We start from the raw sequence: 230,686 nt of genomic DNA, 5'->3' as shown, positions 1-230,686 counted from the left end.
GCGCTGGACAGAAACCGTCAATGCACTTGTTTCCGAAGGCATCACCGAATCCGCCGAATGCGGACCCGGCAAAGTCCTCGCAGGCCTAGCCAAACGCATCAATAAAGAAGCCGCGTGCAGCGCATTGACCAATGCCGACCAAGTGGCTACATTTATCGAAGCCCACTAAAACGTTTTTAGACGGCCTTCCTCAAAAAGGCCGTCTTTAATTCTTGAATATAAACCAGTAAAATAACAACAAAAAAGATGGGGAAGAAATCCTAAATCAGAAAATATAGGCATTTACAAGAAGATTCATCTTAATAACCGTTTTTAATGCATATTTCAAACTAAGTAACTTTGCCAGACTCCTGCCTGAATGAATATAAATATCAAAATTGTAAATACTGGAATTAAGTCGCCTAACTTATTGGCAACTTGATTACGAAAACACCTTTAACAAGTTCTAATCAATATAAGAAATAGTTATGAGTAAAACAATATTATTTGGAATGCCTACTGTATCCGGATTGTATAAACTAATTGATAAAAATTTGAAATACCATGGTTTTAAAGTTATTAATATTACAGAAGACTTTGAAAACTTCCGTTATCCTTCTATTTCTAGTTGGCTAAAAGTAAAATGGAGTAAATTTATTTACAAAGATATATCTGCTAAAAAAAATTTGAAATGTTCAACATTACAGAATATTATTACAGAGAAAATTAAGAATATTGGCGAATTAGACTACGCTTTATTAATTAGTGGCGACATATACAATAATGATTTTATTCAATTTCTTAATAAAATAAGTCAAAATGGTGTAGTTAATTATCAATTTGACGGTTTACATCGATTTCCTTCAATTTATCCTTTAATAAATGAATTTAATAGATGTTATGTTTTTGATTCAAATGATTTATATTATTCGGAATACCATCTCTTTCCTGCAACAAATTTCTATTTTGACTATGAGCTAGATAACCTTCCCGAAAGAACAGTAGATTTCTACTTCACAGGTGTTCATATGGACTCCCGAGCAAAAGTAATTGCTAATTTTGGACGCTATGCAAAAACAAGGAATAAGAGTACTGACATAAATATATTTTGGAAAAGATACGCAGATGGCAGAAAAATATACCCTGATGAGAGCATTACACTTATTGATAAAACAATCAGCTTTGAGGAAAATATTAAACGTGCCCAACATGCGAAAGTATTAATTGACTTTGTTATTGATAAGCATAATGGCTTATCTTTTCGCACTTTCGAAGCACTAGGAAATAAACAAAAGCTGATTACCACAAATACACAAGTAAAATACTATGATTTTTATCACCCTAATAATTTCCTAGTTTGGGATGGATATGATTTTGCACAACTAGATGAGTTTTTAGCAAAACCCTACGTTGATATTGATGAGAAAATTCGACAAAAGTACAGTTTTAAAAATTGGATTAGTTATATACTACAAATTCAACCATATAAAGAAATAAAGCTTCCAAATCCAATAGAAGATATAAAAATCAAACCATAATGATAGGCCCATATAAAAAATCAAAAACTTACTATCATATTTTGGGATAAATGTCTTTTAAATTTCTATTAACATGGAAATTAAACTTATAATTTAACTGAAAATTAAAAACAGGGCGAAAATGCATAAACATCAACCTCTTATATCCATTATTATTCCATGCCATAACTCAGCTAATTACATTAAGGAAACTTTATTAAGTATTTATCACCAGTCTTATCAAAACTTTGAAATTATAGCTATTGATGATGGTTCAAACGACAATACCTTAGAAATTCTATATGAAGAAGCAAAAAAAGAATCTAGATTAAAAGTACTTTCACAAGAAAATACTTACTGCGTCAAAGCTCGTATTCATGCTATTCAATATGCCCGTGGCGATTACCTTGTTTGTCTAGATTCAGATGATCTTTTGGGAATAGACTATTTGAAAGTATGTGTAGATGCAGCTGAAGCTGATAAGAAATTAGCAATTGTATATACTGATGCCTTTCTTTTTGGCGCGAGAAATGAACCATGGAAGTTACCTAAATTTGCCTTACCAGACTTTTTACTGCAGAACTGCATCTATATTACCGCCTTAATCCGAAAAAAAGATTACGATGCAGTGGGTGGCTTTGATAGCAACATGACTTTTATTGAAGATTGGGAACTGTTTATTTCCATCATTAAAAATGGTGGGAAAGTCAAACAAATTCATCAACCTTTATTTTACTACCGACAACGACTCGACGAATCATCAGTGAGTAATTTAGCCTCTGATATAAAAGTCTCAGACAACCTACTAAAAATTTATAACAAACACTATGATTTTTACAAAGAAAACGGGATTTTTCTACAACTTTTAACTTCATACACACTAAAACAATATGAATTAAAACGAAAAAAATATAACAATCCTTTGAGAAAATATTTTTATAAATGGTTCAACCCTAGAAGATATCAAAAAATCCAACCCTACTTGGAGTAGTAGCTAATGAGACGAATATTAAAAAAAATATTTCATACTTGGAAAATACAACGTCAGCTTCAAGCAAATTATCGTTTCATTTCAAGTAATCCTTATATATATAAATCAGAAAACTATCCAGATAGTTTTCTAAGTAAAGTTATTAAGCAAACAACATTCATAATTGACAAGAATCCCGTTCCTAGAAAAATTTACACTTTTTGGACTGGTAACAATCCAATGTCAGAATCCCGTCAATCGCATTTTGAGCTTCTGAAACTAGTTTCAGGAGTAGAAGTGGTATTGATTACTCCAAATAATTTATCAGAATATATTTTACCTGAGTATCCACTGCACCACGCATTCAAATACTTATCCTTAGTACATAAAGCTGATTATCTACGTTGCTATTTTATGCATCATTACGGTGGAGGTTATAGTGATATTAAAGCTGCTCAATACAATTGGAGTCCTGTTTTTGACACTTTAGATTGTAGTAATGCATATTTTATTGGCTATCCTGAGATTAAAGCAGAAGACTTAGCACCTGTTGAAGGTAAGATTGGCGAAGATATGCAATGTTATTTTAGTATCATAGCTGGAAATTGCGCCTATATTTTTCGCAAACAAACCCCTTTTACTCAAGAATGGTACAACGAACTATTAAATAGAATGGATAATTACGCTGAGCAACTGGAGAATAATCCTGGTAACGTTCTAGGTAATAACCCCGGATACCCTATCCCTTGGACAAATATATTAGGAGATATATTTCACCCTTTATGCTTGAAATATACTGATAAAATTCTCCTTGATAATACTTTACGTCCAAATTTGGAAAACTATCGTTAAATTAATAGCGTGGTTGACATCCAAACATTTAACTACTATTTATACAGCATGTGTTATAAATAGTATCAAAAAGGAAACAACATGAGTACACAAGATTTGAGCGGCAAAATCGCTTTGGTAACTGGCGCATCGCGCGGTATTGGTGCGGCGATTGCCGATACTTTGGCTGCGGCCGGCGCAAAAGTTATCGGCACGGCGACCAGCGAAAACGGCGCGGCGGCGATTAGCGAGCGTCTGGCGCAATGGGGCGGCGAAGGCCGTGCATTGAATTCTGCCGAACCTGAAACCATCGAAAACCTGATTGCCGACATCGAAAAAGAATTCGGCAAGCTGGATATTCTGGTCAACAACGCCGGCATTACCCGCGACAACCTCCTGATGCGCATGAAAGAGGAAGAGTGGGACGACATCATGCAGGTCAACCTCAAATCTGTGTTCCGCGCCTCCAAAGCGGTATTGCGCGGCATGATGAAACAGCGTGCCGGCCGCATCATTAACATCACATCCGTTGTCGGCGTGATGGGCAATGCCGGTCAAACCAACTATGCGGCCGCAAAAGCAGGCTTAATCGGCTTCTCCAAATCTATGGCGCGTGAAGTCGGCAGTCGTGGCATTACCGTCAACTGCGTTGCCCCCGGCTTTATCGACACCGATATGACCCGCGCCCTGCCGGAAGAAACCCGCAAAACCTTTGAAGCGCAAACTTCTTTGGGCAAATTCGGTGAAGCGCAAGATATTGCCGATGCAGTCTTGTTCTTGGCTTCTGAGCAGGCAAAATACATTACCGGTCAGACACTTCATGTCAACGGCGGCATGTTGATGCCTTAAACCGTTTGTTTATTTAAAGGCCGTCTGAATATTTCAGACGGCCCTTTTTGTCAATCAAAACACTACTTTACATTCTATCTTGATATAATCTTAATAATCCGTTAGATAACGCTCGAAACAGTAAGTCCAAATAAGCATGATACGGGAAATCAAATCGCAGAAATGAAGTTCATTCTGTGCGTTTTTATTTGGTTTTGCTGTCGGTTTTCGACGTGTTTCAGACGGCCTATATAACAATAGCTACTTTTAACGAAAGGCCGCCCACTCTATGCACGAATTCTCCCTCGGTCCCATTGTCATTGTCCTGTTGGTTTCCGTCATTACGGTTATCTGCTGCCGCAAGTTCAACATTCCTTCCATGCTCGGTTATCTTTTGGTCGGTTTTATTGCCGGTCCGGGCATGTTCAAACTGATTCCACAAAGCCACGCCACCGACTATTTGGGAGAAATCGGCATTGTGTTCTTGATGTTCAGCATCGGTCTCGAATTCTCCCTACCCAAACTCAAAGCCATGCGCCGCCTCGTATTCGGCTTGGGCGTTTTGCAAGTCATCATTACCATGCTCTCGATTATGGGCATTTTGATGGCAATGGGCACGCCGTTTAACTGGGCGTTTGCCACTGCGGGCGCACTGACCATGTCGTCCACCGCCATCGTCAGCCGCATTCTGTCGGAGAAAACCGAGCTGGGTCAGCCGCATGGTCAAATGGCCATGGGCGTTTTGCTGATGCAAGATATTGCCGTGGTACCGCTGATGATTCTGATTCCGGCACTTGCTGGCGGCAGCGAAGGCAACTTGTGGGTAGAGCTGGGCTTGGCCGGTTTGAAAATGTTGCTGACCTTGGGCATTTTGTTTGTTGTCGGCAGCCGTGTGATGTCACGCTGGTTCAGACTGGTTGCCAAACGCAAATCGTCCGAACTCTTCATGATCAACGTTTTGCTGGTTACTTTGGGCGTGGCCTATCTGACAGAGCTTGAAGGCCTGTCTATGGCATTGGGCGCATTCGTCGCCGGTATGCTGCTTTCCGAAACCGAATACCGCATTCAAGTGGAAGACGACATCCGTCCATTCCGCGACATCCTGTTGGGCTTCTTCTTCATTACCGTCGGTATGAAGCTCAATATTCAGGCGCTGATTGGCAACTGGCAGCAAATCCTGATTTTGTTGGCAATCCTGTTGGTCTTGAAAGCACTGGTCGTCTTCATCATCGCTTTGCGCATGAAAAACCCTGTGGGCGACAGCCTCAAAAGTGCGTTTTATTTGGCGCAAGGCGGCGAGTTCGGCTTCGTGATGCTGGCCATTTCCAGCAAAATCAATATGGTTTCGCCTGAATTGGAACAAGCGGCCACTGCAGCCGTCTTGCTCTCCATGATTGCCGCACCATTCATTTTAGGCAGCAGCGATGCCATCGTCAGCCGCTTCGTTAAATCCGACTGGGACATGAAAGCCTTGGACTTACACTCTATGTTGGTGGAAACCATGAGCAAATCCGAACACGTCCTGATTATCGGTTTCGGACGCGGCGGTCAATCGGTTGCCCGTGTATTGGCGCAAGAAGGCATCCCCTACTTTGCCCTTGACTTGGACATTGCCCGCGTACAAGTGGCACGCAACGCAGGCGAGCCGGTTTCCTTTGGCGATGCCAAACGCCGCGAAGTCTTGGAAGCCGCCGGCTTGGGACGCGCCAAAATGGTGGTCATCACGCTGAACAATATGCACGAGACCCAACATGTTCTCGGCAACATCATGTCTATGCATCCGAGCATGCCGGTTTATGTTCGCGCCACCAATGACGATTACGTTAAAACCTTTACCGAAATGGGTGCGGAAGAAACCGTCTCCGATACCAAAGAAACCAGCCTGGTGCTGGCAAGCTATGCCATGTTGGGCCACGGCCTCTCCTACAACCATGTTTATCAAACCATAACCCATATCCGTCACAGCCGCTATGCATCTTTGCAGGACTTGTTTGTCGGCAGTGATGATGACAGCTTCTCCGACGAAGACAGCAAGGCCGTCTGCCGCCATGCCTTCCCATTGCAAGGCGAAGCATACGCCATCGGCAAAACCATCCGTGAATTGCCATTGGCAGCGCATTATCTGAAACTATTGTTTATCCGCCGCAATACCGGAAAAATCCAGGACCTTGACCCTGATTTCGTTCTAGAAACCGGCGACATTTTGGTTGTCGCAGGCAAGCAGGAAGAAATTATTTCCTTTGAAAACTGGTGCTTGCAGGGAGATATCTAATTATCGGCAAATAAATCTTGCGCATATCAGGATTTTTTGGTTTAATAGCGTCTTCGCAATTTTGCGCATGGGTGATTAGCTCAGTTGGTAGAGCGTCTGCCTTACAAGCAGAATGTCGGCGGTTCGACTCCGTCATCACCCACCAAGTTTCTTTTTCATTGTCTTTGACAGTGGATGCGCGGTGGTAGCTCAGTTGGTTAGAGTACCGGCCTGTCACGCCGGGGGTCGCGGGTTCGAGCCCCGTCCGCCGCGCCATTATTTAAAAATACTGATTCTTCAGTATCTCCCTTTTTCGGGTGATTAGCTCAGTTGGTAGAGCGTCTGCCTTACAAGCAGAATGTCGGCGGTTCGACTCCGTCATCACCCACCACTTTCCTTTTCATTGTCCCTGACAATGGATGCGCGGTGGTAGCTCAGTTGGTTAGAGTACCGGCCTGTCACGCCGGGGGTCGCGGGTTCGAGCCCCGTCCGCCGCGCCATCAAGTTAAAAATAAAAATACCGGTTTTTACCGGTATTTTTTTCGTCTGTACCCTATGCCTTTTTATAAAAAATCAAGCTTTTTAGATAGTATAAACAGGACAGCACAATAAAGCAGACATACGGTTTAAATCCTGAAAGATCATCTACCTCAAGCTGATTCACACCAAACGCTTATTTATCAAATCCCTAAATCATCTTCAAAAATAGACATAAATACTTGCCTCCCCTTCTTACACAAAGGCCGTCTGAAAACGTCAATACATTTTCAGACGGCCTTTTTTAGCTTATCAAGCCTGATACCTAATCATGCAGGAAGCCTTAGCATCAATCCAATGTTCGCCACCGGGCTGAACAATTTTAGACACCAACTTATCCAAATCGCGTAAATAATCGGTTGATTTTTGGCTGTTGATAATCACAACAACCAGCAACGGCTTTTCGTCCAACCAATACCCTGCCAATGCGCGGACATCTTTAAGCGTACCGGTTTTGAGGCGCAGGTTTTCACCAGGCTGCTTCAAGCGTGTTTTAAGCGTGCCGTCTTTTCCGGCAATCGGCAACGTACTGATAAACTCGTTTTTAAACGGGCTGAAGTAGGCTTTTTCCAACATTTGCGCCATCATGCGCGCATTGAGCCGTTCGACGCGAGACAGACCTGAGCCGTTTTCCAGCACCAGCCCTTCCGTATTGATACCGGCAACCGCCAGCTCACTTTTTACGATAGACGCGGCCTTGGCCTGCGCCTGCTTGTAATCAGATATATTTCCGGCAAATTTAAGGAAAACCGAACGGGCAATCAGATTATTGGAATGCTTGTTCATATCGGTGAGGATATCGGTAAGCGGTTTGGATAGATGGCTTGCCAACACATGTGCATCATGAGGCGCGACACCTGTCGTCAGGCCGTCTGAAACCGTACCGCCTTGTTGACGCCATTGGTTCACAAAACTTTTGCCGACATATTCTTTCATGCTGTACATATTCAGATACAGCTCTTTGCCCAAGCAGCTTTCCGGCAGCTTGCCCGACACGGTCAGCGTATTGTTTTTATAGGAAGTCTTCATGTGGCTTTTTAAAACACCACATTTCCCTTCTTTATTCTCAAGCGTCAATTTGTTTTGAATGTTCAGATTTGGCAGCGGCGGATTGGTACGGATGACCAAGCTTCCGTCTTCTTCTTTTTCAGCACGGAGTTCAACAGTTTTATACGCCAACATATTGGGATCGGGCGGCGTCATAAAGCTTTCGGCAGAATCGGAAGCAAAATCATCCGGATTCTTCACATCACCCCACAGGCTGCGGTCGAGTATCAGATGTCCGTCAATATGGCGTATGCCCTTATCGCGCATCTGTTGCTGCATTTTCACCAAATCATGCTGGTCAAACACAGGATCGCCGCTCCCTACCCAATACACATTGCCTTTCAACGTATCACCTTTGATTGAGCCGTTGGTTTTAAACTCCGTTTTCCAACGATAATCGCCGCCCAGCATACGAAACGCGGTAAACGCCGTTACCAGCTTCATGGTCGAAGCAGGATTGCGCAATTCATCGGCACGGTGTTCGGCAATCACTTTGCCGCTGTCCAATTCCTGCACATAAACGGAAATTTCATTTTCAGGAATACGTCCGAAATCCAAAGCCCATGACGGACAAACCGCCATCATCAGGCCGACTGATAAAATACTTTTTAACTTCATTGCATTACAAAAATCTTATAAATTCTTACGAGGTACTTAGGCCGTCTGAACGTTTCAGACGGCCTTTTTCTTTATTTCTGATGCGCTTTCAAACGCAAAGCAAACATGACGACCACAACACCGACAACCAAAGCGCAACCCATCGCCAAATGGATACCGTCCAGCATTGCCTGTTGCGGCATATCTGCGCTGGAAAGTTTCTCGCCGATATTGGTCGCACCGACAAAAAACGCCGCGCCGATGGCACCGGCAATCGGGTTGATGGTGGTCAGAATCGCCGCGCCGTGCGGATTGAGCATTTTCGGCAACGCGTTCAGACCATGGGTTTCGCCGGTTACACAAGCAGACACGGAAAGCGCCAACAGCGTAAACATCGCTGTCAGCATCACCACTTGCGTATCAATCCGCAAAAACAGCCACAATACCGCCAGCGACACCACCAGCATCACTGTTGCCGGCAAGACGACAAAGCGTCCGCCCTTTTTGTCCAATAATTTGCCGAACAAAGGCGCAGCAACCGCTTGGGCAATACTGGCAGGCATCAGAATCAGGCCGGTTGCCGTACCGGTCAGCATCAACACTTGCTGCGTGTACATCGGCACCATCAGCTCCAAGCCCAAGAACAGGAATATCGCACCGGCCAAAATCACAACGCAATATCTGAACTGTTTGTATTCAAACGAACGAAGGTTCAACAACGGCGTAGCCAAACGGAACTGACGGTGCGCAAACCACCCCACCAGCACAACGGAAGCGGCAAAGAGCAGGACAAATTCCACCAGCGGCATATGGGCAAAATTACTGCTCGCATAAACCAGCCCGCCGAAGCCCGCAATCGACAAAACTGCCGACAACATATCGATTTTCGGACGGCTGATGTTGCTCAAATTGACCGTCAAATATTTGCCCACCAGCACCATCGCCGCCAACATAAACGGCGCGGTAAAACCGAACAGCACACGCCAATGCGTATAGTCGATGATGATGCCCGACAGCGTCGGCCCCATTGCAGGCGCGGCGGTAAACATCATGGTAATGACGCCCATCGCCGTTCCGCGCTTGTTGGGCGGGAAAATCGACAATACGCCGTTAAACAGAAGCGGGACAAAAAACGCGGCAGACACTGCCTGTACCATACGCCCGACCACCAATACGCCAAACGTCGGTGCAAACGCGCAAATCAGCGAGCCAGCTAAAAACGTTGCCTGCGTAAACAGCACCATTTTGCGCGTTTCAAACCATTGAATCACGCCTGCTGTAATCGGTGTAAACGCGCCCATCACCAGCAAAAAGCCCGTCGTCAGCCATTGGACCGTGGTCTTATCGACACCGAAATCCTTCATAATCGGCGTGAGCGCGACATTCAGCAGCGTGTCGTTGAGATAGCCGAAAAATGCGCCGATGAATAAGGTGGCGACAATGGTTTTAGCAGGAAAGTCGGGATTGTCGGCGTAGTATTCGTGTGCCGTTTCGCCCTCTTGCGAATCAGAAGCGTGCATAATAATTTGAAATATCAGCGAAACCGTTATTTTAGCATAAACCGTTTTGACAGGCCGTCTGAAACCTTGACCGTTTCCCCAGACAACACTAAAATTTAGAATCGTTTTCATTTTTATTTTTTATTATTAAATAGGAGAAAAACATGTCAAAGAAAGTCAGCATCTTGGTCGGCAGCCTGCGTAAAGGCTCGTTTGCACGAAAAGTCGCACAAAACGTCATTTCCATGTTCCCCGAAGGCTACGAAGCGCAAATCGTCGAAATCGGGCATTTGCCTTTGTACAACTTCGACTACGACGATCCTGCCGTTACCGACTTCCCTACTCCGTCCAGCTATACCGAGTTCCGCGAAACCATCAAAGCCTCTGCCGGCGTATTGTTCGTGACTTCCGAAAACAACCGCACCGTACCGGCCTGCCTGAAAAACGCCATCGACATCGGCTCCAAACCCAATGCCGATGTTGCCTGGAAAAAAACACCTGCCGGCATCATCAGCCATTCTGTCGGCAAAATGGGCGGTTATAGCGCGCAAAAAAATCTGCGCCTTGCCCTTTCGTATTTCGATATGCCGCTGACCGGCCAACCGGAAGTGTTCCTCGGCAACTCGCCTACCCTGTTTGACGACAACGGCCAGCTCATCGAATCCGCGCGCGGCTTTGTTCAAGGCTATATCGACCAATTGGTTGCCTTGATTGAGAAAAACCCTAAATAATCGGGATTGAAGCATACAGGCCGTCTGAAAACCGAATTTCAGACGGCCTCATCTTTTGCAAAAAATCAGTTTTTCGACCCTTCCTAAATTTTTACTAATTGAGTGCGGTTATAATCCCTATCCACCCATCCTCCGGAGAACTTCCATGCGCGTATTATTGGTTGAAGACGATGCCATGATTGCCCAAGCCGTCAGCGCCAACCTGAAAGACACCGGCTACGCTGTCGATTGGGTCAGTCGCGGTTCGGAAGTTGCCGCAGCAGTGGCTGCGCAGGCATACGATTTGCTGCTCTTAGATTTGGGTTTGCCCGGCAAAGACGGTTTGGACGTATTGGCGCAAATCCGTAATGGCGGCTGCACCGTACCCGTCTTAATCGTGACCGCGCGCGACGATTTGCACAGCCGCCTCAACGGCCTAGACGGCGGCGCAGACGACTACATCGTCAAACCCTTCGACATGGCGGAACTGCAAGCCCGTATGCGCGCCGTATTGCGCCGACACGGCGGACAGGCGCAAACGCTGCTGAGCAACGGCATCATCACGCTCAACCCTTCCACCCATCAGGCGGAAGTGGTCGGGCAGGAACAGGCCATCATGCTCAGCAACAAAGAATTTGCCGTCCTCCAAGCCCTGCTGCTGCGTCCGGGCATGATTCTATCGCGCAGCGATTTGGAAGATAAAATCTACGGCTGGGGCGAAGAAGTCGAAAGCAACGCCGTTGACTTCCTGATTCACGCCTTACGCAAAAAACTCGGCAAAGAAGCGATTCAAAACGTCCGCGGAGTCGGCTGGCTGGTTGCACAAAACAACCAGGCCGTCTGAAAAACCAAAACAACACCAACACACAAACCATGCAACGCCTTATCCACACCATCAAACAATCCCTGCAAGTTAAGATCAGCCTCGCCTTGATCTGCATGCTCCTGCCCCTCTCCATTCTTGCAGGCATATTTTCATATTACGATACTTATCACGAGACCCAAGAGGTTCAAGACGACCTGTTGCGCCAAGTTGCGAACTATCTCGACCCGAGCGATGCCGATGACGAAAATCACTCGCTCGACAACGACAACAAGATTTCCGTTCAATTTCCCAATACGCCCAACCCCATTGTCAGCCTGCCTGAGCAGATTTCAGACGGCCTGCACACCATTCAGGCCGATGACGACGACGATTACTACCGCGTTTATACCCGTAATACCAAGCAAGGCCGCATCGCCGTCATGCAGGAAAGCGACTATCGCGAAGAGCTGGCCGAAATGGCCGCCGTGCAGAGCATCCTCCCCATGCTCCTCGCCATGCCCCTGATTATCCTGCTCACCGTCTGGATTACCCATTGCGCCATGCGTTCCGTCAAAACCCTGTCCAACGATTTGGAACAACGCCAAATCAACGACCTCTCACCGATGGACACGCAAGACATTCCCAGCGAAATCCAAGGCTTTATCGTCGCCATCAACAACCTGTTGCAACGTACCGACGAAAACGTCCGCCAACAGCAACGCTTTATCGCCGATGCCGCACACGAATTGCGCAGCCCCATGACTGCCCTTTCCCTTCAGGCAGAGCGGCTCAACAATATACAGCTGTCCGCCGAAGCGCGCGAGCAGTCCGCCCTGTTGCAACAAAGCATACAGCGCAACCGCCACCTGCTCGAGCAACTCCTTTCCCTCGCACGCGCCCAAGCACCCGAAACCCAACGCCCCAAAACCCTGATCAGCCTGCAAAACCAGTTCCGTCGCGTCTTGCAGGAACTCATGCCGCTGGCGCTGGCCAAAGGTCAAGACATCGGCGTCGCCGTTGAAAACGACTGCCAAATCCACGCCGACGACACCGAAATCTACACCCTCATCAAAACCTTTACCGACAACGCCATCCGCTACACTCCCAAAGGCGGCCGCATCGATTTGGGCTTTGACGAAACCGCCGAATACCTCAACATCTGGGTGGAAGACGACGGCCCCGGCATTCCCCCAAGCGAACGCCAACGCGTTATCGACCCCTTCTACCGCATTCTCGGCACCGAACAACAAGGCACCGGCCTGGGGCTTTCCATTGCAGACACCATTGTCAAACGCCATCAAGGCCGTCTGAAACTGGCCGACAGCCGACGCTTTGACAGCGGCTTGCTGATTATTGCCGAGTTGGATAAAAAAACGCTTTAAATAATCGACCCGCCCAAATTGGTTTATCTAGCTTTAATCCGATAAATGAAAACGTTTTAAAACCAAAGGCCGTCTGAAAATAACTTTCAGACGGCCTTTTTTATATTTTAAAGCAAACCTCATTCATTCTTCACAAATACGGCTGCAAGGTTTGGCGGAGGATTTCCATATCGGTAATTTCGGTAATATTGGCTTTGCCCAAGTATTCCAAGCCGACAAAACGCATGATGCCGCTGCTGACTTTTTTGTCGTGGCTCATGTGTTCAATCCATTTTTCAAAGGAGAAAACAGGCGGCGCAGACGGGAGGGAGGCGGCTTCCATTAAAGCGGCAATGCGGTCGGTATCGGCTTGTTGGGTTTTGCCCAAAATTTGCGACAAACGGGAAGCAAGGACGCAACCGGCGGCAACGGCTTCGCCGTGCAGCCATACGCCGTAGCCCATTTCGGCTTCAATGGCATGGCCGAAAGTGTGGCCGAGATTAAGCCATGCGCGGATGCCCTGCTCGGTTTCGTCTTGGGCAACAATATCGGCCTTCATTTTGCAGCAATGGTAAACGGCTTCTGCCATTTTTTCTTGATGTTGCGCCATAAGGTCGGCCATATTTTCTTCCAACCAAGCAAAAAATTCGGCATCGCCCAATGCGCCGTATTTGATGACTTCGGCCATGCCTGCGGAAAGTTCGCGTTGCGGCAGTGTTTGCAGGACGGTCAAATCGGCCAGCACGGCTTGCGGTTGGTAGAACGCGCCAATCATGTTTTTACCGAGCGGATGGTTGATAGCGGTTTTACCGCCGACCGAGGAATCGACCTGGCTGAGCAATGTGGTTGGCACTTGGATAAAAGGTGCGCCACGCTGATAAGTCGCCGCGGCGAAGCCGACCATATCGCCTATCACACCGCCGCCCAAAGCGATTAAAGTGGTTTTGCGCTCGGCACGGTTTTGCATCAAGCCATCGTAAATCAGGTTAAGCGTCTGCCAGTTTTTATATTCTTCGCCGTCGGGAAGGATAATGCTGAAATGCGGCACACCCAGTCTGTCTAAGGCCGTCTGAAGCTGTTTGAGATAAAGCGGCGCAACGGTTTCGTTGGTAATGATGGCTGCTTTTTTGCCTAAATAGGGCTGAAGCAGCGTATCTGCCTGCTCAATCAGTTTATGCCCGATAAAGATGGGATATTGATGGGACGGGGTTTGGACAGTCAGTGTGCGCATGGTATTCCTTTGCAAAGCGTATTTACTCGCCTAAAGTCTGCATCAGGCGTTTGAGCGTTTTGTGACAGCTGTCGGATTCGATGACGAGATGGGCAGTTTGACGGTACAGCGTATCGCGTTGGTCATACAGCTCTTGCAGTTTGGCCAAAGGGTTGGCAACTTGCAACAGCGGCCGGTTGCTGTCGTAACGGGTACGCTCCAGCAAGGTTTCGGGGCTGGCATGCAGATAAACAACCGTACCGTTTTGGCGCAAAATCTGCCTGTTTTCACTGCGCAATACGGAGCCGCCACCGGTCGATAAAACGATGTTGCGCCGGGAAGCGAGCTTCTTCAGCATATTGGTTTCACGGTTGCGGAAGCCTTCCTCCCCTTCCATCTCAAAAATGGTCGGAATGGATACGCCCGAAGAAGTGCAGATTTCGTAGTCGCTGTCGTAAAACGGGCATTCAAACATTTGGGCAAGCTGCTTGCCCAAAGTGGTTTTCCCCGCGCCCATCAGCCCGATTAAAATTAAATTGCCGTTGATTTTTTCCATGTGGGTCATTTTATACGATATAGTGGTTTCGTGGAAAAGTTCGTCGTTTTTCAGACGGCCTTTTCTTCTCTGGCCGTCTGAAAACCAAAACAGGCATACCTTTGCAGATATGCCTGTTTGTCATTTTAAAAATCAGTAACGCAGATTGTTACCCACATTATCCATAATGCGCGGCGTGATGAAGATCAACAGCTCACGGCGGTTTTCACGTTTGCCGCGTGATTTGAACAGATTGCCGACAACAGGGATATCGCCCAAAACAGGTACTTTGTTCACCGCATTGGTGCTTTCTTCCTCGTAAATACCGCCGACAATCAGCGTGCCGCCATCTTCAACCATGGCTTGGGTATTCAAGTGTTTGGTGTTGATACACTTGGTCATCAGAGAATCTACGGTACAGTCGATCGGGGTATCGCGATTAATCTTCACAGTCATGATAATTTGACCGTCAGGCGTAATGTTCGGCGTTACGGTCAAGCCCAAAACGGCTTTCTTGAAGGTAATCGAAGTCGCACCGCTGGAAGAAGCCTCTTGGTAAGGAATTTCCGTACCGGATTCAATTTTGGCTTCTTTGCGGTCTTGTGTCAGCACGCGCGGATTGGAAATGGTTTTGCTCTTACCTTGTTCTTCAGACGCGCTGATTTCCAAACCCAATGCGCCGGACGAGAACGCCCGCACCAGCGCAATGCTGTTGACTGCGGCTGCGGTCGGCAGACTGACGTTCGGATCCAAAGTCCATGTGCGGGAGCCTATGTCGCCACGGTTAAACGAGGCATTGGTATTGTAGTTGGTTTGTGCATTGCTCCAGTTGCTGCCCCATGCCGTACGGCCGATCGCACCACCGGAACCGAATTTAACGCCCAAGTTGCGGAAGAAGGTATCTTCAGCTTCCACAATACGCGCTTCCACCATCACTTGACGGGTTGGAACGTCCAATTCATCAATCAGTTTGCGGAATTTCTCAATCACGCCGCGGTTGTCGGTTACGATCAGCGTATTGGTGGCCGGATCGATTAAGGCGCTGCCTCGGTTGCTCAACAGAGTGTTGCGGGTGTTGGAATTATTGCTGTCGTATTCTTCCAAACGCAGAATTTTGCGGAATTCATCCACGTTTTTGTATTTCAACTGGAAGGTTTGAGAATACAGCGGACCCAATTCGGCAATCTCTTTTTCAGCCTGCAAGAAGGCTTTGTCTTTTGCCAACAATTCATCGCGAGGTGCAATATTGATAATGTTGCCTTGACGGCGCATATCCAAATTGCGCGCCTGCATAACCAAGTCTAAAGCCTGATCCCAAGGTACATCTTTCAGGGACAAAGTCATAGTGCCTTTGACGGTATCGCTGGCAACAATATTCATGCCGGATTCTTTTGCCAAAATCTGCAAGATGGTACGAACTTCTACATCTTGGAAATCCAAAGAAATTTTACGGCCTTTGAACGATTTGTTCGCATTGTGGTTTAAGCCGCTGGATTCGGTATTGGCAGCTTTAGGCGATACTTCAAATACAAAACGGCCGGAAGAAGCTTTGGTATTGATGTCCCAATTCGCATTATTATTGCGGATAATGAGCTGGGTAGAATTGCCGATACGTTTGAGCGTAACGTTTTGTACAGGGGTATTGAAGTCAGCCACATCCAAACTGCGTTGCGCTTGTGTCGGCAAAGTATGGTTTTTCAATGTCACAACCACGCGGTCGCGCTGCTGTTTAATATCCGGCTGTCCGCTGAAACCAGGGGCGGACAATTCAATAATGCCGGAATTGCGTGCGCCTTTGCGGAAATCGATATTGGCTGCTGAAACGGCTTGATAAGTCTGAGCAGCGCGCGCGGTAGACGGCGTAGCCGCACGTTCATTTGCAACGGCCGCATTGGTTTGATCAGTAGATTCGTTTACAAATACCCAAACTTCGTTGCCGCGAATCTCAGTATTGTATTGGCTGATTTTGTTCAAACCCAAAACCACGCGTGCACGGTCATTGTTTTGCGCTGCAGTAATTTGATTCAGCAATGGGTCGGCATATTCCAAAACAGGCTGAGGCAAACGGATATTGGTGTTGGCAAAATCCAATGCGATACGCGCCGGCGTAGATGTTACAAAACCATGAGGTGTGGTGACATCTTTGTCGAAACGGATTTTGATGATTTTTTGGTTGTCAGGCAAAGTAGAAACGTTAATATCGGTAATATTGCCTGCAAAGGCCGTCTGAACAGCGAGGGCAACGCTGAAGCCGGCAAATAATTTTGTCATGTGCTTGGTTTTCATAATCGAGTGAGACCCCTAAATTAATTTGAATTCGAACTATCTGAGCTATTGGAAGAATCCGCCTCTTTACTGCTCAATGGCAATTCGGCCTTCCGGTACACCCAGTTGCCGTAGCTGTCTTCAACTTGCTCGGTCAAGATAATTTTATCTTCAGTAATACTTTGGATTCTGCCGTAATTCTGACCGATATAGTTTCCGGGATAAACGGTATAAACATGGTCGTTGACCTTGATAAATCCGGAAACTTTGCCGCCGCTTTGAAGCGTTCCGACAAAGGCCATGTTTTCCAAACTGAAGGCTTCCAATGTTTCTTTCGGACGGTTCACATCCGGCGCATTGCCGCCTTTAGGAGCAGTGTCCAAACGGCGTGAATCAAACGCATTCATGCCTTTAAAGTTCGGCGGGCTATATGGCTTAGGCAATGTAACCGTCGGCTCTTCAAACGGAATAATCTTGGATTTTGCTTCCTGACGGGTTTGCGTCATCCATTGAGTCAAATCTTCATAGCTTTGCGTACAGGCTGCCAAGGGAAGAAGACTTAAGAGTAAGATGATTTTTTTCATGATTTCCCTATTCTTTTATTTTTGCTCATTCTCGGCAGGTTTGCCTTCTTCTTGTGCCTGTTGCGCAGCCAATTCGGCAGCAATCTCTTCGGCCGGACGGGCTTTGTAAGTCGTCGCAATCGCACTCAATGTCAACTCGCCTTTATTGCCTTTGCCTTCTTTGTCCTCGCCTGCGTTCACGAGTTTCAAAGAATCTAACGTAATAATGCGCGACAAATCGCCTACATCACGGGTAAATTGGCTGATTTGAGAGTATTTGCCCGTGATGGAAATCTGATACGGCAGTTTTTGAATCGGACCATCGTTTTCAGGTTGGAGCGGTGCAACGCTGTCCAAACGCAGTCCGTTGGTTGAACCTGCCTGATGCAGCTCTTGAATCAGGTTCGGAATTTCCGCATCGGTCGGCAGTTGTTTCAACAAAACGTCAAATGCAGAACGGATAGAAGCCAATTCAGCCTTCAAATTGTTCAAGCTTGCCGCCTGAATGCTTTTACGCGTAAAGGTTTCCTTCAGTTCTGCTTCTTTGGCTTCCTGCGTATTCAAGGTTTCAATCTGATCTTTAAATACGCCGACATAGCCCAACGCCAACATACCGACAATCAACAAACCTCCCAGCAAAAGTTTTGAAGGCATATTGAGCAGGTACAGGTTTTGTACGTCCAATTGTTTCAGGTTTTTAGATGCCATTATTGAGCCTCCGGAGCAGGTTCTGCCACAGGTTCGGCTATTTCACTGCTGCTTTGTGCAGTCGGTGCAGGAGCCGGCGTATTCACTTGGTTGATTGAAGATTTCAAAGTAAATTCTTGGTAGTTATCTACTTTTTTGATGCTCAACAATTCAGGCTGCAAGAAAATACCTGTACTTGGCAGGGAGCGCATCATAACGGCGATTTTATTGTCGCTGACGGCATGGCCGCTAATTTTATAGCTGGTCGGGCTTTCTGCTTCCAACGCAGTCAAATAAGTATTATCGGGCGTAAGCGCATTCAAAGAATCAAGGATATAAGCTGCTTGATAGCGTTTTTCCTGCAACTCTTCCACTTTCAGCTTCTTGGCCAAGAAGGCTTCTTTTTCTTGCTGAAGTTTATCGATTTCGCCCAATTCTCTATCAAGTCTGTCGATTTCGGTTTGCAGGAAGTTGTTGCGGCCTTCTTGATTGCTGATGGCGCTATCAATACCGAGATAGGTAGCGGCTGCCAAGCCCAAACCCACTGCAAAAGCGCCAAGCATCAATACTTTGAATTGCTGCTGCTTGCGCTGTTTAATCTCTTCCCGATACGGAAGAAGGTTGATTCTGGTTAATTCGATCATGTTCTCAAAGTCCCCTTAATGCCAATCCAAACGCCAACGTCAGTGACGGCGCATCAATTTGAAACTGCGGCAATTCTACTTTTGCACTGCGTTCCACATATGAAATCGGATGCAGGTATTCTGTTGCCGTATTGGTTTGCGAGAAAATGCTTTCCGCCAAACCTACCTGCTGAGCGGTAAAGCCGGTCAGCAGGATGTGTTTGATATTGGCGAAAGAATCAGTGGCCTGCGTGGTATAGTAAAATTGCAAAACCCGCTGAACTTCTTGCGCAACCTGCACATTAAAACGGTCGGCAATCTGAGACTGGTAGTCGGAAGGCTTGTTTTGGGAAGCCATCATTTGAGCGGCTTTTTCTTCCGTTACCCGATAAGTACGCTGAATCAGCTGATTGAGCTGCTCTGTGCTGACCGGAGTTTCTTGTTTATAGAGAATGCGGCCGTTTTGCAGAATCAGGGCATACATTTGCGTCGCATGAATGCCGAACACGGCAACTTTTTCCTCTGCCATTTCGGGAGCATGCGTATTCATCCAATAAACGAAGGCATTGCGTTGCGCCAGTAAGTCCAAATCCAAAGCGGACAAAGGCAAGCCCGCATTTTCAAACATTTCAATGCGCGGTTCGACATCGTCTTTTTTAGCGGCAACAGCTAAAACATGCTGGCCCGAACCGACTTCTTCGGCTTGAAAGTCGTAGTTCATTTCTTCAATAGGCGCAAATTGGCCGACTTCCGCCTCGACAAACTCTTCCAAGCCCAAATCGGTATCACGCGGGTTGTAAATAATTTGCTCGACTGTCGCCAAATTTTGTGGCATAGCCGCAACAATATTTTTGCAAGAACTGCGTAATTGTGTGTAAGTATGTTGGATGTAAGTGGCAAGCTGATCGTAGTCTTGAATTTTGTTGCCTTTGACAATATTTTTAGGCAATTTGGTAATAACGTATTTCTCCAGCCGAATTTGGTTTAAACTACGGCCTGTCAGTTGTACCATCTTAATGGCATGTTGGCTGATGTCGACGCCGATGGCAGAGCGGTTGTTCAATCCGCTAGAAGCCTTGCCTGTTTTGGTATCTTTCGTGCTTTTAAATAAGCGCATGATTTGACTTCCCTGTATCATTTAGGAGTGAGTAACTGTTTCGTTATCCGTAAAGGACTTCTTATTCTTTACACAGTATTGACTGTGGCTGATAGAAATCGTTTCCCATTTTACTTTATTTATCGCCATTAATGGCAAAATTATTACTTAGTCATGATTAAAAAAATTATAACGACCTGCATGGGTCTCTTATTAGGACTGGCTCTTTTCGGTGTAGGTCTGATTGCAATTGCAATTTTGGTAACCTATCCAAAACTGCCGTCTTTGGACTCTTTACAACACTACAAACCAAAAATGCCGCTGACGATTTATTCTTCAGACGGCCAAGTCATTGGCGTTTACGGCGAACAACGGCGTGAATTTACCAAAATCGGTGACTTCCCGAAAATTTTAAAAGACGCCGTGATTGCCGCCGAAGACAAACGCTTCTACGACCACTGGGGTGTGGACGTTTGGGGCGTGGCGCGCGCCGCAATCGGCAACGTCATAGCCGGCGGTGTTCAATCCGGTGCCAGTACGATTACGCAACAGGTTGCCAAAAACTTCTACCTGAGCAGCGAGCGTTCGTTCACCCGTAAGTTCAACGAAGCCCTGTTGGCCTACAAAATCGAGCAGTCTTTAAGCAAAGACAAGATTTTGGAGCTGTACTTCAACCAAATCTATTTGGGTCAACGCGCTTATGGTTTTGCCTCCGCCGCCCAAACTTATTTCAATAAAAATGTTAATGATTTAACATTGGCCGAAGCCGCCATGTTGGCCGGCTTGCCTAAAGCACCTTCCGCCTACAATCCGATTGTAAACCCTGAGCGTGCCAAACTGCGCCAGGCTTATATTCTAAACAATATGCTGGAAGAAGGCATGATCACCCTGCAGCAACGCGATCAGGCTTTGAAAGAAGAGTTGCATTACGAGCGTTTTGTACAAAACATCGACCAAAATGCCCTGTATGTTGCCGAGATGGTGCGTCAAGAGCTGTTTGAAAAATACGGCGAAGATGCCTACACACAAGGCTTCAAGGTATATACCACCGTCGATACCGCACACCAGCGCGTCGCCACCGAAGCCCTGCGTAAAGTTTTGCGCAACTTCGACCGCGGCAGCAGCTACCGCGGTGCAGAAAACTACATCGACCTGAGCAAAAGCGACAACGTAGAAGAAACTGTCAGCCAATATCTTTCTACACTTTACACCGTCGATAAAATGATTCCTGCGGTTGTATTGGAAGCCTCACGCAAAGGTGTACAGATTCAGTTGCCAAGCGGCCGTAAAGTCACGCTGAACAGCCACGCTTTAGGCTTTGCCGCCCGTGCCGTCAACAACGAAAAAATGGGAGATGACCGCATCCGTCGCGGCTCCGTCATTCGCGTTAAAGGCAGTGGCGATACTTTTACCGTCGTTCAAGAGCCTTTGTTGCAAGGCGCATTGGTGTCTTTAGACACGAAAACCGGTGCAGTCCGTGCATTGGTCGGCGGCTACGACTACCACAGCAAAACCTTCAACCGCGCAACTCAAGCCATGCGCCAACCCGGCTCGACGTTCAAACCGTTCGTTTATTCCGCCGCTTTGGCAAAAGGCATGACTGCCTCCACCATGATTAACGATGCGCCGATTTCCCTGCCTGGCAAAGGTGCAAACGGTAAAGCATGGAACCCGAAAAACTCTGACGGCCGCTATGCCGGTTACATCACGCTGCGTCAGGCTTTGACCGCGTCGAAAAACATGGTGTCCATCCGCATCCTGATGTCTATCGGCATCGGCTACGCGCAACAATACATCCAACGCTTCGGCTTCAAGCCGTCTGAAATCCCTGCCAGCCTGTCTATGGCTTTGGGTACAGGCGAAACCACTCCGTTGCGTATTGCAGAAGGTTACAGCGTCTTTGCCAACGGCGGTTACAAAGTATCTGCCCACGTCATCGACAAAATCTACGACAGCCAAGGCCGTCTGAGAGCGCAAATGCAGCCGTTAGTGGCCGGTGAAAACGCACCTCAAGCCATTGACCCGCGCAACGCCTACATCATGTACAAAATCATGCAGGACGTTGTCCGTGTCGGTACCGCGCGCGGTGCAGCCGCACTGGGCCGCTCCGACATCGCCGGTAAAACCGGTACCACCAACGACAACAAAGACGCATGGTTTGTCGGCTTCACCCCTAGCGTTGTGACTGCCGTCTATATCGGCTTTGACAAACCGCGCAGCATGGGCAGTGCAGGCTACGGTGGCACAATCGCCGTACCGGTTTGGGTAGAATACATGCGCTTCGCCCTGAAAGGCACCAGCGTCAAACCGATGAAAGCACCTGAAGGCGTGGTTACAAACGGCGGCGAAGTGTATATGCGCGAACGCATGACCACCAGCTCCGACCTGGCCTTGGACAACAGCGGCGTTGCTCCGCGTCCTGCTCAACCTGCCCGTCATGCCGTTCCGAATGAAAACCGCCGCAGTGCCGAGAGCAACACTGCGCCAGCCCGTGAAGAATCAGACGAAACCCCAGTTCTGCCAAGCAATACCGGCAACAATAACAGACAACAACTGGACTCTCTGTTCTAATGTTCTAAAACAAGGCCGTCTGAAACGTTCAGACGGCCTTGTTTGAGAAAATTCAAAGCAAAACCATGATTGATTTACACTGCCATTCGACCGTTTCAGACGGCATGTTGTCCCCAACCGAAGTTGTCCGACTCGCCCGTCAAAACGGTTGCACCCTGCTCGCCCTGACCGACCACGACCATACCGGCGGACTTGCCGAAGCACGCACCGAAGCCGATACCCTCAGCCTCCCCTTCGTCAACGGCGTGGAGATATCCGTCACTTGGCACGGCCGCACCATCCACATTGTCGGTTTGGACTTTGACGAACACAACGAAGCCCTGCAAAACCTGCTTGCCGAAGTCCGCAAAGGCCGTCTGAAACGACTGGAATCCATTGCGGCCAAACTGGAGAAAAAAGGCATAACAGGCGCGTATGAAGGCGCACTGGCATTGGCCGCCAACAAAGAAATGGCCAGCCGCACCCACATTGCCGAATTCCTCATCCGCGAAGGCCATGTCAAAAACAAACAGCAGGCATTTACCAAATATCTGGGAGACGGCAAATCCTGTTCCGTCAGACATGAATGGGCCACACTGGAAGACTGCGTAGCCGCGATTACAGGCGCGGGCGGCATGGCCATTATCGCCCACCCGATGCGCTATGAATTATCCGCCACCGCCAAACGAAACCTGTTTCAAGAATTTAAAAATCTCGGCGGCGCAGGGATTGAAGTGCACAGTGGCAACTGCTGTAAAAACGACCGCCTCAACTATGCCCTGCTTGCCGACCGCTTCGACTTTCTCGCCAGCGCAGGCAGCGACTTCCACCGCCCCAACGACTTCAGCGGCGGCATACTCGGCGCCTGTCCCGACTTACCCGAACAATGCCGTCCTGTCTGGAAACACTTTAAGGCCGTCTGAATGCCTCACGCAAAAGGATTATCCTACCAAATATCTTTGGAAGCCATATCTGATAACGTGTTTATACGGCCGGGATATATGCAGTATTTTCTCCGGGCAGTATAACCGATGTTGAAATTTCCGTCGGATACACGACATCAGCGGCTGTCTCTGCTGAAATTTCACCTGCCAACTCATTGTAAATTCCTTTGTCGTTTTGGAAATCAATATCGGCAACCTTGCGCCTTTCCCCATTTTCCAAAACCACTTCTGATTCAAATAATATTTTATTATCGGCTTCATCTTTCAGATTGATTTCTGCAAAATCCAAAGAGATCGACTGGATATCCCAGTCGGACAATAGAGAAAGCTCTCCTTCCTCCGTTTTCCCGTTACTGTTTTCGTCATGCCAGATTCTTAGCTCACCCCACAATTCATCATATTGATTAATGATATTATTATTGTCGCTGTCCAAATCTTTCAAAGCTTCTACGCCGTTTTCTGCGCGCTTGCCGTCAGACATAACTGTTGCCTCACCAAACATCTCCGTTCCGTCGTTTACCATGCCGTCTCCATTTTTATCCCAAACCAAAAAACCGCTGCCTTTTTTGAGCCAAGCCGTCTGTTCGGCTATCCCGTCGCCATCCATATCAAAACTCACTCCATCCTCTACCGAAGTCGTGAGCAACTCTTCTCCATACAGCTCGATAGCAAGAGGAGTATGGTAATTTTTGGCAATTTGGTCAAAATTCTGCTGAAGATTATCCACTCCGCCCTGCAAATCAAGTGAAATATTGGCTTTGTTCAGTAAATCCTGCAAAGCTTTCAAAGCTTCGTTTTCATTATGAATTTCTTTGCCTTTTCCTGATGCCTGTTCGGATTTTTGCTGTTCGACCAAAGCAGCCAAGCGGTTCACTGCATTGGAATGAAGCCTGCTGGCTGAAGTAATCAGTGCCGCATACGCACTTTTTGAGTAATTTACTAAATTATCGTTGAAGCTGACACTCTTGCCCGCGCTACCGATACCGAATTCAATCGCCCCCTGCTTTCCGCCTGAAGAATAATATAACGCTGTTCTTGCAGCCGTCGTTACCGTACTGTCTGCCAAACGGCTGTTGGCAGGTACAAATACCACCATCAACATAGGATTTCCACGTGTCATCATCGGCATCAGACTAAGCGGCATATTTGGATCGGTTTTCTGAAAGCGAACCCGCTCGTCACCTACGCCAAACAGTCTGCTGGGATGGTCAGGCGCTGCTTCATCCATTCCTGATTGCAGGATTTTTTGCTTTTCGGCCGGAGTTTTACCGTTTAGCAGGTTTGGATTGATTTTCTTAAGGAATATTGATTTCGCCAATGTCCAATAAGTATCACCGGGCTCGCCGCTGGGGTTTTAGGTTTTCATTTTATGGGCAAAATAATCAACAGCCTGTTGTTGGTTCATCGCCTTGATTGCTGCCGTATCCGATCCGTATTTGGCTTCTTTGGGATTGTTCCGCAAATCAAACTGAAAACGGTTGTATTCGGCTTTTCCTTCTTCATAAACAAATCTTCGTGCATATTCATTCGCTGTTATATTGCGATTTCCATCAATATCAAGATCAAGCTTGGAAATTGTTTTCGACAAACCATGTCCTAACTCATGAGCCCAATCAGAAGCAGTCAGATATCTTTTGTCTGCCGTACCGAATACAATACTTCTATTTTCTTTACTGCCAATTAGTTTGCTTTGGAAAAATATGCCGGAATATTTAGTGTTTGCTTGAATACTCCCTAACCCCCATTGATTGATAAAGTTATGGGTTTGCCCCAGTAAAATTGAATCCCGAATAATCTGATTAACTTCCGAAACAGGCATCCCTAATTTTAAAAAATGCTGCCGGATTTGTGCTGTTGTAGCCATACCATATACCTTTAAAATTAAATACTATCGACTATCTGATAAGAAAGATGCTGGAAATATCATTAATGCATTTGTCTGTTGGATGCTGAAATAATATTCCTGCACCTTTCTCCTCCCTTATAACCAAATGTCTATCACTCCCGATCAAATGGTTGTTTTCATCTACTGCTACTTGTTTTACTACCGTATACCTAGGAAAAACTTGTTCTGTTCCATTGTTAAAGCATACGCTGACCGGGCTTAGGATATGAGATGAAACATAGGGTTTCGGCAAATCATCAGGATAACGGTCGTCAGGAAACAATGAACGGTATCGTTTTATATAATCAGGCGTTGCTTCGATTTCTAAAAAAGTACTGCCGTCGTAGTCGGTCTGATGCACTACCGTAAAGCCGTCGGTCGGCCGTTTTAGCTTACGCCGCCTGTGTTTGAGCCATTTCTGCCGCTCTGCCTTGTCTTTCCATCTGAGTACCGCCTGTTTTTCTCCGTCAGGCCGCAAACGGCCGGAAAGCCGCAGATAGCGCCGGTACACGGGAATCTGCCACTTTTTCGCTAAATCTTCAGGCGGCATATCAAGCAAACAGGCACTATGCAGCGTGCCGGCCATCTGTCTGAACAAATTCTCGAAGCTCTCTACAGGATAAAGCTGCCCGCAGCCCGTTGCGTCATCCGCATATGCTTGAGAAACAGAGACCGTCTGAATGCCGCTATCGGCATGAGACAAAATGGGCAGCAACATGGCCGGCCACAACAAAGCAGCTAAAAATTTCACACTCATCTCCTTCTTGATAAAAATTATTATTTGCATTGATATTATTCCCAATATTTTTTCACTGCAAGCACATTTGCACGCTAATTGAGACCTTTGCAAAATTCCCCAAAATCCCCTAAATTCCCACCAAGACATTTAGGGGATTTTTCATGAGTACCTTCTTTCAGCAAACCACCCAAGCCATGATTGCCAAACACATCGACCGTTTCCCACTAATGATAGAAAAAGGTCGTCTGAAAACCGTTTTTCCGTTTTCAGACGACCTTTGTTCTTTGCTTGGTTTAAGCGGGTTACGCCGTTTTCTTTTCGCGTATCGGCAGGTTCAGCAAAGCCGCCGCCCCCGCCAGCACCGCATCGGCATACCACATCCAGCCGTAATCGTTGAATTGATAAATCACGATGCCGCCGATATACGAGCCTAAAAAGCCGCCGATTTGGTGGCTCAACATGGTCAGCCCAAACAGCGTCGCCAGATAGCGCGTGCCGAACAGTTTGCCCGTAATCGCGGCGGTCGGCGCGACGGTAGCGAGCCAAGTGAAGCCCAGCGCGGCGGCGAAAATGTAGAAATTGACGTCAGTTCTCGGGGCGGCAAGGTAGATCAGCACCATCGCCACGCGCGAGGCGTAGAGTCCGAACAAAACGTATTTGCCCAAAAACCGCCCCGTACACCAGCCCGAAAAAATGCAGCCCGCGATGTTCGCCAAGCCGATAATCGCAATCGAAGTCGAAGCGACCGAAGCGGGCAGACCGCAGAGTGCGATTTCGTTGGGCAGGTGGGTTACTAAAAACGCGATGTGGAAACCGCAGGTAAAAAAGCCCAAGTGCAGCAGGATGTAGTTTCGGTCTTTAAACGCCGCTTTGACCGCCTGTCCCAGCGTTTGCCCGTTTTCAGACGACGTGTGGTGCGTAGCGACAGCGTTTTTGCCGCCCGCCAGCCACCACGAAATCGGCAGGATTAAAAGTGCAATGCCGCCCCAAACATAAAACGTTCCCGTCCAGCCGACGGCGGGCAATATCAACAAACCCTGCACCAGCGGCGCAAACAGAAACTGCCCCGCCGAACCGCCCGCGTTGACCAGCCCCGAAGCCAAACCGCGTTTGTGCGGCGGCACTTTCGCCGCGACTTGCCCCATGATGATGGAGAAACCGCCCGCACCCGTTCCGAATGCAAAAAGCAGCCCGATTGCCAGCATCAGCCCCCAATAAGTCGGCATTTGCGGCACCATCAGACAGGCAGATGCCAGCAACAGCGCGCCGCCGCCCAACACCTTAAACGCGCCGAAACGGTCGGCAAGCGCGCCGGAAAGCGGCTGGGATACGCCCCATATCAACTGGAAAACGGCAATAATCAGGCTGAACTCTTGGATGCTCAGCTCAGTAGAGTCGACGACCGGACGGACAAACAGCCCCATAGTCATGCGCATACCGATGGTAATCAGCAGGATGGAGGCGGCAGCAGTGATAACCAGCCAAAGGTTAGGGGATTTTTGCTGTGTGTGTGTCATGGTTATGGTTTGTTTCTATGAAAAAATGCCGCCAAAACAAGCGGCAGGATAAAGGATTTTAGCAAACGGGCTGACGCAGGCTAAATAACACCTAATGCTTTGATTATAGCCAAAACCTCTATCCGCGCCACGTTGTCCGTTTCCTTTCTATCTGAAAGGCAGGGAATGGGATACGGGCAGAAATACGGCACATAAAAAACGGCAAAGGTCGTCTGAAAACCCGAAATCCGATTTTCAGACGACCTTTGTGTTTCTGCGTCCTGCGTTAGAACGATTTGACCAGCGACAGACTGACTGCGTTTTGTTTGTAGCTGTACAGCCAGTCGGTGTTGCCGCTAACGCGGCGGTGTTTGTAGCTGAGGACGGGCTTGAGACCGGCGAATTTCCAGCGGTCCGTGCCTATGCTGAGGTGGTAGGTCTGCTCTTTGTCGCGGCGGCGTTGTTCGAGTACGGCGTTTTCTTCGCGGTGGCCGCGGATGCCGAAGGTGGCGGAGGCGGAGGCGTCGAAACCGGCTTCAAACATTTTCGCCGCACCCAGCCGTGCGGAGATGAGGCGGTAGCTGTCCACCGGTTCTTTGGCTTTGCGCTGCTGCCAGTCTATGCCGCCGTAGAGCATGAGGTCGTTGCGCGGGAAGTAGGACAGGGTGTTGTAAACGGAGATGAGGTTGCCGTCGAGCAGGCGGGTTTTGTCGGAATAGGAGAGGTGTTTCCACTCGGCTTCGGTGTTCCAAGTCCAGCTGCCTTTGTCGAGGTTCCACTCGCTGCGTACGCCGTAGGCGCGGTTGAGGGTTTTGCCGCCGCTGCCGTTCCATTCGACAAGCGGGGCAAGGGCGAAGGTGTGGCGGTGGTTTTCAAACTGGTAGCCTGCGCTGAGGTTGAGCGTGTGTTCGTTGAAGTCTTTATGGTCGCGGTAGAAGCGGCCGTAGCCGAGCGCGCGGGCGGCGATGCCGTGATGCCCTTTAATCTGCCAGCGGCGGACGGCGGTGGCTTCGTATTTGATGCCGTTGGCGGAAATGGGCTTGTCGCCTGAAAATTCTTCCCAACATTCGCCGTCGATTTCGGTTTTACACCACGTTGTGCCGCTGGCTTCGTTGATGTTGCTGTTGTGGACGGCGCCGACGGAAAGGCTGCCCTGCCAGCTTTGGCGTTGGTTTAAGGAATCGCGGAAATGTCCGATGTTTTCTTTGACGGCTTCGGGCAGGTCTTCGTTTTGAAGGCGCATAAATTCGGAAGTGGCTTCGCGGTTCAGACGACCTTCAAAGAGCAGGCGGGCGTAATCGAGCCGTCCGCGCGTGAAGTCGGAGTGGCGTTGCAGCAGGGTTTCGTAGTCTTGTTTGGCGGCTTTCCACCTGCCTTCGCCGCGGGCGAGCGAGGCGCGGGCAAAGAGGGCGATGTCGGGGTCGTATTCGGTTTGCTGTGTATAACGCTCGAGCAGCGGGCGCACGGTCTGCCAGTCGCTGTGGTTGACGGCGTTGAACAGGGCTTCGCCTTGGTCGGCTTCGGGATCGGTTTCGGCTGTCTGCCCGATGTTTTCCGAGGGAATGTCGAGGTGGTATTCGCGCACTTTTTGTTCCTGTTCCTGCATGGTTTGGCGGGTGTCCTGCCACAGGCGTTGCGCGGTACGGTCGTCTGAAAAGTCAGAACGGGGCGCGGCAAGGACGGGGGCGGCGAGAAAGAGGATAAGGCAGGCAGACGGTTTGTACATGATGTCGGCTTTCCGGTCGGCAGTTTTCAGACGACCTTGAGAAGGTTGGCGGGCTGGTGTTTAAAAAAGCCTGCGTGAAGCAGGCTTTCATTTTACTTAACTACGGATTTTAGCGTTTTACACCGCCGAATGCCGTATCCAAGTTGCGGTCGGTTTTAAACTTGGCAACACCGGCCAGCGCGCTTGCGTTGTGACCGAAGAAGTGGCCTTCGGTTTTACCGAAGTGGCCGTTGGCGCGGGCGTAGCCTTCAAACGATGCGCTGGACGGTTTGATGCGGGAATGGATGTCCATCTGTACAGCGTTGTTTTTCATAGAACCTGCCAAGACGCGTTGACCGAAGTCTGCGCGCAAAGTACCGACCATCGGGTTGTTGCCGGTGTAGTTGTTGATACCTTTGACGGCGTAGTTGGCTACGCCGGATACCGGCATAGAGGTAGCGCGTTTGTCGCCTGAGTAGAAAACGCCGCGGTTGGTGCCTTTGGCGTATTCTTTACCGACCCACTCGCCGTAATACACTTCAGAGCCGCCGCTCTTGATGGTGTTGAACGCATAACGGCCGAGGTTTTGACGGGTGTATGCGTCGTTGACCTGTACGGTTTTCACGCCGTTGCGGTCTGCTTTTGCCGGAATGCGGTTTACGTTGGTGTAATACACTCCTGAACGGTAGGCTGCATTTTTCATCACTTTTTCGCCTTCGGCTTCAGATGCAGGCTTACCCCATTTTTTGCCGTATTTGTGATTTTTGTAGCCATACTCGAATGGGTTATAGGCATTATTAGCGGCAAATGCGCCTGCGCTGAACACAACAGCCAAAACAGCAGCGGTGGTTTTTTGCAGATTCAGTTTCATTGAACACTCCTTGAGGTAAGACGATGGTGGGGAAAATTATGTTTCGTTGTGAGTAGAACATATCGTTATGTGAGGAGGTCTTTTTGTTCTACAAAACATTTTATAGGGGAAGTGTTAGCACAGAATTAGCAAATATCCTAAAAATCTCCAATAAGGCGAAAATATTTATTTTTAATTCGATACGACCTGTATCACCTGCCCCAAAACGGCAAAGAATATATTGAAACTGCCTGCCCGATACACCATAATGACCCTATAAATACCCGAAAAAAAGGTTAACGCCATGTGCCAACTGCTCGGCATGAATTGCAACACTCCCACAGACATCATGTTTTCTTTTGAAGGCTTCCGCCGTCGTGGCGGCATTACCGATTACCACGCCGACGGCTTCGGTATCGGCTTTTTTGAAGGCAAAGGCGTGCGCTTGTTTCACGACGACAAGCCCAGCGCCAACTCGCCTGTTGCCGACTTGGTACGCGCCTATCAGATCAAATCCGAAAACGTTATCGCCCATATCCGCAAGGCCTCACAAGGCCAGACCTCATTGGCGAACACTCATCCCTTCATGCGCGAGATGTGGGGCGAATATTGGCTGTTTGCACACAACGGCCATTTGATTGATTTTTTCCCCGAGCAGGGCGAGTACTACCATGCCGTCGGTTCAACCGATTCCGAACGCGCATTCTGCTTTATCCTCAACCGCCTGCGCAGTCGCTTTGCCACCAAGCCCGAACCTGAAGTTTTGTTTGACGCCATTGCCGGCCTAACCCATGAAATCCGCCGCCACGGTTTGTTCAACTTTGTGATGTCCAACGGCGACTGCCTGTTTGCCCATGCCAGTACCTTGCTGCACTACATCGTGCGCAAAGCCCCGTTTGGCAAAGCACGCCTGCTGGACGACGACGTGATGGTCGATTTTTCCAAAGTGACCACACCAAACGATAAGGTCTCCGTCATCGCCACCCTGCCCCTGACGCGCGATGAAACTTGGTCGCAGTTGGCAGTCAATGAATTGGTGATGTTTCAAGACGGCGATATCGTCCGCAGCGACCGCCCCGAAAATCCGGTTTATATGAGTGCGGAAGAAGGTTTGGAAATTGCCCGCGCCGTCGGCGTATCGGTTTAACTGTTGATTGACTGAAAAACTCAAGGCCGTCTGAAAAGCTCAACTTCACTCAAGTTGCCCTTTCAGACGGCCTTTTTATACTTAATCCAGCGAAAAAGCCTTTACTATACGAAAATAGCGCAATCCGCTACAATAATAGGTCACAAACAATAAATTCAATTGCTTAGCGACCTTGCCGAGCGTATGACAAGGAAACCCGATGAAGTGCCCGTTTTGCCAACACCCCAACACACAAGTAACCGACTCGCGATGGCTGGAAGACACCAACAGCATCCGTCGCCGTCGCAAATGCTTGGAATGCGGACAACGCTTCAGCACCTTTGAAACCGTTGAAATGCGGATGCCGCAAGTCATCAAATCCGACAGCACACGGGTTCCCTTCAATCCGCATAAACTGCAGACCAGCCTTGAGCGCGCGCTGCACAAACGCCCTGTTACGCAAGAACAAATCGATGAAACCGTTGCCCTTATCGAGCAACGCCTCTACCGTTTGGGCAAAAAAGAAGTCGCTTCGCACATCGTTGGTGAAATGGCAATGGAAGAGCTGGCAAAAATCGATCAAGTCGCTTATGTCCGCTTCGCGTCTGTCTATAAAAGCTTTAAAGACGTTTCCGAATTCACCCAAGTCATTGCCGAATGTAAAGCCAAATAAGGCCGTCTGAAACCATGTTTTCCGCACTTGATACCCAAATGATGCAAACCGCCCTCGAGCTGGCCAAGCTTGGGCGGTTTTCTACTTCCCCCAATCCCCGCGTCGGCTGCGTAATTGCACACGGTGCCCAAATCGTCGGACAAGGTTTCCACGTCAAAGCAGGCGAACCGCACGCTGAAGTTCATGCGTTGAGGCAGGCCGGAGCGGCGGCAAAAGGCGCAACCGCCTATGTCACGCTGGAACCTTGCAGCCATTATGGTCGCACACCGCCATGTGCCGAAGCGCTGGTTCATTCCGGCGTAACGCGCGTGGTCGCCGCCATGACTGACCCTAACCCGTTGGTCGCAGGCAAAGGCTTATCTATGCTGGAAGCCGCCGGAATACGTACCGAAAGCGGTTTGTTGGAAGCTCAGGCGCGCGAACTCAACCGCGGTTTCCTGTCGCGTATCGAACGCGGCAGACCGTTTGTTCGCCTCAAATGCGCCGCCAGTTTAGACGGCAAAACCGCCCTTTCAGACGGCCGCAGCTTTTGGATTACCGGCGAAGCAGCACGCGAAGACGTACAAATTCTCCGTGCCGAAAGTTGCGCCGTTTTGACCGGTATCGGTACCGTACTTGCCGACAACCCGAAACTCAACGTCCGCTGCTTCCCCACCCTGCGCCAACCTGCGCGTATCGTCTTGGACAGCCGACTGCAAATCCCTTTGGACTGCCACCTCGTTACCGATACTGAAAGCCCGACCGTTATCGTTACCCTTTCCTCAAACGAACAACGTTTGCAGGCTCTACGCACATTTGAACATATCCGCATCATCAGGCCGTCTGAACACATCAACGGCCGCATCAATCTTCTTTCACTCATGCCGCAACTGGCAGAGTTTGGCTTTGGCGAAGTTCTGGTAGAAGCCGGCTCCACACTTGCTTCAGCCTTCCTGAAGGATGACTTGGTGGATGAAATCGTCCTCTACCAAGCGCCGAAACTGTTAGGCGCAGGCAAACCTCTTTTCTCCCTTTCTGAAAATCCGGCCGCCCTACTTTCAGACGGCCCTTGGCAAAGTCAATCGGTGGAAATCATCGGGCAGGACATTAAATGGGTTCTCCAAAAAAAAATCCGTCTAATTGCCTCAGCTTAATAATTAAATCATATTCAATAGAATATATTTATCATTTATATAGCAATAAATGTAATTTTTTCGTCAATATATTATAATGACTATAGCGTATTTCAATTTAAAACTTTGACTTAAGTTAACTATCCTCAAGCTGATTATCGACAAATTTTCCTTTTTTCATCACGAAATAATGGATTATTAAGATAAGTTAAGCCACGAAAATTTATTAAAAGTTTTTATTCTAGAAGGGTTTTAAACGGCATAAACGGTAGTTTCATTTCATGAACCATGCATTTGACAAAACAATATCTAAAATCAAAACATGTAGTTGAATGTAACTTCTAAAAATTAAGCATTCAAAAATACCGTTTTCATGCCTTATAGGCCGTCTGAACGACCATTAAACTTTTTTGATTGAGACGAATCAGATAAGTGCTTATGATTTTGTCTAGTGTAATTATAAGTATGGGTTTAAGGCTTCACACAATATGGCAGCCGGCTATGGCTATGCGGTTGCAGCAAACAACTCAGGCATCGGGCAAACATCCCGATTTACTCATTCATTAAACGAAAGACATCATGAAAAACATTACGATACAAAAATTTGCCGATAAGACCGCAAAAATCGGTATCGTTGGCTTAGGCTACGTCGGTTTACCACTGATGTTGCGCTATGTGGATATCGGTTACCAAGTTTTGGGTTTCGACATTGACACCAACAAAGTCGACAAGCTCAACAAAGGTGAAAGCTACATTGAGCATATCCCTTCCGACAAAATTGCCGCTGCTTCCAACAGCCTGTTTGAAGCAACGACCGACTTCTCCCGCATCGGCGAAGTAGAAGCCGTCATTTTGTGCGTACCGACTCCGCTGAACAAATACCGCGAGCCGGACATGAGCTTTGTGATTGACACTACCGATGCGGTAAAACCTTACCTGCGCGCCGGTCAAGTGCTGTCTTTGGAATCCACCACCTACCCCGGCACTACCGAAGAAGAATTGCTGCCGCGCATGGAAGAAGGTGGCTTGAAAGTCGGTCAAGACGTGTTCTTGGTTTACTCTCCTGAGCGCGAAGACCCGGGTAACCCTAACTTTGAAACCCGTACCATTCCAAAAGTCATCGGCGGCCATACCCCTGCTTGTTTGGAAGTCGGCCTTGCGCTGTACCAACCCGCCATCGATAAAGTTGTTCCAGTAAGCTCCACCAAAGCTGCCGAGCTGACCAAACTCCTGGAAAACATCCACCGCGCCGTAAACATCGGCCTGGTGAACGAGATGAAAATTGTTGCCGACAAAATGGGCATTGACATTCACGAAGTCATCAATGCCGCTGCAACCAAACCGTTCGGCTTCGTTGCTTATTACCCAGGTCCAGGCTTGGGCGGCCACTGTATCCCTATCGACCCATTCTACCTGACTTGGAAAGCACGCGAATACGGCGTAAACACCCGTTTCATCGAGCTGGCCGGTGAAGTGAACTCCCATATGCCCGACTACGTTATCGAAAAAGTCGGCCTGGCTTTGAATGACCACAACCGTTCTATCAAAGACAGCAAAATCTTGGTATTGGGTATCGCCTACAAGAAAAACGTGGACGATATGCGTGAAAGCCCGTCTGTGGAAGTGATGGACCGCCTGCACAAACTGGGCGCAGTGGTTTCCTACTCTGACCCGCACGTTCCAGAGTTCCCGCACATCCCCGGCCACCACTACTTCGACCTGAAGAGCGAAGCGCTGACCCCTGAAACTGTCGCCCAATACGATTGCGTGGTTCTGACCACCGATCACGACAAATTCGACTATGACATGATCACCGAACATGCCAAACTGATTGTCGATACACGCGGCAAATTCCCAGTAAAAAATCCTAAAGTCATCAAAGCATAATCTTGCTTCAGACGCGCCCGGCTGCCTCCGGTTTCCCCGACCGGGACGGCGGCCGGTTTCCCAAGGCCATTTGTTTTTCAGACGGCCTTGGCAAACCGGCAACGGTAACAACACATACCTTACGAAAAACGCTCAGCTCGAACTTCTGGCCGTCTGAAAACAAATAATATGAACGCGAAAAAAATCCTCGGCTTCGCATTGGGCCCGGTAGGAAGCGCCGCTTTCGGCCTGCTTTCCCTGCCACTCATCTCATGGTACTTCCCTGCGGAAGACATCGGCCGTATCGTACTCTTGCAGACCATTGCCGGACTGAGTATTCTGCTCTTGGGCTTGGGGCTGGACCAATCCTATATTCGTGACTATTACGCCGTTAAAGACAAGGCCGCGCTGTTCAAATCCGTTTTTTTATCGCCATTGATTCTGACTGTGGCGGTTGTGGTTTTAGTGTTATTGATAAACGCATCATGGCCGTCTGAAATCATTTTTGACATCCCCAGTGCAAATTTGGGGATTCTCTTTCTGATTTTCTTGGCCACCACGCTGATTACCCGTTTTTTAGCCCTGATTTTGCGGATGAAAGAGCAGGCATTGGCTTTTTCCGTCAGCCAGCTTGCGCCGAAATTCTTGATTTTGGTGTTGGTTTTTGCCGTGATTGCTTCCGGCTTGCCTACCAATACTACTTCGCTGGTTTTTACCTACACCGCAGCCCAAGTGCTGACCGTTGTACTGTTGATATATCAGCTGTGCCAAGACCTGCAAGCCGTTTCCCATGCGAAATGGTCGCCCGAGCTGCATCGGGACGGCCTGCGCTACGGCCTGCCGCTGGCATTCGGCAACTTGGCCTATTGGGGCCTGACTTCGATTGACCGCTTTGTCCTCAAAGACATCTCGGGTTTGGACGAATTGGGCATTTATTCGATGGCAGTCAGCTTTGGTGCCGTCGCCCTGATTTTCCAAAGTGTGTTTTCCACCATTTGGGCGCCTTTGGTGTTCAAATGGGTAGAAGAAAAAACCAATCTGGACAAAATCGGCGACATCACGCTTTCCATGACCGTCCTCATCAGCGCAATGATTTGCCTCATTGGGATTTTCTCGCCGATGGTGACCTGGATACTGCCGGAAAAATACACACAGGTTCAATTTATCCTGCTCTCGTGTATGCTCTTCCCCCTGTTTTACACGCTGACCGAAGTCAGCGGCATCGGTTTGAACGTCGTCCGCTCGACTTGGCTGATTACCGTCATCAACATCGTTGCCTTTATCGCCAATACCGCCCTGCTCTATCTGCTGGTACCGAAATTCGGTGCAAAAGGTGCGGCTATGGCCAGCGCAACGGCTTTTTGGCTGTTTTTCATCTTTAAAACCGAATTCTCTTCACGCCTATGGCAACCTTTGCCGCGCCTGAAGATCTATACCAATTCAACGCTCTGCCTGATGATCTGCCTTGCCTACACTTGGCTGGGTACGCGCGACAACTACATTTGGTTTGCGCTGGCATGGGCAGTCGGACTGGGTTTCCTGTTCCTAAAATACAAACACGCACTATTTGCCGCGGCCGAAAAAATCAAAGCCAAATTAAACCGTTCGGCAAAATAGCCAACCTGAGATTCACGTCTCTACGATAACAACAGAATGACCATGAAAATAAAACGTCTGAACTTATACACTTACATCCTATACATCATGCTCGCAGCCTATATGCTGGGACCCGCGCTGTCCTTTAAGGTCGGCGTGCCGCGTATCGACAACCCGCTGACCCTGATATTTGTACTGCTTGGTTTTGTCGTATTTTTTCTGGAAAGCAAGCATATTCCGCGCAAGATTTTTGCCATGCTCTGCGCCCTGACCGCCATGTGCATCTGGCCTGCCATCCACATGGGTATTACGTCGCTGACGCCGACGCAGTACATGGATATTTTGTTTTTTATGGCGATTCCGGCTTTCTTCTACTTGTTTTACCAAGTATCGAAACGTGCCGACGACCCTTTGGGAACGATTCAAAAGTTCCTCATCGTATTTACGCTGTTTATCGCCGTGCCGCCTTTTGCAGAGTTGGCCACCGGCATTCAGTTTGTGAGCGCCAGCGATGAATTGGCTATTGATGAAGGTTCACTCAAAGGCTTGTTCTTTAACCCGAACAACCTTGCCGCCACCGCAGTCTGCCTTGCACCTGCCATTTTGTTTTTCTTCCAACTCCAAGGACGAAAACACAAAGAAAAACTACTGGGCTGGGGTTTGTTCCTGCTGTTGGGCATGGCCATTTTCGCCAGTGTATCGCGTACCGCCATCGGCTGTTACCTGTTGATTTTGCTGGTTTATACGGCCTATCGCAAAAACGGTTTTATTACAGTCGGCGTAGCTGGTTTGCTGGCGTTGGTGTTGTCGATGATTCCGTCACGCGCGATTGCGGAATTTTTGCTGTCGCTCAACGGCAACCAGTTTTTGGAACGTTTTTCCAGCCGCGTGTACCTCTTCCTGTACGACTTGGGCAGCGACAACTCCGTGTCCTACCGTCAGGAGATTTACAACTACTTCTGGAACAATCCGCCCCTGCTGCTGACCGGTTACGGTCCTAAAAACTTCCGCGAATATTTCGGCGGCCACTTGAGTAACAGCGTGGGTTTTGAAAATCCGCACAGTTTTATCATCGAACTGTATTTGGGTTTCGGCATAATTTCCCTGCTCGGCTTTATTGCATTTGTAGCGTTTTATTTCCTCTACACTGCCTCAAGCCGTGCACTAACCAATAAATCACGCGTACTGGCTTGGGTTACCTTGGGCATTTTCCTGCTGGCCGGTTTTATTCCATCCACCATTTTACGTATGCCGTTTATCTGGCTGCCCTGCCTGCTGATTTTTATTTACAGCGTATTTGTTGCGCCCAAGCTGAAAGATATGGCCGCTTACGCATACAACGAAACACTATACGATACGAAGAAACCATCATGAAAATCATCCTGACTACCTCCATGTCCGGTCTCGGTGGCACTGAAAACGCCACTTTCCGCCTCGGCCGCCTGCTCAAACAACGCGGACACGATATCGTATTGGCCTCTTCAGACGGCCCTCTGATTCAGGAAGCGCAAGCATTGGGCATCCGTTGGCAGCCGATTGATTTTTACCAAGGCGGTCTTTTGGGTTACGTCAAAGGCATGTTTGCCTATATGAAGCTGCTGAAAAAAGAAAAACCTGATGTGATTCACTGCCAAATGGCGCGTATCGTTCCAGCCTGCGCCATTGCAGCCAAGCTCGCTTCGCCGAAAACCAAAGTGTTCTACCACGCGCGCGGCCTTGATCCGGAAACTTATCCAAAAATTGCCAAGCTTTTCGACAAGCTGGGCGTGTACATCATCGGCAACTGCAAACACGAACGCGAAAAACTCATCCGTTACGGTTTCCCTGCCAACCGCATCACCTACACTTACAACGCCCTGCACAAAGCGGATTTCGTTCCTGAAAAAACGGTCAAAGACTATGTCCAACTGGGCACGCTTTCCCGTTTGGACACCGTCCGCGCCGTGCATCTGATGTTGGATATTTTGAAGAAAATGGTTGACCGCGGTATGCCTGTACGCCTCAACGTTGCAGGTATCGGCGAAGAAATGGACAACCTCAAAGCCCAAGCCAAACGTTTGGGCATTGAAGACAAAGTCACCTTCCTCGGCGGCGTCCGCGACTTGACCGGCTACTTCAAAGAAGTCGATATTTTGGTGAACACGCCGCATTGCGTAGGCGACCACGGCGCAGGTGTCGGTAACAATATTTTGGAAGCCGGCCTTTACGACACGCCTGTCGTGACCTACAACATGGCGGGCATTTCCGAAATGGTCATCACCGGTCAAACCGGCTACTGCATTCCTTTCGGCGATGACGAAGCGTTTATCGAAGCCGTCGATACACTCATCAAGCATCCAGAGTTGCGCGGTCAAATGGGTAAAGCCCTGCACAAACACGTCGAAACCTTATGCTCCGACGACGAAATCTACCGCACCACCATGGCTGCGTACGAAATGTAAGGCCGTCTGAAACATGAACATTACCATCGTCGCCCCTTATTGCTCGCTGCCGTCCGAGCCGCATTTCAACCGCTTCTGGTATCTTGCCGAGCTGTTGTCGCAGTCACATGACGTGTTGCTGATTACCAGCAACTTCAAGCACTACGACAAATCTTTCAGACGGCCCGAAGATGCCGAGGCCGCCTCACAAGGCCGTCTGAAAGTCATGCTGTTGGAAGAAAGCGGATACAGCAAAAACGTGTCTTTAGGACGCGTAACCAGCCATCACCGCTTCGTCAAACATTTTGAAAAATGGTTGGAAAACTGCCGTCCGGGCGAACAAGACGTCGTCTTTTCCGCCTACCCGCTGATCGCCACCAACCTGCTTTTGGGCGAACACAAAGCGCGTTTGGGCTACAAGCTGATTATCGACGTGCAGGACGTATGGCCTGAATCCTTCTCCTCGGTCGTGCCGTTTTTGAAAAAAATCCCGCACAACCTGCTGCCCTTCTCCTCCCGCGCCAACCGTGCCTACCGCTACGCCGACGCGCTGGTTGCCGTATCGCAGACCTACCTCGACCGCGCCAAAGAAGCCAATCCGAACGTACCCGGCGAAGTCGTCTATATCGGCGCGGATTTTCCGAAACTCGATGCCGCGCCGGCAAAAGACTTCGGCAACGACAAAACCCGCTTCTTCTACTTGGGTACGCTCAGTTACAGCTATGACGTGGAAACCGTGTGCAAAGGCATTCGGAAACTTTTGGACGACGGCGAAAATGTAGAGCTGCACATCATGGGCGGCGGCCCCGATTTGGACAGGCTCAAACAATACGCCTGCGAGGGCATCCAGTTTTACGGCTACGTCCCCTACGCCGAAATGATGTCGGTCGCCAAAGGCTGCGACATCTCCGTCAACGCCATCCATTCCTACGCCATGCAGTCGATTACCAACAAACTGTCCGACTATATGGCATTGCAAAAACCGATTTTAAACAGCCAGGTCAACGACGAAGTCGCCGAAGTCCTCACCCTGCTGCCGCATGCGGACTACCGTTCCGGCGATGTAGACAGCTTCGTCCAAGCCGCCAAAGATATTCTGGCGCGCAAAAACGACCCCGTTCAATCCGACGAAATCGTCCGCCGCTTCAAGCGCGATGTGGCGTATCAAAAAATCGTCAACCTGATTGAAAGATTAGCTCATGAATAAATTTTTCAAACGCCTGTTTGACATTGTTGCCTCCGCTTCAGGGCTGATTATCCTGTCGCCTGTGTTTTTGATTTTGGTGTACCTCATCCGCAAAAACCTAGGCTCGCCCGTGTTCTTCATCCAAGAGCGGCCGGGCAAAGATGGCAAGCCGTTTAAAATGATCAAATTCCGCTCCATGCGCGATGCAGTCGATAAAGACGGCAACCCGCTACCGGACAGCGAGCGGCTGACCCCTTTCGGCAAAAAATTACGTGCCACCAGTTTGGACGAACTTCCTGAATTATGGAATGTCTTAAAAGGCGAGATGAGTCTAGTTGGCCCTCGTCCGCTGCTGATGCACTACCTGCCGTTGTACAACGACTTCCAAAACCGCCGCCACGAAATGAAACCGGGCGTGACCGGTTGGGCTCAAGTCAATGGCCGCAACGCCATTTCATGGGATGAAAAATTTGCCCACGATGTTTGGTACATCGACAACTTCAGCTTTTGGCTGGATATCAAAATTTTGTTCCTGACGGTTAAAAAAATCTTCGTCAAAGAAGGCATCTCAGCCGAAGGAGAAGCCACCATGCCTTATTTCACGGGTAATAAAACTGATGAAAAAAAATAACATACTGATTCTGTCGGCAGGTCGCCGTGTCGAATTGGTGCAGGACTTTCAAACCGAAGCCGCACGTTTTTCAGACGGCATCGGCGTTTTTGCCACTGACCTCAACCCACACATGTCTTCTGCCTGCCATGTTGCCGACCGCGCTTTCAGTGTGCCGCGTATCGATGCAGCCGAATACATTGACAGCATTCTCGAGCTGGCCCAACAACACGACATCGGTCTGATTGTGCCAACCATCGATACCGAGCTGCTCAAACTGGCCGAAGCACGTGACCGTTTTGAAGCTGAAGGAATACATATTGTCATTTCCGATGCAAAGCTGATTACCCTGTGCTGCGACAAGCGCCTGACCGCAGGCCTGTTTGCACAATACAGTATCCGTTCGCCTGAAATTTACGAACGTGACCGCCTGATTTTCCCATGTTTTGCCAAGCCTTATGACGGCAGCCGAGCCATCGGTGCGAAAAAAATCAACGCACCGGCTGATTTGACTGTCGACATTACCGAAGACCCGAAAATGATGTTCGCCCAATACATCGATATCGAGAATACTTTCTCCGAATTTACCGTCGATATGTATTACGACCGTCAAGGCCGTCTGAAATGCGCCATTCCTCGCGAACGTTTGGAAGTGCGTACCGGCGAAGTCAGCAAAGGCGCAACCCGACGCAATGCCCTATATGAAGAGCTGGTTGAAAAAATGGCCGTATTGGAAGGCGCACGCGGCTGTATTACCGCGCAATTCTTCGTCAGCAAAACCGACAGCACGACCTACGGTGTGGAAATCAACCCGCGTTTCGGCGGCGGTTTCCCGCTGACTTACGCCGCAGGCGGCAACTATCCGGGCTGGCTGATTCAAGAATACATCGGCGGCCAAGACATCCCTTTCTCCGACGACTGGGAAAACAATTTAATCATGCTTCGTTACGATGCTAAAGTTTTGGTAAGAGAACATGATTAAGCCGGAAGAATCCGTCATCGTCTTCGATCTTGACGATACGCTTTACTCTGAGTACGACTACAAATGCTCCGGAATACAGGCAGTTGTAGGGATAATTACGTCGCTTTATCCTCAATACAATGCTGACGTACTAAATGAAATTGCAGACAATAAAAGTAAAGACTGGCTCGATAATTTGTGCCATCATTGCAAATTAAACGAATTAGAGAAACAATCACTTTTGTGGCAATATCGACTACACAGGCCTGTTATCCGACCCTATGTCGAACCGTCTTTTTTACGGAAGCTGATGCGCCCTTTTGCCGCACGCGCCCTGATTACAGACGGCCGCAGTCTGACACAGCGTTTGAAAATACAGGCCTTGGGTTTGACCGATTTGTTTGACGACATTTTGATTTCGGAAGCCATGCAATCGGAAAAACCCGAAGATAAGCGTTTTGTCTTCCTGCAAAACAAATATCCGGCTGCAAAACGTTTCATCTACATCGGCGACAACATCAAAAAAGATTTTGTCGCACCCAACAAACTGGGGTGGCTCTCCATAGGCATCATGCCTAAGCCGCACAATATTCATCAAGCCGAGCCCGAGCAATACGGTCGTGAATACCAGCCCACCCTTTGGATAAACACCCTGGAAGAATTGACTACACTGACAACTTCCGCCACCGAAAAAGCAAATGCATAAGGGACATTTCTCCATGAAAATCTTATTTATGGGTCGTAAACAGGTTTCCGCCAACCTGCTTCGTTTTTTGACCAAACAAGACCATATCGAAATCGTCGGTGTCTTGACCGACAGCCATCTGCAAGGCTCGCCGACCACGGCCGCCGCGCAGGAATTGGGCTTGCCCCTGTACACCTTCGATACGGCTTTGGAAGCAATGCGAGAAGGCCGTCTGAAATACGATTTGGGCTTGTCCGTCCTTTACTGGCGCAAGCTGCGTGATGAATTCCTGAGCATTCCGACTTTAGGCACGATCAACTTCCACCCTGCGCTGTTGCCCGAATACAAAGGCACAGGCGGCTACAATCTGGCTATCATGGACGAGCTGAACGAATGGGGCAATACCGCCCACTACGTTGATGCTTCCATCGATACCGGCGAAATTATCGAAGTGGACCGCTTCCCTATCGACGCTGAAACAGAAACTGCCCAATCGCTCGAACGCAAAACCATGCAGGCATTGGAAGATTTCGCACGACGCATCATCACCCGCGCCATCGAGTCGAAAACCAAATTGCCGACCACGCCAAACATCGGTGGCCGCTATGTCAGCCGTGACGAAATGGAAGCCATGAAGCAAATCCGCGACGGCGACGATGTGGAGAAAAAAATCCGCGCGTTCTGGTTTCCGCCGTACGACGGCGCATACGTCAAAATCAACGGTCAGAAATACACCCTGATCAACCGCCAGCTGCTGGAAGAAATCGCCCCCAAAGGCTCAACCAGTCTTTTCGCAGGAAAAACAAATGCTTAATACATCACTCTCCCCATGGCCAAGCTTTACTCAAGAAGAAGCCGATGCCGTTTCCAAAGTCCTGCTGTCCAACAAAGTCAACTACTGGACAGGTACGGAATGTCGCGAATTTGAAAAAGAATTTGCTGCCTTTGTCGGCACACAATACGCCGTCGCCCTTTCCAACGGTACGTTGGCTTTGGACGTAGCCCTCAAAGCAATGGGCATCGGCCAAGGCGATGATGTGATTGTCACTTCGCGCACTTTCTTGGCTTCCGCGTCATGTATCGTGACCGCCGGTGCAAATCCGGTTTTCGCCGATGTGGATTTAAACAGCCAAAACATCAGCGCCGAAACCATCAAAGCCGCTTTGACGCCAAACACCAAAGCCATCATCGTGGTTCACCTTGCCGGTATGCCTGCCGAAATGGACGACATCATGGCTTTGGCCAAAGAACATAACTTGTGGGTTATCAAAGACTGCGCCCAAGCGCACGGTGCGAAATACAAAGGCAAATCCGTCGGCTCCATCGGCCACGTCGGCGCTTGGTCGTTCTGCCAAGACAAAATCATGACCACCGGCGGCGAAGGCGGCATGGTAACCACCAACGACAAAGAGCTGTGGAGCAAAATGTGGTCATACAAAGACCACGGCAAAAGCTACGATGCCGTGTACCACCGCGAACACGCACCCGGTTTCCGCTGGCTGCACGAAAGCTTCGGCACCAACTGGCGCATGATGGAAATGCAGGCTGTCATCGGCCGCATCCAGCTCAAACGCATGCCCGAATGGACTGCCCGCCGTCAAGCTCACGCTGCCAAACTGGCTGAAAGCTTGGGCAAATTTGCCAGCATCCGTTTGGTTGAAGTTGCCGACTACATCGAACACGCGCAATACAAGTTCTATGTTTTCGTCAAACCCGAACACCTGAAAGACGGCTGGACGCGCGACCGCATCGTCAACGAACTGAACGCACGCAAAGTCCCATGCTATCAAGGCAGCTGCTCCGAAGTGTATTTGGAAAAAGCCTTCGACAACACGCCTTGGCGTCCGAAAGAGAGTTTGAAAAACGCTGTCGAGTTGGGCGACACCAGCCTGATGTTCTTGGTACACCCAACCCTGACCGATGAAGAAATTGCGTTCTGCAAAGAAAACATCGAAGCCGTATTGACTGAAGCCACGGCATAATCATTTTCAGACGGCCTGCAACTTCAGGCCGTCTGAAAAAATAAAACAGCCTGCTTCAAACAATCCGTACCAAGCCACATTACAACACTCAGACACAAGAAATATAAAATGAACTTGGAAACCCTGCTGGCTCTGCCGCGCAACCTTAAAAAAACCTTCTTCGTCATTCACGATATCTTGATGATATTCGTGGCGTTTTGGTTTGCTCAAAGCCTCAAAGTACAATATTCCGACGAATGGTTGAGCATCGCCAACTGGCTGGCTTTTGGTAGCACTGCTGTGCTGACCATCATCCTTTTCATCCGTATCGGCCTCTATCGCGCCGTCACACGCTTCGTCAGCATCCGCGTCCTGACTTCAGCCGCATTCGGCAGCATCATTTCAGCGGTCTTGTTCTGCCTGACCACCCTGATTTTTGAACAAAAACTGCATCTTGCCCTGCCCATCGTCTATTTCTTGGTCTTGGTGGTCGGCGTAACCAGCTCGCGCATGATCCTGCGCGCGATTCTGACCGACCATCACCGCAAACAAATGACACCCGTCATCATCTACGGCGCAGGCCAATCCGGCCGCCAGTTGTTGGAAGCCATCAAACAGGTTAACGAATACTCGGCCATTGCCTTTGTCGATGACAACCCGAAAATCCAACGTACCGTCATCTATGATCTTGCCGTCTACAACCCCAATGAAATCCCGATGCTAATCAGCCGCTACGGCGTCCGCAAAATTCTGCTGGCGATTCCAAGTTCTACGCCGGAAGAACGCAAAGACATCATCCGCCGCCTCGAAGCATACAAATGCGAAGTCCTGACCATTCCGGGCATGAAAGATTTGGTTGACGGGAAAATCAACGTCAGCTCATTGAAAAAAATCTCTGTGGTCGATTTGCTCGGCCGCGCCCCTGTGGCACCGCGCCCTGAATTGATGAGCGCCGACATCAGCGACAAAGTCGTGATGGTGACCGGCGCAGGCGGTTCTATCGGCTCCGAACTTTGCCGTCAGATTCTCAACTGCCGTCCGACCAAACTGCTGTTGTTTGAATTGTCCGAATTTGCCCTGTACAGCATAGACAAAGAATTGCGCGAAACCCAAGCCGCGCAAGGCAGTCAAGTCGAAGTCGTACCGCTTTTGGGTTCGGTTCAAAACAAAGAACGCCTTAGCAGCATCATGAAGGCCTATCACGTCGACACCGTCTACCATGCTGCGGCCTACAAACACGTTCCTATGGTCGAGTTCAACACCATCGAAGGCATTCAAAACAACGTGTTCGGCACACTCTGCTGCGCGCAGGCTGCCGTAGATGTAGGCGTTTCCACCTTTGTTTTGATTTCCACCGACAAAGCCGTCCGTCCGACCAATACCATGGGCGCCAGCAAACGCATGGCCGAACTCTGCCTGCAAGCCCTTGCCGCCGAGCCGGAACAAAAAACACGCTTCTGCATGGTGCGTTTCGGCAATGTATTGGGTTCGTCCGGCTCCGTTGTCCCTGTATTTGAAAAACAAATTGCCGAAGGCGGCCCGATTACCCTGACCCACCAAGACATTACCCGCTACTTCATGACCATTCCCGAAGCAGCGCAACTGGTTATCCAAGCCGGCGCAATGGGTAAAGGCGGCGACGTATTCGTCCTCGACATGGGTGAATCCGTCAAAATCATCGACCTTGCCCGTCAAATGATTGTCCTCAGCGGCCTCAAAGTCAAAGACGAGCAACACCCACACGGCGACATCGAAATCAAGATTACCGGCCTGCGCCCGGGCGAGAAACTTTATGAAGAACTGCTCATCGGCGACGAGGTACAAAAAACCACTCATCCCCGTATTATGACCGCCAGTGAAGTAATGCTTCCATGGACGCAATTATCTGACATACTGTCGGAACTCCATACTGCCTGTCTCCAAAGCGACCAAAACAGCCTGCGCCAGCTTCTGCTGCGCGCACCGACAGGCTTCGTACCTAAAGACGGTATCTGCGACTTGGTTTGGCAACAAAACAATAAGGCCGTCTGAACATTTTCAGACGGCCCGGACACCATCCCGCAAGGACTACTACATGAAAAAAACGCTCTCCCTGCTTACTCTATTCGCACTGACTGCCTGTAACAGCACGACAGTCATTCCTGGTTCAACCATCAAAACCAGAACCAAAACCATTGTTTACACCGATACCGACACCGCAGCCGACACCAACCTCGACAGCCGCGTTGCCGTTTACCCCATCACGCCCAACCTGATTGAAAAAATGCGTAAGCCGCCTGTACTTTCCCAAAACAACCAAGGTTTGGAGCAAAGCAAAAGCGCTTACCGCTACCGCATCGGCAGCGGCGACGTCCTCAATATCATGGTTTGGGCGCACTCCGACCTTAACTCCCCTATCCAGCAAAGCAACCCGCAAACCAACCAAGTCAGCCGCGGGGCCTGGGTAGATGAGGGCGGTTATATTACTTACCCGCTGGCAGGCAAAATTCAAGCCAAAGACAAAACTTTGGACGAATTGCAAAACACCCTGACCAACCTTCTGAAACGCTACATCAAAAACCCTCAAGTAGCCATCAACGTTACCGAATTCCGTTCGCAACGCATTTCAGTATCCGGTGCCATCAACCAAGCAGGTCAGCTGCCGATTACCAATATCCCGATGACCATTTTGGATGCCATCAACCAAGCAGGCGGCGTTACCCAAAGTGCCGACACCCAACACATCAAATGGACGCACAACGGCGTCGACCGCACCATCTCCCTGCAAGACATGCTGCAATACGGCGATATGTCGCAAAACCATCTTCTCAGCCATGGCGACATCGTTTACGTTCCTAACAGCAGCAACAACAAAATCTACATCATGGGCGAAGTCGGCAAACAAGCCACACTGCCGATCGGCAATCACGGCCTCAACCTGACCCAAGCGCTCGGAGAAGTCGGCGGCATGAACCAAAACTATGCTGACGCAACCGGCGTATTCGTAATCCGCCGCGCACCAGAAGACGCGGCCAAACCTATCCACATCTATCAGCTCAACCTGAAAGATGCGACTTCTTACGCATTGGGCAGCGAATTCAAACTGCGTTCGGAAGATACCGTTTACGTTACCGCCGCCCCGGTTACCCGTTGGAACCGCGTAATGTCACAAATTACCAACTCCATCAGCAACGTCAACACCCTCGACAATACGTTTAGATAAACAGTGGTTCCTGCTGTCAGACCCTTGTTTGACAGCAGGATACAAAATCACGCACAATCCAAGCTAATTACATAAACGGCATACAAAAGCCGTACACACCGCACAAACGGAAAAGCAGTATCTTATAGTCTGACTCACGTTTCTTTCAGACCATAAACCGAAAACAATATCATGTACCACAACATACTCATCGTCTGCCTAGGCAACATCTGCCGCTCCCCCACTGCAGAGCGGATCATGCAGAAAAAACTACCCGGCCATCAAATCAGCAGCGCCGGCATAAAAGCACTGGCAGGTAAGGATGCCGATTTCCAGGCCATTAAAACCGCACTCAAACACGGCGTCATCGTTGCAGGCCATACGCCACGCCAACTGACCGCCCTGATGTGCGAACAGGCCGATTTGATTCTCGTCATGGAGCCCAGTCAAATCGATATGGTGGCCGACATCCATCCGCCGGCACGCAGCAAAACCATGCTGTTTGCCCAATGGTTGCCTAAAAAAACCATACCTGACCCATACAAACAAAGCAGCGAAATGTTTGAAGCCGTTTTTGAACAGCTCAATGCTGCCGCAGACACTTGGAAAACCAAACTAAACGGAAAAACTCAACCGGTATAAAACCGGCATGAACAAGAAAGCAAGCAATGAAAAAAACGACCTACACACCTTACAGCGCAGACAACGACGAAATCGACTTCGGCCAACAGCTGCGCGTAATTTGGACAAATAAATACAAAATCCTCGCCGCCCTGCTTGCAGGCGGCATTCTTGGCGCAGCCTTCAGCCTGGCATCCACTCCGCAATACCGTGCCGACGCCATGCTGGAAATTGAAACGCGACAAAACCAAATCCTGACCGAAATCAACAGCATCTTCAACAACCAAACCACGCCGTCTGAAGCAGAAGTCGAGCTGGTTCAATCACGCTTGGTACTGGGTAAAACCGTTGACGACCTTCAGCTTGACCAAGAAGTCAAAGCCAAATATACACCCGTTATCGGCAGCCTGATGCACAACGTCAGCGGCGACCCCGATCCCAAACTGACCGTCGGCAGCTTTACCGTACAAGACGAATGGTTCAACAAAACCTTCACGCTGACCGCCAAGAGCAACAAAGCCTATACCCTTACCCTGCCTGACAAACGCGTTGTAGAAGGCAAGGTCGGCGTACCTCTGAAAATCAACAATCAAACCACCCTCAAAATCGATCAAATCTTAGCCAATCCGGGTCAAGAATTTGCGTTGACCAAGTTCTCGCGCATCAGCGCCATCGAAAACATCCAAAACAAACTGGCGGTCATCAGCAAAGGTAAAACCAGCCCCATCATCAACCTTACCTTTACCGGCACTGACCCTAAACGTACCAGTGTCATCCTCAACAGCATTGCCGACAACTACGTTGCGCAAAACCGCGAACGCGACGTCCAAGTTGCATCCAGCGGTTTGGCCTTCATCAGCGAAGAATTGCCACGCTTGAAAGAAACCTTGCAAGACGCTGAAAACAAACTCAATGCCTACCGCCAACAATCAGGCTCCCTCGACATTCCGCTCGAGTCCAAAGGCGCATTGGAAAGCCTGACCGGCATCGAAACCCAAATCACCCTGCTCAAAACCGAAGAAGCAGGTTTGGCCGAGCTGTACACGCCGGAACACCCTTCCTATAAAGCCGTATTGGACAAACTTGCCGTCCTCGAGCGCGCTAAAAACAAAATCAACCAACAAATCGCCGAGTTGCCGAATACCCAACAAGAAGTTATCCGCCTGACCCGCGACGTAGAAACTAACCAAGCAACCTACGTCCAACTGTTGAGCAAACAACAAGAACTCAACATTATGAAAGCCAGTGCGCAAGGTAATGTCCGCATCGTCGATTATGCCTATGTCCCTGAAAACCCAGTTGCTCCGCGCAAAGCCGTCATCACACTCCTGAGCGCACTTGCCGCAGGCTCATTGACCACTTTGTGGCTGATGATTCGCAACCGTATGAAAAACGGCATTACTTCGTCCGAAGAAATCGAAAACCTCAATTTGGAAGTCGTCGCTCTTGTTCCACACTCCAAAACCCAGCAAAAACGCGACTTCTTCAAAAGCAAATTCAAGAAAACCGGCGGCCGTTCCAACTATCTGCTGGCCAGCGAAGACCGTACCGACACGGCCGTCGAAGCCATCCGCGCCCTGCGCACCAATATCTACTTCTCCATGCTGGACGCGCCTAACAACGTCCTCATGATTACCGGTGCCGCGCCTGAAGCAGGTAAATCCTTTATCTCCGCCAACCTTGCCACCGTAATGGCGCAGTCAGGCAAACGCGTTCTGCTTATCGATACCGATATGCGCAAAGGCTACCTTGACCGACTCTTCGGCCTTACCCCCGAGTTCGGCTTGTCTGACATCCTAAACAGCAAAGCGGCTCCAGCCAAAGCCGTACAAGAGACCGGCATTGAAAACCTCCACCTCATCAGCAGCGGCAACTATCCTAGCAATCCGTCTGAGCTTTTGATGGACAACCGTTTCAACGAGTTGCTTGCCAACGCTAGCCAACGCTACGACTACGTCATCTTGGACACGCCGCCCGTATTGGCCGTTACCGACGCCGTCATCATCGGCCAACATGCAGGCACCGTCCTGATGATCAGCCGTTATGCACACACGCGTGCACGAGAGCTTGAGGCCAGCGTCGAACGCCTCAAACAAAACCACATCAACATCAAAGGTGTCGTTCTCAACGGCATGAAGCGCGAAGCCAACAACAGCTACGACTACTACGCCTACGATGCCTACCATTCCGGTAACAATAAATCATAAACCGAAGCAGGCCGTCTGAACTTTCAGACGGCCTAAGGCTTTTTAAACGGCACAAAATATTTTTCACAAACGCTGCCCTTGCACCCCAAAGCCGTTTGTTTTAAAGTAAACCCCGTTCCCATATGGAAGAGAAACATGAAAATTACCGTCATCGGCGCAGGTTCGTGGGGTACAGCTCTCGCGTTGCACTTTGCGCACCACAACAATGAAGTTGCCCTTTGGACACGCAATCCCGACCAAATCCGCGCCCTGCAAGCAGATCGCGAAAACAAACGCGGCCTGCCCGGCTTCCCTTTCCCTGAGTCCCTGACCGTTCACGCCGATTTGGGCGAAGCGCTGAAAGACAGCCAACTTGCTCTGATCGTTACCTCCGTAGCCGGCCTCAGAAGCAGCGCCGAGCTGCTCAAACAGCATAACGCTGCCGATATTCCCGTTCTCGCCGCCTGCAAAGGTTTTGAACAAGATACCGGCCTTCTGACTTTCCAAGTACTGAAAGAAGTCCTGCCTAACAATAAAAAAATCGGCGTTCTCTCAGGTCCGAGCTTTGCCCAAGAACTTGCAGCCCAACTGCCTTGCGCCGTCGTGCTTGCTTCCGAAAACAAAGACTGGGTGGAGGAAACCACTGCCCAACTAAACACCAACGTGATGCGTCTGTACGGCAGCACCGACGTCATCGGCGTCGCTGTGGGCGGTGCCGTTAAAAACGTCATGGCGATTGCCACCGGCCTTTCAGACGGCCTCGAATATGGCCTCAATGCACGCGCTGCCTTAGTAACACGCGGCCTTGCAGAAATCACCCGCCTTGCCATCGCCATGGGCGCACAACCCAAAACCATGATGGGCTTGGCAGGCATCGGCGACCTTATCCTGACCTGTACCGGCGCACTCTCGCGCAACCGCCGTGTCGGCCTCGGTCTCGCAGAAGGCAAAGAGTTGCATCAAGTGCTTGTCGAAATCGGCCACGTCTCCGAAGGTGTCAGCACCATTGAAGAAGTCTTCAACACCGCCGCCAAATACCAAATCGATATGCCCATCACCCAAACCTTGCTGCAACTCATCCGCAAAGAAATGACCCCGCAGCAAGTCGTTGAACGACTGATGGAACGAAGCGCGCGCTTCGAATAAACGGTCGCGCCGACTGCCGTTCAGACGGCCTAGCGCACAATATGACGGCCATAAGGCCGTCTGAAGGGAAACACATGAACCAATCACTGAACAATCTGGAAATCAACGTTTACCAACTTGTCCAAAAATTTGAAACGCTGGTTTCAGAAAACCGCCGTCTCAACGAAGAAATCGACAGACTCAAACTCGAGCAAGAGCAACAAAAACACCAACACGACGCGGCCATTGACGAACTCAGCGAAGCATTGCTGGTTCAAGTCGGCAAACTCAAAGAAGACCTGCAAAGCAAAATTGACAACCTGACTGCCGAAAAAGAAAACTACCGCAACGCGCTGGCCCAAAGTGTAGACCAAATCCGCAGCCTCATTGCCCGATTGCCCCAAGAAACACAACAATAAAAGGACGCCCCGTGAGTATCGAACAAGTCAATCTCGACATCATGAATGTCAACTTCACCATCAACACGCCGAGTGAAGAAAAAGCCACCCTCCTGCAAGCCGTTGAAATGCTCAACAAAAAAAGCGACGCAATTAAAGAAAGCGGCCGCATCGTCGGCACGGACAAAATCGTCGTCATGGCAGCCCTCAACGTCGTACACGACCTCTTGAAAACCACCTTCAACGACGATTTGGCAATCGGTGAATTTGAGCGTAGAATAACCGACATGAACAACGCGTGCCAAAAAGCACTGGCGCGCTTGGAGCAAAACTGATTTTTCCCCTTTTCCCTGCGGTGTTCGCGAAGGCATATATTCCTTTGAACCAATAAGTTCGCTTTAGGTTGCCGGGAGCTGTAGTGGGCGCGAGTGTCCGTTTATCGGACGCACCCGAAACTACCCGAGGTGACCGCCTTGTCAGCAAGGTTCAAGCGGATTCAGCCTAAACGGCACTCGTGGGGATTCCCTAAAAAAGCCATACCGACAGGTGTGGCTTTTCCCTTTCTAAGTAAAGACTTTCGTAAAGATTTCCGGCCGTCTGAAAAAACCGCATATTCATGCATCAAACACACTCAATTAAGATTGACAAAAGCCAATCTCCTCTTTAAAATCCATAACTTTCTATATATATCTGGATTCCAACCATGAAAACCTTCTCTGCAAAACCCCACGAGGTGAAGCGCGAATGGTTCGTCATTGACGCAGAAGACAAAGTTCTGGGTCGTGTCGCAGCCGAAGTCGCACACCGTCTGCGCGGCAAACACAAACCCGAATACACCCCTCACGTTGATACCGGCGATTACATCATCGTCATCAACGCAGACAAACTGCGCGTGACCGGTGCTAAATTCGAAGACAAAAAATACTTCCGTCACTCTGGTTTCCCAGGCGGCATCTACGAGCGTACTTTCCGCGAAATGCAAGAGCAATTCCCAGGCCGCGCTTTGGAACAAGCCGTAAAAGGCATGTTGCCTAAAGGTCCTCTGGGCTACGCCATGATCAAAAAACTGAAAGTGTACGCCGGCGCCGAACACGGTCACGCTGCACAACAACCTAAAGTTTTGGAACTGAAATAATAAGGACACGACATGAACGGTAAATACTACTACGGCACAGGCCGCCGCAAAAGTTCAGTGGCTCGTGTATTCTTGACTAAAGGTACCGGCCAAATCATCGTAAACGGCCGTCCCGTTGACGAATTCTTCGCACGTGAAACCAGCCGCATGGTTGTACGTCAACCTCTGGTTCTGACTGAAAATGCCGAATCTTTCGACATCAAAGTTAACGTAACCGGTGGTGGCGAAACCGGTCAATCCGGCGCTATCCGTCACGGCATCACCCGCGCCCTGATCGACTTCGACGCAACCCTGAAACCAGCTCTGTCTCAAGCAGGCTTCGTTACTCGCGATGCTCGTGAAGTTGAACGTAAAAAACCTGGTTTGCGCAAAGCACGTCGTGCAAAACAATTCTCCAAACGTTAATACGTTTTCAGAATCGAATCAAAAAGCCTTGCTCTGCAAGGCTTTTTTCATTTATAAAACAATAATCCAATACCCCGCAATATATGATGAAAACCCTGCTCCACTATGCCAAATCATTGCTTCAGGCTGTGATTATCTTCATCTTCTTATCCCTGATTGTCGACTGGGTGCGCAAGCCTGACCAACCCTTGCAGTCGGCAGCACAAACACTGACTTTAACTGATGGGCAAACCACTTCCCTTCAATCCTTCAGTCAAAATCGGGTTGCCATCGTTTATTTTTGGGGCAGCTGGTGTCATATTTGTTCATACACATCGTCCACCATAGAAAAGCTGCACCAAGACAATATCCCAACACTGGGCGTAGCCTTGCGCTCCGGAAGCGATGCGGACATTGCCCGCCATATGCAACAAAACAATCTATCCTTTCCAAACTTCAATGATTCAGACGGCCTGATGGCTCAAAAATGGAATATAGCCGTCACCCCAACCATTATCATATTAAAAGATGGCAAAATGATTCATCACACATCCGGCCTTTCCAGTTCTATCGGCTTAAAAATCAGGGTTTACTTGGCAAATATCTTCAGCTAAATTCTTTGAAAATCCACTAAAAATTGAGAATCTAAAGAATAATTTCACCTGAATATATTCAAACAATTCCATTTCATAAATAAATAAACTATCTCTTTCCCAATAACATATGATTTTGTTGAGATTATAAAGAAAATAGACTAAGATATAACCATAAGAACAATTGGAAACATTATTATCAAAACAAACTGTTAGAGATCTTCATCTAATATTGTGGCAGTGATGCTTTTGTTCCCATAAACCCGGCTGCCGACGGCAGACTTAAAACAGCAATATTCGCCTTTATCAATCTACCTCACGCTTCAACGGTTTGATTTTTGATAACACCGGAGACTTAGTAATGCCCAACCAATCTAAACATGCATCTATCAATATCGGTCTGATTCAGGCGCGGGAAGCATTGATGACCCAATTCCGCCCTATTCTGAACCAAGCCAATATTACCGACCAGCAATGGCGTATCATCCGGCTCTTAGCGGAAAACGGCACACTCGACTTTCAAGATTTGGCCAATCAGGCCTGCATCCTTCGCCCCAGCCTGACCGGCATTCTGACCCGCTTGGAAAAAGCAGGTTTGGCCGTCCGCCTGAAGCCTTCCAACGACCAACGTCGTGTTTACCTGAAACTGACGCCCGAAGGTGAGAAACTCTATGAATCCACCGGCGCATTGGTTGACGAACGCTACGATGCGATTGAAAAAGTTCTATCCAAAGAAAAAATGGCACAACTCAAAGAACTCTTGGCAGAGCTGGCAAAAATCGAACAGGCATTAAAATAAAGAAAGCCGGATGACAGACTCAACACACACACTCAAGAGACCATTTCGAGAGGCCATGGCCTCCTGTGCCGCCGGCGTGCACGTCATCACGACAGACGGCGAAGCGGGACGCTATGGCATTACCATGACTGCCGTAACTGCCGTTACCGACGAGCCGCCGACGGTCATGCTGTGCATCAACCGCCAATCCGCCATCATTCCCATCCTGCAAGGCAATCGTGATTTGTGCATCAACACGCTCAACGACAGCCAGCAGGATATCGCCGAACACTTTGCCGGACTGACCGACCTCTCACCCGAAGAACGCTTCGAATACCATATTTGGCATAGAGGGCAAACCGGGCAGCTCGAAGTCGAAGGCGCGCTGGCGCATCTTCACGGCAGCATTGTCGACCAACGCGAAATCGGCACGCATTGCGTCTTTTTCGTTCAGATCAACGAAATCCGCAATACCGATACACAAGCACCGGCATTGCTGTATTTCCGTAGGCAATTCAAATCTTTGGCATAAATAAAGGTCTCAGGCCGTCTGAAACATCAGTTTCATTTTTCAGACGGCCTGAGACTTTTTCTGTTTCACACATTATAGGCACACCCATGAAAGCAATGATACTGGCCGCCGGTCGCGGCGAACGCATGCGCCCCTTGACCGACCACACGCCCAAACCCTTACTCGAAGTAGCAGGCACGCCGCTTATCGGTTGGCACTTGCGCCGCCTGAAACAGGCCGGATTCACTGAAATCGTCATCAACCATGCCTGGCTTGGCCAGCAAATCGAAGACACCTTGAAAGACGGTTCAGCCTACGGCGTACACATTGCCTATTCTCCCGAGCGCGCCGGAGGCCTGGAAACTGCCGGAGGCATTGCCACCGCCCTGCCGCTTTTGGGCAACGAGCCGTTTTTGGTCGTCAATGGCGACGTGTTGACCGACATTGATTTCCAAGCTGCACGACTGGCTGCCCAGCGCATACAGAAACACAACCTTCTCGCCCATTTGTGGCTGGTGGACAATCCGCCCCATCATCCCGAAGGCGACTTCGGCCTGCTTTCAGACGGCCTGGTATCCGCCTCATCAACAGACGGCCAAGCCCTGACTTTCAGCGGCGTGGGCGTTTATCATCCCGCGCTTTTCAAAGACACCCCGGCACACCAGGCTGCCAAGCTTGCCCCTCTGTTGCGTCAAGCCATGAGCCAAAACCAAATCAGCGGCGAACACCACAACGGCCTTTGGTTGGACGTCGGCACAGTCGAACGCCTGCAAGAAGCCGACCGTATCGCCCAAAGCTGGTAAAACAAAAGGGACGTATCCGATACGCCCCTTTTAATATTCAAGGCCGTCTGAAAACATTGATCAAACCATTTTCAGACGGCCTCAATCCATCAATCAAGCTTTGCCCATTTCTTTTCTTGCTTCATTCCTAACAGGCCATTGGCAATCATCACGCACAATCCCGACCAAATCAGTCCGTAGCCGATCAATGCGCCGCCCTGCACCGGCTCGTCCAGCCATACAATCGACACAATAAAAAGCAATACAGGCTCCAAATAGCTCAACATGCCGAACACTGCCACCAGCAGCAATTGATTCGCCTTCAAATTCAAATGCATGGATATTGCACTATTAAAACCCAGCAACACAATAAAAAAGATTAAAACCGGTTTGGCCGCAATCATCGCCGGCGTATCCGTTGCCAGCACAATATACGCCAACGCAAACGGCGTAATCATCATCAAATCAAAGGTCAGCCCGATTAAGGAAGGCACGCCCAGCTTGCGGCGCAGCAGATAATAAAACGGATAAGTACCGAACACCCATACAGTCGTCCACGAAAACGCGCCCGACCGCACCAATTCACATGCCACGCCTGCACACGCCAAGATTACCGCCACCCTCTGCAACCGGTTCAAACGCTCTTTAAACCAAATCCGTCCGCCCAGCATCATCGCCAAAGGAAACAGGAAATAACCCATGGCAATGTTTACCCCTTCCCCATTGACCGGCCCCCAGACAAACAGCCACAACTGGCTGGCAAATATCGGCGTCGGCAATACAATCAGCAGCCACCGTTTCCAATCCCGGCCGACGCCATAAGCAAAACGCATTGCCGCCTGCCAACCGTTGACCATCGTCATCAGTACGCACAAAGCCGACAGCATGGCGACCATGCGCCAGGCAAACACCTCCGTCCCCGTCATCGGCCTCATCCACATTCCGTACAAAAACAGCATGGAAAACAACAAATTGGATGCTACCGCAGCCAGCAAACCTTTGGATAAATTCGTCATTTCAGACGGCCTTTTGCAATCAATCAAAGTTAATATTGTAGAAAAAACGGATGAAAAAATTACTCATCTTTTTGAATGAAGTTGTACCGCAAACATCTATTTCATTAAAGGCCGTCTGAAAACCCTGTCTTCAGGTTTTCAGACGGCCTTTCATTACATCGAAGCAGTCTAATGCATCAACCCTGCTTCACAATATCCGACAGCGGCCAGCGCGGCTTGACATTGAATGCGCCGACAGCCTGACGCTCGGCAAGACGCATCGCGCCGGCAAAGGCAATCATTGCGCCGTTGTCGGTGCAATATGCCATCGGCGGGAAATAGACGTTGATTTTTTCTTCCTGAGGTTTAGATTTGCCTTTTTCAGACGGCATTTTGACGGTTAAGCGCGAAAATTCATCACGCAGTTTCCAGTTTGCACCCACACCGCCGGCAACCACCAAAGTTCTGAAGCCGGTATCCAACAACGCTTTTTTGGCTTTGGCCGCCAATACGTCAACCACCGCATCTTGGAAGGCGCGGCAAATATCGTTACGCGTCTGTTCGGGAATTTCATCGCTGCCGGTTTCGGCGCGGACTTTTTCGACAGCGGTTAAAACGGCGGTTTTCAAACCGGAAAAGCTCATCTGCAAATCGTGCGAATGGAGCATGGGGCGTGGGAACGTGAAAGTATCAGGTATGCCGAGTTTGGCCAGCTCGGACAATTTGGCACCGCCGGGATAAGGCAAACCCAAAAGCTTGGCCGTTTTATCAAACGCCTCGCCTGCCGCATCGTCTACGCTCTCACCCAACAAAGTGTAATCGCCGATACCGCGTACAGCCATAAATTGCGTATGTCCGCCCGAAACCAGCAAAGCGACAAATGGAAATTCAGGCTTGTCGTCTGCCAACAAAGGCGAGAGCAAATGGCCTTCAAGATGGTGAACGGGGATAACGGGCTTACCGATGGCAAATGCCAAGGCATTGGCGAAGCCTGAACCGGCCAGCAATGCGCCGCCCAAGCCCGGGCCTTGCGTAAAGGCAACCGCGTCAATATCGGCATAGCCTACGCCAGCTTCCTTCAAGCAACCTTGCGTCAACGGCACGACACGGCGGATATGGTCGCGGCTGGCCAATTCGGGGACAACGCCGCCATATTCGGCGTGCATCGCCATTTGTGTGTGCAAATGATGCGCCAACAGGCCGCGCTCGGTATCGTAGAGCGCAACGCCGGTTTCGTCGCAAGATGATTCAATTCCTAATACCAACATGGTTTGAGGCCGTCTGAAAAAATGATTAAAAAAGATTCAGACGGCGTTTTCTCCGAAAACGGAAAAAGGCCGTCTGAAATAAAGTGCGAGATAGGCTGCTTACAAAGTGCCGTAAGAATGCAGACCGCTTAAGAACATATTCACACCGATAAAGGCAAAGGCGGTAATGATCAGGCCGATGACTGCCCACCAAGCCAACACCCTGCCGCGCCAGCCTGCCACCAGTCGCAAATGCAACCAGACAGCGTAATTCAGCCAAACGATAAATGCCCAAGTTTCTTTCGGGTCCCAGCTCCAATAGCGACCCCACGCGTCGGCCGCCCACAATGCGCCGAGAATGGTGGCAATGGTAAAGAACAAGAAACCGACGGCAATCGCTTTGTACATGACTTCTTCAATGACTTGAGATTGCGGCAGCCATGATTTTTTGCCTGCATCTTCTTTTCTGAGTGCCAGCAGTTCGGCAAAACCCAGCATGGCGGCGATACAGAATGCGCCGTAGCCGATAAAGTTGGCCGGAACGTGGATTTTCATCCACCAAGACTGCAAAGCAGGAATTAGCGGCTGAATGGCATGCGCCTCGCGTGAAACGCTGTACCACAAGACAAATCCGACCACAATCGCCATAAAGCTGAAGACGAAGCCGCCCAGTTTTTGTACGGCAAAACGACCTTCGTAATAGAGGTACATCAGCGCCGTAATGACCAAGAACAAGATAAATACTTCGTAAAGGTTGGAAACCGGAATATGGCCGGCATCGGGACGCAGCAGATAGCTTTCATGCCAGCGCACCAGCAAACCGACAAAGCCCGCCACCGCAGAAACCCATGCAAACACGGTACCCATGCCCAAAAGCGTATTGGACGGCACATTTTTGCGTACCGCCGCTATCGCGCCGACGATATAGGCAAACAAGGCGAAGAACACAAACGCGCATTGCCACATAATCGCCGACTGGCTGCTTAACAGGTATTTGAGCAGGAATCCGTCTGCACGTTTGATGTCGCCGCCATACAAATCAACGGCAAAATACGCCAAGCACACGCCTAAAGGGATAAACCAGCGCATCGGTTTGAAAAACCAACCCAGAAAAACGGCAATACCGGCACTCACCCACAAAATTACCATTTCGTAAATGTCCATGTGCAGACCGGCCTGGGTTTGGGCAATAAACGCGCCGACTGCAATCAGCAGCGCGAATGCCCAGTCGAAAAGGTTGAGGTTTCGGATAAATGATTTATGTGTCAGAAGCTCATGCTCGGGCAAGGCCTGATGTTTGTTATTCATGGTTCAAATCCTTGGCAAGCTGCTGCAATTGCCGTGTGTGTTGCGGAAATTCTTTCTGCAAGTCGCGTTCGTTGCGGCTGGAAGACATGGCAAAACGGATACGGCCGTCTGAAAACAGCAGCCAAGCACGTTTTTCACGAATATAGAACATAAACACCGTACCCAACACCAGCAATACCGAACCCAAATACACCAAGAATGCGCCCGGAGAACGGGTCATCTGCAGGCCGGAAGAGCGTACTTCGGTAAAACTTTCCAGTTGCAACAGCATCGGCGCGGGATATTCGGTCAAACCGGTGTAAGCATCCATTGCATGCAGCAGGAAACGGTTGCGTTTTTCATCTTGCGGCCAAGCCGGCAGATTGTATGTGCTGATCGTATCTTCCAAAGCGGCATTCATCACGCCATAGAGCATCTCATAGAAATAGCCCTGCATTTTTTCCTGCTGCTCTTTCGGAAGATTGGTGGTAACAAATTCGTCCAAAGCCAAATAGCCGCCTTTGGCAAAAATAGACAAGGTGTTTTCCGCCGCCGCCATGAATTGCTCACGGATTTCGGCAGGCGCGCCTTTAACGGCATTGGCAACAGTTTTACGGCGTGCCGCATCGTCTTTCAGATATTGGCGTAAAGCCATAAAGGTGTCGATTTGGCCGTTTTTATCCATCGGAATGCGCAACCAGCGGTATTGCTGCGCCAAGCCGCTGCGTGTGCCGGTAATGAAAAAATAGTCTTCATCTTGTTTTACCGGCAACATATAGTTTTTATATTCGACCGCCTGCCCTGCTTTGTCGCGGATACGGTAAACGATAGAAGGGCCGATATTTGTGTATTTTTTGCCTTCTTGACGGACAGAGCGAACATCATTGATGGCGGATTTCAAGTTTTGCTCTTTTTCAGACGGCTCGCTCATGTCTTCGACGTTCATCGAAGTAAACTGGTCAAATTCCAGTTTATAAGAGGTCTTGCCCAAATCCAGCGGAAACTCGCGCATAGACGTTGCTTTGAGTTTAACCGGAGTACGGTCAGCATCGGCCAGATTCCACGCTTTAAACGTCAAGTCCGAGCCGCCATCGGCAAAACTTGCCTGATAAACCGTAATACCGTGCAGCGTCAAAGGATGGTTGACGCGGATAGTGTGTTCGCTGACTTTGCCGGTTGCCTTGTCCGTTATTTCCAAGTCGCTGGCAAAATCACGCGGCATACCGGTATCGTAAAAGTCGATATGGAATTTCTTTAATTTAACCGAAAACGGCAGGTCCTGTACCAGCATGCCGTTATCCGCATTCAGAAACACCACGTCCGCGCTCTGCCCTTCCGCAATATTGACATTGCCCCTAAACGACAGGTTGGATTCTCCCAACACGCTTTCTGGCTTAAAGTCTTTAGCGTAAACCGCCGTATTGTCCGGCACGACTTGGCCGGTGAGCATACCGATTTTCAGCAGGATATTGCTGTCTATCAAACCGCCCAAACAAATCACAATCAGCGCGACATGGGCAAAAATATAGCCCCATTTATTCATCGCGCCTTTTTTCGCCGCCACCAAAACCGAGCCGTCTTCACGCGTAACGGTTTTACAGCCGTAGCCTTGTACTTCCAAATATCGTTGTGCGACTTCGGGCGTTACCTGTCCGTCTAAAACGATGGAATGGCGCATTGCCGCCAGTGATTTCTCCTTCGCGTTTTCACGGAAGGAACGAATCTCGCGCAAAAACGGCGGAACATTGCGAATCAGGCACAATCCGGTGGAAATCACCAAAAACATCATGATGACAACGAACCACGCCGAGGCGTACACGTCGTACAGACCCAAAAAGCCGAAAATCTGCGACCAAAACGGGCCGAATTTCACCAAATAATCAACTTGTGGCTGGTTTTGCTGCAAGACCGTACCGATAATCGAAGCCACGCCCAACAGGCTGAGCAGGGCGACGGCAAAACGCATGGAGCTGAAAAAGGCAAACCATGGTCTGCGGATAAGTGGGACGGATGATGAAGATTTACTCATGTCTCAAATGTCGGCTTGGGGCAACCCGATCGATGGAACGGACTGCAATGACGTTATGATGCGAAAGGAAGAATACTGCATATTGTAGTAAAAATCTTGCTGTCGCTATTTGAAAAAAACAATCAGGCTTATCGGCCTATATTGGCTAAGGCCGTCTGAAGAGTTTTCAGACGGCCTGTATCAATAAGCTCGTTTCAAAACGAAATTAGTGCAAACCTTGGATGAAGTTGGCTACTGCGTTCAACTCTTCTTCGCTCAGGCGGTTGGCAATATCGGCCATGATGGCGTTTTTGCGTTGGCCGGATTGGTAAGCTTTCATTTGCTCGACAACGTAAGCTTTGTGTTGGCCGCCCAGACGAGGATAGGCTTGGATTTCAGTACCGCCGCCAGGGATACCTGCGCCGCTAGGACCGTGGCAAGACATACATGCCGGCAGTTTTTTAGCGCTCAGGCCGCCGCGATAGATTTTCGCGCCCAGCTCTGGGTTTTCTTTAGGATTGGCTTCGCCCGGTTTACCTTGTTGTTTGGCGTAGTAGGCGGCAGCGTCGCGGATGTCTTGTTCGGACAAGTTCATCACCATCGGTTTCATCACACCGGCAGCACCGTGGGTACGGGTACCGTCTTTGATGGCCATGGTTTGGCCGTAGGTGTAGGCCGCGAACTGACCTGCCAGTTTAGGATAAGTTGCGATACCGCTGTTACCATCGGCTGCGTGACACGCCGCACAGATAGTAGTCGCTACCTGTTTGCCTTTTTCAGCATCTGCTTTAGGGGCAGCGGAAACCGCACCGGCAGCCAATACCAAGGCCAATAAAGTCAATCGTTTCATGGAGTGCTCCTGATTACAGCATTGCGTACCGCGTCAATGCCTTTTTTATACTCAAATACCGGGGAATTTTCCCGATTAAAACCGATAATTCTATAAACGTGCTATTCTATACCAAGTTTACATTAAATTACTACTCAAATTACCAAACTGCTGCAACATAAATGCCCGATACAAATTATGATGTTGCAGTTTTGTTTCCATGCAAGGAAATACTGATGAATCTTTTTCAAAACGCCAAATTCTTTACAACGGTCAACCATCTGAAAGACCTGCCCGACACGCCGGCCGAGATTGCCTTTGTCGGCCGAAGCAATGCAGGAAAATCCAGTGCCATCAATACTTTAACCAATCATGTGCGCCTTGCCTACGTTTCCAAAACACCGGGACGCACCCAACACATCAATTTCTTTGAACTGGAAAACGGCAATTTCATGGTCGATTTGCCCGGCTACGGCTACGCGCAAGTACCGGAGGCCATCCGTACGCACTGGGTCAAACTCTTGGGCGACTACCTGCAACAACGCCGCCAACTGATCGGCCTGATTTTGATTATGGACTCGCGCCATCCGCTCAAAGCTTTAGACATTCAAATGCTGGACTTTTTCCACATCACCGGCCGCCCCGTGCATATCCTGCTATCAAAAGCAGACAAGCTGTCTAAAAACGACCAGATTAAAACTTTGGCGGCGGTTAAAAAATCACTCAAACCCTACACCGAACGCCAAAAAATCAGCGTTCAACTGTTCTCCAGCCTGAAAAAGCAAGGTATGGACGAAGTCAATCAAGTGGTCGGCTCATGGTTTGACGCGCATCGCGAAGAAATCGAAAATCATTCAGGCGAAGCATCGCCTGAATGATTGTAAAACAAGGCGGAATAAGATAAGTTGACCAACCGCAAATCTTATTCCGTCATTTGGTTTCTCAACATCGCGTTTACCATTTAATTCGGGGCATGTCTCACACATGCCCTTTTTTTCATCACGCTTTTTTTGTTTTCACACGCAAACCACAATCTCCGCCAAATATACCATCACAATATATCAGCAAGACCGTCTGAAAGCGCGGCTTCTATCTCCATTATTATTAAAATGTTAATTTTAATATTGCCACCAATTGCACATCTTAGCGTTTTGCTCATATTCAGCTAATTGTTGAGGCATAGAATGCATTCATCGTTCAACAACACAGTAGGAAAGAAAATCATGAAACGCATTAACGCTTTTATTTCAAAAAACTCATCATCGCCGGTATTATTGCTTCAAGTTTGGGCGTTGCCGGTGCGGCAGGTACCATGGCTTTCAAAGAAGGTATGTTTGCAAAGGTTTCCGGCCAGCAAGCAGCCGCAGCAGCGGTAGCAGAAGTGGGCGGCGTCGTTAAAGATGTCGATTACAAATACAAACAACATTTGGGCGGCCGTTACAAAGTAGAAATCTTGAAAGACGGCGTTGAATACGAAGCTTTGGTTGATGCTCAAAACGGCAAAGTATTGGCAGTAGCACAAGATGACGATCAAGACAAACGACACTTTGGTAAACATGATAAGCATCATAAACATGACAATGCCGAGCCCTCTTCATCGCAAAATACAGATTATCAGGCTCCTGCAGATGCTGCACCTGGCACACCTGAAAATGCAACCGCTTCCGAGGTAACACAATCTTAATTTAAACTTTAAAAAAGCCAATGCCGTCTGAAACTTTCAGACGGCATTGGCTTTATAATGCAGCATTATTTAAAACACGATTTACATCAAGCCAATCGTTTTCAGACGGCCTTTGTCTCATCTTCGCCGCCTACCCAACCTGCTTCTTTCAATTTCCGCCGTTGTGCATCATAGCGGGCTTTTTCCGCCCAATACATTGTCTGAATACAGGCATCGCCGCATTCGCTGCCACAACATTCCCACGATTCGGGACGGACAGGTTCGTCTAAAAGCGACTCGCCCAAGATGGCTTCGGCTTTATTCTTCAGGGTCGTATCCATCGGCAATTTCCAAGCGTGCGCCGTCAAATTCAATCACTTCGCCGCCGCGTATTTTGGCGGTCTTACGGGTTTCGGTTTCGCCGTTGCGCAATACCAGCCCTTCGACGATAAACGCTTTTGCCTGTCCCCCGCTTTCGGCAAGGCCGGCCAGTTTCAACAGGTCGCATAAAGCGATGTATTCGTTGTCTTCAAGATAGACGGTTGCTTCCATCATTCAATCCTTTTCAATAATGGCGATATTTTAACATGGCCGTCTGAAAGAAAGCCCCCTTCTGTTTGATTTGCTTTATCCAAACCCATTACATTTGGTTTTCAGACGGCCTTTAGCTGCCAACCCTGCTACAATACGCCTTTTATTGTTCACGCCGATTTTGCCATGACCGAGCCGACCTACATCCCCCTGCGCCTGCATACCGAATTCTCGATTACCGACGGTATGGTGCGGATTAAAAAACTGATTGCCAAAGCGCAGGAATACGGTTTGCCTGCTTTGGGCATCAGCGATTTGATGAACGAATTCGGTTTGGTGAAATTCTATAAAGCCTGCCGCGGTGCAGGAATTAAGCCCATCGGCGCGGCGGACGTGTGGATAGGCAATCCGAATGCGCCCGACAAGCCGTTTCGTGCCATGCTGATTATCCGCAACGACGCGGGCTATCTGCGCTTGAGCGAGCTTTTGACGGAGGCCTATGTCGGCAAAGACCGCAATATCCATCATGCGGAACTCAATCCCGAATGGCTGGAAAACGGCGACAACAGCGGCTTGATTTGTTTGAGTGGCGCGCATTACGGCGAAGTAGGCGTGAATCTGTTGAACGGCAATGAAGACGCGGCGCGTGCAGCGGCGTTGAAATATGCGGCGTGGTTTCCCGATGCGTTTTATTTAGAGCTGCAACGCCTGCCCGAACGCCCAGAATGGGAGGCTTGCGTTTCTGGCAGCGTGAAGCTGGCGGAGGAATTGGGCTTACCGGTAGTGGCAACGCATCCAACACAGTTTATGAGCAGCGATGATTTCAACGCGCACGAGGCGCGTGTGTGCATCGCTGGCGGCTGGGTGCTGACGGACAAAAAACGTCCGCGCGATTTCACGCCGAGCCAATTTTTCATTCCGCCGGAAACCATGGCAGAACGTTTCGCCGATTTGCCCGAAGCCTTGGAAAACACGGTAGAAATCGCCAAACGCTGTAATCTGCACATCACATTGGGCAAAAACTTCCTGCCGCTCTTCCCTACTCCAGACGGCCTATCGCTGGATGATTATTTGGTGAAACTCTCCAACGAGGGCTTGCAGGAACGCATGGTTCAGCTTTATCCCGACGAGGCGGAACGTGCGGCAAAAATGCCGGAATATCAGGAACGTTTGGATTTTGAGTTAAACATCATCATCCAGATGAAATTCCCCGGCTATTTCCTTATCGTACAAGACTTTATCAACTGGGCGAAAACACATGGCTGTCCGGTAGGGCCGGGACGCGGTTCGGGTGCAGGTTCGCTGGTGGCGTATTCATTGAAGATTACCGACCTTGATCCGCTCAAATACGCGTTGCTGTTTGAACGTTTCTTGAACCCTGAACGCGTCTCCATGCCCGACTTCGACGTGGACTTCTGTCAGGCAAACCGCGGGCGCGTGATTGAATATGTGCGCGAAAAATACGGCGCGGAGGCGGTAAGCCAGATTGTTACTTTCGGCACGATGTCGTCCAAAGCGGTGATTCGCGACGTGGGGCGCGTGCTGGAGCTGCCGTTTACCCTGTGCGACAAACTGTCTAAGCTTATTCCGCTGGAAGCCAACAAACCTCTGGGTTTGGACGACGCGATGAAGGCGGAGCCGCAAATTCAGGAATTGATCGAAGCGGAAGAAGCGGACGAACTGATTACGCTGGCGAAAAAGCTGGAAGACCTGACGCGCGGTCTGGGTATGCACGCAGGCGGCGTGTTGATTGCGCCGGGCAAGATTTCCGATTACAGCCCCGTGTATCAGGCGGACGAGTCCGCCTCGCCCGTATCCATGTACGACAAAGGCGACGTAGAAGACGTGGGTTTGGTGAAGTTCGACTTTTTGGGTCTGCGCAACCTGACCATTATCGAAATGGCGCAGAACAACATCAAAAACACCACCGGCGATATTGTCGATGTCGGCACAATCCCGCTCGACGACCAAGCCGCCTACAAAATCTTCCGCGATGCGAACACCACCGCCGTATTCCAGTTCGAGTCGACCGGCATGAAAAAAATGCTGAAAACGGCGCACACCACCAAGTTTGAAGAACTCATCGCCTTCGTATCGCTCTACCGACCCGGCCCGATGGACAATATTCCCGACTTCGTCGCGCGTATGAAGGGTCAGGAATTCCAATACATCCACCCGCTGCTCGAAGGCATCCTCGCGCCGACCTACGGCATTATGGTGTATCAGGAACAAGTGATGCAGGCGGCGCAGATTATCGGCGGCTACTCGCTCGGCGGCGCGGACTTGCTGCGCCGCGCCATGGGTAAGAAAAAGCCCGAAGAAATGGTGAAACACCGTGAAATCTTCGCCGAAGGCGCGGCAAAGCAAGGCATTTCGCGCGAAAAATCCGACGAAATCTTCAACTACATGGAAAAATTCGCCGGCTACGGTTTCAACAAATCCCACGCCGCCGCCTACGCCCTGATTTCCTACCAGACCGCATGGCTCAAAGCCCATTACCCCGCCGAATTTATGGCGGCAACCATGTCGTCTGAATTGGACAACACCGACCAGCTCAAGCATTTCTACGACGACTGCCGCGCCAACGGCATCGAGTTCCTACCGCCCGACATCAACGAATCCGACTACCGCTTCACGCCGTATCCGAACATGAAAATCCGCTACGCACTCGGCGCGATTAAAGGCACGGGCGAAGCCGCCGTCGAATCCATCATCGCCGCGCGGCAAAGCGGCGGCAAGTTTACCGGCCTCTTGGACTTCTGCGAGCGCGTTGGCAAAGAACACATGAACCGCCGCACCCTCGAAGCCCTGATACGCGGCGGCGCGTTCGACAGCATCGAACCCAACCGCGCCATGCTCTTGGCGAACATCGACCTCGCCATGAACAACGCCGACCAAAAAGCCGCCAACGCCAATCAGGGCGGGCTTTTCGACATGATGGAAGACGCCATCGAGCCGGTGCAGCTCGTCGATGCGCCCATGTGGAGCGAATCGGAAAAACTCGCCGAAGAAAAAACCGTCATCGGCTTCTACCTCTCCGGCCACCCGTTCGGCCCGTATGCCCAAGAAGTCCGCCAAATCGCCCCGACCAAATTAGGTCGTCTGAAACCGCAAGACAGCGTGCGCCTCGCCGGATTCGTTACCGCCGTGCGCACCATGATGGGCAAACGCGGCAAAATCGCCTTCGTCAGCCTTGAAGATTTGAGCGGACTGGTGGAAATCATGGTCAGCGGCCACACGCTGGAAAACTGCGCCGACTACCTCAAATCCGACCAAGTGCTGATTATCGAATCCAAAGTTAGCCGCGACGACTACGGCGGCGGCGACGGGTTGCGCATCATGGCCAACCAAGTCATGACCCTGCAAATGGCGCGCGAACGCTACGCCCGCAGTCTCAGCCTCGCCCTCGCACCCGGCCACGACATCGCACGCCTCGCCGCCATCCTCACCGCACACCGCCTGCCCGACACGTCGCACATCCCGCTGCAACTGTCGTACAGCAACGGCAAAGCATCGGGCAAATTGAAAATTGCGCCAAAATGGATGGTAACGCCAAGCACCGCCTTGTTTGACGAACTGGAAACATTGCTCGGCAGTAGGGCTGTTCGTGTAAATTGGTAAAATTAAAGGCCGTCTGAAACTACACGTTCAGACGGCCTTTAATTTAAAAAGCGCTTTAAAAACATAAATCAATATTCGGCTTTCAGACGACCTTATTGTATAGAGCGGTTATCTGAAAAGTTTATTGCATAAAGCCTTTGACCAATAAGGAAAGATAGCCCACAACAAAGGGGAGCGACAATGCCGAAACAATGTCAAGCACCCAGTAAATACATTGGTTTAATACAGTTTTTGAGGCGGTAAGCCGCAGCAGTTTTAAATATAGGGCAAACCAAACAAAGGGAGTGAAAATACCCCCCCCTTTTTCTATAGAAGCCCCATATTAAAGGCCGTCTGAAAAACAGTTTTATTTAACGATTTCAACAGGACCGTGGTCGTCGCAATGGTCGCCGTGTTGGTGGTGCAGACGGCCGTTGACGATGTAGTCAACATGATCGCCGTGCGGTACGGCTTCGTGGCCGCAACCTTCGCCGTGAACGTGGCCGTGGTAGCTGTCAACCGGATGGCAGCCGTCAGGGTTGGTTTCATTGACGCTCAGTGCATGCTCGTCGTAGTGACCGTTGTGCTCATGGTGCAGGTGGCCGTCGTGCAGATAATCAACGTGGCCTTCGTGTTTGATGGCAGTGTGGCCGCAGTTTGCGCCGTGGACGTGGTCATGATGTTCGTGGGTTTTGCAGGTCATTTTTTCTCTCCTAATGTTCAGTGAATAGCAATCTTTCTCGATTGATTTTTTTATCTTATCTTTTTTTGATATAAACGTAAAAAATTTTACAGTTATTAATATATTGTTACGATATATCATCTGTTGATATATCAGCCTATTTTATTTTTTCAGACGGCCTTTCATTTATAATTCATTTATTTTCAGCGAGAACTTCAAACCCTTCCGACCATTCAAAATATCGAATTTTTCAGCCGTAACGGGTAACATGGAAACAAAGGGATGGGTTCTTCAAACAAACAGGTACTGCAATGGGAAAACAAGCCAGACTTTATATGGTTCGCAGCACTCAAGGTGTGCTTTATGACGTATTTTTCGAGCGCGGCGTGGTGGCATTGGCTTGGCCCATGCTGGCAGAAGCGGCGGCAAAAGGTTTTGGCCGTGAGGAGCTGACGGATATTTACCGTTCGGCCGTGCCGGATGTGAAGTTGAGAACGGCGCAATCGGGCGCGGCTCAAATGTGGCGGTTTGTCAACGAATTGGCTGATGGAGATGCCGTACTGACCTACTCGCCTGCTTTGCGCCGTTATCGGGTCGGCAAGATTACGGGCGGAGCGGTGCATTGTCCGCAATGGGACGATGAAAAAATGTCGCTGGTACGGCCGGTTGAGTGGCTGGGCGAAGTATGCCGTGATGATTTGAGCGTGACAGCACAACGAGCTTTGGGCAGCGTGGCAACTTTGTTTGCGGTATCGGAAGCGTGTGCGGCAGAAATTTTTGAACGCGTGGGTTTTCAGACGGCCTAAAAAGGGAAAGGAAACAGTATTATGTGGAACACCATACAGGAATGGCTGAACGCTTTGCCTGTCAGTGAAGAGATCATCAAATCGGTTTTAATGTCAGTAGTGATGATTGTGGCCGTTATTACCGGGCGCAGCATCTTACTTTCGGCACATTTTCGCAGCCATCCGGATTTGAGTATCGAAAACAAACGCCGTTCGCTGGTGGTCAGCCGCAACATCACCATGCTGCTGCTCTTGTTCGGGCTGGCGATGATTTGGGCGGCGCAGATTCAAACGTTGGCGTTGTCGATGTTTGCGGTAGCCGCAGCGATTGTGGTAGCGACCAAAGAATTGATTATGTGTTTGTCCGGCAGCATCCTGCGCTCAGTGACTAAACAATATTCCATCGGCGACTACATCGAAATCAACGGCCTGCGCGGACGGGTGGTCGATATCAATATGCTGAACACGCTGATGATGCAAATAGGCCCAAATCCGTTGATTGGCCAGCTTTCCGGCAAAACGCTCTCGTTTCCCAACAGCCTGCTTCTGAGCCACACCGTGCGCCGCGACAATATTTTGGGTGATTATGTGATTCATACGGTGGAAATCCCCGTACCGATTCATTTGGATTCGGACGAAATCATAGGCCGTCTGAAAGATGTTCTTGAGCCCTTGTGCGAGCCTTATGTCCCTGCCATCAAGCAGCATTTGGAAAACGTGCAAACCCAAAAATTGTTTATCACGCCCGCCGCCCAGCCGCGTGTATCCCGCGTGCCACATGACGATAAGGTGTACAACATCATCGTGCGCTTTGCCTCGCCCGTGGCCAAACGCTTGGAAATCCAACAGGCGATTTTGGACGAATTCTTACGCACGCAATGCCGATTAATCAATAAATTAAAATAGCCCAGTTTATGTATACTATCAAATCTCTTACAATACCGAGGTTCACAATCAACAATAAGGAAAAATCATGTTGCCCGAATCAGCCCTTGCCGAAATGTACCCTGTAATCATGACCCCCAGCCATGACGGCAAATATTTCCACAACTACACCCTCTCGCTTCTGAACATCGTCCACACCAACGCCTCGCACGGCCTGCCGCTTCAAATAATGATGCAGCGCGGCGAAAGCCTGATTACGCGCGCACGCAACAACTGCGTGGCCACATTCTTAGAAAACAAAGAATGGACGCATTTATTCTGGATTGACTCCGACATCGGCTTCTCTCCAGATTCATTCTATCGACTGCTTTTGGCCGACAAAGACGTTGTGGCAGGCATTTATCCGCTCAAACGCGAAAATTGGCCTGAAGAAGGCGTTCCGGCCGGCACGACCCAAGCCGACTTCGAGCGCATGTACACTTCTTATACCGTCAACACCAGCGAAAAAAATGAAAACGGTGAAATCGTACTGAAAGTCGATGAAGACGGTTTTATGAAAGTTCATGATGCGCCAACCGGCTTTATGGTTATCAAGCGCAGCGTATTTGAAAAAATGATGGCAGCCTACCCCGAGTTGAACTACATCTCCGACAGTGACTACAACAGAGAAGACAAAGGCCTACACTACCGATTCTTCGACTGCATGGTTGATCCGGAAAGCAAACGCTATCTGTCCGAAGACTACACCTTCTGCCACCTCTGGCGTCAAATCGGCGGCGACGTATACGTCGACGTACAATCCAACCTGACCCATCAAGGCGCAAAAGTGTATCGCGGCTCGTTTGCCGAATCCCTGCAAACCAATATTGCCAATGCCGTATTTGCCCCGAAAGGCACGCCGATGCGCCTCGAACTGGCTGCACCGTTGCACGCCAATCCGCGCGGCGCAGAATAAGATTGGCCGACAGGCAGGCGGGACACTTTAATTCTGCCTGTCTGCCACCATATAACGCCTATCGTTTTCTTTTCAGACGGCCACAAGGCCGTCTGAATCCATCTTATTCAGGAGAAACCATATGAGCGACAACGTCCTGCTCCACTTGGGCGAAGAACCCCGTTTCGACCAAATTAAAACCGAAGACATCAAACCCGCCCTGCAAACCGCCATCGCCGAAGCGCGCGAACAAATCGCCGCCATCAAAGCGCAAACGCATACCGACTGGGCCAACACCGTCGAAAAACTGACCGATATTACCGAACGCGTCGGCCGCATTTGGAGCGTGGTTTCCCATCTCAACTCCGTGGTCGATACGCCCGAGCTGCGTGCCGTATACAACGAATTGATGCCTGAAATCACCATTTTCTTTACCGAAATCGGTCAAGACATCGAGTTGTACAACCGCTTCAAAATCATCAAAAACTCTGCCGAATTCGACACCCTCTCCCCTGCGCAGCAAACCAAACTCAACCACGACTTGCGCGATTTCGTCCTCAGCGGTGCCGAATTACCGCCCGAACAGCAGGCAGAACTGGCGCAACTGCAAACCGAAGGCGCGCAACTGGGTGCTAAATTCGCACAAAACGTCCAAGACGCGACCGACGCTTTCGGCATTTACTTTGACGATGCCGCACCACTTGCCGGCATTCCCGAAGACTCCATCGCCATGTTTGCCGCCGCCGCACAAAGCGAAGGCAAAACAGGCTACAAAATCGGCCTGCAGATTCCGCACTACCTCGCCGTTATCCAATACGCCGACAACCGCGAACTGCGCGAACAAATCTACCGCGCCTACGTTACCCGTGCCAGCGAATTGGCTGACGAAGGCAAATTCGACAACACAGCCAACGTCGAACAAACGCTTGCAAACGCGCTGAAAACCGCCAAACTACTCGGCTTCAAAAACTACGCCGAGCTGTCGCTGGCAACCAAAATGGCGGATACGCCCGAACAGGTTCTGAATTTCCTGCACGACCTTGCTCGCCGCGCCAAACCGTTTGCCGAAAAAGACTTTGCCGAAATCAAAGCCTTTGCGCGCGAGAGCCTGAATATCGAGAATCCGCAATCTTGGGATTTGAGCTACGCCGCCGAAAAACTGCGCCAAGCCAAATACGCCTTCAGCGAAACCGAAGTAAAAAAATACTTCCCTATCAGTAAAGTATTGGCTGGCCTGTTTGCCCAAATCAAAAAACTCTACGGCATCGAGCTGGCTGAAAAAACCGTCCCCGTTTGGCACAAAGACGTGCGCTATTTCGAGCTGAAACAAGACGGCCAAACCATCGGCGGTGTTTACATGGACTTGTACGCACGCGAAGGCAAACGCGGCGGCGCATGGATGGACGGCTACAAAGGCCGCCGCCGTTTCGCCGACGGTACGCTGCAACTGCCGACCGCCTACCTCGTCTGCAACTTCACCCCGCCGGTTGGCGACAAAGAAGCGCGTTTGAGCCACGACGAAATCATCACCCTCTTCCATGAAACCGGCCACGGCCTGCACCACTTGTTGACCCAGGTTGACGAAGTGGGCGTATCCGGCATCAACGGCGTCGAATGGGACGCGGTCGAGCTGCCTAGCCAATTCATGGAAAACTTCGTTTGGGAATACGACGTATTGGTGCAAATGTCCTCGCACGAAGAAACCGGCGCAGTATTACCGAAAGAGCTGTTCGACAAAATGCACGCGGCTAAAAACTTCCAACGCGGTATGTTCCTCGTCCGTCAAATGGAATTTGCCCTCTTCGACATGGAAATCTACCATCAGGAAGATGAAGGCCGTCTGAAAGAATGGCCGCAAATCTTGGACAAAGTGCGTCAAGAAGTCGCCGTGACCCAACCGCCGGCATACAACCGCTTTGCCTTGAGCTTCAGCCATATCTTCGCCGGCGGCTACGCCGCAGGCTATTACAGCTACGCATGGGCGGAAGTTTTGAGTGCAGACGCTTATGCCGCTTTTGAAGAAAGCGACGATGTTGCCGAAACCGGCCGCCGCTTCTGGAAAGAAATACTGGCCGTCGGCGGTTCGCGCAGTGCAGCAGAATCCTTCAAAGCCTTCCGCGGCCGCGAACCAAGCCTGGATGCCCTGCTCCGCCACAGCGGTTTTGACAACGCTGCTTGATTTGAAAATCCGCCGTTTTAATTGCTGATTCAAAGCTAAAGGCCGTCTGAAATGTTTCAGACGGCCTTTTTATAATCCATTCAATATGTTTAGCAAAAAAAATATAAAAATATTCAGCCGATAAAACCACCCAACGCGGAACGCCGCAATGATTGCCAAGCTCAATATTTCCCCCAATGCAGACAAGCCGTCCATAAAAACAGGGCATGTTCCCATGCCCTATCATTTGAATTTCAGACGGCCTTTCGGTTATCAAAACTTATTAGGAACAATGAGTGCGCCCGGCCCCTAACAAGATTTTTGAGAAAAACAGAAGTCCGCATTTCAAACTCCTATCTCCCCCTGCCCAACGCTAAAATTAGTTTTTGCCCTTTTTATCGCCGGTGTCCAAGCGCATATTGATAAATTCCATCATCAAATCTTTTTTCGTCCAGAAAAAGGTTTTCATTTTTTCCAAAGAATAGATTTTCCGAATCATCGCCGGCAATCCTGCGTGAACGATGGCCGCGACTTCGCCATTGGTTGTTTCGTTGTCCATGGCGGCTTTGAGGTTTAGATTGTGCGTATTCAGGTAATTGCTAAGCTCTTTCCTGACGCTGTTGCTGATTTCGAATTGTTTCATGTTTTCCGTCCATAATGTTTTTATAATTAAATAGCATAGGATTCTAACAAGTTTTTTGCATTGTGCATATCCCAACTTGCATATTGTTGCGAAATTTACAATTTGGCTTTTGGGTAAAATCATGCCTGCAACACATTGTTGCGGCGCACTAAATCGGATTGTTTTGACTATTTTGTTTTGGCTCGGGCCGTATTGCGGATAAAATAATGGTTTTAGGTTTTGAGGCCGTCTGAAATGTATTTGTGGTTTAAGCTGCTGCATGTGTTTTTTGTGATTTCTTGGTTTGCCGGACTGTTTTATCTGCCGCGGATTTATGTGAATCTGGCGCAATTAGAGCCCGGCAGCGTGGAATATATACGACTGACGGATATGTCGCGCAGGCTGTACCGCTTTATGTCGCCTTTGGGCTGGGGAACGCTGATATTCGGCGCGGCCATCGGGTTTGTAAACAATTGGTGGGGCAACGGCTGGCTGGCGGTTAAATTATTGTGCGGCTTGCTGCTCTTGGCTTACCAGCTTTATTGCGGCCTGCTGCTGCGCCGTTTTCAAAACGGCAGCAATGTGTATTCGCACCGCTGGTATCGGGTATTCAACGAACTCCCTGTATTGATGATGATGGCCGCGCTTTATATGGTGGTTTTCAAGCCGTTTTGATCTTCAGACGGCCTGTTTGGTAAAAAGGAAAGAATTCATGACGGTCGAAATCGAACGCCGCTTTTTGCTGGCGGATGACAGTTGGCGTGAAGCGGCAAGCGAGCCACTGGTGTTGCAACAGGGCTATTTGAGTGTAGAAAAAGAGCGCACCATCCGTGTGCGGATTATCGGTTCGCAAGCCTGGCTGACCCTGAAAGGCTATATTTCCGACATGACGCGCAGCGAGTTTGAATATGAGATCCCATTGGCTCACGCGCAAGCGATGATGGCGGATATGTGCCCGTTTAAAATGGAAAAATACCGCTATCGGGTCGAATTTGAAGGCTTTGTGTATGAAATCGACGAATATTTCGGCGACAATGCGCCATTGATTGTGGCGGAAATCGAATTGCCGTCTGAAGATACCGAGTTTCCCAAACCGTCTTGGCTGGGCAAGGAAATCACGGCAGACGGTAAATTCACCAATGCGTATTTGAGCAAACATCCGTATTCGTCTTGGACGAAATAACGAGTACAACCCACATACAAAAAAGGCATGTATCGCACATGCCTTTTTTCTTTTCAGACGGCCTGATTTACCTTACCGATATTTGTATCGAGCTGCTTTCGACATATCGTTTCAAATATAGGGCAAGTCCGTGTGTTTTATCAGTTGAACCTTACGCCGGACGGCAGGCAACCATATAGTTGACCTCGGTCGAGTCGCACAAAGAATAACGGCCGCTCAACAAATTGTAGGTCATGCCCTTGCTGCCGACGGTATCCAATCCGGCTTGGCGGCACATGCGAGCGAGTTCTGCCGGCGTGATAAATTTTTTCCAGTCGTGCGTGCCTTTGGGGACGAATTTCAACAGATATTCCGCGCCGACAATCAGATGCAGATAAGATTTGGGATTGCGGTTGATGGTGGAGAAAAACACCATGCCGTCGGGTTTGACCAGTTTCGCGCAGGCTTGAACGATGGCGGACGGATCGGGAACGTGCTCCATCATTTCCATACACGTTACCACGTCAAAGCTGTGCGGCTGCTCGGCGGCGAGGTCTTCGACGCGGATGCAGCGGTAATCAATATTGGCAACATGTTGGCTGGCCGCATGGGCAGCGGCGGTTTGCAGGGATTTTTCCGCCATATCGATGCCGGTCACGTGTTCTGCGCCGCGTTTGGCCATGCTTTCCGACAAAATCCCGCCACCGCAGCCTACATCCAACACGCGTTTGCCTGCCAATCCGGCATAGCCGTCGATATAGTCGAGGCGCAAGGGGTTGATGTCATGCAGGGGCTTGAATTCACCGTTTTTATCCCACCATTTGTCGGCGATTTGGCTGAACTTGGCGATTTCGCCAGCATCTACGTTGTCGTGTTGATTGCTCATGGTTTGCTCCTGCATAAAATAATTCGCCTGATTTTAGCCGATTGTGCTTCAAAATAAAATGTTTCAGACGGCCTTTGCCTGTTTATCGGCCCTATTTTAACTTTCATCCGTCTGCCCATAAAAAACGCACCTTGTTGCAAGGTGCGTTTCAATCGGTATGATTTAGAATTTAGCGCCGGATTCGTTAGCCATGTAGTCAACTGCGGCTTTCACTTCATCATCACTCAAGCTGCCGTTGCCGCCTTTGGCAGGCATGGAATTGAAGCCTTCGAGGGCGTGTTTGTGCAAGGTGTCTTTGCCTTGTTTAATGCGAGGCGCCCAGTCTTCTTTTTTGCCTACGGCAGGAGCACCGGGAATCAAGCCGCTGTGGCATGCTTTACAGTTCGCTTCAAAAACAGCTTTGCCGTCCACTTTGGCGGATTCTGCAGGTTTGGCGTCAGCGGCAGGCGCTTCGGTTTTCTCTTCAGGCTTGGCAGCTTCTTCAGGTTTCGCGGCTTCCTCTGCTTTGCTGGCGGCAGCTTCAACCTTATCGGCGGCCTCTTGAGCGGCAGATGCAGTCGCATCGGCAGCAGAAGCGGCTTCGTTTTTCACTTCAGATGCAACGGCTTGAGCAGCCTCTTGAGTCTCCTGTTTAGCCTCTTGGGAACAAGCTGTCAAACCAGCCATCATCATTACGGCAATCAGTAATTTGTTCATGTTCTGTCTTTCCTTAGTTTTAGTTTAAATCACTGTTTTATATAAACAGCTTAAAAATTCTAGCATAGAAACTAATCCATTCGACTTAGACTATAATAAATATTGGCATAAATCAGATTTTGTCACAAAAACAGGGAAAACATATTGACACCACACCTCTACTCAGATAGAAATCTACGCCCATTTGTCATTTGGCGTGATAATTTTCATTTTATTGTTCAATCAGTTATACTCTTAAATCTTAATGTTTCTTTTTAAATTCAACTTTTTACAAACTTTCCAGATAATACCATAAGCATTAAAACGCTTCTTATCCTAAAAAGGCCGTCTGAACCCCAATCAGATTTCAGACGGCCTTTTTGAATCATGTTAATAAACATTTGCTGCTTGGCCATGCCAAAAGACACCAGCAGGCTTACCTATTTATGTAGTTATCCATATCCCGACTACAATTTAATCCATTGCCGCCATTAGTCTTTTGCCAATGTTTCAGCTTCAGTCCACAATCCCCGCTTCTGCTCTGCCGTCAATTTCTTAATGCCGATTTCCCGTCTCAGCGCTTCACTTTTGCTCAGGCCGTCTGAAACGATGCGCATCTCGACAGGCTTGTTCAAACGCGTGTATTTCGCGCCTTTTCCTGACAAATGCACCGCAAATCGCTCTTGCGGACGGTTGCTGATGCCGCAATAAAACGCGCCGTTTTCGCACAAAATCAGGTAAACGCTCCAATTTTCCGCGTTCATAAATCCCCTTCCTTGGCAAAACTCTCGGTAAAAATGCGCACTGCAGCCTCGGTTTTGGCAGACTGGACGCGGTAAGGCGTCACCAAATAAAGGCTGACCGGCGGCAATGTCCATTCAGGCAAAACCACTTTCAGACGGCCTTGTGCGATTTTCTCCCCCACTTCGCCGCCCACTTGCAAAGACAAACCAAAACCGCTTTCGGTCAGGCCGCGGACGGCAGCAAGATGCGTGCAGGCAATGCTGTCGGCGACGTCGAGGAAATAGCTTTCGCCGCCGTGTTGCAAGGTCGTACGGACAGGCAGGAAGTGCAGCCAGCGGTGGGCATGAAGCTGCGATGGATGGGTAATGGGCGGATGGCGGTCGAGATAATCGGGCGCGGCGCAAATGGTGTACGGCCAGGTAACGAGATGCCGCGCAACAAGGTTGGGATCGTCTAAGGCGCGGTCGCCGCCACGTATGGCGATGTCGGTCTGATTGTGTTGCAGGTCGTCCAAGGTATCGCTGAAATTGAGGACGGGGCGGATTTTTGGGAACTCGGTTTGCAATCTTGCAAACGCCGTCTGAAAAGCGCGAGATTCAATGACCGTGGAAGTCAGGGAAATCCGCAATTCGCCGACGGGTTCGGTTTTGAGGTTGTCGATAACGGTACGCGTATCGGCAAGCATGGCGGCGAGACGACGGCAGTATTCGCCCAAGGCGCGGCCGGCATCGGTAGGCGCAAGGCTGCGCGTGCTGCGGTTTAACAGCTTGATGCCGTGCAGGGTCTCAAGGCGGTTGATGTGCTGGCTGACCGCCGACGGAGTCATGCCCAGCGCGGCCGCAGCGGCGTTCATGCTGCCGTGTTCGAGGACGGTAGCAAAAACAAGCAGGGGTTTGATGTCTTGCATTCTGTTTCGATTGTTTAGTTTAACTTCACAATCATAACAGTAAATTAGGGATTATCAAGCGTTTCAGACGACCTTACAATGCGTTCATCTAATCAATCACACCTCAACAAGGAGTTAAACATGAAAATCGCAGTCATCGGCGTAACAGGTTATGTCGGCAACGCAGTCGTTCAAGAATTGGCAGGCCGCGGTCATGAAGTAACCGCTTTCGCCCGCAACACAGACAAAGTTTTCCAAGCGCAAAATGTTGTCGCTGTCTCCGCAGATGTCAACGCAGCAGATTTTGCCGACAAACTGGCCGGTTTTGATGCCGTGGTCAGCGCCTTCAACCCGGGTTGGAACAATCCCAACATCGGCGCGGATTTCACACGCGGCGCAAACAATATTGTCGAAGCGGCAAAAGCAGCGCAAGTGCCATATCTCTTAATCGTCGGCGGCGCAGGCAGCCTGTATGTGGCACCCGGTTTGCAACTTATCGATACGCCTGACTTCCCGAAAGAAATTTTCGACGGCGCCAATGTCGCACGCCATCTTTTGGCAGAACTCCTGCCGCGCCGTGACGTGAACTGGTCTTTCGTTTCCCCTCCTGCACGACTGGGTGTTACCGGCGGTTTCAGCGAAGACAAAACCGGCAAATACCGCTTGGGCAAAGACGATTTGCTGATGGACGGTGAAATTCCGGCAGGCATCAGCGTGGCCGATTTGGCAGTCGCCATCGCCGACGATGTGGAAAACAAAGCGCATTTGTTTGAACGCTTTACCGTCGCCGCTGTTTAATCGTCTTAATTTAAAGGCCGTCTGAAACCCAAAGTTTCAGACGGCCTTTTGCTATAATACGCACATTAAATTTACCTATACGCGAGTTCTCATGTCCGCAACCCAACCCACCATCGCCGCCATCGCCACCGCACCCGGACGCGGCGGCGTCGGCGTTATCCGTCTTTCCGGCAAAAACCTGCTGCCTTTGGCGCAAACCCTCAGCGGTGGCAAAACGCCCAAACCGCGTACCGCGCTTTACACCGACTTTCTCGGCGGCGACGGGCAGCCGATAGACAACGGCATCCTGCTCTACTTCGCCGCCCCCGCCAGCTTCACCGGCGAAGACGTGATTGAATTGCAGGGACACGGCGGCCCCGTCGTGATGGACATGCTGCTCTCGCGCTGCCTCGAACTGGGTGCGCGCATGGCGGAACCGGGCGAATTTACCAAACGCGCCTTCCTCAACAACAAACTCGACCTTGCCCAAGCCGAAAGCGTCGCCGACCTCATCGACGCCTCCAGCAAGTCCGCCGCGCGCATGGCGTTGCGTTCGCTCAAAGGCGCGTTTTCCCAACACATACACGAGCTGGTGGACGACCTTATTACTTTGCGGATGCTGGTCGAAGCCACGTTAGACTTCCCCGAAGAAGACATCGACTTTCTCGAAGCTGCCGATGCGCGCGGCAAGCTCCAAGCTCTGCAAGGCCGTCTGAAAACCGTACTCGCCAGCGCGGAACAAGGCGCAATTTTGCGCGAAGGCATGGACGTCGTCCTCGTCGGCGCGCCCAACGTCGGCAAATCCAGCCTGCTCAACGCTTTAGCAGGCGACGACATCGCCATCGTAACCGACATCGCCGGCACCACCCGCGACACCGTGCGCGAACAAATCACCCTCGACGGCGTGCCCGTCCACATCATCGACACCGCCGGCCTGCGCGAAACCGACGACGTGGTCGAACAAATCGGCATCGAGCGTAGCCGCAAAGCCGTCTCCGAAGCCGATGTCGCCCTGATTCTGATTGACCCACGCGAAGGCGTGAACGCCAAAACCCAAGCCATTTTGAACAGCCTGCCCGAAGGCCTGAAAAAAATCGAAATCCACAACAAAGCCGACCTGACCGGCGAACCCGTCGCCGTCCGTTCAGACGGCCTCACGCAAACCGGCGCGGAAAGCGTTATCAGCCTGTCTGCCAAAACTGGCGCGGGCCTCGATTTGCTCAAACACGCCCTATTGCAGGAAGTCGGCTGGCAAGGAGAAAGCGAAAGCCTGTTCCTCGCCCGCAGCCGCCACCTCAACGCCCTGCACGAAGCCGAAGCCGAGCTGGAAAACGCCGCCCTCTGCGACAACAACCAAATCGAGCTTTTCGCCGAACACCTGCGCCTCGCCCAAAACGCGTGCAGCGAAATCACCGGCGAATTTACCGCCGACGATTTGCTGGGCGTGATTTTCTCGCGCTTCTGTATCGGCAAATAAAACGGTTTGCCATCAAATACAAAGGCCGTCTGAATGTTCAGACGGCCTTTTTTATCACCAAAACAAGCTTAATTTCACTTGCATTTATTTATTGGCAGCTTCTGCCATATTTTTTGCGATTTTGGTTGCGCCAACTGTCAAACCGGACATGCCGATTAAAGAGGCTGCTGCCAGTTTGATTAAAGTTTTCATTGTTTGTCTCACTTTCTTGTCTGTCGGCCGAAAAACGGCCTAAGTTGCGTTTCCTGAAGTATTGTAATTAATTCGTTTATGATTGAATTATTTGTGTACTACCGTTTCAATATTGTAGGCGACGCCGAGGGCGGAGGCCGGTATCCCCGACATGCCGATTAAATAAGCGGCGGCAAGCGTTATTAAATGTGCCATTTTAAGTAGTCCTTTTTCATAGATACAAAATGTTATTTAACAACATACACATTTTTTCGCCGGCATCTGCGCTGCCGACAGGACGAATCATACCGTGTTAATCGTTAATTAATTCAACTTTTCCGTAAAGATAAAATACTAAAAATATACATAATGAAGATTTTAGTTAATTTATATTTTGTTTTGAAAATGACACCGATGTCTTTCTCAATGACACCGATGTCTTAATTACATACACACTACAAACGTATCTTGCTGCGTCCATAAAATCCCTCCTTTTTTGTTGCAAAACCGCACTCTAAATTAAATATTATTTTAAATTCAAAATATTACAAATTTATCTTTTTCACAGTCCAACTCTTCACTTAGTCAAAATCAATACCTTTAATAGCTTCTTTTAAAGAAAATACGCGTTTCTAGCGCATATCCGACCATAAAATGCGCCGCAAATATATGATATAGTGAAACATTCTGCGTATTGACTATTTCCAGCATGAACAACACCCTAATCCTGACCGGCGCGGCCGCATTTTTTATCGGCGCGCTGTTTGCTTGGCTGATAACACGCTACCAAGCCCAAAGCCGACACTTTATTGTTTTGCAAGAATTGGCCGAAAGCCGCCGCCTGCATGAGTTTGCTGAACAGGTGCAGGCTCAAACTGCGGCGGACTTGGCGCAAAGCCGCCATACCGTGCAAGAATTGCAAGACGAATTGCAGGAGACAGGCAACCGCTTTGCCGCAGCCGAAAAACAGATTGCCTATCTGCAAGATTGCGAGGCCGAAGCCGAAACTTTAAAACACGAATGTGCAAAATGGCAGCAAAGCGCACAAAACCTGCAAATCAACAACGAACGCCTAAACACGCAACTGGTTCAAGAACAGGCATTGAGTGCGGATAAAAATACGCTTTTGCAACAGCAGGAAACCGAAAAAGGCCGTCTGAAACAAGACTACGACACGCTGTTGGAGCAAAACCATGCGCTGCAAGTCCAAAACGAACGCCTCTCCACACAACTGACGCAAGAAAAAGCCAATATCGACGACAAAAACAGCCTTTTACAGCAACAGGAAGCCGAAAAAGGCCGTCTGAAACAAGAATACGCCGCCCTTTTGGAGCAAAACCACGCGCTTCAAGTCCAAAACGAGCGCCTCAACACCCAATCGGAAAAAGACCGTCAGGCTGCCGAAGAAAAGCTGGCCCTGCTGGCAGATGCGCGTAAAAACCTGAGCGACCAGTTCCAAAACCTCGCCAACACTATTCTGGAAGAGAAAAGCCGCCGCTTTACCGAGCAAAACCACGACCATCTCCAGCAACTGCTCAATCCGCTCAACGAACGCATACACGGCTTCAGCGAGCTGGTTCAGCAGACTTATGAAAAAGAAGCCAAAGAACGCCTGACCATCGAAAACGAGCTCAAACGCCTGCAAACGCTCAACACCCAGCTCCACCACGATGCCAAAGCACTGACCACCGCACTGACCGGCACGCAAAACAAAACCCAAGGCAACTGGGGCGAGATGATTTTGGAAAGCGTATTGGAAAATTCCGGCTTGCAAAAAGGTCGCGAATACATCGTCCAAGCTTCCAGCGTCCGCCACGAAGCAGACGGCACCCAACGCCGCCTCCAGCCCGACGTCCTCATCAATCTGCCCGACAACAAACAAATCGTCATCGACTCCAAAGTATCGCTGACCGCCTACGTCCGCTATACGCAAAGCACCGGCGCAGAAGCAGAACGCGAGCTTGCCAACCACGTCGCCAGCATCCGCGCCCACATTAAAAGCTTGGCCACGAAAGATTACACCGACCTTGAGGGCGTCAAAACGTTGGACTTCGTCTTTATGTTCGTCCCTGTCGAACCGGCCTACCTCCTCGCCCTGCAACACGATCCAAACCTCTTCCAAGAGTGTTTCGACAAACGCATCATGCTGACCGGCCCCAGCACCCTGCTCGCCACCCTGCGCACCGTTGCCAATATCTGGCGCAACGAGCAGCAAAACCAAAACGCGCTGGCGATTGCCGAGGCAGGCAGCAAACTCTATGACAAATTTGTCGGCTTTGTCGAAAGCATGGACGGCATCAATAAAGCGCTTGTTCAGGCTCAATCCCAGTTTCAGACGGCCTATGGCCGCTTGGTTTCCGGCAGGGGCAACCTCATCAGCAGCACCGAAAAACTGCGCAAACTGGGCATCAAAGCCGGCAAACAGCTGCAACGCGATTTAGTAGAAAAAGCCGTATTGGAAAACGAAGACCAAGCCGCCTTACCGACCGCACAAGACCAAGAAGATAACTAATAAAATTTAAGACATTGCAAATAAAGGGAATTTAAGCAATGAGCAACATCACCATCGTCCTTGCCGCCGATACCGGCTATGCCGAGCAGATTCATACACTGATGAAATCCATCTGTACCCACAACACAAATGTCGATTTCTACCTCATGCACAATACCTTCAGGCGAGAATGGATCAACTATACCAACCAAAAGTTCGCAGCCAGCGGCAACCGCCTGAATGACGTCAAAATCGAAATCGACTTCAGCCAATATCGCCGCTTGTCCCATATTTCGGATGCTGCATTTTTCCGCCTGATGATGCAGCACCTGCCTGTCGACCGCGCCCTGTATCTCGACAGCGATATGGTGGTGACCCAATCCCTGCATGATTTGTTCAACCTCGATATGCGCGGTTATCCCGTTGCGGCGGTACAAGATTCCGTTTTGGCGCGCATCGAGTGGAAACACCCTATCGACCTGCACACCACACCCTATTTCAATTCAGGCATGCTGTTGGCCGACTTGGTGCAATGGCGGGAACACAATATCGCGGAGTAACTACTAAAAACCGCCGCCTGTCTCAACGAAGCCGTACCCTATGGCGACCAATGTTTCTTAAATACCGTCTTCCGAAACAGCTGGCTGGAATTGAACGAGTCTTGGAACTTCCAAACCGGCGCAGTCGAATATTTCCAAAAACGAAACCTCGGCGAAGTATTCCCCAAACCCGACACTGTTCCACCCGTTATCCACTACACCACACGCGCCAAACCGTGGTTGTGCGATTACAGCGAGATTCCTTTTATCGAAGTCTATTGGCAATACTATTGCGCCGACTGGCCGAAAGCGTAATTTCAGGCAAGGATTTCCGTTCCCTTCAATTATCTTTAAACAACCCATCATCAAAAACAAAAGGCCGTCTGAAATTGTTTCAGACGGCCTTTAAGCCATAAAAAAACAGGCAGAACATTCTGCCTGTTTTGTGTTCAAACCCGACCGTAAAGCAGGCTTTGCACCCACCCTCAGTCGGCGTTCGTTATCCGATTAGATACCGCGCAACAATTCGTTCACGCTGGTTTTCGCACGGGTTTGCGCGTCCACGCGTTTGACGATAACCGCGCAGTAGAGGCTGTGGCTGCCGTCTTTGGAAGGCATGCTGCCGGATACGACAACCGAACCAGCCGGTACGCGGCCTTGATAGATTTCGCCGGTAGTACGGTCAAAGATTTTAGTGGATTGACCGATGAACACGCCCATAGAAATCACACTGCCTTCTTCGACAATCACGCCTTCGACGATTTCAGAACGCGCACCGATAAAGCAGTTGTCTTCAATAATGGTCGGGCTGGCTTGCAGAGGCTCGAGTACGCCACCGATGCCGACGCCGCCGCTCAAGTGCACATTTTTACCGATTTGCGCGCAAGAACCGACAGTCGCCCAAGTATCGACCATCGCACCTTCGTCAACGTATGCGCCGATATTGACATAAGAAGGCATCAACACGACATTTTTCGCCACAAAGCTGCCGCGGCGGGCAACCGCACCCGGAACTGCGCGGAAACCTGCGCTGCGGAATTCGTCTTCAGACCAATCGGCAAATTTAGTCGGCACTTTGTCAAAGTATTTGTTCACACCGTCGTTAAGGATTTCATTGTCCTGAATGCGGAAAGACAGCAATACGGCTTTTTTCGCCCATTCGTTGACTTTCCATTCGCCCACACCCAAACGCTCGGCAACGCGCAGTTTGCCGGAGTCGAGTTGGCGGATGGTTTCCAAAACCGCTTCACGCACTTCCGGGGTAACGGTATTCGGATTGATTTCGGCACGGTTTTCAAAAGCCGTTTCAATGATGTTTTGCAAAGACATGTTGATTCCTTCAAGAGATCAGGGCCGTCTGAAACCTATTCAGGCCACCCTATACAAATATTTAACTCGTTATTTTGCCATGTAAAAGCGATTTCGTCAGCTATTAACATGATTATCGCCGAGCGTTACACGGCCGGATTTTGGCTAAGCCAAGATTTTCAGACGGCCTGTTCAAGTGAATTGAATAGCATTTATTTTTTAACTAATTTTCCAGCTACGATATGCAAGCTACCCATTCTGCCGACACGCCGTGCCGATAAATCAATCTTTACCACCAATCTTTTGCAGAAGATTTTCAACCACCACGCCGCATTCGATATTCCGCTTTAACGGTTTCGCGTTCAAATCCTTCAAGGCCGTCTGAAAGTCGGCAAAATCCATTAACTGCGAACCGAAACGGCGCATATGTTCGGTATCCTGCTGACAATCTATCAGCGCAACGCCCAAATCCGATAAAAACGGGACGGCGCAGGCAAACGCAATCTTTGACGCATCGGGACGCAAGGCAAACATTGACTCGCCATAAAATACGCAGCCGATTTGCACGCCGTAAAACCCGCCTGCCAACTGCATTTCGCCTTGTTCATCCGGCAGCCAACATTCAAACGAATGCGCATGTCCCTGATGGTGCAGCTTCAAATAGGCCGTCTGAAACGCAGGTTCTATCCATGTTCCGTCCTGTTCCGGACGCGGCACATTGGCGCAATGGGCAATCACTTTTTCAAAACAGCGGTTGACCGTTACCCGATACGGCTTATGGCGCAAGGTTTTGGTGAGCGATCGGCCGATATGCAGGTTTTCCGGCACAATCACGGCTCGCGGCGCAACCGCATACCAGAAAAACCAACCGTCGCGGCTAAACCACGGAAAAATCCCCTGCCCATACGCCGACAACAGCCGCCCCGTATCCAAATCGCCGCTGACACCGACCAAGCCGTCGCATTCTGCCAAAGCGTAAGACGGGTCGGGGAAACGATAATCCCGTGGCGCAAGAAAAGGAATCTTCATCGTAAAGCCCATAAAGTTTCAGACGGCCTCAAGCTAAAAATGCCCAAGGCCGTCTGAAAAATCAACACACAAACTGCTTAACGTTTGGTTTTGGTTTGGCAATCGCCGCATACGCCGTACATATACAGCGCGTGGTCGACAATGCGGTAGCCGTTTTCTTCGGCGATTTTGTCTTGCAGCGCTTCGATTTCCGGATTGTGGAATTCGGTTACTTCGCCGCATTTCACGCAGACGATGTGGTCGTGGTGGTCGCCTTTGTCCAATTCGTAAACCGCTTTGCCGGTTTCAAAATGGTGGCGTTGCAAAATGCCGGCCTGTTCAAACTGGGTCAGCACGCGGTAAATCGTCGCCACGCCGATTTCCACGCCCTCTTCCAACAGGATACGGTACACATCTTCCGCACTCAAATGCTCCTCGGCATGAGTCTCGAACAAGTCCAAAATTTTCAAACGTGGACCAGTAACTTTCAAACCGCTATCTTTCAATTGCGCAATGTTGCTGAATTTTTCCATAATATTCAATATCCCTGTAAGGTAATAACCGTTATAATACGCACTTTCCGCCCGTTTGCCCACTATTGGGCCGTTAAAGGGCGGCAATCTGCCGCCGGTCTTGCAATTGAAAATCGGCGAAAAGAAAAATTAAGAAGATGATTATCGTTTGCTTTTTAAAAATATTCAAGCGATGATAAACATCTTTCCCGAAATGACACAGAAAGGTAAGCCCGTGAATAAAGCCTTATGCCTTGCCATCGCCGCTATTTTAGGTCTGGCCTCATGCAGTGCCGAGCGCGTATCCAACTTTCCATCCTACAAACTCAAAATCATTCAAGGTAACGAGCTCAATCCCCGCGCCGTGGTTTCCCTGCGCCAAGGTATGACCCGCGACCAAGTCCAACTGCTGCTCGGTACGCCGCTCCTGCGCGACGCCTTCCATGCCGACCGCTGGGATTACACTTTCAACACCAGCCGCAACGGCATCATCAAAGAACAAAGCAACCTGACCCTGTACTTTGAAAACGACGTCCTCGCACGCGCCGAAGGCGATGCCATTCAAAAATCCATCGAAGCCGTTCAAGCCGGACAAAACGTCGTTCCGACTACCGAAACCAACGCGAAATAAGGAAGCCCCATGAGCGCATTAAAAATCGCCATTGCCGGCGTCAACGGCCGCATGGGTCGCGTTTTGGTTGAAGCGGTCAATAACCATCCCGATGCCGTCCTCTCCGGCGCACTGGAGCATTCCGGTTCGGAAGTATTGGGTTTGGATGCAGGCTTCGCCTCCGGCCTCAAAACCGGCGTTGCCATTTCAGACGACGTGGATGCCGTACTGGCTCAAAGCGATGTCCTCATCGACTTTACCCGTCCCGAGCCAACCCTGAAACACCTGCAAAAATGCGTGGGAAAAGGCGTCAACATCATCATCGGCACCACCGGTTTTGACGACGCAGGCAAAGCCGCCATCCAAGCCGCAGGCGAAAAAATAGGCGTCGTCTTCGCAGCCAACTTCAGCGTCGGCGTCAACCTGACCTTCCATATCCTCGACACCGTTGCCCGCGTGTTAAACGAAGGCTACGACATCGAAATCATCGAAGGCCACCACCGCCACAAAGTCGACGCCCCAAGCGGCACCGCGTTACGCATGGGTGAAGTCATTGCCGACGCACTCGGCCGCGACCTCAAAGAATGCGCCGTTTACGGCCGCGAAGGCCACACCGGCCCACGCGATCCGTCCACCATCGGTTTTGCCACCGTCCGCGCAGGCGACATCGTCGGCGACCACACCGCCCTCTTCGCCACCGACGGCGAGCGCGTGGAAATCACCCACAAAGCCAGCAGCCGCATGACTTTTGCCGCCGGTGCCGTACGCGCCGCAGTTTGGGCAAACGGCAAAAAAGGCCTGTACGATATGCAAGACGTATTGGGTTTGAAAAACCGATAAACCCGCATCATCAGGTTTCATACCTTACAAGGCCGTCTGAAAGCACAACGTCGATTTTCAGACGGCCTTATTAAAAAGAAAGTCCCACCATGTCCTATCAACAAATCACCATCAACGTCAACGATGCCGTCGCCGAACGCCTTGCCGACGCGCTGATGGAACACGGTGCATTGTCCGCCGCCATTGAAGATGCCTACGCCGGTACAGAAAACGAGCAGGCCATTTTCGGCGAGCCGGGCATGCCGACCGAGCAAATCTGGCAACAAAGCAAAGTCATCGCCCTTTTCGGCGAAAGCGACGACGCCGCTTCCATTATCAAAGCCGCCGCGCAGGAATGCGGTTTGAACGATTTGAAATACACCGGCGAAATCCTTGAAGATCAAGACTGGGTACGCCTGACCCAAGCGCAATTCGACCCGATTCAAATTTCCGACCGCCTGTGGATTACCCCGTCTTGGCACGAAGCGCCCAACGGCAACGCCGTCAACCTGCAACTCGACCCTGGCCTTGCCTTCGGCACCGGCAGCCATCCGACCACACGCCTCTGCCTCAAATGGCTCGACACGCAACTCAAAGGCGGCGAAAGCGTATTGGACTACGGCTGCGGCTCCGGCATTTTGGCCATTGCCGCCCTCAAACTCGGCGCAGGCTCCGCTATCGGCGTAGATATTGACGAACAAGCCATCCGCGCCAGCAAAGACAATGCCGCGCAAAACAACGTCGACGCGCAGTTCTACCTGCCGGACGGCCTGCCGCAAGGTCAATTTGATGTCGTTGTCGCCAACATTCTGGCCAACCCGCTGCGTATGCTCGGCGAAATGCTTGCCGCGCGTACCAAACAAGGCGGCCGCATTGTCTTGTCCGGCCTTTTGGACGAACAAGTCGAAGAACTCAGCGGCATTTACAGCCAATGGTTCGACATCGAGCCTGCCGAAATCGAAGAAGGCTGGGCGCGATTGAGCGGCGTCAAACGCTAAACCTGTTTTCCGATACAAAGGCCGTCTGAAATTTAATCTTTCAGACGGCCTTTTTGCACTTAAAACGCTGAATAATCCAGCAAAATCAGGTATAATTGCCTATTATTTTGACCTTTCGGAACACATCCGCCGCGCCCGTTTGACATTTCATTGCGCGCACGGAAAAATTCCTTGAAATTCAGCAAGAAAAGACCATGACTGACCAAAAACACGAAGAATACGGCGCCGACAGCATACAAGTGCTGGAAGGCTTGGAAGCGGTACGCAAACGCCCCGGTATGTATATCGGCGACACGCAGGACGGCAGCGGCCTGCACCACATGGTGTTCGAGGTGCTCGACAACGCCATTGACGAAGCGCTCGCCGGACATTGCAACAAAATCACCGTAACCATCCATGCCGACAATTCCGTCAGCGTGGCCGACAACGGCCGCGGCATGCCGACCGGCATCCACCCGAAAGAAGGTCGCTCCGCCGCCGAAGTCATCATGACCGTCTTGCACGCAGGCGGCAAATTCGACAACAACAGCTACAAAATCTCCGGCGGTCTGCACGGTGTGGGCGTATCCGTCGTCAACGCACTGTCCGACTGGGTGACGCTGACCATCTACCGCGACGGTAAAGAACACTTCGTCCGTTTCGTACGCGGCGAAGCCGAAGAGCCGTTGAAGGTTGTCGGCGATTCCGACAAAAAAGGCACAACCGTACGCTTCCTCGCCAGTAGCGAAACCTTCGGCAACGTCGAATACAGCTTCGACACCCTTGCCAAACGTATCCGCGAACTTTCCTTCCTGAATAACGGCGTAGACATCGAGCTGATCGACGAACGCGACGGCAGACACGAAAGCTTCGCCCTCTCTGGCGGCGTGGCCGGCTTCGTGCAATACATGAACCGCAAAAAAACGCCGCTGCACGAAAAAATCTTCTACGCGTTCGGCGAAAAAGACGGCATGAGCGTCGAATGCGCGATGCAATGGAACGACAGCTACCAAGAAAGCGTGCAATGTTTCACCAACAACATTCCGCAACGCGACGGCGGCACCCATCTGACCGCGCTGCGCCAAGTGATGACCCGCACCATCAACAACTATATCGAAGCCAACGAAGTGGCCAAAAAAGCCAAAGTGGAAACCGCCGGCGACGATATGCGCGAAGGTTTGACCTGCGTGTTGTCCGTCAAACTGCCCGACCCGAAATTCTCATCGCAAACCAAAGACAAACTGGTTTCCAGCGAAATCGGCCCCGTCGTCAACGAAGTCATCAACCAAGCACTGACCGACTTCCTTGAAGAAAACCCGACCGAAGCCAAAATCATCACCAGCAAAATCGTCGATGCTGCGCGCGCGCGCGAAGCCGCCCGCAAAGCACGCGAAATTACCCGCCGCAAAGGCGTGATGGACGGTTTGGGCCTGCCGGGCAAACTTGCCGACTGCCAAGAAAAAGACCCTGCCCTGTCCGAACTCTACCTCGTCGAGGGCGACTCCGCAGGCGGTTCCGCCATGCAGGGCCGCGACCGCAAATTCCAGGCGATTTTGCCGCTCAAAGGTAAAATTTTGAACGTCGAAAAAGCACGTTTTGAAAAAATGCTGGCCAGCCAAGAAGTCGCCACGCTGATTACCGCTCTAGGCGCAGGCATCGGCAAAGAAGAATTCAACGCCGAAAAACTGCGCTACCACCGCATCATCATCATGACCGATGCCGACGTGGACGGCGCGCACATCCGCACCCTGCTCCTGACCTTCTTCTACCGCCAAATGCCCGAGCTGGTCGAACGCGGCTACATCTACATTGCCCAGCCGCCTTTGTACAAAGCCAAATACGGCAAACAAGAGCGCTATCTCAAAGACGAATTGGAAAAAGACCAATGGCTGCTCGGTTTGGCCTTGGAAAAAGCCAAAATCGTTTCAGACGGCCGCACCATAGAAGGCGAAGAGCTTGCCAATACCGCCAAACAATTCCTGTTGGCCAAAACCGTCATCGAGCAAGAAAGCCGCATCATTGACGAACTCGTCCTGCATGCCATGCTGCACGCTTCGCCGGTCGACCTCAGCACGGCAGAAAGCGCAGACCGCGCCGTTGCCGAATTGAGCGGCCTCTTGGACGAAAAAGAAGTCGCGCTCGAACGTATCGAAGGACACGAAGGACACCAGTTCATCAAAATCACTCGCAAGCTGCACGGCAATGTGATGGTGAGCTACCTTGAGCCTAAGTTCCTCAACAGCAAAGCCTACCAAACCCTTACCCAAACCGCCGCCGCACTTAAAGGCATGGTCGGCAAAGGGGCGAAGCTCTACAAAGGCGACAACGAATACGACATCGACAGCTTTGAAGGCGCTTTGGACATCTTGATGAGCGTTGCCCAAAAAGGCATGTCCATCCAACGATACAAAGGCTTGGGCGAGATGAATCCGGAACAACTTTGGGAAACCACGATGGATCCTACCGTCCGCCGTCTCCTGAAAGTCCGCATCGAAGACGCCATCGCCGCCGACGAAGTGTTCGTAACTCTGATGGGCGACGAAGTCGAACCGCGCCGCGCCTTCATTGAAAACAACGCCCTGCTGGCACAAAACATCGACGCCTAAGCATGGGGATATAAAAGGCCGTCTGAAAAACGATTTTCAGACGGCCTTTTTGTTTTTGTGCTTTATTTCTTACAACTCAAATTCCAACAACTTCGCGCGTTTGCTTTAATCATTTATTTTAATTCGCATATTTTAATAGAGCGTTCCAACTGATTCAGATTCGGGATAACCCAAATAACCGGTTTAAAACGCTCCAGTCCGCTTCCGATTTATTCCGCTTTCCCCAAAATCATCGCATCGCCATAGCTGAAAAAGCGGTATTCCTGCTCCACCGCATGGCGGTAAACGTTGCGGATATGCTCCATGCCCGAAAACGCGCTGACGAGCATCAGCAAGGTTGATTTGGGCAGGTGGAAGTTGGTAATCAATCGGTCGGCAACATTGAAGCGGTAGCCCGGCGTAATGAAAATATCGGTATCGCCGCGACCGGCTTTCAGACGGCCTGTTTCGCGTGCGGCGGATTCTAAGGCGCGCATGGAGGTTGTGCCCACTGCCCACACTTTATTGCCACGCGCTTTGGCGGCTTCGACGGCGGCAACGGTTTCTGCAGGTACGTCAAACCACTCGCTGTGCATTTTGTGCTCTTCAATTTTATCGACGCGCACGGGTTGGAATGTGCCGGCACCAACGTGCAGGGTCACTTCTGCGGTTTCTACGCCTTTGGCTTTCAGACGGCCCAATAACTCATCGGTAAAGTGCAAACCCGCCGTCGGCGCGGCTACTGCGCCTTGATATTTGGCGTACACGGTCTGATAGCGGCTGTCGTCTTCATCATCGGCCGCGCGTTCGATATAAGGCGGCAAGGGCAGATGGCCGTTTTGCTCCAAAAGTTCATAAACGGTTTGCCCGCCTTCAAATTTCAGGCAAAACAATTCTTCCGCACGCTCCATCATGACGGCGTGGATATCGCCTTCAAAAATCAATTTCGTACCCGGTTTCGGCGATTTGGACGAACGGATATGAGCCAATGCGGTATGCGCGTCCAATACCCGCTCAATCAGGGCTTCGATTTTGCCGCCGCTGGCTTTTTGGCCGAACAGGCGCGCCTTCATCACTTTGGTATTGTTAAACACCAGCACATCGCCCGGTGCGACATAATCGGGTAAATCGCCGAAATGTTTGTCTTCAATCGGCAATGTAGGCAAGGCAACCAAAAGCCTGCTGCTGCCGCGCACTTCCGGAGGATGCTGGGCAATCAGTTTTTCGGGCAATTCAAAATCAAAATCGGAAATATCCATTGTCGTGCATACTTAAAAAAACAGGCGCCATTATACGCGCAAAGTTGGTTTTCAGACGGCATGTTTTGTCGAAAAACCAATAAATTAGAATAAACGCTCTTGGGAAAAACACCTTTTAACGAAAATCAGCGTTCCTTTCTTTTTTCGCCGAAAAACGCCTTTTTTCTATCTTTTACTGGACATTTACCGACAAGTTCGGGAAAATAACCAGATTCATTTCTCAGGCTCCGCCCTGTTCCGACATTATTTAAACGCCGGATGGCAAACCCGCCTTCCGACGTCTCAGGAAATCATCTAAAACCACAGCGGCGCATACCCAATATGTACTTTATGCCGCGCTAAAAAGGAAAAGCAATGGATTTGCGTAAATTGAAAAAACTGATTGATTTGGTCGAAGAATCAGGCATTGCAGAAATTGAAGTTACCGAAGGCGAAGAAAAAGTCCGCATTACGCGTACCACTGCCGCCGCAGCTCCTGTTTATGCTGCTCCGGCACCTGTCGCAGCCGCTCCGGTTGCCGCCCCTGCCGTTGCTCCGGCCGCAGCCGCTCCAGCCGCCACCCCTGCCGCTCGCGATTTGTCCAACGCACAAAAATCGCCTATGGTCGGTACATTTTACCGCGCTCCCGGCCCGAACGCCGCTGCTTTCGTTGAAGTAGGTAAACAAGTAAAAGTCGGCGATACTTTGTGCATCATCGAAGCCATGAAGCTGATGAATGAAATCGAAGCCGAGAAATCCGGTGTCGTTAAAGAAATTCTGGTTGAAAACGGTACTCCGGTCGAATACGGCGAGCCGCTCTTCATCATTGAATAATCCGCTTTTTCAGACGGCCTTTAGCTTTAAGGCCGTCTGAAATTCCTTTTTCTGTTCATTAAGGACAAACCATGCGTCTGATTTTGGCTATTTTCTTGCCATGGTTGCAGTTTTTCACCATTGGCCGTCCGATTGCAGGCATCATCTGTCTGATTCTGCAATGTACGCTGATCGGCTGGATACCGGCAGCCATGTGGTCGGTTTACGCCTTGAGCCAATACAAAACCGACCAAAAAATCCGCAACGCATTAGGCGGCCGCTGAGGCCGTCTGAACCATCCGGAAAGATTATCATGCTGAAAAAAGTATTGATCGCCAACCGGGGCGAAATCGCCCTGCGCGTCCTGCGTGCCTGCCGTGAAATGGGCATCGCCACCGTCGCCGTCCATTCCGAAGCCGACAAAGACAGCCTGCACGTCAAACTCGCCGACGAATCCGTGTGCATCGGCCCTGCCGCATCCGCACAAAGCTACCTCAACATCCCGGCCATCATTGCTGCCGCCGAAGTCACCGAAGCCGACGGCATCCACCCAGGCTACGGCTTCCTCGCCGAAAACGCCAATTTTGCCGAGCAAGTCGAACAATCCGGCTTTGTCTTCATCGGCCCTAAAGCCGACACCATCCGTCTGATGGGCGACAAAGTATCCGCCAAACACGCCATGATCGAAGCCGGCGTGCCTTGCGTTCCCGGATCTGAAGGCGCATTGCCAGACGACGGTGAAGAAATCCTGAAAATTGCCGATAAAGTCGGTTATCCCGTCATTATCAAAGCCTCCGGCGGCGGCGGCGGTCGCGGTATGCGCGTCGTCGAGAAAAAAGAAGACCTCCTCCAGTCTGTCGAAATGACCAAAGCCGAAGCAGGCGCGGCATTCGGCAACCCGATGGTTTATATGGAGCGCTATCTGCAGCGTCCGCGCCACGTCGAAATCCAAGTGATTGCCGACGAACACGGCAACGCCATCTACCTCGCCGAGCGCGACTGCTCCATGCAGCGCCGCCACCAAAAAGTCATCGAAGAAGCTCCTGCTCCGTTCATCACTGAAGAAGAACGCGCCAAAATCGGCAAAGCCTGTGCCGACGCTTGCAAACGCATCGGCTATCGCGGCGCAGGTACGTTTGAATTCCTGTACGAAGACGGCGAATTCTTCTTTATCGAGATGAACACACGCGTTCAGGTTGAGCATCCGGTTACCGAGCTCATCACCGGCGTGGACATCGTCCAAGAGCAATTACGCATTGCATCCGGCCTGCCTTTGCAATACAAACAGGAAGACATTCAAGTCGAAGGCCACGCGTTTGAGTGCCGTATCAATGCCGAAGACCCGTACAACTTCATTCCAAGCCCGGGCCTGATTGAAAGCTGCCACCTGCCCGGCGGCTTCGGCATCCGCGTCGACAGCCACATCTACCAAGGCTACCGCATCCCTCCTTACTACGACAGCCTGATCGGCAAAATCTGCGTTATCGGTAAAGACCGCGACCAAGCCATGGCAAAAATGCGCGTAGCCCTTGCCGAGCTGGCAATTACCGGCATCAAAACCAATACACCGCTGCATCGCGACTTGTTCAGTGACCCAGGCTTCCAAAAAGGTGGCGTCAGCATCCACTACTTGGAACATTGGTTGGAAGAACGCAAAGCCAAACTGGATAAATAATCCTCTGTTTTGACTAAAAAAGGCCGTCTGAAACATAAAATAAAGTTTCAGACGGCCTTTTTTCATAATTAAATTATTTATTAAAACTAATGAGATTTAATAGTTAATTTATTATATCTATTCTAAATCGGTTTCATAGTTCCAATAGTTAAGACCTTTCTGTATAGTTGTTTTAATAGCTAACATCAAAAGGAAATAAAATGTCGATACAAGAAATTTATGAGAATCAAGAAACCGGCTACGAATATGCCTTCCGGCAAATCGTTTTATAAACCACTGACCATTTCACAAAGGAAACCATCATGACTACCTCTAAATGCCCTGTTACCCATCTGACCATGAACAACGGCGCGCCCGTTGCCGACAACCAAAACAGCCTGACCGCCGGCCCGCGCGGTCCGTTGCTGGCGCAAGATTTATGGCTGAATGAAAAACTTGCCGACTTCGTGCGCGAAGTCATCCCCGAACGCCGTATGCACGCCAAAGGTTCGGGCGCATTCGGTACGTTTACCGTAACACACGACATTACAAAATATACCCGTGCCAAAATCTTCAGCGAAGTCGGCAAGCAAACCGAGATGTTCGCCCGTTTTACCACCGTGGCGGGCGAGCGCGGCGCAGCCGATGCGGAACGCGACATCCGCGGCTTTGCGTTGAAGTTCTATACCGAAGAAGGCAACTGGGACATGGTCGGCAACAATACGCCCGTATTCTTCCTGCGCGACCCGCGCAAATTCCCCGACCTGAACAAGGCCGTCAAACGCGACCCGCGCACCAATATGCGTTCCGCCACGAATAACTGGGACTTCTGGACGCTGCTGCCCGAAGCCCTGCACCAAGTCACCATCGTCATGAGCGACCGCGGCATCCCCGCCAGCTACCGCCATATGCACGGCTTCGGTTCGCATACTTACAGCTTCTGGAATGAAGCGGGCGAGCGTTTCTGGGTAAAATTCCATTTCCGCAGCCAGCAAGGCATTAAAAACCTGACCAACGAAGAAGCCGCGAAAATCATCGGAGACGACCGCGAAAGCCACCAGCGCGACCTGTACGAAGCCATCGAACGCGGCGAGTTTCCGAAATGGACGATGTACATCCAAGTCATGCCTGAAGCCGATGCGGAAAAAGTGCCGTATCATCCTTTCGATTTGACCAAAGTTTGGCCGAAAAAAGACTATCCGCTGATTGAAGTGGGCGAATTCGAGTTGAACCGCAATCCCGAAAACTTCTTCGCCGATGTGGAACAATCCGCTTTCGCACCGAGCAACCTGGTTCCCGGTATCGGCGCCAGCCCCGACAAAATGCTGCAAGCCCGTTTGTTCAATTACGCCGACGCGCAACGCTACCGCCTGGGCGTGAACTTCCGCCAAATCCCCGTCAACCGCCCGCGTTGCCCCGTCCACAGCAACCAGCGCGACGGACAAGGCCGTGCCGACGGCAACTACGGCAGCCTGCCGCACTACGAACCCAACAGCTTCGGCCAATGGCAGCAACAGCCCGACTTCGCCGAACCGCCTTTGAAAATCAACGGCGACGCGGCGCACTGGGACTACCGTCAAGACGATGACGACTACTTCAGCCAACCGCGCGCCTTGTTCAACCTGATGAGCGACGCGCAGAAACAGGCTTTGTTCGACAACACCGCCGCCGCAATGGACGACGCGCCCGACTTCATCAAATACCGCCACATCCGCAACTGCCACCGTTGCGACCCCGCCTACGGCGAAGGCGTGGCGAAAGCCTTGGGGCTGACCATTGAAGACGCGCAAGCCGCCCGCGCGACCGACCCGGCATTGGGTCAACCTGGTTTACTGTAAGGAGGCATTATGTGGATAGAAATTGAAGAACTCTTGTCTCAAGCTGTCCGATACAGCCGTTCAAACAAAAAGTAACGGTTTAAATCATTAAGAAGGCCGTCTGAAACACAAAATAAAGTTTCAGACGGCCTTTTTTGATGATGAAGTTTATTTGATTGCTTTTGATTCAATGGAACTGGCTGCCCTTATTTCTCCGTAAATCATGGCGTACCCCTTACCATCTCACGCTTCTTACTGGCAAATAAAAAACCGCACGGCTACTTGCCGTGCGGTTTTGCTTTTTGTCTGAAGGTTTCAGACGGCCTTACATCATGCCGCCCATACCACCCATGCCGCCCATGTCAGGCATAGCCGGTTTTTCTTCAGGGATTTCGGCAATCATGCAGTCGGTAGTCAGCATCAGGCCGGCGATAGATGCGGCGTGTTGCAGCGCGGAACGGGTTACTTTGGCGGGGTCGAGTACGCCCATTTCGATCATGTCACCGTATTCGCCAGAACCTGCGTTGTAACCGTAGTTGCCTTTGCCTTCCAACACTTTGTTCACGACTACGCTAGGCTCGCCGCCTGCGTTGGCAACGATTTGGCGCAGCGGAGACTCAACGGCGCGCAATACAATTTGTACGCCTGCGTCTTGGTCGGCATTGCCGGTGTGCAGGTTTTCCAAAGCGGCACGGGCGCGCAACAGGGCTACGCCGCCGCCGGCAACCACGCCTTCTTCAACGGCTGCGCGGGTAGCGTGCAGCGCGTCTTCCACGCGGTCTTTTTTCTCTTTCATTTCGACTTCGGTAGCGGCACCGACTTTGATCACTGCCACGCCGCCTGCCAGTTTGGCAACGCGCTCTTGCAGTTTTTCTTTGTCGTAATCGCTGGTTGCGGTTTCGATTTGTTGGCGGATTTCGGCAACACGCGCTTCGATTTGGGCTGCGTCGCCAAAGCCGTCGATGATGGTGGTGTTTTCTTTACCGATCTCGATGCGTTTGGCTTGACCCAAGTCTTCCAAAGTGGCTTTTTCCAAAGACAGGCCGACTTCTTCGGCAATCACGGTACCGCCGGTCAGAATGGCGATGTCTTGCAACATGGCTTTGCGGCGGTCGCCGAAGCCCGGAGCTTTCACGGCAACGGTTTTCAGGATGCCGCGGATGTTGTTCACCACCAAAGTCGCCAAGGCTTCGCCTTCTACGTCTTCAGCAATAATCAACAGCGGACGGCTGGCTTTTGCCACTTGTTCCAAAACAGGCAGCAGGTCGCGGATGTTGCTGATTTTTTTGTCGAACAGCAATACAAACGGATTGTCCAGCGCAGCGATTTGTTTTTCCGCGTCGTTGATGAAGTAAGGGGACAGGTAGCCGCGGTCGAACTGCATACCTTCGACGACATCCAATTCGTTTTCCAAAGATTTGCCGTCTTCAACGGTAATCACGCCTTCTTTGCCGACTTTTTCCATCGCTTCGGCAATAATCGCGCCGACTTGTTCGTCAGAGTTGGCGGAAATCGAGCCGACTTGTGCGATTTCTTTGGAAGTATCGCAAGGTTTGGCGATGTTTTTCAGCTCTTCAACCAAAGCGGCAACGGCTTTGTCGATACCGCGTTTCAGGTCGGTCGGGTTCATGCCGGCGGTCACGTATTTCATGCCTTCCGCTACGATGGCTTGAGCCAATACGGTAGCGGTAGTGGTACCGTCGCCCGCTACGTCGTTGGTTTTGGACGCAACTTCTTTCACCATTTGCGCGCCCATGTTTTCGAATTTGTCTTTCAGTTCGATTTCTTTAGCGACGGTAACGCCGTCTTTGGTGATGTGCGGGCCGCCGAATGCGCGGTCAACCACTACGTTGCGACCTTTAGGACCCAAAGTTACGCGGACGGCGTTTGCCAGAGTGTTCACGCCGCTGACCATTTTTTGGCGGACTTCTGTGCCAAATTGAACTTCTTTTGCTGCCATGATTGGTTTCCTTATGAAATGAAAAAATAAATATTTACAAAAAATCAGATGTTTTCAGGCCGTCTGAACAGTGCAGGCTGCTTTTCGTACAGCGCATAAATTGGGTTGCCGAACGCGATATTCAAGCTCTCCGGTGGCAATCCTTATTGCTTATTGCGCTGCGCCCACCATCGCCAAAAATTCGGCTTCAGTCAGCTTGGGCGTGTCGTTTGCCAAATCGTAATACGGGGCTTTGCAGTCGATGAAGATTTGCGATGCGGTGCGGAAGGCTGCATTGTCGGCAAACAGACCGGCGTTGATGTAGTAATCGTTGCCGACCTGCACGAACAGGTGTGTGCCGCATTCTTTGCAGAAGCAGCGTTGCGCCCATTCGGACGATGAGTAACGTCCGATGTGTTCGCTGCCTGAAATTTTGGGCGACTGCGCCGTCAGCGTGAACGATGCGCCGCCGTTCCAAGTACGGCATTTGCCGCAGTGGCAGGCGTGCAGTTCGTGCGTTTCGGGTACTTCCAGCGTTACTGCGCCGCATAAACATTGTGCGTGCATAGTGTGTTTCCTGTATTAAAACTGGGTCAAACGGGTGCAGGCTGCTTTTATTCCAAGCCCATCTGTTTCGCGAGTTCCGCATCCAACGCCTGCGCTTTGGCAAAGGCGGGACGTGCCATGTGGCGTTTCATGTAGGCCGCGAGTTCCCCATCTGCGGGCAGCACTTGCCCCCGCATAATGCCCCACGCAATCAGGCTGCTCAAATACAGGTCCAGCGCAGTGAAACGGTTGCCCAAAGCGTATTCTTTGCCGCGCAGGAACTTGGTCAGCGTGGCGACGACTTCGTCAAAGCTGCCGTAGCCGATGCTGTATTTGCGTTCCGGTGTTTCGGGAATGCCGAACCGTTTATCCATAAAGGCGTATTCGGCGTGCAGGGCAAATATCAGCCAGCGGTAAAACTCGCCGCGTTCTGCGGTGCCGGCGGCGGGAATCAGGTTTTTCTCCGGGAAGAGTTCCGCCAGAAAAGTTATCAGCGCGGCAACTTCGGTAATCACTGCATCGCCGTATTTCACCGCAGGCAGTTTGCCCATGGGATTGACGGCGAGATAGTCGGCGGATTTGGTGCCGTTTTCGCCGAAAGGCACGGGGACGACTTCATAATCCGCACCGCATTCTTCCAGCAGCCAGCGGATACCTTTACCGCGTGAATAGGGATTGGTATAAAACGTGATTTTTTTCATTTCATAAACTCCTGATTAAATTGCGAAAAAGACGTGCAGGCTGCCTGAAACTTACTCCACGATGCCGAAGATGTCTTCTTCGCGCATTACCAACAGCTCTTCGCCGTCGGCTTTTACAGTTTGACCGCTGTATTTGCCGAAGATGATTTTGTCGCCGACTTTGACATCCAGCGGACGGCGTTCGCCGTCTTTACCGATTTTACCTGCGCCCACGGCGATTACTTCGCCCATGTCGGGTTTTTCAGCGGCTGCGCCCGGCAAGACGATGCCTGATGCGGTTTTCTCTTCAGCTTCCAAGCGTTTGACGACGACGCGGTCGTGTAAAGGACGGATGGTCATGTTTTATGCTCCGATAAATAGTTTGAAAACAATCATTTGCCTTTATCCGGCAGATGCGGTTTGAAAAAGAAGGCGGCAAGTTTGTCAACAAACTTACCTTAACACAGCGGTAAATTAGGGTTTGTCCCGGTAAATTCAAGGGAAGAAGTAAAAATTTTCTATGCGGGGTCGTCTGAAAACAGACATGACAAGTTGCGTACCATCCCCGCCCTACTTTCAATGCTGATCAAGCAGGCAGGCATTTTCAGACGACCTTTTACAGACGGCGGGCTTCACATGCTTCAATCAACAAAAAACCAAACATTATTGGCGCAAAACTATGCACACCTTTACAAAATAATAGCCCACCTTTAAAATAAATAAAAATTATTATTAATAAATAATTTATCGATTAACTGAAACTTATCCAACAGAAGGAAATTTCCATGACTTCACCCCTGTTCCGCTTCAGCCTGCTTTCAATGGCACTCGCCGCCGGTTTTGCACACGCAGAAAATGAAGCCAAAGACAATGTTGTACTTGATACCGTTACCGTTAAAGGTGACCGCCAAGGCAGCAAAATCAAAACCAATATCGTCACCCTTCGTCAAAAAGACGAAAGCACATCAACCGATTTGCGCGAATTGTTAAAAGAAGAACCTGCCATCGATTTCGGCGGCGGTAACGGCACATCCCAACACATGACCTTGCGCGGCATGGGTCAGAACTCTGTCGACATCAAGGTGGACAACGCCTATTCCGACAGCCAAATACTGTATCACCAAGGCCGTTTCATCATCGACCCTGCGCTGGTCAAAATCGTCTCCGTACAGAAAGGCGCAGGCTCGGCATCTGCCGGTATCGGCGCGACCAACGGCGCGATTATTACCAAAACCGTCGATGCCGAAGACTTGCTCAAAGGTTTGGATAAAAACTGGGGCGTGCGCCTCAGCAGCGGTTATGCCAGCAATGACGGCGTAAACTACGGTGCCAGCGTGTTCGGAAAAGCCGGCAACTTCGACGGTTTGTTCTCTTACAGCCGCAACGATGAAAAAGATTACAAAGCAGGTAAAGGCTACACCAACCAATACGGTGCAAACAAAGTCTTAAAAAGCGGATTGGACAAACGCAGCTACCTCGCCAAAATTGGTGCAACCTTCGACGACCACCGCATTGTCTTAAGCCATATGCAGGATCAACACCGTGGCGAACGCTTCATCCGAGAAGAATTTGGTTGGCAGGCCTTTACCCGTCCGGACGGCAGGAAAGCTGACAATACACCCATTTACCGCGAAACTACCCAATCCAACACCAACTTAGAGTACACGGGTAAAAACCTGGGCTTTGTCGAAAAACTGAATGCCAACGCCTATGTATTGGAAAACGAGCGCTATTCTGCCGATGACAAAGGTAACGGCTACGCAGGCAATGTGGCAGGCCCGACCACAACCAAAATCACCACCAAAGGTGCAAATATCAACTTCGACAGCCGCCTTGCCGAAAAAACCCTGTTGAAATACGGTGTCAACTACCGCCATCAGGAAATCAAACCCCATGCCTTCCTGAATTCGCAATACACCAACACCGATGCCGCCCTGCAACGTCTGGTACGCGGATACAGCCTGACCAACCCGACCAAAACCGATTACGGCGTGTATGTCGAAGCCATCCAAGATATCGGCGATGTTACCCTGACCGGTGGTCTGCGTTACGACCATTTCGAGGTCAAAACCCATGACGGCAAATCGGTTTCAGACGGCAAAGTCAACCCGAGTCTGGGCGTAATTTACCAACCTGCCGAAAACTTGAGCTTCAGCGCAAGTCACAACTACGCCAGCCGCAGCCCGCGCCTGTACGACGCACTGCTGACCCACGGCCGCCGAGGCATCGTTTCCATTGCAGACGGCACAGTAGCCGAACGCGCGCGCAATACCGAAATCGGCTTCAACTACAACGACGGTACGTTTGCCGCAAACGGCAGCTACTTCTGGCAAAAAATCAGCGACGCCATCGCCAATCCGCAAGACCGCCACGGCGCGGCATTTAAAGAAACTGCCAATGCAGGCTACATCAAAAACCACGGCTACGAACTGGGCGCATCCTACCGCACAGGCGGCCTGCTGGCTAAAGTCGGTGTCAGCCACAGCAAACCGCGCATCTACGACACCCATCCTAAAAACCTGTTAAGCGCAAACCCCGAATTTGCCGTACAAACCGGTCGCACCTGGACAACCTCCCTCTCCTACCGCTTCCAAAATCCGAATTTGGAAATCGGCTGGCGTGGTCGTTACCTCCAAAAAGCCTCCGGCTCTGTGTTGGTACGCGACAAGGGTGAAGTCAAACGCAAAGGCTACGGCGTGAACGATGTATTCGCCAACTGGAAACCTCTGGGCAAAGACACGCTCAATGTCAACTTTGCCGTCAACAACGTGTTTAACAAGTTCTACTATCCGCACAGCCAACGCGGTGAAACCTTACCCGGTATCGGTCGCGATGTCCGCTTGGGTGTGAACTACCGCTTCTAAGCAATCAGCTTGAAAAAGCCGTCTGAAAACAAAAGTTTTCAGACGGCATCTAGCTTTATAATCCGATACAAGTTATCATTTCGATTTACTTTATTTCCGACCACGGAGAGACTCTATGTTACGTTTGACCGCTTTAGCCGTATGCTGCGCCCTCGCTTTGAGTGCATGTTCACCGAAAGATTCTGCTTCCAATCAGGCGCAAACTGCTTCCGCTTCTGCCGCCCAAACCGAAGGTGCAAGCCTGACGGTGAAAACCGCGCGCGGCGATGCGAAAGTGCCGCAAAATCCGGAGCGTATCGCCGTTTACGATTTGGGTATGCTCGACACTTTAAACAAACTGGGCGTGAAAACCGGTTTGTCCGTCGATAAAAACCGGCTGCCTTATTTAGACGAATATTTCAAAACCACGAAACCTGCCGGCACGCTGTTTGAGCCTGACTACGAAGCACTCAACGCTTACAAACCGCAGCTCATCATCATCGGCAGCCGTGCAGCCAAAGCATTTGACAAGTTGAACGAGATTGCGCCGACCATCGAGATGACTGCCGAAACCGCCAATCTGAAAGAAAGCTCAAAAGAGCGCATCGACGCGCTGGGGCAAATCTTTGGCAAACAGGCGGAAGCGGACAAGCTGAAAGCGGAAATCGATGCTTCGTTTGAAGCAGCGAAAACCGCTGCTCAAGGCAAAGGCAAGGGTTTGGTGATTTTGGTCAACGGCGGTAAGATGTCGGCTTTCGGCCCTTCTTCCCGTTTGGGCGGTTGGCTGCATAAAGACATCGGCGTTCCTGCTGTCGATGAATCGATTAAAGAAGGCAGCCACGGCCAGCCTATCAGCTTTGAATACCTGAAAGAGAAAAACCCTGATTGGCTGTTTGTTTTGGACCGCGGCGCGGCCATCGGTGAAGAAGGTCAGGCTGCGAAAGATGTTTTGAACAATCCTTTGGTTGCCGAAACAACTGCATGGAAAAAAGGCCAAGTCGTGTACCTCGTGCCGGAAACCTATCTGGCGGCCGGCGGCGCACAAGAATTGCTGAACGCTTCCAAACAGGTCAGCGATGCGTTTAATGCGGCCAAGTAATTCGGCACGGGCATAGCCGCCCGCCTCTTTCAGACGGCCTGAACGGTTTGATGATTCACAGGATCAAGCTGCTTGATCTGAAGTCATTGGATTTAGGCCGTCTGAAAATACATGGTGCAAATGGACAATTTTTGCCTGTTTGCATCTGTTTTTATGATGGGCAAACCTGCCTTTTTCGCAAAATACCTTAACCCTTCTTTCAGACGGCCTTATTTTTTCCGAACCATTTTATGTTTCACAAACCTTCATTTTTAAATGCGGTCAACGGTGTAGCGCTGCTGATATTGTTTGCCGTCAGCCTGTCGGTCGGCGTGGCCGACTTCAAATGGTCCGCCCTGTTTTCGCTATCCGACAGCCAGCAAGTCATGTTCATCAGCCGCCTGCCGCGCACGTTTGCGATTGTGCTGACGGGCGCGTCGATGGCGGTGGCCGGCATGATTATGCAGATTTTGATGCGCAACCGTTTTGTCGAACCGTCGATGGTGGGCGCAAGCCAAAGCGCGGCTTTGGGTTTGCTGCTGATGACCCTGCTGCTACCGGCCGCGCCGCTGCTGGCAAAAATGTCGGTTGCCGCCGTTGCCGCGCTGATCGGGATGTTGGTCTTTATGCTGCTGATCCGCCGCCTGCCGCCGACCGCGCAACTGATGGTGCCTTTGGTCGGGATTATTTTCGGCGGTGTGATTGAGGCGGTGGCCACCTTTATCGCGTATGAAAACGAAATGCTGCAAATGCTCGGCGTGTGGCAACAGGGCGATTTTTCCGGCGTGTTGCTCGGACGGTATGAGCTGTTGTGGGCAACGGGGATTTTGGCTTTGTTTGCCTATTTGATTGCCGACCAGCTGACGATTTTGGGTTTGGGCGAAACAGTAAGCGTAAATTTGGGACTGAACCGGACGGCGATTATGTGGTCGGGGCTGATTATTGTGGCGCTGATTACGTCTTTAGTGGTCGTGACGGTCGGCAATATTCCGTTTATCGGCCTAGTCGTGCCGAACATCATCAGCCGCCTGATGGGCGACAAACTACGCCAAAGCCTGCCTGCGGTGGCCTTGCTGGGCGCGTCTTTGGTGTTGCTGTGCGATATTGTCGGACGCGTAATTGTGTTTCCGTTTGAAATTCCGGTCTCTACGGTTTTTGGCGTGATGGGGACGGCTTTGTTTTTATGGCTTTTATTAAGGAAACCTGCTCATGCCGTCTGAAAAAAATATCGGTTTTATGGCAGGAAGCAGCCGCCCGTTGTGGGCCGCCTTTGCGCTGTTGCTGGTTTCCTGCGTTCTGTTTATGACACTCAACGTCAAAGGCGATTGGGACTTTGTCTTGCATCTGCGTCTGACCAAGCTTGCCGCGCTGCTGATGGTTGCCTATGCGGTCGGCGTGTCCACGCAACTCTTCCAAACGCTGACCAATAATCCGATTCTGACCCCTTCGATTTTGGGTTTCGATTCGCTGTATGTGTTTTTGCAGACCTTGCTGGTGTTTACGCTCGGCGGCGTGGGCTATGCTTCCCTGCCGTTGACGGGCAAATTCGGCTTTGAACTGGTCGTCATGATGGGTGGCTCGCTGCTATTGTTCTACACGCTCATCAAACAAGGTGGACGCGATTTGTCGCGCATGATTTTAATCGGCGTGATTTTCGGGATTTTGTTCCGCAGCCTGTCGTCGCTGCTTTCGCGCATGATTGACCCCGAAGAATTTACCGCGGCGCAGGCGAATATGTTTGCCACCTTCAATACCGTCCACTCGGAATTGTTGGGTATCGGCGCAGTCGTGTTGCTCATCAGCGCCGCCGTGATCTGGCGCGAACGCCACCGCCTCGATGTTTACCTGCTCGGCCGCAATCAGGCCGTCAATTTGGGCATCAACTACACGCGCAATACCTTATGGCTGCTGTTGTGGATCGCCGCGTTGGTTGCAACTGCGACCGCCGTTGTCGGCCCGGTAAGCTTTTTCGGCCTGCTGGTTGCCGCGCTGGCCAACCACTTTTCCCCGTCGGTCAAACATTCCGTCCGCCTGCCCATGACTTTTTGTGTCGGCGGCATCCTGTTGATCGGCGGGCAAACCATCTTCGAACACTTCCTCGGCATGCAGGCCGTATTGAGCGTGGTCGTCGAATTTGCAGGCGGATTGGTATTTTTATATTTGGTGTTGAAAAAGAAATAAATTAAACGTGCCCAAACGCTCGCAAAAATAAATTCAGGCCGTCTGAAACCTTCAGACGGCCTAAGCAAACCCATAAAGGACAACCCTCATGACACCAGAACGCCTCCCTTCATTCTTCGATGACGCCCCGACCATTACCGTCCAAGACGCATTGGCCAACTTCCTCGGCGCGGCCGAAAACGGCATCCTCACTTACCGCTACGCCGATGCCGTGCGCCTGTGCGGCCACTCCTGCCCGACCGTCGCCGGAGCCTACCTAATGGTCATCAAAGGCCTGAAAGCACTTTACGGCGCAGAGCTGCCGCAACGCGGCGACATCGAAGCCTTTATGCAGGGCGAGCGTGACGAAGGCACGACCGGCGTTACCGCTTCCGTCGTCCAACTCCTTACCGGCGCGGCACCTGAAACCGGCTTTGGCGGCGTAGGCCCTGCCGGACGCTTTGCCCGCCGCCATCTCTTGTCCTTTGGTGCAGGAGAAATCAACGGCACACTCGCGCTCCACCGCCGCGATACCGGCAAAACCGTTGCCGTCAGCCTCAACGCCGCGCTCCAACCCTTTGCGCCGCAAATGCGCGACATCATGCCCAAAGCCGTCAGCGGCAGCGCAAGTACTGACGAACTCAAACAATTCGGCGAGCTTTGGCAAGAACGCGTCCGCGCCTTCCTGATTGATCAAGCCGACAATCCCGAATTTGTCACCGTCAGCGAAATTTAACCACACCATACAGAAATAAAATTCAGGCGGCCTTAAAACTCAAGGCCGTCTGAAACTCAAATTCCCACTTGGACCCGCCTATGATTACCATCCGCAACGTCAGCCACACCATCGGCAGCAACCCCATCCTCAACGACGTCAGCCTCGACATCCCCGAAGGCGGCATTACCGCGCTGATCGGACCGAACGGCGCAGGCAAGTCCACACTCCTCTCCTTTATGGCGCGCCTGCAGCCCTTGGTACACGGCGACATCAGCTACGCAGGCAAAGACATCAAAACCACCCCCACCGCCGAACTCGCCCGCACACTTTCCATCCTTACCCAAGAAAACAGCATCATGAGCCGCATTACCGTGCGCGATCTGCTCATGTTCGGCCGCTACCCCTACCATCAAGGCAGGCCGTCTGAAACTGATAAAACCATCGTCGAAGAAGCGCTCGCCGAGTTCCACCTGCAAGACTTCGCCGACCGCTACCTGACCGAGCTTTCCGGCGGCCAACGCCAACGCGCCATGATTGCCATGGTGTTCTGCCAGCGCACCGACTACGTTTTGCTGGACGAACCGCTGAACAACCTCGACATGTATCATGCCCGCTCCCTCATGCAAATCCTGCGCCGGCTGACTGACGAACACAAACGCACCACCGTCGTCGTCCTGCACGACATCAACCAGGCCGCCGCCTACGCCGATTACGTCGTCGCCATGAAAAACGGCCAAGTCGCCATGCAGGGCAAGCCCAACGATATTTTCACCGCCGAAAACATCAAAACCCTATTCGATATGGACGTCAACGTCCTCGATTACGAAGGCAAAAAACTGGTTATCCACCATATCTAAATCCGACAAAAAGGCCGTCTGAAACCCGATTACTCATGTTTCAGACGGCCTTTGCCTATTCAAAGCGTTTATTTTTTATCGTACAAACCGCGCACCACGCGACCGATCGCGGCAATGCCTTTTTCCAACGTTTCCGCGTCCTGCGCAATGCTCATGCGGATGCACTCGCGTGCGTGCGGATAATCTTGCGTATCGATGCCGACAAAGAAATGCTCGCCCGGAATAATCAGCGTGCCTTCAGCCTTGAGCATTTCATACAAGGTTTTCGACGAAACAGGCAGGTTTTCAAACCAAAGCCACAAGAAAATCGCACCTTCAGGCTTGTGGATTTTCAACGGATACGCGCCCAATTCACGCTTGAGCAGGGAGACCGCCGTTTGCGCCTGCTGACGGTAAAACGGCTGAATCACTTCATCGGCCAGCTGTTTCAGACGGCCGTCGTTCAACAGCGGAGCCGCAATCGCCGCGCCGAAACGGGTTGGCGACAGGTTCACAATTGCATTCAAACTGCTGACGGCTTTGACCACTTCCGGCGCGGCGACAATAATGCCGGTACGCACGCCGGGCAGGCCGATTTTAGAAAGGCTGAAGCAGAGGATAATGTTTTCGTGCCAGTTGAGCGTCACATCGCTGTAAATAATATTCGGGAACGGCATTCCGTAAGCGTTGTCGATAATCAGCGGAATCCCGTGTTCTTGCGCCAAAGCGTCCAAACGCGCCATCTCGCCGTCGGTCAGCACATTACCGGTCGGGTTGGTCGGGCGCGAACAGCAAATCGCACCGATTTTGCCCTCTTTCAATTCAGGCAGGCTCTCCAGCGCGTCAAAGTCCACGCGGTATTTGAAAAATCCCGCTTCGCCTTCGTGTTCGACGTTTTCGATTTTCGGCTTAACCGAAATAAAATGCTGCCCTTCGACATGCACGTCGGCATAACCGATATATTCAGGCGCAAGCGGCAACAAAATGGCTTTTTCAGCCGTTTGGCCGTCTGAAAGATTAAACTTGCCGCCGAACAGGTTGAACAAATAGAAAAACGCGTTTTGCGAACCATTGGTCAGCGCGATATTGTCCGCCGTCAGATTCCAGCCGTATTCACGGTTGAGAAACTCAGTCAAAGCCGCAATCAGCGCCGCATCTCCCTGCGGATTGGAATAATTGCCGATATTCTCAACAGCGTGTTCCGTCGCCAGCTTGGAAAACACATCGGCGAACACCGCATTGACTTCAGCAATCTTCGCCGGATTGCCGCCGCCAAGCATATTGACGGACTTGTCGCTTTTGAGCGCGTCGCCCAAATCGTCCATCAACTGCAAAATACCGCTGTGTTGTGTGAATTTTTCGCCGAATGCTGAAAACTGCATGGAAACTCCATTGCTGGGTATGTGGAAACAATAAACCGCTATTATAAGAACAAAGGCCGTCTGAAAACCAGTTATCCTGATTTTTCAGACGGCCTATTTGACGGAATAGTGGCTTGATACAACCTTATTGGTCTACAGGTATTATTTCTTCCTGCCAAAAATCAGTGATATCACCGACAAGATCAAGAAACCGGCAAATAAAATTTTGGCTATGCCTGCCGCACTACCTGCAATACCACCGAAACCTAATACAGCTGCAATAATAGCGATTATAAAGAAAACGATCGAATAATGAAGCATGATTTTTTTCCTTTCGGTTTAATATAAAAACGGTCGAGTGAGACCCGACCGTTTATGGTGAAATTCAACGGTCTTAGTTGTTCAACCAATCATCAATTTCTTTTTCAACTTCATCTTTAGTACGGCCGTAACGCTCTTGGAGCTTACCGGCCAACTGATCGCGCTTGCCTTCGATGATGTCCAAATCGTCGTTTGTCAACTCGCCCCATTTTTCTTTGGCTTTACCTTTAAGCTGCTCCCATTTTCCTTTGATAATATCTTCATTCATGGTTATACCATCCTATCTTATTGATTAATATTTGACTCACGGATAAAATCGCTTGCATTTAACCTTACTTGATAATTTTTTAATTTGCAAGCAATGCCAATGCTGATTTTTTAATCAGCTAACCAATAGCTTATCAATTTCTTAATTAATCAATAAGTTATACAAAACCGTTAAATTTTGAAAATATTAAGATATTATTGATTGCCGCCTTTTAAGTGTATTTTTTAAATCAATCGACCTCACTATAAAAAACAGGCCGTCTGAAAATCTTTCAGACGGCCTTTTACTATCCAATCTTTCCTTAACGGCCAAAATTGTCTCGGCGTTCGCGCCAGTCTTGGCGGATGGAGCCGCTTTTGCTGACCGGTGTGTCTTGTTCGACTTCCCAAATAAAATTCGTTCCGCCGACAATCGGATGCGAGCCGCGCAAACCGATGTGGCTGCCTTGGTCGGCAACGGCGGTTCGGCTGTATGATTGGCCGCCGAAACGGGTTTGCGAGGTTTCGATGCCGCTTTTGATGCTGCCGTAGAGCTGTACGTCGGCGTGTGCGGCAAGTGCGGCGGTGGAAAGTGCGGCAGTGAGGAGAAGTTTCAAGTTCATGGTTTATCCTTTTTTGGAGAGGAATTGTGTGACGATTGTATCGGCCTTGTGCGTAAACAAGTTACAATTCTTGCAAAATCTGACAGGAGTTTTGATGATGCGCTCTTTACGCGCCGCCGCTGTGCAAATGGTGTCGTCCACCGACCCCGAAACCAATATTGCCACCATGAAGCGCCTTGTTCGCGATGCTGCCAAACAAGGGGCGGATTGGGTGTTGCTGCCCGAATATTGGCCGCTGATGGGCAAAAACGATACGGACAAGCTGGCATTTGCCGAGCCTTTGGACGATGGACGCGTTGGCAAAACCTGCCACACCCGTTTTCAGACGGCCTTAAGCGAAACGGCAAGGGAATGCGGCGTGGTGTTGTTTGGCGGAACTGTTCCGCTGCAAAGCCCAGACGCTGGCAAGGTGATGAACACGATGCTGGTGTATGACCGCGACGGCAACCGAATCGGGCTTTACCACAAAATGCACCTTTTCGGCTTTTCCGGTTTGGGCGAACGCTACGCCGAAGCCGATACAATATTAGCGGGCAACGATGTGCCGAAATTGAGCGTGGACGATGTTCCGCTGGCGGCCGGGGTCTGCTACGATTTGCGCTTTCCTGAGTTTTTCCGCGCCCAGCAGCCGTTTGATGTTTTGCTGTTACCGGCTGCATTTACCTACACGACCGGCAAGGCGCATTGGGAATTGCTGCTGCGCGCCCGTGCGGTGGAAAACCAATGCTACGTCATCGCGTCGGCACAAGGCGGACTGCATGAAAGCGGCCGCCGCACATTCGGCCACAGTATGATTATTGACCCTTGGGGCGATGTATTGGCGACGTTGCCGGAAGGCGAAGGCGTGATTTGTGCCGATTTGGATACTGCGCGCCTGCAAAGCGTGCGCACGCGCCTGCCTGCCCTGAAACACCGATTACTTTAAACACGCACTATGTCCCAGTTCCAACCCACACGCATTCTTGGCATCGACCCTGGCAGCCGCGTGACCGGCTTCGGCGTGATTGATGTCCACGGCCGCGAACATCATTATGTTGCTTCCGGCTGTATCAAAACGCCGACCGGCGCGTCGCTTTCCGAACGCATCGCCGTGATTGTCCGCCATATCGACGAAATCATCCGCCACTATCAACCCCATCAGGCAGCCATCGAGCAAGTATTCGTCAACGTCAATCCGGCCGCAACGTTAATGCTCGGTCAGGCGCGCGGTGCAGCGATTGCCGCTTTGGTCATGCACGATTTGCCCGTGTTTGAATACACCGCTCTTCAGGTCAAGCAGGCTGTGGTCGGCAAGGGCAAGGCCGCCAAAGAGCAAGTGCAGCATATGGTGGTCCAAATGCTTGCACTTTCAGGCACGCCGCAAGCCGATGCCGCCGACGGACTCGCCGTCGCCCTCACCCACGCCCTGCGCAATCACGGATTGGCTTCGCAACTCAACCCCGACGGCTTGCAGGTCAAGCGCGGCCGTTTCCAATGGTAAGCCGACATTCAGGCCGTCTGAAATCGTGTTCCAGCCCGTTTTCAGATGGCCTTTCGGTTATAATAGCCCTTTGCCCACATACAGCGAGCCTTCATGAAAGCCGCCTTCCTTTTTCTCTACCTCATCCGCCTGCTGCCTTTTTGCGTGTTGCACAAGATTGCCGACGCGATCGGTATTCTCGCCTATTACGCGGTCAAACCGCGCCGCAAAGTCGGCGAAATCAACCTCAAAAAATGCTTTCCCGAGCTAAACGACAGCCAGCGCACCGCCCTGCTCAAACGCCACTTCCAACACATGGCCAAGCTGATGCTCGAATACGGCCTCTACTGGTACGCGCCTGCGGACAAGCTGCGCTCGTTGGTACGCTATCAAGACAAACACCATCTTGACGAAGCCCTCGCCGTCGGCGAAAAAGTCATCATCCTCTATCCGCACTTTACCGCATTTGAAATGGCGGTTTACACGCTCAATCAGGATGTGCCGCTGACCAGCATGTATTCGCACCAAAAAAACAAAGCTCTGGACGAGCAAATCCTGAAAGGCCGCCACCGCTACAACAATGTTTTCCTGATCGGCCGTACAGAAGGCCTGCGCGCCATCATCAAACACCTGCGCAAAAGCGATGCGCCCTTTCTTTATCTGCCCGACCAAGACTTCGGCCGCAACGATTCCATTTTCGTCAATTTCTTCGGCATTCAGACGGCCACGATTACCGGCCTCAGCCGTATCGCCGGCATGACCAAAGCCAAAATCATTCCCGCCATCCCCACGCGTGAAGCCGACAATACCGTAACCCTGCGCTTCTATCCGGCTTGGGACAATTTCCCGACCGAAAATGTCGAAGCCGATACCCAGCGCATGAACGACTTCATCGAAGAGCGGGTACGCGAGCATCCCGAACAATATTTCTGGCTGCACAAACGCTTCAAAACCCGTCCCGAAGGCGAAAACAGCTTTTATTGACTACATTAAATTACAATTTAAATAGGCAAAAAGCGACGAAATCCTTCTTTCGCTGCTTTTTCATTTTAATTGAATCAAACCGAAACTCATGTTCGATTCCAAACAATCAAATAACATTCCGCTTTAAATGCTTTAAAAACAGCTTTTTTATCGCGATTGAAACTCTCAAACAACCCTATATTTTTTCTCAAATGAAAAACATCAGTCTCAATACACTTTTTTCATTTACATATTAAATTTAATTCCTTTTAAAAACAATATGTTGCAAAACAGTTCATCCAAAAAAACACAATTTAATCATTCAAAATATGCAATAAAAGTAAATTTAAAATGAAAAATACAAAATAAATATCTAAATTTAAAATAATCATGAAATTTAATTGCAAAAATATGACAAAAATTGCAATTTATACTGGGCCAGACCTTCAGAAAAAAATACTTGGCAAACTGTAAAAATTCGCGTAAATTTCACTACATTAAATTACAAAACATTCAGACGGCCTCAGCCGGTTTTAGATCTTTTGTAAGCAGTTTTCTGATATTGCAAGAAATTGCGGTATTTTAGAGGATTTCGGTGCAATGCCCGAAATGAAAGTTTACCGATGCAGAGTTGAGCTGCATCTGTAAAGCCGCAGGTGAAAGCCTGTATTGTTTGTGAAGCGTAAATCTCTGATTTGAGGTATTGGGGCAATCCTGTGGGGGATTGCCTCTTTTTTTATCTGCGCCGTCATGCCACAATGACATCATCCCTTATCCAACCCGATCACGCCATGACTCCGATACTCGCCTTCGACATCGAAACCATTCCCGACGTAAACGGCATCCGCCTGCTTTACGATTTACCTGCCGATTTGCCCGACAACGAAGTCGTCCTGTTTGCCCAACAGCAACGCCGCGCCAAAACTGGCAGCGACTTTATGCAACACCATCTGCACCAAGTCGTCGCCATCTCCTGCTGTATGCGCTGGGGGCAGGACAAAATCCGCGTCAGTACCATCGGCGATCCCGAAGACAGCGAAGAAGTCATGATTGCCAAGTTCTTCGAGGTCATCGAAAACTATACGCCACAACTCGTCAGCTGGAACGGCGGCGGTTTCGACCTGCCCGTCCTCCACTACCGCGCCCTGATACACGGCATCAGCGCCGCCCGCTATTGGGACATGGGCGACGGCGATTTTGGCGACAGCCGCGACTTTAAGTGGAACAACTACATCAGCCGCTACCACACCCGCCATTGCGACCTGATGGATTTGCTCGCCCTCTACCAACCGCGCGCCAGCGTGCCTTTGGACGATATGGCCAAACTCTGCGGCTTCCCCGGCAAACTGGGCATGGACGGCAGCAAGGTTTGGGATGCTTATCATGCAGGCCGTCTGAAAGACATCCGCGATTATTGCGAAACCGATGCCGCCAATACCTACCTGATGTACATGCGCTTTCGCATGATGAGCGGTGCGCTCGATGCCGACGAATACGAAGTCGAAATCAAACGCATCAAACATTATCTGGCCGCACAAGCCGAAGAAAAACAACATTGGGCGGAGTTCGTCGCTGCTTGGCGTTAAACCAGGCCGTCTGAACAGACAAACCAGAAAACCCAAAGGGCGTGATCGACACGCCCTTTTTTATATTCCGACAAATCATGCCCGCTAAGCAGGCAAACGCCCCAGCGTGACCCTGTCCAATCCTGCCAAATCCTGTTCGGTCGCCACTTCTGCAAAACCGTTCTCCAACATAATATTCCGCACTGCTTCGCCTTGGTCATAGCCATGTTCAAACAGCAGCCAGCCGTTGGCTTTCAGGTATTTGGGGGCTTCTTGGGTAATGTGGCGGATATGGCTGAGGCCGTCTGAAAAGTCGGTCAGCGCGTTTTGCGGTTCAAACCTCAAATCTCCTTGCGATAAATGTTCATCACCGCTCTCGATATACGGCGGATTGGAAACAATCACATCGTATCGGCCTTCAGACGGCCTGTCGGTATCAAACCACGAACCCTGCGCAAACTCGACTTTTGCGCCCAATTCGGCCGCATTTTGACGGGCGGTATCCAAAGCACCGACGCTGATATCGGATGCCCGAACATCGGCATCAACGCGTTCAAGCGCGACGGTCACGGCAATGGCACCGCTGCCCGTTCCCAAATCCCACACACGTCCTTGCGGCGGCAAGCGTTTGAGCACGGCTTCCACCAAATGCTCGGTTTCAGGGCGTGGAATCAGCACATGGGGATTGACGGCAAAACGTCTCCCGTAAAATTCACGCTCGCCCAACAGATAGGCCATCGGCTCGCCTTTCAGACGGCGTTGCGCCAGCCTGTCCGCCCGCTGCCGGACTTCGTCCGGAATTTCTTCCCCGCCCCGTGTCAACAACTGCACGCGCGTATATCCCGAAGCATATTTCAGCAGCATTCTTGCTTCATTTTTAGGTAGTTTTGACAAGCCCAACCATTCGTCAAACATCATTTTTTATCCCGTCTGCCGCCGATGCGGCTCGAACATTTTTTCCGGCTTTGCGGCACGCTTATTCAAAAAATATCATTTTCGCTTTGAAATTATATAATAAAGAAAAACACCTTATCGCCGTTTCGATACCGTAGGAATTTATCCGAATAACAGAAACGCTCCGCCGTCATTCCGCGAAAGCGGTCATCCGGAAACATAAGGCTGAAGCGATTTTCGGGAATGACGATTTGAAAGTTGCCCGAAATTCAAAAACAAGCGAAACCGAACGGGGCGGATTCCCTTCCAAGCGGCAACAACGGAATAAATAAAAAACAATGATATAGTTGATTTTACTTTGAATTTGCGATATTTGCGGCAGCTGAAAAAATCCGCACCCGCCTTCAAATGCGGATACGGATTTTCTTGTTAAACAAACTTATTCAGCCAACAATGCTTCCGGTTTGACTTTTTCGCCATACACGGGCAACAGGGTTTTTTCATAGGCGGCTTTCAGACGGCCGTCTTTTTTCATGGCGGCGATTTCGCCGTTGACCCAGTTCAAGAGATCGGCGTTGCCTTTTTGAACGGCGGGTGCGATAAATTCGGCAGGGCCTAAATTACCGATGGCGACTTCAAAATCCGGGTTTTCTTTCGCCCATGCCCACAGCAGGGCGTTGTCGTGGGCGAGTGCTACGCCGCGGCCGTCTTTCAGTGCGTCGAAGGTTTCGGTGTTTTGGTCAAATTTCAGCAGTTTGACTTCAGGATGGCTTTTGGTGAAGAAGGCGTCGGCGGTAGTACCTTTGTTGACCAGCAGGGTTTGGTCTTTCAATTGCGCCACGTCGGTAATCGGTTTGTCTTTGGGGGAAACCACGCCCAAGGCCACTTTCATGTAGGGGTCGGCAAAGTCGACAGCTTCGGCGCGTTCGGGTGTTTTGGTGAAGTTGGCCAGGATGAGGTCGACTTTGCCGGAACGGACGTATTCGACGCGGTTTGCGGCCTCGGTCAGGACGAACTCGACTTTGTCGGGGCTGCCGAGCAGATCTTTGGCCAGATCTTTGGCGATTTCAACGTCAAAACCTTGGTTTTTACCGTTGGCATCAACATAGCCGAACGGAGGCTTGTCTCCGAATACGCCGATACGGATCACGCCTTTTTCTTTGATTGAGGCAACGGTTGCCGCGCCGCCGCTTTGTGAAGATTGGGCATCGCCGGAGCCGCCCCCGCAGGCGGTCAGACCGACGGCGATGGCAGCGGAAGCGAGTAGCGCTTTGAATTTTGCGTTCAGTTTCATTGGGAATCTCCTTTTTGAATGTTTGCTTGGGATGGAATGCCGTCTGAAAGGGGGTTCGGACGGTTTGCGGTAAATCAGTAGTCCATGCCTGCCAGAAATTGGCGGGCGCGTTCGCTTTTTGGTGCGGAGAAGAAGGTTTCGGGGTCGGACGATTCGACGATGCCGCCTTTGTCCATGAAGACGATGCGGTCGGCAACTTTGCGTGCAAACCCCATTTCGTGGGTAACAATCAGCATACTCATCCCTTCGTGGGCGAGTTCCAAAACCACTTCCAAGACTTCGCGCACCATTTCGGGGTCGAGTGCGGCGGTGATTTCGTCCAGCAGGATGACTTCCGGATTTAGGCACAGGGCGCGGACAATGGCGATGCGCTGTTTTTGTCCGCCGGAGAGTTCGCGTGGATAGGCGTTTTTGCGGTCGGATAAACCGACGCGTTCCAACAGTTTGTCGGCTTGTGCTTCCGCTTCGGCGCGGTTGCGGTTTTGTACTTTTACCGGGCCTAAGAGGATGTTTTCGATGACGGTCATGTGGGCAAACAATTCATAGCTTTGAAAGACCATGCCGACTTTTTGCCGGGCGGTTTGCCAGGAAACGTCTTTGCCGAATTCGCCGATGCCGTCCATCACGATGCTGCCGCCTTGGTGCGGCTCCAAACCGTTGACGCAACGCAGGAGGGTAGATTTGCCGCAGCCGGACGGACCCAATAACACAATCACTTCGCCTTTTTCCAAGTCCAAATCTAAGGATTGAATGGCGGTTACGCTGCCGTATTGTTTGTGCAGCTTGCGGATGCTCAATAAAGCCATATCAGTGTTCCCATTTTTGTTCCAGCTTTGTCGCCAACAGCGACAGCGGCCAACAGCATAAAAAATACAGCATAAAAATCAGGCCATAAACCCAAAATGAGGCATTGGGCTGCGTCAGCAGAGAGTTTTCAATAATTTGTTGCCCCACTTTGACCACTTCAATCACGCCGATAAGCGAGGCGAGCGAACTGGTTTTAATCATTCGCGTAAACAAATTAACCGCCCCCGGCAAAGCACGGCGGACACTTTGCGGCAATTCGATGTAGCGGAACACTTGACGACGGCTCAAACCCAGTGCCAAGCCCGATTCGACTTGATGTTTTTCAATCGATTCCAATGCGCCGCGCACCAAATCGCCCATTTCGGCGATGCCCCAAAGCGTAAAAACCCAAACGCAAACCCAAAATCCGCCGATGTGTATGCCCGTCCACACGGACAAACCGAAATACAGGCCGAACAGCCACACCAAAATCGGCACGATGCGGATGGTTTCGAGATAAAACCGTCCGATAAGGCGGACAAGCCGGTTGCGCGAACGCAAAACCAGGCCGAACAACGTCCCCAATACGCAAGAAGCCGCAACAGAGATTAAAGAAATTTGTGCCGTTAAGAGCAGGCCTTCGCCCAAACGTGCCGCATTTTTTCCTTCAAAAAGCCAGTCAAACGCCATATTTCGCCCTCCGTATGCGGTTTTCCAATCGCCGCACCAACAAAGAAACAGGTAGCAGGATAATCAGATAAGCGGCAAACAGCAGGAACAATGCCTCGTTGGTTTTGTAGTCCATACCAATCACATCTTTGGTAACAAACAACAATTCCGCAATACCGACCGCGCTAATAACGGATGTTTCTTTTATTAAAAACAATACATTAGCGGCAACAGCCGGAAAAGCGACCGCCCAAGCCTGCGGCAATTCGACATAGCGGAACACTTGAAATCGGCTCAAACCAACGGCTTTGCCCGCCTCGACCTGCCCTTTTGGCACTGCCAAAATGCCGGCGCGGACGGCTTCCGCCATATAGCTTGCGCCCAAGAAAACCAGCGCGATCACGCCGCAGGTGAAACCGTCCCATTTAATGCCCATTTTCGGCAGGCCGTAATACAGGAAAAACAACTGGATCAACAGGGGCGTATTGCGCGACAGTTCGATATAGGCGCGTGCCAATGCGTAGAAAGGGCGGATGCGGTATGCCGTTACCACGGCGACGGGCAGGCCGAACAGCAACGACAAAACAACGCCGTAAACGGACAATTCCAGCGTCAGCTTTGCCGCATCGGCGAATTTGGGTATGGCATCGATCAGATAAGGCCAGTTCATCAGAATCAGACAATCAGCTTAACGAAAGGCGGTATTTTAATTAACTTGTAAGATAATGTTAAAGAATTCTTGGGAATATCAAACATCATAAAAAAGAATAAGGCGATGCCGTCTGAAAAAACTTTCAGACGGCATCGTGCCGGATTCCGCGTCAGATTGCGCTGCCGCCGACGGTCAGCCCGGCATCGATACGCAAAGTCGGCTGCCCCACGCCGACAGGGACGCTCTGCCCTTCTTTGCCGCACACGCCGACACCGCTGTCCAACGCGGTATCGTTGCCTATCATCGAAACATGTTTCAGCACTTCGGGGCCGTTGCCGATGATGGTCGCGCCTTTGACAGGATATTGCAGCCTGCCGCCTTCGACCCACCACGCTTCGGATGCGCTGAATACGAACTTGCCGCTGGTAATGTCCACTTGTCCTCCGCCGAAGTTGACGGCGTAAATGCCCTTGTCGATGGACGCGATGATTTCTTCCGGCTCATAGCCGCCGTTTTCCATAAAGGTATTGGTCATGCGCGGCATAGGCGCAGAAGCGTAACTTTCGCGGCGGCCGTTGCCGGTCGATTGCGTGCCCATTAGGCGGGCGTTGGTTTCGTCCTGCATATAGCCGACCAAAATACCGTCTTCAATCAATACCGTGCGGCGGGTTTCATTGCCTTCGTCGTCAATATTGAGCGAACCGCGTCTGTCGGCAATATCGCCTTGGTCCACAACGGTCACGCCTTTGGCAGCCACGCGCTCGCCGATTCGGCCGGAGAAAACGCTGGTTTCTTTGCGGTTGAAATCGCCTTCCAAACCATGTCCGACCGCTTCGTGCAGCAACACGCCCGGCCAGCCGTTGCCCAAAACAACGGTCATCTCGCCGGCAGGCGCAGGACGGGATTCGAGATTGGTCAGGGCTTGTTTGACGGCGGAATCGACAAACCGATGCACCAAGTTTTCATCGAAATACACCAAATCATAACGTCCGCCGCCGCCCGCGCTGCCCTGCTCGCGACGCTCGCCCTGCTTGGCAATGACGGTTACATTCATGCGCACCATCGGGCGGATATCGGCAGCGTGTTTACCGTCCAGACGGGCGATGTACACCATGTCGTATTCGCAGGTCAAACCGGCCATCACTTGCACGATACGCGGATCGGCGGCTTTGGCCAGCGTTTCGACTTTGTTCAACAGCGCGACTTTGGCAGCGGAATCAAGGCTGGCAATAGGGTCAATCGCCATGTGGACAGGTTTGCCGTAGGCAGGTGTCGGCACTTTGACACTGGCTTCGCCGCCGGCCGCACCAATCACGCGCACTGCTTTGGCAGAGCGGTTGATCGAATCGATACACAGGCTGTCGGCGTAGGCAAAAGCGGTTTTATCGCCCGAAACGGCACGCACGCCCACGCCCTGATCGATTTGGAAGCTGCCCGATTTGACGATGCCTTCTTCCAGATGCCAACTTTCATAGGCAGTGCGCTGACAATAGATGTCGGCATAATCGACATGGTTGGCGCCGATAATGCTCAGGCTTTGGGCGAGCAAATCAGGGGAAAGATGGTTGGCTTCGAGCAAATCTCGCTGTACGGCGGCGTAGGTTTGTTGCATAATTCTTCAGACGGCCCGACAAGCAGGCAAAGTTAATTTGGCCTTGATTATACGGTATTTTATATGGATTTGGATATGTTGATTGCTTGGGTTTATGAGTGATTGAAACAAATCAAAAGGCCGTCTGAAACATAGGGTCGAAATGTTTGCCTTACCCTATTTCAACGTCAGCCGCGTGAAGAAGATAACAAATCATCGTAGGATTGATGTAGCACTGGCTGATAAAGATTCAAATAATAAATAGATTGGAATTAAAATGAAAAAGTTACTTGTTGTATTGCTAGGACTGGCAAGCCTTAATGTTTATGCTGCTGACCCCGTAACCAGAGGAGCATTACAAAACAATCCGGCACTGTGTCAGTATGGCTACAATCCCAACTGTACATCGTCTCGTCAGTATCAACAAAATCAACCTACGGAAATTGTTAATATCAATGTTCCTTCAAAATACGGAGCATGGGCAATCAATCCTAAAACAGGTATATCAGGTGGTGCACTTGAGATGGATTCACTTGAGGCTGCAAAAAGGCTGGCCATTAAAACCTGCGAAGAAGGTGGAACAAATAAACCGTGTAAAGTTAGAGCCTGGGTTCGCAACGGCTGTATCGCCGTTGCTCAAGCAAAAGATGGTTCAGCTTTTTTTGGCATAACCGACCCGGGTATGGCTGAAGCGGAGGCATTAAGAAAATGTCGAAAACGTGGAGCTTTACAATGTAGAATTATTGCTACAGAAGGTTGCTCTATGCCGAAATTCTAATAGACCAAAGGCCGTCTTTATTCAGACGGCCTTTTCAATCACGGCAAAGCCGATACCGAAATTTAATTTCCATACAAAACAAATCATTACGACAAAACCCATTATTTTTTCAATTTTGCTATTGATAATAGTTATTATTAGCGTATAATCAAAACCACTCGGAAGACGTCCTAATCCGAGCCATTAAACGACAGATTTTATCCCCCTCTTTCCCATTATCTCTTGATACTCGGAGTGCGCATATACGAAACATACCTGTTCCCCTTTATATCAGATACTCAAAACCGAAAACATGAAACCCACTGCCGATACAGTGGGTTTCGTGTTTTGTGGTGTTCGGTTTATCAGGCTTGGGACTGCTTATCAGGCCGTCTGAAACCGAATAGACCTGATTATCGGCAGGTTTTCATGTTCAACTTGCCATAACGGCCGACAATGTTTCTGATGTCTTGGGCGTCGCGCTCGTCAACTGCCATGAAGACTACGGTCATGCGCGCCACGCTCAAACCGGTATCGGGTGCGCTTCTGTCTTCCTGTTCGACAATGCGCGCGCCGCCGAAACCTGCGCTGGACAAGCGTGAAATCAAAACTTGGGCGGAAGAGCGGCTGCGTGTTACGTCAATGCTGATTTCGCCGTTGTGAATGCTGCCGCTAAAGCCGCGGCTGCCCAAGGCATCAAGCTGGGCGGAGGTGTCGCCGTCGGCAGGCAAAACCACGCGGAAGGTTTTGGAAGCAGTCTCGCCACTGGATGCGCCGTTGCGTTTTTCGATACTGCGGCTGGCGGCATGAGGCCATTTGCCCAACAGGCCTTTGATGCGGTGGTAATCGTCTTCATCCATTACCACGGTGGCGCTGCTGGTACACAAGCGTTCCACGCCGGCCGCGCCCATCTCTTCTTCAGCGGCGCGACGCTCTTGCGCCTCTTTCTCGCGGCGCATTTTTTCTTTTTTCTCTTTCAACTGCTGCGCTTCTTGCTTTTTACGCAAGGCTTCCGCTTCTTCTGATTCAGGTTCGGCCATAATCAGGCCGTCTGATTCAACCACCACCCAATCGGGTTGCGATGCCTGCTGAGGCTCGGCTTTGGGTGCGTCCAAAGAAGACGGGCGCAATAATTCGTGCGTGTCGCCTTCCAAAGCAGATTCGGGTTTGGCGGTTTTATGTTGTGTCCGATAGGCAACCATGCTGCCAAAAACAATGATGTTGAGTGCGACCAAGACCGCAAACAGCCATTTCATGATGCGTTTTCCTTTTTATTGTCCGTTGCGATGGGCAATCCAATGCAAGAGCCCGTGAATCACGAGATTATCGACGATTTTCACTTGATTGTCATGAACGAATGACTCCGGCAGCGCCTGCACGACTCTGGCCGCGCCGCCGCCCGTGATAATGATATCGACCGGTTTGCCCTCGCCCGTTTTGTCTTTCAGACGGCCATGCATCATCATCAACGCGCCGCAAACGGCATCCATCATGCCGCTGGCAATGGCGTTCGGCGTTGTGGTTGGAAACGGATATACCTTGCCGATGGGGCGGTTGAGGTTGGCGGTTTTGAGCGCCATCGCCTCTTTCATCAAGTGGAAACCGGGCATAATGGTGCCGCCGAGATAATGATTGTCTTCCGTCAGCGCGTCGGTGGTTATGGCGGTACCGCAGCTGACGACGACGCAGGCGTTTTGCGTAAAGCGGCGGCTGCCCAGCGCATTAAACCAACGGTCGGAACCATGTTCTTCAGGGCGGCGGTAATGATTGCGGATACCCAAGGCCTGCGGCATGGAAGACAGCCATTCGACCGGACGGGTTAATTGTTCTTCTACCATCGCTTTTTTTACCGAACCACACACGGCGCAACCGACAATCTTCACATCATCATCGGCAAATTGCAGCCATTCTTCACCCAGCTGGGTCAAATCACGATACGGCGCGCGGCCGACTTCGGAAAATGTGCCGTTCTCTACCCATGCCCATTTCAACTGACTGTTGCCGCCGTCCAGCAGCAAAAAGCGTTCCGGTTTGGCAGCGGCAGGTTGTGCCGGGCGGTTATCCGGGCGCAAACTGATCTCGCCGCTGACAATGGTTTTCTCACCTTTGTCCGTCAGCAAACGCAACGCGCCTTGCGCATCCACGCCTTTGACCACTCCTTCGTGTACAACGCGTCCTTCCTGAAGCAGCAACACCGGTCTGTTTGTGTCACGGTTGGCGGCATCGTATTCGCCGACACATGACGCGAATCCGTTTTGCGCGTATTCGTTCAACAGCGCATCAAGTTGCACCAATACCGCATTCAACAAGGTTTTGACGCTTACGCCCTGCTTAGAGGCCGTCTGAAACAAGGCCTGCACGGAAGTGGCGTTTTCAACTTCTTTCGGCAATACAAAATTGATGCCGATTCCGATGACGGCGACGGTTTTATTCTCTACCCGAGCCGTTTCAATCAAAATACCGGCCAATTTATCGTTGGCCACGACCAAATCGTTCGGCCACTTGATATTTACGTCCAAACCGATATCGGCAAGCGCACGGCGGCAAGCCAATGCCACTACCAACGCCAGCGAACCCAGCTCATATTGCGGCTTGTCAAACGTCCAGCCCAAGCTGAACATCAGACATTCGCCCTGTCGGTTGACCCAACTCCGCCCTTGCCGTCCGCGTCCTTTGGTTTGGAAATGCGCCACACACAAGGCCTTATGCGCCAAATCTGCCGACTGGCGCGCCAATGCCATGATTTCATCGTTGCTGGACGAACATTCGTGTTTCAACTGCGCACGAAAACCCTGTTTTCCGGCCATTTGTTGCAAAGATTCTTCGGCAAACACAGCCAAAGGGCGCACCAAGCGCCATTGCCCGTCATGCTGGCGCAGCAAACCGCGAATATGGCCCGGCATCTGCTGCCAGAATCCGTTTAATTGTTGCGGCTTCATCCCGACCACACGCGCCAACTGAGAAACGTGTTGCGGCAGGCCGTCTGAAAGCGCGGCGAGCAAGGCCCAATGGCGGCTGTTCAAATCCGTCATTCGCCTCCTCCGGCTTTGCGGATTTTCGCCAAAGTTTTGGTGGTCGAAGTCTGGTGTAAAAACGGAATCGAAAATACTTTGCCGCCACGCGCAAACGTCTCGGCCGCACCGACAATCTTATCCACAGGCCAATCGCCGCCTTTAATCAATACATCGGGTTTGACCATTTCAATCAACGCAGCCGGCGTGTCGTCATCAAACCATGTGACCAAATCCACACTGGCCAATGCCGCTGCCACTGCCGCGCGGTTTTCCAAAGGATTAATCGGACGGTCGTCACCTTTGCCCTGACGGCGCACCGAAGCATCGGTATTCAACGCCAACACCAAAGCCGCACCGGCCGATCGCGCCTGCGCCAGATACGTTACATGGCCCCTATGGAGAATATCGAAACAACCGTTGGTAAACACCAGCGGACGGGGCAATGCCGCCAAACGCTCCGCCAGCTTTTCGGGCGGACAGATTTTGGATTCGAATTCTGGAGCTGACCATTCGGACATGATGCGGTTCCTTTGGGAATGAAACAGAAAATAATCGGGATATTATAAAGGATAACGGCGAAACGCCATAAAAAGATACCGAACGGTACAATATTATTCGGGCTTGACTGCGTATTCATTGACATTTGATAACACGGCAAACGCCATTTTTGCCAATGCCATGATGAAACGGTTTGATAAATACTTTTTTGAAACCCAATTAAATCTGAAGTAAAATTCAGGTATAAATGGAAAAAGCCTGCATACAATATGCAGGCTTTCATCTGGGGTGGCTGATGGGGCTCGAACCCACGACAACTGGAATCACAATCCAGGGCTCTACCAACTGAGCTACAGCCACCGTAAAAATTGGCACGCCCGACAGGAATCGAACCTGTAACCCCCGACTTAGAAGGTCGGTGCTCTATCCGGTTGAGCTACGGGCGCTCATGCCGATTCGTGCGAAGAATTTTGTGGTCGGGGCGGTGGGATTCGAACTCACGACCCTCTGCTCCCAAAGCAGATGCGCTAACCGGGCTGCGCTACGCCCCGACTGAAGACCTGAACTATACAGACCCTTTTTAACCCGGTCAACACTTACTTTGCTTTATTTTTTCATTCTTTGGTTATCTTATTATTTTTAATCGTTATTTATTTTTATGTTTCGTAATCAGGGCCACTCTTTTGTGTCAGGCCGTCTGAAAAATGCGATAATTTAAACACAATATTTGTCCCTATTTAGGAGGAAAAATCATGGCTGCACAACTTATAGACGGAAAAAAAATCTCCCAGCAACGCATCGAGGCGGTCGCGCAGGCGGTAAAAGCGCGTCAGGAAAAAGGTTTGCACACGCCTTGCTTGGCGGTGGTATTGGTTGGCGACGACCCTGCCAGCGCGGTTTATGTACGCAATAAAAAACTGGCCTGCCAAAAAAGCGGCATCGAATCGCGCTCTTATGAGCTGCCGTCTGATACCACGCAAGACGATTTGCTGAAACTGGTGGACGAATTGAACGGCGACCCTGCCGTCGACGGTATTTTGGTGCAACTGCCGCTGCCGGCACACATCGATAGCCAAGCGGTTTTGGAGCGTATCGAGCCGCATAAAGATGTGGACGGCTTCCACCCTTACAACGTCGGCCGCCTGGTCGTCAAAATGCCGCTGATGCGCCCTTGCACACCCAAAGGCGTGATGACTTTGTTGGAAGCCTACGGCATCGACCCGAAAGGCAAAAAAGCGGTCGTCGTCGGCGCATCCAATATTGTCGGCCGCCCGCAGGCGTTGGAATTGCTGCTGTCCCGCGCGACGGTAACCATCTGCCACAGCGCCACGCAAAACCTTGCCGATGAAGTTGCGGCCGCAGATATTTTGGTGGTCGGCGTAGGCATTCCGAATTTCGTTAAAGGCGAATGGGTCAAACCCGGCGCAGTGGTTATCGATGTGGGCATCAACCGCTTGGACGACGGCAGCCTGTGCGGCGACGTGGAGTTTGATGTCGCCAAAGAACGCGCGTCCATGATTACGCCTGTTCCCGGCGGCGTCGGCCCGATGACGATTGCCACTTTGTTGGAAAACACGGTACACGCGGCCTCATTGCACGATTAATCGCTGTCATTAAGTTAGGCCGTCTGAACATGGTTTTTCAGACGGCCTGACCTGTTTTTTTGCTTTTTACCTTATTGGCTTCACATGTCCTTACTCTCTTCACACACCGACAACCCGACTTTCCGCAACGCTTCCTATATCCTAATGGGTTTGGCCTTGCTGATTGTCTTGCACTACCATTTTCTGCCGCTGCTACTGTCGGTTATTCTGACCTATATCTTTATTACGCGCACCAACGGCGTCATCCTCAAACTCCGCCGCCGTGTTTTGCCGCGCAACACGCGGCTGCATAAATCGCTCAACGCGCACAATATCAACCTGATTTCCACCACGCTGACGCTGGCCATCGTGTTCAGCATCATCACGATGATGTCTTTGGGCATTTACCACCTGATACACGGCGGACACGTCGGCTTTATGTTGGCCAAGCTGGCGGCGATTTTGGAAGACACCAAAAACAGCCAAGACCTGCCTGCGGCCATTCTCAACATGCTGCCCAACAATATGGCCGAAATCAAAGCTTCGGCAATCAAGCTGATTGAAGAATACCGCGCCGCGCTGACCCGTATCAGTAAAAACAGCATCACGTCCTTCGTGTACATCCTCATCGGCATCATCATCGGCGCCATGCTCAGTTTCCACCGCCTGAAAATGCGCAAAAACCGCCACAAAATGCCGCTGTTTAAAGCCGAATTGATGCGGCGCATCGTCAATTTTGAAACCAGCTTTGAACGCGTGTTCCTCGCCCAAGTCAAAATCTCGCTGATCGACACCTTCCTGACCGGCCTGTACCTCTACTTGGTTTTGCCGCTGTTCGGCGTTGACCTGCCGTTTAAAATAACCGTCTTGATCGTCGCCTTTATCGTCGGCCTGATTCCGGTGGCGGGCAACCTGATTTCCAACACCATCATCATTATTTTGAGCCTCGGCGCATCGCTTTACGTCGCACTTGCCTCGTTGGTTTTCCTCGTTGTCATCCATAAACTCGAATATTTCCTCAACGCCAAAATCATCGGCTCGGAAATCGAATCCAGCGCATGGGAATTGCTGGTGGCGATGGTCGTCTTTGAACGCATTTTCGGCATCGGCGGCATCATCGTCGCGCCGGTTTATTACGCGTATCTGAAAAATGAATTGAAACTGCAAAAATTGATTTAATCAGTTGCATTTATACACATCAAAGGCCATCTGAAAACGACAATCGGGTTTTCAGACGGCCTTTGCTTTACCTTTTCTTACACTTTACGGCATAATGGCAGCCACGCATTTCTAGAAGAAAGATAAACAATGTCAACCAAAACCCCTTCACTATTCGGCGGCGCGATGATTATCGCCGGTACGGTTATCGGCGCAGGCATGCTTGCCAACCCGACCGCCACTTCCGGCGTATGGTTTACCGGCTCGCTGGCCGTGTTGCTGTACACCTGGTTTTCCATGCTCTCCAGCGGCCTGATGATTTTGGAAGTCAATACCCATTATCCGCACGGCTCCAGCTTCGACACCATGGTTAAAGACCTGCTCGGCCCGACTTGGAACGTCATCAACGGCGTTGCCGTCGCTTTCGTTTTATACCTGCTCACCTACGCCTACATCTTCGTCGGCGGCGACCTGACAGCCAAAGGCATCGGCAGCGCGGTAGACAGCGAAATCTCGCTCACCGTCGGGCAACTCGTCTTCTTCGGCATTCTCGCCTTTTGCGTTTGGGCATCAGCACGCTTGGTTGACCGCTTCACCAGCATCCTCATCGGCGGCATGGTATTGACCTTTATTTGGGCAACCGGTGGCCTGATTGCCGATGCCAAAATGCCTGTCTTGTTCGACACCCAAGCCCCTGCCGGCACCAGCTACTGGATTTATGTCGCCACCGCCCTGCCCGTCTGCCTTGCCTCATTCGGCTTCCACGGCAACGTCTCCAGCCTGCTCAAATACTTTAAAGGCGACGCACCCAAAGTGGCCAAATCCCTGTGGTCGGGGACGCTGATTGCCTTGGTGATTTACGTCCTCTGGCAAATCGCTATCCAAGGCAACCTGCCGCGCAACGAATTCGCACCGGTTATCGCCGCAGAAGGCCAAGTTTCCGTCCTGATCGAAACGCTGTCCAAGTTCGCCCAGACCGGCAATATGGACAAAGTGTTGACCCTGTTCTCCTACATGGCGATTGCAACGTCCTTCCTCGGCGTAACGCTCGGCCTGTTCGACTACATCGCTGACATCTTCAAATGGAACGACAGCATTTCCGGCCGTACCAAAACCGCCGCGCTGACCTTCCTGCCGCCTTTGATCTCCTGCCTGCTCTTCCCTACCGGCTTCGTTACCGCCATCGGTTACGTCGGCTTGGCCGCAACCATTTGGACAGGCATCATCCCCGCCATGCTGCTCTACCGCTCGCGCCATAAATTCGGCGTCGGCAAAAACTACAAAGTTTACGGCGGATTCTGGCTGATGGTTTGGGTCTTCCTCTTCGGCATCATCAACATTGCCGCCCAAATATTGAGCCAAATGGAGCTCGTTCCCGTATTTAAAGGTTAAATTCCCTTAAGGCCGTCTGTAACACCCTCTTTCAGACGGCCTAATTCATTATTTTCCGCTACAATACCCCCTTTCCCCCAACGAACACCGTCCATGTACGACAATATCCGTTTCCATCTCGACGAAGACTACCCCGACCAGCTCCCGCCCGAAAACGCCGCCACCCACATCGGCATGTACTGGCAGTGGGCGGCGCAGGCAGGCCTCGTCAACCCCGTCTGGCAAACCGCCCCCGAAACTGCAGCCGACTTCGCCGCCATGACCTCGGGCAAAATCAGCGGACGGCACTTCCTGCTCAAACACATGGACGGCGCACTGACGGCAGACGACTTTACCGAACTCGGCCAACGGTTTACCGAGTTCTACTACACCGACGAAGAAGACGGCTACGGCGCATTTATGGAAGACTACGTCCTCGCCCTCGACACACCCTCGCTCGGCGGCTTCTACCACGTCAAAAGCACCCCGGAAACCTTCGCCAAACTGACCCCCGTTTTTCAGACGGCCTTTGAAAAATGGAAAAGCAGTTTGAAAGCAGAAAAATATTCAAAAGAATCCACACAATGAAGCCGAACTATTCTATCGACATTGCTATTAACTGCTTCCGTCCAGGTGGCGGCATGGAAAGCTACACTTTCGACCTGGTCCGTGGTTTAAGCGCACACGGCATCAAACCTACCGTCTTTGCTGCACAAATTGATACAACGGTTCCGGAATACCGCCAAGTTGATACGCATCACGTCAATCAAAAAAAGATTCCAAAAAAGTTGCGTCCTTTTTTCTTCAGTATGCAATTGGCCAAACTCCGGCAAAACAGGAATATCTCCCTTATTGCCTGCAATCCCAGTGATTATGCTGATATCTTTGTCTGCGGCGGTACACACTTAGGTTACCTGCACAACATGGGTAAAACCCCAAACCTACTTGATAGACTCATCATTCGGCGTAACCGCACCAACTACTCAACGGCAAAATTGATCATGGCGCATTCACACCTAATGCAACACGAGTTGATCAACCTCTATGGGGTACCTTCTGAAAAAATCCATGTTATCCATCCACCTGCCGATACTGCACGCTTCTACACCAAATCGGAAGAAATTCCTGCAACTCGTGCGAGATACGGATTTAAAGACGACGAAACTATTTTCCTATTTCCATCAACCGGACACACCCGAAAAGGCTTGGATTTATTAGCAGAATTTTTCGAGCATACCGATTTACCCATCAAACTGGCTGTTGCCGGATCGCCCTTACCACGACCAATGGACAACGTCATTGAGCTTGGTTTCTGCAAAAATATGCCTGAACTTTACCGAGCTGCTGACTTCACTATCATGGCATCACTGTACGAACCATTCGGACTGGTTGGCATAGAATCTATTTTGTGCGGAACCCGAGTTGTTTTCTCCGACAATATGGCATGTACCGAAGTCATGAACGAAAATGCAGGCTTCTTTTTCTCACGTCAAAACCCAGAAACATTGGCACAAGCCATCACTCAAGCAGTTTCTCTCAAACGGCAGGGAAAACACAAAATTACCTCTCCTATGCAGGCATTAACCTATAATCCCACCTTAACGCATCATATCGACCAAACTCTCAATATGTTGAAGGCCGTCTGAAAACAATATTTAGGAACACCATGAAACTCATCATCCTCGACCGCGACGGCGTCATCAACCAAGACCGCGACGATTTCGTCAAATCCGTTGACGAATGGATTCCCATCGAAGGCAGCATGGATGCCATCGCCTTTTTAACGCAGGCAGGTTACACCATTGCTGTGGCCACCAACCAATCCGGTATCGGCCGCAAATACTTTACCGTGCAAGACCTGACCGAAATGCACGCGAAAATGCACCGCCTTGCCGTTCAAGCAGGCGGCGCCATCGATGGCATTTGGTTTTGCCCGCACACTGCCGCCGACAACTGCGAATGCCGCAAACCCAAGCCCGGCATGATTATCGACATCATCGAACGCTTCAAGGCCAATGCCGCCGAAACCTGGCTGGTCGGCGACAGCCTGCGCGACCTGCAAGCCATTGATACCGCAGGCGGCAAATCCGCACTCGTCCTGACCGGCAAAGGCAAGAAAACGCTGGCCAAACACGAACAAGAACTGCCCGAACATACCCAAGTCTTCGACAACCTGCTGGCTTTCTCGCAATACATCATGCGTGAAAACACACGAATCGAAGAAGCCGCGCAAGCCATCCTATAACCGACAAGGCCGTCTGAAAACTGCCGACAACGGCGTTCAGACGGCCTTCAAACGACAGACTTTTCCCCGATATGCTGATTATCCGCAACCTGATTTACTGGTTCATCCTTTCCTCCAGCATTATTTTGCTGTTCCCCTTTATGCTGCTTGCCCTGCCTTTCCAAGGCGGCACACACAAAATGGCGCAAATTTGGGTGCGCATCCTCAACTGGTCGCTCAAGCACGTCATCGGTTTGAACTACACCTTAAGTGGCGCGGAAAACATTCCCGACCACCCTGCCATCATTTGCGCCAAACACCAAAGCGGCTGGGAAACCCTCGCCCTGCAAGAGATTTTTCCGCCACAAGTCTATGTTGCCAAACGCGAACTGTTCAAAATCCCTTTCTTCGGCTGGGGCTTGAAGCTGGTTAAAACCATCGGCATCGACCGCAGCAACAGCCGCGAAGCCAACAAACAACTCTTAGAACAAGGCCTTGCGCGTAAAAACGAAGGCTATTGGATTACCATTTTTCCTGAAGGCACACGCCTGCCGCCCGGAGAAAAAGGCCGCTACAAGCTCGGCGGCGCGCGCATGGCAAAAATGTTCGAGATGGATATCGTCCCCGTCGCGCTCAACAGCGGCGAGTTTTGGCCGAGAAATTCCTTCCTCAAATACCCCGGCACGGTCAGCGTCATCATCGGCAAACCCATTGCCCAGAACAACGGCAATGAAGCCGAACTCATGGCCCAATGCGAGCAATGGATCGAAAGCCAACAACCCCTGATTACCGGACAAGGCCCGTTCGCGCCCAAAACCAAATAAATCATTCCATCGGGTGAGCCGCTATACCCGCCCTTATCATGCCGTCCAATATTTTTCTCAATATCATGCCCCACCTCCATACCCACACCCTTTCAGACGGCCTTACCATTCATATCCAGCTCAAACGCAGTGCCAAGAAAAACCTCATCTTGCGCCCCGTTTCCGCCGATACCGTCAGCATCAATATCCCTCCGTTTGTTACCCAGCGCACCTTTACCCAATGGCTGAACGACAACGAAGCCATCCTGCGCCGTACCCTAAACAAAACACCGGCCCGACAAACACCTACAGACACGCTTCCCGAATGGATTTGGTATCAAGGCGTTCAGACGGCCTTGTCCGTCCACGCAGCAAACCACATCCAAATCAGGCCGTCTGAAATCCTGTTGCCCGAAAAAGAAAACGCCGCCCAACTCACCCATTTGCGCCGTTTCCTACACGAGCGTGCGCGCGAGTATCTGCTGCCGCGCCTCGAAGGCCATATCCGAACCATCCGCCTGACCCCGAGTGCCATTTCCCTTTCCAACGCCAAAACCTTCTGGGGCGTTTGCCGCCACACCACCGGCATCCGCCTCAACTGGCGGCTCATCGGCGCGCCCGAATATGTCGCCGACTACGTCTGCCTGCACGAACTCGCCCACCTGCGCCATCCCGACCACAGCCCTGCATTTTGGGCTCTGACACACTCGCTCACGCCGCATGTCGACCAAGCCGAACAATGGCTGAAGGCGCACGGCAGCGAATTGTTCCACCTCGGCTAAGTCTTATCCGGCAGCATTTTTTTGCAAGCAAACACCAGCCCAAAGCAAAGAACCAACGCCCTCCAAACAAATCATGTAGCCGCGCGTAAAATCAAGTTTATCCGCTTGCCGCCCCTCATACCTGCCGATAAGATGATGTCGTTCTCAAAACCCTTTTCAGAAAGGAAAACCGATGACCAAAGCAAAATCGTTACTGGCCACCGGCATTTTGGCTCTTTTCTCCGCCACGGCATTCGCCTCCCCACTGCCTTCCGAAATCTACCGTCCGGATGGCGCGCACACCATCAAAGCCGATCATCAAGGCAACGGCGAATTTGAATACGAAGCCGAACTTTCCGGCCAACGCAATTCCATTCCTTCCTTGGCCAAAAAAGTGATCGCCCACGCGCGCAGCAAAGGTTTTCATGTGGTTGAGTCTGAAATCAAACACGACGATGCCGATCTGAAATTCAAACGCGGCAAACAAGAGCTGGACGTTTCCATCGAAGACAAAGGCCAAGGCCGTATCGAATACAAAGCCGATTTGGACTTGGACTAAAACTAAATCCGACTCGCAAATAAAAGCCGTCTGAAATCCCATCGGGTTTCAGATGGCCTTTTGTCGTCTTTATCAGATATAATGGCACTCGGTTTGTAAAATTTCCGACTCAAAACATTGTACAATCTGCCCACTTATACCGATAACATCCCAAACATTGCCATGAAAAAACGTCTGCTCCTCCTCGCCATCCTTCCCCTTTCCCTTCACGCCGCCGATGTGCCGCCTGACGTAAAACCCGAGCTTCAAGTCAACACTGCCGAACCCCAACAACCCGAAACGCACAACATTCCTGCCGAGCAGACAAACAGGCCGTCTGAAAAAATCATCAACGTCGATGCCGACACCCTGCTTGCCAACACCGAATTACTGGCACGCGCTATGTATTCCGCCGTCGTCGCCCACAATATCCCCGGCATCAAAGCCGTTTTGCCCATTTACGAACAATGGCCAGAACACGACCGCGCCATGGCACGCTATGCCAAAGGTTTGCTTGCCCAATCCGAAGGGCGCGCCGCCGAAGCCATCGGCCATTACCGCCGCTTTATCGCCGAGCAGCCCGATGCCTCCGCCGTCCGCTGGCAGCTTGCGACCGCCTTGTTTGAAGACAAACAAAACGAAGCCGCGGCCGACCAGTTCGACAAACTGCAAACCGAGCCCCTCCCGCCTGCCTTGCAAGAGCGCATCGAAACCTACCGCAAAGCCCTACGCGAACGCGACTCATGGCAATTCAATGCCGGCTTGAACATCATGCGCGAACAAAACATCAACCAAGCCCCCGGCCAACGCCGTCTGGGCAACTACCTGAGCGATGAACAATGCCGCGCAGTGCGCCTTATCTATCCCGACGACGACTGCTTCCGAGGCTGGACATTCCCCGAACCCATCGATGCCACCGCCATCCACTACCAAATCGGCGCAGAAAAAAAATGGTCTCTGCCCCGCGGCTTCTATGCCACGGCAGGCGCAGACCATTACGGCAAAATCTATCCCAAACACACCAACTACAACGACCTCACCACACGCTTCTCGGCAGGCATCGGCTATGCCGACCAGCGCAACGATATCGGCATTACCCCGTTCCACGAGCACCGCTTCTACGGCAACGACCCCTACACCTACACCAACGGCGCACGCCTCCACTACAACCATTGGTGGCAACCCAAGCTGCAAACCCTCAGCGCATTTGAAGCAGGCCGTCTGAAAAACAACCGCCGCGAGCGTTCCAACAACACCAGCCAACTGCTCAGCAACTCCACCGTGTACTACCGCAACGCGCGCCAATACTGGGTAGCCGGTATCGACCTCTACCGCGAACGCAACCGCGACGACAAAAGCGACAGCTTCAACCGCTACGCCCTGCGCACCACATGGGGACAAGAATGGCCCAAAGGCCTCTCCACCGTCCTACGCCTCAGCGCCGCCCAACGCCGTTACCAAGCCCCCAGCTTCTTCAGCAACGAACAAAACCGCCGCGACAAAGAAGCCTCCGCCTCCCTGAGCGTATGGCACCGCGCCCTCCATTTCAAAGGCATCACCCCGCGCCTGACCATTGCCCACAACAAAACATGGAGCAACGACAAGTTCTACGAATACGGCAAAACCAAAATGTTTGTAGAATTGAGCAAAACGTTCTGACAAGTAGAACCAATCTGTGGATAAAGCAAAAATGCCTGTCCTGCATACTGATTTACAAGGCAGATTCACACTTTTACAGATACCGGATAAATAGATTTTTTAAGGCATAACGCCTTATTAAATTCATATTTATCAAATAGATAAATCCAATCCTAGATTACTTTACAACGTAACGTACAACACTACATAACGCTACAAAAAAAATCAGGCCGTCTGAAACCCGACTTAGCGTTTCAGACGGCCTTAGTATTTGTTATCATATCCGTTCACACCTCTTCAGAAAGTATGATGATGAATGCTCTGAACAAAACCCTCTTATCCGTTTCTGTCGCGCTGGGATTGAGCGCCTGCGCTTCCGTCAAAACCGCAGACACCTACGACCTAGACTTCTCCAAACAAAAATACACCGAACAAAGCATCGAAGTGAACGGTCAAGCCATCAAATTCCGCGCTTACGAAGGCGTGGTGTACGTCCGCAATCCTGTCGATACCCGTTACGAAATCATCAATATTTATGTACCCGAAGCCTATTACAACGGCGGCGAGATAGACGGTTTCAACGCCGAAACCGCACCGATTTTCCTGCCCAACCAAATCGGCGGCTATATGCCGGCCGAACCCGGCAAACCCGCTTTAGAAGGCAAACGCGGCGAGCCTGAAGACGGCCAAAAATCGCCCAACGCCGCCCTGGTTGCTCTCTCCAAAGGCTACGTCGTCGCCTCCCCTGGCGCACGCGGCCGGACAGAACCCACCGGCAAAGCACCCGCCGCCATTGTCGATTTGAAAGCTGCCGTCCGTTACCTGAAAGCCAACGACAAAGCCATGCCCGGCGATGCCAAAAAAATCATTTCCAACGGCACAAGCGCGGGCGGCGCGATGTCCGCCCTCTTAGGCGCAACAGCCGACCAAAAAGATTACGAAAAATATCTGAAAGCATTGGGTGCGGCAGACGGCAGCGACAAAGTTTTCGCCGTATCCGCCTACTGCCCGATTACCGATTTGGACCATGCCGACATGGCTTATGAATGGCAGTTCAACGGCGTTAACGACTACAAAAAAATGAACGTTTCCATGCTCGACTACCATGTCAAACGCGAGCTGGTCGCCGGCACGCTGACCGATGACGAGAAAAAACTGTCCAACCTCCTCAAACCCTTATACCCAGCATACCTCAACAGCCTGAACCTGAAATCCCCCGAAGGCAAACCCCTGACGTTGGATGCCCAAGGCAACGGCAGCTTTAAAAACCATATTGCCGGTTTACTTGCCAAATCCGCACAAACCCAGCTTGATGCAGGCAAAGACCTGAGCGACCGCACTTGGCTGACCATTCGCAAAGGCAAAGTCGTCTCCGTTGATTTCGATGCCTACGCCAAAGCCGCCGGCCGCCAAAAAACACCGCCTGCCTTTGACGGCGTAGATTTAAGCGCAGGCGAAAACCAACTCTTCGGCACCAATACCGTCGATAAACGCCACTTCACCGCGTTCTCCATGCAACACAACACCGCCGCCAACGCCGAAATCGCAGATGAAGAAACCATCAAAATCATGAACCCGCTCAACTACATCGGCAAACCGGGCATAAACCTGCCGCAAAACTGGCGTATCCGCGTCGGCACCAACGACCGTGACACCTCACTGGCAGTCTCCGCCGTCTTAGCCGCCAAACTGCAAAACAACGGCCAAACCGTCGACTACGCCCTACCTTGGGATGTCGAACACGGCGGCGATTATGACTTGGACGAACTGTTTGCCTGGATGAAACAGGTCAGCAATTCTGCAAAATAATTGTTCGCAACATAGATTGAGATGAGATTTTGTATCCCGTTTTAATTAAAGAAAGGCCGTCTGAACATTTTCAGACGGCCTGTATTTTGATAAAAACTCCAAGCCCCTTATTATGTAAATGAAATTTTTTAATAGCATTAAATATTAATTTTTATAAATAAACTAATTTTAAATTCTATAAAATAATTAAAATAAAGAAATTTTAGAATGAAATTGCTAAAACAAAAAATCAAGCCTTGTTTAATTCTGATAAAACCTGTAACCTGTATTAAAAATAAACAAGAGAGTCCATCATGTCCCAACACCACCCTACCGACGATATTAAGATTAAAGAAGTCAAAGAGTTACTCCCTCCAATCGCACATTTGTATGAGCTGCCTGTTACGCCTCAGGTTGCCAATTTGGTTTATAAAACACGTCATGAAATTGCGGATTTGGTTCATGGCCGCGACAACCGTTTGCTGGTCATCATCGGCCCATGTTCGATTCACGATACTAAGGCGGCGGTTGAATATGCGCAAAAATTACTGCCCTTGCGCAAAAAATATGAGAAAGAGCTGCTGATTGTAATGCGCGTGTATTTTGAAAAACCGCGTACAACCGTTGGCTGGAAAGGCTTGATTAACGATCCGCACTTGGACGGTACGTTTGACATCAACTACGGCCTGCGCCAAGCGCGTCAGTTGTTGCTGACTTTGAACGAAATGGGCATGCCTGCTTCGACTGAATTCTTGGACATGATTACGCCACAATACTATGCCGACCTGATTTCTTGGGGCGCGATTGGTGCGCGTACGACTGAAAGCCAGGTACACCGCGAATTGGCCAGCGGCCTCTCCTGCCCTGTCGGTTTTAAAAACGGTACGGACGGCAACCTGAAAATCGCCATAGACGCCATCGGCGCCGCCAATCATCCGCACCACTTCTTGTCTGTAACCAAAGCCGGTCATTCCGCGATTGTCCACACCAGCGGCAACCCTGACTGCCATGCGATTTTGCGTGGCGGTAAAGAGCCTAATTACAGCGCGGAGCACGTTAAAGACGCGGTTGTGCAGCTTCAAAAAGCCGGCGTGAGCAGCAAACTGATGGTGGACTGCAGCCATGCCAACAGCCGTAAAGACTTCCGAAAACAAATGGATGTGGCGCGCGATGTTGCGGCGCAGCTGAAAGCCGGTGAAGAAAACATCATGGGCGTGATGGTGGAAAGCCACTTGGTTGAAGGCCGCCAAGACAAGCCTGAAGTTTACGGTCAAAGTATTACGGATGCCTGCATCGGTTGGGATACGACTGAAGAATTGCTGGCCCTGCTTGCCGAAGCGAAAGGTTACCAAGCGTAAGTGCGAAATCATTAAAAAGACCGGATATGTTCCGGTCTTTTTTGTGTCTGTCATTTGATTTCTTTGCTCAAGATACCGAGCAAGTTTTAGTCAGGTTTGACATCAAAACAATATGTTAGAGAATACTCAGGCCGTCTGAAAACCCGATCACTCAGGTTTTCAGACAGCCTGCACTATTTTTCTTTTCAATTAGAACGTATGTTTAACCGTTGCAGTCACACTACGCGGCGTGCCGTAAACGTGAATATCCGGCATGGGGCGGTAGCGTTTGTTGAATACGTTTTCAAAGTCCAAACCGATGCGGGTGGATTTGCCGATTTTGTAATGCGCAGTCAAATCCAGCGTAGCGTATGGGCGTTGGGTCAGTGCTTCTTTACCGGCAACGGTGAGGGGCTGGTATTCATCAGATACTGCATTTGTACCGCTTTGCCAGTTGACGTTTGCACCCAAGTTCAAACGGTCGGTAACGTCATACGCAGTAAAGAGTTTGAAAAGGTGGTTAGGATAAGAAGGGTTGACCACATTGCCCGAATCGTTTTTGAGTTTGGAGTACGCATAAGAAGCATTGAGCAGCCATTTGTCGCTTAGGCGGCCGCCGACAGAGAGTTCCATGCCTTTTGTTGTAGTGTTGTCGGTTGCACGGTAGTATGGCTTACCATTCGCGAATTTGCCTGCAACCACGCCCAAATGGTCGCGTTTGTTCATAAAGGCGGATGCAGAAGCGTTCAAACGGCCTTCAAACCAAGAGGCTTTTAAGCCGAGTTCATATGTTTTGCCACGTTGCGGTTCGAGTGCCGTACCGTCTTTGGTCAAGTAACGCACTTGAGGGCGGAATATGGTGGTATAGGAGGTGTAGGCTGTCAGATTGTCGTTTAAATCATAACTTGCGCCCAAATAGGGGATAAATACCTTGTTTTTATGCCTGCTGTCGGCAAAATTGTTGCGATTGGAACTGTAGCGGTATTGCCAATCGACAAACCGTCCGCCGCCTATCAATGCCAGCCTGTCAGTCAGTTTGAAACGGGTCGAACCGTAAACAGAGAGGTTTTTCATATGGGCAAAGCCGTCGCGAATGTAGGGTATGGCCGGTTTTGTGAAATTTCCGTCAAAAAGGCGCAAATCAGGGACAATCTCATCTTCATTTTCTTCGTAATATGAAGGAGTTTCCTTATTGTACTGATAGCTGATGCCGGCATTGAATTCATGTTTGCGTCCCCAAAGCGGGTAATCGCCGTCTAAATTCAGAGAAAAATCTTGGTCGGCGTACTTGGCTTGATCGCGCTCGGCAAAGAATTTAGCGGAATAGTCCGGATAAATGACAAAAGGACCGGCTATACCGGAAACTGCATCACTTTTTCCATAAGTATGGCTGTAGTTGCCGTTTAGAGCCCAACCGTTTTCAAACTCATGATTGACAGAGGTGAAGATTTCCGCACTGTTTTCTTTACCGTAAGCCCATTTTGCCGAAGCATTGCTGCGCGGTGAGGCTGCAAACGGTTTGAAAGGTTGATTGTTGTCAGGGTTTCCCGCCACGGTCAGATAGCTGAAAGGCGAGCTGCCCTTGTTGCGGAAACGGTGTATTTCCGTACCGATATTCCATTGGGTCTGAGGGGTGAAGTCGTAGGAGAGAATGCCGTAGAACGTGTGGTTGTGGCGCGAAGTGTTCGGCAGGTAATCGCCGCCGTGGTCGCTGACCAAAATAGCGCGGCCGCGCAAGGTATTGTCTGCATTTAAAGGCTGATTGCCATCAAGGACGAAGCGGTAGTGGTTCCACGAACCGACACCGGCTTCCACGCTGACGGCAGGTTTGGCAGTCGGTTTTTTGCGTTCCAAAGCAACCGTACCGCCCGGCTCGCCCATACCGCCGTTGGATAAACCGCTTGCGCCGCGCACGACGACGACTTGGTCATACAATGCGCTGTCCAGATTGTTGGTGCCACGGCGGATGGCTTTACCGTCGTAAAGGAATTTAGGCGCACCATCCACGGAAATGCTGTCAATCGCCTGACTGCGTGAAATAAACTCGCTGTGGCCGGATACGTTGTTGCCCATTTTGCTGTGGAACACGCCCGGTGTTTGTTTCAATACGTCCTGCAGGCTGTCCAAGCCTTGGTCTTCGATTTGTTTTGCCGTTACGACAGACAGGGACTGCGGCGTTTCACGCTGGGTCAGGCGGATGCCTGTCGCGGCGGAGGAAGCGGGAATGGTGTAGTTGGAAGTAGTCTGTTTACCGACACCTTGGACGGTAACTGTCGGTAAATCGACACGTTCTTGCGGCTGGGTATTTTCTACTTCGGTCGCGAAAGAATACGCCGAACACAGCGCCAGACTGACGGCAAAGCTTAATTTGCCATAGGGAAATACAGGTAGTGACATAGCCTCTCCAATTAGCTGATGTTTCAATTTGGTGGCAGATTCTATCAAAAAGATGTAATCCGATGAAACTATGTTCCAATCACTATTTTCTAAGTCATTTGTTTCATTAATAATATTTCTTTAAGACTAATCATAATTAACTAAAAAGGCCGTCTGAAAACCCGTATCATCAGGTTTTCAGACGGCCTTAATCTTTTTTTTACAAGGCAATCAGTCTGCCAATTTTCGTGCCAACTCTGCCAAACGCTTACCTTGTGCAAAGGCAATATCGTTTTCTTCGGCAGTCAATGCCGGCTTGCTGTCGTGGCCGGAAACATGGCTTGCGCCGTAAGGCGTGCCGCCGCTTTGGGTATTGCTGAGCGCGGACTCGGTATATGGGATGCCGCTGATGACCATGCCGTGGTGCAGCAGGGGCAGCATCATGGTCAGCAGGGTGCTTTCTTGGCCGCCGTGCAGCGAAGATGTGCTGGTGAATACGGTGGCAGGTTTGCCGACGAGTTCTGCACCGAGCCAAAGGGGAATGGTGCCGTCGATAAAGTATTTCATTGCGGCGGCCATATTGCCGAAACGTGTCGGGCTGCCGAGCGCGAGGCCGGCGCAATTTTTGAGGTCGTCGGCAGTCGCGTATGGCGCGCCTTCGTAGGGAATGCCTTTTTCAACGGCTTCGCAAACGGTGGAAACTTTGGGAACGGTTCGCAACACGGCTTCGCAACCATCCACGCTTTCGATACCGCGTGCGATTTGGCGGGCAAGGTTGCGCGTACTGCCGTTTTGGGAATAAAAGAGGACGAGGATTTTCAGGGGATTTGGGTTCATTTGGGGTTTCCGTTACAATGCTGTCAGGTTTCAGACGACCTTTTAAATACTCAGGCCGTCTGAGAAGAAAAAATTTCAATTTGGAAGTGGGAAAAGGTTATGCCGTTTTCGCAATGGTGGCAAGGTTTTTTAAAGAGTAAAGGCGTGGCGTTCGCTTGGTTTGTCGTGCGCCGTTTTGATGAGGAGCGCGTGCCGCAGGTGGCGGCAAGCATGACGTTTACAACACTTTTGGCTTTGGTGCCCGTGTTGACGGTGATGGTCGTCATCGCGTCGGCCTTCCCTGTTTTCGATCAATGGTCGGGGGAGTTTATCTCTTTTATCAACCGCACCATCGTACCGCAGGGCGCGGACATGGTGTTCGACTACATCAATGCGTTCCGCGATAAGGCCACCAATCTGACGGCGATCGGTAGTGTGATGTTGGTCGTCACCTCGCTGATGTTGATTCGGACGATAGACAATGCGTTCAACCGGATTTGGCGCGTCAATTCGCAACGGCCTTGGATGATGCAGTTTTTGGTGTATTGGGCGTTGCTGACGTTTGGGCCTTTGTCTTTGGGCGTGGGCCTGTCAGTCATAATCGGTCAGGTGCAAGTAGTGGGTGGCTCGGAATGGCTGAGGGTCATAACCGCGGTTTCATTTATTACGGTACTGCTGTGGGGCTTATACCGCTTTGTGCCCAACCGTTTCGTGCCTGCCAGCCATGCTTTGGTCGGCGCGGCCGTAACGGCGTTTTGCTTGGAAACGGCACGCTTTTTGTTCACTTGGTACATGGGCAACTTTGACGGCTACAAATCGATTTACGGCGCATTTGCCGCAGTACCGTTTTTCCTGTTGTGGCTCAACCTGTTGTGGACGCTGGTATTGGGCGGCGCGGTTTTGACCTCGTCCCTGTCCTATTGGCGCGGCGAAGCGTTCCGCCGCAGTCTGGATGCGCGCGGACGCTTTGACGATGTATTGAAAATCCTACTGCTGCTCGATTCTGCCCAACAAAACGGCAAGGCATTGCCGGTGCAGGAGTTCAGACGGCATATCAATATGGGCTTCGACGAATTGGGCGAGCTTTTAGAAAAACTGGCGCGACACGGTTATGTCTATTCCGGCCGTCAGGGCTGGGTCTTGAAAATGGGGGCGGAGTCCATCGACTTGGCGGAGCTGTTCAAACTCTTTGTCTACCGTCCGCAAACGCTTAATAAAGACAAGGTCAATCAAACGGTTGACCACATCATGCAGCCCTGTTTGGAAACCTTGAACATGACGCTGGCCGAGTTCAGCGCCCATACGAAAAAACAGTCCTCTTAAACCTAACGCCGTCTGAAACCAAAAATATCAAGTTTCAGGCGGCCTTTGCTATAATCGGCACACTACTGAATACTACATTCGACCTACAAGGATAAATAGATGAAAACACCAGCCCTACTCTCTCTGCTCGGTCTGATTCCATCTGCCGCCTTTGCCGCCCACGGCGTAGGCCTTGGCCAACCACCCAAATATCCGGCCAACTTTACCGCTTTCGAATACGTCAATCCCAACGCTCCCAAAGGCGGCACATTTACCACGCCTTTCCTCGGTGCTTTTGACACGCTCAACCCCTTTACCCTCAAAGGCAACCACGAATACGGCATCAGCATGCTGACGCTCGACACCCTGACCGAGCAAAGCATGGACGAACCTTACGCCGTTTACGGCCTGATTGCCGAAGACATCGCCCTGGCGCCGGACGGCCTTTCCGTTGCCTTCAAAATCAACCCCAAAGCCAAATTCCACAACGGCGATCCCGTTTTGGCCAAAGACGTTGCCGCTTCATTTAACATCCTGACCAAAGACAAAGCCGCCGCCCCCATGTACCACTTCTACTGGAGCGACGTGGCCAAAGTAGAAACGCCCAACGACCGCACCGTCGTGTTCCGCTTCAAACAGCGCAATTCAGAATTGCACATGATTCTCGGCAGCCTGCCCGTCTTCTCGCATAAAAGCTATCCCAAAGGCCTGGCAGCCGCACCCAACAGCCTGCCCATCGGCTCCGGCCCCTACCGTTTTGCTAAAGCCGAAAACGGCCGCATCAGCGAGTTTGTCCGTGACAAAAACTACTGGGCGCAAAATCTGCCCGTGCGCAAAGGCCGCTACAACTACGACCACATCCGTATCAAATACGTCAAAGACGAAGTTGTCCGCATCGAAGGACTGAAAGGCGGCCAATATGACTTCGTACAAGAAAACGTCGCCCGCAACTGGGCGCGAGCCTACTCCGACGAAGTCCTCAAAAAACGCAATCTGTCCAAACACGAATGGGTACAAAACAGCACAGCCGGCATGCAAGGCTTTGTCATCAATATGCGCCACAAGCCCTTGGACAATATTTACGTCCGCCGCGCCTTGATTGAAAGCTTCGACTACGAAAGCGTCAACAGCCGCATCTTCTACGGCGCATACCGCCGCACCGACAGCTTCTTCACCAACAGCACCATGGCCGCAACCGGCAAGCCTGACAGCGCGGAAACCGCATTGCTCAAATCATTGGGCACCAAGCTGCCCGACGGCGTATTAGATCAAGACGTCCCTATGCCGCCGGTTACCGACCCCAAACTGGGCGTGCGCCCGAACCTGCTCAAAGCACGCGCCCTGCTTGAAAAAGGCGGCTATCAATACAAAAACGGCAAAGCAGTCGACAAACAAGGCAAACCGCTGACCTTTGAATTCCTTGCCCCAAGCAAAAACTACGAGCGCATTACCGCAAAATGGCAACGCGACCTCGCCAAAATCGGTATTACCATGAACGTGCGCACCGCCGATTCCGCTGTATACCAAAAACGCATGAACGACTTCGATTTTGACGTGACCACAGGCTACTACGGCAACAGCGAAAGCCCCGGCAACGAACAATACGACTACTTCAGCTGCGCCGCCGCCAAAACCGAAGGCAGCCGCAACCTATCCGGCGTCTGTCATCCCGCGGTTGAAAAACTGTTGACCCATTTCAACAGCTTTACCAACCGCCAAGAGCTGCAAACCACCTCGCGCGCGCTCGACCGACTGATCCGCCACCAATACACCATCGTTCCAAACTGGTTCGCCGACCGCTACCGCGTCGTGTACCGTAACGATGTCGGCATTCCGTCCAAGCTGCCGAAATACTACGACCCCATCACCTTCGCCATGACCGCAGGTTGGAAGAAAAAGTAGTCGCATTTCGACAACACGTCCAAGCGTCTGACAAGCCCTTGGCGTGTAGCACTCAGCATAGAATCATAAAACCTAGTTGTTTGTTTAAAAACAATCAATCGGCTGATTCCAAACAAACATAGAAGAAAAAACAACTTAAAGCCAAAACAGAGGCCGTCTGAAACATCTGCCAGCAAAATCATCTGCAACGGAACATTTCAGACGGCCTTTTCGTCTCTTTTCAATCTATTTTCGCAACCGAAGCAAGATATCGAAAATAAACAAAAAAATTACAAAACAATGCCCTCAAATTTTACAAAACCGTGTACACTGCAAGGTAAGAGTTTGAATTATAAGGTTAATCTTAATAAAAACTACAATCATCCAAATTTAACCCAAATCAAGCATTCATATAATAGACAAAAGGAACAATAATATGGAAATCAAGCGTCTCTCTACCATTCTCAAACTGATTGCCAACCCCGAACGCATGGCCATCCTTTTTCTGCTGCTTGACGGCGACCGCAGCATTACCGAACTGGCACAGGCGCTCGACTCCTCCCCGACCGGCATCGCCAACCACCTCGCACGCCTGCGCACCGAAGGCATCATCGATTTCACGCGCTACCACCGCATCATCGAATACCGCCTCATCTCCGAAGAAGCCACCACCATCCTCAATACCCTGCGCACGCTCAAAGACCCAGCCGAATAAACAAATTATTCCACATCACAACATCAAGGCCGTCTGAAACATCAGCTTTCAGACGGCCTGCCCCTTTCAGCCCATATCGAAAAATAAACCAATCCGCTATACAATACCGTCCATGCCCACAGGCGCCATCCGCCGCCTTCCCACCCAACAGCACACACGGAAACATTATGAAAATCGCCACTTGGAACGTCAATTCCCTCAACGTCCGCCTGCCCCAAGTACAAAACTGGCTGGCCGACCACCAAGCCGACATACTCGCCTTACAAGAACTCAAGCTCGACCAAGACAAATTCCCAGCCGCCGCCCTGCAAATGATGGGCTGGCATTGCGTCTGGAGCGGCCAAAAAACCTACAACGGCGTCGCCATCATCAGCCGCCACGCACCGCAAGACGTACATTGCGGCCTCCCCACCCTACCCGACGACCCGCAACGCCGCGTCATCGCCGCCACCATCAACGGCGTGCGCGTCATCAACGTCTATTGCGTCAACGGCGAAGCCCTGGACAGCCCAAAATTCCAATACAAAGAACAATGGTTTGCCGCATTGACAGAGTTCGTCCGTGCCGAAATGGCCGTCCACCCCAAACTCGTCCTGCTCGGCGACTTCAACATCGCCCCGGCAGATGCCGACTGCTACGACCCCGAAAAATGGCACGAAAAAATCCATTGTTCCTCCATCGAAAGACAATGGTTTAAAAACCTGCTCGACCTCGGCCTGACCGACAGCCTGCGCAAAATCCACCCCGAAGGCGCGTTCTACACATGGTTCGACTACCGCGGCGCAATGTTCCAACGCAAACTCGGCCTGCGCATCGACCACATCCTCACCAGCCCCGAACTCGCCGCCACCCTTACCGACGTCACCGTCGACCTAGAAACCCGCGCCCAAGAACGCCCCAGTGACCATGCGCCGGTAATTGCAGAGTTTGACTGCTAACACTTTGAATTAAGAAAAATAAGGCCGTCTGAAAACTGGATTTCAGACGGCCTTTATTCTAAAAGTTTTCAGACGACGTTTGAGGTCTTCTGAAGATTTAAAACAATGGTTTGAACACCAAAAAACGCGTGCGTGCGTACCGCACACGCCCTACACCTCGATTTTGAAGTTTGTGCCATCCGCAGGTAGGGTGTGTGGTGCAGCCACGCACGCGGTTGGTCATGCAGGCTACGGCTTGCTTACACGGGCTACGCTTGCTTTTGCATTTCGCAAAATAACGCCTGAATTACCTTATCTACTTCTGTTATATACTTCTCAACATCCTTAGGTTTAATTGTTTTTGTACTATGGTTTCCACTTCCTCCAATATTATTATTTTTATCTGCATGATGGACAATAGAATGTCTTCTTTGAAAAAAACCTTCTAATATTTGAGCTTCTGAGTCAGAAATATTCACAAAAATTTCTAAATCTGTTATTTCTTTTTTTAGTTGACCAACATTATTAATTGTGAATTTTGAATCTATATATTGTTTGACAGAGTCTTGGATTATCTCCCTAATTGTTGTGTCAGGTTCAAAATTAAGTAATTCCCCTAAATAAAATTTATCAGATCTATCTTTTTTTTTCTCTGACCATAACGGCACTCTATCATTAATAAATTTAGCATCTTTCGTGGGCCATATAATAATTGCTAAACCCCGCATTACTTCTTCTAGAGATGCATGCAAAAATACAACTGAAGAACGTAATATATCTGTATGTAAAACAGACTTTCTCCCCTTTTTCTTTTCTGTTCCTAGATTTTTATAAATCTGAATTAGTGATTCTACTCTCTCTTTATTTTTTTGATATGTACTAACAACTTCATCAAAATTGGACATAACTGAAACCTCAATAATTACTATATAAAATCAAAAGCATAAATTTTACGCCCCAAACAACAACCCTTCCTTAATCCCCCGAATTCTATCACGAAGAACAGCCGCCTCTTCAAACTGCAAATCCCTAGCCGCCTGCTGCATGGCTTTTTCCAGTTTGGCGATTTCTTTAATTGCGTCTTCTTCGTTGTGGATTTCGCCGACTTTAACTTTGTTTTTGCCTTTCAGACGACCTTTGCCGCCGTCTTCTTCGTGGTACACGCCGTCGATGATGTCTTTGACCTGTTTTTTAATTTGTTTCGGTACGATGCCGTGTTCTTCATTGAATTTAATCTGTTTTTCTCGGCGGCGTTCGGTTTCGTCGATGGCGGCTTTCATGGAGTCGGTGATTTTGTCGGCGTACAGAATGGCGACGCCGTTCACGTTACGCGCGGCGCGGCCTATGGTTTGAATCAGGCTGCGGTGGGAGCGCAGGAAGCCTTCTTTGTCGGCGTCGAGGATGGCGACGAGGGAGACTTCGGGGATGTCCAAGCCTTCGCGCAAGAGGTTGATGCCGACGAGTACGTCAAACAGGCCGAGCCGCAAATCTCTAATGATTTCAACGCGCTCGACGGTATCGATGTCGCTGTGCAGGTAACGCACTTTGATGCCGAGTTCGCTGTAATAGTCGGTGAGTTGCTCCGCCATGCGTTTGGTGAGGGTGGTAACGAGCACGCGTTCGCCTTTTTGGATGCGGTCGTTGATTTCACTCATTAAATCATCGACTTGGGTGGCGACGGGGCGGATGATGATTTGGGGGTCGACCAACCCGGTGGGGCGGACGACTTGTTCGACCACTTGCCCGGCGTGTTCTTCTTCGTATTTGGCGGGGGTGGCGGAAACGAAGACGGTTTGCGGCATGACTTTTTCAAATTCGTGGAATTTGAGCGGACGGTTGTCGCGGGCGGAAGGTAGGCGGAAGCCGTAGTCGACGAGGTTTTGCTTGCGCGATGCGTCGCCTTTGTACATGCCGCCGATTTGGGTAACGGTAACGTGGCTTTCGTCGATGAACATGATGGCGTTGTCGGGCAGGTAGTCCATCAGCGTGGGCGGCGGTTCGCCTTCTTTTTTGCCGGAGAAGTGGCGGGAGTAGTTTTCGATGCCTTTGCAGAAGCCCATTTCGTAGAGCATTTCGAGGTCGAAGCGGGTGCGTTGTTCGATGCGCTGTTGTTCGACGGGGCGTTGTTCGCGGGCGAAAAATTCGATGCGTTCGCGCAGTTCTTCTTTGATGGATTCGCAGGCGCGCAAGACGGTGTCGCGCGGGGTAACGTAGTGGCTGGACGGGAAGACGGTGTAGCGGCCGACGCGTTGGTGCAGGCTGCCTGAAAGCGGGTCGAACATATCGAGGCGGTCGATTTCGTCATCAAACAGGCTGATGCGCAAGGCGTTTTCGGAGCTTTCGGCGGGGTACACGTCAATCACGTCGCCGCGCACGCGGAAGCTGCCGCGTTTGAAGTCCAAATCGCCGCGTTCGTACTGCATGGAAACGAGCGTGGCGATGATGTCGCGCTGCTCGATGGTGTCGCCTTCTTTGACGGACAACACCATTTGTTGATACTCGGTCGGGTCGCCGATACCGTAAATGGCGGACACGGTAGCGACAATAATCACGTCGTCGCGCGTCATCAGGTTTTTGGTGGCGGAAAGGCGCATTTGTTCGATGTGTTCGTTGATTGCGCTGTCTTTTTCGATGAACAAATCGCGGCTGGGCACATAGGCTTCGGGTTGGTAATAGTCGTAGTAGGAGACGAAATATTCCACCGCGTTTTCGGGGAAAAACTCGCGCATTTCGGCATAGAGCTGGGCGGCAAGGGTTTTGTTGTGCGCCATGATGATGGCGGGTCGGCCGCTTTGGGCGATAACATTCGCCATGGTATAAGTTTTTCCCGAACCGGTTACGCCGAGCAGGGTTTGGTAGGCAAGGCCGTCTGAAAGTCCTTCGAGCAGGCCGGCAATGGCGGTGGGCTGGTCGCCGGCAGGTGGGAAGGGCTGGTGGAGTTTGAAGGGGGAATCGGGGTATTGGATGACTTCCATAAGACGGCCTGTTTTATGTTCATGTAAAGAGAGGATTATAACAAAGGGCCGTCTGAAAATTGATAGTGTGCCAATCTGACAAGACTAAATATTTCATCTCCTTCCTTAGCTAACTGAGATTGGTTGTGTTAGCAGGAACAATACTTGGATGCTGGGCTGGGTCAGCTGGAGCGAATAATCCATCTTCATTCACCAAAGGACGTGCCTGTGCACGTCCTTTTTCTTTATCCGCATCCTCCCTTTCGATCAGGTTTCTACCCCGTAAAAGGCCGACACTCCGCATCATTGCCCCTAAATATCTCCTCGCCGTCCATACAGCTGCCCTTCCCCTTCATCTTCTCGCACACCACCGCCGTCAGCGACTCGTTCAAGCGCAACACCCTCGGCTCCGCCTCCCTGTCCAACGCCACCGCCTTCAGGGTAAACTTCCCCTCCAAGATCCCCTTAGCCTGACCGCTCATCCTGATGCAGAAACCACCCGCCTCCTTCACCGGCAGCTCCGGCCACTTCGTCGACGTCAGCTTAAAGCTGCCCTTTTTCGTATAGAACTGCTCCATAAAGCGCGCATTTTCCAGCAGGGCGGCATGCGCCGCACGCAGGTTGGCCGAGCGGACCGATTCCCGGTAGGCCGTAAATGCCACCGTCGCCAATATCGAAGCCACCAATATCACCACCAACAGCTGTATCAAAGAGTAGCCCCTCTGCACAGTTGCCCTATTCCGTTTTCCATCAAATACATTTAAGTACATCTCTTTATTTCCTTTATCTTTTATATCCTCATCCGACAAGAGGCTATCCATTTATCCCTTTACTCAATGTAAAGTCTCCATTTGTCCAGGTCTTCATTCCCGGCCCCATACAAAGCCGCCCGTCAGCCCGAACCGGCAAACGGTTCGGCATCAGGGCGGCGTATACGGCAGTTAACCGTCAGGTTATTTTTTCACGGCAGGCTGTGCGGCCTTAGGCGCGGCAGAAGAAACCGTCGCCTCCGCCTTCAACTTGTTCAGCACCGCATCACCGATGCCCTTCACGTTTTTCAGCTCCTCCACCGATTTGAACGCACCGTTCTTCTGACGGTATTCCACAATCGATTTCGCCTTAGCCGGGCCGATACCCGGCAAGGCCTCCAGTTCGGCAGAAGACGCGGTATTGATGTTCACGGCAGCCAAAGAGAACGCCGCACAGACGGCGGCAAATGCACCAAATAAAAATTTCTTCATCAGATTTTTTCCCATAACGTGTTTGATTGAATCAGTCAGGAAGTCTACAGAATGGTTTTATTCCAAGCGGTAAACACTGTCACATACGCAGATAGGGCAACAGCCCATACCCACATAAATGCTTACGCCATATTAACGCAAATATCGTTTGATTTCAAATATTCCAAACAGTTAACCGTAAATCTCGGTACTTTTGTTCAAGAATAACAACAGGGTAATCATACATATCTGTAGAAACTAGTAGCGTTGTTTACAGTATTTCCAGGAGAATACTGAAACATGAACATGCACAAAAACACCCGTCTCACCCCGCACCACCGCCAAGCCATTTGGCTGGCCTACACGCAGGGGAAGGAAAGCGTAACCTCCCTGGCACGCCGCTACCAAGTCAGCCGCGTCACCATTTACCGCGCACTTAAAGCCGCAAGGGGCAGACTGCTCAAACCCCAAACCAGTACCAACAACCGTTTCAAACAGGCAAAGTACGGAATGAAACGCCTGTCCAAGGTAGAACGCGGCATTCAGGAAAAACTCAAAAGGCAGGCCAAACGCTACAATAAATCCTACCCCGGAGAGCTGGTACATCTCGATACCAAACGGCTGCCGCTGCTCAAAGGGCAGAAAGCCACCGATAATCGGGATTACCTGTTTGTCGCCATCGACGATTTCTCAAGGGAGCTATACTCCGCCATTTTGCCGGACAAAACTGCAGACAGTGCCGCCAAGTTTCTGACTGGACACCTGATTGATCCCTGTCCATACCTGATTGAGTGCGTTTACTCCGACAACGGTACGGAATATAAAGGCTCGGCCAACCATGCTTTCGGTGTAGCCTGTTATGAGAACGGGATTGGTCAAAAGTTTACCCGGGTTGCCCGTCCGCAGACCAACGGTAAGGCGGAACGGGTTATCCGCACCCTGATGGAGATGTGGCATGGGAAACAGTTGTTTGACAGTCCGGAACACCGGCGAAAGGAGTTGTGCCGCTTTGTTAATTTCTATAACACTGTGAAGCCGCACCGCAGTTTGAACGGCGATACGCCGTTTGAGGTCTTGCAGGCTTATTTTTCTCAACCTGTGGTGTAAACAACGCAACGTTTTCCTACATTTCAGACGGCCTGAAGCAATCAATACCTTAGCTACTGCCATGTAAATAAAACACAAAAACCTGCATTTATCATTAACAATAAATTACAAAAACAGTATAATGACCGAACTGTCATGAGCGCATACCGACTCAACCTGAGCCCTTTGTAACGCACAAAATATGGATGTACCCCCAGGCAAAACAATATAACAAGCCAAGCATCCTAAAGATAAGCCAGCAAGGCAATACACTCTACAAAACTATGCCGAGCAATATTTTTACAAAGCCCTCAACCGGTATCGCCGCCCATATGCCGCAGCATCCGTCTTCCACTTTATATCCGCCCGCAAACCATGACCGCCGCTCCTGATATCCTCTACCGGCAAGCCGCCGCCCTTTTGGAACAATCCAATACCGCCCAAGCCCTGCCCCTGCTGCAACAGGCCGCAGAGCAGGGATATACGGAAGCTGCTTTTGTATTGGGCGACCATCTGCTGCAAAACGGTCATCCGGAGCAGGCACTTCCATGGCTGGAAGCCGCCGCGGCCCAACGCCATCCCAAGGCACTCTTTATCCTACTGCAACAACGCGAACACAACGGCACTCCAACCGGACAGCTTCTCAACGACTACGCCTGGCTGGGTGAGCAAGGTCACCTCGAAGCCCAATTAATCCTCATGCGCTACCACGCGCAGCGCAACGATCCACAATCCCTCTACTGGGCGGAGCTTGCCGCTGCCCGATATGCCGCGCCTGCATATTACCATCTGGCACGCCATCATCAACGACAAGGCGACATTGAAACAGCCATTGAACAATACGAAAAAGCGGCCGCGCTCGGCGTGAATGCCGCCTGCTGGCAACTCGGTCAAATTTACTTCTACGGTACAGGTATCAACCCAAACCACGCACAAGCCGAACAATATCTCAAACAAGCCGCGCAAGCCGGCCACATCGCCGCACAAATCCTGCTGGCCGACCTCCTTGCCGCCCAACGCAAACCCGAAGCCTTAGAATGGTATCGTCGTGCCGCCGATAAGGAGCAGGCGGAAGCACAGGCCAAGCTGGCCCAATACGCCCTGACCGGCGAACTTTCCGAACGCGACCCATTCCAAGCGGCGCGCTATGCCAAAGCCGCCGCCGAGAAAAACCATTCCGAAGCACTGAAAATCATGGGCGACCTCTACCGCTACGGCCTCGGCATCAAAGCCGACAACCATATCGCACACGATTACTACCACCGTGCAGCCGCACTGGGTTCTGCCGCCGCAGCACAAAAACTCATCAGCGACGCCGCGCTGTACCATCCGCAACAATACGAACAAATCAAAACTACCGCCCTGCAACAACAACAAACCGAAACCACATACCGTTTGGCGGAAGCACAAGCCAATGCCATCGGCCGTCCCGCCGACTATAATGCCGCGCGCAAAAATTACATGGAAGCTGCCGAGTTCCACCATAAAAACGCGGCGGCAGCCTTAGGCCGCATCTACCATTACGGCCTCGGTACGGCGCAAGATCCTCGGGCGGCTGCACACTGGTACACCATCGCTGCCGAACAAAACCATCCTTCAGCACAATACCACCTCGCCTGTTTTTACTATCACGGACAAGGTGTCGGCTGTCATGTTCCGACCGCCTGCTACTGGCTGCAGGCCGCCATCAGCAACGGCCACACTTCGGCCGAATCATTAACATCCCTATTAGAACAGTGGCGCCGCGAAGCACATCATGCCATCGGACAAAAGGCCGTCTGAAAAGATTTACACACGCATTTTTTGACAAACTTTAACTATTCCCCTAATATTTGCCAGTTATTTTTCACGGACACGTCATCGTTTTCATTTCTTTCTGAAAACACCTTGTCCGCGCATCAATACCATGACACTCGGCGGATAACGCCGAGCGTTGAAACACACTACATCCGGAACAAAAACGGATGCTCGGAAAAACATTTCTAGGAGGTGAAACAACATGGAATGGGAATTCAACAGTTATTACACACTGATTGCCGCCACGCTCGTGTTGCTGGTTGGTAAATTTCTGGTTCAAAAAATCAAATTCTTAAGAGACTTCAATATTCCCGAGCCGGTCGCCGGCGGTTTGGTTGCCGCTATCGTCCTGTTCGCCCTGCATGAAGCCTACGGCGTCAGCTTCAAATTTGAAAAACCGCTGCAAGATGCGTTCATGCTTATCTTCTTTACATCCATCGGTTTGAGCGCCGACTTCTCCCGTTTGAAAGCGGGCGGTTTGCCTTTGGTTATCTTTACCGCCGTGGTGGGTGCATTCATCATCGTCCAAAACTTCGTCGGTGTCGGCTTGGCGAGCGCATTGGGCTTGGATCCACTGATTGGCCTGATTACCGGTTCGATTACCCTGACCGGTGGTCACGGTACAGCCGGCGCATGGGGTCCTGACTTTGAAAGCAAATTCGGTCTGACCGGCGCAACCGGTTTGGGTATGGCTTCTGCAACATTCGGCCTGGTATTCGGCGGTTTGATCGGCGGTCCTGTTGCACGCCGTCTGATCAACAAAATGAGTCGTAAACCTGTCGTCAAAACTGCCAAATCCGACGACAACGATGTTGCCGACGACATCTTCGAAAAAGCACAACGTACACGCCTGATTACGGCTGACTCCGCTGTCGAAACGCTCGCGATGTTTGCCGCATGTTTGGCTTTTGCCGAAATCGTCGACGGCTACGACAAAGCCTTCTTCGACCTGCCTAAATTCGTATGGTGTCTGTTTGCAGGTGTGGTCATCCGCAACGTCCTGACTGCAACCTTCAAAGTCAATATGTTCGACCGCGCCATCGACGTATTCGGTAACGCCTCCCTGTCGCTCTTCCTTGCCATGGCTCTTCTGAATCTGAAACTGTGGGAGTTGACCGGTCTGGCAGGCCCTGTGACCATCATCTTGGCCGTACAAACCGTCGTGATGATTCTGTACGCTACGTTCGTTACCTACGTCTTCATGGGTCGCGACTACGACGCTGCCGTATTGGCGGCAGGCCACTGCGGCTTCGGTTTGGGTGCCACCCCGACCGCCGTTGCCAACATGCAGTCCATTACCCAAACTTTCGGCCCGTCGCACAAAGCCTTCCTGATTGTACCTATGGTCGGCGCCTTCTTCGTTGACTTACTCAACGCCGCCATCCTCTCCGGCTTTGTCAGCGTCATCAAAGGCTGATACGTCTGACATAGAAAAGCACTTGCCGCATTTACTTGCTGCAAGTGCTTTTGTTATGATAGGCACGTCAGGCCGTCTGAAAGGCCGTCATCTTCAGGAGTACCTATGTACAAAAAAACCGCTTCCGTATTGATTTTAAGCACGATTCTTCTTGCCGCATGCAGCAAAGAAGAGCCGAAAGCCGCGCTTGATTGCGCCCAACCGGCCACACTGCAAAACATCCGTACCACCATCGAAGACACCCTCAAACAACAAGCGCGTTCCTTTGCCCGCAATGACAACCGCCAATTCGTCGATGCCGATAAAATCATCGCCGCCGGCCTCGAATTAGAAACCCTGCTTGAAGACCCCAAAGAAACCGAAGACAACGGCAAAGCCATCTGCCGCGCCAATCTCAAAATCCGCATTCCCGACACCATCCTCAAAACGGCCATAGACAATAGCCCGCTGATTTACGGCAACACCCCGTTGTCCGACATGCTCGAACAAAAACTGATGGGCAGCAACCTGACTTTTGAAAACAACACGTTCAGCACCACTCTGCTCTACACCCCCGACAAAGACGGCAAACCGGTTCTCGAAGACAACACCCTGAGCACCACGGCCCAAACCCTTTCCGCCACCCTGCTGCCCTACGGCGTAAAAAGCATCGTCATGATAGACGGCAAGCCTGTATCCAAAGAGCAGGCCATCAAGCTGCTGCAAAATCAAAATACGGAAGAGCCGCCGACTGTTGATCCGCAAGACATCCTGGAAAACAACGCCGCCAGCCAAGCCATCGGCTTGACCGATGATGATGACAATTCAGACTACGAAGTCCTACGCCCTGACCGTGAAACCCCGCGCAACGAGCTGCCCGGCCTCAGCCAAAGCGAACTCGACAACGCGCGTGCGCAAAACCGTCAGGCAGACGGCGAGATCAACGACCTTTGGGGCGGCATGGACAGCGATGTCAAACAACAAATCCTCGGCGAACAACGCGCCTGGATTCAAAGCAAAAAACTTAACTGCCAACAAGCCGCCGCGTCCGCAGACAACGCTGCGCAAGCAGAATATCTGCGCTTACAATGTGAAACCCGCATGACCCGCGAACGTACACAATACCTGCGCGGCTATTCCATCAACTAAAACCAATAAGGCCGTCTGAACATTCAGACTGCCTACAAGAAAGCACATCACATCATGCAATACCGAATCCACCGTGAAGGCGACGCCCAAAACACACCATCTTCAGCCTCCACACCCGTCGACAACTGGGAGCGCAACACCCTGCGCGAAGTCCTCCTCGCCGCCTACCAAGAACAGCGCCGCGCCCGCATTTGGCGCAATATCTGGCGCGGCGTCGCCGTCCTCATCTTCCTCAGCCTGATCTTCGGCTTCGCAGAAGAAGAAGGAAAAACCACAAGTATCCATGCCCGCAGCGAACACACCGCCGTTATCGACCTGACCGGCGAAATCGGCAACGACATCGACGACCAAGTCCAAATCCTGCGCGACAGCATGGAAGCCGCCTACAACAACGGCAACGCCAAAGCCATCATCATCCGCGCCAACAGCCCCGGCGGTTCGCCTGTCGTGTCCAACACGGCCTTTAACGAAGTCCGCCGCCTCAAAGCCGAACACAAAGACATCCCTGTTTACCTCGTTGCCGAAGATATGTGCGCTTCCGGCTGCTACTACATTGCCGCCGCAGCCGACAAAATTTACGCCGACCCTTCCAGCATTGTCGGCAGCATCGGCGTGATCGGCGGCGGTTTCGACTTTACCGGCCTGATGGACAAAGCCGGTGTCAAACGCCGTCTGAAAACCGCCGGCAGCAACAAAGGCATGGGAGACCCTTTCACGCCTGAAACACCGGCACAAACCCAAATTTGGGAAAGCATGTTGGGCGATATCCACCAAGAATTCATCAAAGCCGTCAAACTCGGTCGCGGCGCAAGGTTGAAAGACAAACAGTATCCCGACGTTTTCAGCGGCCGCATCTACACCGGCAAAGAAGCCAAACAGGTCGGCCTGATTGACGACTTCGGCAGCATTTACAGCGTTGCCCGCGATGTTGTCAAAGCCCCCGAGCTGGTCAACTACACGCCGCAAGACGATTTCAGCAAAATGCTCAGCCGCCGCTTCGGTGCGGAAGTGAAGGCCAAAGTCAAAGAAACTTTGTCTGAAATTTGGTAAACCAAAAAACCAAAAGGCCGTCTGAAACCCAAATCATGGGGCTTCAGACGGCCTTTTATATGATTTTTAAAATAAAACGCTGATTATTGTCCAATCATTTATCGGCTTCATCAAACCGACAGGCAAATATCCCCTGATGATGCTGTTACAGGAACACATTATGCCTGCAAATGATCAAGCCTCCACATTTCAGACGGCCTGTTTCTGCATATTATGCGCCATATCAAGCGCGGCGAGGACGGCAGTAATCAGGCTGCCGGAATCGGCTTTGCCCGTACCGGCTAAGTTCAAGGCCGTGCCATGATCGACAGAAGTGCGGATAAAGGGTAGGCCGAGGGTGATGTTCACGCCTTCGCCGAAACCGGCGTATTTGAGCACCGGCAGCCCTTGGTCGTGATACATGGCGAGGACGGCATCGGCGTCTTTGAGCAGGAAGGGGTGGAACACGGTATCGGCCGGATAAGGGCCGCGCGCGTCTACGCCTTCGGCCTGCAGGGCATGAAGCGCCGGAATAATGGTGTCGATTTCTTCGTGTCCCAAATGGCCGCCTTCGCCCGCGTGGGGGTTGAGGCCGGTAACGAGGATGACCGGTTTGGCTATGCCGAACTTATGGCGCAGGTCGTGTTCAAGAATGCGGACAACCGATTCGATTAAAGGCTTCGTAATGGCGGCGGAAATGTCTTTCAGCGGCAGATGAGTGGTCACCAATGCAACTCGCAGGCCGCCGCCGGTCAGCATCATGACGACTTGTTCGGTATGGCTTTTTTCGGCGAGGTATTCGGTATGGCCGCTGAAAAATCCGTTGCCTGCGTGGGCATCGTTGATGATGCCTTTATGCAGCGGCGCGGTAACCATACCGGCAAACAGGCCGTCTAAAATGCCTTGATACGCCGTATCCAGCAGTCGGAGCACATACGCGGCATTGGCAGGATTGAGTTCGCCCGCCCGACACTCGGCATCTAAAGGAATATGCAGGACTTCGAGTTCGCCCTTAGGCAACGGATCAGCCGCTTGGGCTTGGAAGTCGCGCAGGATGACGGATTTGCCGAGCTGTTCGGCCCTTTGCACCAACAGGTTTTTGTCACACAAAACAACGGGGCGGCAAGGAAGATCGGCGAAAGCCAAATCGAGGCAGATGTCGGGGCCGATGCCGGCCGGTTCGCCGGATGTAATGGCGAGAATGGGAGCAGTCATGGTGTTTCTCGGTACGGGTTACAGTATTTAGACAACAGTCAGGCAAAACGCCTGCCCTACTTTTGCAGATTAACACAAATACAAAAAGGCCGTCTGAAAACAGTTTTTGCTTGGTCAAACTGTTTTCAGACGGCCTTGGCTGTTTACCGTTTTACACTTAAGAACGACGGCCGATCATGCGGTATAAAACATCGTGGCCTTGAATGCGGTGAACAACGACCATGGCAATGTGGCCGGCGACAAGCGCGAAGAGCAGCCAGCCGAGTTTGCCGTGCGCCATATTGCCGAGGTTGGACATCCATTCGATTTTTTCAGGCGAACCCTGCATCACTTCGACACCGAATACTTTCAACGGGCCGCGGCCGCCGCCGTATTGGCGGATCATGCCGATAACGGGAACGACGAGCATGAGGACGTAAAGGGCAAGGTGGCCTGCTTTGGCGGCAAAGCTGTCGGCGGCAGGACGTTTGGACGCATTGAGCAAAGCCCAAACAATGCGCACGGCAATCACCAGCAGCGTGATGAAACCGATGGATTTATGCACGCCGAAGAGCGATTTGACCCATTCTTCGCCATCGTAGATGGTCCAAACGGTAATGGTGGAGAGGATACCGATGAAACCGAGTACGGTCAGCCAGTGCAACGCGCGCGCGACGGCATCGTAGGTTTGTGGACGTGTAGTGGTCATAATGTTTCCTTGTTTTTGATTTGTTTGGTTTTTTGAATCGGCGGCATTGTAACAAAAATGCCTAACCAATTATGTTGCCTTTTTGAAGAAATTTCGTAAATATTTGGAAAATTTGAAGAAACGGCGGTTTTATCCGTCAGGCTGCCCGGGCCGTCTGAAAACAAGGGCAGGAATACCACCTTCTATGCCGAACTCGGGCTAAAATAGGCGTTTTCATTCTCGGGTACGCATCGATGCAGGTTTGGATTCGGCGGTTTGCGCTGTTGCTTCTGCCTTTGGGTTTCTTGGCGGTCATGGTGGCCGCGCCTTTGCTGTCGCTGGCGTTTTACGACGGCGAAGGCGCTTGGGCGGAAGTGGTGGCTGATGACTATATGCGCCTGCGCTTGGGCTGGACGGTGGCGCAGGCGGTTTTGACCTGCGTCTTGGTCACGGCTTTGGGCGTGCCTGCGGCGTGGGTGCTGGCGCGGATGGACTTCGCCGGACGGCGCACGGTTTTGCGCCTGCTGATGCTGCCTTTTGTGATGCCGACTTTGGTGGCGGGCATGGGCGTGCTGGCCTTGTTTGGCGCACACGGCATGCTGGCTGCAGGTTGGCAGGACACGCCGTGGCTGCTGATTTACGGCAATGTGTTTTTCAACCTGCCGGTTTTGGTGCGCTCGGCGTATCAGGGATTTGTGCGTGTGCCGCAGGCGCGGTTGCTGTCGGCGCAATCTTTGGGCGCGGACGCGTGGCGGCGGTTTGTCTGGGTCGAGTGGCCGGTGGTGCGTGCATGGGTTGCCGGCGGTGCGTGCCTGGTGTTTTTATATTGTTTTTCAGGCTTCGGACTGGCCTTGCTGCTCGGCGGCGAACGTTTTGCAACGGTGGAAGTAGAAATCTACCGGCTGGTGGCGTATGAATTGGACATGGCGCGTGCGTCGGTGTTGGTATGGCTGGTGCTGGCGGTTACGGCGGCGGCAGGCGGTTTGTATGCGTATTGGAGTAGGCGCGTCGCTGTGGATAAGTCGGTCTCGCCTTTGCCTCCGCGTGCGCCGATATGGGCTTGGGAAAAATGGCTGACGGCAACGGTATTGGCCATGTTGGCACTGTGCTGCCTGCTGCCTTTGGCGGCGGTGTGGCTCAAGGCGGTATCGGCAGGCTCGTCGTGGGCAGTCTTGCTGGAAGCGCAAATGTGGGCGGCAGTGTGGAACACCGTCCGTTTCTCTGCGGCAGCGGTGGCGGCGGCGACGGTTTTGGGCGTGCTGTATGCAGCGGCGGCACGGCAAATGGCGTGGTTGCGTGCGCTGATGTTTTTGCCGTTTATGGTGTCGCCCGTGTGCATCGCGTTTGGCGTTTTGCTGCTCTATCCGCAGTGGACGGCTTCGCTGTGGCTGCTGACGGCGACTTACGCGCTGTTGGCGTATCCGTTTGTGGCCAAAGATGTATTGGCCGCGTGGGACGGTTTGCCCAAAGATTACACAGCGGCGGCGCGCACTATGGGCGCAAACGGTTTTCAGACGGCCTGTTATGTAACCGCGCCTTTATTGAAACCTGCCTTGCGGCGCGGCCTGACTTTGGCTTCGGCAACGTGTATCGGCGAATTTGCGGCCACATTATTCCTGTCGCGCCCCGAATGGCAGACGCTGACCACTTTGATTTACGATTATCTCGGACGCGCCGGTGCGGACAATTACGGACGGGCGATGGTGTTGACGGCGGTATTGACCGCTTTGGCTTTGACGGCATTTTTGCTGGTGGACGAAGCGGAAGGACAAAAGGCCGTCTAAACGTGGTCGGCTCAAATTCCCTTCACATTCACTACACTATTGCCGCGCCTTGTATCGAAAATTGATTGAATCCGCTATATAATTTGTTTTTAACCGCACTCAACACGACCTATCATGACCGACTTAGAAACCAAACGCCTTGAAACCCAAGCCATGCTGGACAATGCCGATTTGCTGTTTGACCAAGAACAATGCCGCACGGCCTTGCAAAAAGTTGCCGACGACATTACCCGCGACTTGGGCGACAAATACCCCCTGCTCCTGCCTGTAATGGGTGGCGCGGTGGTGTTTACAGGGCAGCTGCTGCCGCTGTTGCGTTTCCCTTTGGACTTTGACTACGTCCACGTTTCCCGCTACGGCGACAAACTCGCAGGCGGCGCGTTCAACTGGAAACGCATGCCCGACCCCGAGCAAATCAAAGGCCGTCATGTAGTCGTTTTGGACGACATCCTGGACGAAGGCCACACCATGGCCGCCATTCAGGAAAAACTGTTGGAAATGGGCGCGGCAAGCTGCCGTGCGGCCGTATTTGCCAACAAACTGATCGACAAAGAAAAACCGACCAAAGCCGATTATGTCGGCTTGGACGTGCCCAACCGCTACGTCTTCGGCTACGGTATGGACGCCGCCGGCTGCTGGCGCAACCTCGGCGAAATCTACGCCTTAAACAATAAATAAAACAAAGGCCGTCTGAAAGCCTTCAGACGGCCTCAACCCCCATGCTAGGAACACATCATGATAGGTTTGTTAATCATTACACATGAAACCATAGGTGAAGCCTATCGCGGTTTGGCCGACCATTTCTTTCCCAACGGTTTCCCCGAAAATCTCCACATCCTCGGCGTACAGCCTAACGAAGATCAAAACGACATCATCAACAACGCCATCGCCGCATTGCAGGAATTTCCCGACAACCGCGGTGTGCTGATCATGACCGACATCTTCGGCGCAACCCCGTGCAACGCCGCACGCCGGCTGGTGCGCGAAAACAAATCCGCCATCCTGACCGGCCTCAACGCCCCGATGATGATTAAAGCCATCCAATACTCATCACAAGCAGAAAACCTCTCCGACTTCACCGAAACCGTCAAAGAAGCTGCCATCCGTGGCATTTTTGCCATTACATCCGCACCTGAAGACCTGGTGTGCAAAGAACACGGCTAAGGCCGTCTGAAAACATTCACTTTACGAACATTTAGGGGACATCCATGCTCAAACAAGAAATCGAAATCATCAACAAACTCGGCCTGCACGCACGCGCCTCCAGCAAATTTACCCAAACCGCCTCCCAATTCCAAAGCGAAGTCTGGGTCACCAAAAACGGCAACCGCGTCAACGGCAAAAGCATCATGGGCCTGATGATGCTGGCCGCCGCCAAAGGCACCGTGATTGAGCTGGAAACAGAAGGCGCAGACGAAGCCGCCGCCATGCAGGCGTTGACCGACCTCATCAACGACTACTTCGGCGAGGGCGAATAATGAGCATCGTGCTGCACGGTGTCGCGGCGGGCAAAGGCATCGCCATCGGCCACGCCCACCTGATTACGCGCGGCACGACGGAAGTGCCGCAATACGACGTTTCAGACGACCTCATCGACGCCGAAGCCGCCCGTTTTGACGCCGCCATCAAAGCCACGCGCAAAGAATTGGAACAACTGCGCGGCGCGATTCCCGAAAATGCCCCGACCGAATTGGGCGCGTTCATCTCCCTGCACCTGATGCTGCTGACCGACGTCACCCTCTCGCGCGAACCCATCGACATTTTGCGCGAGCAGAAAATCAACGCCGAATGGGCATTGAAACAACAAAGCGACAAGCTTGCCGCCCAGTTCGACAACATCGAAGACGACTACCTGCGTGAACGCAAACAGGACATGCTCCAAGTCGTCCGCCGCATCCACAACAACCTTGTCGGCCAAAGCAACGAAATCAACCTCGCCGGCAACCTGTTTGACGACACCGTCCTCATCGCGCACGACCTCTCACCTGCCGATACCGTATTGTTCAAAGAGCAGCACATTACCGCCTTCGTAACCGATGCCGGCGGCTCGACCAGCCACACCGCCATCTTGGGCCGCAGCCTCGACATCCCGTCCGTCATCGGCCTGCACAACGCCCGCAAACTCATCACCGAAAACGAAATCGTCATCGTCGACGGCATCAACGGCATCCTCATCATCGATCCCGACGAAGTCGTCCTCAACGAATACCGCCGCCTCGCCCGCGAATACCGCAGCCACAAGCGCGAACTCAACAAAATCAAAAAAACCGCCGCCACCACGGCCGACGGCATCAACATCGAACTTTTGGCCAACATCGAATCCGCCGAAGACATCAAAGCCCTGCACAACTTCGGCGCAGACGGCGTCGGCCTGTTCCGCAGCGAATTTCTTTATCTCAACCGCGACACCATGCCGTCTGAAGACGAGCAATACGAAGTGTACAGCGCGATTGTGAAAAAGATGAAAGGCAAAAGCATCACCATCCGCACCGTCGATTTGGGTGTCGATAAAAATCCGCGCTGGTTCGGCCAAAACAGCTCGCCCAACGGCAGCCTCAACCCCGCACTCGGCCTGACCGGCATCCGCCTGTGCCTCGCCGAGCCGGTCATGTTCCGCACCCAAATGCGCGCCATCCTCCGCGCCGCCGCACACGGCCCCGTGCGCATGATGTGGCCGATGATCACATCCATTTCCGAAGTGCGCCAATGCCTTATCCATCTGGACACGGCCCAACGCCAACTGACCGAACGCGGCGAAACCTTCGGCCCGGTCAGCATCGGCTGCATGATTGAAATCCCGTCCGCCGCCATGACCGTCGGCAGCATCCTCAAGCTCGTCGATTTCATCTCCATCGGCACCAACGACCTGATTCAATACCTCCTGTCGGTCGACCGCGGCGACGACAGCGTCAGCCACCTTTACCAACCCGGCCACCCTGCCGTCCTCAAAACGCTGCAACACATCATCCGTACCGCCAACCGCATGGAAAAAGGCGTGTCCATCTGCGGCGAAATGGCCGGCGATACCGTCTTCACCCGACTGTTGCTCGGCATGGGCCTGCGCCGCTTCTCCATGAACCCCAACAACCTGCTTTCGGTTAAAAACATCATCCTGCACAGCCACACCGGCCATCTCGAAAACGATGCCGCCAAAATCCTGCGCTGCGAAGACCCGGAAAAAGCCGAAAAACTGATTAAAATCCTCAACCAAAGCGAACAGGCGGAATCACAGGCCGTCTGAACCTCCGGCAAGGGCGTGTTTCGATACACGCCCTTTTTATTCGTCCCCATTTTGGGTTTACGCCCGATTCTCCCTCAAGTCCCCTTCTTCCCTATTTCTCCATTTCAAAAACCAACCTTTTTCACTTTTCCCAAATATTGCTTACAGGCCGTCTGAAAAATATATGGCGCAAGTAAAATAAAACTTTTATGCCCGCACCAAAGGCCGTCTGAACCCCGATTACAAGGTTTCAGACGGCCTGCTGTATTCAACCGTATGTATATCTTTTATTTTCTTTGCAATAAATGACCCTTTGCCTATTCCTTCCAGCTACTGCCCACTATGGCTTTAGGTATCCCATATCATTCCTTTTTACTAGGTCTTCAGCATACCCAAACATTATCCCTTTATTTTAATGATGCAACTTTTTACTCTAAAATATGTCTATTCTCATGTTTCACTTGAAAAAAGATTCAATACCTTGTATCTTTATAAAAGATAATAGTTATCATCATATTTTAAAGGAATAGTTTATGAGATTTACGCAACTTTCTGCTTTAATTGCCGCTGCAGCTTTATCAGTCGGCTCCGTATCCGCTTTTGCCAAACCGGTTCAGCTGACCGATACCGTCGGCCGTAAGGTAACCGTTGACCTGCCTGCCAAACGCGTGGTTTTGGGCTTCTACTACCAAGACTACATGGCCATCGGCGGTAAAACCGCGCTGGACAACGTTGTCGGTTTCTCCAAAGCAGTTTGGGCCGACTGGGCGCCGCCAAGCTGGGCAGCATTCAGCAAAGCCGTACCTAAACTGAATCAACTGACCGACGTGGGCGAAGTGGAAGTCGGCACTTTCTCGATTGAAAAAGTATTGGCGCTGAAACCCGATTTGCTGGTTTTGGCCGAATGGCAATACAAGGCTTTGGGTTCCGATCTCGACCGCATCAACAAAGCCGGCATCCCCATCGTCGTGTTGGACTACAACGCGCAAACGGTCGCCAAACACGTCCAATCGACCAAACTTATCGGCACGCTGACCGGCCAGCAGCAAAAGGCGGACAAGCTGGCGGCGGACTACAAACGCATCGCCGACACCATCCAGGCGCGCGTGAAAAAAGCCAACCTGCCCAAGCCTAAAGTGTATGTCGAGTTCGGCAACAAAGGCCCTGCGGAACACAGCGTTACCTTCGGCAAGAGCATGTGGGGTTCGATGGCGACGCTGGTCGGCGGCAACAATATCGCCGCTTCTTCGGTCGAATTCTACGGCCCGATCAATCCTGAAAAAGTCCTCGCCGCCAAACCCGACGTGATCGTGATTACCGGCCGCGAAACCGAATTGAAGAAAAACCCGGCCGCCATGGTGATGGGCTGGGGCATTCCGAAAGCGGAAGCGGAAAAACGCTTGGCAGGCTTTGCCAAACGCGCCGGCTGGGCCAACCTGCCTGCGATTAAAAACAACCGCCTCTACGCCGCCTACCACGCCAACTCGCGCACGCTGTCCGACAGCGCATCGATTCAGTTTATGGCCAAAGCGATTTATCCGCAGTTGTTTAAAGATTTCAACCCTGAGAAGACCTATCTGGACTTCTACCGCCAAAACCTGCCGGTCGTGCCGAACGGTACGTTCTATCTGTATCCGAAAGGTCAGTAAGGCTGGCTTGCGGGTTTCAGACGACCTTTTTATGCGAAAGGTCGTCTGAAAGCAGTGTGGGTTTTGTACAGAACCGTAGCGTGGGCTTTGCCCACGGGTAATGTTTACGGAAATGATGGTAAACGGTATGAGGGTTTCCTGTTTTCGTGGGCAAAGCCCACGCTACGACTTTCCGTTGTGCCGAACGGAGAGCTTCAGGTGGGTTTGACTGTTTTACCCTCTCCCTAGCCCTCTCCCACGGGGAGAGGGAACAAATGGCAGAAAATCACAACAATGGTCGGATTTCAGTCATCCGATTCCCTCTCTCCGTGGGAAAAAGAACAAATTGCAGGGAATCGCAACAATAGTTGAATTTCAGTTATCCGATTCCCTCTCTCCGCGGGAGAGGGAACAAATGGCAGAAAATCACAACAATGGTTGGATTTCAGTCATCCGATTCCCTCTCCCCGTGGGAGAGGGCTAGGGAGAGGGCAAAACCGTTTGGGACGCCGTTATCCCGATTTTCAAAAAACCACCCTTTCAAAACGGATACAGACAAAAGAGATGGTCGGGCATGAATGTCCGACCTTGTTACTTAATTTCAGAGGTTTAAAACATGAATGATTCGGTTGTCGCCGAGATTGTGAGAAACCAGCGCAAGTTGGAAGGCAAGCGTTGGTTGATTGTGTTGATGTTTTTAGCCATCGCCGCGGTCAGTTTCCTATTCGACATCGCCACCGGCCCTGCGATGACGGACACGCTGCCCGTCGGCGAAGTGGTCAATGTTTTGCTGGGTAAACCCGGAGTCGATGAAATGAACCGCCTGATTGTGATGGATTTGCGCCTGCCGATTGCGGTGATGGCGTTGGTGGTCGGTGCGGCTTTGGGCGTCGGCGGGGCGGAGATTCAGACGCTGTTGAATAATCCGATGGCCAGCCCTTATACGCTGGGTTTGGCGGCGGCGGCGGGTTTGGGCGCGTCGGTGGTGATTGCGTTCGGCGGTTTCGGACTGCCTGAAACGGTCGCCGTTCCCATCGGCGCGTTTGTGATGACCATGCTGGCTTCGGGCATCTTGTTTCTGTTTGCTTCGGCGCGCCGCTTCAATTCGGCGATGCTGGTGTTGGTGGGGATTGCGCTTTTGTTTCTGTTTCAGTCGATTTTGTCGCTGATTCAGTTTATCGCCGCGCCTGAGATTTCGCAGCAGATTCTTTTTTGGCTGTTCGGCAGCCTGACCAAGGCGACTTGGGAAACGGTCATCGTTACGGCGGCGGTTACGGCGGTATGCGTGTTTCTGCTTTCCCGCGATGTGTGGAAGCTGACTGCGCTGCGCTTGGGCGAAGAACGCGCCGTCGGGCTGGGCATCAATCTGCAACTTTTGCGCCTGAAAACGCTGGTGTTGGTAGCGGTGATGACGGCAACGGCAATCAGTTTTGTCGGCGTCATCGGCTTTATCGGCTTGGTTGCCCCGCATGTGGCACGGATTCTTTTGGGCGAAGACCAACGTTTCTTCCTGCCCGGCGCGATGCTGGCAGGGGCGGCGTTTTTATCGGTGGCGAGCGTGTTGTCCAAGGTGATTATCCCGGGCGCGCTGTTTCCGGTGGGCATCGTTACGTCGTTTGTCGGCGTGCCGTTCTTCTTCTGGATTGTATTAACGAAACGATAGGCCGTCTGAAATGTTGAAACTTGAAAATGTCCATATCCGGCGCGGCGATTATGTGGTCGCCGACAGTATCGATTTGACGCTGGAACAAGGCAAAGTCTATTCCGTGCTCGGCCCGAACGGTACGGGCAAATCCTCGCTGATGAAAACGATTTTCGGCGAAGTGGTGCACAAAGGCACCATCCGCTACGGCGACGAAGTTTTGAGCAAAATCCACCTGCAAAGCTGGCGCAAACGCATAGGCTATATGCCGCAGGACACCGCCGCCGAAGCCTCGCTGACCGCGTTGGAAGTCGTGTTGCTCGGCCGCATGGACGCGCTGCACATGCACGTCGGCGACGAACTGCTGCACGAAGCCGCAAGTATCATGGCGGAGCTGGGCATCGGCCATCTGGCACACCGCGACGTCATGCGGCTTTCCGGCGGACAACGGCAGCTCGTGATGTTTGCCCAAGTCATGCTGCGCCGCCCCGAAATCCTGATGCTGGACGAGCCGGTCAGCGCGCTGGATATGCACCACCAGTTGAACCTCTTGGAGCGCGTGGTGCAATACACGCACGAACACAATCTGGTTACGCTGATGGTCTTGCACGATTTGAGCCTCGCCGCGCAGTTTTCAGACGGCGTGATTCTGCTCGGCGAAGGCAAAGTACAGGCGCAGGGTGCGCCGCAGGACGTGTTGCAGGCGGACATGATCGGCAGGCTGTACAAAGTGGACATCGAACTTTTATACGACAGCAAAGGCCTGCCCGTTATCCGCCCGATGCGGCAGAGTGCGTAACTTGACCGCTCCTGCAAATGTCAGATTTGAGCATCCGGCCTGCAAACTCCCTGCAACTTATCCCCTCTCCCGCGGGAGAGGGTTAGGGAGAGGGCGGTAAGCCCAAGGTTTACCTCTCCGACTCATCAGCCCGTCCCATATTTTTTATCCTTAGAAAGGACTCCCTCCATGAGAAAATCCCTCTTCCTCCTCATGCTAACCGCCTCCCTCGGCGCATACGCCGCCAACCACGAAGTCAAAATGCTCGACAACGGCAAAGACGGCAGCATGGTGTTTGAGCCCGGCTACGTCAACGCCAAAGTCGGCGACACTGTTACCTTCAAAGCTACTAACAGCGGACACTGGGTGCAAAGCAAAGCCCTGCCCGACGGCGTTGCCGACTTCCTCTCCGAAGACGGCAAAGACTTCACGCTCAAGCTCAACAAAGAAGGCGTGTACGTCTATACCTGCCCGCCGCACCGCATGATGAACATGAGCGGCGTGATTCAGGTCGGCAAACCGGTGAACAAAGCCAAAGCACAAGCCGTTGTCGATGAAATGGAAAACCGCGCCATGCAAAGCAAAGGCCGTCTGAAAAAATATATGGCGCAAGTGAAGTAAACGCGTTTATGCCTGTATTAAAGGCCGTCTGAAACCTTTCAGACGGCCTGTTTCCTTTGCGTAAAACACGCATCAAAGCTATATCTTCCGTTTCAGTTTCCGATAAAATAGGCCTATTCCGACACAAGACCCGTAAGTATGATACGCCGCCTTTACGCCATGCTGTGGCACCTCGCCCCCTTCCTGATCCGCCGCCACCTGCGTCGCCGCGCCCTCAAATCCCCAGCCTATCTCGAGCATTGGGACGAGCGTTTCGGGCAGGCGTATCCCAATCCCGTACAACGTCCGATTTGGATACACGCCGTATCCGTCGGCGAAACTCGTGCGGCCGAACCTTTAGTCCAGGCATTGCGCCGCCATTTTCCCGACTCGCCGTTTTTGATTACCCAAATGACGCCGACCGGCCGCGCCACCGCGCAATCCCTGTTCCTCGATGCTCAATGCCGTTACCTGCCCTACGACAAATCCGAATGGGTCGCCCGATTTTTAGCCGAACACCGCCCCATCTGCGGCATTTTGATGGAAACTGAAATCTGGCCCAACCTGATGCACGGCTGCCAAGAAGCAGGTATTCCCCTCTTTTTGGCCAACGCACGCCTCTCCGAAAAATCCCAACGCGGCTACCTCAAAATCCGCAAGCTGGTCGAGCCTGCCATGCAGAGCCTCTCCGGCTGCTTTGCCCAAACCGCCGCCGATGCCGAACGCCTGCACCTTATCGGCGCGTCCAACGTCCACGTCTGCGGCAACACCAAATACGACATCGCGCCCCCCGACGACTCGCGCCCGCTTGCCGTCGCCTTTAAAGAACGCATCGGCTCACGCCCCGTCGTCGTCTGCGCCAGCACACGCGTGTACAAAGGCACAGACGAAGCCGAGCTGCTCCTCAAAGCATGGCAGGGCTACCGCGGCAATGCCTTACTGGTCATCGTACCGCGCCACCCTGAAAACTTTCAGACGGCCTACGATACCGCCAAATCGCTTGGTTATACCGCGCAAAAACGCAGCGACGGACAACCCGTTTCCCCCGATACACAAGTTTGGATAGGCGACAGCATGGGCGAGCTTGCCGCCTACTACCTTAGCGCGGACATTGCCTTCGTCGGCGGCAGCCTCGTTGATGCCGGCTGCCAAAACATTATCGAACCCATCTCCTGCCGCGTCCCCACCCTCTTCGGCTACTCCAATTACAACTTCGCCCAAGCCTGTAAAGGCGCAGTCGAAGCCAAAGCCGCCGTCCGCGTCGAAACCACCGAAGCCTGGTACAGAACCACGCGCCAATACCTCGACGACGAAACGCTGCGCCAACAGCTGATCAGCCACACCGAGCAATTCATTTCGCAACACCAAGGCGCCAGTGCCAAAATTGCCAAAGCGATTGCAGATTGTTTGAATTGTAGAAACTAGTAGCGTTGTTTACAGTATTTCCGGGAGAATACTGAAACATGAACATGCACAAAAACACCCGTCTCACCCCGCACCACCGCCAAGCCATTTGGCTGGCCTACACGCAGGAAAAGGAAAGCGTCACCTCCCTGGCACGCCGCTACCAAGTCTGCCGCGTCACCATTTACCGCGCACTTAAAGCCGCAAGGGGCAGACTGCTCAAACCCCAAACCAGTACCAACAACCGTTTCAAACAGGCAAAGTACGGAATGAAACGCCTGGCCAAGGTAGAACGCGGCATTCAGGAAAAACTCAAAAGGCAGGCCAAACGCTACAATAAATCCTACCCCGGAGAGCTGGTACATCTCGATACCAAACGGCTGCCGCTGCTCAAAGGGCAGAAAGCCACCGATAATCGGGATTACCTGTTTGTCGCCATCGACGATTTCTCAAGGGAGCTATACTCCGCCATTTTGCCGGACAAAACTGCAGACAGTGCCGCCAAGTTTCTGACTGGACACCTGATTGATCCCTGTCCATACCTGATTGAGTGCGTTTACTCCGACAACGGTACGGAATATAAAGGCTCGGCCAACCATGCTTTCGGTGTAGCCTGTTATGAGAACGGGATTGGTCAAAAGTTTACCCGGGTTGCCCGTCCGCAGACCAACGGTAAGGCGGAACGGGTTATCCGCACCCTGATGGAGATGTGGCATGGGAAACAGTTGTTTGACAGTCCGGAACACCGGCGAAAGGAGTTGTGCCGCTTTGTTAATTTCTATAACACTGTGAAGCCGCACCGCAGTTTGAACGGCGATACGCCGTTTGAGGTCTTGCAGGCTTCATTCTCAACCTGTGGTGTAAACAACGCAACGCTTTCCTACATTTGAATCAGCGTTAAACAATAAAAAACCGCCTGTTCATGACAAACAGGCGGAAACTGAAAAACAGTTTTTTGTTTTCAGCCGTTTAATTGACTAAAAGCAGGAACAGGGTTAAGATAATCTTAACGACTGTTCGCAGTCTCAGCCATGAACGACCCGTGCGAGTGGTATGTTTCATGATTGAAACTCTCCTTTCTAGGAAGGTTTCAGCACAAAGCCCCACTGCAATGGGGCTTTTTTGCTACCAGCCCCACAATAATTATACCCAAACTTCCTAAAATTATTCCAAACAAATTTCTACTAAAAAGGCCGTCTGAAACCCCAATTTTTTGGGTTTCAGACGGCCTGACACCTTTGCAAAATCCCCCCAATCCCCTAAATTCCCACCAAGACATTTAGGGGGATTTCTCATGAGCACCTTCTTCCAACAAACCGCACAGGCCATGATTGCCAAACACATCGACCGCTTCCCACTATTGAAGTTGGATCAAGTGATTGATTGGCAGCCGATCGAACAATACCTGAATCGTCAAAGAACCCGTTACCTTAGAGACCACCGCGGACGTCCCGCCTATCCACTGCTATCCATGTTCAAAGCCGTCCTGCTCGGACAATGGCACAGCCTCTCCGATCCCGAACTCGAACACAGCCTCATCACCCGCATCGACTTCAACCTGTTTTGCCGTTTCGACGAACTGAGCATCCCCGATTACAGCACCTTATGCCGCTACCGCAACCGGCGGCGCAAGACAACACCCTGTCCGAACTGCTGGAACTGATTAACCGCCAACTGACCGAAAAAGGCCTAAAAGTAGAGAAAGCATCCGCCGCCGTCATTGACGCCACCATTATTGAGACCGCCGGCAGCAAACAGCGTCAGGCTATAGAAGTGGATGAGGAAGGACAAGTCAGCGGCCAAACCACACCGAGCAAAGATAAAGATGCCCGTTGGACAAAGAAAAACGGCATCTACAAACTCGGTTACAAACAACATACCCGTACAGATGCGGAAGGCTATATCGAGAAACTGCACATTACCCCCGCCAATACCCATGAGTGCAACCATCTGTCGCCTTTGCTGGAAGGTATAGCCGAAGATACGACCGTCTATGCCGACAAAGGCTATGACAGTGCGGAAAACCGACAACATCTGAAAGAACATCGGTTGCTGGACGGCATTATGCGCAAAGCCTGCCGCAACCGTCCGCTGACGGAAGCGCAAACCAAACGTAACCGATATTTGTCGAAAACCCGTTATGTGGTCGAACAAAGCTTCGGTACGCTGCACCGTAAATTCCGCTATGCGCGGGCAGCCTATTTCGGGCTGATTAAAGTGAGTGCGCAAAGCCATCTGAAGGCGATGTGTTTGAACCTTTTGAAAGCCGCCAACAGGCTAAGTGCGCCTGTTGCTGCCTAAAAGGCGCCCGGATGCCTGATTATCAGGTATCCAGGGAGAAAAAAGGGAAATTGGGAACAAAAAACAGCCGGAAGCTTGGGTTTGGGCTTCGGCTGTTGGGTGGAGGGGGATTTTTGCAAAGGTCTCTTGGCGCAATTTCCCGCCCCGCGCCCGGCGTTTGAAACGGTTCCGTATATCGGGCTTCTTGCGAAAATCCAAACCGGGGTTGAAAGCAAAAAGCCCGGCGGAAACCCAAACCGGCCGCAAGAGGCGGGCGGGTCGGCTGAAACATTTGGATTCCGGCAACCTGGGCATCCTTACCCTGCCTGCGCGGCGGCAAACCGCAGCCTACCCTTCCGGCATTTCCCGTTTTGCAGGAAGTCTGTTGCCCGCACGGCTGCCCCCGCCTGTTTTGCGGGCGCAAACCCGAAACCGGGCGGGCGGCCTCGGCCGGCGTTCAAGATACGCGCTTAGAATAAATGTTTAGCAACAATAAGTTGCCGCGCATATAATTTTTCCTTCTATCTAATGGCGAAATCAGTCTTTCCGTTCCCCCCGCCGCTTCGCCTATGATAGGCGCACGGTTTTAGAGTGAGAACGGAAATGGACTACTTCCCCCTGTTTGCCGATTTGAAAGGCCGCCCCGTGCTGGTGGTGGGAGCGGGTCATGTGGCTTTGCGCAAAATCCGCCTGCTGCTGCGCTGCGGCGCGGTTGTCCGCATTGCGGCGGGCAGGCTGCATCCGAAAGTGGCCGCGCTGCACGGCGCGGGCAGGGTGGAGTGGGCGGCGCACTCGTTCTCGCCTGAACTGCTCGACACGGCCTTCCTCGCCGTAGCCGCCACCGACGATTCCGATTTGAACGAGCGGGTGTTCCAAGCCGCGCAGAGCCGCCGCCTGCTGGTGAACACGGTGGACGACCCCGCCCGCTGCAACTTCATCTTCCCCTCGATTATCGACCGCAACCCCATCCAAATCGCCATTTCCAGCAGCGGCAAGGCGCCGGTACTGGCGCGGCTGCTGCGCGAGAGGCTGGAAGCCCTGCTGCCGCAGGGGTTGGGCGTGATGGCGCAGATTGCCGGGCAATGGCGCGGCCGCGTGAAGGCGCGGCTCGGCAATACGGCGCAGCGCCGCCGCTTCTGGGAAAGGCTGTTTGCTTCCGCCGCCTTCCGGCGTTTGGCGGAAAGCCGCCGCAGCCGCGAGGCCGGGCAGCTGGTGTGGCGGCATTTGGCCGGGGAGCGGCCGCAAAGCGGCGAAGTGGCGCTGGTGGGCGCGGGGCCGGGCGATGCCGGGCTGCTCACGCTCAAAGGCCTGCAGCGCATTCAGGAAGCCGACGTGGTGCTGTACGACGCGCTGGTGTCGGATGCGGTGCTGGATTTGGTGCGGCGCGATGCCGACAAAATCTGCGTGGGCAAGCGCGCCGGCGGCGGCAGCGTGCCGCAGGAGGAAACCAACCGCCTGCTGGTGCGCCATGCCCGCGCGGGCAAACGCGTGGTGCGGCTCAAAGGCGGCGACCCGTTCGTGTTCGGGCGCGGCGGCGAGGAATTGGAAGCCTTGCGCGAAGCGGGCATCCCGTTTGAAGTGGTGCCCGGCATCACCGCCGCACTGGGCGCCGCCGCCTACGCCGGCATCCCGCTCACCCACCGCGACCACGCGCACGGCGCGATGTTCATCACCGGCCACCGCAAAATCGACGCCGAAGCGCCCGACTGGCCCGCCCTGGCGCAGAACCGGCAGACGCTGGTGGTGTATATGGGCACGATTAAGGCCGCCGAACTGTCGCGCGAGCTGATTGCGCACGGCCGCGCCGCCTCCACGCCCGCCGCCGTCATCAGCTGCGGCACGCTGCCGCATCAGCAGGTGTTTTCCGGCAGCCTGGCCGAACTGCCCGAATTGGCCGCGCAAGCCGCCCAGCCTGCCCTGCTGGTGATCGGCGAAACCGTGGCGCTGCGGCAGGATTTGGCCTGGTTCGGCGGGCAGCCCGACCAGCAAGACGAACAGGGCGGCCGCTATGTGCAGCCGCAGCCCGCCGCAGCGGCCGGGCAGGCGGCGTGAGGAAGAATGCCGTGAATATCCGAGAAATCCCGGTTGTCCGCGAAGAAACCGCTTCCGCCGTATCCTTCCGCCCCAAGCTGTGGCAGATTCCCCGCCCCATTTCCACCGTGTACCAAAGGCTACCTGAAAAAACCGCCGCGCTGCGCCGCCGCCTGCTGAAAATCTACCGCCGCCACAGCCGCGTGAAGCTGGCCAGCAGCCTGGCGGTGGAGGATATGCTGATTACCGACCTGCTGGCGCAACAAGGCCTGCGCGTGGAAGTGTTCATGCTGCAAACCGGCCGCCTCAACGCCAAAACCCTTGATTTGGCCGACGAAGTGCGCCGCCGCTACCCCGCACTCGACTTCCGCCTCTACTACCCCGAAGAAAAAGCGGTGGAAGAATACGTGCAAACCCACGGCCTGAACGCCTTCTACGACAGCGTGGAGTTGCGCAAGCGCTGCTGCCACATCTGCAAAGTCGAGCCGCTCAACCGCGCCCTGGCCGATGCCGACGCCTGGCTCACCGGCCAGCGCCGCGGGCAGTCGGTCACCCGCAGCGAACTCGCCCTGGCCGAATACGACAACGCGCGCGGCATCGCCAAATACAACCCGATTTTCGACTGGAGCGAACAGGAAGTGTGGGCCTACACCCTGCAGCAGCGCCTGCCCTTCAACGAACTCTACCGCCAAGGCTACCCCAGCATCGGCTGCGAACCCTGCACCATGCCCGTGAAGGAAGGCGAAGACATCCGCTCCGGCCGCTGGTGGTGGGAAAGCCGCGACAGCAAAGAATGCGGCCTGCACAAATAGCCGCCGCAAGCCCGATATTTTCAGGTAGCCCAGCCCGCCATGGGCTACCTGAAACCGCAACCCGAACAACCAACCCGACAGAAAGCCCGCCATGAGCGCCACCCTGCAAAACGACCACCTCGACTGGCTCGAAGCCGAATCCGTCCACATCATCCGCGAAGTGCTGGCCGAATGCCGCAACCCCGCCATCCTGTTTTCCGGCGGCAAAGACTCCGTCGTCCTGCTCGCCCTCGCCCGCAAAGCCTTCGCCGTGCCCGGGCGGAGCATCCCGCTGCCCTTCCCGCTGGTGCACATCGACACCGGCCACAACTACCCCGAAGTCATCGCCTTCCGCGACCAAACCGCCCGGGAATCCGGCGCGCGGCTCATCGTCGGCAGCGTGGAAGACTCCATCGCCAAAGGCACGGTGGTGCTGCGGCGCGAAACCGACTCCCGCAACGCCGCCCAGGCCGTTACCCTGCTCGAAACCATCGAAGAGCACGGCTTCGGCGCACTGATGGGCGGCGCGCGGCGCGACGAAGAAAAATCCCGCGCCAAAGAGCGCATCTTCTCCTTCCGCGACGAATTCGGCCAATGGAACCCCAAAGACCAGCGCCCCGAACTCTGGTCGCTCTACAACGCCCGCCTGCACCCCGGCGAAAACCTGCGCGTGTTCCCCATATCCAATTGGACCGAACTCGACATCTGGCAATACATCGAACGCGAAAAGCTCGCCCTGCCGCCGATCTACTACGCCCACCGCCGCCAAGTGGTGCGCCGCAACGGCCTCTTAGTGCCCGTAACCGAACTCACCCCGCCGCGCGAAGGCGAACAGACAGAAGAGCTGTCCGTGCGCTTCCGCACCGTGGGCGACATCTCCTGCACCTGCCCCGTGGCCAGCAGCGCCGCCACCCCCGCCGAAATCATCGCCGAAACCGCCCTGGCCGACATCTCCGAACGCAGCGCCACCCGCATGGACGACCAAGTGAGCGAAGCCGCCATGGAGCAGCGCAAGAAACAAGGCTATTTCTAGCCCGAAGGCTACCTGAAAAAACCCCGCGCCGTTTTTCAGGTAGCCCAAAAGCCGCAAGGCAGGCCGCAGCCCGCCAACAGACAAACGGCAAAAGCAGGCCGGGTCAGCCGCAGGCGCAAGCCGACTCAGCCGGAGCGGATTTGGAACGCGAACGCCCGAGCCCGCAAAAACAGCAGCGGTGGCCTGAAAGCACTTCGCCCCGTCTCATGCAGACGGAAGCAGCCGCACCCGAAACAGCGCAGACCCGCCACCCAGGCCGTCTGAAACCCGAACAACCCACCTAAAGAAAGCCCGACATCATGACCAGCCCCCACCGCCAAGCCCCCCTGCGCTTCATCACCGCCGGCAGCGTGGACGACGGCAAATCCACCCTCATCGGCCGCCTGCTCTACGACAGCAAAGCCCTGCTCGGCGACCAGGTACGCCGCCTCGAAAGCAGCCGCAGCCAAGGCGCGATCGACTTCTCCGCCCTCACCGACGGTCTCGAAGCCGAACGCGAACAAGGCATCACCATCGACGTGGCCTACCGCTACTTCGCCACCGCCCGCCGCAAATTCATCATCGCCGACACCCCCGGCCACGAACAATACACCCGCAACATGGTAACCGGCGCCTCCACCGCCCACGCCGCCGTATTGCTCATCGACGCCGCCCAGCTCGATTTTTCCCAACAACCGCTGCAACTGCTGCCGCAAACCAAACGCCACTCCGCCATCCTGCGCCACCTGCGCTGCCCGCACATCATCGTGGCCGTCAACAAAATGGACTTGCTCGGCTTCAGCCAAGAAAAATTCAACGCCGCCGCCGCCGCCTACCGCAAACTGGCCAACACCCTCGGCCTGCCCGAAATCCGCTTCATCCCCATCTCCGCCCTCAACGGCGACAACATCGTGCACGAAAGCGCCCACACCCCGTGGTACCAAGGCGGCTCGCTGCTGCAAGTGCTGGAAAGCCTGCCCGCAGGCGAAGGCGTGTCCGAAGCGCCGCAAGACTTCCACTTCCCCGTACAGCTCGTACAGCGCGCCGACGGCAGCAAACAAGACGACTTCCGCGGCTATCAAGGCCGCATCGAAGCCGGCAGCGTGCGCGTGGGCGACAAAGTCCGCGTCGAACCCGCCGGGCTCGAAAGCAGCGTGCGCGGCATCATCGGCCTCAAAGGCAGCGTGGATCAGGCAACCGCAGGCGAACCCGCCACCCTCCTCCTCGCCGACGACATCGACATTTCGCGCGGCGACACCATCCTTTCCTCCGCCAGCCCCCTCGCGCCGCAGCGCCGCCTTGCCGCCACCCTGTGCTGGTTCGACAGCCGCCCGCTCAACCCCGCCCGCCGCTACCTGCTCAAACACACCACCCGCACCGTGCCCGCCAAAATCGCCGCCGTACGCCGCGTGTGGGACGTGCACACCCTCAGCCACTCCGCCGGGCGCAACACGCTGGAAATGAACGACCTAGGCGAAGTCGAACTCACGCTGGCACAACCCGTCGTCTGCACCCCCTACGCCGCCAACCCCGCCACCGGCGCCTTCATCCTGATAGACGAAGCCACCAACCACACCGCCGCCGCCGGCATGATACTGGCCGACGCAGAAGCAGCGGGCGGAACGCAGCAGGCAGAACAGGCTACCTGAAACCGCCCCCTCTCCCATGGGAGAGGGCGGCATGCTGCAAAGCCTGCATAAACCCCAAAGGCTACCTGAAAACCCGACGGCCAACGTTCAGGTAGCCCGCAGATCGGGCATAAATGCCGAACAGAACAAACAAAGGCCGTCTGAAACCGCCGCCTTTTCCCGTGAGAGAAGGCTACCTGAAACACAATCCGGCAGCCTACCACCCGCCGTACAACCGGAGCGCGGACACCCCCGTTCGCCGTACGCAAGACGGGCTACCTGAAAACCCGACGGCTAAATTTCAGGTAGCCCCAGCAAGAGTAGCAAGAGCAAGAGTAGGTCGGGTTAGGCTGCAAGCCGTAACCCAACAATCCGCCCCTTAATTTTCAGGTAGCCCCAGCCCATAACAAACCATCCCAAGGAACCCGCCATGAACCCGCTTCCCCCCGAACTCGCCGCCCAAATCGCCGCGCTCACCCCCCTGCAGCTGGCCTGGCTCTCCGGCTACTGCTGGTCGCAGGCCGGCGGGCAGGCCGTGCAGCCCGGCATCGGTGCGCCTGCCGCCGCAGCCCCAGCTCCCGCCGCCGAACCCCTGCGCGTGGCCGTGATTTCCGCCTCGCAAACCGGCAACGCCCGCAAAGTGGCCGCAGAGCTGCAGCAAAGGCTCGCCGCCGCCGGCGTGAACGCCGCCCACACCGCCGCCGCCGACTACAAACCCAAAAACATCGCGGGCGAACAACTCGTGCTGCTCGTTACCTCCACCCAGGGCGAAGGCGAGCCGCCTGAAGAAGCGCTCAGCCTCTACAAACTGCTCAGCGGCAAAAAAGCCCCCCAACTTTCCGGCCTCAAATTCGCCGTGCTCGGGCTGGGCGACTCCAGCTACCCCATGTTCTGCGGCGCGGGCAAAAGTTTCGACGAACTGTTAGCCAAACTCGGCGGCGAACGCCTGCTGGAGCGGCAGGACTGTGACTTGGAATACCAGGCCGAAGCCGCCGCCTGGCTGGACAAAATCGTGCCGCTGGTAGGCAGTCTGGCCGCCGCGCCCGCCGCAGCTGCAACCGGTACGGGCAACGCTTCGGGCAGCCCCGCCCCCGCCGCGCCCGCATCTGCCTACAACAAAAAGCCAACCCCTTCCCCGCCACCCTGCTCGCCCGCCAGAAAATCACCGGCCGCGATTCGGAAAAAGACGTGCGCCACATCGAAATCGACCTCTCCGGCTCCGGCCTGCAATACCGCGCGGGCGACGCGCTGGGCGTATGGTTTGAAAACGACCCCGCCGTCGTGGACGAAATCCTCGCCGCCGTCTCGCTCAAGGGCGACGAGCCGGTGAATGCGGGCGAGCAGGGCAAAACCGTGCGCGAAGCCCTGCTGCACGATTGGGAAATCGGCCTGAACACCCCGCAGTTCGTGCAGGGCTACGCCGAAATCTCCGGCAATCCCGAGCTGAAGCAGGCCGCCGCCGACGCTTCCGCCTACGCCGCCGCCAACCCGATTGCCGGTATCGTGTCGCAATACCCCGCCGCGCTCACCGCCGAGCAGCTCGCCGGCCTGCTGCGCCCGCTCGCCCCGCGCCTCTACTCCATCTCCTCCGCGCCCGAAGAAGTGGGCGAGGAAGTGCACCTCACCGTGGGCGTGCTGCGCTACGAACACAACGGCATCTCGCGTACCGGCGCCGCCTCCGACTTTCTGGGTGAACGTTTGGAAGAAGAAGGCAGCGTGCGCGTGTTCGTGGAGGAAAACCCCCGCTTCAAGCTACCTGAAAACCCCGACACGCCCGTGATCATGATCGGCGCGGGCACCGGCGTCGCCCCCTTCCGCGCCTTCATGCAGCAGCGCGCCGCCAACGGCGACAGTGGCAAAAACTGGCTGATTTTCGGCAACCAGCACTTCACCCAAGATTTCCTCTACCAAACCGAATGGCAGGGCTGGGCGAAAGACGGCCTGCTCAACAAATACGACTTCGCCTGGTCGCGCGATCAGGAAGAGAAAATCTACGTGCAGCACAAAATCCGCGAAGAAGCCGCCGAACTGTGGCAATGGCTGCAGCAGGGCGCGCACATCTACGTGTGCGGCGACGCCTCGCGCATGGCCAAAGACGTAGAGCAGGCCCTGCTCGACACCATCGCCGAACAAGGCGGCCTGAGCGCCGACGACGCAGACGAATACCTCGACAACCTGCGCCAGGAAGGCCGCTACCAGCGCGACGTATATTGAAAACAGCGGCTGTTTTTCAGGTAGCCCCGCCAGGCAAAAAAAGGCTACCTGAAAATGGAAAACCGCCTTTCAGACAGCCCCAAAACAACCCAAACCCAAAGGAACCCAACCATGACCACCCCCGACCCCCGCGCCAAACTCCCCGCCACCCCCTGGCCGACAACGAACGCCTCAAAGGCCAGAGCCGCCACCTGCGCGGCACCATCGCCCAAGACCTCGGCGACGGCCTCACCGGCGGCTTCAACGGCGACAACTTCCAGCTCATCCGCTTCCACGGCATGTACGAGCAGGACAACCGCGACATCCGCGCCGAGCGGAACGACCAAAAGCTCGACAATCTCAAAAACGTCATGCTGCGCTGCCGCCTGCCCGGCGGCGTGATCACCCCGCAGCAATGGCTGGGCATCGACCAATTCGCCGGCAGCCACACCCTCTACGGCTCCATCCGCCTCACCAACCGCCAAACCTTCCAATACCACGGCATCCTCAAGCCCGACATCAAAGCCGTGCACCAATGGCTGCACAAACTCGGCCTCGACTCCATCGCCACCGCAGGCGACGTGAACCGCAACGTCCTGTGCACCAGCAACCCCGTGGAAAGCAGCCTGCACCGCGAAGCCTGGGAATGGGCGAAGAAAATCAGCGAACACCTCCTACCCAAATCCCGCGCCTACGCCGAAATCTGGCTCGACGGCGAAAAAGTGGAAACCACCGAAACCGCCCCTCTGTCCGAAGGCGTGAAAAGCGGCGACGACACCGAACCCGTACTCGGCGCCAGCTACCTGCCGCGCAAATTCAAAACCACCGTCGTCATCCCCCCGCACAACGACGTAGACCTGCACGCCAACGACTTAAACTTCGTCGCCATTGAAGAAAACGGCAAACTCGCCGGCTTCAACGTACTCGTGGGCGGCGGCCTCTCCATGGAGCACGGCAACACCAAAACCTACCCCGACACCGCCCGCGAATTCGGCTTCATCGGGCTCGACAAAGTGCTCGACTGCGCCGCCGCCGTCGTTTCCGTGCAGCGCGACTGGGGTAACAGGAGCGACCGCAAAGCCGCCAAAACCCGCTACACCCTCGAGCGCGTGGGCACGGAAGTATTCATCGCCGAAGTGGAAAACCGCATGGGCGCGAAATTCCAGCCCATCCGCCCCTACGAATTTACCACGCGCGGCGACCGCATCGGCTGGGTGCAGGGCGAAGACAAAAAATGGCACCTCACCCTCTTCATCGAAAACGGCCGCATCACCGACGCGCCCGGCCGCCCGCTCAAAACCGGCCTGCGCGAAATCGCCAAAATCCACAAAGGCGACTTCCGCCTCACCGCCAACCAAAACCTCATCGTGGCCGGCGTGGCTGCCCGCGACAAGGCCAAAATCGAAAAAATCGCCCGCGAACACGGTCTCATCAACGACAAAGTGAGCAAACAGCGCGAAAACAGCATGGCCTGCGTCGCCCTGCCCACCTGCCCGCTGGCCATGGCCGAAGCCGAACGCTTCCTGCCCCAATTCCTCGACCATGTGGACGAAATCATGGCAGAAAACGGCCTGTCCGAAGAGCACATCGTTTTGCGCGTCAACGGCTGCCCCAACGGCTGCGGCCGCACCATGCTCTCCGAAATCGGCCTCGTGGGCAAAGCCGTGGGTCGCTACAACCTCTACGCCGGCGGCAACCGCCAAGGCACGCGTATCCCCCGCCTCTACAAAGAAAATATCACCGAACCCGAAATCCTCGCCATCCTGCGCGAATGGATCGCCGGCTGGGCAACAGGCCGCGAACCGGGCGAAGGCTTCGGCGACTATGCCGTGCGCACCGGCATCGTCCAACCCGTGCTCGACCCCCCGCGCGATTTCTGGAAAGCATCTGCCGCCTGATTCGGCAAGAAAAAGGCTGCCTGAGACCTTTGCAAAATTCCCCAAAATCCCCTAAATTCCTACCAAGACATTTAGGGGATTTCCCATGAGCACCTTCTTCCAACAAACCGCACAAGCCATGATCGCCAAACACATCGACCGCTTCCCATTATTGAAGTTGGATCAGGTGATTGATTGGCAGCCGATTGAACAATACCTGAACCGTCAAAGAACCCGTTACCTTAGAGACCACCGCGGTCGTCCCGCCTATCCCCTGTTGTCCATGTTCAAAGCCGTCCTGCTCGGACAATGGCACAGCCTCTCCGATCCCGAACTCGAACACAGCCTCATCACCCGCATCGACTTCAACCTGTTTTGCCGCTTTGACGAACTGAGCATCCCCGATTACAGCACCTTATGCCGCTACCGTAACTGGCTGGCGCAAGACGACACCCTGTCCGAATTGCTGGAACTGATTAACCGACAACTGGCCGAAAAAAAACTAAAAGTAGAGAAAGCATCCGCCGCCGTCATTGATGCCACCATTATTCAGACTGCCGGCAGCAAACAGCGTCAGGCCATAGAAGTCGACGAGGAAGGACAAGTCAGCGGACAAACCACACCGAGTAAGGACTAAAGATGCCCGCTGGACAAAGAAAAACGGCCTCTACAAACTCGGTTACAAACAACATACCCGTACCGATGAGGAAGGCTATATCGAGAAACTGCACATCACTCCCGCCAATACCCATGAGTGCAACCATCTGTCCCCTTTGTTGGAAGGCCTAAGCGAAGGTACGACCGTCTATGCCGACAAAGGCTACGACAGTAAGGAAAACCGGCAACATCTGGAAGACCATCGGTTGTTAGACGGCATTATGCGCAAAGCCCACCGCAACCGTCCGCTGACGGAAGCGCAAACCAAACGCAACCGATATTTGTCAAAGACCCGTTATGTGGTCGAACAAAGCTTTGGTACGCTGCACCGTAAATTCCGCTACGCCCGGGCAGCCTATTTTGGTCTGTGTAAAGTGAGTGCGCAAAGCCATCTGAAGGCGATGTGTTTGAACCTGTTGAAAGCGGCTAACAGGCTAAGTGTGCCTGTTGCTGCCTAAAAGGCGGCCCGGATGCCTGATTATGGGGTATTCGGGGAGGATTAAGGGGGCATTTGGGTAGAATTAGGAGTGATTTGGGAAGGGAAATAGCCGAAAACCTGTGTTTAGGTTTCGGCTGTTGGGGGAAAGACTTTTTTGCAAAGGTCTCGGCCTATGTGATAGCAGAAGAGTTATATGGAAAAACAATATATTATGCTATACTAAGGTAGCTTCCATTTTTGAATGGGGTCTTATCGTGATTTTAAAATCATAAATAAAAGGAAAATTTATATGTTGACTTATAAAAAAGAAATATTTAGGAAAACCTTGCTGCATACTCTGATAGCTTCTTGTTTTTCTATTCCTGCATTGGCCGTTGCTGCAGCGGACGACACTTCACCTACTGTGGGAACAGAGGGTTCAGGAGAATTTTGGAAAGAACCAAATCAAAACATTGATGGAGATTACAAAGCTACACTAGCACCTAATAGCGGAGAACAATTTGCTCGTCCAAAAGGACTTATCGTTCGTGCGAATAATCAAGTTGAAATTAAAGGCAAAACTAACATTAATGTTACGTTAGCCAGCGAAGCTAATTCAGGATTAGCCGTAGACTCCAATGCCGCCTACGGTATTGCTGTAGGATATGATTATGCTGGTGGTAATGCTTCTGATACCGCAAGCTTAACTTTGCATAATGATGCTAATATCACTGTTAAAAACACAGAAAACACAGTGAAAAGTACAAAAAACTTTGGTGGCGCAACTGCACCATTTGGTCACCAATTATCCGGGGTGAAGGTTTATCGTAAGAATGGCGCCAAACCGGTTTTCAATTCTGAGAAAAAACTGACTATTACCGTGGAAGATAAAACCACCGCTAAAATCGGGGATTATTTAGTCGGGCTTTACGTTAGTGGAGACGGTGCGGAAGCGAACTTAAAAGATTCTGACATCACAGTGAAAGCAAACGGAAAATTTTCTGCCGCATTAAAAATTGGTAAACCGGAACTACCAAACACTGAAAAACCGGCTGACTATAAAGGTGCTGTTGTCAATTCCACCGGCAAAATGGTGCTTGATACAACAGAATCAAAAAACTCCGCAACCGTGCGCTTATTTGGCACTAAATCCCGCTTAATTGCCGATTCGGACACCAGCAGCGGTGAAATCAAATCCGGTAATTCAGCTGTTGTTTTCGATACTCAGGATTACACAACTAAAGTAAGTGCCTTTTTTATTAGCGACAATGTATCCAGAAATGAGTCTAATAAAGATCAAGAAGTTCGTTTAAACAATACAAAAATTACCACAACATCTGATGATGCTTCATTAATCGTTGCGGATGCAAAAACAGAGAATAGTTTCGCGGTAACCTTCGCAGGAAATAAAGTCGCAAGTTGGTTTAATAATGGTGAATTCGTTGCCGAAAATGCAAAATTCACTTTAAAAGGCAAAGACAGTGAAGCCAAAGCCGCAGAAAATGGCTGGCTTGCCGAAACTAAAGTGGCAGTAACCAAAGGGGCTGATTTGACATTTACCTTGTCTGATCAAGCAAAAGCCATTGGTTTGATGCAACAACAATCTAAAGGCAATGTGCATTCTAAATTAGATGTGCATGTGAACAACCAAGCTGTTTGGGAATTGAAACAAAAAGGTGATGAACAACGCTCTACCATCAATGCCTTAACCTTGGATAAGGGGGTATTAGATGCGTCTAAAAATATTCCGAACGGTTCAACTAAAACAGACTATAAAGTTAAACTGGTTAAACAAGATGGTACTGAAGGCACATTAACCAGTAACAACGGTGAAATCACCCTTGCCAATGGCTCTTACGAAGACAAACTCACTGTGGAAGGCAACTACACAGCGAATAACGGTGTTCTTAAAGTGAATACTCATTGGGATAGTAATGATGCCAATAACGGTAAATCTGACTTATTGGAAATCACCGGTAATGCCGAAGGGACAACAAAAGTTGTCAGTTTGAAAGCGGACGGCACAGAAAATATGATTGATGGCACTATCGGCTCTATTGCGGCTGATTTAGCCAAAAACAGTACGGCAGTAGTTCGAGTACAAGGGGAAAGTAATTTAAAGAACTTTACCGGTATTGCCAAAACTACAGGTGCGGGTGAACTGCAATTGGCTTCCAAAAAAGTAGGAAATACAACCGAATATTTTTGGACGGTAGTTTCCACGAATAAGGATGCCATTTACACAGCTTCTGTTCCTGCTTATACGCTTATTCCAAACTTGAACTTAGAAGTTGGCTACGAAACGGTTGGTACATTGCACCAACGCCGTGGTGAAAATCAGGCCCTTTCTTGGGAAAAATCTCAAGCGAACAACCAAATTTGGGGACGTATTATTGGCAAACACATTGCTTTGGATGGTAAAAAGCGTTTGAATCTTAGCGCTAACCTTGCAGGCTTCCAGTTTGGCCACGACTTTGATATTTCTTCTAGCGAAAATGGCGGCAAACGTTTAACCGGTGGTTATGTTGGTTACACACATGCTAATTCGAAATTTTATGATGAATATCGTGCCGAGAATGGTGTCGTCATTGATGACAAATATACAGGTAAAGCTAAAACCGAAAACCTCCATGTCGGTGTGACTCACACACGGTATTCTGAAGATGGTAGCTATATAGACTTTGTAGGCCAACTTTCTTGGATGCAAAATAAATATAACTCCCTAGATTCGAAAGCAAAAAACCATGGTTTGGGTGTGGCTTTATCGGGTGAGGTAGGTCGTCCGTTTGTATTGAGTAAAGAGAAAACGAATAATGGCGACAGTTGGATTATTGAGCCGCAAGCACAATTAATCTATCAATACCTCGGCTTAAACAGCTTCACTGATGATATGCGCTCTGTGCATCAAGATAAGCAACATAATTTACGCAGCCGCATTGGTGTACGCTTTGCTTATAATAATTTAACCGATCATGAAAAAGTTCGAACCTTGTATTTCACCACTAATGTGTGGCATAACTTCAGAAATACTTCGGCCAGTAACATTGGCGAGGATAATGTTACTGAAAAATTAGCAAAAACTTGGGGCGAAGTTGGTTTGGGAGCACAATTTGCAACCAGTTCCAATACCCATATTTATGCAGATGCACGGTATGAACAATCTTTAAGTGGAACGAAACATCAAGGATACAAAGGCTCAATCGGCATAAAATATTCTTGGTAATCTTCAAGTAATATATCTTACCGTAGTCCTTTTATATGAGCCGGATAAATATTAACAATATTTATCCGGCTCATTTATATGCCTTCCTCAATTATCAAAGCGCTGTACTGGATTATCAAATATAGTCAATTAAAAATAAAATGGTACAATACTCAACTTTGAAGGTCTAACCATGGCATACTCTGCGGACTTAAGAAACAAAGCTTTAAACTATTACAAACAATGTAAAAACATCAGCCAAACCGCAGCAACGTTTAACTTGTCAAGAAACACGCTTTACCTGTGGATTCGCCTTAAAAAACAAACAGGCAGCCTAAAACATCAAGTTACCGGTCTAAATGCCGTCAAATTGGATAGGCAAAAACTGGCTCAATATGTTGAGTAACACCAGGATGCCTATCTGCATGAAATAGCTAAACATTTTGATTGTACGCCAGCCGCCGTTTGCTATGCACTCAAACAGATGGGGATGACGCGCAAAAAAAGACCACCACTTACAAAGAACAAGACCCGGCCAAAGTAACGCATTATTTGACACAGTTGGCCGAATTTTCCGACTACCAACGTGTTTATTTGGATGAAACAGGATTTGACCGCTACCTGTTCCGTCCCTATGCCCGCAGCCTGAAAGGGCAAATAGTGAAAGCGCAGATAAGTGGAAAAAGATACCAACGCTTATCTCTGGTGTCCGCACAAATCGGCAACCGGCTGATTGCTCCGATGGTTTATCAAAATATGATGACCGGAGCCTTTTTTGAGGCATGGTTTCAGCAATGCCTACTGCCCGCATTGACTCAAAAATCGGTGATTATTTTAGATAATGCACGATTTCACCGTATGGGTGTCTTACGGGAAATGGCGGAAAAATTGGGACATAAGGTATTGCCTCTTGCACCTTATTCACCTGAGCTCAACCCGATTGAGAAGGTGTGGGCGGATATTAAGCGGTATCTGCGAACCGTATTGTCTGATTACGCCCGATTTGACGATGCGATAATGTCCTATTTTGATTTTAATTAACTATACATCCATCAGGCCGTCTGAAAAGACTCTCTCTTACCATTTTAATGAACTATCCGATTACACGCAAAAACCCTATTTATTTTCATTTGACACCAAACAATAAAATCATATCGATACAGACGTTTGGGGCAGTTTGACGGTTTCAGGTAAAATAACGCCAAATTCATCAACCGTTCAGAAAGCCGCCGCCATGTATTCACTCGTCCGTCCTATCCTGTTCCGCTTCGATGCAGAAAAGGCCCATCATTTCACGCTCAACAGTTTGCGTGCCGCCGAAAAACTCGGCCTGCTGCCCAAAGTGGACAGCCACACCCGACCAACCGAGCTGATGGGCTTGCAGCTGCCCAATCCGGTCGGTTTGGCGGCAGGTTTGGACAAAAACGGCGAGTGTATCGATGCGTTTGCCGCTTTGGGTTTCGGCTTTGTCGAAATCGGCACGGTAACGCCCAAGCCGCAGCCGGGCAATCCGCAGCCACGCCTTTTCCGCGTTCCCGAACACCAAGGCATCATCAACCGCATGGGTTTCAACAATCACGGCATCGACGCGATGATCCGCAACATTGAAAACAGCCGCTTTAAAGGCATTTTGGGCATCAACATCGGCAAAAATGCCGTTACGCCGATTGAAAACGCGGCCGACGATTATCTGATTTGCTTGGAAAAAGCCTACCCCCACGCGAGCTACATCACGGTCAATATTTCCTCCCCCAATACGAAAAACCTGCGCGCTTTGCAAGGCGGCGACGAATTGAGCGCATTGTTGGAAGCCTTGAAAAACAAACAGGCGCAACTGGCAGCCGCGCATGGTAAATATGTGCCGCTGGCGGTCAAAATCGCGCCGGATTTGGACGAAGCGCAAATCGACGACATCGCCCATGTGGTCAAATCCGTAGAAATGGACGGCATCATCGCCACCAACACAACCGTCGACAAATCAAGCTTGGGCAGCCATCCGCTCGCAGGCGAACAAGGCGGCTTGAGCGGCTTGCCCGTACGTGAGAAAAGCAATCAGGTGTTGAAACTTTTGGCAGAACGTATTGACGGCAAACTGCCGATTATCGGCGTCGGCGGCATTATGAACGGCGCGGACGCGGCAGAAAAAATCCGCTTGGGCGCCAGTGCGGTGCAGGTGTACAGCGGTTTGATTTATCGCGGCCCTGAGTTGATTAAAGAGTGTTTGGCTGCGTTGAAATAATACTTTTCCAAAAATAAGGCCGTCTGAAATCTTGAACTGGTCCCCAAATCTTGGACACTCATAAAAGCCTTTTCAGGTGCTCTGTGCAAGCTGGGTTCTGTATGCGACAGGACTCAGCTTTTTCAATTTCAGACTGCAACGCTCCCGGTTGTAGTAATCCATATAGTCATCTATCTGTTTCATCAATTCGTCCACCGCCAATTCCCCTGCGTTATAGAAACACTCCGTCTTCAACACCGCAAAGAAGCTCTCCATCGGCGCATTGTCCCAACAATTCGCCTTACGCGACATGCTTTGGACCATGGAATGTCGGGCAAGCAATTCCCTATACCCCGCCGTACGGTACAGCACACCTTGGTCGGAATGAAGCATCGTTCCCTTATCAGTCAGACGGGGTGCGGCTTTTTCGAGCATTTTCTTCACCATTTCGCTGTTAGCATTGCGGCTCATGGCGTAGGCGACGATTTCTCGGTTGAACAAGTCCAAGATTGGCGAGAGGTACAGTTTGCCGTCGCTCCCTTTGAGTTCGGTCATGTCGGTCAGCCATTTTTCGTTGGGCTTTTCGGCTGTGAATAGGCGTTTGAGGAGGTGTTCCGATATTTCGCCCATGGCGGGATGGCGGTAGGCTTTTTTTGCCCGTATAAGAGCTTTCAGTCCTAGCTGCTTCATCAACCGCGCCACTTTTTTGCGGTTCCAATCCAATGCTGCGGCAATGCGCCTTTGCCCGTAGCGTCCTTTATGCCGTTCGTAGATTTCGGCGATAAGGGCTTTGTCGGCTGCATCGGGGTCGGGCCGGTCTTGATGGTGGTAGTAAAAGCTGCTTTTGGGCAGGTTTGCGATGTGCAGCAGGTATTTGAGCGGGTGTTGCGCCCTCAGTGTTTGGACGGTTTGGCTTTGTTCTTTTCGGTCTGCTTTTGGCTGAGGGCTTTTAACTCCTTTAGGTAGGCAACCTTTGCGCGCATATAGCACAACTCCTCTATAAGCTCTTCCTGTGTTTTTTCATGGTCGGGTTTGTCGGCGATGAAGGGGTTTTTGCGGTGTTGGTTCATGGTTTTGGATTGGGGATGTTCGAGTGCGCCGATGCCGCCTTCTTGATAGGCGCGTATCCATCGTCGCAGGTGGGTTCGTGAGATGCCGTAGTGGTCTGCGGTACGCTGTTGGCTGCGTATGTGCAGGTAGTGGAGTACGGCTTGGTATTTGAAGTGTAATGTATATTTGCTCATGAAAAAACTGCACCTTGTGAGTTGGAGGGGGGATGTCCAACTTTTGGGGTGCAGTTCAATCTTTCAGACGGCCTTTTGCTATGCTTTCATTCTTCAAACAGATTGCCTTGTGCCAATAAGGTTTTGACCGGTGCGAAATCGCGGCGGTGTTCCGGTAATACGCCGTATTGTTTCAACGCGGCCAAATGTTGCGCCGTGCCGTAGCCTTTGTGGCGGTCAAACCCGTATTGCGGATAGCGTTTCGCCAATTCATACATTTCCGCATCACGCGCGGTTTTGGCCAAAACAGAAGCGGCAGAGATTTCGATGATTTTGCTGTCGCCTTTGACCACGGGTTCGGCAGGGATATTCAAATCTTTCGGCACGCGGTTGCCGTCTATCCACACTTTATCGGGCACAACCGACAGCCCCTCGACTGCGCGCTTCATCGCGGCCATGGTTGCGTGCAGGATGTTCAGTTGCAGGATTTCGTCGGGGTCGGCAAAGGCAATGCTCCACGCAACCGCCTGTTCCTTAATCATCTGCGCCAACATATCGCGCTTTTTTTCGCTCAGTTTTTTTGAGTCGGTCAAACCCGGCAGGTCAAAATGTTCCGGCAAAATCACTGCCGCTGCAAATACGCTGCCGACCAAAGGGCCGCGTCCCGCTTCGTCCACGCCTGCGCTTAAAACCGTCGCCATTTCTTCACCGCCTGTCTGATTCAAAGCCGCCATTATATCCGCTTGCGATAGAGAAATTCTGCAATAGTTCAAACCATTGGGGAACAGTTCAAATTTCATCTGCTTTACCAATCAGTTATAATTTACATCCCCACATACCCATACGTCTTACAACATGCCTGCCCAATCCGAACGCCTCCATTTTTCCGAACGCTGGCTCAACGCCTACGAACGCTACCGCTATCGCCGCCATATCCACGCCTTCCGCCTCGGCTTGGCAATCGTGTTTTCCACCCTGTTGGCCAAAGTCTTCCACCTGCAACACGGCGAGTGGATCGGCATGACCGTCTTTGTCGTCCTCGGCATGCTGCAATTCCAAGGCGCGATTTACTCCAAAGCAGTCGAACGCATGCTCGGCACGGCCATCGGTTTGGGCGTCGGTTTGGCCGTTTTATGGTTGAACCAGCATTATTTCCAAGACGGCGTTTTCTTCTATCTGATTATCGGAGCCGCCAGCGCAGTGGCCGGTTGGTCTGCGGTCGGCAAAAACGGCTATGTCGCCATGCTTGCCGGTTTGACCATGTGCATGCTCATCGGCGACAGCAGCCACCACTGGCTCGACAGCGGCCTGATGCGCGCCATGAACGTTTTAATCGGTGCCGCCATCGCCATTGCCGCCGCCAAACTCCTGCCCCTGCGCTCCACCCTGATGTGGCGCTTCATGCTTGCCGACAACCTCACCGACTGCGCCAAAATGATTGCCGAAATCAGCAACGGCAAGCGCATGACGCGCGAGCGTTTGGAGCAAAACATGATTAAAATGCGCAAAATCAACGCCCGCATGGTCAAAAGCCGCAGCCATCTGGCCGCAACATCCGGCGAAAGCCACATCAGCAACAATATGATGGAAGCCATGCAGCATGCCCACCGCAAAATCGTCAACACCACCGAGCTGCTCCTGACCACCGCCGCCAAACTTCGCGCGCCCACGCTCAACGAAAGCGAAATCCGCCTGCTCGACCGCCACTTCAACCAGCTCCAACGCGAACTGCGCCTGACCGTCCGCCTCATCAAAGGCCACTACGCCCGCCGTATCCGCATCGATACTTCGCTCAATACCGAACTAAGCAAACCGGCCGCCCGCCTGCATTACGACTGGCAAGGCTTCCTCTGGCTCAGTACCAATATGCGTAACGAAATCGCCGCTTTGGTGATCCTGTTGCAACGTTCGCGTAATAAATGGTTGGACAAAAAAGAGTTGCAACGCCTGAAAGAACACCTGCGCAACGATACCGATCCGAAGCAACAATAGGCCGTCTGAAAAACACAAACTCAAAATAAAAGACAAAAGCAAATTAGCCGCCGATGTCATCGGCCAATAAAAAAGGCCGTCTGAAACCTAATGGTTCAGACGGCCTTTCAATCAATCCAAGCAACAATAAATGCCACATAAAGCAAAATCCCCTGCGATTGCAGGGGATTTTTATATTTGGTTGCGGGAGCAGGATTCGAACCTACGACCTTCGGGTTATGAGCCCGACGAGCTACCATGCTGCTCCATCCCGCGTCAGAAGTTGTAACTATACGGAAAGACGGAGTCGCTGTCAAGCGTTTTTGACAGAAAATGCGAAAAACGCCGCTTTACAAAAAACCAGCCGCATGGTTTAATTTTCGTTAATAAAGAAACAGGGGTGCTGCTTTCAAACCGAGCGGCTGAGAAATACCCTTTACACCCGAACAGGATAATACCTGCGTGGGGAGTTTCGGTAAATGTGATTTTAAACGGTTGATTGAAGATATCTACAAGGCCGTCTGAAAAAAGCAATGCTCCTGTTTCTATTTCATAACCGAGAAACAGGAGCAATTTTTTATGACTACCACTAAAAAAACCGGCGATGAGGCGCGCCGTCTTTCCGACTTAAGCGAAGACATCGGCATCCGCTTCCAATATCCCAATTCCGACCGCGTCTATATTTCGGGCAGCCGCGCCGACATCCGCGTGCCTTTGCGCGAAATCCGTCAGGATGACACCTACACGGCGCAAGGTACGGAAGCCAATCCGCCGATTCCGGTGTACGACACCAGCGGCGCATACGGCGATCCGGCGGCGCACATCGACCTGAAACAAGGTTTGCCGCACGTCCGCACCGCATGGCTGGACGAACGCGACGATACCGAAATCCTGCCCAAGCTTTCCAGCGAATATGGCACCGAACGCGCGCACGATCCGAAAACCGCCCATCTTCGCTTCAACCAAATCACCCGTCCGCGCCGCGCCAAAGCAGGCCGCAATGTAACCCAGCTTCACTACGCCCGCCAAGGCATCATTACGCCGGAAATGGAGTTTGTCGCCATACGCGAACGCATGAAGCTGGACGAGCTTTTCAGACGGCCTGAATACGCCAAGCTCTTGAAACAACACGCAGGGCAAAGTTTCGGCGCGAATATCCCAACCCATCCCGACCAAATCACGCCCGAATTTGTACGCCAAGAAATCGCCGCCGGACGCGCGATTATCCCTGCCAACATCAACCACCCCGAACTCGAACCGATGATTATCGGCCGCAACTTCCGCGTCAAAATCAACGGTAACTTGGGCAACTCTGCCGTCACTTCCAGCCTGACCGAAGAAGTCGAAAAAATGGTGTGGTCGCTGCGTTGGGGCGCGGACACGATTATGGATTTGTCCACCGGCGCGCATATCCACGAAACGCGCGAATGGATTATCCGCAACGCGCCCGTCCCCATCGGCACCGTGCCTATTTACCAAGCTTTGGAAAAAACCGGCGGCATCGCCGAAGACCTGACTTGGAATTTGGTGCGCGACACCTTAATCGAGCAGGCAGAACAAGGCGTGGACTATTTCACCCTGCACGCAGGCGTGTTGTTGCGTTATGTACCAATGACGGCCGACCGCCTCACCGGCATCGTATCGCGCGGCGGCTCCATCATGGCGAAATGGTGTCTTGCCCATCATCAGGAAAACTTCCTCTACACGCATTTCGACGAAATCTGCGAAATCATGAAAGCCTACGACGTCTCGTTCAGCCTCGGCGACGGCCTGCGCCCCGGCTGCATTGCCGATGCCAACGACGACTCCCAATTCGCCGAACTGCACACCTTGGGCGAATTGACCACCAAAGCGTGGAAACACGACGTACAAGTGATGATCGAAGGTCCCGGCCATGTACCGCTGCAACGCGTCAAAGAAAACATGACTGAAGAGCTGCAACACTGCTTTGAAGCGCCTTTCTACACACTCGGCCCGCTCGTTACCGACATCGCCCCCGGCTACGACCACATCACCTCGGGCATAGGCGCGACCAATATCGGCTGGTACGGCACAGCCATGCTCTGCTACGTTACCCCGAAAGAGCATCTCGGCCTGCCCGACAAAGAAGACGTGCGCACCGGCATCATCACCTACAAACTCGCCGCCCACGCCGCCGACCTCGCCAAAGGCTGGCCGGGCGCACAATTACGCGACAACGCCCTGAGCAAAGCGCGTTTCGAGTTCCGCTGGCGCGACCAATTCCGCCTCAGCCTCGACCCCGAACGCGCCGAGAGCTTCCACGACGAAACCCTGCCCGCCGAAGGCGCGAAAATCGCCCACTTCTGTTCAATGTGCGGCCCCAAATTCTGCTCGATGAAAATCACGCAGGAAGTGCGCGACTATGCCGACAAACAAAAAGCCCAACGGCAGGGCATGGAAGAAAAAGCGATTGAGTTCGTCAAAAAAGGAGCGAAGCTTTACAGTTAAAACGTAAAGCAAGAAAAGGCCGTCTGAAAATGTTTCAGACGGCCTTTTTAGTGAATAGCCTTTAAGCCAAAGCAATACGCACTACGGTTGCTTATTTTTCTACTCTGCGGAAATGGTGCGGACGGAAGCCGAGCGCGGCTAGGGAAACGAAGTAGAGGCCGCCGCCCAAGGCAATCAGAACGCAGAGTTGGCCTGCTTTTTTAAAGCCGCCGACGTGCACCCATTCAAACGGCAGATAATATTGCGCCAGCCACAAACCGCCGCCCATGACGACCAAAGAGATGACCATTTTAACCAAAAACGCTGCCCATCCTTTACCGGGGAGGTAGATGCCGTGTTTGCGTAAAAGGAAAAACAGCAAACCTGCATTCAGACACGCGCCCAAACCGATAGCGAGGGACAGGCCGACGTGTTTGAGCGGCGAAATGAAGGCAAGGTTCATCAACTGCGTGCAAATCAGCGTGAAAATAGCGACCTTAACGGGGGTTTTGATGTTTTGACGCGCGTAGAAACCGGGTGCCAACACTTTAATCATAATCAGCCCGATCAAGCCGAAGGAATAGGCAATCAGAGCGTGTTGGGTCATTTGCGCGTCGTGCAGCGTAAATTCACGGTACATGAACAAGGTCGTAACCAGAGGGAAAGACAACACGGCAAGGCCGACGGCGGCAGGCAGGGTCAGCAGCATACACAAGCGTAAACCCCAGTCGAGCAGGCCGGAAAACTGCTCGGTATCCTGACTGGCGGCGTGTTTGGACAAGGTAGGTAGCAAGATTGTACCGAGTGCCACGCCCAAAACGCCGGTCGGCAATTCCATCAGTCGGTCGGCGTAATACATCCACGACACACTGCCGGACTGCAAAAATGAGGCAAAAATGGTGTTGATAACCAAGGAAATCTGCGCCACGCTCACGCCCAAAATAGCCGGCGCCATCTGTTTCATTACGCGGTTGACCGCTGCGTCTTTAAAGCTGAGTTTGGGCATTTTCAAGAAGCCCAATTTTGCCAACCAAGGCAGTTGGAACACCAGCTGCAACACGCCGCCGACAAATACCGCCCACGCCAAAGCCATAACAGGCGGATCAAAATACGGTACGAAAAACAGGGAAAAGACGATAAAGGAAATATTCAAAAATGTCGGCGTAAAGGCGGGAATGCCAAATTTATGATAGGAGTTGAGTATCGAGCCGACAAAAGAAGACAAGGAAATCAAAAAGATATAAGGAAACGTTACCCGCAACAGGTCGATGGAAAGCTGAAACTTATCGGCATCTTTGGCAAAACCGGGCGCGGAAACATAAATCACCCACGGCGCGGCAAGTATGCCCAGCGCTGTAACGACGACCAACACAAACGACAACATACCGGCCACATGACGCACAAACGCCTGCGTGGCTTCGGGCGAGCGGGTTTCTTTGTATTCCGCCAAAATCGGTACGAAGGCTTGGGCAAATGCGCCCTCTGCAAACACGCGCCGCAATAGGTTGGGCAGTTTAAATGCGACAAAAAATGCATCTGTCGCCATGCCTGCACCAAACGCACGGGCGATAATCGTATCGCGTACAAAGCCCAAAATACGCGACACCATCGTCAGGCTGCCAACCTTGGCCAAGGCTCCCAATAAATTCATGTATTTTCCTTACTTGTCTTTCAGGCCGTCTGAAAATCCGGCTTCTTCCAATACTGCCGCCGCTGCCAATGCCGCCGTATCTTTTTTCAGCAGCAGATGCAAGGCGTGGAAATCCTGTTCCAACGCGGCCACGGCTTCAGGGTGGTCATACCAGTCTGCCACGGCCTGCGCCAGTTTTTCAGGCACGGCATCGTGTTGCAGCAGCTCGGGAACGGCGGCTTTACCCAACAGAATATTAGGCAAACCGACATGCGGCACCTTGATTTTACGTTTCACATACGCATAAGTCAGCGGCGAAATTTTGTAGCTGATGACCATAGGCCGCTTGCACAAGGCCACTTCCAAAGTCGCCGTACCGCTGGTAACCAATACCACGTCGGCAGCGGTGCAAACCGTATCCGACTGCTTGTCGGTCAGCGTGATGGGAAGAGAGGCGAACTCAGGCTGCGCCAAAATTTCGCTAATGCGTTTGCGCGTTGCGGCCGTTGCCACAGGCAGCAAAAACTGTGCCTGCGGGTAACGTTTCAGCAGCAATAAGGCCGTCTGAAAAAACACCGCCGCCATGTAATCAATTTCACTCACACGGCTGCCGGGCAATATGGCAAACACGGGCACGTCCGCAGGAACGCCCAGCTTCTGCCGCGCAGCCGCCCTATCCGCTTCCACAGGCATGGTTTGCGCCATCGGATGGCCGACAAACTCGGCCTTACCTCCGGCATCAATATAAAGCTGTGGCTCCATCGGAAACAGGCACAACACGCGGTTGACCTGATGCACGATTTTATTGACCCGTTCGCGTCGCCACGCCCAAACCGACGGGCTGACGTAATGAATGGTATGAATGCCTGCCTGCTTAAGTTTTTCCGCCACGCCGAGATTAAAGTCCGGCGCATCGATGCCGATAAACACATCCGGCTTGAGGCGGATTAAATCGCTCACCAGCCCTTTGCGGATTTTCAAAATTTGCGGCAGGCGTTTAATGACCTCAACAAAACCGCGCACCGCCAGCTTTTCCTGATCGTACAAACTCTCGAAACCCTCTGCCTTCATTCGCTCGCCGCCGATGCCGGTAAACCGCGCGTTCGGGCAACGCGCCTTAATGGCACGGATTAAATGTGCGCCGAGCAAGTCGCCGGAAGCTTCGCCGACGCTGATGGCGATAAGGGGGGAAGGATTGGGGTTCATGTTGTTGAGGTTCGGAAGCTAAAAGATTTGGGGGCGGACATTTGCCCGCCCGTTTTCAGACGGCATCAGTAGCAAACGGACAGGAAACCTGCCCTACTGCGCGGATTTTTGCAATCCAAAGGCCGTCTGAAAAAGTTTCAGACGGCCTTCAATCCATCAATCAACGGATAATGCCGCGTGTGGATTGTGCAAAAAAGTCTTTAAATACCGCCAATTCGCTTTGGGTTTCGGCGCGTTTCAGAATGTCTGCCTTGGCTTCTTCAAACGGAATGCCGCGATGGTAAATGGTTTTATACACATCTTTGACAGAGGCAATCTGTTCGGCAGTGAAACCGTTGCGGCGCATACCTTCGCTGTTGAGGCCGGCCGGTTCGGCGCGGTAGCCAGCAGCCATGAAGTACGGCGGTACGTCTTTGTGTACGCCGGCGGCAAACGCGGTCATGGCGTAGTCACCGATTTGACAGAACTGGAACACCAGCGTGTAGCCGCCCAAGACAACGTAGTCACCGATGGTAACGTGGCCTGCGAGTGAGGCGTTGTTGGCGAAGATGGTATGGTTGCCGACCACGCAGTCATGGGCAAGGTGGCAGTAGGCCATAATCCAGTTGTCGTCGCCGATACGGGTTTCGCCGATACCGGTGACCGTACCAAGGTTGAACGTTGTAAATTCGCGGATGGTGTTGCCGTTGCCGATAATCAGCTTGGTCGGCTCGTCACGGTATTTTTTGTCCTGCGGAATTTCGCCGAGGCTGGCAAATTGGAAAATGCGGTTGTTTTCACCGATGGTCGTATGGCCGTTGATGACGACGTGCGGGCCGATTTCCGTATTCGCACCGATTTGCACATTGGGGCCGATGATGCTGTATGGGCCGACTTTGACACTGGAGTCGAGTTCGGCTTTAGGGTCGATGACGGCGGTCGGATGGATAAGGGTCATGCTGTTTCCTTGCTGTCTGATACAGGTATTGCCTGCAAGATGCTGTCTGAACTTTCAGACGGCCTGTCCCATTCTTACACCACGCGTTTGGCGCACATAATCACGGCTTCAACGGCAACTTGGCCATCGACTTTGGCAACGGCGTTGAATTTGCCGATACCGCGTTTGTTGGTCAACAGCTCGACTTCAAATACCAGTTGGTCGCCGGGGATGACTTGGCGTTTGAAACGGGCGTCGTCGATACCGGCGAAGAAGAAGAATTCGTTTTCTTTACGGCCGCCTTCGCTGAGGATGGCGAGTGTGCCGCACGCTTGCGCCATGGCTTCGATAATCAGCACGCCGGGCATCACGGGCAGGTCGGGAAAATGGCCTTGGAACTGCGGCTCGTTCATGGTGACGTTTTTAATCGCAGTCAGGGTTTTCATCGGTTCGAACGCAGTAATGCGGTCGAGTTGCAAAAACGGATAACGGTGTGGGATAAGTTTTTGAATGTCTTTGGCTTCGATCGGGAGTTGTACGTCCATGATGTTCGTCTTTCCTTGTTTGTATTGGGTTTAAACGTATTCGGATGCAGGTGCGGACTGTTTGCGCCGCCTTTAGGCTTCGCCGCTGTCGGCAAGCTGTTTTTCCAGCGTTTTGAGGCGTTTGTTCATTTCGCTCAAACGGTGGATATAAACGGCATTGCGTGCCCAGTCTTTGTAGCCCGACATCGGGAAAATACCGGCCAGATGCTGGCCGCTTTCGGTAATGCTGTGGGTGACGGATGTACCGCCGCCGATGGTGGTTTTATCGGCGATTTCGATGTGTCCGACCGTGCCGACGCCGCCGCCGATAATACAATAATTGCCGATGGTAACGCTGCCGGAAATACCGGTTTTGGCGGCGATAACAGTGTGCGAACCAATTTTGCAGTTGTGGCCGATTTGGACTTGGTTGTCGATTTTGGTGCCGTTGCCGACGGTCGTGTCGCTCATTGCGCCACGGTCGATATTGGTGTTCGAACCGATTTCCACATCATCGCCCAGCGTGACTGCGCCGGTTTGCGGAATTTTAAACCATGAATCGCCGGCAAAGGCCAAGCCAAAACCGTCCGCACCGATGACGGCGCCGCTGTGGATTTCGACACGGTTGCCCAAAGTGCAGCCGTAATAGATGACGGAGTTGGGATGCAACACGACTTCATCACCCAACATGCAATCGTGTTGGACAACAGCATTGGCCAAAATACGGCAGCCTTCGCCCAATACGGCATTCGCGCCGATATAGGCATTCGCGCCGATTTCGCAGCTTGCCGGCACTTTGGCGCTTGCCTCGACAACGGCGGTCGGATGTACGCCGCCCTGTGCTTTGACAATCGGCGAGAACAATCGTGCCACTTTGGCAAAATAAAGATAAGGGTCGGCAGCCACAATCAGGTTGCGGCCTGCAAATTTGTCCGCGGCTTTCGGCGACACAATCACTGCGCCTGCCTGGCTGTCGTGTACTTCGGCTTTGTATTTCGGATTGGCCAAAAAGCTGATGTGTTCCGCCAGCGCCTGATCCAACGGACGGACGGCGGTAATGGCGATGTCTTTGCCTTTCCATTCGCCACCGAGCTGGGAAACGATTTGGGACAGGGTGTATGCTTGTGAAGTCATGATAATCTGCCGTCAAGATGTCAGGCCGTCTGAAAGATGCCGGTTTGGGTTTCAGACGGCCTTAGGTTTGTCTGTATGGTTATATTCGCTGCCGAGCAGGGTCAGTGAGCATTTAGGGCTTTGATAACGCTGTCGGTAATGTCATAGCGGCCGTTGACGTAAATCACGTCCTGCAAGATGAAATCGTAACCTTCGCGCTTGGCCAAATCGACGATGACGCGGTTGGCATTTTGCTGGAGCGCGGCGAATTCTTCATTGCGGCGTAGGTTGTAGTCTTCAGCCAACTCAGCCTGCTGCTTGCGGAATTTCTGTACCAGATTGCGCCATTTTTGGGTTTCCGCTTCCCTTTGGCTGTCGCTGAGCTTGTCGCCGCTCAGTTTTCGCTCCAAAGCCTCGCCTTCCTGCTGCAGCTTTTGCAAGGCGGTTTGACGGCTTTTGAACTCTTTTTCCAAAGTCATCTGAATGTTTTGTGCCTGCTTGGATTCCTGATAAACGCGCTCGGTATTGATAAAACCGATTTTCTGCACGCCATCCGCCGCCGCTTGCGGCAACAGCACGAAACCCGGCAGGGCTACGGCGAGGACACGGAGGGTGTCGGCTATTTTACTCATGATAAAAATCCTTGCTTGAAAACAAACGGGCGGTTTGCAATAAGCTTGCCACCAATCTGCCATGAGGCCGTCTGAAACGGACAAACCTGGTTTCAGACGGCCTAAACATCATCAGAATGTCGTACCGAGTTGGAATTGGAAGCGTTGGATTTCGTCGCCTTCTTTTTTCTTAATCGGATAAGCATAACTGAACTTCATCGGACCCAGCGGAGAGAGCCAGGTCACGGCAGCACCGGCAGAGTAACGCAATTCGTTTTTGAATGTCGATTTGTGCGTTGTGCCTACGCCGTACACGTTTTGGGACACGCCATTGGAATTGCTGCTGCTGCCGTCGTTGTAGGTTTTGCCGTCCCACACGCTGCCCGCATCGGCAAACAGGCTCAGACGGACGGTACGCGAGTCTTTAATGCCCGGCATTGGGAAGAGCAACTCTGCGGAAACGTTGGCTTTTTTGTTACCGCCGTAGCTGATTTTCTCGCCGTATTCGTCATAGACTTTCGGGCCCAGCGTACCGCTTTCAAAACCGCGGACAGAGCCTAAGCCGCCGCCGTAGAAGTTTTCAAAGAACGGCATGGTTTTGGTTTTGCCGTAGCCGTTGCCATAACCGACTTCGCCACCCAGCATCAGCGTGAAATCTTTGCTCAACGGGAAGAACCAAGTTTGGTTGTGGGTCAGGGTGTAGTATTGCAGGTCGCTGCCCGGCAAAGCGATTTCGCCGTTTACGCCGGTCAGGTAACCGCGGGTCGGCCACAAGGCATTGTCGGTTTTGTTGCGGCCCCAGCCGATGGTACCTTTGTACAACCAGCCTTTGAAGTTACCCACGCCGCTGCCGTCGCCTTTACCGTATTGATTGATAAAGTCGGCATAGCGTTTAGGCGCGCCTTTGTAGGTATTCACGGTCAGACGCTCTGCGGCCAAACCGAAGTTCACACGGTCATATTCGGTAACCGGAATACCGATACGCAAACCGCCGCCGAAAGTCGTGGTTTTATATTGTTTCGCACTGGAAGAAGCTTTACGCGGGTCGTAAGTCTTGCCGTAAAGGTCGTAGCCCAAGCTTACGCCGTCAGGTGTGAAGTATGGGTCGGTAAACGACAACGAGCCGTTTACTGTGGTTTTACTGCGGGAGGCACGCAGGGCAACGGATTTACCCGTACCGAACAGGTTGTCTTGAGCCACGCCGGCAGACATCACCAAACCGGTATCCTGAACCCAACCTGCGCTCAAGTCGAGCGAGCCGGTAGAACGTTCGGTCAGACTCATGTTCAGGTCAACTTGGTCAGGGGTATTGGCCACAGGAACTGCATCAAATTGAACGTTGTCGAAGTAGCCCAACAACTCAACGCGCTCTTTAGAACGTTGCAGTTTGGCAGAGTCGTAAGGCGCTGATTCCATTTGACGCAACTCGCGACGGATGACTTCGTCACGGGTTTTGTTGTTGCCGGTAATGTTGATTTCGTTTACATAGATTTTGCGACCCGGTTGAACGGTCAACACAAAATCAACGGTATGTGTTTCGGCATTTGGAATCGGTTGGACATTGATTTCGCTGAATGCGTAACCTGCCTGACCCATGCGGTTTTGGATGGCTTCGAGCGAATTGGACATTTGCGCGCGTTCATACCATTTGCCCGGCTTCATGGTCAGCAGTTTTTCCAAATCTTCTTTCGGCACTTCCAGCGTATCGCCTTCGATGCGTACATTGCCCCAGCGGAAGCGGTCGCCTTCGCTGACGGTTACTTTAATGGTCTGCTTGGTTTTGTCTTCGTTGGTTTGGATATCGGTATCCAAAATACGGAAGTTGAAGTAGCCGTTGTTTTGATAGAAATTGGTAATTTTTTCCATGTCCTGAGCAAATTTTTGCTCATTGAACTGGTTGCTCTTCGTAATCCAAGTCCACATGCCGCCTTCGCTCAGGGACATTTGTTTCATCAGACGGCGGTCGGAATAAACTTCGTTGCCCTCAAATGAAATATCGGTAATCTTGGTAGATTTGCCCTCTTCGATGGCAATATCGATAGACACGCGGTTTCGGGCGAGTTTGGTCACAGTCGGAGTGATTTGGACAGACTGTTTGCCACGGCTCAAATACTCTTCTTTCAAACCGGCAACGGCTTGGTTCAGCGTTGCTTGGTTAAAGTATTGGGATTGCGCCAAACCAAATGCTTCAAGGTTTTTCTTGATGGCATCGTTTTGCAGCATTTTCGCACCAGTAATATTGAGCGAGCTGATGGTCGGACGCTCAATCACGGTCAGCAGGACTTGATTGTCCATGGTCTCGACGCGTACGTCGTCAAAGAAACCGGTTGCGTAGAGTTTTTTGATGATTTCTTCACTGCGCGCATCATTGAAATTATCACCGACCTTAACGGGCAGGTAGTTGAAGACGGTACTCGGCTCGGTGCGTTGCAGGCCTTCGACGCGGATGTCCTGAATGATAAAGTCAGCCAATGCCAGTGGAGACAGGCTCAATACCATTAAAGCGGAAGCAATCTGGTTCAGTTTCATAAATTATCCAAACAAACGGTTGATGTCATTAAAGAAAGCCACAGCCATCATCAAAAGCATGGCTGCCAGTCCGAAGCGCAGGCCGACTGCCTGTATGCGCTCGCTCAAAGGCTTTCCGCGTATCCATTCGGCGGTGTAGAAAACCAAATGTCCGCCGTCTAAAACGGGCACGGGCAAAAGGTTCAACACGCCTAAGCTGATGCTGACCAAGGCCAGAAATTCGAGGTAGCTCTGCAATCCGAGTTTGGCGGATTGTCCGGCGACATCGGCAATGGTCAAGGGGCCGGAAATATGGTTCAAAGAGGCATTGCCTGTAACCAGTTTTCCGAAAAATTTGAGGGTTGTCCACGAATAGTTGACGGTTTTGTTCCAACCCAATTCAAAGGCTTGGGCAACGGAAGGCGTATAGCGGTAGCGGATGGTTTTATCCCACTCTTTATCCGCCTGGGCGGCAAGCCCTGCTCTACCCACCAGCACGCCTGCCGACTGCTCGACGCTGTCCGGACGGATAGCGGTCGCCAGTATTTTACCGTCGCGCTCGTAAGTCAGTTCGATTCGTTTGCCGGGGCTGGCGCGGAAGAGTTCCGTCCATGCCTGCCAGCTTTCGATGGGTTGCCCATCGGCGGTCAGCAGTTTGTCGTTTTCCTTCAAACCTGCTTTTTCGGCCGGACTATTGGCCAAGACTTTGCCGATGCGGTTAGTAATTCTAAAAGGCAAAAGGCCGATGTTGCCTTGGTTTTTCGCAACTTTACCTGCTTCAGGCGTGCCGGCGGCATCAATTATGCGGATGGCTTGGGTATTTGAGGCCGTCTGAACAGCGACTTTTACAGGGCCGGCCTCAAGGTTCAACACCATCTCGGTTTGCGCATCGCTCCAGTCTTTAACGGCGATTCCGTTGACCGATACAATTTTATCGCCTGCCTGAAAACCTGCTTTGGCGGCAATACTGGCAGGCTCGACCATGCCGACATAAGGGCGCAACTCGGTCACGCCGAAGGAAAAGCTCAAACCGTAAAGCAAAACAGCCAAAATCAAATTGGTCAAAGGACCAGCAGCGACAATGGCGATGCGCTTGGCCGGATGCTGCTTGTCAAAGGCGTACGACAAATCTGCTTCCGCCACCTCACCTTCGCGCGTATCGACCATTTTAACGTAACCACCCAGCGGAATTGGGGCAAGACACCACTCGGTATCGCCGCGTTTTCGGGTGAAAAAGGGCTTACCGAAGCCGACGGAAAAGCGCACGACTTTAACGCCGCACCAGCGGGCAACAATATAGTGTCCGAACTCATGCAGGCTGACCAAAATCAGAATGGCGACGATAAAGGCTAAAAAGGTTTGCAAAAAAATCCCCTGAGTGGAATGTGATAATCAACGGATAAGGCCGTCTGAAAACCGATTATAAAGGCAGTTGTTCCATTTTGTCTGCCTAAATGCCAAGCGGTTGACGTTTCAGACGGCCTGTCATTGAAGCTTTATTGTTTGCCGATAAAGGCTTCTGCCTGCCTGCGTGTTTGCGCGTCTTGCGCCAGCAGGCCTTCGATATCGTGACGGCCGTCTGAAAAATCTTGAGCAAGGCAGTGGGCAACGACTTTGGCAATATCGGTAAACTTGATTCGTTTATCTAAAAAAGCGGCCACGGCAACTTCGTTTGCAGCGTTCAACACGCAAGGCGCGGCACCGCCTGCATTCATGGCCTGATAGGCAAGCTTCAGACATGGGAAACGGTCAAAGTCGGGCTTTTGGAAGGTCAATGCGGATAATGCGCCGAAATCCAGTTCGCCCACGCCGGAATCGATGCGTTCGGGCAGACCCAAGCAATAAGCAATCGGCGTACGCATATCAGGATTACCCAACTGCGCCAATACCGAACCATCTCGATAACGCACCATGCTGTGTATCACGGATTGCGGATGAATGACGACTTCCAGTTTTTCCGGCCGACAGTTAAACAGCCAATGCGCCTCAATCAACTCCAAGCCCTTATTCATCATTGATGCGGAATCAACGGAAATTTTGCGACCCATGCTCCAATTCGGATGCTTGACCGCCTGCTCGGGCGTAATGCTGTCAAATATACTTAAATCGGTGTTAAGGAAGGGTCCGCCCGATGCGGTCAGGATAATCGAATTGATACCGTGCTCATTCAGACGGCCTGTGTAATCCCTTGGCAATACTTGGAAGATGGCGTTGTGTTCGCTGTCAATCGGCAAGACGGTGGCGCCGTTTTGACGGGCAGTTTCCATAAACAATGCGCCGGAAACCACCAGCGTTTCTTTGTTTGCCAGATAAATGGTTTTGCCTTTTTGAGCAGCGGCCAAAGCCGACGGCAAACCAGCCGCGCCGACAATGGCACACATCACGCCGCTGACTTCATCGGCTGAAGCCACATCAATCAGGGCTTGAGAACCATATAAAACCTGCGTACTGATGCCTTCTTGTTTGAGTTTCTTTTCCAGCTCGGCGGCATGGTCGGCATCGCCGACAACGGCATATTCCGGGCGGAACTGTTTGCATTGCGCCGCCAGCTTGTCCACCTGCCTATGCCCTGCCAGCGCGAACACGCGGAATTTCTCGGGATGGCGGGAGACAACGTCTAAAGTACTTTCGCCTATGCTGCCGGTACTGCCTAATATGGTCAGGACTTGTTGTGTCATGGTGTGTTCTTTATGTGCTGTGCAAACGGTATTCATTGTGTTTGAAATAGATTTCTTTGCCGTTTTCAATTTTCAGACGGCCTTTTGCCTCCCAGCTGAAAAGGCCGTCTGAAAGAATTACTCAATGCCGTATTCGATGGTAACAACCAGTCGGACTTGCTTGCCGACGGTGCTTTTATCGTAAGAACCGCCGTACTCGTCGTCCTCGCTGCTGCCGGTGTCGGCATAGATATTGAACGAACCTTGCGAAGCAGAACGCATGGCGCCCACTTTGCCGCCGCCGGTTTTGGCAAATTCGGCCGCGCGTTTCTGCGCGTCCTCAGTCGCCTGCGTGATCAAATCACGTTTGATGGTTTCTAAATTGCCCAGCAAATATTGCGGATTGTCGAAGCGGATGAATTCGTTTTGCGCACGGAAGTTCAAAATGGCGCGCTGTGCTGCTTGGATTTTGTCCAGTTTTTTGGTGTTGACCACAACATTGAGGTCGCCATCGTAGCCGTTGGGCGTGCGGGTTACGTTGCCCAGTTCGTCGCGGGTTTCATTGAAAACGCGCGACACTTCGGGCAGGCCCACTTTCATTTCCGCCGCCGTAAAGCCTTGCTCACCCAAAAATTTAGACAGCTTCTTGCGCCTTGCCGTCAGCAAATCCAAAACTTCCTGATAGCTCTCGCCGTGCGCGTTCACACCCGTATTCCACGTCGCGCTGTCGGATTGGAAGTTTTTCTCCGCCAGACCTTTTACAGTAATCGTCCCCGGCTGGCGCAGATTCTTAAACTGCACGCCCAAAATAAACGCCGCAGCCATCAATCCTAGTGCCAACAATACGCCCAAGATCGATAAAGATGAAATCTGTTTTTGTTCGGACATCATCAGCTCCCTCAACCACGTCAGACAGGCTGTTTAAAACAAATATATAAAGGCGGCATAAATGCTGATAACGGCAATCAGGCTGTCCACACGGTCGAACACGCCGCCGTGTCCCGGCAACAGATTACTGCTGTCTTTGATACCGGCCGCACGTTTAAGCCAGCTTTCCAGCAAATCGCCGCACACGCTGACAACGGTCAGAATCAAGCCGATCAAAATAGTTTTTAACCAACCGGCTTCAAAAGCCAGCCAACCGGCTTTCCATACGATGGTCATGTACACGGCAACGCATAATGCGCCGCCGATCGCACCTTCCCAGCTTTTACCCGGGCTGATGGTCGGCGCAATTTTGCGCTTGCCAAACGATTTGCCGCAGAAATACGCGCCAATATCGGCCACCCACACCAAACCCATAATCGCCAATAAAGACAACGCGTCTTCAGGCTGAGGGCGCAGGTAAACCAGTGCGAACCAAAACGGCATCACCAACAACCAACCAACCGTGTAAGCCTGCCAGCCGCCGTTTAACTTCCATTTCGCTTTCAGCCACCAAGGCATGACAATCAGCCAAAACGCCAATACGACATACCAAACCAAATCAGGCAACTGCCAACCGCCGGCATAAGCAATCACGCCGAACACCAGCGTTGAAGCCAAATAATGATTGATTTTCAGCTTGTCCAAGCCGCTCATGCGGGCATATTCCCACAAAGTCAACATGGCAATCAGGCCGCAAAACGCCGCCCACAGCCACATAGGCGCATAAAACAGCATACCCAGCATCAGCGGCAAAAGCCACAGCGCCGTCAAAATCCGTTGTTTCAACATAGTTCTCAACCCCGTTGCTGCTCAACCGGCAGCTGTTCGGAAGTCCGCCCGAAGCGGCGTTCCCGTTTTTGGAACGAAGCAATCGCCTCGTTTAGCGATTTCTCATTAAAATCAGGCCACAGCGTATCCGTAAAATACAATTCCGCATACGCCATCTGCCACAGCAGAAAATTACTGATGCGCGTCTCCCCGCCGGTTCGGATAAACAAATCCGGCTCGGGTGCATCGCCCAACATCAAATAGCGCGACAACGCCTCTTCCGTAATCTCAGTGACACCTTCGGCAATCAACTGATTTGCCGCCTGCAAAATATCCCAGCGGCCGCCATAATCGGCAGCAATGCTCAAAGTCAAACCGGTATTGTTTGCCGTCAACGCCTCTGCCGCCTCAATCCCCTTCAGGATTTCAGCATTAAACCGCTCACGGCTGCCAATGACCCTCAAGCGCATATTGTTATCGTGCAAACGGCGCACCTGCTTTTGCAAAGCCTGCAAAAACAGCCCCATCAGAAAAGAAACCTCTTCCTCGGGGCGTCGCCAGTTTTCAGTCGAAAAAGCAAACACGGTCAAATACTGCACACCCAGTTCAGCACAATGCTTCACCATGTTCTCCAGCGCATCCAAGCCGCGCTTATGCCCCATCACGCGGGGAAGAAAACGCTTCTTTGCCCAACGTCCGTTGCCGTCCATAATCACAGCAATATGTCGGGGGATGGCAGAGTGTTCCAAAATCGTCTGCGTACTGCTTTTCATGTCTGCCTTTCAGGGAGCAAACCGTCCAAAGGCCGTCTGAACGGTTTACACACAGGATTAAATCGCCATCAAATCTTCTTCTTTGGCAGCCAAGAGCTTGTCTGCCTCAGCAATATATTTGTCGGTCAACTTCTGAACCGCTTCCTCGCCACGGCGGGCTTCATCTTCAGAAATCTCTTTGTCTTTCAACAATTTTTTGATGTGGTCGTTTGCATCACGGCGCACATTGCGGATAGACACACGACCCTCTTCCGCCTCACCGCGTACCACTTTGATCAAATCTTTACGGCGTTCTTCAGTCAGCATAGGCATAGGGACACGGATCAAATCGCCGACAGAAGCAGGGTTCAGGCCCAAGTTGGAATCACGGATCGCTTTCTCAACTTTTGCAGCCATATTGCTCTCGAACGGTTTCACACCAATCGTACGCGCATCCAAAAGCGTCACGTTCGCCACTTGGCTCACAGGCACCATGCTGCCCCAGTATTCCACCTCCACTTGGTCGAGCAGGCCGGTATGCGCACGGCCGGTACGCACTTTAGCTAAATTGTCTTTCAATACTTCCAGAGAACGCTGCATTTTGCCTTCAGCTGTCTTTTGAATATCATTAATCATCTTATACTTTCAATTTCATAGGAATAAAACAGGATTAACCGAGAATAGTACCGTTAAACCGCCCTCACGACAAGGCTTTACGCCTCAACAGCCTTGTTTTCTAACCGATATTTAACATCAAACAAAATAAAGGCCGTCTGAAAATCTTTCAGACGGCCTTTCTTGTTTCAAGCAACTACATCAACTCGGCCTTTTCCTGAATTTATTTGGAAACTAAGCTTCTATCTTGAGACCATTGTTTCCATCCACACAAAGAACGAATTTTATTGCTAATAGATATAAACAACTCTACTCTTTTCAATCGAAATGAGTTTCCTCGGGAAATATACCGATAATCGGTTATAATGACCGATTATCTAAATTGATTAAACATATTAAATAACTGCAGCATTGAATTTACTATGTTACAATATTTGCAAATGTTACACATAACTACGTAAAGAAATCTCGATATGAGATTTCTTTTTAATCACTTTTAAAGACTTATATTTCATTCAACCATTGAGAGATAAAAAATGAAAAAAGCCTTTTCTATCTTTTCCATCAGTCTTCTGACTCTAACTCTACTTACTGCCTGTAATCGTAGTGAAAATGAAACAAAAAAAGAACTGAATGCACTGAAAGAGCAATTAGCGCAACAACAAAAGCTTCAGGCTGAGCGTGAAAACCAAGAATTGGAACACCGTAAACAAATAGAACAACGACAACGTGAAAACGAAATTTATGAACAAGCCTATCAAAGTGCTCAAGAAGACTTAAAGATGCAACAAATGCTTGAGGAAGAACAACGACAAGAAGAAGCTAAACAAAAACGCGCTCAAGAAGAAGAGCAAAAACAAGACGAGGTAAAAAAGAGACTTGCTATAGAAGAAGAGCGGAAACAAGAAGAAACTAAAAAGAAACTAGAGCAAGAAGAAAAAAAGAAAAAGCAACAAGAAGAAACTAAAAAAGCGGAAGAGAAAAAAACAGCCGCTCCTAAACCTACCGAGAAACTGACTCGCTACCCAGCTTTTGTCATTACTGCTTCGGGTTCAGGCACAATCAATCTTCGTGGAGGTCCATCTACGTCCAACATAGCCGTTAAACAATTAAGAGATGGTCAAGAGCTTCAGGTTATTGCTGAAACCACCAAATGTGAAGATGCAGGCGGTGGATGCTGGGTTAAAGTACAAGTTGGGGATCTCAAAGGCTATGTATCCAATGCTTATTTGCAACGTGGAACAGCCTACGTAGATACGGGGTATTAATTATGCGAAAACTTATTTTTACAGTTCTATTCATCCTCCCCTCTTTTTCTTTGGCTGGAAACTTACATTGTAAAAAGCCCGTAGAAGAAATGATTGGGGAAAGCCAAAGATGCTTTTACCAAGGGGGACTAAGCGATGCCATTACTGCTTTTAGCAAATATTCTGCTCAATGGAATAAAAAGAAAGGTGAGTCCATCCCTTTTCTTTGGTTTCCCATTTTAAAAAACGGCATACCCAAAACAACCGTAACAATGGCACAATTACCAAAATCTCGTTCTGTAACGCCTTTCTCAGAAACTAAAGACTATCCTTTGGAGACCATTGTTGCCGGTATTGAATGGAAAAACAAAAATAAAGTCAAAATTATGGGATGTGTTTATGAGACAGATTATTGTCTCTCCGCTACTTTTATCCAAAAAGAAGATAAAGTCTTTATTGAATCCATATCTACCTAACTCAAATAGGATATGCAGATGGGAATTGCTATTCTGACGATATTTATCTGAACAAAATAAGATTATCAGACATGAAGGTATTAAACCGTACTTATCTTGGTCGATGAGTTAGAGCAGATAATTAATTAACATAAAATGCCCTTATTCTAAGAGAATTGAAATGAAAAAAATTCTAGCTGTTATCGGTACATTACTTACCACCTTGTGCGTTTTCATTTGGTCTCAATTAATTGCTCCTAGTGCAACTGAAGCAATTAAGGCAAATGTTAAGCCTATTCTCATTGAGATATTTAACAACCAACTGAAAGATTCCGGTATCCTAAAAAATAATTTAGATGATAAGAAAGTTGCAGAAGACTTGATTACAGAGAACATAACTGATCTAAACTGTAAAAATGGCGAGTCTGAACAACAATGTAAAGACCGAATTTTAGAAGAGCCCGGCGCAAACCAACTCAAAAAAGATTTAGACATTATTAACGCCCAATATGAAAAATGTCACCAAGATGTGCAAAGACTGAATATAGACTTACTTAATGACGAATTAGTTTATAGAACCAAAATCAAATGCATGATTGTCAATAACCAAGGCGAAAGATTAGACAATCTTGCGAAATCAGAGCCTTATCTAGCAAATACTATCTATCAAGTTAAAAGAAGCATCTTTCCAGCATACAATGGCCACTAATTCATAATCAGGAAATCGTATGAACAAACTTTTAGTAACAATATGTATTCTAGTTCTATCTGCTTGTGCTACAGATACTTACCACCACCAACCACAACAATATAGAAAGCCTCAGAAACCCTCATACCGGCGCGTTGTTCAGGAATGTAATTATCACCAAGATAAAAACTCAGTTCAAAATCCTAAGATTATTACTGATACAAGAAAACAAGAATGTAAAAACTTTCGTAGCCAAATGATGTAAGTCATTACCACCTACATTCTCAAATACAAGGCCGTCTGAAAATCTTTCAGACGGCCTTTTCCTTATTCAAACCCTACTCTCTATTCCGTTCATTCCAAAAGTAACGCCATACGAAGCATGGAAAGGCAAAAATCAGGTAGAGGCAGACAACGGTCGCGTAAAACTCCCAATCTTGGGCATGCACAGCACCGGCTCGCGATTCGAGGATATAGGCGAGAATCGCGGTAAGGAGGAAGCCTGCCAGCAATTCGATCAAGTGATGGCCGATATGTTTGCGTTTCAGGGTGATGATGCCGAAGAATTTGGTGGTAGTAAATGGTGCGTTGGCAAAGATAAGTGCCAACAGCAAAAGAATGTACATGGATGCGGTCATGGTGGTCTTTCTGTTTTCAGACGGCCTGTGTGTGATTTTAACATGTTAAATAGGCATTCTTGCCCATCATTATCCGTGGAATATTCAATATCTTGATGATGCCCGCTTGATGATTATTCAAAGGCTTGAGGCCGTCTGAACTTTGGGTATATTTCATCAGAATGCGAATCCTAACAAAAACGGCGACTTTGGAACAGCCGCCGTTGGTTTTGTTTGAAGCTTACAGGGTATTTTCCAATGCTTTGGCACACCAGTCGATAACGGTTTGCGGCATGATACCCCAGAGGAGCAGCAGGAAGGCATTGACCGTCAGGACAAATTTGGCGGCATAGTTGCTGCCGACCGGCTGATCATGGTCAGGCGCATCGAAGTAGATGACTTTGACCACGCGCAGGTAGTAGAAGGCGCCAATCAGGGACATGATAACGGCAAACACTGACAACCAGACATAGCCTTGTTTCAAGAGCGCCATAATCACGCCGAACTTGGCGTAGAAACCCATCAGCGGCGGAATACCTGCCATGGAGAACATGGACAGCAACATCAGGAAGGCAAACCATGCATGGCGATGGTTGAGGCCAGCGAGGTCTTTGATGTTTTCACACTCAATGTCTTTGGTAGACAATACCATCAAAACACCGAAGCTGACTGCCGCCATCAAAGCATAGGTAATGGCGTAATACAAACCTGCGGTAAAGCCGACTGCGCCTGCCATAAATGCCAACAGAATAAAGCCCATGTGCGATACGGTGGAATAGGCAAGCATACGTTTGATATTGGTTTGCATGATGGCAGCAAGGTTACCGACCACCAAAGAAGCAACGGCAAGGATGGCCAACATCGGCGCCCAGTCTGAATGTATGGTACCCATACCGGTAACAAGGATACGGAACGCAAAAACAACAGCGGCAATTTTCGGAGCCGTACCCACAAAGGCGGTAACAGAGGTCGGCGCGCCATCGTACACATCAGGTACCCACATATGGAATGGAACCGCACCCAATTTAAATGCAATGGCGACTACAATAAACACCATACCCAATTTCAACAACCACTCATTAGCCTGCTCATTGAAAGCAGAAGCCAAGACGGAAGCAAAATCAAGAGAACCGGTGGCGCCATAAACCATGGAAATACCATAGAGCAACAAACCGGAGGCCAACGCACCCAATACGAAGTATTTCAGCGCAGCCTCGGCAGAGCGGCCGGAATCGCGGCGCAGGGCAATCATGGCGTACAGCGACAAAGACAACAATTCCAAACCGATATACGCAGTCAAGAAATGTGCCGAGCTGACCATGACGCTCATACCCAACAGGGCAAACAGTGACAGGGTGTAAAACTCGCCTTTAAAAATTTGGCGGTCTTGGTTGTACGGTTTACTGTAAATAAACAGACCAAACGTCAGCGCATACAACACTAGCTTCGCCAAACGGGACATGCCGTCTGCAATATACATACCGTGAAAGGCATCGACACTGCCCTGCTCCCATACTGCCAATTGGGTAATGGCCACGACAATGACCGTTCCCAAGCTCATCAGATGGGTCAAATAGCGGTTTTTATCGCAAATCCACAAGTCTGCCAGCAATACGACACCCAATAGCGCAAGCAGCACGATTTCGGGCATGGCGGGCATTAAATTCAAATCAGACCAGTTCATTTACACACCTCAAATCTTGCTTTGTGCCACATGGGCAATCAAATCGTTTGCCGCTTGATGCACCACTTCGATAAACGCTTGCGGATACAGACCCATGCCCAAAACAGCAACCGTCAAAATCGCCAAAATCGCAAATTCGCGGCAATTGATGTCTTTCATTTCGGCAACGTGCGGATTGTGGATCGCACCAAAAATAACGCGTTTGTACATCCACAGGGTATAAGACGCACCGTAAATCAGGGTCATAGCAGCCAACGCGCCTACCCAGAAATTCACTTTAACCGCGCCCATAATCACCATAAACTCGCCCACGAAGCCGGAAGTCGCAGGCAGACCGGCATTGGCCATACCGAACAACATCATAAACGCCGCAAACTTAGGCATCACATTGACCACGCCGCCATAATCGGCAATATTGCGGGTATGCAGGCGGTCGTACATCACGCCGATACACATAAACATCGCGGCAGACACGAAACCGTGGGAAATCATTTGAATGATTGCACCTTTCAATGCCCAGTCATTCAGCTGGCCGTTCACAAACAGGAACATGCCTAAAGTGACAAAACCCATATGGCTGATGGAAGAGTACGCCACCAGTTTTTTCATATCGGTTTGCACCAAAGCCACCATACCGATATAAATCACGGCAATCAGGCTCAATACGATGATTACAGGGGCAAAATAGCGTGCCGCATCCGGCATAATCGGCAGGATAAAGCGCAAGAAACCATACGCACCCAGTTTCAGCGTAATCGCCGCCAACACCATCGAACCACCGGTCGGCGCTTCAACGTGGGCATCCGGCAACCAAGTGTGCACAGGGAACATCGGTACTTTTACAGCGAATGACAGGAAGAACGCTACAAACAAAAGCTGTTGTACACCCAACGGAATCTGTTTGATGTTTTGGAAATCGACAATAGAGAAGCTGCCTGTTTGATAGTACAGGTAAACCATGGCAACCAACATCAAGAGCGAACCCATCAGCGTATAGAGGAATAGCTTAACCGACGCATAGACGCGACGCGGGCCGCCCCATACACCGATAATCAGGTACAGCGGAATCAACATACCCTCGAAGAACACATAAAACAGAATCGCATCCTGCGCGGCAAACGCGCCGTTAATCAAACCCGACATCATCAGGAATGCCGCCATATACTGCGCCGGACGTTTCTGAATGACTTCCCAACCGGCCAATACCACCAACAGCGTAATAAACGCATTCAAGATGATAAAGAGCACTGAAATACCGTCCACGCCCAATGCGTAGTTGATTTTCAGAAGCGGAATCCACTCGTGGAACTCGGTAAATTGATAGCCGCCGCTCAAACGGTCGAACTGCGTAAACAGAGGCAGCGTTACCAAGAAACCGGCAAGCGCACCCATGAAGGCAAGCACACGCGCCAGCGGCGCACGGCTGTCTTTACCGGTCGCCAAAACCAGCACACCTGCGGCGATGGGTATCCATATTGCCAAGCTGAGTAGGTAGTTGGAAAACATAGTGGTTAACCTGTGGTTAAAATAAAAATGTGTTTATGTGGATATTTCTTCGTTTCAGACGGCCTGAAGGTTTAAGGCCGTCTGAAACATTATTCTTATCGGAACAATCCCCAGAAGGTCATGCCGAGCAGTACCAATACACCGAATACCATAGCGGCGGCGTAGGTGTAGATAAAGCCGGTTTGGGCTTTACGCACTTGCGCGGCAATCGCGCCGACCAGTTTGGCGGAGCCGTTGACAATACCGTTGTCGATAATGGCGGTATCGCCAACTTTCCAGAAGAAGGTACCCAATGCGCGTGTGCCTTTGGCAAAAACGTTGAAATACAGGGCATCAAGGTAGTATTTGTTTTCAAACAAAACGTAAATCGGACGGAACGCCTGTGCAATTTTCGCTGGCAGGTGCGGCAGTTTGACGTACAGAAGCCATGCGCTCAATACACCTGCGATAGCGAGGTAGAGTACAGGCGAATGCAGGCTGTGCGACACCATCGCCAATGCGCCGTGGAACTCTTCTTTCATGATGTGCATGGTCGGATGCGCGTCGGCGTTGACGAAAATCACGTCTTTGAAGAAATCGCCGTAAAGCATGGGTTCGATGGCGATGTAGCCGATGATGACGGACGGAATCGCAAGCAGAATCAGCGGCAGGGTAACGACCAGCGGGCTTTCGTGCGGATTGTCGTTTTTGCCCAAGCCGTGATGTTCTTCGCCATGATGATCGTCATGATGCTCAGGCAGGCTGCGCCATTTTTCTTCGCCGTGGAACACCATAAAGTATTGGCGGAACGCGTAAAACGCGGTAACGAACACGCTGGCGAGGACGGCAAAATAGGCAAAGCCGCTGCCCGGCAGGGTGCTGTATTTCGCCGCTTCGATAATCGAGTCTTTGGAGTAGAAGCCGGAGAAGAACGGCGTACCAATTAGCGACAAGTTACCGATCAGCATGGTCAGCCAAGTAATCGGCATGTATTTTTTCAGATTGCCCATGTGGCGCATATCTTGGTCGTGGTGCATACCGATAATGGCGCTACCCGCCGCCAAGAACAGTAAGGCTTTAAAGAAGGCGTGGGTCATGACGTGGAACATCGCCACGGAATAGGCGGACGCGCCCAGAGCCACGGTCATATAGCCCAATTGCGACAGGGTGGAATACGCAACCACGCGCTTGATGTCGTTTTGAATCACGCCTAAGAAACCCATAAACAGGGCGGTAATCGCGCCGATCACCATAATGACCGACAGCGCGGTGCTGCTCATTTCGTAAATCGGCGACATGCGCGACACCATGAACAGACCGGCGGTAACCATGGTTGCGGCGTGAATCAATGCAGAAATCGGGGTCGGACCTTCCATCGAATCAGGCAGCCAGACGTGCAGCGGGAACTGAGCCGATTTACCCATCGCGCCCACAAACAACAGCAAACAGGTTACGGTAATCAAAGACCATTCCACACCGGGGAAAAGCTGGATGGTGGCATTTTGTACGTTGGGCAGATAGGCGAATACGTCCTGATAACGCAGGCTGCCGCCGAAATAGGCAAGTACCAAGCCGATACCGAGCAAAAAGCCGAAGTCGCCGACGCGGTTGATCAAAAAGGCTTTCAGGTTGGCAAAAATCGCGCTCGGACGTTTGAAATAGAAACCGATCAAGAGATACGACACCAAGCCCACAGCTTCCCAACCGAAGAAGAGCTGGACGAAGTTGTTGCTCATAATCAGCATCAACATGCTGAATGTAAACAAAGAAATATAGCTGAAGAAGCGTTGGTAGCCGACTTTTTCATCGTGCATATAGCCGATGGTGTAGATATGCACCATCAACGACACGCCCGTTACCACGACCATCATCATCGCCGTCATCGTATCAACCAAGAAGCCGACGGAGAAATCCAAGCCGCCCATTGTCAGCCAGGTATAGACGTTTTCGTCAAACTTGGCGCGGCTGCCGTCAATAAAGCCCCACAGCACATAAGCCGACAGCACGGCGGACACCGCCACGCCGAGTATCGTCACGGTATGCGCGCCGGCACGACCGATTTTGTTGCCGAACAAACCCGCAATCAACGAGCCTGCCAATGGAACAAGGGCAATTATCAAATATAAAGTCATATCGTTCATGATTACCCTTTCAACTCATCCAAATCGGCAACGTTGATTGTTTGTCGGTTGCGGTACACCAGCACCATAATCGCCAAACCGATGGCAGATTCGGCAGCGGCAACGGTCAGTACGAAGAATACGAAAATTTGTCCGGCAGTATCGCCCAAATGTTGCGAGAAAGCGATAAAGTTGAAGTTCACCGCCAAGAGCATCAGCTCGATAGACATCAACAATACCAGCACGTTTTTACGGTTCATAAAGATACCCATTGCGCTGATACCGAACAGGAGCGCACCCAATACCAGATAATGCGTCAAGGTAATCATGCTTTGCCCTCCCCTTCCGGCTTGAGGCCGTCTGAAACTTCGCTTTCTTCGGCAGATTCGACTTGCGGTTTGACCGCTTCCATTTTCACCAGACGCATACGGCCTTGGTCGGCGCGTACTTTAACTTGGTCGGCAGGATCCATACGTTTCGGATTGGTGGTTTTGCGGTGAACCAGCGCAATCGCGGCCACCATGCCCAACAGCAGCAATACCGCCGCCAATTCAAACGGCAACAGGTAGTCGGTATAAATACGGCTGCCCAAATCGCGGATATTGTTGTAATCGGCGGGAATGTCTTTCATCAGACCAAATGCGGCCAGGTCGGTTTTCGGGTTGACTAGAATCAGGATCAGGGCAACCGCCAACAATGTGCCGACCACACCGGCAACAGGCGCATGACGCCAGAAACCGGCGCGCATTTCTTCAATGTCGATGTTCAACATCATCACGACGAACAGGAACAACACCATCACGGCGCCGACGTAAACCACCACCAGCGTCACGCCCAAGAATTCGGCCTGCATCAGCATCCAAATCATCGCGCTTACGCAGAAGGTCAGCACCAGATGCAAAGCGGCATGTACGGGGTTTTTAGCGGTAACGGTACGAACCGCACCGTACAAAACGATGGCGGCAAGAATATAGAACAGAATCGCGGAAAAAGTCATTCGTCTGCTCCTTAACGATACGGCGCGTCAGCGGCTTTGCGCTTGGCGATTTCGGCTTCGTATTTGTCGCCAATGGCCAAAAGAATCGGCTTGGTCATGTGCAAGTCGCCTTTTTTCTCGCCGTGGTATTCAAAAATATGGGTTTCCACAATCGCATCGGTCGGGCAGGCCTCTTCGCAGAAACCACAGAAGATGCACTTGGTCAGGTCGATGTCGTAACGCTTGGTGCGGCGCGTGCCGTCTTCGCGTTCTTCCGATTCGATGTTAATCGCCATTGCCGGACAAACTGCCTCGCACAATTTACACGCAATACAGCGCTCTTCGCCGTTCGGATAACGGCGTTGCGCGTGCAAACCGCGGAAACGCACGGATTGCGGCGTTTTTTCTTCAGGGAAGTAAATCGTGTCTTTGCGGGCGAAGAAATTTTTGAGCGTTACGCCCATGCCTTTCACCAATTCGCCCAGCAGGAAGGTTTTTACTAAATTAGCCATTTTCGGATGCTCTTTTCGGATTGTTCTGTTTACAGGCCGTCTGAAAGCGGTTTTTTAACCTGCCGCGCCCACCATTTCTAAAAACTCTGCTTCGGTCAGCTTCGGGGTATCGTTGGCCAAGTCGTAATACGGAGCTTTGCAATCGATAAAGATTTGCGAAGTGGTTTCAAAGCCCGCGTTGTCGGCAAACAGCCCGGCGTTGATGTAATAATCGTTGCCAACTTTCACAAACAGATGTGTGCCGCAGTGTTTGCAAAAACAGCGTTGCGCCCATTCGGACGACTGATAATGCGCAATGTGTTCGCTGCCTGTAATTTCAGGCGACTGGGCGGCCAAAGTAAAAGACGCGCCGCCGCCCCATACGCGGCATTTTCCGCAATGGCAGGCGTGGAGTTCGCGGTTTTCGGCGGTTTCCAGTGATACTGCGCCACACAGGCATTGAGCTTTCATTAGGTTCTCTCGGTTTGAAACGGTTAAAAATTTGGGTTATAGGCTACCTGAAAACTTTCAGACGGCCTCCCTGCCCTATTTCCACAAATTCAGCGGTGAAATCATCCACACGCCCAAAATCACGATGTAGGCGAAGCCGATCGGAATCAGCACTTTCCAGCCCAAACGCATGATTTGGTCGTAACGGTAGCGTGGGAAGGTTGCACGGATCCACAGGTACCAGTACAGAACCGCCGCCATTTTTACGAACATCCAGAATGCGGAAGGCGTACCGATAAAGCCCCAACTTTGCGGGAACGGAGACAACCAGCCGCCGAGGAACATCAGCGATGTCAGCGCGGCAATCAGAATCATGAAAATGTATTCGGCGAGGAAGAACAGTGCGAATGCGAAGCCAGAGTATTCAACGTGGTGGCCGGCAACGATTTCAGATTCACCCTCTGCCACGTCAAACGGCGCGCGGTTGGTTTCGGCAACGGCGGAAATCAGATAGACGATGAAGATGGGGAAGAGCGGCAGCCAGTTCCAAGAGAATACCGAACCGCCGGCAATACCTTTAGCCTGCGCGGCAACGATGTCGGAGAAGTTCATGCTGCCCGATACCATCACGACGCACACTAGCGCGGCACTCATGGCAATCTCGTAGGAAATGCTTTGTGCGGAAGCACGCATTGCGCCCAAGAACGAATATTTGGAGTTGGAAGCCCAGCCCGCAATGATCACGCCGTAAACCGACAGCGAGGTAATCATCAGGATGTACAAAAGGCCGATATTGATGTTGGTCAACACCCATTCTTCGTTGAACGGAATCACTGCCCACGCCGCAAAAGACGGGGCGAGTGACATAATCGGGCCGATATAGAATAAGGCTTTGTTTGACAGCTTCGGACGGGTTACCTCTTTAAACAAGAGTTTGAACACGTCGGCAAACGGCTGAATCAGACCCCACGGGCCGGTCACGTTCGGGCCGACACGAAGCTGCATAAAGCCGATGACTTTACGCTCGAAATACGTCAGGTAGGCAACGGTCAGAATCAGCGGAATCAGGATAATCACGATTTTGACGATGACGGATACCACCAAGCCTACGGTGATACCCAAATCGCCCAGACCGAGCGTTGCGGCAAAGAGGTTTTGGAACCATTCTTGCATGATCAAGCTCCCGCCAGTTCAATAGTGTCCATCAACGCACCCAGCGCGGCATTTTCGGTATGCAGCGGCAGATGCACCACGTTTTCAGGCAAACCGGCATCGGCTTTGACGGCAACCGATACGCCTGCGCCGTTTTGTTTGGCGACGGCGGTTTGTCCGTCTTGCAGGCCTAAGCGTGCCAAAGTGTTTGGATTTACACGCGCGGCAGGCACGGCGGCATGGCTGGTCGCTTGCAACGGTGCGGAACGGCGCACGATGGCATCGGTGTGATAAATACCGACTCCACCCACGCGCACGAGGCGGCTTGAGGTCGTCTGAAAATCTTTTTGAGTCGAAGCAGCGCGGTTGTTCAGTTTGGACGGCAGGCTTTCCGCGTCCAGCGCGTCTTTCAGAATCGCGGCGGTATCGTGGTATTCAAAGCCTTGCAGGTCAAACAGGTTGCCCAATACGCGCAACACTTTCCACAGCGGACGCGAATCGCCGAAGCCTTGAACGACACCGTGGAAGGATTGCAGACGGCCTTCCATATTGATGAGGCTACCCGATGTTTCGGTAAACGGCGCAATCGGCAACAATACGTCGCACACGTCCAGCAGCGTTTCGCTGACAAACGGCGTAAACGCCATCACACTTTTCGCCTGTTTCAACGCGGCTACGGCTTTTGCACCGTCCGCCATATCGATTTCCGGCTCGACGTTGAGCAGCAAAACTGCCTGTTTCGGCGCATTTGCCATTTCGGCAACGCTCTCGCCGGAATTCACACCCAAGACATCCGCACCGACGCTGTTGGCAGCTTGCGGCAGAATGCCCAGTACCGCGCCGGTCGCGTCCGCCAGTTCTTGCGCGACGGCGTAAATCGCGGCGTAATCGGGATGGTTTTGCACTTCCGCGCCCAAAATCACCGCTGCTTTTTCAGCGTTTTTCAGGCTCGCGGTAATCGCGTGTTCCGCATCGGCAGACAGGTTTTTCAGACGGCCTGCCCATTCGTCGGGATGTGCGGCTTCTTGAGACAGAAGCGGCATAAACAATTCTTCTTTACTGCTGGCCAATACGCTCAATGCCATACGGTCTTTGGCGGCGCGGCGCAGGCGGGCGGTCAGGAGCGGCTGTTCTTTGCGCAAGTTCACGCCGACTACCAATACGGCATCGTTGTCAGCCAAAGATTCAATGCTTTGTCCCAGCCATTGCGCACCTTTAAGGCCGTCTGAAAGACGTTTGTCTTGTTGGCGCAAACGGGTTGCAAAGTTTTTAACACCCAAGCCGTCGGCAAGTTTTTTGGCCAGATACAGCTCCTCAACCGTATTCATCGGATTGGCCCAAACGCCGACTTGGTTTTGGTTGCCGTCTTTGGCGATACATTCAATCGCGCTGCGGACATACTCCAACGCGGTTTTCCAATCCACGTCCATCCACTCGCCGCCCTGTTTGATTTTCGGGTTTTTCAGACGGCTTTCGTGATACAGGCCTTCGTAGGCGAAACGGTCGCGGTCGGACAGCCAGCATTCGTTGATGGCTTCGTTTTCCAACGGCAACACGCGGCGGACGGTATGGTCTTTGGTTTGCACAATCAGGTTGCTGCCCAAAGCGTCATGGGCGGAAACGGATTTGCGGCGGTTCAATTCCCAAGTACGCGCGTTGAAGCGGAACGGTTTGCTGGTCAATGCGCCGACAGGGCACAAGTCGATGACGTTGCCTGACAATTCGGTTTCCACTGCTTTGCCGATAAAAGGCATGATCTCAGAATGCTCGCCGCGGTTGGCCATGGCGATTTCTTGCACGCCGGCGATTTCTTCGGTGAAACGGACGCAACGGGTACAGTGGATACAACGGCTCATTTCCTCAGCGGAAACCAAAGGACCCATGTCTTTGCCGACGACGGAACGTTTTTCTTCGGTATAACGGCTGGTGGTTTTGCCGTAGCCCATCGCCAAATCCTGCAACTGGCATTCGCCGCCTTGGTCGCAGGTCGGACAATCAAGCGGATGGTTGATGAGCAGGAACTCCATCACGCCTTCTTGCGCCTCTCGGGCTTTTGCCGAATGCGTACGCACAATCATGCCGTCTGTAACCGGCGTGGCACAGGCGGGCAGAGGTTTGGGGGCTTTTTCCACGTCCACCAAACACATACGGCAGTTGGCGGCGATGGAAAGTTTTTTGTGGTAACAGAAATGCGGGATATAAGTACCGAGCTTGTGCGCGGCTTCAATCACCGTCGCACCCTGCTCCACAGATACCTGTTTGCCGTCGATTTCGATTTGTAACATGGTTCGTTCCTAGTTACGGGTATTTAATAAATAATTCTTTTAGAGGCCGTCTGAAAACTTAGCACCACTTATTCGGTTTCATCGGTCCGCCGTGTTCGATGTAATGCACAAACTCATCACGGAAATGCTTGGTAAAGCTGCGGACAGGGAAGACGGCGGCGTCGGCAAGGGCGCAGATGGTGCGGCCTGCCATTTGGTTGCCGACAGAATCCAGCAAATCCAAGTCTTCCATGCGGCCTTTGCCTTCTACGATACGGTGGACGATGCGGTAAAGCCAGCCTGTACCTTCTCGGCAAGGTGTACATTGGCCGCAAGACTCGTCGTAGTAGAAGTAGCTCAGGCGCTCAAGGGCTTTCACCATGCACACGTCTTCGTCCATGACGATAATTGCGCCGGAACCCAGCATCGAGCCCGCTTTGGAAATCGAGTCATAGTCCATATTGGTCTGCATCATGATATCGGCAGGCAAAACTGGCGCAGACGAACCGCCGGGAATAACGGCTTTGAGTTTTTTACCGCCGCGCATACCACCCGCCATTTTCAAGACTTCGGCAAACGGTGTACCCAATGGCACTTCATAGTTGCCCGGACGCTCGACATGACCGGAAATACAGAATAATTTGGTACCGCCTGCATTCGGAATACCTTTATCGGCAAACGCCTGTCCGCCGTCACGGATAATGAATGGAACGGAGGAGAACGTTTCGGTATTGTTGATGGTGGTCGGTTTGCCGTACAGGCCGAACGAGGCGGGGAACGGCGGTTTGAAGCGCGGCTGGCCTTTTTTGCCTTCCAGCGATTCGAGCAATGCGGTTTCTTCACCGCAAATGTATGCGCCGTAGCCGTGGTGGGCGAAGAGTTCAAATTCAAAATCCGAACCCAAAATATTTTTACCTAAAAAACCTGCGGCACGCGCCTGCTCCAAAGCGGCTTCAAAGCGTTGGTAGCCTTCAAAAATTTCGCCGTGGATATAGTTGTAGCCGGCTTTCGCACCCATCGCGTAACCGGCAATAATCATGCCTTCAATCAGGGCATGAGGATTGAACATGATGATGTCGCGGTCTTTAAATGTACCCGGCTCGCCTTCGTCGGTGTTACAAACCACATATTTTTCGCCCGGGAAGGAACGGGGCATAAAGCTCCATTTCAAACCGGTCGGGAAGCCCGCACCGCCACGACCGCGCAAACCGGAGGTTTTGACTTCGTCAATCACATCGGTTTGCGAGATGTTTTCGGACAGGATTTTACGCAGGGCGGTATAGCCGCCACGTTTGACGTATTCGTCCAATGTCCAGCAATCGGGATTGGCGGTATCCACTTGGTCAAAAATCACGCCTGATTGGTAAATAGCCATTTTTGGTGTGCCTGTTTGTTTTCGTATCGGTTGCAGCCGTTGTTTTCAGACGGCCTAATATATCTTTGTATATCGACTCTATGCCGTCTAAAATATGTTGATTCACTAAAGTTGATATTTCAGACGACCTTGTATTTCGTTTTCATGGTTATAGACCTAGTCTACTTTACTGAAAGTATCACCATCCACCGCATTTATCTTCACATGGAATCCCATCACCATCACCATCCATTTTGGTATCAGAACAATTCTGTAAAAACCATTTGGCCTCTTCGCATGACACCATCTGAGAACAATATTGCCTGCCATCACAACGATATTTATTACTATTGCTTTTTTTAGCTTGTATCGTAGCTGGATCATTAAGCTCTACTGGTGCATTAGTTTGTTTAGGGACTAATTTTGCTGCAGCGAATTGATATATCTGATAACCAATTAACCCAAAAAGTGCCAACCCTACCAATTTCGTCAATATGAAAGACGACGAATCTAAGGCAAAAAATGATTTTTTCTTTGCACTCGAACGATGGTTATGATTCTGCTTAAAATCTCTTGCCTCACGATTCAAGTAACGAATCTGTTTAGCAACATTTTTTCCTTTTCCGTTAGCAGATACTTCAAAGCCAACCGCCTCATTAAGTTCAGGACGAGGGCTTCTTTGGGAAAAGTCAGAAATATGGCAGAAAATTTCTTGTTTACTACCATCTATCCGTATAAAACCATAACCTTTCTCATCATCCCACTTAACAATTATCCCTTTCATTAACCGCTTCCCTTTTTATTGTTACTTTTAAATCACAATTTAAAATTTTGGAATAACTAGTAAGTTTGATTAAAAACCTAATGTGTTCAGACGATCTATTCTAATTCTGCTAATTTTTTCTCAATCGCCTCTTCAGTCATAAAGCTGCACATGCTGTGGTTGTTGACCAGCATGACCGGAGCGTCACCACATGCGCCCATGCATTCGCCCTCGACTAGGGTAAATTTGCCGTCAGGCGTGGTTTCGCCGTAGCCGATACCGAGTTTTTGTTTGAGGTATTCGCCGGTAGCCATACCGCCGCGCAGGGCGCAGGGCAGGTTGGTACAAACGGTCAGTTTGTATTTGCCGACAGGCTCAAGGTCGTACATATTGTAGAAAGTAGCGACTTCGTAGGCTTGTGCAGGCGAGATGCCGATATAGTCTGCGACAAAGGCGATGGTCTCGGGAGCAAGCCAGCCTTTTTCGGTTTGAGCGATACGCAACGCGCCCATGATGGCGCTGCGGCGTTGGTCGGCGGGATATTTCGCCAACTCGATGTCGATTTGTTTTAAGGATTCTGCGGATAACATTATCGGTCAACCTCCCCGAATACGATGTCCTGCGTACCGATGATGGCAACGACGTCGGCGAGCATGTGGCCTTTTGCCATTTCGTCCATGCCTTGCAGGTGGGCGAAGCCAGGTGCGCGGATTTTCAGGCGGTAGGGTTTGTTTGCGCCGTCTGAAATGATGTAAACGCCGAACTCGCCTTTCGGATGTTCGACAGCGGTGTAGGTCTCACCCTCAGGAACGTGCATACCCTCGGTAAAGAGTTTGAAATGGTGAATCAGGTCTTCCATACCTGTTTTCATTTCGGTGCGTTTGGGCGGGGCAAATTTGTGGTTTGTGGTGATGACCGGGCCGGGATTGACACGCAGCCAGTCGGCACATTGTTTGATGATGCGTACGGATTGACGCATTTCTTCCATACGGCAGAGGTAGCGGTCGTAGCAGTCGCCGTTAACGCCGACGGGGATGTCGAAATCCATTTGGTCGTACACTTCATACGGCTGTTTCTTACGCACGTCCCATTCCACGCCCGAACCGCGCAACATCACGCCGGTAAAGCCTTTCTGCATGGCGCGCTCGGGGGAGACGACGCCGATGCCGACGGTACGTTGTTTCCAGATGCGGTTGTCGGTCAAGAGGGTTTCGAGTGTGTCGATGTTTTTCGGGAAGCGTTCGCAGAAGGCGTCGATAAAGTCGAGCATGGTGCCTTCGCGGGATTCGTTGAGCTGCTTCAATACTTTGGCGTTGCGGAATTTGCTGCTCTCGTATTTAGGCATGAAGTCGGGCAGGTCGCGGTAAACGCCGCCGGGACGGAAATAGGCTGCGTGCATACGCGCGCCGGACACAGCTTCATACAAGTCCATCAGCTCTTCGCGGTCGCGGAAGGCGTAGAGAATGGCGGTCATCGCGCCGATGTCGAATGCGTGCGAACCAATGCCCATCAAGTGGTTGAGGATGCGCGTTACTTCGGCGAACATGACGCGGATGTATTGGGCGCGGATAGGTACATCAATACCGGCAAGTTTTTCTACTGCCAAACAATACGCCTGCTCGTTGACCATCATGGAAACGTAGTCCAGTCTGTCCATATAAGGCAGGGCTTGCAGGTAGGTTTTGGTTTCCGCCAGTTTTTCGGTGCCTCGGTGCAGGAGGCCGATATGCGGGTCGGCACGGACGATTTGTTCGCCGTCCAACTCCAAAATCATACGCAATACGCCGTGCGCCGCAGGGTGTTGCGGGCCGAAGTTGATGGTGTAGTTTCTTAATTTATTGGCCACCGTAGTTCTCCTCACGGACGATACGCGGCGTGATCTCGCGCGGCTCAATGGTAACAGGTTGGTAAATCACGCGTTTTTGCTCTTCGTCGTAACGCATTTCCACATAGCCGGAAATCGGGAAGTCTTTGCGGAACGGATGTCCGACGAAACCGTAATCGGTCAGGATGCGGCGCAAGTCGGGATGGTTGTTGAACATGATGCCGTACAAATCGAAGGCTTCACGCTCATACCAATCTGCGCTGTTGTAAACGGGAACCACGGATTCGACCACGGGGAAATCGTCGTCTGAAACCCAGACGCGCACGCGGATGCGCTGATTGTTTTTAACGGAAAGAAGCTGGCTGACAACGGCGAAGCGTTTGCCCTGCCATGCTTCGTTTTTGTAAGTGCTGTAATCGACGCCGCACAAATCGACCAAAAGCTCGAAATGCAGTTCTTCATGGTCGCGCAACGTGGTCATCACTGAAACATAGTGTTCGGGCAGACACTCAACGGTAATCTCGCCCAAAGCGGAAATGACTTTGCTTGCCTGATTGCCCAAAACGCGGCTGACGGTCTCGTATAAGTTTTGAATGCTTGCCATATCGTCCTCTCCTTACTCGTCACGCGCGATGGTGGAAGTGCGCTTGATTTTTTGTTGGAGCTGAATCAGGCCGTAAATCAGGGCTTCCGCAGTCGGTGGACAACCCGGCACATAAACGTCTACCGGCACGACGCGGTCGGCACCGCGCACAACGGAATAAGAATAATGATAATAGCCGCCGCCGTTGGCACACGAACCCATAGACAAGACCCAACGCGGCTCGGCGAGCTGGTCGTACACGCGGCGCAGGGCGGGCGCCATTTTATTGGTGAGCGTACCCGCCACAATCATCAGGTCGGCCTGACGTGGGGACGGACGGAAAATGATGCCGAAACGGTCAAGGTCATAACGCGCCATACCCGCATGCATCATTTCCACGGCGCAGCAGGCCAAGCCGAAAGTAACCGGCCACAATGAACCGGTACGCATATAGTTCAACACCGTATCCGCGCTGGTGGTGATGAAACCTTTTTTCAAAACGCCTTCTATTCCCATTCCAGCGCACCTTTTTTCCATTCGTAAATAAAGCCTACCGTCAGAACGACGATAAACACCAGCATAGACCAGAAGCCGTATGCGCCCAAATCTTTGAACACGACTGCCCACGGCAACATGAACGCGACCTCCAAATCAAACAGGATGAAGAGGATAGCGACGAGGTAATAGCGCACGTCGAACTTCATCCTTGCGTTTTCAAAGGCTTCAAAACCGCATTCGTAAGCCGCGTCTTTTTCGGCATAGTGGCGTTTCGGACCTAAAATTGTGCCGAGCAGAATAAACAGCACACCGGCCGCAAGGCCGACGAGGATGAATACGAGGACGGGAAAGTAACTGGCCAACATGGTCGTACCTAACTGGTTGACAGACAAATCTTAAAAATAGATTACCATTTTATCGAATTTCAAAAGCCATTTAAAGGTAAATATCAGCAAATCAGTAAAAAAACACTAATAAATTCAATAAAGTTATGAGAACAATTCTTATTCTTATTTAATATTTCACAATTTTAATTTCAATTTAATCATGTATCATTTAATTCGGGTTTTCCATCTGTCCGATTTAATTCAAAAATCTGGAAAACCACCCTTTTCCAAACCTCAATAAAAACATCAGGCCGTCTGAAAACTGATTATTTTCAGACGGCCTGTGTACATCACATTATTTTAAATAGAAAAATCAATCGACACCTTTGAGCATGCGGTTCAATACCGGAGTAAGTACCAGCAGGATACCGCAGGTTACTGTGCCGATGGTGGCCAGCATCCAGTAGAAATCCAATGGCGACTCAGCATTGTAGTAGTCTTTAAACAACACTCCACCCAAGGTAAAGCCGATAGACAATGCCAAGAAATTCAAAGCAACCATTTGTGTTTTAAACATGCTCGGTGCAATTTTGGTAGAAAACGACAGCGAAATCGGCGACAGCATCAACTCGCCTATCGTAATCGCCAGCAACACCAGCATAAACACGATAATCGGCATCGGGATTCCGGATGAAATATACGGGATAAAACACAAATAGGAGACGCCGGTTACCAACATGGCCAGCGCAAACTTCAACGGCGTTTTAGGTTGGCGCTTGCCCATTTTCGTCCACACCGCCGCCATCACGCCGGAGAAGAGAACCACCCACATGGCCTGTATCGAGTCTTTCCATGAAACAGGCACGGTAAAGCCGAAGAAAGTACGGTCAACCGTTTCGTCGAAATAAACCGTTGCAACGGTGTACACCTGAAACCAAACCGCCCAGAACATACAAATGGTCAAAAACAGCGGAATATAGGCCATGATGTAACGTTTATTGGCTGCCTCAACCTGGCTGCTGCCCAGCAGGCGTGCAAAATAAGCGATAACGGTGATAATGACCACGCCCAAGAGCCAGCGTGAAAAGTTCTCAAGATTGAGCGCGCCGGAAGCAATCACGCTGCCCAATACCAAAACCAGCAACACGCCGACAGCTATTGCAGTCTGTACCTTTTCAGGGCGCAACGGATTGGGAGCCGGCGTATGCGGCAGGTCTTTACGGCCACGTGAATACCACAGCAGGCCAAATGCCATACCGACGGCCGCCGCGCCAAAGCCATAATGAAAACCCATGCGGTCTTGCAAAATACCGGTCAACAAAGGGCCTAAGAAACCACCGATATTGATGGAAATATAGAAAATGGAGAAACCGGCATCGCGCAATTCGCGCAGATCGTCCCGTTCATACAAAGAGCCGACCATCGAACCGGCAGACGATTTTACGCCGCCGCTGCCCAGCGCGATACACACCAAGCCCAACAGCAATCCCATCAAGCCCGGCACAATCGCCAATAAAATATGACCGATCATCACGACGATACCGGCGATAAACAGGGTACGTTCCGCGCCCCAAATGCGGTCGGCCAACCATGCGCCGAGAATAGTGGACAGGTAAACGCTGCCGCCGTATGCGCCAACAATACCGCCGGCCAAAGCCTTATCCATACCCAAACCGCCTTGATTCGCGGCGTAATACAGATAAATCAACAGGATGCCCTGCATACCGTAGAAGGAAAAACGTTCCCACAGCTCAATATGGAATAGGGTGGATAATTGCAAAGGATGGCCGAAGAAGGTTTTCTCGGCAGAAGACGGCTTTTGACCGGACATTATGAGTTCTCCTATATATTAGACAGACTTAGGCTTCAGACGGCCTGTTATACCTACCAATCATTTTTATGGAAGCCATATATTACCGCTAATCTTTGCATTTGCAAAACATTAAAAAGCATATTTTTACAGAAAGATTAAGATTCGTATCTAAAAAGAACTCAATAGCTACATAACAAGGATATCGCGGCCATCTCCGTCATGCCCTACATATTCAAAAACCCATTAATTTTTAGATTTTCTATATTGTATTTTTCATGTGGCCGAAAACGGATATATTTACTGCGTTCGGTATTCCATTTAGGCTGATAAGACTTTAGAGTAGTTTCAGGCTGCCTGAAAACTATGTGATACAAATAACAGATAAAATAAAGCCCTACTTAAAAAAGTAGGGCTTAAAGAAATTGTTTATTTTTTGCCCCCACCAGATTTTCCGCTACCTGACGGGGGATTGTTACCACGTCCGCCGCCTGACGGATTACCTGTTTTGCTTGGCCAGTTTGGGTTACTGTTGCCTGTCTGATTATTTGCCATTATTGCTCCATTCTATACTTAAGTTTTCAGATACACGGACTTTTATTTCCGTTTCTATATTTTATAGATTTAGATTTTTTTTTAATTTAATTTTTTCAGTAGTCGTAGGTATAGTTACTAACAAACAGGCCGTCTGAAATCTTTCAGACGGCCTGTTTGTCTCTTACGGTTTACACACCTTGTTTCAGGCTGGCTTCGATGAAGCCGTCCAAGTCGCCGTCCAATACGGCTTTGGTGTTGCCGACTTCGTAGCCTGTACGCAAGTCTTTGATGCGTGAGGAGTCCAAAACATATGAGCGGATTTGGCTGCCCCAACCCACATCGGACTTGCCTTCTTCCAACGCCTGCTTCTCTTCGTTGCGTTTACGCATTTCCAATTCATACAGTTTGGATTTCAACATTTCCATCGCAGCGGCTTTGTTGGCGTGTTGCGAACGGTCGTTTTGACATTGCACCACAATTCCCGTCGGCTCGTGGGTAATACGCACGGCGGAGTCTGTTTTGTTAATGTGCTGACCGCCGGCACCGGATGCACGGTAAGTGTCGATACGCAAATCGGCCGGGTTGATTTCGATTTCGATGGAGTCGTCGATTTCGGGGTAAACAAATACGGATGAGAAAGACGTGTGGCGTTTGTTGTTGGAGTCAAACGGCGAATAGCGAACCAGGCGGTGAACGCCGGTTTCGGTACGCAGCAGGCCGTAGGCGTATTCGCCTTCCACGCGGATGGTGGCGCGGTTGATGCCTGCGATTTCGCCGTCGTCTTCTTCGAGGATTTCGATTTTGAAGCCTTTACGCTCGGCGTAGCGGCTGTACATGCGGAACAGCATACCCGCCCAATCTTCGGCTTCAGTACCGCCTGCGCCTGCGGTAATGTCGATAAAGCAGTTGTTCGGGTCGGCAGGCTGGTTGAACATTCGTTTGAATTCGAGGTCGGCCATTTGTTTTTCCAAACCGGCCACGTCTTCCTGCACGGCGGCAAAACCTTCTTCATCGTTTTCTTCGACGGCCATTTCAATCAGCATGCGGTTGTCTTCGATACCTGTGGCGATGTTGTCGAGGGTCACTACGATACCTTCAAGGATTTTGCGCTCTTTGCCGATTTCTTGGGCGCGTTTCGGGTCGTTCCACAGCTCAGGGTCTTCGGAAAGGCCGATGACTTCTTCCAATCGGTCTTTCTTGCCCTGATAGTCCATATAGACGCGGATGTCTTCGCTGCGCTTTTCCAAATCGTTCAGGGTGTTGTTGAGCTGGTTGATTACTTCGGCTTCCATGATTCTTGTGTGCTTTCAAAATTTTAGGGGCGTATTGTAAGGGATTTGCCTGTTTTTTTCCATGACCGGGCCGTCTGAAAATGTGCAGTTTGGATTTTCAGACGGCCTCGGTTTTGAATTTTTCCATCCAAAGCCGCCAGTCGTTGTCTATCGGCGCGTTTACAGTCATCCGGCTGCCGTCTTCTATGCTTTGAAAACTGAGGCTTCGCGCGTGCAACATCAGGCGTTGCGTGCCGATATGTTCGGCAACGGCATGGTTTTGGCGCAAATCGCCGTAG

209 protein-coding genes, 8 tRNA genes, 1 other RNA gene, 6 pseudogenes and 1 riboswitch (2 of these 225 only partly in view) are annotated in these 230,686 nt (G+C 51.4%); of the genes and pseudogenes, 127 read left to right on the top strand and 97 right to left on the bottom strand.

Translation table 11 applies throughout. The features are described from left to right. From fabD to FAH66_RS10660, 10 genes are all read left to right on the top strand, one after another. Positions 1-169, top strand: the end of a protein-coding gene (gene fabD, locus FAH66_RS10705) for an ACP S-malonyltransferase (RefSeq protein ID WP_137041567.1). 758 nt of this gene lie to the left of the window's left edge; only the last 169 of its 927 coding nucleotides appear in the window; its start codon lies off the left edge, out of view; it ends in the stop codon at positions 167-169. Between the two features lie 298 nt (positions 170-467). Then, the gene (locus FAH66_RS10700) at positions 468-1,517 is read left to right on the top strand and encodes a WaaS/CpsH family glycosyltransferase (RefSeq protein ID WP_137041566.1); all 1,050 of its coding nucleotides are present in this window, start codon (positions 468-470) and stop codon (positions 1,515-1,517) included. Positions 1,518-1,638: 121 nt separating this feature from the next. After that, positions 1,639-2,487, top strand: a complete 849-nt coding sequence (locus FAH66_RS10695) for a glycosyltransferase family 2 protein (protein ID WP_137041565.1) — start codon at positions 1,639-1,641, stop codon at positions 2,485-2,487. 6 nt (positions 2,488-2,493) lie between these two features. Continuing rightward, a complete protein-coding gene (locus FAH66_RS10690; RefSeq protein ID WP_049351969.1) occupies positions 2,494-3,318 on the top strand; it encodes a capsular polysaccharide synthesis protein in 825 nt (274 codons plus the stop codon). A gap of 81 nt (positions 3,319-3,399) precedes the next feature. Continuing rightward, the gene (fabG, locus tag FAH66_RS10685) at positions 3,400-4,146 is read left to right on the top strand and encodes a 3-oxoacyl-ACP reductase FabG (protein WP_137041564.1); all 747 of its coding nucleotides are present in this window, start codon (positions 3,400-3,402) and stop codon (positions 4,144-4,146) included. A 268-nt stretch (positions 4,147-4,414) separates the two neighbouring features. Next, positions 4,415-6,397, top strand: coding sequence for a monovalent cation:proton antiporter family protein (locus FAH66_RS10680; protein ID WP_137041563.1), 1,983 nt, complete (start codon positions 4,415-4,417; stop codon positions 6,395-6,397). A gap of 69 nt (positions 6,398-6,466) precedes the next feature. After that, positions 6,467-6,542, top strand: a tRNA-Val gene (locus tag FAH66_RS10675). 33 nt (positions 6,543-6,575) lie between these two features. After that, positions 6,576-6,652 (top strand) — tRNA-Asp (locus FAH66_RS10670). Positions 6,653-6,691: 39 nt separating this feature from the next. Next, positions 6,692-6,767: transfer RNA gene (locus FAH66_RS10665), tRNA-Val, on the top strand. A 32-nt stretch (positions 6,768-6,799) separates the two neighbouring features. Continuing rightward, a tRNA-Asp gene (locus FAH66_RS10660) sits at positions 6,800-6,876 on the top strand. A gap of 289 nt (positions 6,877-7,165) precedes the next feature. Here FAH66_RS10660 and dacB read toward each other — a convergent pair. Then, positions 7,166-8,578 carry a D-alanyl-D-alanine carboxypeptidase/D-alanyl-D-alanine endopeptidase gene (dacB, locus tag FAH66_RS10655; protein WP_137041562.1) on the bottom strand — a complete coding sequence of 471 codons (1,413 nt, stop codon included), beginning with the start codon at positions 8,576-8,578 and terminating at the stop codon, positions 7,166-7,168. Positions 8,579-8,649: 71 nt separating this feature from the next. Then, positions 8,650-10,077: an MFS transporter gene (locus tag FAH66_RS10650; RefSeq protein WP_137041561.1), complete on the bottom strand. Its 1,428-nt coding sequence runs from the start codon at positions 10,075-10,077 to the stop codon at positions 8,650-8,652. A gap of 143 nt (positions 10,078-10,220) precedes the next feature. On the opposite strand from FAH66_RS10650, the gene FAH66_RS10645 reads away from it, so the two are divergent. The 3 genes from FAH66_RS10645 to FAH66_RS10635 all read left to right on the top strand — a co-directional run bounded on the left by FAH66_RS10645 (position 10,221) and on the right by FAH66_RS10635 (position 12,953). Further along, positions 10,221-10,787 (top strand): NADPH-dependent FMN reductase, encoded by a 567-nt coding sequence (locus FAH66_RS10645; RefSeq protein WP_070633057.1) that lies wholly within the window; start codon positions 10,221-10,223, stop codon positions 10,785-10,787. 145 nt (positions 10,788-10,932) lie between these two features. Next, positions 10,933-11,610 carry a response regulator gene (locus FAH66_RS10640; protein WP_070460434.1) on the top strand — a complete coding sequence of 226 codons (678 nt, stop codon included), beginning with the start codon at positions 10,933-10,935 and terminating at the stop codon, positions 11,608-11,610. A gap of 29 nt (positions 11,611-11,639) precedes the next feature. Further along, on the top strand, positions 11,640-12,953 hold the full coding sequence (locus FAH66_RS10635; protein ID WP_137041560.1) for an ATP-binding protein: 1,314 nt from the start codon (positions 11,640-11,642) through the stop codon (positions 12,951-12,953). Between the two features lie 130 nt (positions 12,954-13,083). Here the strand turns inward: FAH66_RS10635 and aroB are convergent, their stop codons facing one another. The 7 genes from aroB to pilM form a co-directional block, all read right to left on the bottom strand. Next, entirely contained in the window at positions 13,084-14,163 is a 1,080-nt protein-coding gene (gene aroB, locus FAH66_RS10630) for a 3-dehydroquinate synthase (protein WP_137041559.1), read from the bottom strand. Positions 14,164-14,185: 22 nt separating this feature from the next. After that, entirely contained in the window at positions 14,186-14,707 is a 522-nt protein-coding gene (locus tag FAH66_RS10625) for a shikimate kinase (RefSeq protein ID WP_137041558.1), read from the bottom strand. A gap of 123 nt (positions 14,708-14,830) precedes the next feature. Continuing rightward, positions 14,831-16,963 (bottom strand): type IV pilus secretin PilQ, encoded by a 2,133-nt coding sequence (locus tag FAH66_RS10620; RefSeq protein WP_137041557.1) that lies wholly within the window; start codon positions 16,961-16,963, stop codon positions 14,831-14,833. Positions 16,964-16,983: 20 nt separating this feature from the next. After that, the gene (locus FAH66_RS10615) at positions 16,984-17,526 is read right to left on the bottom strand and encodes a pilus assembly protein PilP (protein WP_003684527.1); all 543 of its coding nucleotides are present in this window, start codon (positions 17,524-17,526) and stop codon (positions 16,984-16,986) included. Positions 17,527-17,541: 15 nt separating this feature from the next. Further along, a complete protein-coding gene (locus FAH66_RS10610; RefSeq protein WP_003684514.1) occupies positions 17,542-18,213 on the bottom strand; it encodes a type IV pilus inner membrane component PilO in 672 nt (223 codons plus the stop codon). Further along, a complete protein-coding gene (locus FAH66_RS10605) occupies positions 18,213-18,836 on the bottom strand; it encodes a PilN domain-containing protein (RefSeq protein WP_049328903.1) in 624 nt (207 codons plus the stop codon). The genes FAH66_RS10610 and FAH66_RS10605 overlap by 1 nt, the downstream gene beginning before the upstream one ends. Positions 18,837-18,840: 4 nt before the next feature. Next, the gene (gene pilM, locus FAH66_RS10600; protein ID WP_167480340.1) at positions 18,841-19,932 is read right to left on the bottom strand and encodes a type IV pilus assembly protein PilM; all 1,092 of its coding nucleotides are present in this window, start codon (positions 19,930-19,932) and stop codon (positions 18,841-18,843) included. Positions 19,933-20,085: 153 nt separating this feature from the next. On the opposite strand from pilM, the gene FAH66_RS10595 reads away from it, so the two are divergent. Then, entirely contained in the window at positions 20,086-22,482 is a 2,397-nt protein-coding gene (locus FAH66_RS10595) for a penicillin-binding protein 1A (protein WP_137041555.1), read from the top strand. A gap of 65 nt (positions 22,483-22,547) precedes the next feature. Beyond that, positions 22,548-23,384 (top strand): PHP domain-containing protein, encoded by an 837-nt coding sequence (locus tag FAH66_RS10590; RefSeq protein WP_137041554.1) that lies wholly within the window; start codon positions 22,548-22,550, stop codon positions 23,382-23,384. A 61-nt stretch (positions 23,385-23,445) separates the two neighbouring features. Here FAH66_RS10590 and FAH66_RS11110 read toward each other — a convergent pair whose 3' ends face one another. The 6 genes from FAH66_RS11110 to FAH66_RS10560 all read right to left on the bottom strand — a co-directional run bounded on the left by FAH66_RS11110 (position 23,446) and on the right by FAH66_RS10560 (position 30,101). After that, on the bottom strand, positions 23,446-24,723 hold the full coding sequence (locus FAH66_RS11110; RefSeq protein WP_244284950.1) for a hypothetical protein: 1,278 nt from the start codon (positions 24,721-24,723) through the stop codon (positions 23,446-23,448). A gap of 36 nt (positions 24,724-24,759) precedes the next feature. Next, positions 24,760-25,269: a hypothetical protein gene (locus FAH66_RS10580; protein WP_244284945.1), complete on the bottom strand. Its 510-nt coding sequence runs from the start codon at positions 25,267-25,269 to the stop codon at positions 24,760-24,762. Between the two features lie 31 nt (positions 25,270-25,300). Continuing rightward, complete coding sequence (locus FAH66_RS10575; RefSeq protein ID WP_107810729.1) at positions 25,301-26,047, bottom strand: hypothetical protein; 747 nt, start codon at positions 26,045-26,047, stop codon at positions 25,301-25,303. A 284-nt stretch (positions 26,048-26,331) separates the two neighbouring features. After that, the gene (locus FAH66_RS10570; RefSeq protein WP_137041552.1) at positions 26,332-27,546 is read right to left on the bottom strand and encodes an MFS transporter; all 1,215 of its coding nucleotides are present in this window, start codon (positions 27,544-27,546) and stop codon (positions 26,332-26,334) included. Positions 27,547-27,811: 265 nt separating this feature from the next. After that, positions 27,812-29,251 (bottom strand): surface lipoprotein assembly modifier, encoded by a 1,440-nt coding sequence (locus tag FAH66_RS10565; protein WP_137041551.1) that lies wholly within the window; start codon positions 29,249-29,251, stop codon positions 27,812-27,814. 109 nt (positions 29,252-29,360) lie between these two features. After that, complete coding sequence (locus FAH66_RS10560) at positions 29,361-30,101, bottom strand: Slam-dependent surface lipoprotein (RefSeq protein WP_137041550.1); 741 nt, start codon at positions 30,099-30,101, stop codon at positions 29,361-29,363. 283 nt (positions 30,102-30,384) lie between these two features. Here FAH66_RS10560 and FAH66_RS10555 point away from each other — a divergent pair, with 283 nt between their 5' ends. The 27 genes from FAH66_RS10555 (at position 30,385) to murU (ending at position 55,991) form a co-directional block, all read left to right on the top strand. Continuing rightward, complete coding sequence (locus FAH66_RS10555; RefSeq protein ID WP_003684485.1) at positions 30,385-31,227, top strand: class II glutamine amidotransferase; 843 nt, start codon at positions 30,385-30,387, stop codon at positions 31,225-31,227. Positions 31,228-31,426: 199 nt separating this feature from the next. Next, entirely contained in the window at positions 31,427-31,879 is a 453-nt protein-coding gene (gene nrdR, locus FAH66_RS10550) for a transcriptional regulator NrdR (protein WP_070631158.1), read from the top strand. A gap of 14 nt (positions 31,880-31,893) precedes the next feature. Continuing rightward, complete coding sequence (ribD, locus tag FAH66_RS10545) at positions 31,894-33,012, top strand: bifunctional diaminohydroxyphosphoribosylaminopyrimidine deaminase/5-amino-6-(5-phosphoribosylamino)uracil reductase RibD (protein WP_137041549.1); 1,119 nt, start codon at positions 31,894-31,896, stop codon at positions 33,010-33,012. Positions 33,013-33,570: 558 nt separating this feature from the next. Continuing rightward, on the top strand, positions 33,571-34,878 hold the full coding sequence (locus FAH66_RS10540) for a nucleotide sugar dehydrogenase (RefSeq protein ID WP_004520865.1): 1,308 nt from the start codon (positions 33,571-33,573) through the stop codon (positions 34,876-34,878). Positions 34,879-35,046: 168 nt separating this feature from the next. Continuing rightward, on the top strand, positions 35,047-36,474 hold the full coding sequence (locus tag FAH66_RS10535; RefSeq protein ID WP_137041548.1) for an oligosaccharide flippase family protein: 1,428 nt from the start codon (positions 35,047-35,049) through the stop codon (positions 36,472-36,474). A gap of 42 nt (positions 36,475-36,516) precedes the next feature. Beyond that, a complete protein-coding gene (locus FAH66_RS10530; protein ID WP_003684579.1) occupies positions 36,517-37,827 on the top strand; it encodes an O-antigen ligase family protein in 1,311 nt (436 codons plus the stop codon). Beyond that, a complete protein-coding gene (locus FAH66_RS10525) occupies positions 37,824-38,894 on the top strand; it encodes a glycosyltransferase family 4 protein (RefSeq protein ID WP_137041547.1) in 1,071 nt (356 codons plus the stop codon). The genes FAH66_RS10530 and FAH66_RS10525 overlap by 4 nt, the downstream gene beginning before the upstream one ends. A gap of 13 nt (positions 38,895-38,907) precedes the next feature. Then, entirely contained in the window at positions 38,908-40,080 is a 1,173-nt protein-coding gene (locus tag FAH66_RS10520; protein ID WP_137041546.1) for a glycosyltransferase, read from the top strand. Beyond that, the gene (locus tag FAH66_RS10515) at positions 40,073-40,690 is read left to right on the top strand and encodes a sugar transferase (protein WP_137041545.1); all 618 of its coding nucleotides are present in this window, start codon (positions 40,073-40,075) and stop codon (positions 40,688-40,690) included. The genes FAH66_RS10520 and FAH66_RS10515 overlap by 8 nt, the downstream gene beginning before the upstream one ends. Further along, positions 40,677-41,651: an ATP-grasp domain-containing protein gene (locus tag FAH66_RS10510; RefSeq protein WP_137041544.1), complete on the top strand. Its 975-nt coding sequence runs from the start codon at positions 40,677-40,679 to the stop codon at positions 41,649-41,651. The genes FAH66_RS10515 and FAH66_RS10510 overlap by 14 nt, the downstream gene beginning before the upstream one ends. Continuing rightward, positions 41,644-42,336, top strand: coding sequence for an HAD family hydrolase (locus FAH66_RS10505; RefSeq protein ID WP_137041543.1), 693 nt, complete (start codon positions 41,644-41,646; stop codon positions 42,334-42,336). Before FAH66_RS10510 ends, FAH66_RS10505 begins: the two co-directional genes overlap by 8 nt. Positions 42,337-42,349: 13 nt before the next feature. Next, positions 42,350-43,129 carry a methionyl-tRNA formyltransferase gene (locus FAH66_RS10500; RefSeq protein ID WP_137041542.1) on the top strand — a complete coding sequence of 260 codons (780 nt, stop codon included), beginning with the start codon at positions 42,350-42,352 and terminating at the stop codon, positions 43,127-43,129. Further along, positions 43,122-44,297, top strand: coding sequence for a DegT/DnrJ/EryC1/StrS family aminotransferase (locus FAH66_RS10495; RefSeq protein ID WP_137041541.1), 1,176 nt, complete (start codon positions 43,122-43,124; stop codon positions 44,295-44,297). Before FAH66_RS10500 ends, FAH66_RS10495 begins: the two co-directional genes overlap by 8 nt. Before the next feature lie 108 nt (positions 44,298-44,405). After that, entirely contained in the window at positions 44,406-46,307 is a 1,902-nt protein-coding gene (locus FAH66_RS10490; protein ID WP_070631178.1) for a polysaccharide biosynthesis protein, read from the top strand. 43 nt (positions 46,308-46,350) lie between these two features. Next, on the top strand, positions 46,351-47,478 hold the full coding sequence (locus tag FAH66_RS10485) for a polysaccharide export protein (protein ID WP_003684536.1): 1,128 nt from the start codon (positions 46,351-46,353) through the stop codon (positions 47,476-47,478). Positions 47,479-47,649: 171 nt separating this feature from the next. After that, positions 47,650-48,099 carry a low molecular weight protein-tyrosine-phosphatase gene (locus FAH66_RS10480; RefSeq protein ID WP_137041540.1) on the top strand — a complete coding sequence of 150 codons (450 nt, stop codon included), beginning with the start codon at positions 47,650-47,652 and terminating at the stop codon, positions 48,097-48,099. A 26-nt stretch (positions 48,100-48,125) separates the two neighbouring features. Next, positions 48,126-50,285, top strand: a complete 2,160-nt coding sequence (locus FAH66_RS10475) for a polysaccharide biosynthesis tyrosine autokinase (protein ID WP_137041539.1) — start codon at positions 48,126-48,128, stop codon at positions 50,283-50,285. Positions 50,286-50,420: 135 nt separating this feature from the next. Continuing rightward, positions 50,421-51,410, top strand: a complete 990-nt coding sequence (locus FAH66_RS10470) for an NAD(P)H-dependent glycerol-3-phosphate dehydrogenase (RefSeq protein WP_137041538.1) — start codon at positions 50,421-50,423, stop codon at positions 51,408-51,410. Positions 51,411-51,484: 74 nt separating this feature from the next. After that, positions 51,485-51,808, top strand: a complete 324-nt coding sequence (locus FAH66_RS10465; protein ID WP_208648074.1) for a hypothetical protein — start codon at positions 51,485-51,487, stop codon at positions 51,806-51,808. Between the two features lie 11 nt (positions 51,809-51,819). Continuing rightward, positions 51,820-52,122, top strand: a complete 303-nt coding sequence (locus tag FAH66_RS10460) for a cell division protein ZapA (protein WP_137041536.1) — start codon at positions 51,820-51,822, stop codon at positions 52,120-52,122. Positions 52,123-52,131: 9 nt separating this feature from the next. Continuing rightward, positions 52,132-52,312, top strand: a non-coding RNA gene (gene ssrS / locus FAH66_RS10455) — 6S RNA. Positions 52,313-52,490: 178 nt separating this feature from the next. Then, the gene (rplM, locus tag FAH66_RS10450) at positions 52,491-52,922 is read left to right on the top strand and encodes a 50S ribosomal protein L13 (protein ID WP_003684605.1); all 432 of its coding nucleotides are present in this window, start codon (positions 52,491-52,493) and stop codon (positions 52,920-52,922) included. Between the two features lie 12 nt (positions 52,923-52,934). Next, positions 52,935-53,327, top strand: coding sequence for a 30S ribosomal protein S9 (gene rpsI, locus FAH66_RS10445; protein WP_137041535.1), 393 nt, complete (start codon positions 52,935-52,937; stop codon positions 53,325-53,327). 83 nt (positions 53,328-53,410) lie between these two features. Then, on the top strand, positions 53,411-53,920 hold the full coding sequence (locus FAH66_RS10440) for a protein disulfide oxidoreductase (protein ID WP_208648073.1): 510 nt from the start codon (positions 53,411-53,413) through the stop codon (positions 53,918-53,920). A gap of 340 nt (positions 53,921-54,260) precedes the next feature. After that, positions 54,261-54,698 (top strand): homoprotocatechuate degradation operon regulator HpaR, encoded by a 438-nt coding sequence (hpaR, locus tag FAH66_RS10435; protein WP_003681518.1) that lies wholly within the window; start codon positions 54,261-54,263, stop codon positions 54,696-54,698. A gap of 10 nt (positions 54,699-54,708) precedes the next feature. Beyond that, a complete protein-coding gene (hpaC, locus tag FAH66_RS10430; protein WP_137041534.1) occupies positions 54,709-55,209 on the top strand; it encodes a 4-hydroxyphenylacetate 3-monooxygenase, reductase component in 501 nt (166 codons plus the stop codon). 86 nt (positions 55,210-55,295) lie between these two features. Next, positions 55,296-55,991, top strand: coding sequence for an N-acetylmuramate alpha-1-phosphate uridylyltransferase MurU (murU, locus tag FAH66_RS10425; protein WP_137041533.1), 696 nt, complete (start codon positions 55,296-55,298; stop codon positions 55,989-55,991). Between the two features lie 89 nt (positions 55,992-56,080). On the opposite strand, the gene rarD is transcribed toward murU, so the two are convergent. From rarD to FAH66_RS10400, 5 genes are all read right to left on the bottom strand, one after another. After that, the gene (gene rarD / locus FAH66_RS10420; protein WP_137041532.1) at positions 56,081-56,986 is read right to left on the bottom strand and encodes an EamA family transporter RarD; all 906 of its coding nucleotides are present in this window, start codon (positions 56,984-56,986) and stop codon (positions 56,081-56,083) included. A 176-nt stretch (positions 56,987-57,162) separates the two neighbouring features. Next, entirely contained in the window at positions 57,163-58,233 is a 1,071-nt protein-coding gene (gene tsaD, locus FAH66_RS10415) for a tRNA (adenosine(37)-N6)-threonylcarbamoyltransferase complex transferase subunit TsaD (protein ID WP_137041531.1), read from the bottom strand. 99 nt (positions 58,234-58,332) lie between these two features. Next, positions 58,333-59,520: a c-type cytochrome biogenesis protein CcsB gene (gene ccsB, locus FAH66_RS10410; RefSeq protein ID WP_137041530.1), complete on the bottom strand. Its 1,188-nt coding sequence runs from the start codon at positions 59,518-59,520 to the stop codon at positions 58,333-58,335. Then, the gene (locus FAH66_RS10405; protein ID WP_167480348.1) at positions 59,513-61,465 is read right to left on the bottom strand and encodes a cytochrome c biogenesis protein ResB; all 1,953 of its coding nucleotides are present in this window, start codon (positions 61,463-61,465) and stop codon (positions 59,513-59,515) included. Before FAH66_RS10405 ends, ccsB begins: the two co-directional genes overlap by 8 nt. Before the next feature lie 268 nt (positions 61,466-61,733). Continuing rightward, positions 61,734-62,357: a c-type cytochrome gene (locus tag FAH66_RS10400; RefSeq protein ID WP_049322625.1), complete on the bottom strand. Its 624-nt coding sequence runs from the start codon at positions 62,355-62,357 to the stop codon at positions 61,734-61,736. A gap of 215 nt (positions 62,358-62,572) precedes the next feature. On the opposite strand from FAH66_RS10400, the gene yihA reads away from it, so the two are divergent. Together yihA and FAH66_RS10390 are read left to right on the top strand one after the other, a co-directional pair. Next, positions 62,573-63,214, top strand: coding sequence for a ribosome biogenesis GTP-binding protein YihA/YsxC (gene yihA, locus FAH66_RS10395; RefSeq protein ID WP_137041528.1), 642 nt, complete (start codon positions 62,573-62,575; stop codon positions 63,212-63,214). A 434-nt stretch (positions 63,215-63,648) separates the two neighbouring features. Then, positions 63,649-64,020, top strand: a complete 372-nt coding sequence (locus FAH66_RS10390; RefSeq protein WP_137041527.1) for a PepSY domain-containing protein — start codon at positions 63,649-63,651, stop codon at positions 64,018-64,020. Between the two features lie 101 nt (positions 64,021-64,121). On the opposite strand, the gene FAH66_RS10385 is transcribed toward FAH66_RS10390, so the two are convergent. After that, positions 64,122-64,340: a hypothetical protein gene (locus tag FAH66_RS10385; RefSeq protein WP_137041526.1), complete on the bottom strand. Its 219-nt coding sequence runs from the start codon at positions 64,338-64,340 to the stop codon at positions 64,122-64,124. Then, complete coding sequence (locus FAH66_RS10380; RefSeq protein ID WP_137041632.1) at positions 64,318-64,551, bottom strand: RNA-binding S4 domain-containing protein; 234 nt, start codon at positions 64,549-64,551, stop codon at positions 64,318-64,320. The genes FAH66_RS10385 and FAH66_RS10380 overlap by 23 nt, the downstream gene beginning before the upstream one ends. A gap of 165 nt (positions 64,552-64,716) precedes the next feature. Between FAH66_RS10380 and dnaE the strand changes: the two genes are divergently transcribed. Then, a complete protein-coding gene (gene dnaE, locus FAH66_RS10375) occupies positions 64,717-68,151 on the top strand; it encodes a DNA polymerase III subunit alpha (protein WP_137041525.1) in 3,435 nt (1,144 codons plus the stop codon). A 346-nt stretch (positions 68,152-68,497) separates the two neighbouring features. Here the strand turns inward: dnaE and FAH66_RS10370 are convergent, their stop codons facing one another. Further along, positions 68,498-68,833: a hypothetical protein gene (locus FAH66_RS10370; protein ID WP_137041524.1), complete on the bottom strand. Its 336-nt coding sequence runs from the start codon at positions 68,831-68,833 to the stop codon at positions 68,498-68,500. Between the two features lie 290 nt (positions 68,834-69,123). Between FAH66_RS10370 and FAH66_RS10365 the strand changes: the two genes are divergently transcribed. The 5 genes from FAH66_RS10365 to FAH66_RS10860 all read left to right on the top strand — a co-directional run bounded on the left by FAH66_RS10365 (position 69,124) and on the right by FAH66_RS10860 (position 73,887). After that, on the top strand, positions 69,124-69,618 hold the full coding sequence (locus FAH66_RS10365; protein WP_137041523.1) for a restriction endonuclease: 495 nt from the start codon (positions 69,124-69,126) through the stop codon (positions 69,616-69,618). A gap of 21 nt (positions 69,619-69,639) precedes the next feature. Continuing rightward, a complete protein-coding gene (locus FAH66_RS10360) occupies positions 69,640-70,503 on the top strand; it encodes a mechanosensitive ion channel family protein (RefSeq protein ID WP_137041522.1) in 864 nt (287 codons plus the stop codon). A 67-nt stretch (positions 70,504-70,570) separates the two neighbouring features. Then, on the top strand, positions 70,571-71,437 hold the full coding sequence (locus FAH66_RS10355) for a hypothetical protein (RefSeq protein WP_070631203.1): 867 nt from the start codon (positions 70,571-70,573) through the stop codon (positions 71,435-71,437). A gap of 121 nt (positions 71,438-71,558) precedes the next feature. Beyond that, positions 71,559-73,595 (top strand): M3 family metallopeptidase, encoded by a 2,037-nt coding sequence (locus FAH66_RS10350; protein WP_137041521.1) that lies wholly within the window; start codon positions 71,559-71,561, stop codon positions 73,593-73,595. Between the two features lie 148 nt (positions 73,596-73,743). Continuing rightward, a complete protein-coding gene (locus FAH66_RS10860; RefSeq protein WP_167480339.1) occupies positions 73,744-73,887 on the top strand; it encodes a hypothetical protein in 144 nt (47 codons plus the stop codon). A 66-nt stretch (positions 73,888-73,953) separates the two neighbouring features. Here FAH66_RS10860 and FAH66_RS10345 read toward each other — a convergent pair whose 3' ends face one another. Further along, on the bottom strand, positions 73,954-74,217 hold the full coding sequence (locus FAH66_RS10345) for a hypothetical protein (protein WP_137041520.1): 264 nt from the start codon (positions 74,215-74,217) through the stop codon (positions 73,954-73,956). A 234-nt stretch (positions 74,218-74,451) separates the two neighbouring features. Here FAH66_RS10345 and FAH66_RS10340 point away from each other — a divergent pair, with 234 nt between their 5' ends. Together FAH66_RS10340 and FAH66_RS10335 are read left to right on the top strand one after the other, a co-directional pair. Continuing rightward, on the top strand, positions 74,452-74,871 hold the full coding sequence (locus tag FAH66_RS10340; RefSeq protein WP_137041519.1) for a CopD family protein: 420 nt from the start codon (positions 74,452-74,454) through the stop codon (positions 74,869-74,871). Positions 74,872-74,908: 37 nt separating this feature from the next. Next, entirely contained in the window at positions 74,909-75,379 is a 471-nt protein-coding gene (locus FAH66_RS10335) for a CYTH domain-containing protein (RefSeq protein WP_137041518.1), read from the top strand. 151 nt (positions 75,380-75,530) lie between these two features. Here FAH66_RS10335 and ubiG read toward each other — a convergent pair whose 3' ends face one another. The 4 genes from ubiG to FAH66_RS10315 form a co-directional block, all read right to left on the bottom strand. Then, positions 75,531-76,244, bottom strand: coding sequence for a bifunctional 2-polyprenyl-6-hydroxyphenol methylase/3-demethylubiquinol 3-O-methyltransferase UbiG (gene ubiG / locus FAH66_RS10330; protein WP_199900968.1), 714 nt, complete (start codon positions 76,242-76,244; stop codon positions 75,531-75,533). A gap of 162 nt (positions 76,245-76,406) precedes the next feature. Further along, a complete protein-coding gene (locus tag FAH66_RS10325) occupies positions 76,407-76,940 on the bottom strand; it encodes a c-type cytochrome (protein WP_137041517.1) in 534 nt (177 codons plus the stop codon). A 470-nt stretch (positions 76,941-77,410) separates the two neighbouring features. Further along, positions 77,411-77,683: a GIY-YIG nuclease family protein gene (locus FAH66_RS10320; protein ID WP_137041516.1), complete on the bottom strand. Its 273-nt coding sequence runs from the start codon at positions 77,681-77,683 to the stop codon at positions 77,411-77,413. Further along, positions 77,680-78,570, bottom strand: coding sequence for a LysR family transcriptional regulator (locus FAH66_RS10315; RefSeq protein ID WP_137041515.1), 891 nt, complete (start codon positions 78,568-78,570; stop codon positions 77,680-77,682). The genes FAH66_RS10320 and FAH66_RS10315 overlap by 4 nt, the downstream gene beginning before the upstream one ends. A gap of 120 nt (positions 78,571-78,690) precedes the next feature. Between FAH66_RS10315 and FAH66_RS10310 the strand changes: the two genes are divergently transcribed. From FAH66_RS10310 to FAH66_RS10295, 4 genes and pseudogenes are all read left to right on the top strand, one after another. Then, on the top strand, positions 78,691-79,347 hold the full coding sequence (locus tag FAH66_RS10310; protein ID WP_137041514.1) for an NAD(P)-dependent oxidoreductase: 657 nt from the start codon (positions 78,691-78,693) through the stop codon (positions 79,345-79,347). Between the two features lie 91 nt (positions 79,348-79,438). Then, entirely contained in the window at positions 79,439-80,803 is a 1,365-nt protein-coding gene (gene mnmE, locus FAH66_RS10305; RefSeq protein WP_137041513.1) for a tRNA uridine-5-carboxymethylaminomethyl(34) synthesis GTPase MnmE, read from the top strand. A gap of 880 nt (positions 80,804-81,683) precedes the next feature. Next, the gene (locus tag FAH66_RS10300; protein ID WP_137041512.1) at positions 81,684-83,486 is read left to right on the top strand and encodes a DNA recombination protein RmuC; all 1,803 of its coding nucleotides are present in this window, start codon (positions 81,684-81,686) and stop codon (positions 83,484-83,486) included. Between the two features lie 38 nt (positions 83,487-83,524). Further along, positions 83,525-84,319, top strand: a pseudogene (locus FAH66_RS10295) (glycosyltransferase family 8 protein). A gap of 192 nt (positions 84,320-84,511) precedes the next feature. Here FAH66_RS10295 and dapD read toward each other — a convergent pair. The 3 genes from dapD to fur form a co-directional block, all read right to left on the bottom strand. Further along, positions 84,512-85,333, bottom strand: a complete 822-nt coding sequence (gene dapD, locus FAH66_RS10290) for a 2,3,4,5-tetrahydropyridine-2,6-dicarboxylate N-succinyltransferase (protein ID WP_003684212.1) — start codon at positions 85,331-85,333, stop codon at positions 84,512-84,514. Between the two features lie 261 nt (positions 85,334-85,594). Continuing rightward, positions 85,595-86,341, bottom strand: a complete 747-nt coding sequence (gene aat, locus FAH66_RS10285; protein ID WP_137041511.1) for a leucyl/phenylalanyl-tRNA--protein transferase — start codon at positions 86,339-86,341, stop codon at positions 85,595-85,597. A 77-nt stretch (positions 86,342-86,418) separates the two neighbouring features. Next, the gene (fur, locus tag FAH66_RS10280; protein WP_079453813.1) at positions 86,419-86,916 is read right to left on the bottom strand and encodes a ferric iron uptake transcriptional regulator; all 498 of its coding nucleotides are present in this window, start codon (positions 86,914-86,916) and stop codon (positions 86,419-86,421) included. A gap of 151 nt (positions 86,917-87,067) precedes the next feature. Here fur and FAH66_RS10275 point away from each other — a divergent pair, with 151 nt between their 5' ends. The 4 genes from FAH66_RS10275 (at position 87,068) to gyrB (ending at position 91,844) form a co-directional block, all read left to right on the top strand. Next, positions 87,068-87,463 carry an outer membrane protein assembly factor BamE gene (locus tag FAH66_RS10275; protein WP_039862532.1) on the top strand — a complete coding sequence of 132 codons (396 nt, stop codon included), beginning with the start codon at positions 87,068-87,070 and terminating at the stop codon, positions 87,461-87,463. A 9-nt stretch (positions 87,464-87,472) separates the two neighbouring features. Then, the gene (dapB, locus tag FAH66_RS10270; protein WP_137041510.1) at positions 87,473-88,282 is read left to right on the top strand and encodes a 4-hydroxy-tetrahydrodipicolinate reductase; all 810 of its coding nucleotides are present in this window, start codon (positions 87,473-87,475) and stop codon (positions 88,280-88,282) included. Between the two features lie 89 nt (positions 88,283-88,371). Continuing rightward, positions 88,372-89,259, top strand: coding sequence for a 50S ribosomal protein L11 methyltransferase (gene prmA / locus FAH66_RS10265; RefSeq protein WP_137041509.1), 888 nt, complete (start codon positions 88,372-88,374; stop codon positions 89,257-89,259). Between the two features lie 194 nt (positions 89,260-89,453). Then, entirely contained in the window at positions 89,454-91,844 is a 2,391-nt protein-coding gene (gene gyrB / locus FAH66_RS10260) for a DNA topoisomerase (ATP-hydrolyzing) subunit B (RefSeq protein WP_137041508.1), read from the top strand. A 209-nt stretch (positions 91,845-92,053) separates the two neighbouring features. Here the strand turns inward: gyrB and queA are convergent, their stop codons facing one another. Further along, positions 92,054-93,082 (bottom strand): tRNA preQ1(34) S-adenosylmethionine ribosyltransferase-isomerase QueA, encoded by a 1,029-nt coding sequence (gene queA, locus FAH66_RS10255; RefSeq protein WP_137041507.1) that lies wholly within the window; start codon positions 93,080-93,082, stop codon positions 92,054-92,056. 354 nt (positions 93,083-93,436) lie between these two features. Between queA and accB the strand changes: the two genes are divergently transcribed. The 4 genes from accB to katA all read left to right on the top strand — a co-directional run bounded on the left by accB (position 93,437) and on the right by katA (position 97,366). Next, positions 93,437-93,895: an acetyl-CoA carboxylase biotin carboxyl carrier protein gene (gene accB, locus FAH66_RS10250; RefSeq protein WP_137041506.1), complete on the top strand. Its 459-nt coding sequence runs from the start codon at positions 93,437-93,439 to the stop codon at positions 93,893-93,895. Positions 93,896-93,966: 71 nt separating this feature from the next. Further along, a complete protein-coding gene (locus FAH66_RS10245) occupies positions 93,967-94,158 on the top strand; it encodes a YqaE/Pmp3 family membrane protein (RefSeq protein WP_049350801.1) in 192 nt (63 codons plus the stop codon). 29 nt (positions 94,159-94,187) lie between these two features. Continuing rightward, on the top strand, positions 94,188-95,549 hold the full coding sequence (gene accC / locus FAH66_RS10240; RefSeq protein ID WP_137041505.1) for an acetyl-CoA carboxylase biotin carboxylase subunit: 1,362 nt from the start codon (positions 94,188-94,190) through the stop codon (positions 95,547-95,549). Between the two features lie 302 nt (positions 95,550-95,851). Further along, positions 95,852-97,366, top strand: a complete 1,515-nt coding sequence (gene katA, locus FAH66_RS10235) for a catalase KatA (RefSeq protein WP_137041504.1) — start codon at positions 95,852-95,854, stop codon at positions 97,364-97,366. 304 nt (positions 97,367-97,670) lie between these two features. On the opposite strand, the gene groL is transcribed toward katA, so the two are convergent. The 4 genes from groL to groES form a co-directional block, all read right to left on the bottom strand. Then, the gene (groL, locus tag FAH66_RS10230) at positions 97,671-99,305 is read right to left on the bottom strand and encodes a chaperonin GroEL (protein ID WP_137041503.1); all 1,635 of its coding nucleotides are present in this window, start codon (positions 99,303-99,305) and stop codon (positions 97,671-97,673) included. Between the two features lie 150 nt (positions 99,306-99,455). Then, on the bottom strand, positions 99,456-99,851 hold the full coding sequence (locus tag FAH66_RS10225; RefSeq protein WP_049328936.1) for a GFA family protein: 396 nt from the start codon (positions 99,849-99,851) through the stop codon (positions 99,456-99,458). A gap of 47 nt (positions 99,852-99,898) precedes the next feature. Next, the gene (locus FAH66_RS10220; RefSeq protein ID WP_137041502.1) at positions 99,899-100,531 is read right to left on the bottom strand and encodes a glutathione S-transferase family protein; all 633 of its coding nucleotides are present in this window, start codon (positions 100,529-100,531) and stop codon (positions 99,899-99,901) included. A 51-nt stretch (positions 100,532-100,582) separates the two neighbouring features. Then, entirely contained in the window at positions 100,583-100,870 is a 288-nt protein-coding gene (groES, locus tag FAH66_RS10215; RefSeq protein WP_016687158.1) for a co-chaperone GroES, read from the bottom strand. Positions 100,871-101,295: 425 nt separating this feature from the next. Between groES and FAH66_RS10205 the strand changes: the two genes are divergently transcribed. The 6 genes from FAH66_RS10205 to FAH66_RS10180 all read left to right on the top strand — a co-directional run bounded on the left by FAH66_RS10205 (position 101,296) and on the right by FAH66_RS10180 (position 108,166). Next, a complete protein-coding gene (locus FAH66_RS10205) occupies positions 101,296-103,374 on the top strand; it encodes a TonB-dependent siderophore receptor (protein WP_137041501.1) in 2,079 nt (692 codons plus the stop codon). 115 nt (positions 103,375-103,489) lie between these two features. Next, entirely contained in the window at positions 103,490-104,452 is a 963-nt protein-coding gene (locus FAH66_RS10200) for a siderophore ABC transporter substrate-binding protein (RefSeq protein WP_137041500.1), read from the top strand. 230 nt (positions 104,453-104,682) lie between these two features. After that, positions 104,683-105,651 (top strand): ABC transporter permease, encoded by a 969-nt coding sequence (locus FAH66_RS10195; RefSeq protein ID WP_137041499.1) that lies wholly within the window; start codon positions 104,683-104,685, stop codon positions 105,649-105,651. Beyond that, entirely contained in the window at positions 105,641-106,612 is a 972-nt protein-coding gene (locus FAH66_RS10190; protein ID WP_137041498.1) for an iron chelate uptake ABC transporter family permease subunit, read from the top strand. The genes FAH66_RS10195 and FAH66_RS10190 overlap by 11 nt, the downstream gene beginning before the upstream one ends. 88 nt (positions 106,613-106,700) lie before the next feature. Further along, positions 106,701-107,327, top strand: a complete 627-nt coding sequence (locus FAH66_RS10185; RefSeq protein WP_137041497.1) for an FmdE family protein — start codon at positions 106,701-106,703, stop codon at positions 107,325-107,327. Between the two features lie 80 nt (positions 107,328-107,407). Next, on the top strand, positions 107,408-108,166 hold the full coding sequence (locus tag FAH66_RS10180) for an iron ABC transporter ATP-binding protein (protein WP_049328943.1): 759 nt from the start codon (positions 107,408-107,410) through the stop codon (positions 108,164-108,166). Between the two features lie 68 nt (positions 108,167-108,234). Here FAH66_RS10180 and FAH66_RS10175 read toward each other — a convergent pair whose 3' ends face one another. The 4 genes from FAH66_RS10175 to FAH66_RS10160 form a co-directional block, all read right to left on the bottom strand. Continuing rightward, the gene (locus tag FAH66_RS10175) at positions 108,235-109,527 is read right to left on the bottom strand and encodes a valine--pyruvate transaminase (protein WP_137041496.1); all 1,293 of its coding nucleotides are present in this window, start codon (positions 109,525-109,527) and stop codon (positions 108,235-108,237) included. 141 nt (positions 109,528-109,668) lie between these two features. Beyond that, positions 109,669-109,827 (bottom strand): DUF1328 domain-containing protein, encoded by a 159-nt coding sequence (locus tag FAH66_RS10170; protein ID WP_039862543.1) that lies wholly within the window; start codon positions 109,825-109,827, stop codon positions 109,669-109,671. 73 nt (positions 109,828-109,900) lie between these two features. After that, positions 109,901-110,095, bottom strand: a complete 195-nt coding sequence (locus tag FAH66_RS10165) for a CsbD family protein (RefSeq protein ID WP_137041495.1) — start codon at positions 110,093-110,095, stop codon at positions 109,901-109,903. Between the two features lie 301 nt (positions 110,096-110,396). After that, complete coding sequence (locus FAH66_RS10160; RefSeq protein WP_137041494.1) at positions 110,397-110,696, bottom strand: porin; 300 nt, start codon at positions 110,694-110,696, stop codon at positions 110,397-110,399. 94 nt (positions 110,697-110,790) lie between these two features. On the opposite strand from FAH66_RS10160, the gene FAH66_RS10155 reads away from it, so the two are divergent. From FAH66_RS10155 to FAH66_RS10135, 4 genes are all read left to right on the top strand, one after another. After that, positions 110,791-111,621 (top strand): carbon-nitrogen hydrolase family protein, encoded by an 831-nt coding sequence (locus FAH66_RS10155; RefSeq protein ID WP_137041493.1) that lies wholly within the window; start codon positions 110,791-110,793, stop codon positions 111,619-111,621. Positions 111,622-111,630: 9 nt separating this feature from the next. Beyond that, positions 111,631-112,176 carry a crossover junction endodeoxyribonuclease RuvC gene (gene ruvC / locus FAH66_RS10150; RefSeq protein ID WP_003684216.1) on the top strand — a complete coding sequence of 182 codons (546 nt, stop codon included), beginning with the start codon at positions 111,631-111,633 and terminating at the stop codon, positions 112,174-112,176. Between the two features lie 93 nt (positions 112,177-112,269). Further along, complete coding sequence (locus FAH66_RS10145) at positions 112,270-113,139, top strand: lipid A biosynthesis lauroyl acyltransferase (protein ID WP_137041492.1); 870 nt, start codon at positions 112,270-112,272, stop codon at positions 113,137-113,139. Between the two features lie 770 nt (positions 113,140-113,909). Continuing rightward, positions 113,910-114,704 (top strand): 3'-5' exonuclease, encoded by a 795-nt coding sequence (locus FAH66_RS10135; protein WP_003749126.1) that lies wholly within the window; start codon positions 113,910-113,912, stop codon positions 114,702-114,704. An 84-nt stretch (positions 114,705-114,788) separates the two neighbouring features. On the opposite strand, the gene prmC is transcribed toward FAH66_RS10135, so the two are convergent. The 6 genes from prmC to tldD form a co-directional block, all read right to left on the bottom strand. Continuing rightward, entirely contained in the window at positions 114,789-115,601 is an 813-nt protein-coding gene (gene prmC, locus FAH66_RS10130) for a peptide chain release factor N(5)-glutamine methyltransferase (protein ID WP_137041490.1), read from the bottom strand. 415 nt (positions 115,602-116,016) lie between these two features. Beyond that, positions 116,017-116,871, bottom strand: a complete 855-nt coding sequence (locus tag FAH66_RS10125) for an amino acid ABC transporter substrate-binding protein (RefSeq protein ID WP_137041489.1) — start codon at positions 116,869-116,871, stop codon at positions 116,017-116,019. 74 nt (positions 116,872-116,945) lie between these two features. Beyond that, positions 116,946-117,677 (bottom strand): amino acid ABC transporter ATP-binding protein, encoded by a 732-nt coding sequence (locus FAH66_RS10120; RefSeq protein ID WP_137041488.1) that lies wholly within the window; start codon positions 117,675-117,677, stop codon positions 116,946-116,948. 1 nt (position 117,678) lies between these two features. After that, positions 117,679-118,347 (bottom strand): amino acid ABC transporter permease, encoded by a 669-nt coding sequence (locus tag FAH66_RS10115; RefSeq protein WP_003684173.1) that lies wholly within the window; start codon positions 118,345-118,347, stop codon positions 117,679-117,681. Continuing rightward, positions 118,337-118,996: an amino acid ABC transporter permease gene (locus tag FAH66_RS10110; RefSeq protein ID WP_137041487.1), complete on the bottom strand. Its 660-nt coding sequence runs from the start codon at positions 118,994-118,996 to the stop codon at positions 118,337-118,339. The genes FAH66_RS10115 and FAH66_RS10110 overlap by 11 nt, the downstream gene beginning before the upstream one ends. 151 nt (positions 118,997-119,147) lie before the next feature. After that, positions 119,148-120,590: a metalloprotease TldD gene (tldD, locus tag FAH66_RS10105; protein WP_137041486.1), complete on the bottom strand. Its 1,443-nt coding sequence runs from the start codon at positions 120,588-120,590 to the stop codon at positions 119,148-119,150. Between the two features lie 256 nt (positions 120,591-120,846). Between tldD and FAH66_RS10100 the strand changes: the two genes are divergently transcribed. Continuing rightward, entirely contained in the window at positions 120,847-121,347 is a 501-nt protein-coding gene (locus FAH66_RS10100; protein WP_137041485.1) for a DUF4189 domain-containing protein, read from the top strand. Between the two features lie 392 nt (positions 121,348-121,739). On the opposite strand, the gene FAH66_RS10095 is transcribed toward FAH66_RS10100, so the two are convergent. From FAH66_RS10095 to FAH66_RS10070, 6 genes are all read right to left on the bottom strand, one after another. Then, positions 121,740-122,582 (bottom strand): cell division protein, encoded by an 843-nt coding sequence (locus tag FAH66_RS10095; protein ID WP_137041484.1) that lies wholly within the window; start codon positions 122,580-122,582, stop codon positions 121,740-121,742. A 15-nt stretch (positions 122,583-122,597) separates the two neighbouring features. Beyond that, positions 122,598-124,358, bottom strand: coding sequence for a bifunctional biotin--[acetyl-CoA-carboxylase] ligase/type III pantothenate kinase (locus tag FAH66_RS10090; protein ID WP_137041483.1), 1,761 nt, complete (start codon positions 124,356-124,358; stop codon positions 122,598-122,600). Next, on the bottom strand, positions 124,355-124,861 hold the full coding sequence (locus tag FAH66_RS10085) for an adenylyltransferase/cytidyltransferase family protein (protein WP_137041482.1): 507 nt from the start codon (positions 124,859-124,861) through the stop codon (positions 124,355-124,357). The genes FAH66_RS10090 and FAH66_RS10085 overlap by 4 nt, the downstream gene beginning before the upstream one ends. A gap of 261 nt (positions 124,862-125,122) precedes the next feature. After that, a tRNA-His gene (locus FAH66_RS10080) sits at positions 125,123-125,198 on the bottom strand. Between the two features lie 9 nt (positions 125,199-125,207). Continuing rightward, positions 125,208-125,284 (bottom strand) — tRNA-Arg (locus FAH66_RS10075). A gap of 27 nt (positions 125,285-125,311) precedes the next feature. Continuing rightward, positions 125,312-125,389 (bottom strand) — tRNA-Pro (locus FAH66_RS10070). 201 nt (positions 125,390-125,590) lie between these two features. Between FAH66_RS10070 and folD the strand changes: the two genes are divergently transcribed. From folD to aroG, 12 genes are all read left to right on the top strand, one after another. Then, positions 125,591-126,442 (top strand): bifunctional methylenetetrahydrofolate dehydrogenase/methenyltetrahydrofolate cyclohydrolase FolD, encoded by an 852-nt coding sequence (gene folD, locus FAH66_RS10065; protein WP_137041481.1) that lies wholly within the window; start codon positions 125,591-125,593, stop codon positions 126,440-126,442. Positions 126,443-126,526: 84 nt separating this feature from the next. Further along, on the top strand, positions 126,527-127,600 hold the full coding sequence (locus FAH66_RS10060; RefSeq protein ID WP_137041480.1) for an AI-2E family transporter: 1,074 nt from the start codon (positions 126,527-126,529) through the stop codon (positions 127,598-127,600). Positions 127,601-127,729: 129 nt separating this feature from the next. Next, positions 127,730-128,971: an aromatic amino acid transporter gene (locus FAH66_RS10055; RefSeq protein ID WP_137041479.1), complete on the top strand. Its 1,242-nt coding sequence runs from the start codon at positions 127,730-127,732 to the stop codon at positions 128,969-128,971. Between the two features lie 93 nt (positions 128,972-129,064). Next, positions 129,065-129,538: a DUF7832 domain-containing protein gene (locus FAH66_RS10050; protein WP_137041478.1), complete on the top strand. Its 474-nt coding sequence runs from the start codon at positions 129,065-129,067 to the stop codon at positions 129,536-129,538. Then, complete coding sequence (locus FAH66_RS10045; RefSeq protein WP_137041477.1) at positions 129,535-130,596, top strand: glycosyltransferase family 4 protein; 1,062 nt, start codon at positions 129,535-129,537, stop codon at positions 130,594-130,596. Before FAH66_RS10050 ends, FAH66_RS10045 begins: the two co-directional genes overlap by 4 nt. A gap of 20 nt (positions 130,597-130,616) precedes the next feature. After that, a complete protein-coding gene (gene gmhB / locus FAH66_RS10040; protein WP_137041476.1) occupies positions 130,617-131,195 on the top strand; it encodes a D-glycero-beta-D-manno-heptose 1,7-bisphosphate 7-phosphatase in 579 nt (192 codons plus the stop codon). Between the two features lie 71 nt (positions 131,196-131,266). Beyond that, positions 131,267-131,998, top strand: a complete 732-nt coding sequence (locus FAH66_RS10035) for a lysophospholipid acyltransferase family protein (protein WP_137041475.1) — start codon at positions 131,267-131,269, stop codon at positions 131,996-131,998. A gap of 38 nt (positions 131,999-132,036) precedes the next feature. Continuing rightward, complete coding sequence (locus FAH66_RS10030; protein ID WP_372512641.1) at positions 132,037-132,759, top strand: M48 family metallopeptidase; 723 nt, start codon at positions 132,037-132,039, stop codon at positions 132,757-132,759. A gap of 172 nt (positions 132,760-132,931) precedes the next feature. Further along, on the top strand, positions 132,932-133,297 hold the full coding sequence (locus FAH66_RS10025; protein ID WP_137041474.1) for a hypothetical protein: 366 nt from the start codon (positions 132,932-132,934) through the stop codon (positions 133,295-133,297). Positions 133,298-133,459: 162 nt separating this feature from the next. Next, positions 133,460-134,935 (top strand): surface lipoprotein assembly modifier, encoded by a 1,476-nt coding sequence (locus FAH66_RS10020; RefSeq protein ID WP_167480337.1) that lies wholly within the window; start codon positions 133,460-133,462, stop codon positions 134,933-134,935. 291 nt (positions 134,936-135,226) lie between these two features. Next, positions 135,227-136,723, top strand: coding sequence for a subtype B tannase (locus FAH66_RS10015; RefSeq protein WP_208648102.1), 1,497 nt, complete (start codon positions 135,227-135,229; stop codon positions 136,721-136,723). A gap of 293 nt (positions 136,724-137,016) precedes the next feature. Beyond that, positions 137,017-138,060: a 3-deoxy-7-phosphoheptulonate synthase AroG gene (gene aroG / locus FAH66_RS10005; protein WP_137041471.1), complete on the top strand. Its 1,044-nt coding sequence runs from the start codon at positions 137,017-137,019 to the stop codon at positions 138,058-138,060. Between the two features lie 189 nt (positions 138,061-138,249). Here the strand turns inward: aroG and FAH66_RS10000 are convergent, their stop codons facing one another. Together FAH66_RS10000 and wrbA are read right to left on the bottom strand one after the other, a co-directional pair. After that, positions 138,250-140,436 carry a TonB-dependent siderophore receptor gene (locus FAH66_RS10000; protein ID WP_137041470.1) on the bottom strand — a complete coding sequence of 729 codons (2,187 nt, stop codon included), beginning with the start codon at positions 140,434-140,436 and terminating at the stop codon, positions 138,250-138,252. 210 nt (positions 140,437-140,646) lie between these two features. Continuing rightward, a complete protein-coding gene (gene wrbA, locus FAH66_RS09995) occupies positions 140,647-141,252 on the bottom strand; it encodes an NAD(P)H:quinone oxidoreductase (protein ID WP_137041469.1) in 606 nt (201 codons plus the stop codon). 99 nt (positions 141,253-141,351) lie between these two features. Here wrbA and FAH66_RS09990 point away from each other — a divergent pair, with 99 nt between their 5' ends. From FAH66_RS09990 to xth, 4 genes are all read left to right on the top strand, one after another. Next, positions 141,352-142,554, top strand: coding sequence for a YihY family inner membrane protein (locus FAH66_RS09990; RefSeq protein ID WP_137041468.1), 1,203 nt, complete (start codon positions 141,352-141,354; stop codon positions 142,552-142,554). A 99-nt stretch (positions 142,555-142,653) separates the two neighbouring features. After that, a complete protein-coding gene (locus FAH66_RS09985) occupies positions 142,654-144,435 on the top strand; it encodes an extracellular solute-binding protein (RefSeq protein ID WP_137041467.1) in 1,782 nt (593 codons plus the stop codon). A 415-nt stretch (positions 144,436-144,850) separates the two neighbouring features. After that, complete coding sequence (locus tag FAH66_RS09980; RefSeq protein WP_137041466.1) at positions 144,851-145,129, top strand: ArsR/SmtB family transcription factor; 279 nt, start codon at positions 144,851-144,853, stop codon at positions 145,127-145,129. Positions 145,130-145,296: 167 nt separating this feature from the next. Further along, the gene (xth, locus tag FAH66_RS09970) at positions 145,297-146,067 is read left to right on the top strand and encodes an exodeoxyribonuclease III (RefSeq protein WP_137041465.1); all 771 of its coding nucleotides are present in this window, start codon (positions 145,297-145,299) and stop codon (positions 146,065-146,067) included. A gap of 248 nt (positions 146,068-146,315) precedes the next feature. Here the strand turns inward: xth and FAH66_RS09965 are convergent, their stop codons facing one another. The 4 genes from FAH66_RS09965 to FAH66_RS09950 all read right to left on the bottom strand — a co-directional run bounded on the left by FAH66_RS09965 (position 146,316) and on the right by FAH66_RS09950 (position 150,241). Further along, on the bottom strand, positions 146,316-146,951 hold the full coding sequence (locus FAH66_RS09965; RefSeq protein WP_039405269.1) for a HEPN domain-containing protein: 636 nt from the start codon (positions 146,949-146,951) through the stop codon (positions 146,316-146,318). Between the two features lie 45 nt (positions 146,952-146,996). After that, positions 146,997-149,021, bottom strand: coding sequence for an excinuclease ABC subunit UvrB (gene uvrB, locus FAH66_RS09960; protein WP_137041464.1), 2,025 nt, complete (start codon positions 149,019-149,021; stop codon positions 146,997-146,999). A gap of 254 nt (positions 149,022-149,275) precedes the next feature. Then, positions 149,276-149,770, bottom strand: a complete 495-nt coding sequence (locus FAH66_RS09955) for a type IV pilin protein (protein WP_167480347.1) — start codon at positions 149,768-149,770, stop codon at positions 149,276-149,278. Positions 149,771-149,953: 183 nt separating this feature from the next. Beyond that, a complete protein-coding gene (locus FAH66_RS09950) occupies positions 149,954-150,241 on the bottom strand; it encodes a ComEA family DNA-binding protein (protein ID WP_036472233.1) in 288 nt (95 codons plus the stop codon). A gap of 279 nt (positions 150,242-150,520) precedes the next feature. On the opposite strand from FAH66_RS09950, the gene FAH66_RS09945 reads away from it, so the two are divergent. The 5 genes from FAH66_RS09945 (at position 150,521) to FAH66_RS09920 (ending at position 156,698) form a co-directional block, all read left to right on the top strand. After that, the gene (locus FAH66_RS09945; RefSeq protein WP_137041463.1) at positions 150,521-151,327 is read left to right on the top strand and encodes an integrase core domain-containing protein; all 807 of its coding nucleotides are present in this window, start codon (positions 150,521-150,523) and stop codon (positions 151,325-151,327) included. A gap of 354 nt (positions 151,328-151,681) precedes the next feature. Continuing rightward, positions 151,682-153,088: a tetratricopeptide repeat protein gene (locus tag FAH66_RS09940; RefSeq protein WP_137041462.1), complete on the top strand. Its 1,407-nt coding sequence runs from the start codon at positions 151,682-151,684 to the stop codon at positions 153,086-153,088. Positions 153,089-153,305: 217 nt separating this feature from the next. After that, positions 153,306-154,520 carry a sodium/glutamate symporter gene (gene gltS, locus FAH66_RS09930; RefSeq protein WP_137041460.1) on the top strand — a complete coding sequence of 405 codons (1,215 nt, stop codon included), beginning with the start codon at positions 153,306-153,308 and terminating at the stop codon, positions 154,518-154,520. 105 nt (positions 154,521-154,625) lie between these two features. Then, a complete protein-coding gene (locus tag FAH66_RS09925) occupies positions 154,626-155,648 on the top strand; it encodes a lysozyme inhibitor LprI family protein (RefSeq protein WP_137041459.1) in 1,023 nt (340 codons plus the stop codon). A 54-nt stretch (positions 155,649-155,702) separates the two neighbouring features. Beyond that, the gene (locus FAH66_RS09920) at positions 155,703-156,698 is read left to right on the top strand and encodes a S49 family peptidase (protein WP_137041458.1); all 996 of its coding nucleotides are present in this window, start codon (positions 155,703-155,705) and stop codon (positions 156,696-156,698) included. Positions 156,699-156,887: 189 nt separating this feature from the next. Here the strand turns inward: FAH66_RS09920 and pdxA are convergent, their stop codons facing one another. Together pdxA and FAH66_RS09910 are read right to left on the bottom strand one after the other, a co-directional pair. Continuing rightward, entirely contained in the window at positions 156,888-157,892 is a 1,005-nt protein-coding gene (pdxA, locus tag FAH66_RS09915; protein ID WP_137041457.1) for a 4-hydroxythreonine-4-phosphate dehydrogenase PdxA, read from the bottom strand. Between the two features lie 157 nt (positions 157,893-158,049). Further along, the gene (locus tag FAH66_RS09910) at positions 158,050-158,580 is read right to left on the bottom strand and encodes a cytochrome b (protein ID WP_137041456.1); all 531 of its coding nucleotides are present in this window, start codon (positions 158,578-158,580) and stop codon (positions 158,050-158,052) included. Positions 158,581-158,813: 233 nt separating this feature from the next. On the opposite strand from FAH66_RS09910, the gene FAH66_RS09900 reads away from it, so the two are divergent. The 25 genes and pseudogenes from FAH66_RS09900 (at position 158,814) to FAH66_RS09780 (ending at position 187,943) form a co-directional block, all read left to right on the top strand. Next, on the top strand, positions 158,814-160,343 hold the full coding sequence (locus tag FAH66_RS09900; RefSeq protein ID WP_137041455.1) for an ABC transporter permease: 1,530 nt from the start codon (positions 158,814-158,816) through the stop codon (positions 160,341-160,343). A 114-nt stretch (positions 160,344-160,457) separates the two neighbouring features. Continuing rightward, the gene (locus FAH66_RS09895; protein WP_003683938.1) at positions 160,458-161,021 is read left to right on the top strand and encodes a hypoxanthine-guanine phosphoribosyltransferase; all 564 of its coding nucleotides are present in this window, start codon (positions 160,458-160,460) and stop codon (positions 161,019-161,021) included. 57 nt (positions 161,022-161,078) lie between these two features. Continuing rightward, positions 161,079-161,507 (top strand): PTS sugar transporter subunit IIA, encoded by a 429-nt coding sequence (locus FAH66_RS09890; protein ID WP_070632247.1) that lies wholly within the window; start codon positions 161,079-161,081, stop codon positions 161,505-161,507. Between the two features lie 44 nt (positions 161,508-161,551). Continuing rightward, positions 161,552-161,821: an HPr family phosphocarrier protein gene (locus FAH66_RS09885; protein WP_003683718.1), complete on the top strand. Its 270-nt coding sequence runs from the start codon at positions 161,552-161,554 to the stop codon at positions 161,819-161,821. Next, positions 161,821-163,584: a phosphoenolpyruvate--protein phosphotransferase gene (gene ptsP, locus FAH66_RS09880; RefSeq protein WP_137041454.1), complete on the top strand. Its 1,764-nt coding sequence runs from the start codon at positions 161,821-161,823 to the stop codon at positions 163,582-163,584. The genes FAH66_RS09885 and ptsP overlap by 1 nt, the downstream gene beginning before the upstream one ends. A gap of 512 nt (positions 163,585-164,096) precedes the next feature. Further along, a complete protein-coding gene (locus FAH66_RS09875; protein ID WP_137041453.1) occupies positions 164,097-165,212 on the top strand; it encodes an ABC transporter substrate-binding protein in 1,116 nt (371 codons plus the stop codon). 595 nt (positions 165,213-165,807) lie between these two features. Then, complete coding sequence (locus FAH66_RS09870; RefSeq protein WP_137041452.1) at positions 165,808-166,854, top strand: FecCD family ABC transporter permease; 1,047 nt, start codon at positions 165,808-165,810, stop codon at positions 166,852-166,854. Positions 166,855-166,864: 10 nt separating this feature from the next. Then, on the top strand, positions 166,865-167,632 hold the full coding sequence (locus FAH66_RS09865; protein WP_137041451.1) for an ABC transporter ATP-binding protein: 768 nt from the start codon (positions 166,865-166,867) through the stop codon (positions 167,630-167,632). 168 nt (positions 167,633-167,800) lie between these two features. Continuing rightward, on the top strand, positions 167,801-168,232 hold the full coding sequence (locus FAH66_RS09860) for a plastocyanin/azurin family copper-binding protein (protein WP_137041450.1): 432 nt from the start codon (positions 167,801-167,803) through the stop codon (positions 168,230-168,232). Positions 168,233-168,370: 138 nt separating this feature from the next. Next, positions 168,371-169,636, top strand: a complete 1,266-nt coding sequence (gene waaA, locus FAH66_RS09855; protein ID WP_137041449.1) for a lipid IV(A) 3-deoxy-D-manno-octulosonic acid transferase — start codon at positions 168,371-168,373, stop codon at positions 169,634-169,636. A 38-nt stretch (positions 169,637-169,674) separates the two neighbouring features. Further along, entirely contained in the window at positions 169,675-170,505 is an 831-nt protein-coding gene (locus FAH66_RS09850) for an integrase core domain-containing protein (RefSeq protein ID WP_137041448.1), read from the top strand. Between the two features lie 404 nt (positions 170,506-170,909). After that, positions 170,910-171,916, top strand: a pseudogene (locus tag FAH66_RS09845) (IS5 family transposase). 582 nt (positions 171,917-172,498) lie between these two features. Then, on the top strand, positions 172,499-173,947 hold the full coding sequence (gene cysG, locus FAH66_RS09835; RefSeq protein WP_137041447.1) for a siroheme synthase CysG: 1,449 nt from the start codon (positions 172,499-172,501) through the stop codon (positions 173,945-173,947). Positions 173,948-173,958: 11 nt separating this feature from the next. Beyond that, a complete protein-coding gene (locus FAH66_RS09830) occupies positions 173,959-174,738 on the top strand; it encodes a phosphoadenylyl-sulfate reductase (protein WP_137041446.1) in 780 nt (259 codons plus the stop codon). A 91-nt stretch (positions 174,739-174,829) separates the two neighbouring features. Then, positions 174,830-175,750, top strand: a complete 921-nt coding sequence (cysD, locus tag FAH66_RS09825) for a sulfate adenylyltransferase subunit CysD (protein WP_137041445.1) — start codon at positions 174,830-174,832, stop codon at positions 175,748-175,750. 140 nt (positions 175,751-175,890) lie between these two features. After that, positions 175,891-176,034, top strand: coding sequence for a hypothetical protein (locus FAH66_RS10855; RefSeq protein WP_167480336.1), 144 nt, complete (start codon positions 175,891-175,893; stop codon positions 176,032-176,034). A gap of 15 nt (positions 176,035-176,049) precedes the next feature. Then, positions 176,050-177,378: a sulfate adenylyltransferase subunit 1 gene (locus FAH66_RS09820; protein ID WP_137041444.1), complete on the top strand. Its 1,329-nt coding sequence runs from the start codon at positions 176,050-176,052 to the stop codon at positions 177,376-177,378. A gap of 113 nt (positions 177,379-177,491) precedes the next feature. Next, on the top strand, positions 177,492-177,740 hold the full coding sequence (locus tag FAH66_RS09815) for a hypothetical protein (protein ID WP_137041443.1): 249 nt from the start codon (positions 177,492-177,494) through the stop codon (positions 177,738-177,740). Positions 177,741-177,787: 47 nt separating this feature from the next. Continuing rightward, positions 177,788-178,276: pseudogene (locus tag FAH66_RS11105) on the top strand (flavodoxin domain-containing protein); the annotation flags it as partial. 56 nt (positions 178,277-178,332) lie between these two features. Continuing rightward, positions 178,333-179,571 carry a diflavin oxidoreductase gene (locus tag FAH66_RS11100; RefSeq protein WP_341868425.1) on the top strand — a complete coding sequence of 413 codons (1,239 nt, stop codon included), beginning with the start codon at positions 178,333-178,335 and terminating at the stop codon, positions 179,569-179,571. 111 nt (positions 179,572-179,682) lie between these two features. Next, positions 179,683-181,448 (top strand): annotated as a pseudogene (cysI, locus tag FAH66_RS09805) (assimilatory sulfite reductase (NADPH) hemoprotein subunit). Between the two features lie 85 nt (positions 181,449-181,533). After that, positions 181,534-182,542 (top strand): annotated as a pseudogene (locus FAH66_RS09795) (IS5 family transposase). A 270-nt stretch (positions 182,543-182,812) separates the two neighbouring features. Beyond that, positions 182,813-185,725, top strand: a complete 2,913-nt coding sequence (locus FAH66_RS09790) for an autotransporter family protein (protein WP_137041442.1) — start codon at positions 182,813-182,815, stop codon at positions 185,723-185,725. 172 nt (positions 185,726-185,897) lie between these two features. Next, positions 185,898-186,727, top strand: a pseudogene (locus tag FAH66_RS09785) (IS630 family transposase); the annotation flags it as partial. Positions 186,728-186,938: 211 nt separating this feature from the next. Beyond that, positions 186,939-187,943: a quinone-dependent dihydroorotate dehydrogenase gene (locus FAH66_RS09780; protein ID WP_137041441.1), complete on the top strand. Its 1,005-nt coding sequence runs from the start codon at positions 186,939-186,941 to the stop codon at positions 187,941-187,943. A 72-nt stretch (positions 187,944-188,015) separates the two neighbouring features. Here the strand turns inward: FAH66_RS09780 and FAH66_RS09775 are convergent, their stop codons facing one another. The 3 genes from FAH66_RS09775 to rnhB form a co-directional block, all read right to left on the bottom strand. Beyond that, positions 188,016-188,912 carry an IS3 family transposase gene (locus tag FAH66_RS09775; protein WP_137040834.1) on the bottom strand — a complete coding sequence of 299 codons (897 nt, stop codon included), beginning with the start codon at positions 188,910-188,912 and terminating at the stop codon, positions 188,016-188,018. Next, a complete protein-coding gene (locus FAH66_RS09770) occupies positions 188,816-189,166 on the bottom strand; it encodes a helix-turn-helix domain-containing protein (protein WP_244284939.1) in 351 nt (116 codons plus the stop codon). The genes FAH66_RS09775 and FAH66_RS09770 overlap by 97 nt, the downstream gene beginning before the upstream one ends. 86 nt (positions 189,167-189,252) lie before the next feature. Beyond that, a complete protein-coding gene (rnhB, locus tag FAH66_RS09765; protein ID WP_167480345.1) occupies positions 189,253-189,846 on the bottom strand; it encodes a ribonuclease HII in 594 nt (197 codons plus the stop codon). A gap of 154 nt (positions 189,847-190,000) precedes the next feature. On the opposite strand from rnhB, the gene FAH66_RS09760 reads away from it, so the two are divergent. Next, a complete protein-coding gene (locus FAH66_RS09760) occupies positions 190,001-191,137 on the top strand; it encodes an FUSC family protein (protein WP_137041438.1) in 1,137 nt (378 codons plus the stop codon). A 178-nt stretch (positions 191,138-191,315) separates the two neighbouring features. On the opposite strand, the gene FAH66_RS09755 is transcribed toward FAH66_RS09760, so the two are convergent. Further along, positions 191,316-191,392, bottom strand: a tRNA-Met gene (locus FAH66_RS09755). A 110-nt stretch (positions 191,393-191,502) separates the two neighbouring features. Then, a riboswitch (TPP riboswitch) is annotated at positions 191,503-191,602 on the top strand. Between the two features lie 93 nt (positions 191,603-191,695). Between FAH66_RS09755 and thiC the strand changes: the two genes are divergently transcribed. Further along, positions 191,696-193,585, top strand: a complete 1,890-nt coding sequence (thiC, locus tag FAH66_RS09750) for a phosphomethylpyrimidine synthase ThiC (RefSeq protein ID WP_137041437.1) — start codon at positions 191,696-191,698, stop codon at positions 193,583-193,585. Positions 193,586-193,676: 91 nt separating this feature from the next. Here the strand turns inward: thiC and murJ are convergent, their stop codons facing one another. From murJ to frr, 13 genes are all read right to left on the bottom strand, one after another. After that, positions 193,677-195,215 (bottom strand): murein biosynthesis integral membrane protein MurJ, encoded by a 1,539-nt coding sequence (gene murJ / locus FAH66_RS09745; protein WP_137041436.1) that lies wholly within the window; start codon positions 195,213-195,215, stop codon positions 193,677-193,679. Between the two features lie 9 nt (positions 195,216-195,224). Then, on the bottom strand, positions 195,225-196,400 hold the full coding sequence (gene lpxB / locus FAH66_RS09740; RefSeq protein ID WP_137041435.1) for a lipid-A-disaccharide synthase: 1,176 nt from the start codon (positions 196,398-196,400) through the stop codon (positions 195,225-195,227). Positions 196,401-196,560: 160 nt separating this feature from the next. After that, positions 196,561-197,337 carry an acyl-ACP--UDP-N-acetylglucosamine O-acyltransferase gene (lpxA, locus tag FAH66_RS09735; RefSeq protein WP_003681706.1) on the bottom strand — a complete coding sequence of 259 codons (777 nt, stop codon included), beginning with the start codon at positions 197,335-197,337 and terminating at the stop codon, positions 196,561-196,563. Between the two features lie 74 nt (positions 197,338-197,411). Beyond that, positions 197,412-197,861, bottom strand: coding sequence for a 3-hydroxyacyl-ACP dehydratase FabZ (fabZ, locus tag FAH66_RS09730; RefSeq protein WP_003681704.1), 450 nt, complete (start codon positions 197,859-197,861; stop codon positions 197,412-197,414). A 72-nt stretch (positions 197,862-197,933) separates the two neighbouring features. After that, positions 197,934-198,974: a UDP-3-O-(3-hydroxymyristoyl)glucosamine N-acyltransferase gene (gene lpxD / locus FAH66_RS09725; protein WP_137041434.1), complete on the bottom strand. Its 1,041-nt coding sequence runs from the start codon at positions 198,972-198,974 to the stop codon at positions 197,934-197,936. A gap of 101 nt (positions 198,975-199,075) precedes the next feature. Continuing rightward, positions 199,076-199,585 carry an OmpH/Skp family outer membrane protein gene (locus FAH66_RS09720; protein WP_039864258.1) on the bottom strand — a complete coding sequence of 170 codons (510 nt, stop codon included), beginning with the start codon at positions 199,583-199,585 and terminating at the stop codon, positions 199,076-199,078. A 111-nt stretch (positions 199,586-199,696) separates the two neighbouring features. Next, complete coding sequence (bamA, locus tag FAH66_RS09715; protein WP_137041433.1) at positions 199,697-202,093, bottom strand: outer membrane protein assembly factor BamA; 2,397 nt, start codon at positions 202,091-202,093, stop codon at positions 199,697-199,699. Positions 202,094-202,096: 3 nt separating this feature from the next. After that, positions 202,097-203,437, bottom strand: coding sequence for an RIP metalloprotease RseP (gene rseP / locus FAH66_RS09710; RefSeq protein ID WP_137041432.1), 1,341 nt, complete (start codon positions 203,435-203,437; stop codon positions 202,097-202,099). Between the two features lie 131 nt (positions 203,438-203,568). Next, positions 203,569-204,750 (bottom strand): 1-deoxy-D-xylulose-5-phosphate reductoisomerase, encoded by a 1,182-nt coding sequence (gene ispC / locus FAH66_RS09705; protein ID WP_137041431.1) that lies wholly within the window; start codon positions 204,748-204,750, stop codon positions 203,569-203,571. Positions 204,751-204,867: 117 nt separating this feature from the next. Further along, positions 204,868-205,617 carry an SIMPL domain-containing protein gene (locus FAH66_RS09700; protein WP_137041627.1) on the bottom strand — a complete coding sequence of 250 codons (750 nt, stop codon included), beginning with the start codon at positions 205,615-205,617 and terminating at the stop codon, positions 204,868-204,870. Positions 205,618-205,650: 33 nt separating this feature from the next. Beyond that, positions 205,651-206,445 (bottom strand): phosphatidate cytidylyltransferase, encoded by a 795-nt coding sequence (locus tag FAH66_RS09695; protein WP_070748890.1) that lies wholly within the window; start codon positions 206,443-206,445, stop codon positions 205,651-205,653. Between the two features lie 5 nt (positions 206,446-206,450). After that, entirely contained in the window at positions 206,451-207,197 is a 747-nt protein-coding gene (locus FAH66_RS09690; protein WP_049328737.1) for an isoprenyl transferase, read from the bottom strand. Between the two features lie 57 nt (positions 207,198-207,254). Next, positions 207,255-207,812 (bottom strand): ribosome recycling factor, encoded by a 558-nt coding sequence (frr, locus tag FAH66_RS09685; protein WP_003686718.1) that lies wholly within the window; start codon positions 207,810-207,812, stop codon positions 207,255-207,257. A gap of 515 nt (positions 207,813-208,327) precedes the next feature. On the opposite strand from frr, the gene FAH66_RS09680 reads away from it, so the two are divergent. The 4 genes from FAH66_RS09680 (at position 208,328) to FAH66_RS09665 (ending at position 210,446) form a co-directional block, all read left to right on the top strand. Then, a complete protein-coding gene (locus FAH66_RS09680) occupies positions 208,328-209,059 on the top strand; it encodes an SH3 domain-containing protein (RefSeq protein WP_137041430.1) in 732 nt (243 codons plus the stop codon). A 2-nt stretch (positions 209,060-209,061) separates the two neighbouring features. Continuing rightward, the gene (locus FAH66_RS09675; protein WP_036493924.1) at positions 209,062-209,514 is read left to right on the top strand and encodes a hypothetical protein; all 453 of its coding nucleotides are present in this window, start codon (positions 209,062-209,064) and stop codon (positions 209,512-209,514) included. A gap of 160 nt (positions 209,515-209,674) precedes the next feature. Then, positions 209,675-210,202: a hypothetical protein gene (locus tag FAH66_RS09670; RefSeq protein ID WP_137041429.1), complete on the top strand. Its 528-nt coding sequence runs from the start codon at positions 209,675-209,677 to the stop codon at positions 210,200-210,202. A gap of 19 nt (positions 210,203-210,221) precedes the next feature. Beyond that, positions 210,222-210,446 carry a hypothetical protein gene (locus FAH66_RS09665; RefSeq protein ID WP_137041428.1) on the top strand — a complete coding sequence of 75 codons (225 nt, stop codon included), beginning with the start codon at positions 210,222-210,224 and terminating at the stop codon, positions 210,444-210,446. Positions 210,447-210,519: 73 nt separating this feature from the next. On the opposite strand, the gene FAH66_RS09660 is transcribed toward FAH66_RS09665, so the two are convergent. The 20 genes from FAH66_RS09660 to truC all read right to left on the bottom strand — a co-directional run. Beyond that, complete coding sequence (locus FAH66_RS09660; RefSeq protein WP_137041427.1) at positions 210,520-210,819, bottom strand: DUF2818 family protein; 300 nt, start codon at positions 210,817-210,819, stop codon at positions 210,520-210,522. A gap of 220 nt (positions 210,820-211,039) precedes the next feature. Further along, positions 211,040-212,482 (bottom strand): NADH-quinone oxidoreductase subunit NuoN, encoded by a 1,443-nt coding sequence (nuoN, locus tag FAH66_RS09655; protein WP_137041426.1) that lies wholly within the window; start codon positions 212,480-212,482, stop codon positions 211,040-211,042. A 9-nt stretch (positions 212,483-212,491) separates the two neighbouring features. Further along, positions 212,492-213,988 carry an NADH-quinone oxidoreductase subunit M gene (locus FAH66_RS09650; RefSeq protein ID WP_137041425.1) on the bottom strand — a complete coding sequence of 499 codons (1,497 nt, stop codon included), beginning with the start codon at positions 213,986-213,988 and terminating at the stop codon, positions 212,492-212,494. Positions 213,989-214,083: 95 nt separating this feature from the next. Continuing rightward, the gene (nuoL, locus tag FAH66_RS09645) at positions 214,084-216,108 is read right to left on the bottom strand and encodes an NADH-quinone oxidoreductase subunit L (RefSeq protein WP_137041424.1); all 2,025 of its coding nucleotides are present in this window, start codon (positions 216,106-216,108) and stop codon (positions 214,084-214,086) included. A gap of 2 nt (positions 216,109-216,110) precedes the next feature. Continuing rightward, entirely contained in the window at positions 216,111-216,416 is a 306-nt protein-coding gene (gene nuoK, locus FAH66_RS09640; protein WP_002215628.1) for an NADH-quinone oxidoreductase subunit NuoK, read from the bottom strand. Further along, on the bottom strand, positions 216,413-217,084 hold the full coding sequence (locus FAH66_RS09635; protein ID WP_003676988.1) for an NADH-quinone oxidoreductase subunit J: 672 nt from the start codon (positions 217,082-217,084) through the stop codon (positions 216,413-216,415). The genes nuoK and FAH66_RS09635 overlap by 4 nt, the downstream gene beginning before the upstream one ends. An 11-nt stretch (positions 217,085-217,095) precedes the next feature. Further along, complete coding sequence (gene nuoI / locus FAH66_RS09630) at positions 217,096-217,575, bottom strand: NADH-quinone oxidoreductase subunit NuoI (RefSeq protein ID WP_002216341.1); 480 nt, start codon at positions 217,573-217,575, stop codon at positions 217,096-217,098. A gap of 54 nt (positions 217,576-217,629) precedes the next feature. Then, on the bottom strand, positions 217,630-218,025 hold the full coding sequence (locus tag FAH66_RS09625) for a GFA family protein (RefSeq protein ID WP_003686531.1): 396 nt from the start codon (positions 218,023-218,025) through the stop codon (positions 217,630-217,632). Between the two features lie 75 nt (positions 218,026-218,100). Further along, a complete protein-coding gene (gene nuoH / locus FAH66_RS09620) occupies positions 218,101-219,177 on the bottom strand; it encodes an NADH-quinone oxidoreductase subunit NuoH (protein ID WP_002216340.1) in 1,077 nt (358 codons plus the stop codon). A gap of 2 nt (positions 219,178-219,179) precedes the next feature. Continuing rightward, the gene (nuoG, locus tag FAH66_RS09615; RefSeq protein ID WP_137041423.1) at positions 219,180-221,441 is read right to left on the bottom strand and encodes an NADH-quinone oxidoreductase subunit NuoG; all 2,262 of its coding nucleotides are present in this window, start codon (positions 221,439-221,441) and stop codon (positions 219,180-219,182) included. Between the two features lie 58 nt (positions 221,442-221,499). Further along, on the bottom strand, positions 221,500-222,795 hold the full coding sequence (gene nuoF / locus FAH66_RS09610) for an NADH-quinone oxidoreductase subunit NuoF (RefSeq protein ID WP_003686543.1): 1,296 nt from the start codon (positions 222,793-222,795) through the stop codon (positions 221,500-221,502). 178 nt (positions 222,796-222,973) lie between these two features. After that, positions 222,974-223,558, bottom strand: coding sequence for a cold shock domain-containing protein (locus FAH66_RS09605; protein ID WP_137041422.1), 585 nt, complete (start codon positions 223,556-223,558; stop codon positions 222,974-222,976). 95 nt (positions 223,559-223,653) lie between these two features. Further along, positions 223,654-224,127, bottom strand: a complete 474-nt coding sequence (gene nuoE, locus FAH66_RS09600; protein ID WP_004467713.1) for an NADH-quinone oxidoreductase subunit NuoE — start codon at positions 224,125-224,127, stop codon at positions 223,654-223,656. Next, positions 224,127-225,383, bottom strand: a complete 1,257-nt coding sequence (gene nuoD, locus FAH66_RS09595) for an NADH dehydrogenase (quinone) subunit D (RefSeq protein ID WP_009310869.1) — start codon at positions 225,381-225,383, stop codon at positions 224,127-224,129. Before nuoD ends, nuoE begins: the two co-directional genes overlap by 1 nt. Next, complete coding sequence (locus FAH66_RS09590) at positions 225,373-225,966, bottom strand: NADH-quinone oxidoreductase subunit C (protein ID WP_049227640.1); 594 nt, start codon at positions 225,964-225,966, stop codon at positions 225,373-225,375. The genes nuoD and FAH66_RS09590 overlap by 11 nt, the downstream gene beginning before the upstream one ends. A gap of 12 nt (positions 225,967-225,978) precedes the next feature. After that, complete coding sequence (locus FAH66_RS09585; protein ID WP_002215610.1) at positions 225,979-226,461, bottom strand: NuoB/complex I 20 kDa subunit family protein; 483 nt, start codon at positions 226,459-226,461, stop codon at positions 225,979-225,981. Continuing rightward, entirely contained in the window at positions 226,452-226,808 is a 357-nt protein-coding gene (locus FAH66_RS09580; RefSeq protein WP_003686600.1) for an NADH-quinone oxidoreductase subunit A, read from the bottom strand. Before FAH66_RS09580 ends, FAH66_RS09585 begins: the two co-directional genes overlap by 10 nt. A 334-nt stretch (positions 226,809-227,142) precedes the next feature. Then, positions 227,143-228,600, bottom strand: coding sequence for an oligopeptide:H+ symporter (locus tag FAH66_RS09575; protein ID WP_137041421.1), 1,458 nt, complete (start codon positions 228,598-228,600; stop codon positions 227,143-227,145). Positions 228,601-229,304: 704 nt separating this feature from the next. Then, positions 229,305-230,408, bottom strand: coding sequence for a peptide chain release factor 2 (prfB, locus tag FAH66_RS09570; protein ID WP_049328751.1), 1,104 nt, complete (start codon positions 230,406-230,408; stop codon positions 229,305-229,307). 97 nt (positions 230,409-230,505) lie between these two features. Then, positions 230,506-230,686, bottom strand: the 3' end of a protein-coding gene (truC, locus tag FAH66_RS09565) for a tRNA pseudouridine(65) synthase TruC (RefSeq protein ID WP_049352517.1). 536 nt of this gene lie beyond the right edge of the window; the window shows 181 of its 717 coding nt (coding positions 537-717); its start codon lies off the right edge, out of view; its stop codon occupies positions 230,506-230,508.

Source organism: Neisseria subflava (genome assembly GCF_005221305.1).
In the GTDB taxonomy this organism is placed as follows: Bacteria; Pseudomonadota; Gammaproteobacteria; order Burkholderiales; family Neisseriaceae; genus Neisseria; species Neisseria subflava.
Note: the sequence above shows the minus strand (reverse complement) of the source record. Positions and strands in the feature narration are given on the sequence as shown.

Excerpts from the sequence above, each read along its gene's own strand:
- FAH66_RS10700 (WP_137041566.1), top strand. The coding sequence starts at position 468 with ATGAGTAAAACAATATTATTTGGAATGCCTACTGTATCCGGATTGTAT.
- FAH66_RS10695 (WP_137041565.1), top strand. The coding sequence starts at position 1,639 with ATGCATAAACATCAACCTCTTATATCCATTATTATTCCATGCCATAAC.
- FAH66_RS10690 (WP_049351969.1), top strand. The coding sequence starts at position 2,494 with ATGAGACGAATATTAAAAAAAATATTTCATACTTGGAAAATACAACGT.
- fabG (WP_137041564.1), top strand. The coding sequence starts at position 3,400 with ATGAGTACACAAGATTTGAGCGGCAAAATCGCTTTGGTAACTGGCGCA.
- FAH66_RS10680 (WP_137041563.1), top strand. The coding sequence starts at position 4,415 with ATGCACGAATTCTCCCTCGGTCCCATTGTCATTGTCCTGTTGGTTTCC.
- dacB (WP_137041562.1), bottom strand. The coding sequence starts at position 8,578 with ATGAAGTTAAAAAGTATTTTATCAGTCGGCCTGATGATGGCGGTTTGT.
- FAH66_RS10650 (WP_137041561.1), bottom strand. The coding sequence starts at position 10,077 with ATGCACGCTTCTGATTCGCAAGAGGGCGAAACGGCACACGAATACTAC.
- FAH66_RS10645 (WP_070633057.1), top strand. The coding sequence starts at position 10,221 with ATGTCAAAGAAAGTCAGCATCTTGGTCGGCAGCCTGCGTAAAGGCTCG.
- FAH66_RS10640 (WP_070460434.1), top strand. The coding sequence starts at position 10,933 with ATGCGCGTATTATTGGTTGAAGACGATGCCATGATTGCCCAAGCCGTC.
- FAH66_RS10635 (WP_137041560.1), top strand. The coding sequence starts at position 11,640 with ATGCAACGCCTTATCCACACCATCAAACAATCCCTGCAAGTTAAGATC.
- aroB (WP_137041559.1), bottom strand. The coding sequence starts at position 14,163 with ATGCGCACACTGACTGTCCAAACCCCGTCCCATCAATATCCCATCTTT.
- FAH66_RS10625 (WP_137041558.1), bottom strand. The coding sequence starts at position 14,707 with ATGACCCACATGGAAAAAATCAACGGCAATTTAATTTTAATCGGGCTG.
- FAH66_RS10620 (WP_137041557.1), bottom strand. The coding sequence starts at position 16,963 with ATGAAAACCAAGCACATGACAAAATTATTTGCCGGCTTCAGCGTTGCC.
- FAH66_RS10615 (WP_003684527.1), bottom strand. The coding sequence starts at position 17,526 with ATGAAAAAAATCATCTTACTCTTAAGTCTTCTTCCCTTGGCAGCCTGT.
- FAH66_RS10610 (WP_003684514.1), bottom strand. The coding sequence starts at position 18,213 with ATGGCATCTAAAAACCTGAAACAATTGGACGTACAAAACCTGTACCTG.
- FAH66_RS10605 (WP_049328903.1), bottom strand. The coding sequence starts at position 18,836 with ATGATCGAATTAACCAGAATCAACCTTCTTCCGTATCGGGAAGAGATT.
- pilM (WP_167480340.1), bottom strand. The coding sequence starts at position 19,932 with ATGCGCTTATTTAAAAGCACGAAAGATACCAAAACAGGCAAGGCTTCT.
- FAH66_RS10595 (WP_137041555.1), top strand. The coding sequence starts at position 20,086 with ATGATTAAAAAAATTATAACGACCTGCATGGGTCTCTTATTAGGACTG.
- FAH66_RS10590 (WP_137041554.1), top strand. The coding sequence starts at position 22,548 with ATGATTGATTTACACTGCCATTCGACCGTTTCAGACGGCATGTTGTCC.
- FAH66_RS10580 (WP_244284945.1), bottom strand. The coding sequence starts at position 25,269 with ATGGCTACAACAGCACAAATCCGGCAGCATTTTTTAAAATTAGGGATG.
- FAH66_RS10575 (WP_107810729.1), bottom strand. The coding sequence starts at position 26,047 with ATGAGTGTGAAATTTTTAGCTGCTTTGTTGTGGCCGGCCATGTTGCTG.
- FAH66_RS10570 (WP_137041552.1), bottom strand. The coding sequence starts at position 27,546 with ATGACACACACACAGCAAAAATCCCCTAACCTTTGGCTGGTTATCACT.
- FAH66_RS10565 (WP_137041551.1), bottom strand. The coding sequence starts at position 29,251 with ATGTACAAACCGTCTGCCTGCCTTATCCTCTTTCTCGCCGCCCCCGTC.
- FAH66_RS10560 (WP_137041550.1), bottom strand. The coding sequence starts at position 30,101 with ATGAAACTGAATCTGCAAAAAACCACCGCTGCTGTTTTGGCTGTTGTG.
- FAH66_RS10555 (WP_003684485.1), top strand. The coding sequence starts at position 30,385 with ATGTGCCAACTGCTCGGCATGAATTGCAACACTCCCACAGACATCATG.
- nrdR (WP_070631158.1), top strand. The coding sequence starts at position 31,427 with ATGAAGTGCCCGTTTTGCCAACACCCCAACACACAAGTAACCGACTCG.
- ribD (WP_137041549.1), top strand. The coding sequence starts at position 31,894 with ATGTTTTCCGCACTTGATACCCAAATGATGCAAACCGCCCTCGAGCTG.
- FAH66_RS10540 (WP_004520865.1), top strand. The coding sequence starts at position 33,571 with ATGAAAAACATTACGATACAAAAATTTGCCGATAAGACCGCAAAAATC.
- FAH66_RS10535 (WP_137041548.1), top strand. The coding sequence starts at position 35,047 with ATGAACGCGAAAAAAATCCTCGGCTTCGCATTGGGCCCGGTAGGAAGC.
- FAH66_RS10530 (WP_003684579.1), top strand. The coding sequence starts at position 36,517 with ATGAAAATAAAACGTCTGAACTTATACACTTACATCCTATACATCATG.
- FAH66_RS10525 (WP_137041547.1), top strand. The coding sequence starts at position 37,824 with ATGAAAATCATCCTGACTACCTCCATGTCCGGTCTCGGTGGCACTGAA.
- FAH66_RS10520 (WP_137041546.1), top strand. The coding sequence starts at position 38,908 with ATGAACATTACCATCGTCGCCCCTTATTGCTCGCTGCCGTCCGAGCCG.
- FAH66_RS10515 (WP_137041545.1), top strand. The coding sequence starts at position 40,073 with ATGAATAAATTTTTCAAACGCCTGTTTGACATTGTTGCCTCCGCTTCA.
- FAH66_RS10510 (WP_137041544.1), top strand. The coding sequence starts at position 40,677 with ATGAAAAAAAATAACATACTGATTCTGTCGGCAGGTCGCCGTGTCGAA.
- FAH66_RS10505 (WP_137041543.1), top strand. The coding sequence starts at position 41,644 with ATGATTAAGCCGGAAGAATCCGTCATCGTCTTCGATCTTGACGATACG.
- FAH66_RS10500 (WP_137041542.1), top strand. The coding sequence starts at position 42,350 with ATGAAAATCTTATTTATGGGTCGTAAACAGGTTTCCGCCAACCTGCTT.
- FAH66_RS10495 (WP_137041541.1), top strand. The coding sequence starts at position 43,122 with ATGCTTAATACATCACTCTCCCCATGGCCAAGCTTTACTCAAGAAGAA.
- FAH66_RS10490 (WP_070631178.1), top strand. The coding sequence starts at position 44,406 with ATGAACTTGGAAACCCTGCTGGCTCTGCCGCGCAACCTTAAAAAAACC.
- FAH66_RS10485 (WP_003684536.1), top strand. The coding sequence starts at position 46,351 with ATGAAAAAAACGCTCTCCCTGCTTACTCTATTCGCACTGACTGCCTGT.
- FAH66_RS10480 (WP_137041540.1), top strand. The coding sequence starts at position 47,650 with ATGTACCACAACATACTCATCGTCTGCCTAGGCAACATCTGCCGCTCC.
- FAH66_RS10475 (WP_137041539.1), top strand. The coding sequence starts at position 48,126 with ATGAAAAAAACGACCTACACACCTTACAGCGCAGACAACGACGAAATC.
- FAH66_RS10470 (WP_137041538.1), top strand. The coding sequence starts at position 50,421 with ATGAAAATTACCGTCATCGGCGCAGGTTCGTGGGGTACAGCTCTCGCG.
- FAH66_RS10465 (WP_208648074.1), top strand. The coding sequence starts at position 51,485 with ATGAACCAATCACTGAACAATCTGGAAATCAACGTTTACCAACTTGTC.
- rplM (WP_003684605.1), top strand. The coding sequence starts at position 52,491 with ATGAAAACCTTCTCTGCAAAACCCCACGAGGTGAAGCGCGAATGGTTC.
- rpsI (WP_137041535.1), top strand. The coding sequence starts at position 52,935 with ATGAACGGTAAATACTACTACGGCACAGGCCGCCGCAAAAGTTCAGTG.
- FAH66_RS10440 (WP_208648073.1), top strand. The coding sequence starts at position 53,411 with ATGATGAAAACCCTGCTCCACTATGCCAAATCATTGCTTCAGGCTGTG.
- hpaR (WP_003681518.1), top strand. The coding sequence starts at position 54,261 with ATGCCCAACCAATCTAAACATGCATCTATCAATATCGGTCTGATTCAG.
- hpaC (WP_137041534.1), top strand. The coding sequence starts at position 54,709 with ATGACAGACTCAACACACACACTCAAGAGACCATTTCGAGAGGCCATG.
- murU (WP_137041533.1), top strand. The coding sequence starts at position 55,296 with ATGAAAGCAATGATACTGGCCGCCGGTCGCGGCGAACGCATGCGCCCC.
- rarD (WP_137041532.1), bottom strand. The coding sequence starts at position 56,986 with ATGACGAATTTATCCAAAGGTTTGCTGGCTGCGGTAGCATCCAATTTG.
- tsaD (WP_137041531.1), bottom strand. The coding sequence starts at position 58,233 with ATGTTGGTATTAGGAATTGAATCATCTTGCGACGAAACCGGCGTTGCG.
- ccsB (WP_137041530.1), bottom strand. The coding sequence starts at position 59,520 with ATGAATAACAAACATCAGGCCTTGCCCGAGCATGAGCTTCTGACACAT.
- FAH66_RS10405 (WP_167480348.1), bottom strand. The coding sequence starts at position 61,465 with ATGCGTTTTGCCGTCGCCCTGCTCAGCCTGTTGGGCGTGGCTTCGATT.
- FAH66_RS10400 (WP_049322625.1), bottom strand. The coding sequence starts at position 62,357 with ATGAAACGATTGACTTTATTGGCCTTGGTATTGGCTGCCGGTGCGGTT.
- yihA (WP_137041528.1), top strand. The coding sequence starts at position 62,573 with ATGAATCTTTTTCAAAACGCCAAATTCTTTACAACGGTCAACCATCTG.
- FAH66_RS10390 (WP_137041527.1), top strand. The coding sequence starts at position 63,649 with ATGGCTTTCAAAGAAGGTATGTTTGCAAAGGTTTCCGGCCAGCAAGCA.
- FAH66_RS10385 (WP_137041526.1), bottom strand. The coding sequence starts at position 64,340 with ATGGATACGACCCTGAAGAATAAAGCCGAAGCCATCTTGGGCGAGTCG.
- FAH66_RS10380 (WP_137041632.1), bottom strand. The coding sequence starts at position 64,551 with ATGGAAGCAACCGTCTATCTTGAAGACAACGAATACATCGCTTTATGC.
- dnaE (WP_137041525.1), top strand. The coding sequence starts at position 64,717 with ATGACCGAGCCGACCTACATCCCCCTGCGCCTGCATACCGAATTCTCG.
- FAH66_RS10370 (WP_137041524.1), bottom strand. The coding sequence starts at position 68,833 with ATGACCTGCAAAACCCACGAACATCATGACCACGTCCACGGCGCAAAC.
- FAH66_RS10365 (WP_137041523.1), top strand. The coding sequence starts at position 69,124 with ATGGGAAAACAAGCCAGACTTTATATGGTTCGCAGCACTCAAGGTGTG.
- FAH66_RS10360 (WP_137041522.1), top strand. The coding sequence starts at position 69,640 with ATGTGGAACACCATACAGGAATGGCTGAACGCTTTGCCTGTCAGTGAA.
- FAH66_RS10355 (WP_070631203.1), top strand. The coding sequence starts at position 70,571 with ATGTTGCCCGAATCAGCCCTTGCCGAAATGTACCCTGTAATCATGACC.
- FAH66_RS10350 (WP_137041521.1), top strand. The coding sequence starts at position 71,559 with ATGAGCGACAACGTCCTGCTCCACTTGGGCGAAGAACCCCGTTTCGAC.
- FAH66_RS10860 (WP_167480339.1), top strand. The coding sequence starts at position 73,744 with ATGATTGCCAAGCTCAATATTTCCCCCAATGCAGACAAGCCGTCCATA.
- FAH66_RS10345 (WP_137041520.1), bottom strand. The coding sequence starts at position 74,217 with ATGAAACAATTCGAAATCAGCAACAGCGTCAGGAAAGAGCTTAGCAAT.
- FAH66_RS10340 (WP_137041519.1), top strand. The coding sequence starts at position 74,452 with ATGTATTTGTGGTTTAAGCTGCTGCATGTGTTTTTTGTGATTTCTTGG.
- FAH66_RS10335 (WP_137041518.1), top strand. The coding sequence starts at position 74,909 with ATGACGGTCGAAATCGAACGCCGCTTTTTGCTGGCGGATGACAGTTGG.
- ubiG (WP_199900968.1), bottom strand. The coding sequence starts at position 76,244 with ATGAGCAATCAACACGACAACGTAGATGCTGGCGAAATCGCCAAGTTC.
- FAH66_RS10325 (WP_137041517.1), bottom strand. The coding sequence starts at position 76,940 with ATGAACAAATTACTGATTGCCGTAATGATGATGGCTGGTTTGACAGCT.
- FAH66_RS10320 (WP_137041516.1), bottom strand. The coding sequence starts at position 77,683 with ATGAACGCGGAAAATTGGAGCGTTTACCTGATTTTGTGCGAAAACGGC.
- FAH66_RS10315 (WP_137041515.1), bottom strand. The coding sequence starts at position 78,570 with ATGCAAGACATCAAACCCCTGCTTGTTTTTGCTACCGTCCTCGAACAC.
- FAH66_RS10310 (WP_137041514.1), top strand. The coding sequence starts at position 78,691 with ATGAAAATCGCAGTCATCGGCGTAACAGGTTATGTCGGCAACGCAGTC.
- mnmE (WP_137041513.1), top strand. The coding sequence starts at position 79,439 with ATGTCCGCAACCCAACCCACCATCGCCGCCATCGCCACCGCACCCGGA.
- FAH66_RS10300 (WP_137041512.1), top strand. The coding sequence starts at position 81,684 with ATGAACAACACCCTAATCCTGACCGGCGCGGCCGCATTTTTTATCGGC.
- dapD (WP_003684212.1), bottom strand. The coding sequence starts at position 85,333 with ATGTCTTTGCAAAACATCATTGAAACGGCTTTTGAAAACCGTGCCGAA.
- aat (WP_137041511.1), bottom strand. The coding sequence starts at position 86,341 with ATGAAGATTCCTTTTCTTGCGCCACGGGATTATCGTTTCCCCGACCCG.
- dapB (WP_137041510.1), top strand. The coding sequence starts at position 87,473 with ATGAGCGCATTAAAAATCGCCATTGCCGGCGTCAACGGCCGCATGGGT.
- prmA (WP_137041509.1), top strand. The coding sequence starts at position 88,372 with ATGTCCTATCAACAAATCACCATCAACGTCAACGATGCCGTCGCCGAA.
- gyrB (WP_137041508.1), top strand. The coding sequence starts at position 89,454 with ATGACTGACCAAAAACACGAAGAATACGGCGCCGACAGCATACAAGTG.
- queA (WP_137041507.1), bottom strand. The coding sequence starts at position 93,082 with ATGGATATTTCCGATTTTGATTTTGAATTGCCCGAAAAACTGATTGCC.
- accB (WP_137041506.1), top strand. The coding sequence starts at position 93,437 with ATGGATTTGCGTAAATTGAAAAAACTGATTGATTTGGTCGAAGAATCA.
- FAH66_RS10245 (WP_049350801.1), top strand. The coding sequence starts at position 93,967 with ATGCGTCTGATTTTGGCTATTTTCTTGCCATGGTTGCAGTTTTTCACC.
- accC (WP_137041505.1), top strand. The coding sequence starts at position 94,188 with ATGCTGAAAAAAGTATTGATCGCCAACCGGGGCGAAATCGCCCTGCGC.
- katA (WP_137041504.1), top strand. The coding sequence starts at position 95,852 with ATGACTACCTCTAAATGCCCTGTTACCCATCTGACCATGAACAACGGC.
- groL (WP_137041503.1), bottom strand. The coding sequence starts at position 99,305 with ATGGCAGCAAAAGAAGTTCAATTTGGCACAGAAGTCCGCCAAAAAATG.
- FAH66_RS10225 (WP_049328936.1), bottom strand. The coding sequence starts at position 99,851 with ATGCACGCACAATGTTTATGCGGCGCAGTAACGCTGGAAGTACCCGAA.
- FAH66_RS10220 (WP_137041502.1), bottom strand. The coding sequence starts at position 100,531 with ATGAAAAAAATCACGTTTTATACCAATCCCTATTCACGCGGTAAAGGT.
- groES (WP_016687158.1), bottom strand. The coding sequence starts at position 100,870 with ATGACCATCCGTCCTTTACACGACCGCGTCGTCGTCAAACGCTTGGAA.
- FAH66_RS10205 (WP_137041501.1), top strand. The coding sequence starts at position 101,296 with ATGACTTCACCCCTGTTCCGCTTCAGCCTGCTTTCAATGGCACTCGCC.
- FAH66_RS10200 (WP_137041500.1), top strand. The coding sequence starts at position 103,490 with ATGTTACGTTTGACCGCTTTAGCCGTATGCTGCGCCCTCGCTTTGAGT.
- FAH66_RS10195 (WP_137041499.1), top strand. The coding sequence starts at position 104,683 with ATGTTTCACAAACCTTCATTTTTAAATGCGGTCAACGGTGTAGCGCTG.
- FAH66_RS10190 (WP_137041498.1), top strand. The coding sequence starts at position 105,641 with ATGCCGTCTGAAAAAAATATCGGTTTTATGGCAGGAAGCAGCCGCCCG.
- FAH66_RS10185 (WP_137041497.1), top strand. The coding sequence starts at position 106,701 with ATGACACCAGAACGCCTCCCTTCATTCTTCGATGACGCCCCGACCATT.
- FAH66_RS10180 (WP_049328943.1), top strand. The coding sequence starts at position 107,408 with ATGATTACCATCCGCAACGTCAGCCACACCATCGGCAGCAACCCCATC.
- FAH66_RS10175 (WP_137041496.1), bottom strand. The coding sequence starts at position 109,527 with ATGCAGTTTTCAGCATTCGGCGAAAAATTCACACAACACAGCGGTATT.
- FAH66_RS10170 (WP_039862543.1), bottom strand. The coding sequence starts at position 109,827 with ATGCTTCATTATTCGATCGTTTTCTTTATAATCGCTATTATTGCAGCT.
- FAH66_RS10165 (WP_137041495.1), bottom strand. The coding sequence starts at position 110,095 with ATGAATGAAGATATTATCAAAGGAAAATGGGAGCAGCTTAAAGGTAAA.
- FAH66_RS10160 (WP_137041494.1), bottom strand. The coding sequence starts at position 110,696 with ATGAACTTGAAACTTCTCCTCACTGCCGCACTTTCCACCGCCGCACTT.
- FAH66_RS10155 (WP_137041493.1), top strand. The coding sequence starts at position 110,791 with ATGATGCGCTCTTTACGCGCCGCCGCTGTGCAAATGGTGTCGTCCACC.
- ruvC (WP_003684216.1), top strand. The coding sequence starts at position 111,631 with ATGTCCCAGTTCCAACCCACACGCATTCTTGGCATCGACCCTGGCAGC.
- FAH66_RS10145 (WP_137041492.1), top strand. The coding sequence starts at position 112,270 with ATGAAAGCCGCCTTCCTTTTTCTCTACCTCATCCGCCTGCTGCCTTTT.
- FAH66_RS10135 (WP_003749126.1), top strand. The coding sequence starts at position 113,910 with ATGACTCCGATACTCGCCTTCGACATCGAAACCATTCCCGACGTAAAC.
- prmC (WP_137041490.1), bottom strand. The coding sequence starts at position 115,601 with ATGATGTTTGACGAATGGTTGGGCTTGTCAAAACTACCTAAAAATGAA.
- FAH66_RS10125 (WP_137041489.1), bottom strand. The coding sequence starts at position 116,871 with ATGAAACTGAACGCAAAATTCAAAGCGCTACTCGCTTCCGCTGCCATC.
- FAH66_RS10120 (WP_137041488.1), bottom strand. The coding sequence starts at position 117,677 with ATGGCTTTATTGAGCATCCGCAAGCTGCACAAACAATACGGCAGCGTA.
- FAH66_RS10115 (WP_003684173.1), bottom strand. The coding sequence starts at position 118,347 with ATGGCGTTTGACTGGCTTTTTGAAGGAAAAAATGCGGCACGTTTGGGC.
- FAH66_RS10110 (WP_137041487.1), bottom strand. The coding sequence starts at position 118,996 with ATGAACTGGCCTTATCTGATCGATGCCATACCCAAATTCGCCGATGCG.
- tldD (WP_137041486.1), bottom strand. The coding sequence starts at position 120,590 with ATGCAACAAACCTACGCCGCCGTACAGCGAGATTTGCTCGAAGCCAAC.
- FAH66_RS10100 (WP_137041485.1), top strand. The coding sequence starts at position 120,847 with ATGAAAAAGTTACTTGTTGTATTGCTAGGACTGGCAAGCCTTAATGTT.
- FAH66_RS10095 (WP_137041484.1), bottom strand. The coding sequence starts at position 122,582 with ATGAAATGGCTGTTTGCGGTCTTGGTCGCACTCAACATCATTGTTTTT.
- FAH66_RS10090 (WP_137041483.1), bottom strand. The coding sequence starts at position 124,358 with ATGACGGATTTGAACAGCCGCCATTGGGCCTTGCTCGCCGCGCTTTCA.
- folD (WP_137041481.1), top strand. The coding sequence starts at position 125,591 with ATGGCTGCACAACTTATAGACGGAAAAAAAATCTCCCAGCAACGCATC.
- FAH66_RS10060 (WP_137041480.1), top strand. The coding sequence starts at position 126,527 with ATGTCCTTACTCTCTTCACACACCGACAACCCGACTTTCCGCAACGCT.
- FAH66_RS10055 (WP_137041479.1), top strand. The coding sequence starts at position 127,730 with ATGTCAACCAAAACCCCTTCACTATTCGGCGGCGCGATGATTATCGCC.
- FAH66_RS10050 (WP_137041478.1), top strand. The coding sequence starts at position 129,065 with ATGTACGACAATATCCGTTTCCATCTCGACGAAGACTACCCCGACCAG.
- FAH66_RS10045 (WP_137041477.1), top strand. The coding sequence starts at position 129,535 with ATGAAGCCGAACTATTCTATCGACATTGCTATTAACTGCTTCCGTCCA.
- gmhB (WP_137041476.1), top strand. The coding sequence starts at position 130,617 with ATGAAACTCATCATCCTCGACCGCGACGGCGTCATCAACCAAGACCGC.
- FAH66_RS10035 (WP_137041475.1), top strand. The coding sequence starts at position 131,267 with ATGCTGATTATCCGCAACCTGATTTACTGGTTCATCCTTTCCTCCAGC.
- FAH66_RS10030 (WP_372512641.1), top strand. The coding sequence starts at position 132,037 with ATGCCGTCCAATATTTTTCTCAATATCATGCCCCACCTCCATACCCAC.
- FAH66_RS10025 (WP_137041474.1), top strand. The coding sequence starts at position 132,932 with ATGACCAAAGCAAAATCGTTACTGGCCACCGGCATTTTGGCTCTTTTC.
- FAH66_RS10020 (WP_167480337.1), top strand. The coding sequence starts at position 133,460 with ATGAAAAAACGTCTGCTCCTCCTCGCCATCCTTCCCCTTTCCCTTCAC.
- FAH66_RS10015 (WP_208648102.1), top strand. The coding sequence starts at position 135,227 with ATGAATGCTCTGAACAAAACCCTCTTATCCGTTTCTGTCGCGCTGGGA.
- aroG (WP_137041471.1), top strand. The coding sequence starts at position 137,017 with ATGTCCCAACACCACCCTACCGACGATATTAAGATTAAAGAAGTCAAA.
- FAH66_RS10000 (WP_137041470.1), bottom strand. The coding sequence starts at position 140,436 with ATGTCACTACCTGTATTTCCCTATGGCAAATTAAGCTTTGCCGTCAGT.
- wrbA (WP_137041469.1), bottom strand. The coding sequence starts at position 141,252 with ATGAACCCAAATCCCCTGAAAATCCTCGTCCTCTTTTATTCCCAAAAC.
- FAH66_RS09990 (WP_137041468.1), top strand. The coding sequence starts at position 141,352 with ATGCCGTTTTCGCAATGGTGGCAAGGTTTTTTAAAGAGTAAAGGCGTG.
- FAH66_RS09985 (WP_137041467.1), top strand. The coding sequence starts at position 142,654 with ATGAAAACACCAGCCCTACTCTCTCTGCTCGGTCTGATTCCATCTGCC.
- FAH66_RS09980 (WP_137041466.1), top strand. The coding sequence starts at position 144,851 with ATGGAAATCAAGCGTCTCTCTACCATTCTCAAACTGATTGCCAACCCC.
- xth (WP_137041465.1), top strand. The coding sequence starts at position 145,297 with ATGAAAATCGCCACTTGGAACGTCAATTCCCTCAACGTCCGCCTGCCC.
- FAH66_RS09965 (WP_039405269.1), bottom strand. The coding sequence starts at position 146,951 with ATGTCCAATTTTGATGAAGTTGTTAGTACATATCAAAAAAATAAAGAG.
- uvrB (WP_137041464.1), bottom strand. The coding sequence starts at position 149,021 with ATGGAAGTCATCCAATACCCCGATTCCCCCTTCAAACTCCACCAGCCC.
- FAH66_RS09955 (WP_167480347.1), bottom strand. The coding sequence starts at position 149,770 with ATGTACTTAAATGTATTTGATGGAAAACGGAATAGGGCAACTGTGCAG.
- FAH66_RS09950 (WP_036472233.1), bottom strand. The coding sequence starts at position 150,241 with ATGAAGAAATTTTTATTTGGTGCATTTGCCGCCGTCTGTGCGGCGTTC.
- FAH66_RS09945 (WP_137041463.1), top strand. The coding sequence starts at position 150,521 with ATGAACATGCACAAAAACACCCGTCTCACCCCGCACCACCGCCAAGCC.
- FAH66_RS09940 (WP_137041462.1), top strand. The coding sequence starts at position 151,682 with ATGACCGCCGCTCCTGATATCCTCTACCGGCAAGCCGCCGCCCTTTTG.
- gltS (WP_137041460.1), top strand. The coding sequence starts at position 153,306 with ATGGAATGGGAATTCAACAGTTATTACACACTGATTGCCGCCACGCTC.
- FAH66_RS09925 (WP_137041459.1), top strand. The coding sequence starts at position 154,626 with ATGTACAAAAAAACCGCTTCCGTATTGATTTTAAGCACGATTCTTCTT.
- FAH66_RS09920 (WP_137041458.1), top strand. The coding sequence starts at position 155,703 with ATGCAATACCGAATCCACCGTGAAGGCGACGCCCAAAACACACCATCT.
- pdxA (WP_137041457.1), bottom strand. The coding sequence starts at position 157,892 with ATGACTGCTCCCATTCTCGCCATTACATCCGGCGAACCGGCCGGCATC.
- FAH66_RS09910 (WP_137041456.1), bottom strand. The coding sequence starts at position 158,580 with ATGACCACTACACGTCCACAAACCTACGATGCCGTCGCGCGCGCGTTG.
- FAH66_RS09900 (WP_137041455.1), top strand. The coding sequence starts at position 158,814 with ATGCAGGTTTGGATTCGGCGGTTTGCGCTGTTGCTTCTGCCTTTGGGT.
- FAH66_RS09895 (WP_003683938.1), top strand. The coding sequence starts at position 160,458 with ATGACCGACTTAGAAACCAAACGCCTTGAAACCCAAGCCATGCTGGAC.
- FAH66_RS09890 (WP_070632247.1), top strand. The coding sequence starts at position 161,079 with ATGATAGGTTTGTTAATCATTACACATGAAACCATAGGTGAAGCCTAT.
- FAH66_RS09885 (WP_003683718.1), top strand. The coding sequence starts at position 161,552 with ATGCTCAAACAAGAAATCGAAATCATCAACAAACTCGGCCTGCACGCA.
- ptsP (WP_137041454.1), top strand. The coding sequence starts at position 161,821 with ATGAGCATCGTGCTGCACGGTGTCGCGGCGGGCAAAGGCATCGCCATC.
- FAH66_RS09875 (WP_137041453.1), top strand. The coding sequence starts at position 164,097 with ATGAGATTTACGCAACTTTCTGCTTTAATTGCCGCTGCAGCTTTATCA.
- FAH66_RS09870 (WP_137041452.1), top strand. The coding sequence starts at position 165,808 with ATGAATGATTCGGTTGTCGCCGAGATTGTGAGAAACCAGCGCAAGTTG.
- FAH66_RS09865 (WP_137041451.1), top strand. The coding sequence starts at position 166,865 with ATGTTGAAACTTGAAAATGTCCATATCCGGCGCGGCGATTATGTGGTC.
- FAH66_RS09860 (WP_137041450.1), top strand. The coding sequence starts at position 167,801 with ATGAGAAAATCCCTCTTCCTCCTCATGCTAACCGCCTCCCTCGGCGCA.
- waaA (WP_137041449.1), top strand. The coding sequence starts at position 168,371 with ATGATACGCCGCCTTTACGCCATGCTGTGGCACCTCGCCCCCTTCCTG.
- FAH66_RS09850 (WP_137041448.1), top strand. The coding sequence starts at position 169,675 with ATGAACATGCACAAAAACACCCGTCTCACCCCGCACCACCGCCAAGCC.
- cysG (WP_137041447.1), top strand. The coding sequence starts at position 172,499 with ATGGACTACTTCCCCCTGTTTGCCGATTTGAAAGGCCGCCCCGTGCTG.
- cysD (WP_137041445.1), top strand. The coding sequence starts at position 174,830 with ATGAGCGCCACCCTGCAAAACGACCACCTCGACTGGCTCGAAGCCGAA.
- FAH66_RS09820 (WP_137041444.1), top strand. The coding sequence starts at position 176,050 with ATGACCAGCCCCCACCGCCAAGCCCCCCTGCGCTTCATCACCGCCGGC.
- FAH66_RS09815 (WP_137041443.1), top strand. The coding sequence starts at position 177,492 with ATGCCGAACAGAACAAACAAAGGCCGTCTGAAACCGCCGCCTTTTCCC.
- FAH66_RS09790 (WP_137041442.1), top strand. The coding sequence starts at position 182,813 with ATGTTGACTTATAAAAAAGAAATATTTAGGAAAACCTTGCTGCATACT.
- FAH66_RS09780 (WP_137041441.1), top strand. The coding sequence starts at position 186,939 with ATGTATTCACTCGTCCGTCCTATCCTGTTCCGCTTCGATGCAGAAAAG.
- FAH66_RS09770 (WP_244284939.1), bottom strand. The coding sequence starts at position 189,166 with ATGAGCAAATATACATTACACTTCAAATACCAAGCCGTACTCCACTAC.
- rnhB (WP_167480345.1), bottom strand. The coding sequence starts at position 189,846 with ATGGCGACGGTTTTAAGCGCAGGCGTGGACGAAGCGGGACGCGGCCCT.
- FAH66_RS09760 (WP_137041438.1), top strand. The coding sequence starts at position 190,001 with ATGCCTGCCCAATCCGAACGCCTCCATTTTTCCGAACGCTGGCTCAAC.
- thiC (WP_137041437.1), top strand. The coding sequence starts at position 191,696 with ATGACTACCACTAAAAAAACCGGCGATGAGGCGCGCCGTCTTTCCGAC.
- murJ (WP_137041436.1), bottom strand. The coding sequence starts at position 195,215 with ATGAATTTATTGGGAGCCTTGGCCAAGGTTGGCAGCCTGACGATGGTG.
- lpxB (WP_137041435.1), bottom strand. The coding sequence starts at position 196,400 with ATGAACCCCAATCCTTCCCCCCTTATCGCCATCAGCGTCGGCGAAGCT.
- lpxA (WP_003681706.1), bottom strand. The coding sequence starts at position 197,337 with ATGACCCTTATCCATCCGACCGCCGTCATCGACCCTAAAGCCGAACTC.
- fabZ (WP_003681704.1), bottom strand. The coding sequence starts at position 197,861 with ATGGACGTACAACTCCCGATCGAAGCCAAAGACATTCAAAAACTTATC.
- lpxD (WP_137041434.1), bottom strand. The coding sequence starts at position 198,974 with ATGACTTCACAAGCATACACCCTGTCCCAAATCGTTTCCCAGCTCGGT.
- FAH66_RS09720 (WP_039864258.1), bottom strand. The coding sequence starts at position 199,585 with ATGAGTAAAATAGCCGACACCCTCCGTGTCCTCGCCGTAGCCCTGCCG.
- bamA (WP_137041433.1), bottom strand. The coding sequence starts at position 202,093 with ATGAAACTGAACCAGATTGCTTCCGCTTTAATGGTATTGAGCCTGTCT.
- ispC (WP_137041431.1), bottom strand. The coding sequence starts at position 204,750 with ATGACACAACAAGTCCTGACCATATTAGGCAGTACCGGCAGCATAGGC.
- FAH66_RS09700 (WP_137041627.1), bottom strand. The coding sequence starts at position 205,617 with ATGTCCGAACAAAAACAGATTTCATCTTTATCGATCTTGGGCGTATTG.
- FAH66_RS09695 (WP_070748890.1), bottom strand. The coding sequence starts at position 206,445 with ATGTTGAAACAACGGATTTTGACGGCGCTGTGGCTTTTGCCGCTGATG.
- FAH66_RS09690 (WP_049328737.1), bottom strand. The coding sequence starts at position 207,197 with ATGAAAAGCAGTACGCAGACGATTTTGGAACACTCTGCCATCCCCCGA.
- frr (WP_003686718.1), bottom strand. The coding sequence starts at position 207,812 with ATGATTAATGATATTCAAAAGACAGCTGAAGGCAAAATGCAGCGTTCT.
- FAH66_RS09680 (WP_137041430.1), top strand. The coding sequence starts at position 208,328 with ATGAAAAAAGCCTTTTCTATCTTTTCCATCAGTCTTCTGACTCTAACT.
- FAH66_RS09675 (WP_036493924.1), top strand. The coding sequence starts at position 209,062 with ATGCGAAAACTTATTTTTACAGTTCTATTCATCCTCCCCTCTTTTTCT.
- FAH66_RS09670 (WP_137041429.1), top strand. The coding sequence starts at position 209,675 with ATGAAAAAAATTCTAGCTGTTATCGGTACATTACTTACCACCTTGTGC.
- FAH66_RS09665 (WP_137041428.1), top strand. The coding sequence starts at position 210,222 with ATGAACAAACTTTTAGTAACAATATGTATTCTAGTTCTATCTGCTTGT.
- FAH66_RS09660 (WP_137041427.1), bottom strand. The coding sequence starts at position 210,819 with ATGACCGCATCCATGTACATTCTTTTGCTGTTGGCACTTATCTTTGCC.
- nuoN (WP_137041426.1), bottom strand. The coding sequence starts at position 212,482 with ATGAACTGGTCTGATTTGAATTTAATGCCCGCCATGCCCGAAATCGTG.
- FAH66_RS09650 (WP_137041425.1), bottom strand. The coding sequence starts at position 213,988 with ATGTTTTCCAACTACCTACTCAGCTTGGCAATATGGATACCCATCGCC.
- nuoL (WP_137041424.1), bottom strand. The coding sequence starts at position 216,108 with ATGAACGATATGACTTTATATTTGATAATTGCCCTTGTTCCATTGGCA.
- nuoK (WP_002215628.1), bottom strand. The coding sequence starts at position 216,416 with ATGATTACCTTGACGCATTATCTGGTATTGGGTGCGCTCCTGTTCGGT.
- FAH66_RS09635 (WP_003676988.1), bottom strand. The coding sequence starts at position 217,084 with ATGACTTTTTCCGCGATTCTGTTCTATATTCTTGCCGCCATCGTTTTG.
- nuoI (WP_002216341.1), bottom strand. The coding sequence starts at position 217,575 with ATGGCTAATTTAGTAAAAACCTTCCTGCTGGGCGAATTGGTGAAAGGC.
- FAH66_RS09625 (WP_003686531.1), bottom strand. The coding sequence starts at position 218,025 with ATGAAAGCTCAATGCCTGTGTGGCGCAGTATCACTGGAAACCGCCGAA.
- nuoH (WP_002216340.1), bottom strand. The coding sequence starts at position 219,177 with ATGCAAGAATGGTTCCAAAACCTCTTTGCCGCAACGCTCGGTCTGGGC.
- nuoG (WP_137041423.1), bottom strand. The coding sequence starts at position 221,441 with ATGTTACAAATCGAAATCGACGGCAAACAGGTATCTGTGGAGCAGGGT.
- nuoF (WP_003686543.1), bottom strand. The coding sequence starts at position 222,795 with ATGGCTATTTACCAATCAGGCGTGATTTTTGACCAAGTGGATACCGCC.
- FAH66_RS09605 (WP_137041422.1), bottom strand. The coding sequence starts at position 223,558 with ATGAAAGGGATAATTGTTAAGTGGGATGATGAGAAAGGTTATGGTTTT.
- nuoE (WP_004467713.1), bottom strand. The coding sequence starts at position 224,127 with ATGTTATCCGCAGAATCCTTAAAACAAATCGACATCGAGTTGGCGAAA.
- FAH66_RS09590 (WP_049227640.1), bottom strand. The coding sequence starts at position 225,966 with ATGGCAAGCATTCAAAACTTATACGAGACCGTCAGCCGCGTTTTGGGC.
- FAH66_RS09585 (WP_002215610.1), bottom strand. The coding sequence starts at position 226,461 with ATGGGAATAGAAGGCGTTTTGAAAAAAGGTTTCATCACCACCAGCGCG.
- FAH66_RS09580 (WP_003686600.1), bottom strand. The coding sequence starts at position 226,808 with ATGTTGGCCAGTTACTTTCCCGTCCTCGTATTCATCCTCGTCGGCCTT.
- FAH66_RS09575 (WP_137041421.1), bottom strand. The coding sequence starts at position 228,600 with ATGTCCGGTCAAAAGCCGTCTTCTGCCGAGAAAACCTTCTTCGGCCAT.
- prfB (WP_049328751.1), bottom strand. The coding sequence starts at position 230,408 with ATGGAAGCCGAAGTAATCAACCAGCTCAACAACACCCTGAACGATTTG.